The sequence below is a fragment of the Phytohabitans maris genome (assembly GCF_031085175.1).
In the GTDB taxonomy this organism is placed as follows: Bacteria; Actinomycetota; Actinomycetes; order Mycobacteriales; family Micromonosporaceae; genus Phytohabitans; species Phytohabitans maris.
Genome location: NZ_JAVHUY010000009.1, coordinates 57452 through 254709, shown reverse-complemented (window position 1 = coordinate 254709; position 197258 = coordinate 57452). Strand labels below are relative to the sequence as shown.

The 197258-nt window shown below is 72.2% G+C and carries 167 protein-coding genes, 3 pseudogenes and 1 riboswitch (1 of these 171 cut by a window edge); of the genes and pseudogenes, 94 read left to right on the top strand and 76 right to left on the bottom strand.

Going from position 1 to position 197258, the window contains the following annotated elements; genetic code table 11:
• Both RB614_RS12310 and RB614_RS12305 read right to left on the bottom strand, forming a co-directional pair.
• Positions 1-1641: helix-turn-helix domain-containing protein (locus tag RB614_RS12310; RefSeq protein WP_308712579.1), on the bottom strand; the 1641-nt coding region annotated here is incomplete at its 3' end.
• A gap of 285 nt (positions 1642-1926) precedes the next feature.
• Entirely contained in the window at positions 1927-2067 is a 141-nt protein-coding gene (locus tag RB614_RS12305; protein WP_308712578.1) for a hypothetical protein, read from the bottom strand.
• A gap of 44 nt (positions 2068-2111) precedes the next feature.
• On the opposite strand from RB614_RS12305, the gene RB614_RS12300 reads away from it, so the two are divergent.
• Positions 2112-2954, top strand: a complete 843-nt coding sequence (locus tag RB614_RS12300; protein ID WP_308712577.1) for an alpha/beta fold hydrolase — start codon at positions 2112-2114, stop codon at positions 2952-2954.
• A gap of 82 nt (positions 2955-3036) precedes the next feature.
• Here the strand turns inward: RB614_RS12300 and RB614_RS12295 are convergent, their stop codons facing one another.
• The 3 genes from RB614_RS12295 to RB614_RS12285 are packed head-to-tail and all read right to left on the bottom strand — an operon-like array spanning position 3037 to position 6948.
• Positions 3037-4497 carry a serine/threonine-protein kinase gene (locus tag RB614_RS12295; RefSeq protein ID WP_308712576.1) on the bottom strand — a complete coding sequence of 487 codons (1461 nt, stop codon included), beginning with the start codon at positions 4495-4497 and terminating at the stop codon, positions 3037-3039.
• A gap of 21 nt (positions 4498-4518) precedes the next feature.
• Positions 4519-5508 carry a phosphotransferase family protein gene (locus RB614_RS12290; protein ID WP_308712575.1) on the bottom strand — a complete coding sequence of 330 codons (990 nt, stop codon included), beginning with the start codon at positions 5506-5508 and terminating at the stop codon, positions 4519-4521.
• Positions 5509-6948: a GH1 family beta-glucosidase gene (locus RB614_RS12285; RefSeq protein ID WP_308712574.1), complete on the bottom strand. Its 1440-nt coding sequence runs from the start codon at positions 6946-6948 to the stop codon at positions 5509-5511.
• 1172 nt (positions 6949-8120) lie between these two features.
• Here RB614_RS12285 and RB614_RS12280 point away from each other — a divergent pair.
• Positions 8121-11018: a glycoside hydrolase family 48 protein gene (locus tag RB614_RS12280; protein ID WP_308712572.1), complete on the top strand. Its 2898-nt coding sequence runs from the start codon at positions 8121-8123 to the stop codon at positions 11016-11018.
• A 286-nt stretch (positions 11019-11304) separates the two neighbouring features.
• On the opposite strand, the gene RB614_RS12275 is transcribed toward RB614_RS12280, so the two are convergent.
• Complete coding sequence (locus RB614_RS12275) at positions 11305-11940, bottom strand: hypothetical protein (RefSeq protein WP_308712571.1); 636 nt, start codon at positions 11938-11940, stop codon at positions 11305-11307.
• Positions 11941-12265: 325 nt separating this feature from the next.
• Between RB614_RS12275 and RB614_RS12270 the strand changes: the two genes are divergently transcribed.
• Positions 12266-13354: an acyltransferase family protein gene (locus RB614_RS12270; protein ID WP_308712570.1), complete on the top strand. Its 1089-nt coding sequence runs from the start codon at positions 12266-12268 to the stop codon at positions 13352-13354.
• Between the two features lie 46 nt (positions 13355-13400).
• Here RB614_RS12270 and RB614_RS12265 read toward each other — a convergent pair whose 3' ends face one another.
• Both RB614_RS12265 and RB614_RS12260 read right to left on the bottom strand, forming a co-directional pair.
• Positions 13401-14315 carry an LLM class flavin-dependent oxidoreductase gene (locus tag RB614_RS12265; protein ID WP_308712569.1) on the bottom strand — a complete coding sequence of 305 codons (915 nt, stop codon included), beginning with the start codon at positions 14313-14315 and terminating at the stop codon, positions 13401-13403.
• Entirely contained in the window at positions 14303-14761 is a 459-nt protein-coding gene (locus RB614_RS12260) for a pyridoxamine 5'-phosphate oxidase family protein (RefSeq protein ID WP_308712568.1), read from the bottom strand. The genes RB614_RS12265 and RB614_RS12260 overlap by 13 nt, the downstream gene beginning before the upstream one ends.
• A 63-nt stretch (positions 14762-14824) precedes the next feature.
• Here RB614_RS12260 and RB614_RS12255 point away from each other — a divergent pair, with 63 nt between their 5' ends.
• Both RB614_RS12255 and RB614_RS12250 read left to right on the top strand, forming a co-directional pair.
• Complete coding sequence (locus tag RB614_RS12255) at positions 14825-15361, top strand: hypothetical protein (protein WP_308712567.1); 537 nt, start codon at positions 14825-14827, stop codon at positions 15359-15361.
• Between the two features lie 245 nt (positions 15362-15606).
• On the top strand, positions 15607-16134 hold the full coding sequence (locus RB614_RS12250; RefSeq protein ID WP_308712566.1) for an NUDIX domain-containing protein: 528 nt from the start codon (positions 15607-15609) through the stop codon (positions 16132-16134).
• A 128-nt stretch (positions 16135-16262) separates the two neighbouring features.
• Here the strand turns inward: RB614_RS12250 and RB614_RS12245 are convergent, their stop codons facing one another.
• The 9 genes and pseudogenes from RB614_RS12245 to RB614_RS12205 form a co-directional block, all read right to left on the bottom strand.
• Positions 16263-16556: a YiaA/YiaB family inner membrane protein gene (locus tag RB614_RS12245; RefSeq protein WP_308712565.1), complete on the bottom strand. Its 294-nt coding sequence runs from the start codon at positions 16554-16556 to the stop codon at positions 16263-16265.
• 75 nt (positions 16557-16631) lie between these two features.
• A complete protein-coding gene (locus RB614_RS12240) occupies positions 16632-17276 on the bottom strand; it encodes a TMEM175 family protein (RefSeq protein WP_308712564.1) in 645 nt (214 codons plus the stop codon).
• A 530-nt stretch (positions 17277-17806) separates the two neighbouring features.
• The gene (locus RB614_RS12235) at positions 17807-18472 is read right to left on the bottom strand and encodes a DUF3159 domain-containing protein (protein WP_308712563.1); all 666 of its coding nucleotides are present in this window, start codon (positions 18470-18472) and stop codon (positions 17807-17809) included.
• A 132-nt stretch (positions 18473-18604) separates the two neighbouring features.
• A pseudogene (locus tag RB614_RS12230) lies at positions 18605-20942 on the bottom strand (transglutaminase TgpA family protein); the annotation flags it as partial.
• Entirely contained in the window at positions 20918-22048 is a 1131-nt protein-coding gene (locus RB614_RS12225; RefSeq protein WP_308712562.1) for a DUF58 domain-containing protein, read from the bottom strand. The gene RB614_RS12225 and the pseudogene RB614_RS12230, both read right to left, overlap by 25 nt.
• 12 nt (positions 22049-22060) lie before the next feature.
• Positions 22061-23188 carry an AAA family ATPase gene (locus RB614_RS12220; protein ID WP_428982981.1) on the bottom strand — a complete coding sequence of 376 codons (1128 nt, stop codon included), beginning with the start codon at positions 23186-23188 and terminating at the stop codon, positions 22061-22063.
• The gene (locus RB614_RS12215) at positions 23188-25767 is read right to left on the bottom strand and encodes a fibronectin type III domain-containing protein (RefSeq protein WP_308712561.1); all 2580 of its coding nucleotides are present in this window, start codon (positions 25765-25767) and stop codon (positions 23188-23190) included. Before RB614_RS12215 ends, RB614_RS12220 begins: the two co-directional genes overlap by 1 nt.
• A gap of 264 nt (positions 25768-26031) precedes the next feature.
• Entirely contained in the window at positions 26032-27129 is a 1098-nt protein-coding gene (locus RB614_RS12210; protein ID WP_308712560.1) for a fibronectin type III domain-containing protein, read from the bottom strand.
• A gap of 176 nt (positions 27130-27305) precedes the next feature.
• Positions 27306-27788 carry a hypothetical protein gene (locus RB614_RS12205; protein WP_308712559.1) on the bottom strand — a complete coding sequence of 161 codons (483 nt, stop codon included), beginning with the start codon at positions 27786-27788 and terminating at the stop codon, positions 27306-27308.
• A gap of 73 nt (positions 27789-27861) precedes the next feature.
• On the opposite strand from RB614_RS12205, the gene RB614_RS12200 reads away from it, so the two are divergent.
• The 3 genes from RB614_RS12200 to RB614_RS12190 all read left to right on the top strand — a co-directional run bounded on the left by RB614_RS12200 (position 27862) and on the right by RB614_RS12190 (position 29875).
• Positions 27862-28062 (top strand): hypothetical protein, encoded by a 201-nt coding sequence (locus tag RB614_RS12200; RefSeq protein WP_308712558.1) that lies wholly within the window; start codon positions 27862-27864, stop codon positions 28060-28062.
• A 342-nt stretch (positions 28063-28404) separates the two neighbouring features.
• Positions 28405-28713, top strand: a complete 309-nt coding sequence (locus RB614_RS12195) for a LuxR C-terminal-related transcriptional regulator (protein ID WP_308712557.1) — start codon at positions 28405-28407, stop codon at positions 28711-28713.
• 220 nt (positions 28714-28933) lie between these two features.
• Complete coding sequence (locus RB614_RS12190; protein ID WP_308712556.1) at positions 28934-29875, top strand: phosphotransferase enzyme family protein; 942 nt, start codon at positions 28934-28936, stop codon at positions 29873-29875.
• Between the two features lie 885 nt (positions 29876-30760).
• On the opposite strand, the gene RB614_RS12185 is transcribed toward RB614_RS12190, so the two are convergent.
• The gene (locus RB614_RS12185) at positions 30761-31186 is read right to left on the bottom strand and encodes a hypothetical protein (RefSeq protein WP_308712555.1); all 426 of its coding nucleotides are present in this window, start codon (positions 31184-31186) and stop codon (positions 30761-30763) included.
• 100 nt (positions 31187-31286) lie between these two features.
• On the bottom strand, positions 31287-31481 hold the full coding sequence (locus tag RB614_RS12180) for a hypothetical protein (protein ID WP_308712554.1): 195 nt from the start codon (positions 31479-31481) through the stop codon (positions 31287-31289).
• A gap of 207 nt (positions 31482-31688) precedes the next feature.
• On the opposite strand from RB614_RS12180, the gene RB614_RS12175 reads away from it, so the two are divergent.
• From RB614_RS12175 to RB614_RS12160, 4 genes are all read left to right on the top strand, one after another.
• Positions 31689-34676 (top strand): hypothetical protein, encoded by a 2988-nt coding sequence (locus RB614_RS12175; protein WP_308712553.1) that lies wholly within the window; start codon positions 31689-31691, stop codon positions 34674-34676.
• Positions 34677-34795: 119 nt separating this feature from the next.
• Positions 34796-34966, top strand: a riboswitch (cobalamin riboswitch).
• Positions 34967-34989: 23 nt separating this feature from the next.
• A complete protein-coding gene (locus tag RB614_RS12170; protein WP_308712552.1) occupies positions 34990-37287 on the top strand; it encodes an ABC transporter substrate-binding protein in 2298 nt (765 codons plus the stop codon).
• Complete coding sequence (locus RB614_RS12165; RefSeq protein WP_308712551.1) at positions 37284-38105, top strand: ABC transporter permease; 822 nt, start codon at positions 37284-37286, stop codon at positions 38103-38105. Before RB614_RS12170 ends, RB614_RS12165 begins: the two co-directional genes overlap by 4 nt.
• Positions 38102-39703: an ABC transporter ATP-binding protein gene (locus RB614_RS12160; RefSeq protein ID WP_308712550.1), complete on the top strand. Its 1602-nt coding sequence runs from the start codon at positions 38102-38104 to the stop codon at positions 39701-39703. The genes RB614_RS12165 and RB614_RS12160 overlap by 4 nt, the downstream gene beginning before the upstream one ends.
• A gap of 94 nt (positions 39704-39797) precedes the next feature.
• On the opposite strand, the gene RB614_RS12155 is transcribed toward RB614_RS12160, so the two are convergent.
• The gene (locus RB614_RS12155; RefSeq protein ID WP_308712549.1) at positions 39798-40790 is read right to left on the bottom strand and encodes a glycoside hydrolase family protein; all 993 of its coding nucleotides are present in this window, start codon (positions 40788-40790) and stop codon (positions 39798-39800) included.
• A 255-nt stretch (positions 40791-41045) separates the two neighbouring features.
• Between RB614_RS12155 and RB614_RS12150 the strand changes: the two genes are divergently transcribed.
• Genes RB614_RS12150 through RB614_RS12130 form a run of 5 tightly spaced genes read left to right on the top strand, consistent with a single transcriptional unit; the run spans position 41046 to position 46822 of the window.
• The gene (locus tag RB614_RS12150; protein WP_308712548.1) at positions 41046-42107 is read left to right on the top strand and encodes a LacI family DNA-binding transcriptional regulator; all 1062 of its coding nucleotides are present in this window, start codon (positions 41046-41048) and stop codon (positions 42105-42107) included.
• Between the two features lie 26 nt (positions 42108-42133).
• Positions 42134-43732 (top strand): FAD-dependent oxidoreductase, encoded by a 1599-nt coding sequence (locus tag RB614_RS12145; protein ID WP_308712547.1) that lies wholly within the window; start codon positions 42134-42136, stop codon positions 43730-43732.
• Positions 43733-43743: 11 nt separating this feature from the next.
• Entirely contained in the window at positions 43744-45036 is a 1293-nt protein-coding gene (locus RB614_RS12140) for an ABC transporter substrate-binding protein (protein ID WP_308712546.1), read from the top strand.
• On the top strand, positions 45037-45990 hold the full coding sequence (locus tag RB614_RS12135) for a carbohydrate ABC transporter permease (protein WP_308712545.1): 954 nt from the start codon (positions 45037-45039) through the stop codon (positions 45988-45990). It begins immediately after the preceding gene.
• Positions 45980-46822, top strand: coding sequence for a carbohydrate ABC transporter permease (locus tag RB614_RS12130; RefSeq protein WP_308712544.1), 843 nt, complete (start codon positions 45980-45982; stop codon positions 46820-46822). Before RB614_RS12135 ends, RB614_RS12130 begins: the two co-directional genes overlap by 11 nt.
• Before the next feature lie 39 nt (positions 46823-46861).
• Here RB614_RS12130 and hcaB read toward each other — a convergent pair whose 3' ends face one another.
• From hcaB to RB614_RS12110, 4 genes are read right to left on the bottom strand one after another with little or no spacing between them, the layout of a single operon-like run.
• On the bottom strand, positions 46862-47650 hold the full coding sequence (hcaB, locus tag RB614_RS12125; protein WP_308712543.1) for a 3-(cis-5,6-dihydroxycyclohexa-1,3-dien-1-yl)propanoate dehydrogenase: 789 nt from the start codon (positions 47648-47650) through the stop codon (positions 46862-46864).
• A 16-nt stretch (positions 47651-47666) separates the two neighbouring features.
• Complete coding sequence (locus tag RB614_RS12120; protein ID WP_308712542.1) at positions 47667-48533, bottom strand: alpha/beta fold hydrolase; 867 nt, start codon at positions 48531-48533, stop codon at positions 47667-47669.
• Between the two features lie 35 nt (positions 48534-48568).
• Entirely contained in the window at positions 48569-48895 is a 327-nt protein-coding gene (locus RB614_RS12115) for a bifunctional 3-phenylpropionate/cinnamic acid dioxygenase ferredoxin subunit (RefSeq protein ID WP_308712541.1), read from the bottom strand.
• 17 nt (positions 48896-48912) lie between these two features.
• Entirely contained in the window at positions 48913-50130 is a 1218-nt protein-coding gene (locus RB614_RS12110; RefSeq protein WP_308712540.1) for an NAD(P)/FAD-dependent oxidoreductase, read from the bottom strand.
• Positions 50131-50252: 122 nt separating this feature from the next.
• On the opposite strand from RB614_RS12110, the gene RB614_RS12105 reads away from it, so the two are divergent.
• From RB614_RS12105 to RB614_RS12065, 9 genes are all read left to right on the top strand, one after another.
• Positions 50253-51038 (top strand): IclR family transcriptional regulator, encoded by a 786-nt coding sequence (locus tag RB614_RS12105; RefSeq protein WP_308712539.1) that lies wholly within the window; start codon positions 50253-50255, stop codon positions 51036-51038.
• Positions 51039-51150: 112 nt separating this feature from the next.
• A complete protein-coding gene (locus RB614_RS12100; RefSeq protein ID WP_308712538.1) occupies positions 51151-52038 on the top strand; it encodes a VOC family protein in 888 nt (295 codons plus the stop codon).
• Between the two features lie 29 nt (positions 52039-52067).
• On the top strand, positions 52068-53432 hold the full coding sequence (locus tag RB614_RS12095; protein WP_308712537.1) for an aromatic ring-hydroxylating oxygenase subunit alpha: 1365 nt from the start codon (positions 52068-52070) through the stop codon (positions 53430-53432).
• 13 nt (positions 53433-53445) lie between these two features.
• Positions 53446-53994, top strand: a complete 549-nt coding sequence (locus RB614_RS12090) for an aromatic-ring-hydroxylating dioxygenase subunit beta (protein WP_308712536.1) — start codon at positions 53446-53448, stop codon at positions 53992-53994.
• A gap of 84 nt (positions 53995-54078) precedes the next feature.
• A complete protein-coding gene (locus RB614_RS12085) occupies positions 54079-55002 on the top strand; it encodes an alpha/beta fold hydrolase (protein WP_308712535.1) in 924 nt (307 codons plus the stop codon).
• The gene (locus RB614_RS12080) at positions 54999-56780 is read left to right on the top strand and encodes a flavin-containing monooxygenase (protein ID WP_308712534.1); all 1782 of its coding nucleotides are present in this window, start codon (positions 54999-55001) and stop codon (positions 56778-56780) included. The genes RB614_RS12085 and RB614_RS12080 overlap by 4 nt, the downstream gene beginning before the upstream one ends.
• On the top strand, positions 56773-57918 hold the full coding sequence (locus RB614_RS12075; RefSeq protein WP_308712533.1) for a CaiB/BaiF CoA transferase family protein: 1146 nt from the start codon (positions 56773-56775) through the stop codon (positions 57916-57918). Before RB614_RS12080 ends, RB614_RS12075 begins: the two co-directional genes overlap by 8 nt.
• 32 nt (positions 57919-57950) lie before the next feature.
• Positions 57951-58715: a 3-oxoacyl-ACP reductase FabG gene (gene fabG / locus RB614_RS12070; protein WP_308712532.1), complete on the top strand. Its 765-nt coding sequence runs from the start codon at positions 57951-57953 to the stop codon at positions 58713-58715.
• Positions 58712-59479 (top strand): crotonase/enoyl-CoA hydratase family protein, encoded by a 768-nt coding sequence (locus tag RB614_RS12065; protein WP_308712531.1) that lies wholly within the window; start codon positions 58712-58714, stop codon positions 59477-59479. The genes fabG and RB614_RS12065 overlap by 4 nt, the downstream gene beginning before the upstream one ends.
• 698 nt (positions 59480-60177) lie before the next feature.
• Here RB614_RS12065 and RB614_RS12060 read toward each other — a convergent pair.
• Genes RB614_RS12060 through RB614_RS12030 form a run of 7 tightly spaced genes read right to left on the bottom strand, consistent with a single transcriptional unit; the run spans position 60178 to position 67238 of the window.
• Positions 60178-61104, bottom strand: coding sequence for an NAD(P)/FAD-dependent oxidoreductase (locus RB614_RS12060; protein WP_308712530.1), 927 nt, complete (start codon positions 61102-61104; stop codon positions 60178-60180).
• The gene (locus tag RB614_RS12055) at positions 61101-61688 is read right to left on the bottom strand and encodes a UGSC family (seleno)protein (RefSeq protein ID WP_308712529.1); all 588 of its coding nucleotides are present in this window, start codon (positions 61686-61688) and stop codon (positions 61101-61103) included. The genes RB614_RS12060 and RB614_RS12055 overlap by 4 nt, the downstream gene beginning before the upstream one ends.
• Before the next feature lie 27 nt (positions 61689-61715).
• A complete protein-coding gene (locus tag RB614_RS12050; RefSeq protein ID WP_308712528.1) occupies positions 61716-62792 on the bottom strand; it encodes a hypothetical protein in 1077 nt (358 codons plus the stop codon).
• Positions 62793-63710, bottom strand: a complete 918-nt coding sequence (locus RB614_RS12045; RefSeq protein ID WP_308712527.1) for an SDR family NAD(P)-dependent oxidoreductase — start codon at positions 63708-63710, stop codon at positions 62793-62795.
• Complete coding sequence (locus RB614_RS12040; RefSeq protein ID WP_308712526.1) at positions 63707-65005, bottom strand: hypothetical protein; 1299 nt, start codon at positions 65003-65005, stop codon at positions 63707-63709. The genes RB614_RS12045 and RB614_RS12040 overlap by 4 nt, the downstream gene beginning before the upstream one ends.
• Positions 65002-66411, bottom strand: coding sequence for an aldehyde dehydrogenase family protein (locus tag RB614_RS12035; protein ID WP_308712525.1), 1410 nt, complete (start codon positions 66409-66411; stop codon positions 65002-65004). Before RB614_RS12035 ends, RB614_RS12040 begins: the two co-directional genes overlap by 4 nt.
• A gap of 5 nt (positions 66412-66416) precedes the next feature.
• A complete protein-coding gene (locus RB614_RS12030; protein WP_308712524.1) occupies positions 66417-67238 on the bottom strand; it encodes a beta-keto acid cleavage family enzyme in 822 nt (273 codons plus the stop codon).
• 146 nt (positions 67239-67384) lie between these two features.
• On the opposite strand from RB614_RS12030, the gene RB614_RS12025 reads away from it, so the two are divergent.
• The 3 genes from RB614_RS12025 to RB614_RS12015 all read left to right on the top strand — a co-directional run bounded on the left by RB614_RS12025 (position 67385) and on the right by RB614_RS12015 (position 72577).
• Positions 67385-69049 (top strand): hydantoinase B/oxoprolinase family protein, encoded by a 1665-nt coding sequence (locus RB614_RS12025; protein ID WP_308712523.1) that lies wholly within the window; start codon positions 67385-67387, stop codon positions 69047-69049.
• A gap of 2 nt (positions 69050-69051) precedes the next feature.
• On the top strand, positions 69052-71085 hold the full coding sequence (locus tag RB614_RS12020; protein WP_308712522.1) for a hydantoinase/oxoprolinase family protein: 2034 nt from the start codon (positions 69052-69054) through the stop codon (positions 71083-71085).
• 187 nt (positions 71086-71272) lie between these two features.
• Entirely contained in the window at positions 71273-72577 is a 1305-nt protein-coding gene (locus RB614_RS12015; RefSeq protein WP_308712521.1) for an aspartate aminotransferase family protein, read from the top strand.
• Positions 72578-73298: 721 nt separating this feature from the next.
• Here RB614_RS12015 and RB614_RS12010 read toward each other — a convergent pair.
• The 4 genes from RB614_RS12010 to RB614_RS11995 form a co-directional block, all read right to left on the bottom strand.
• Positions 73299-74513, bottom strand: coding sequence for an amidohydrolase family protein (locus RB614_RS12010; RefSeq protein ID WP_308712520.1), 1215 nt, complete (start codon positions 74511-74513; stop codon positions 73299-73301).
• 101 nt (positions 74514-74614) lie between these two features.
• The gene (locus RB614_RS12005) at positions 74615-75751 is read right to left on the bottom strand and encodes a thiolase family protein (protein WP_308712519.1); all 1137 of its coding nucleotides are present in this window, start codon (positions 75749-75751) and stop codon (positions 74615-74617) included.
• A complete protein-coding gene (locus RB614_RS12000; protein ID WP_308712518.1) occupies positions 75748-76158 on the bottom strand; it encodes a Zn-ribbon domain-containing OB-fold protein in 411 nt (136 codons plus the stop codon). The genes RB614_RS12005 and RB614_RS12000 overlap by 4 nt, the downstream gene beginning before the upstream one ends.
• Before the next feature lie 8 nt (positions 76159-76166).
• Positions 76167-76835, bottom strand: a complete 669-nt coding sequence (locus RB614_RS11995) for a GntR family transcriptional regulator (RefSeq protein WP_308712517.1) — start codon at positions 76833-76835, stop codon at positions 76167-76169.
• 120 nt (positions 76836-76955) lie between these two features.
• Between RB614_RS11995 and RB614_RS11990 the strand changes: the two genes are divergently transcribed.
• A complete protein-coding gene (locus tag RB614_RS11990) occupies positions 76956-79583 on the top strand; it encodes a CaiB/BaiF CoA transferase family protein (RefSeq protein WP_308712516.1) in 2628 nt (875 codons plus the stop codon).
• Between the two features lie 26 nt (positions 79584-79609).
• Here the strand turns inward: RB614_RS11990 and RB614_RS11985 are convergent, their stop codons facing one another.
• Both RB614_RS11985 and RB614_RS11980 read right to left on the bottom strand, forming a co-directional pair.
• Positions 79610-80458, bottom strand: coding sequence for an SMP-30/gluconolactonase/LRE family protein (locus RB614_RS11985; RefSeq protein WP_308712515.1), 849 nt, complete (start codon positions 80456-80458; stop codon positions 79610-79612).
• Positions 80455-81369, bottom strand: coding sequence for a TIGR03619 family F420-dependent LLM class oxidoreductase (locus RB614_RS11980; RefSeq protein ID WP_308712514.1), 915 nt, complete (start codon positions 81367-81369; stop codon positions 80455-80457). The genes RB614_RS11985 and RB614_RS11980 overlap by 4 nt, the downstream gene beginning before the upstream one ends.
• A gap of 176 nt (positions 81370-81545) precedes the next feature.
• On the opposite strand from RB614_RS11980, the gene RB614_RS11975 reads away from it, so the two are divergent.
• The 3 genes from RB614_RS11975 to RB614_RS11965 are packed head-to-tail and all read left to right on the top strand — an operon-like array spanning position 81546 to position 84360.
• Complete coding sequence (locus RB614_RS11975) at positions 81546-82739, top strand: LLM class flavin-dependent oxidoreductase (RefSeq protein WP_308712513.1); 1194 nt, start codon at positions 81546-81548, stop codon at positions 82737-82739.
• A 30-nt stretch (positions 82740-82769) separates the two neighbouring features.
• A complete protein-coding gene (locus RB614_RS11970) occupies positions 82770-83687 on the top strand; it encodes an SDR family NAD(P)-dependent oxidoreductase (RefSeq protein ID WP_308712512.1) in 918 nt (305 codons plus the stop codon).
• 16 nt (positions 83688-83703) lie between these two features.
• Positions 83704-84360 (top strand): SDR family oxidoreductase, encoded by a 657-nt coding sequence (locus RB614_RS11965; protein WP_308712511.1) that lies wholly within the window; start codon positions 83704-83706, stop codon positions 84358-84360.
• Positions 84361-84387: 27 nt separating this feature from the next.
• Here the strand turns inward: RB614_RS11965 and RB614_RS11960 are convergent, their stop codons facing one another.
• From RB614_RS11960 to RB614_RS11950, 3 genes are all read right to left on the bottom strand, one after another.
• Entirely contained in the window at positions 84388-85431 is a 1044-nt protein-coding gene (locus RB614_RS11960) for an alpha/beta hydrolase (RefSeq protein ID WP_308712510.1), read from the bottom strand.
• 63 nt (positions 85432-85494) lie between these two features.
• The gene (locus RB614_RS11955) at positions 85495-86121 is read right to left on the bottom strand and encodes a nitroreductase family protein (RefSeq protein WP_308712509.1); all 627 of its coding nucleotides are present in this window, start codon (positions 86119-86121) and stop codon (positions 85495-85497) included.
• Positions 86118-86927, bottom strand: a complete 810-nt coding sequence (locus RB614_RS11950) for a hypothetical protein (protein ID WP_308712508.1) — start codon at positions 86925-86927, stop codon at positions 86118-86120. The genes RB614_RS11955 and RB614_RS11950 overlap by 4 nt, the downstream gene beginning before the upstream one ends.
• A 132-nt stretch (positions 86928-87059) precedes the next feature.
• Here RB614_RS11950 and RB614_RS11945 point away from each other — a divergent pair, with 132 nt between their 5' ends.
• From RB614_RS11945 to RB614_RS11920, 6 genes are all read left to right on the top strand, one after another.
• Positions 87060-88316 carry an ABC transporter substrate-binding protein gene (locus RB614_RS11945; RefSeq protein WP_308712507.1) on the top strand — a complete coding sequence of 419 codons (1257 nt, stop codon included), beginning with the start codon at positions 87060-87062 and terminating at the stop codon, positions 88314-88316.
• Between the two features lie 40 nt (positions 88317-88356).
• A complete protein-coding gene (locus RB614_RS11940) occupies positions 88357-91176 on the top strand; it encodes a branched-chain amino acid ABC transporter permease/ATP-binding protein (protein WP_308712506.1) in 2820 nt (939 codons plus the stop codon).
• Entirely contained in the window at positions 91173-91913 is a 741-nt protein-coding gene (locus RB614_RS11935; protein ID WP_308712505.1) for an ABC transporter ATP-binding protein, read from the top strand. The genes RB614_RS11940 and RB614_RS11935 overlap by 4 nt, the downstream gene beginning before the upstream one ends.
• An 11-nt stretch (positions 91914-91924) precedes the next feature.
• Complete coding sequence (locus RB614_RS11930) at positions 91925-92458, top strand: flavin reductase family protein (RefSeq protein ID WP_308712504.1); 534 nt, start codon at positions 91925-91927, stop codon at positions 92456-92458.
• An 83-nt stretch (positions 92459-92541) separates the two neighbouring features.
• The gene (locus RB614_RS11925; RefSeq protein WP_308712503.1) at positions 92542-94296 is read left to right on the top strand and encodes a class I adenylate-forming enzyme family protein; all 1755 of its coding nucleotides are present in this window, start codon (positions 92542-92544) and stop codon (positions 94294-94296) included.
• Positions 94293-95216, top strand: coding sequence for an enoyl-CoA hydratase-related protein (locus RB614_RS11920; protein ID WP_308712502.1), 924 nt, complete (start codon positions 94293-94295; stop codon positions 95214-95216). The genes RB614_RS11925 and RB614_RS11920 overlap by 4 nt, the downstream gene beginning before the upstream one ends.
• Positions 95217-95223: 7 nt before the next feature.
• Here the strand turns inward: RB614_RS11920 and RB614_RS11915 are convergent, their stop codons facing one another.
• Complete coding sequence (locus RB614_RS11915; RefSeq protein WP_308712501.1) at positions 95224-95913, bottom strand: GntR family transcriptional regulator; 690 nt, start codon at positions 95911-95913, stop codon at positions 95224-95226.
• Between the two features lie 99 nt (positions 95914-96012).
• Positions 96013-98343 carry an ATP-binding protein gene (locus tag RB614_RS11910; RefSeq protein ID WP_308712500.1) on the bottom strand — a complete coding sequence of 777 codons (2331 nt, stop codon included), beginning with the start codon at positions 98341-98343 and terminating at the stop codon, positions 96013-96015.
• Between the two features lie 297 nt (positions 98344-98640).
• Here RB614_RS11910 and RB614_RS11905 point away from each other — a divergent pair, with 297 nt between their 5' ends.
• The gene (locus tag RB614_RS11905) at positions 98641-99069 is read left to right on the top strand and encodes an SGNH/GDSL hydrolase family protein (RefSeq protein ID WP_308712499.1); all 429 of its coding nucleotides are present in this window, start codon (positions 98641-98643) and stop codon (positions 99067-99069) included.
• 11 nt (positions 99070-99080) lie between these two features.
• Here RB614_RS11905 and RB614_RS11900 read toward each other — a convergent pair whose 3' ends face one another.
• Genes RB614_RS11900 through RB614_RS11885 form a run of 4 tightly spaced genes read right to left on the bottom strand, consistent with a single transcriptional unit; the run spans position 99081 to position 103151 of the window.
• Complete coding sequence (locus tag RB614_RS11900) at positions 99081-100190, bottom strand: acyl-CoA dehydrogenase family protein (protein ID WP_308712498.1); 1110 nt, start codon at positions 100188-100190, stop codon at positions 99081-99083.
• A gap of 22 nt (positions 100191-100212) precedes the next feature.
• Positions 100213-101391 carry an acyl-CoA dehydrogenase family protein gene (locus RB614_RS11895; RefSeq protein WP_308712497.1) on the bottom strand — a complete coding sequence of 393 codons (1179 nt, stop codon included), beginning with the start codon at positions 101389-101391 and terminating at the stop codon, positions 100213-100215.
• Positions 101361-102323 (bottom strand): NmrA family NAD(P)-binding protein, encoded by a 963-nt coding sequence (locus RB614_RS11890; RefSeq protein ID WP_308712496.1) that lies wholly within the window; start codon positions 102321-102323, stop codon positions 101361-101363. The genes RB614_RS11895 and RB614_RS11890 overlap by 31 nt, the downstream gene beginning before the upstream one ends.
• Positions 102324-102350: 27 nt before the next feature.
• Entirely contained in the window at positions 102351-103151 is an 801-nt protein-coding gene (locus RB614_RS11885) for an SDR family NAD(P)-dependent oxidoreductase (RefSeq protein WP_308712495.1), read from the bottom strand.
• Positions 103152-103255: 104 nt separating this feature from the next.
• On the opposite strand from RB614_RS11885, the gene RB614_RS11880 reads away from it, so the two are divergent.
• The 7 genes from RB614_RS11880 (at position 103256) to RB614_RS11850 (ending at position 112284) form a co-directional block, all read left to right on the top strand.
• Positions 103256-104425: an acyl-CoA dehydrogenase family protein gene (locus tag RB614_RS11880; RefSeq protein WP_308712494.1), complete on the top strand. Its 1170-nt coding sequence runs from the start codon at positions 103256-103258 to the stop codon at positions 104423-104425.
• A 2-nt stretch (positions 104426-104427) separates the two neighbouring features.
• Complete coding sequence (locus RB614_RS11875) at positions 104428-105480, top strand: phosphotransferase family protein (protein WP_308712493.1); 1053 nt, start codon at positions 104428-104430, stop codon at positions 105478-105480.
• Positions 105480-106241: an SDR family NAD(P)-dependent oxidoreductase gene (locus tag RB614_RS11870; RefSeq protein ID WP_308712492.1), complete on the top strand. Its 762-nt coding sequence runs from the start codon at positions 105480-105482 to the stop codon at positions 106239-106241. Before RB614_RS11875 ends, RB614_RS11870 begins: the two co-directional genes overlap by 1 nt.
• A 62-nt stretch (positions 106242-106303) precedes the next feature.
• On the top strand, positions 106304-108229 hold the full coding sequence (locus tag RB614_RS11865; protein WP_308712581.1) for an MFS transporter: 1926 nt from the start codon (positions 106304-106306) through the stop codon (positions 108227-108229).
• Positions 108230-108468: 239 nt separating this feature from the next.
• Entirely contained in the window at positions 108469-109521 is a 1053-nt protein-coding gene (locus tag RB614_RS11860) for an ABC transporter substrate-binding protein (protein WP_308712491.1), read from the top strand.
• Between the two features lie 12 nt (positions 109522-109533).
• Positions 109534-111195: an ABC transporter permease gene (locus RB614_RS11855; protein ID WP_308712490.1), complete on the top strand. Its 1662-nt coding sequence runs from the start codon at positions 109534-109536 to the stop codon at positions 111193-111195.
• 3 nt (positions 111196-111198) lie between these two features.
• Complete coding sequence (locus RB614_RS11850; RefSeq protein WP_308712489.1) at positions 111199-112284, top strand: ABC transporter ATP-binding protein; 1086 nt, start codon at positions 111199-111201, stop codon at positions 112282-112284.
• 19 nt (positions 112285-112303) lie between these two features.
• On the opposite strand, the gene RB614_RS11845 is transcribed toward RB614_RS11850, so the two are convergent.
• From RB614_RS11845 to RB614_RS11835, 3 genes are read right to left on the bottom strand one after another with little or no spacing between them, the layout of a single operon-like run.
• Positions 112304-113590 (bottom strand): VWA domain-containing protein, encoded by a 1287-nt coding sequence (locus RB614_RS11845; RefSeq protein ID WP_308712488.1) that lies wholly within the window; start codon positions 113588-113590, stop codon positions 112304-112306.
• A gap of 14 nt (positions 113591-113604) precedes the next feature.
• Positions 113605-115749, bottom strand: coding sequence for a serine/threonine-protein kinase (locus tag RB614_RS11840; protein WP_308712487.1), 2145 nt, complete (start codon positions 115747-115749; stop codon positions 113605-113607).
• Positions 115746-117269, bottom strand: a complete 1524-nt coding sequence (locus RB614_RS11835) for a hypothetical protein (protein ID WP_308712486.1) — start codon at positions 117267-117269, stop codon at positions 115746-115748. The genes RB614_RS11840 and RB614_RS11835 overlap by 4 nt, the downstream gene beginning before the upstream one ends.
• 238 nt (positions 117270-117507) lie before the next feature.
• On the opposite strand from RB614_RS11835, the gene RB614_RS11830 reads away from it, so the two are divergent.
• The gene (locus RB614_RS11830; protein WP_308712485.1) at positions 117508-117720 is read left to right on the top strand and encodes a hypothetical protein; all 213 of its coding nucleotides are present in this window, start codon (positions 117508-117510) and stop codon (positions 117718-117720) included.
• Here the strand turns inward: RB614_RS11830 and RB614_RS11825 are convergent.
• From RB614_RS11825 to RB614_RS11815, 3 genes are read right to left on the bottom strand one after another with little or no spacing between them, the layout of a single operon-like run.
• Positions 117689-118315 (bottom strand): DUF1775 domain-containing protein, encoded by a 627-nt coding sequence (locus tag RB614_RS11825; RefSeq protein WP_308712484.1) that lies wholly within the window; start codon positions 118313-118315, stop codon positions 117689-117691. The genes RB614_RS11830 and RB614_RS11825 overlap by 32 nt on opposite strands.
• Positions 118312-120018 carry a copper resistance CopC/CopD family protein gene (locus tag RB614_RS11820; protein ID WP_308712483.1) on the bottom strand — a complete coding sequence of 569 codons (1707 nt, stop codon included), beginning with the start codon at positions 120016-120018 and terminating at the stop codon, positions 118312-118314. The genes RB614_RS11825 and RB614_RS11820 overlap by 4 nt, the downstream gene beginning before the upstream one ends.
• The gene (locus RB614_RS11815; protein WP_308712482.1) at positions 120018-120761 is read right to left on the bottom strand and encodes a YcnI family copper-binding membrane protein; all 744 of its coding nucleotides are present in this window, start codon (positions 120759-120761) and stop codon (positions 120018-120020) included. Before RB614_RS11815 ends, RB614_RS11820 begins: the two co-directional genes overlap by 1 nt.
• Positions 120762-120966: 205 nt before the next feature.
• On the opposite strand from RB614_RS11815, the gene RB614_RS11810 reads away from it, so the two are divergent.
• The 3 genes from RB614_RS11810 to RB614_RS11800 all read left to right on the top strand — a co-directional run bounded on the left by RB614_RS11810 (position 120967) and on the right by RB614_RS11800 (position 123486).
• Positions 120967-121218, top strand: a complete 252-nt coding sequence (locus RB614_RS11810) for a DJ-1/PfpI family protein (RefSeq protein WP_308712481.1) — start codon at positions 120967-120969, stop codon at positions 121216-121218.
• A gap of 562 nt (positions 121219-121780) precedes the next feature.
• The gene (locus RB614_RS11805; protein WP_308712480.1) at positions 121781-123001 is read left to right on the top strand and encodes a serine hydrolase domain-containing protein; all 1221 of its coding nucleotides are present in this window, start codon (positions 121781-121783) and stop codon (positions 122999-123001) included.
• Between the two features lie 257 nt (positions 123002-123258).
• A complete protein-coding gene (locus tag RB614_RS11800; RefSeq protein WP_308712479.1) occupies positions 123259-123486 on the top strand; it encodes a hypothetical protein in 228 nt (75 codons plus the stop codon).
• Between the two features lie 66 nt (positions 123487-123552).
• Here RB614_RS11800 and RB614_RS11795 read toward each other — a convergent pair whose 3' ends face one another.
• A complete protein-coding gene (locus tag RB614_RS11795) occupies positions 123553-124434 on the bottom strand; it encodes a LysR family transcriptional regulator (protein WP_308712478.1) in 882 nt (293 codons plus the stop codon).
• A gap of 84 nt (positions 124435-124518) precedes the next feature.
• Here RB614_RS11795 and gabT point away from each other — a divergent pair, with 84 nt between their 5' ends.
• From gabT to speB, 10 genes are all read left to right on the top strand, one after another.
• Positions 124519-125841, top strand: coding sequence for a 4-aminobutyrate--2-oxoglutarate transaminase (gene gabT / locus RB614_RS11790; protein WP_308712477.1), 1323 nt, complete (start codon positions 124519-124521; stop codon positions 125839-125841).
• A 125-nt stretch (positions 125842-125966) separates the two neighbouring features.
• Positions 125967-126578: a helix-turn-helix domain-containing protein gene (locus tag RB614_RS11785; protein ID WP_308712476.1), complete on the top strand. Its 612-nt coding sequence runs from the start codon at positions 125967-125969 to the stop codon at positions 126576-126578.
• Positions 126575-127621, top strand: coding sequence for an LLM class flavin-dependent oxidoreductase (locus RB614_RS11780; protein ID WP_308712475.1), 1047 nt, complete (start codon positions 126575-126577; stop codon positions 127619-127621). The genes RB614_RS11785 and RB614_RS11780 overlap by 4 nt, the downstream gene beginning before the upstream one ends.
• On the top strand, positions 127611-129035 hold the full coding sequence (gene argH, locus RB614_RS11775; protein ID WP_308712474.1) for an argininosuccinate lyase: 1425 nt from the start codon (positions 127611-127613) through the stop codon (positions 129033-129035). The genes RB614_RS11780 and argH overlap by 11 nt, the downstream gene beginning before the upstream one ends.
• Positions 129032-129880 (top strand): polysaccharide deacetylase family protein, encoded by an 849-nt coding sequence (locus tag RB614_RS11770; RefSeq protein WP_308712473.1) that lies wholly within the window; start codon positions 129032-129034, stop codon positions 129878-129880. The genes argH and RB614_RS11770 overlap by 4 nt, the downstream gene beginning before the upstream one ends.
• Positions 129877-130827 (top strand): polysaccharide deacetylase family protein, encoded by a 951-nt coding sequence (locus RB614_RS11765; protein WP_308712472.1) that lies wholly within the window; start codon positions 129877-129879, stop codon positions 130825-130827. Before RB614_RS11770 ends, RB614_RS11765 begins: the two co-directional genes overlap by 4 nt.
• Entirely contained in the window at positions 130824-131738 is a 915-nt protein-coding gene (locus RB614_RS11760) for an ABC transporter substrate-binding protein (RefSeq protein WP_308712471.1), read from the top strand. The genes RB614_RS11765 and RB614_RS11760 overlap by 4 nt, the downstream gene beginning before the upstream one ends.
• Before the next feature lie 3 nt (positions 131739-131741).
• Positions 131742-132611, top strand: coding sequence for an amino acid ABC transporter permease (locus tag RB614_RS11755; RefSeq protein ID WP_308712470.1), 870 nt, complete (start codon positions 131742-131744; stop codon positions 132609-132611).
• Entirely contained in the window at positions 132608-133375 is a 768-nt protein-coding gene (locus RB614_RS11750) for an amino acid ABC transporter ATP-binding protein (protein ID WP_308712469.1), read from the top strand. Before RB614_RS11755 ends, RB614_RS11750 begins: the two co-directional genes overlap by 4 nt.
• Positions 133376-133410: 35 nt before the next feature.
• Positions 133411-134400, top strand: coding sequence for an agmatinase (gene speB / locus RB614_RS11745; RefSeq protein WP_308712468.1), 990 nt, complete (start codon positions 133411-133413; stop codon positions 134398-134400).
• A 35-nt stretch (positions 134401-134435) separates the two neighbouring features.
• Here speB and RB614_RS11740 read toward each other — a convergent pair whose 3' ends face one another.
• Positions 134436-135248 carry an SAM-dependent methyltransferase gene (locus RB614_RS11740; RefSeq protein WP_308712467.1) on the bottom strand — a complete coding sequence of 271 codons (813 nt, stop codon included), beginning with the start codon at positions 135246-135248 and terminating at the stop codon, positions 134436-134438.
• A 145-nt stretch (positions 135249-135393) separates the two neighbouring features.
• Positions 135394-136674, bottom strand: coding sequence for a helix-turn-helix domain-containing protein (locus RB614_RS11735; protein WP_308712466.1), 1281 nt, complete (start codon positions 136672-136674; stop codon positions 135394-135396).
• Positions 136675-136837: 163 nt separating this feature from the next.
• Between RB614_RS11735 and RB614_RS11730 the strand changes: the two genes are divergently transcribed.
• The 11 genes from RB614_RS11730 to RB614_RS11680 all read left to right on the top strand — a co-directional run bounded on the left by RB614_RS11730 (position 136838) and on the right by RB614_RS11680 (position 146376).
• Positions 136838-137590 carry a sulfotransferase-like domain-containing protein gene (locus tag RB614_RS11730; RefSeq protein WP_308712465.1) on the top strand — a complete coding sequence of 251 codons (753 nt, stop codon included), beginning with the start codon at positions 136838-136840 and terminating at the stop codon, positions 137588-137590.
• Between the two features lie 73 nt (positions 137591-137663).
• The gene (locus tag RB614_RS11725) at positions 137664-138236 is read left to right on the top strand and encodes a hypothetical protein (protein WP_308712464.1); all 573 of its coding nucleotides are present in this window, start codon (positions 137664-137666) and stop codon (positions 138234-138236) included.
• Positions 138233-139240 (top strand): BtrH N-terminal domain-containing protein, encoded by a 1008-nt coding sequence (locus RB614_RS11720; RefSeq protein ID WP_308712463.1) that lies wholly within the window; start codon positions 138233-138235, stop codon positions 139238-139240. The genes RB614_RS11725 and RB614_RS11720 overlap by 4 nt, the downstream gene beginning before the upstream one ends.
• Entirely contained in the window at positions 139237-140580 is a 1344-nt protein-coding gene (locus tag RB614_RS11715; protein ID WP_308712462.1) for a DegT/DnrJ/EryC1/StrS family aminotransferase, read from the top strand. Before RB614_RS11720 ends, RB614_RS11715 begins: the two co-directional genes overlap by 4 nt.
• Positions 140577-141446, top strand: a complete 870-nt coding sequence (locus RB614_RS11710; RefSeq protein WP_308712461.1) for a transketolase — start codon at positions 140577-140579, stop codon at positions 141444-141446. The genes RB614_RS11715 and RB614_RS11710 overlap by 4 nt, the downstream gene beginning before the upstream one ends.
• Entirely contained in the window at positions 141443-142420 is a 978-nt protein-coding gene (locus RB614_RS11705; protein WP_308712460.1) for a transketolase family protein, read from the top strand. The genes RB614_RS11710 and RB614_RS11705 overlap by 4 nt, the downstream gene beginning before the upstream one ends.
• Positions 142421-142464: 44 nt before the next feature.
• Positions 142465-142632: a lysine biosynthesis protein LysW gene (locus tag RB614_RS11700; protein WP_203855675.1), complete on the top strand. Its 168-nt coding sequence runs from the start codon at positions 142465-142467 to the stop codon at positions 142630-142632.
• Positions 142629-143492 carry a RimK family alpha-L-glutamate ligase gene (locus RB614_RS11695; protein ID WP_308712459.1) on the top strand — a complete coding sequence of 288 codons (864 nt, stop codon included), beginning with the start codon at positions 142629-142631 and terminating at the stop codon, positions 143490-143492. Before RB614_RS11700 ends, RB614_RS11695 begins: the two co-directional genes overlap by 4 nt.
• Positions 143489-144517, top strand: coding sequence for an N-acetyl-gamma-glutamyl-phosphate reductase (argC, locus tag RB614_RS11690; RefSeq protein ID WP_308712458.1), 1029 nt, complete (start codon positions 143489-143491; stop codon positions 144515-144517). The genes RB614_RS11695 and argC overlap by 4 nt, the downstream gene beginning before the upstream one ends.
• A gap of 9 nt (positions 144518-144526) precedes the next feature.
• Positions 144527-145336, top strand: coding sequence for a [LysW]-aminoadipate kinase (locus tag RB614_RS11685; protein WP_308712457.1), 810 nt, complete (start codon positions 144527-144529; stop codon positions 145334-145336).
• A complete protein-coding gene (locus RB614_RS11680; RefSeq protein WP_308712456.1) occupies positions 145333-146376 on the top strand; it encodes a M20/M25/M40 family metallo-hydrolase in 1044 nt (347 codons plus the stop codon). Before RB614_RS11685 ends, RB614_RS11680 begins: the two co-directional genes overlap by 4 nt.
• A 57-nt stretch (positions 146377-146433) precedes the next feature.
• Here RB614_RS11680 and RB614_RS11675 read toward each other — a convergent pair whose 3' ends face one another.
• Positions 146434-148398: a non-ribosomal peptide synthetase gene (locus tag RB614_RS11675; protein ID WP_308712455.1), complete on the bottom strand. Its 1965-nt coding sequence runs from the start codon at positions 148396-148398 to the stop codon at positions 146434-146436.
• Between the two features lie 87 nt (positions 148399-148485).
• On the opposite strand from RB614_RS11675, the gene RB614_RS11670 reads away from it, so the two are divergent.
• The 8 genes from RB614_RS11670 to RB614_RS11635 are packed head-to-tail and all read left to right on the top strand — an operon-like array spanning position 148486 to position 158827.
• Positions 148486-149613, top strand: a complete 1128-nt coding sequence (locus RB614_RS11670; protein WP_308712454.1) for an acyl-CoA dehydrogenase family protein — start codon at positions 148486-148488, stop codon at positions 149611-149613.
• Complete coding sequence (locus RB614_RS11665) at positions 149610-150473, top strand: acyl-CoA dehydrogenase family protein (protein ID WP_308712453.1); 864 nt, start codon at positions 149610-149612, stop codon at positions 150471-150473. The genes RB614_RS11670 and RB614_RS11665 overlap by 4 nt, the downstream gene beginning before the upstream one ends.
• A complete protein-coding gene (locus tag RB614_RS11660) occupies positions 150470-151240 on the top strand; it encodes a thioesterase II family protein (protein WP_308712452.1) in 771 nt (256 codons plus the stop codon). The genes RB614_RS11665 and RB614_RS11660 overlap by 4 nt, the downstream gene beginning before the upstream one ends.
• A 9-nt stretch (positions 151241-151249) precedes the next feature.
• Positions 151250-152524 carry a DegT/DnrJ/EryC1/StrS family aminotransferase gene (locus RB614_RS11655; protein WP_308712451.1) on the top strand — a complete coding sequence of 425 codons (1275 nt, stop codon included), beginning with the start codon at positions 151250-151252 and terminating at the stop codon, positions 152522-152524.
• Positions 152521-153549 (top strand): ATP-binding protein, encoded by a 1029-nt coding sequence (locus RB614_RS11650; protein WP_308712450.1) that lies wholly within the window; start codon positions 152521-152523, stop codon positions 153547-153549. Before RB614_RS11655 ends, RB614_RS11650 begins: the two co-directional genes overlap by 4 nt.
• 23 nt (positions 153550-153572) lie before the next feature.
• Positions 153573-154883, top strand: coding sequence for an MFS transporter (locus RB614_RS11645; RefSeq protein ID WP_308712449.1), 1311 nt, complete (start codon positions 153573-153575; stop codon positions 154881-154883).
• The gene (locus RB614_RS11640; RefSeq protein ID WP_308712448.1) at positions 154880-155518 is read left to right on the top strand and encodes a class I SAM-dependent methyltransferase; all 639 of its coding nucleotides are present in this window, start codon (positions 154880-154882) and stop codon (positions 155516-155518) included. Before RB614_RS11645 ends, RB614_RS11640 begins: the two co-directional genes overlap by 4 nt.
• A 12-nt stretch (positions 155519-155530) precedes the next feature.
• Positions 155531-158827, top strand: a complete 3297-nt coding sequence (locus tag RB614_RS11635) for a condensation domain-containing protein (protein WP_308712447.1) — start codon at positions 155531-155533, stop codon at positions 158825-158827.
• A gap of 55 nt (positions 158828-158882) precedes the next feature.
• Here RB614_RS11635 and RB614_RS11630 read toward each other — a convergent pair whose 3' ends face one another.
• The 5 genes from RB614_RS11630 to RB614_RS11610 are packed head-to-tail and all read right to left on the bottom strand — an operon-like array spanning position 158883 to position 165522.
• Complete coding sequence (locus RB614_RS11630; RefSeq protein WP_308712446.1) at positions 158883-159911, bottom strand: hypothetical protein; 1029 nt, start codon at positions 159909-159911, stop codon at positions 158883-158885.
• A 4-nt stretch (positions 159912-159915) separates the two neighbouring features.
• Complete coding sequence (locus RB614_RS11625) at positions 159916-161748, bottom strand: non-ribosomal peptide synthetase (RefSeq protein WP_308712445.1); 1833 nt, start codon at positions 161746-161748, stop codon at positions 159916-159918.
• On the bottom strand, positions 161745-162503 hold the full coding sequence (locus RB614_RS11620; RefSeq protein ID WP_308712444.1) for a thioesterase II family protein: 759 nt from the start codon (positions 162501-162503) through the stop codon (positions 161745-161747). Before RB614_RS11620 ends, RB614_RS11625 begins: the two co-directional genes overlap by 4 nt.
• Entirely contained in the window at positions 162500-163753 is a 1254-nt protein-coding gene (locus RB614_RS11615) for a cytochrome P450 (RefSeq protein ID WP_308712443.1), read from the bottom strand. The genes RB614_RS11620 and RB614_RS11615 overlap by 4 nt, the downstream gene beginning before the upstream one ends.
• A complete protein-coding gene (locus RB614_RS11610; protein WP_308712442.1) occupies positions 163750-165522 on the bottom strand; it encodes an amino acid adenylation domain-containing protein in 1773 nt (590 codons plus the stop codon). Before RB614_RS11610 ends, RB614_RS11615 begins: the two co-directional genes overlap by 4 nt.
• Positions 165523-165658: 136 nt before the next feature.
• Here RB614_RS11610 and RB614_RS11605 point away from each other — a divergent pair, with 136 nt between their 5' ends.
• From RB614_RS11605 to RB614_RS11575, 7 genes are read left to right on the top strand one after another with little or no spacing between them, the layout of a single operon-like run.
• Positions 165659-165874, top strand: a complete 216-nt coding sequence (locus RB614_RS11605) for an MbtH family protein (protein WP_308712441.1) — start codon at positions 165659-165661, stop codon at positions 165872-165874.
• Positions 165871-167028, top strand: a complete 1158-nt coding sequence (locus RB614_RS11600) for a winged helix DNA-binding domain-containing protein (protein ID WP_308712440.1) — start codon at positions 165871-165873, stop codon at positions 167026-167028. The genes RB614_RS11605 and RB614_RS11600 overlap by 4 nt, the downstream gene beginning before the upstream one ends.
• A 23-nt stretch (positions 167029-167051) precedes the next feature.
• Positions 167052-170240 (top strand): amino acid adenylation domain-containing protein, encoded by a 3189-nt coding sequence (locus RB614_RS11595; protein ID WP_308712439.1) that lies wholly within the window; start codon positions 167052-167054, stop codon positions 170238-170240.
• Complete coding sequence (locus tag RB614_RS11590) at positions 170237-174187, top strand: non-ribosomal peptide synthetase (RefSeq protein WP_308712438.1); 3951 nt, start codon at positions 170237-170239, stop codon at positions 174185-174187. Before RB614_RS11595 ends, RB614_RS11590 begins: the two co-directional genes overlap by 4 nt.
• On the top strand, positions 174188-174910 hold the full coding sequence (locus RB614_RS11585) for an HAD family hydrolase (protein ID WP_308712437.1): 723 nt from the start codon (positions 174188-174190) through the stop codon (positions 174908-174910).
• Positions 174907-175764, top strand: a complete 858-nt coding sequence (gene pyrF / locus RB614_RS11580; RefSeq protein ID WP_308712436.1) for an orotidine-5'-phosphate decarboxylase — start codon at positions 174907-174909, stop codon at positions 175762-175764. Before RB614_RS11585 ends, pyrF begins: the two co-directional genes overlap by 4 nt.
• The gene (locus RB614_RS11575) at positions 175761-176513 is read left to right on the top strand and encodes an endonuclease III domain-containing protein (protein ID WP_308712435.1); all 753 of its coding nucleotides are present in this window, start codon (positions 175761-175763) and stop codon (positions 176511-176513) included. The genes pyrF and RB614_RS11575 overlap by 4 nt, the downstream gene beginning before the upstream one ends.
• 47 nt (positions 176514-176560) lie before the next feature.
• Here the strand turns inward: RB614_RS11575 and RB614_RS44290 are convergent.
• The 4 genes and pseudogenes from RB614_RS44290 to RB614_RS11560 all read right to left on the bottom strand — a co-directional run.
• Positions 176561-177640: pseudogene (locus tag RB614_RS44290) on the bottom strand (aminotransferase-like domain-containing protein); the annotation flags it as partial.
• A 273-nt stretch (positions 177641-177913) separates the two neighbouring features.
• A pseudogene (locus tag RB614_RS44285) lies at positions 177914-178933 on the bottom strand (alpha-hydroxy acid oxidase); the annotation flags it as partial.
• A 1-nt stretch (position 178934) separates the two neighbouring features.
• Positions 178935-179972: a 4-hydroxyphenylpyruvate dioxygenase gene (gene hppD / locus RB614_RS11565; protein WP_308712433.1), complete on the bottom strand. Its 1038-nt coding sequence runs from the start codon at positions 179970-179972 to the stop codon at positions 178935-178937.
• Positions 179969-181252 (bottom strand): helix-turn-helix domain-containing protein, encoded by a 1284-nt coding sequence (locus tag RB614_RS11560; protein ID WP_308712432.1) that lies wholly within the window; start codon positions 181250-181252, stop codon positions 179969-179971. The genes hppD and RB614_RS11560 overlap by 4 nt, the downstream gene beginning before the upstream one ends.
• Before the next feature lie 379 nt (positions 181253-181631).
• Here RB614_RS11560 and RB614_RS11555 point away from each other — a divergent pair, with 379 nt between their 5' ends.
• A complete protein-coding gene (locus RB614_RS11555; RefSeq protein ID WP_308712431.1) occupies positions 181632-181853 on the top strand; it encodes a hypothetical protein in 222 nt (73 codons plus the stop codon).
• A 417-nt stretch (positions 181854-182270) separates the two neighbouring features.
• Here the strand turns inward: RB614_RS11555 and RB614_RS11550 are convergent, their stop codons facing one another.
• The 8 genes from RB614_RS11550 to RB614_RS11515 all read right to left on the bottom strand — a co-directional run bounded on the left by RB614_RS11550 (position 182271) and on the right by RB614_RS11515 (position 189170).
• Positions 182271-183272, bottom strand: coding sequence for a CU044_5270 family protein (locus tag RB614_RS11550; protein WP_308712430.1), 1002 nt, complete (start codon positions 183270-183272; stop codon positions 182271-182273).
• Positions 183269-183847 (bottom strand): RNA polymerase sigma factor, encoded by a 579-nt coding sequence (locus tag RB614_RS11545; protein ID WP_308712580.1) that lies wholly within the window; start codon positions 183845-183847, stop codon positions 183269-183271. Before RB614_RS11545 ends, RB614_RS11550 begins: the two co-directional genes overlap by 4 nt.
• Before the next feature lie 155 nt (positions 183848-184002).
• Complete coding sequence (locus tag RB614_RS11540) at positions 184003-184965, bottom strand: hypothetical protein (RefSeq protein ID WP_308712429.1); 963 nt, start codon at positions 184963-184965, stop codon at positions 184003-184005.
• 4 nt (positions 184966-184969) lie between these two features.
• Positions 184970-185155 carry a hypothetical protein gene (locus RB614_RS11535; RefSeq protein WP_308712428.1) on the bottom strand — a complete coding sequence of 62 codons (186 nt, stop codon included), beginning with the start codon at positions 185153-185155 and terminating at the stop codon, positions 184970-184972.
• Positions 185156-185582: 427 nt separating this feature from the next.
• Positions 185583-185915, bottom strand: a complete 333-nt coding sequence (locus RB614_RS11530; protein WP_308712427.1) for a YnfA family protein — start codon at positions 185913-185915, stop codon at positions 185583-185585.
• Positions 185916-186025: 110 nt separating this feature from the next.
• Entirely contained in the window at positions 186026-186553 is a 528-nt protein-coding gene (locus RB614_RS11525; protein ID WP_308712426.1) for a prealbumin-like fold domain-containing protein, read from the bottom strand.
• Between the two features lie 211 nt (positions 186554-186764).
• A complete protein-coding gene (locus RB614_RS11520) occupies positions 186765-188039 on the bottom strand; it encodes a hypothetical protein (protein WP_308712425.1) in 1275 nt (424 codons plus the stop codon).
• A gap of 198 nt (positions 188040-188237) precedes the next feature.
• Positions 188238-189170, bottom strand: coding sequence for an AraC family transcriptional regulator (locus RB614_RS11515; protein WP_308712424.1), 933 nt, complete (start codon positions 189168-189170; stop codon positions 188238-188240).
• A gap of 81 nt (positions 189171-189251) precedes the next feature.
• Between RB614_RS11515 and RB614_RS11510 the strand changes: the two genes are divergently transcribed.
• On the top strand, positions 189252-190088 hold the full coding sequence (locus RB614_RS11510) for an NAD(P)H-binding protein (protein WP_308712423.1): 837 nt from the start codon (positions 189252-189254) through the stop codon (positions 190086-190088).
• A 556-nt stretch (positions 190089-190644) separates the two neighbouring features.
• On the opposite strand, the gene RB614_RS11505 is transcribed toward RB614_RS11510, so the two are convergent.
• Positions 190645-191343, bottom strand: coding sequence for an alpha/beta fold hydrolase (locus RB614_RS11505; protein ID WP_308712422.1), 699 nt, complete (start codon positions 191341-191343; stop codon positions 190645-190647).
• Positions 191344-191462: 119 nt separating this feature from the next.
• On the opposite strand from RB614_RS11505, the gene RB614_RS11500 reads away from it, so the two are divergent.
• On the top strand, positions 191463-191822 hold the full coding sequence (locus tag RB614_RS11500; protein ID WP_308712421.1) for a winged helix-turn-helix transcriptional regulator: 360 nt from the start codon (positions 191463-191465) through the stop codon (positions 191820-191822).
• A 52-nt stretch (positions 191823-191874) separates the two neighbouring features.
• On the opposite strand, the gene RB614_RS11495 is transcribed toward RB614_RS11500, so the two are convergent.
• Positions 191875-192681 (bottom strand): SAM-dependent methyltransferase, encoded by an 807-nt coding sequence (locus tag RB614_RS11495; RefSeq protein ID WP_308712420.1) that lies wholly within the window; start codon positions 192679-192681, stop codon positions 191875-191877.
• A gap of 271 nt (positions 192682-192952) precedes the next feature.
• Between RB614_RS11495 and RB614_RS11490 the strand changes: the two genes are divergently transcribed.
• Genes RB614_RS11490 through RB614_RS11480 form a run of 3 tightly spaced genes read left to right on the top strand, consistent with a single transcriptional unit; the run spans position 192953 to position 195631 of the window.
• A complete protein-coding gene (locus RB614_RS11490) occupies positions 192953-194368 on the top strand; it encodes an MFS transporter (RefSeq protein ID WP_308712419.1) in 1416 nt (471 codons plus the stop codon).
• A complete protein-coding gene (locus tag RB614_RS11485) occupies positions 194365-194769 on the top strand; it encodes a PPOX class F420-dependent oxidoreductase (RefSeq protein ID WP_308712418.1) in 405 nt (134 codons plus the stop codon). Before RB614_RS11490 ends, RB614_RS11485 begins: the two co-directional genes overlap by 4 nt.
• Positions 194762-195631: an LLM class flavin-dependent oxidoreductase gene (locus tag RB614_RS11480; protein ID WP_308712417.1), complete on the top strand. Its 870-nt coding sequence runs from the start codon at positions 194762-194764 to the stop codon at positions 195629-195631. The genes RB614_RS11485 and RB614_RS11480 overlap by 8 nt, the downstream gene beginning before the upstream one ends.
• Positions 195632-195764: 133 nt before the next feature.
• Here the strand turns inward: RB614_RS11480 and RB614_RS11475 are convergent, their stop codons facing one another.
• Positions 195765-196208, bottom strand: a complete 444-nt coding sequence (locus tag RB614_RS11475) for a MarR family winged helix-turn-helix transcriptional regulator (protein ID WP_308712416.1) — start codon at positions 196206-196208, stop codon at positions 195765-195767.
• Positions 196209-196448: 240 nt separating this feature from the next.
• Here RB614_RS11475 and RB614_RS11470 point away from each other — a divergent pair, with 240 nt between their 5' ends.
• Positions 196449-197258, top strand: partial view of a 3-hydroxyacyl-CoA dehydrogenase NAD-binding domain-containing protein gene (locus RB614_RS11470; RefSeq protein ID WP_308712415.1) — the 5' portion only. It continues 123 nt past the right edge of the window; 810 of the gene's 933 nt are visible here — the first part of the coding sequence; the start codon lies at positions 196449-196451; the stop codon falls past the right edge of the window.

Below are 197258 nucleotides of genomic sequence, written 5' to 3'. Positions count from 1 at the left end.
GCGGGTGATGTAGTCCTCGACGTGCTGGTCGATGGTGGCTAGGGCGTGGCGGAGGGTGGGTGGGGCTTGAGGCTGGTCGGCGGCGGTGAGTGGTCGTAGGAGTCGGTTGTGGAGTTTGGTGTAGAAGATCGCTAGGCGTTGCCCGTCGGGGGTCAGGGTGTAGGTGTGGGTGTGTTCGATCCGGTGGATTAGGCCGTTGGCGCGTAGCCGGCGCAGGTCGTAGGTCATCTGGCTGGTGCTGTAGCTGGTGCCGAGCAGCCGGGCGGTCAAGGCGCGAAGGCTGTTGTTGGTGATGCCGGTGACGGCGAACAGGTTCAGGCATAGGGCGCCGGTCAGGGCCATGACCCGAGGGTCGCCGAAGCGAAGCGCTGGGGCCCTCCTGCCGTCCTCGGTGAGGGTGGGCTGGGCGACCCGCTCGATGGCTGGGCTCGCCAGGACACAGCCCTGACCGACCCGGATAGTGTCCAACAGTCGGCGGTTGACGTCACGGGCCTTGACGACGAGTTCGTCGAGGTGTTCCAGGCGGCGCAGCACGCGCAGGTCGTAGGTGTCGTTGATGACGGTTTCGATACGCAGCGCGCGGCGGTCTTTGAGGTAGTACTTGATCCGCGAGTGGCGGTAGAAGGCATTGACGACGACGCCGTCGTTGTCCCGGTCGATCGCGGTGCGGAACACGCCGTGGGTGGTGGAGCGGACCTGCCGGTTGAAGATGATCTCCATGTTGTCGGGGCGGCCGATGTCCAGGTTGTCCGCGGCGAGGGCTTCGAAGAAGGCCCGAGCGTGGTGGGGTGCGCTGAACACGATGGTCTTGGCGACCTCGACCTGGCGCATGGAGATGTCCCACCAGTAGCCGGCCTGCCGGTCGGTGCCGGTGAACGGCAACGGCAGCCGGGCCCACCAGCGTTCGGCGAACACCGTAATGGTGCCGGGGCCGAGCCGGTCACAGATGTCCTGCAGCGCGGCGGGCTCGTCACAGGAGGCGAACCCGTTGGACAGTTCGGTGAAGCCGACACCCGCTGCGGTGGCTTGGCGTTTGGCCCACTCGTGCCCGTTGATCCAAATCTTGCCCGGGTAGGGAAAGTAGGCGCAGATCTTGATGAACGCCGGGCCGACCTGCTCGTCCCATAGGTAGAAGTAGTAGCAGGTGACCCGGCGTTCGACCCGTTGGTAGGAGAACCACACCGCGCCGGTCCCGGTTTCGGACTTGGTGCCGGTGAAGACTCGTTGGTATTCCTGCGCGACGCCGATCGCGGCGACCTGAGACCGGCCGGTGGCGGCGGCCTTGCGGATCAGCGGCATCATCTGATCGATCTTGCGTTCCGGCCACGGGCTGTCGGCCAGCACACCCGGTCTGCTGTTGTCCTTCTTCCCAGCAAAGCTGATGACCGGGATGTCGTTGGCCCGCGCGAACGACATCACGGCCCGGCGGAACGTCTGTCCCCGGCGTTCCAGCAACGCCGGTGATGGCACCGGCTTGCCCTCATGCTGGGTCAGGAAGCTGACCACCTGGCCGCCCACCATCAGGTTCGGCACGGACAAGGTGAGATAGACCCGGTCCAGGCAGTCGATCTCCAGCAGCTTGCGCCCGTCGAGTACGTCGTTGACCGTCACCGCGTTCGTTCTGGACACACGCGCTGCCATGACCGTGCACCTCCCGCAACCACATCCGTGGATGCGAGGATGCGACCACCGCGAGCGGCCCCACCAGGCCAATCACCCGTCTGGGCGGTCCGAGGCGAAGCCTCCCTCGTGCGGTGGCCACCAACGTTCACCAGGTGACCGGCGGCCTTCGACCGCTGGTCACCCGGCGCCGGCGAAGCCGGCAAAGGGTGGTGGCCACCGCACTAGGTCGCGCTGCCGGCCGGAGCCGCTGGCGTGCCGCGTTCGGTGGGTGAGATCCGGCGCCGCCCGCCAGCAGGAGAGGGCTCAGCCGGTGGCCAGCGGGAGCAGGCCACCGAGCAGGGTGAGGGCGGAGAGCGCAGCGAGGGCCGCACAGCGCGCCAGGATGAGCGCCAGCCGGCCCGCTCCACCGGACGGCCGCCCGGTCAGCGATTTGACCACGTTCATTCGGGTACTCCCGGTAGTCGTACTTCCCGCATGGAGACGGACTGATGATCTACCGATCCGAGGCCGGTGCGGCCGAGGTGGAGAAGCGCTACCGGGAGCTGCTGAGCGGTTGGCCCGTTCCGAACGAGCGGCTGACGCTCTCCACCTGCGAGGGGGAGACCTTCGTCGTGGTCAGCGGGCCGCCCGACGCCCCGCCGGTCGTGGCCCTCCAGGGCTTCGGCGCCAACGCGGCGATGTGGCTGCACCAGATCGAGCGGCTCGCCGAGTCCCTACGGGTGTACGCCGTGGACGTGATCGGCGAGCCCGGCCTGAGCGCCCAGACGCGGCCCTCGCTTGCCACGGACGCGTACACCCGGTGGCTGGACGACGTGCTCGACGGGCTCGGGCTCGACGAGACCGCGATGCTCGCCGTGTCGCTCGGCGCCTGGATGGCGCTGGACTACGCGCTGCGTCACCCCGAGCGGGTGACCAGGCTGGCGCTCCTGACGCCCAGCGGGATCGGGCCGCGCAAGCTTTCGATGCTGCGTGCCCTGTTCAGGCTGCGGCCGTTCGGGGACAAGGGACTGCGGCAGACCGTCCGGTACGCGCTCGGGCCCGGCGCCCAGGACATCGCGGAGGACAAGGTCGGCTCGTTCGCGCTGCTCATCGCGAAGCACTTCCGGCCCCGGACCGAGCGGGTCCCGACCTTCTCCGACGACTCCCTGCGCAAGATCGACATCCCGGTGCTGGCGATGGTCGGCGGGAAGGACGCCCTGCTCGACTCCTACGAGATCCAGCGCCGGCTCAACAAGGTCATGCCGCACGCGACCGTCCACATGCTACCGACCTCGGGTCACCTGCTGCCCGACCCGACGCAGACCCTGCTCCCCTTCCTACGCGCCAGCTGAGAGACGCCAGCCCGCCCGGTGATCGAAGCTCCCTTCATGCCGCTAGAACGACGTGAAGGGAGCTTCGATCACGAAGAAGGCGCTAGCTGTTGCGCAGCAACGGGTCCAGCGCGAGCGTCAGGTCGAAGCGGGCCTCCTGCGCCACCGAGCCCTCGTTGAAGTCGTTGATCTGCTCCAGCAGGTCGGCCGCCGCGTCGCGCAGGTCGTCGGGGTCGCCGCCTTCCAGGCTCTGCCGCAGGTCGTCGACGCCGTCGCGCAGGTCGTCAGCGGCGTCGTCGTCGATGCGGCCGTCGGCGATCGCGCGTTCCAGTGTCTGGTCGACCTGCGCGACCAGGTCGGCGGGGGAGGGGGTGGGCGGCGCGGTGGTGCGGGGCGGCGCGGTGCGGGCCGGGCCGGCGCCGGGCGCTCCACCCGCGGCGCCGCCGTTGTCGCTCGGCGCGAACGAGGCGAGCGCGGCCGCGGTCAGCCCGCCGGCCAGCAGCAGGCCCGTCATGATCATGAGGGTGGGGCGCAGGCCCCGGCGCTGCCGCTCGACCCGGGCACCGGGCGCGCTCCGCGGCGCCGGCGGGAGCGGCCGCCCCACCGCCGTGCGCGGCCCGACCGGCGCCGGCGTCGGCGCGGCCGAGGCGACCCCGCGGGCGTAGCGGGGACCGGGCCGGCGGGCGTCGCCCGAGCGGGCGCCGAGGCGGCGGGCATCGCCCGTGCGGCCGTCGGCCGGGGGTACGGCCGCGTCGAGCGCGTCGGCCACCTCCTGGGCGCTCGGGCGGCGGTCCGGGTCGTGGGAGAGGCAGGCCAGCACCAGCGCGGCCACCCCGGAGGGCAGGCCGGGCACCGAGGGCGGGGCCACCACAGGTGAACGCCGGTGCGCCTCCTCCGCCTCGTCCCAGGTCGCCACCGGCAGCGGCGGCCGGCCGGTGAGCGCCTCGTAGAGCAGCGCGCCCAGCGCGTACACGTCGGCGGCCGGGTCGGGCGGGCCGGCGTCGAGCCGCTCCGGAGCCGCGTACGCCGGGGTGCCGACCAGCCAGCCACCGTCGCCCTCGGGGCGGGAGCCGGCGAACGCGGCGATGCCGAAGTCGAGCACCTTGGCGCCGGTGGGGGTGAGCATCACGTTGCCGGGCTTGACGTCGCGGTGCACCACGCCCATCCGGTGCGCGGCGGCCAGGCCGTCGGCCACCTGCGCGGCGGTGCGGACCGCCTCGGGCCAGGGGAGCGGTCCGGCGGTCAGCCGGTCGGCGAGGTTGCGGCCGTCGAGGAGCTCCATCACGAGGTACGGCACCACCGTGCCGTCGCCAAGCCGTTGCTCTCCGTAGTCGTAAACCTGGGTGACGTGCGGGTGGGTCAGCTTGGCCGTCGCCCTGGCCTCGCGCCAGGTCGCGGCGAACAGGTCGGGCTCGTCGTCGAGGGTGGCGGTCAGTGCCTTGACCGCGACCGGGCGGTCGAGCACCTGGTCAACGGCGAGCCAGACCTCGGACATCCCGCCGACGCCGATCTGTTCGACGATGGCGTACCGGTCGTGCAGGAGCAGCCCCGGGGCGAACGTCATGGCGACCAGTGTGGTCGATCCTCAGAGCAACGCCAACTGTGCGTCGATACGTTCCGCTAGCCAGGACTCGAACTTCACCCGGTCCTCGTCGTACCAGCCGCGGGTGGCGCCCTCGATCGCCATGATCACGTAGAGGTATGTCGTGTAGAGGTTTAACCGGCGCGAAACGCTCTCGGTCAGCTCGATGCCGGCCAGCAGCTCCGGCTCCGGCTCGCGAAACAGCGTCAGCGAGACGAGCTCGGCGATCGGGTCGCCGTAGAAGGCGCGCTCGCCGTCGATGAACCCGGTGATCCGCCAGCCGTCCGGGCTCTGCGGGCCGCGCTCGACGAAGACGTTGCCGTCCCACAGGTCGAAGTGGACCAACGCCGGCCGGGTCACCTCGTCCAGGCAGGACGCGTGCCGCCGCATCAGCGCGGCGATCCGCTCGGGCGGGGCCGGCAGCGGCTTGGCGGCGGATAGGCGCTCGGCGTCGGCCATCAGGTCGTCGACCATCGCGCCGAACGCACCCCGCCAGCTCGACTGCCAGCTGCGGCTGCCGCGCAGCGGGTACCCGTACCCGCTGCCGGTGATCGTGTGGAGGCGGGCGGTGAGCCCGGCGACCTGGCCGCGCAGCGCGGCGATCTCGGCCGGGGGCAGGCTGTCCACAAGGGAGCGCAGGTCGGTGCCGGGCACCAGGCTGAAAAAGGCGAAGTCGGTGCCGAGCAGGTCGCGCTCGAAGCCGGCGTACACGACCTCGGGCACCGGGACGCCCACGGCGGCCGCCCGCCGGTAGAAGTCGACCTCGGTGCGCATCAGGTCGACCTCGTGGGTGAGCAGCTCGAGGTGGGGTGGTGGGGCCACCTTGAGCACGAGCTCGCGGCCGTCGTCGAGGGTGACCGCGTACGCCGCGTTGTAGGTGCCGCCGGCCAGCTCGCGCCACCCGGCCACGCTGGCGGACGGGCCGAAGGCGGATGACACCAGGCGGGCCAGCTCGGCTTCGCTGACCCGCCTCTTGGTGACGCTGTCGCGCATTCAGACAGTGTTGTCGGCGATGACCCGCTTGTACCAGTGGGCGCTGCGCTTGAGGACGCGCCGCTGGGTGGCGTAGTCGACGTAGACCAGGCCCCACCGCTCGTCGTAGCCCTGGTCCCACTCGAAGTTGTCCAAAAGGGACCAGACGTGGTAGCTCTCCAGCGGCACCCCGTCGGCGATCGCGCGATGCGCCGCGGCGAAGTGGTCGCGCAGGAAGGCGACCCGCTGCACGTCGTCGATGTCGTCCTCGGGGCCGAGCACGTCCGGGCAGGGCAGGCCGTTTTCGGTGACGGTGAGCGGCAGCGGGCCGTAGTCGCGGGTGACCCGGGTCAGGATGTCGTACATGCCGTCGGGGTAGATCTGCTGCCAGAACGCCTCGGACGTGGCGTGCCGCTGCTCGGTGCCGCCGTCGCCGGTGACGTAGTAGGGCGTGTAGTACTGCACGGCGAGCAGGTCGACCGGCGTGGAGATGATGGCCAGGTCGCCGTCCCGGATCGAACGGGCCAGCGGGCTGTCCGGCCCCTGGTCGGCCAGCAGGTCCTCGGGGTACTGGCCGCGCAGCGCGGAGTCGAGGTAGAGCCGGTTCTCGTACGCGTCGTAGAGGCGGGTGGCGGCGGCCGAGGCGGCGGAGTCGTCGGCGGGGTAGCAGGGGTGCAGGTTGAACGCCGGGCCGATCCGCGAGGGGCTGCCGGAGGCGCGCAGCGCCTGCACCGCCAGGCCGTGGCCGAGCTGGAGGTGGTGGGCGACCTGGTACGCCAGCGGCTCGTCCTGCTTGCCGGGCGCGTGGTGGCCGGTGATGTACCCGTTCTGCACGACGGTCTTGGGCTCGTTGATGGTCAGCCACACCGGCACGACGTCGCCGAGGGCGGCGTACACGTGCTCGGCGTACTCGGCGAAGCGGTACGCGGTGTCGCGCGACTCCCAGCCGCCCCGGTCCTGCAGCGCCTGCGGCGTGTCCCAGTGGTAGAGCGTGGCCATCGGCTCGATGCCCCGCTCCAGCAGCCCGGCGACCACGCGGCGGTAGAAGTCGAGGCCGCGCTGGTTGGGTGCGCCGGTGCCGTCGGCCTGCACCCGGGACCAGGAGATGGAGAACCGGTACGAGCGCAGCCCCAGTCCCTTCATCAGGTCGAGGTCCTCGGGGTACCGGTGGTAGTGGTCGACCGCGACGTCGCCGGTGTCGCCGTTCTTGGTGCGACCCGGCGTGTGGCTGAACGTGTCCCACACCGACTCACCGCGGCCGTCGTCCTTGGCCGCCCCTTCGATCTGGTACGCCGACGTCGCGGCCCCCCACCCGAAGCCGTCCGGGAACGCCAGACCGAGCGGGGCGTCGACCGCTGGGTCCCGGGACAGATCGTCGGGCTCGGCCCCGCGGAGCAGGGCCGATCTGGCCGAGTCTGCGGTCGGGGTGGCGCCAGCGGTGGTCCTGGTCGGTACGGACATGTTCGGGTCTCCTCGGTGGTGGCCCATCCCCCGTGGTCTGGGAGCGCTCCCAAGGCTAACCCGGATCGTGGCGGATGGAAATGGGGTGATCGGGTGGTGATGTGGCCGAAGGCTCGTCCACATCACCCGGCCGGAGTCGTCCCGCCCGCTCAGGTCCGGGTGGGCCGCCCCGACCAGGTCCGTAGGCACGGACCGTCGTCAGATGAGTCGCGACGCGTGACGGCCTCCCGCTGGCGAGTCGGTGCCGAGCGTGTCGGGCGGAGGCGGGCAGAGGGGTTGAGCACGGCGGGTCGGCTGAGCCGGTCCGCGCTGACCGGCCGTGAGGTCGGCGCGACGGCGATCGGAGGGTTGCGCGACGGCGGTGCGGTGGGATCCGTTGGGTCCGATGCCGCCTACTTAACCGGTCAACCGGTTGGGGCTCGCGCCTGTCCCGATGACCGATTACCCCATTAGGTGGTGGGGTTTATCTTCAATCAGAGTGGGGTGTGGGGACGGGGAGGGCAACCCCCGTCCCCACCATCAGTTACACACGCGCGAGAGGATCTTCCCTCCTCGTCGCGCATGTCGCGCGGGAGCCGGGCCACGCGAGTGGCTCTGGTTCCACCTCCTCTCGACCGGGGGGTGAGACGCTGGCGGCGGAGTCCGGGCTGGCCCGCCGCCAGCTCTGCGGCTGAGCGGTGTGGGTTCCGCTGATGGCGCTAGCGGTGTCCCTTGTAGTGTTGTCCCCCGCTACTTGCATCGACATCAATGGAAGCGCTCCCATCGACGTTGGTTGGACTGTAGTACCCGTTACGGCTTTGTGAAAGACCCAAAACAAGATCGAAACCTCCAGCGAATGCCGGTGAAACCCCGCGGTGCCGCTAGATCGGCAGGTCAGGGCCCGTTTGGCCACACTGGAGCGAAACCAAAAACGCTCCTACTTGCTGCGGGAGCGCTCCCATGCAAGACTGTCGAAACATCGCGTGAGGGAGCCAACACCGCGCGACCACGGGCCGCCGAGGGCATCCGAGTCAGGAACCGGCGCCTGGTTTGTTAACGGATCACCCCCGGTCCGGGACGGGATGCCCCACGTCACCACAGGCGCCTTCCGCCCTGCGCGCCCGCTCTCACACGATCGCGTAGAAGGTGCCGGCCGAGCCCACTCGGCCAGGTCCGCGAGGAGACACTCCACGATGAAGCTCACCGCAAGAAAACGCCGATTGGCGATGATCGCCACCGGCGCACTGGTCGCGGGAGGGATGGTTGGCGTGCCCGTCGGCATGGCCTACGCCGCGACCGCCTGCGACGTGACCTACACGACCAACGACTGGAACACCGGGTTCACCGCCAGCGTCACGATCCACAACCTCGGTGACCCACTGACCAGCTGGAACCTCGGGTTCACCTTCCCCGGCAACCAGCGCGTCACGCAGGGCTGGTCGGCGAACTGGACCCAGTCCGGCGCCAACGTCACCGCCACCAACATGCCGTGGAACGGCAACCTGGCCACCGGCGCCTCGCTCTCGATCGGCTTCAACGGCTCGTACTCGGGCACCAACGCCAAGCCGACCGCGTTCACGATCAACGGGACCGCCTGCAACGGCGCCTCCTCCAACCAGGCGCCCACCGTCTCGCTCACCAGCCCGGCCGCCGGCGCCTCGTTCGCCGCGCCGGCCAACGTCACGGTGAGCGCCAACGCCAGCGACGCCGACGGCTCGATCAGCAAGGTCGAGTTCTACCGCAACGGCCTGCTGGTCAACGAGGACACCACCGCGCCGTACAGCTACGCGATGACCGGCCTGCCCGCCGGCTCGTACACGGTGCAGGCCAGGGCGTACGACAACGGCACGCCGGCGCTGACCGCCACCGCCGAGCGGGCCTTCACGGTCACCGGCACCGGCCAGGCCAGCATCGTCACCCCGGCCACGCTCAACGTCGCCGAGGGCAGCAGCTCGCAGCTGAACGTGAAGCTGAGCGCGGCGCCCACCGGCAGCGTGCCGGTCACCCTGAGCAAGACCGGTGACGCGGACGTGACGCTCGGGGCCACCAGCGTGACGCTGAACTCGACGAACTGGAGCACCGGCGTCAACGTCGCGGTCAACGCGGCACAGGACGCGGACGCCAACAACGACACGGCCACGGTCACCGCGAGCGCCACCAACTACACCGCGGCGCAGACCGCGGTCACGGTGACCGACGACGAGAACACCACCGACCCCGGCCGGTACGGCGAGGAGTTCCTCGAGCTCTACAACAAGATCAAGGCTCCGGCCAACGGGTACTTCAGCCCCGAGGGCGTCCCCTACCACTCGGTGGAGACGCTCCTGGTCGAGGCGCCCGACCACGGTCACGAGACCACGTCCGAGGCGTTCAGCTACTGGCTGTTCCTCGAGGCGATGTACGGGCGCACCACCGGCAACTGGACGGCGTTCAACAACGCGTGGCAGGTGATGGAGCGGTACATCATCCCCAGCAACACGCAGGGCAACTACAACGCCAACGACCCGGCCGACTACGCGCCCGAGGCCGACCTGCCCAGCCAGTACCCGGGTACCGGCGGCAAGCTGGACTCCTCGGTGCCGGTGGGCCAGGACCCGCTGTACAACGAGCTGACCCAGACCTACGGCAGCAACCGGGTGTACGGCATGCACTGGCTGATCGACGTCGACAACACGTACGGCTACGGCAGCTGCGGCGACGGCACCACCAAGCCCGCGTACATCAACACCTACCAGCGGGGCCCGCAGGAGTCGGTGTGGGAGACCGTGCCGCACCCGTCCTGCGAGACGTTCAACTTCGGTGGCCCCAACGGCTACCTGCCGCTGTTCATCGGCGACTCCACCTACGCCCGGCAGTGGCGGTACACCAACGCCCCTGACGCCGACGCGCGCGCCGTCCAGGCCGCGTACTGGGCCCAGAAGTGGGCCGGCGAGCAGGGCAACGCCTCGGCCGTCTCGTCGACCGTCGCCAAGGCCGCGCAGATGGGTGACTACCTGCGCTACGCGATGTACGACAAGTACTTCAAGAACCCGGGCTGCGCCTCGACGAGCTGCACCCCCGGCACCGGCAAGAGCAGCTCGGCGTACCTGCTCTCCTGGTACTACGCCTGGGGCGGCCCGCAGGGCAGCAGCGACTGGGCGTGGCGGATCGGCTCCAGCCACAACCACGGCGGCTACCAGAACCCGTTCGCGGCCTGGGCACTGTCCACTGTGAACGGTCTGATCCCGCGGTCGGCCACCGCGCAGCAGGACTGGGCGACCAGCCTCACCCGGCAGATCGACTTCTACACCTGGCTGCAGTCGGCCGAGGGTGCGATCGCCGGCGGCGCGACCAACAGCTGGGGCGGCAACTACAGCGCCCGCCCGTCGAACCTGCCGACGTTCTACGGCATGACGTACGACTGGCAGCCCGTCTACCACGACCCGCCGTCCAACCAGTGGTTCGGCTTCCAGGCGTGGAGCATGGAGCGGGTCGCCGAGTACTACCACGAGACCGGCAACGCCCGTGCCAAGGCGCTGCTGGACAAGTGGGTCGACTGGGCGCTGGCCAACACGACGGTCAACGGCACCACGTACCAGGTCCCGTCCACCCTGCAGTGGACCGGCCAGCCCGGTGGCAACTGGAGCAGCGGCACCACCTCGGTCAACAACAGCAACCTGCACGTGACCGTCGTGGACCACACCACGGACGTCGGCGTGACCGGCGCGTACGCCCGCACGCTGACGTACTACGCCGCCAAGTCCGGTGACACCCAGGCCGCGACCACCGCGAAGGCGCTGCTCGACGCCGTCCTGAACCACAAGGACGACAAGGGCGTGTCGGTGCCGGAGACCCGGGCGGACTACAACCGGTTCGACGACCCGGTCTACGTCCCGTCGGGCTTCACCGGCACCATGCCCAACGGTGACCCGATCAACTCCAACAGCACCTTCCTGAGCATCCGGTCCTTCTACGAGGACGACCCGGACTTCCCGAAGGTGGAGGCCTACCTCAACGGTGGCCAGGCACCGACGTTCAACTACCACCGCTTCTGGGCGCAGGTGGACGTCGCGATGGCACTGCACGACTACGACCGGCTGATCGGGGACTGACCCGAGCAGCAGCGACCCGGGTAGGGGTCCTCTCCTTCCCCCTACCCGGGTCCCGCAAGCGGCCCGATCCCCACAATCGGGCCGGAAAGACGGCCTGAATCCCCCACGGTCAGGCCAGCGGGCGGCCTGATGCCCCCGGTCCGCCCACCCCGGGGGGGGCCGGCCGGAGTGCCCCACGCCGCGGGCCGGCCCGGCCCACCACCCCCACACACCGACTCCCGGGCGGGTGGCACAGGATGCCACTCGCCCGGCTCCATGCCGGCGGTCGGGTGGTCGCCGCTCGCGGCTACCGGCGGTAGCAGTGCCAGGAGAAGGCGTCGTTACGGTTGGAGAACTGCGCGAACGCCACGCTCCCGTACCGGCCGCGGCAGGCGCCGTGCATGTCGATGAGCTGCCGGCCACGCCGCTCCCAGCGGCACTCCCAGTTGTCTTCCGCCTGGCCGGTGCCGTTGCGCAGCTGCGCTTCCGCGTCCCGTTCGTGCGTGCGCGCGCAGTAGTCCCGCAGCATCTGCCACAGCCCCATCGGGCCGCCCTCCGGGCCCAGCGCGACCGGCGCCCTGGGCGGCGCCGCGGCCGGCGCCGTCGTGCGCGGGGGAGCGGGCGCGGTCGTGCGGACCGCCGGCGGCCGCGTCGTGCCAGCCCTGGCCGGCGTGCGGGAGGGGGCGGCCGGCGCGGTGGGCGCGGCACTGGTCGGTGGTCCAGCCGATCCCTCTGGTACGGCAGCCGGGGCGCTGCCGGCCTGCGGCGCGACCTTGGCCGGGGCGGCGAGCGGGTCACCGGAGTTCCAGCTCATGCCCGACCCGGTGACGAACGGCACAGAGCACACCAGCACCAGCGCGCCCAGGCCGACCGCGGCCAGCAGCCAGCCGTACTCCCGGCCCAGCCGCCGCACCACGGCGGAGGGCGCGGTCTCGTCCGACACGGTGACCGGCCCTCCCGTCCGCCGCCGAAGAATGCCTGTTGGGGGTTCTTTCGGCTGGTCACTCTAGCTACTCCAGCCACCTCGCGGGATGCCCGACAGGTCAGGTCACGATCCGTTTGTCGGCCAACCGACACTGAGCGGTGACTCAACAAAGCCGGCCCCCCACGAACGCCGGAAGCGGGGTAACCTAGGGACTGGAGAGGCCGCTTCCCCCGTGGCGGCCTCTCCTTTTGTCTTCCGCGCGCCCTCTCGTCCGCGGCGCGCCATCTGTCTGCGGCGCCCGCACCGGGCCGCCGTGCCGGGCGGGGAGCTAGAGTCGGGCGTTGTGTCCCGACTGCCCTCGCTGACCGGTCTGCGCTTCGCGGCCGCGTTCGGGGTCTTCGGTCTGCATGCGTACTCGTTCGTCACCCTTACCGACCCCGTCGCCCGGCGCGGCGCGCAGCTGCTGTTCGACGCCGGCGACCTGGGCGTCTCGTTCTTCTTCGTGCTGTCCGGCTTCGTGCTGACCTGGTCCGCCCGCCCGGACCGCGGCCCGCTGCGCTTCTGGCAGGGGCGGGTGGCCCGCATCTACCCGGCGTACCTTGTCGCGCTCGCGCTCGCCGTCGTCTCGCTGTACGTCACCGACCGCGTCCCGCCGATCTTCTGGGAGCCGCTGGGCGCCGGCGCGGTGCTGCTGCACGGCTGGTACACGCAGGACTTCGTCTACCTCGGCATCAACCCGGTGGGCTGGTCGCTGTCCTGCGAGATGTTCTTCTACCTCTGCTTCCCGCTGCTGCACGCCCTGCTGCGCCGCTGGAGACCCGTAGCCCTGTACCCGAGCGCCCTGGTCCTGATCGCGCTGACCTGGTCGATGCCGTGGATCGCCGAGGTCGCGGTGGTGCCGGAGCACGAGCGCTGGTTCGTGTACGTCTTCCCGGTGACCCGGATGACCGAGTTCACCCTCGGCATCGTGCTGGCCAGGCTGGTCCTGCTCGACGCCTGGCGCGGCCCCGGCCTGCGCGCGGCGACGGCGATCTTCGTGGCCAACTACCTGGCCGTGGGCTGGCTGCCGGCGGTGACCCGGGACACCGCGGCCGTCGTCGTCGGCACCGCCCTGCTCATCCCGGCGGCCGCGCTGGCCGACCTGCGCGGCGACCGCTCGCCCTGGCGCCACCCGGTCGTGGTCCACCTGGGCGAGGTCTCGTACGCGTTCTTCCTGGTCCACCTGACGGTCATCGTGACCGCGGCCGAGCTCCTGGACCTGCGTGGACCGTGGGCGCTGTGGCCCGCGCTGGGCATCGCGGCGGCGCTGCTGCTGGTCTCCTACGCGCTGGCGTACGCCCTGCACCGGTGGGTCGAGGCCCCCGGGATGCGCCTGCTCAACCGCCGCGTACCCTGGCCCACCCGCCGCTTGCCCGTCTCGCCGCCCCTGTGATCGAAGCTCCCTTCACGTCGTTCTAGCGACTTGAGGGGAGCTTTGATCACAGACCGTGGGGAGAGCGGGTGAGGGCGGGGAGCACGCTCGCGGCGACGTCGTCGAGCACGGCCTCGTCGCCGGCGTACCAGCTCTCCGCGCGCGGCCAGTGTGACAGCACGTCCGTGAAGCCGCACTCGGCGGCCCGCCCCACCGCCTCGGCGTAGTAGGCGGCGCTGGAGAGCGAGTAGACCGGCGCCGCGTCCAGCGAGACGTAGCGGTCCACAGTAGACGGATCGCGCCCCGTGGCGGCGAGGATGTCGGCGAAGCGGGCGGCGGACTCGCGGGCCGCGCGCCACCACGCGTCCAGCGAGTCCATCCGGCCGACCGTGGTGACCCAGCCGGCGCCGTACCGGGCGGCCAGCCGCATCGACCGCGGGCCGAGGCCGGCCACCACGAGCGGTACCCGCGGGGTTTGCAGCGAGCCGGGCGTCCCGCGGGCGTCGACCGCGGTGTAGTAGCGGCCGTGGTAGGTGACGCGTTCATCGCGCAGCAGCGGGTCGAGGATCGCCAGGAACTCGGTGAACCGGTCCACCCGCGCCCGCGGCGGCAGCGGCTCGCCGCCCAGCACGGTGTTGTCGAAGCCGGCCACGCCGCCCGCGCCCACGCCCAGCGTCAGGCGCCCGCCGGAGACGTCGTCCAGCGCGGTCACCTCGCGGGCGAAGTGCACCGGGTGCCGGAAGTTGGGCGAGGCCACCATCGTGCCGAGCCGGACCCGCGAGGTCACGCCGGCCGCGGCGGCCAGGGTGGGGACGGCGTCGAACCAGGGACCGTCGACCAGGTCGCGCCAGCCGAGGTGGTCGTACGTCCAGGCGTGCGCGAAGCCGTACTCCTCGGCGCGCCGCCACCGCCCGGCGGCGGCCGACCACCGCTGGTCGGGAAGGATCACGATGCCGGCGCGCACGGGCGTCAGACCAGCCACCGGCCGTCCCGCATGATCTCGCGGCCGGCCAGTTCGTTCTCCTCACGCCAGGCACGCACGCGCCGGGGTGTGACCAGGAAGTAACCGTACGGCGGCTTGCTCTCGCGGGCGTCCCAGTGCTGGCGCGCGAACGCCTCGGCGAGGTCGGCGGGCACCTCCTCGCGGGTGTAGGCGGTCACCGTGCCCTCGACGAGCACCAGGTCGCGGGTCTGGCCGAGGGCGAGGTGGGCGACGCCGGAGGCGCGGAGGTTGCGGCCGGTGACGCTCCTTTCCGGTGTGGCGAGCAGCAGGCCGCCGCCGATCCAGATGAACGAGAGCGGCAGCAGGTAAGGCGCGCCGTTCGGGCTGGCGGTGGAGACCCAGACGTCGAGGTCGTTCTCCAGGCGGGTCAGGGTGTCGCGCTTGCGGTCGGCCCCGCTGCGCGGGGGCGCTACCTCGATGGTCATGGTCCACACTCTGCTACCTCGACCCAGGTTCAGCGCAAGCTACCCGCGGATTAGCCTGGTTCGATGCGGGGACGGCGGCTGGGGCTGGCGCTGGGCGCACTGCTGCTGCTCGCCACCGGCGGCGCGGTGCTGGTGCCGCTGCTCCGCGCCGCGACCTCCGGCGAGCCGGCCGTGTCGAGCACCGCGCAGCTGATGGCGTGCGCGCAGGCGCCCGGCGACGGCTACTGCGAGCGGCTCGCCGGCGACCGTGCGGCGCGCGGCCCGCTCTCCAGCATCGACCGGGACACCGGGGAGAGGTACGTCGAGCGGATCCGTGAGGCGTTCGAGGCGCACCTCGGCGCCGTGTGCCGCGCCGAGTTCGACGCCTGCCAGTTCGCCGAGCCGCCGACGGTCGAGTCCCTGCGCGCGGCCCTGGTGGCGGCGGGCCTCCCCGGGCCGGTGGTGCGACCCGTCCGTTACACCGACCCGGCGCCGCTGGGCGCGACCATCTACGCGGTCCGGGCCGGCGCCGGATGTGCCGTCGGCTGGGTCGAGGGCGGCGCCGGTCGGGCGCCGCAGGTGGTCGGCCGCCACCGCGACGGCCGCTGCCTGCCCGCGTAGCGCGCTGAGGTACGACTGACGGTCCGGCACTGGCCGGTCTGGGTCGAAGGAGCAGGGCGAGATCCGCCGCTGGCTGCGGGAAACCTGGTGTCCGCCAGCGCGCCGCTCGCGCGGCGGGTCACCGACGCCACCCTGCTGGCCGGGCTGAGACGCTGGGCCGGGCTGCGCGACCGCCTCCCGTGACCACCGGCCCGGCGCGGAGGCTTCGAGACGATCCAAGACCCGGCGAGCTTAGGATCGGGGTCGTGGCCGACGAGGCGCCGCTTTCCGCGGACGAGATCCTGGACGTGGTCGACGAGCACGACGTGGTGGTCGGGCAGGCGCCGCGCCGCGAGGTGTACGCGAACCGGCTGCGCCACCGGGCCGCGTTCGTGCTGGCCCGCGACCCGGACGGGCGGATCTTCGTGCACCGCCGTACGGCTCGCAAGCTCGTCTTCCCCTCGCTGTACGACATGTTCGTCGGTGGGGTCCTCGGCGCCGGCGAGACGTACGACGCGGCCGCCCGGCGCGAGGCGGCCGAGGAACTCGGCGTCGACGGGCCGCTGGCGCCGGTCCCGCTGTTTCGCTTCCTGTACGAGACACCGGCGCACACCTGGTGGTCGGCCGTCTACGAGGTGCGGGTCGACGGGCCGGTGCGGCCGCAGCCGGAGGAGGTCGACTGGTACGCGTTCCTCGCCGAGGACGAGCTGCACCGGCGCCTGGACGAATGGGAGTGGGTCCCGGACGGCTTCGAGGCATATCGCCGGCTGCGCGAGCTGCGCCGCCCGGCCTGATCCGCGGCTCGACTCCACCCCGGACGTAAGTCACTAGTCACAGTGCGGTGGCCACCAACGTTCACCGGGTGACCGCCGGCCTTCGGCCGGTCACCCGGCGCCGGCGAAGCCGGCAAAGGGTGGTGGCCCTAGGCGGCCGGGTGGACCTTGAACGGGTCGTGCTCGGCGAGCAGCTTGTCCAGGCGGGCCTGGTCGACCCGGCTCACCACCTCGGCGCTCTCCTGTTGGTCGCGGATGCACTTGGCCAGCGTGAACGAGGACGTGACCACGTACAGCAGCGCCAGCGCGAGGAAGGCGCGGATCCAGACACCGACGGGCAGGTACACGATCGCGGCGCAGGCCGCGAAGAGCGAGACGGCGAACGACAGCATCGCCTGTACGAAGAACGCGGTGGTGTTCTTGCGCGAAACCGGAGCGGTCATGCCACCGATCCTCGCGATGCGCGGCCGCCGGTCGTTGAGCACTCGTACTCATCCGGGCCGAGCACCGGCACTCGACTACCGCCGCCGGCGACGTCTCACCCTCGCCAGCTTACCCGCTATGGGCAGCCAGTAGTACGGGATGAAGGCGGCGATCACCGCCACGCCGAGCGGGGGATAGCCGGCGCCGAGCAGGGTGCCGGTGGCGATCCAGGCCAGCGCGAGCTGGAAGCGGCGGGCGATGGCGGTCACCCCGGCCGGGTCGAGGGTGTCGGTGAGCAGGCGGCGGCGGTGGCGGGCGTGCCACCAGATGAGGTTGAAGAGGATGGCCGCCAGCTCGAACGCGATGCCGTGCAGGACGACGGCCGCCCGCTCGCCGTGCCCGTCGCGGAAGGCCTCGGCCAGCACCGACGCCGCGAACGGCAGGAACGCGACGTCCATCAGCAGCACGGTGTTCAGCAGCAGCACGACCCGGTCGGCGCTGCGGATGTGGTCGAACATGACGTGGTGGTTGGCCCAGATCTGCCCGATCAGCATGAAGGTCACCGCGTAGGCCAGGTAGGACGGCCAGAGCGCGGCGAGGCCGTGCCACAGGTGCCGGGTGTCGTCGGGCGGCCGGATCTCCAGCACCAGCAGGGTGACGGCGATGGCGATGACGGCGTCGCTGAACGACACCAACCGGGCCGGATCGCGCTCCGTGCCGTACGGCATCGAGCCTGTCATCGCCCCAGCCTCAGACACCGGCCGGCGACCCGACGGACGTTTCGGGCAGCGGTCGCCGCACGCATCCGAGCCGGGCGCGGCCTTGGCCCGATGCCGTCCCGGATCGTCCGGAACGCGCCTGCCGGAGGCGACAGCGGGGTGACCGCGACCAGACGCGGAGGATGAGGCCAACAAATGAGCAACGGTCCGGACCCAATGCCACTCACGCTAGTTCGATCAAGGCCGTGAGCCACGCTCAGGAGCGCCAGGCCGTCGACGGGCCCGGGTGGGCCGGGCCGCGCGGGCGGCGGTCGAGATCGTGGTACGCAGGTGCCCTCGGGTGGGTGGATCCGTACCACGATCTGCTGGGCCGGGTCCCCTGAGCTCGGGGTCGAGGTCCCGTCCGCCCCTTGATCGGCGTCGGGCGTGGGCTGGGTCGCGCGGATCGTGGTACTCCGCTGTGATCTTGATCAAAATCAGGGTGAGTGGCATTGGGCCCGAACCACGACGGACGTCGCGGTAGCTCGAATGTGTCTCTTGAATTTGATCTTTCAGTGGGCCTCGGTCGATGCCGGCGCCGGAGCGGCCGGGCCGGTGGTGACCGGGTGGCGCAGGCCGGGGTGCTCGGCGGGCAGGGAGCGGCGGATCACCCACCAGCTGACCGCGAGGCAGGCGGCGACCAGCGGCCAGGTCAGCGCGGCCCGGGCCACGCCCAGCGCGGCCACCTGGTCGGCGGCGTAGAGCGGGAGGAAGACGGCCAGGCGGATCGCGTATTGCAGGACCCAGATCCAGCTCGCCCGGCCGTAGGCGCGCAGCAGGTCCGGGTCGCGCCGCCACCGGGTGCGCTGGCGCAGAACCGCGCCGACGATCACGCCGAGCAGGGGCCAGCGCAGGACGATGCTGACCGCCCAGACGAGCGCGCTCGCCGCGTTCGAGACGAGCTGGAGCAGGAAGAAGTCGGCGGCGCGGCCGGTGCGGACGGCGATCAGCGCGGCCAGGCAGACGGCCAGCAACCCGACGAGGGCGGCGCCGGGCCGGGCACCGCGGGACAGCCGCCACCCGGCGACGGCGGCGCCGGCCACGAGCGCGGCGACCACACCGCCCCAGAGCGACTGGCCGGCGGCGAGCCAGCCGGCGACGAACGCGAGCGGCGGCACCGTCGCGTCCAGCGCGCCGCGCCGCCCTCCCAGCAGGTCGGCGAGCGACTCGTCCCTCACGTTAGGAAAGGCTAACTTAGCGAGATCTCTACGTCACGCACGAGGCCCGTGCTTCGCCGCGCCGCCGCGCCACCGTGCCGGGTCCGCGTGAGCGGCGGGCTGGCGGGGCGGCGGCACGGCGGCACGGGCGGCGGCACGGGCGGCGGCACGGCGGCGATCAGCGGCGCTTGTGCCAGCGCAGCGGGCCGGGGTGCAGCGACCAGAGCAGCCGGCGCCACCAGGAGCGGCGCGAGCGCAGGTCCGTCGCGTACGCCACCGCCTGCGTGCCGGCCCGCCGCGCCTGGTCCTCGTCCGTGGCGAACGGCGCGAACGTCGCCCGGTTGACCAGCTCGGCCAGCTCCCCGATCGGCGGTGCCGCCTGCCGCAGCCCGCCGGCACGCCGCCCCTCGGCCGCCACGTGCGCGTGCGCCGCGACCTCGGTGGCGTCCAGGTGCGAGCCGGCGGGGCGGCCGGCGAGCCGCAGCGCGTCGCTGACCTCCAGCCACGCGCCGGCCACCCGCTGGGCCGGCGGCCCCTGCTCCAACCGCCGGCGGCGCAGCCCGCGCCGCAGGGTCAGGAGCACCGCGGCGGTGCCGCCGATCAGCAGTACCAGCAGCGTGCTCAGCCCGCCGGCCACGATCGCGGCGGTCGGGTCGCCGCCGGTGTCGCCCGGCGCGGCGACCGGCTCGGCCGAGGCGCTGGCGGCGGCGGTCGCGGTGGGTGCCTCGGTGGGCGGCTCGCTCGGCGGCTCGGTGGGTGGCTTGAAGTCTTCCTCGACCGGCCGCGGCTCGGTGTCCGGCTTGGGCATCGGGTCGAACGCCACCCAGCCCAGCCCCTCGAAGAGCACCTCCGGCCAGGCCAGCGCATCGGCGCCGCGTACCGGGCCGCTGCCGGTCGCGGACTGGAAGCCGACCACCACCCGGGTCGGCAGGCCCATCAGCCGGCCCAGCAGCGCGTACGCGGCGGCGAACTGCTCGGAGGTGCCCTCCTGCCCTCCGCCGCCGCGCGGTCCGAAGAGGAAGAAGCCCAGGTTGGGGTAGGCGTGGCCGCTCGGCGCGTCGGCGACCACCCGGTAGTGCGTGGCCAGGAACTCCTCGATCGCCACCGCCCGCTGGTACGGCGCGCCGTTTTCGTCGGCGAGCTGGTCGGCCAGCCGCTCGATCTGCTCCGGTACCCCGTCGCCGATCCGCAGCACCCGGGCCACCGCCGGGCCGGAGGGTACGTCGGCGGCGGAGAGCAGGCCCAGGTCGGGCTGCTCGCGGGCGGAGGTGACCGAGTACCGCAGGTCGGGGTGGAGGCCCTCGGGGCGGATGAGCGTGCCGCTGCCCGGGTCGTACGCGACGCGGGCCCCGTCGATCGCGGTCGGGGTGGCCACGGTGGGCAGCAGCCGCCCGGTCAGGTCGGCGATCGTGACCCGCTGCCGCACGGTGTCCACAGTGGAGTCCGGGGCGACGGCGGGAGAGGGGAGCACCCGGCCGGCCGTGCGGTACGTGCCACCGACCCGCCAGGTGATCCCGTCGTAGTCGCTGAGCACCGCCAGCCGCAGCCGCACCGGCCCGCCCGGCTCCGCGGCGACGTCGAGCAGGTGCTGGTCGGGGTTGAGCGCCCAGCCGGAGATGCGGATCAGCGGGTTTTCGTCGAGGCTGTCGACCTGCGGCGGCTGCACGTACTTGCGCGGGTCGACCGGCCGCGTGCCCACCTGCCCGGCGACGAACGGGCCGACCACCGCCGCCAGCGCCACGATCGCGGCCAGCCCCGCGGCGGCGCCGGCGGCCACCCGTACCCGCATGGCGGCCCGGACCGGCGCGGCCAGGTCGCCCGACCCGGACGGTGCCGGGCGGCCGGTCACGGCCAGCCCGGCCGCGGCCGCCGCCGCGAACGCCAGCGTGGGCAGCACGGCGGCCTCGGCGTTGGGGCCCACGACGTAGAGGGCGCCGGCGTAGAGGCCGGCCGGCGGCAGGTAGCCGAGCAGCACGCGGCCGGCGCGCACCGCGACCTCGGTGGCGGCGAGCCCGGCCAGCCAGGCGCCGACCACCGGTACCAGCACGGTGTCGGGCGTGGGCTCGACCGGGATCATGGCGGTGAGCAGGCGGGGGATGCCGTTGCGGGCGGCGTCGGAGAGGAGCTCGGCCAGGCCGCCGGGCAGCTCGGCACGCTGGGCGGCCAGCCGCAGCGCGACCACCGTGTAGATGGCCATCGCGATCACCGACACCGGCGCCACCAGCCACGACGGCAGCCGGCGGGCCGCGGCGCCCACCCCGACCGAGCCGATCGCCGCGCCGGCGACCAGCTGGGGCAGCAGCGGGCCGGCGTAGATCCGCGCCAGCGCCGCGCCGCTCAACCCGATCAAAATCATGAGCACCACGGGTACGGGTGCCGCCCGCAGGATCCTCGTGGACGGCCGTCTGATGCTCCCGGCCGCGGCCGGCTCTTTCGCTGAGCCCGATGGCTCGTTCGCAAGCTCGCTCACAAGCGCTCGACGCCCTCCCACTCGGCGGCGAACTCGGGGCCGTCCTTGGCGTCCAGCATCACCATGCCGTCGACGGCGGCCGGGGTCGGTCCGTCCGAGCCGAACATGCCGACCACGACCGCCGGGTACGTGCCGCGCAGCGCGCCGACCAGCCCCAGGTCGGCGGTGCCGCCGGGGCCGGTGAGGAAGACCAGCGTGTCGCCGAGGCGCTGCTGGCGCAGCCGGACGGTGGCGGCGTGCAGGTCGCCGTCGCGGTGCAGGTGTGCTTCGGCGAGCCGGTCGAGGAAGTTGGCCGTGCCGCCGCCCCCGGAGACCAGCTGCAGGGTGACCGGCACGTCCTCGCGTACGGCGGCGGCCACCACCGAGGCGGCCGCCTCACACGCTGACTCGAAGGTCTCCTCGACGCTCTCGCGCGGGTGGGCCGTCACGCGGTCGTCGAGCAGTACGACGATCTGGGGCAGCGAGGTGTCGAGGTCTTCGCGGACCATCAGCTCGCCGACCTTGGCGCTGGTGCGCCAGTGGACGCGGCGCAGCTCGTCGCCGACCACGTACTCGCGGAGCGAGTCGAACGTGATCGTGCCGTGCGGCACCCGGTCGATGCGGCCGTCGAGGCTGCGGGCGACGCCGGCCGGTACCGCGCTGAGGTGGTGGATGCGCGGGTGCACCCACACGGTGGTGGTGTCGCCGTGCGCGCGGGCCAGCGAGACCAGCCCGAGCGCGTCGCGGCGGGTGACCCGCAGTGGGCCGACCGGGATCACGCCCCGGCGGTGGGTGGGGACCGGGTAGCTGACCGTGGTGTCGTGGCCGGGGCGCAGGCGCAGCAGCGGTACCGGCACCGGCTTGGCGCCGCACCGGTCTTCGGCGATCAGGCTGGCCGAGGCGAGGCGACCGGTGTTGCGGACGGTGAGCGTCATCGTCGCCGGATCGCCGCGGGCGACCCGGTCCGGGTCGGCGACCCGCTGGACGGACAGCCCGGGTCGCCACGCCGCGTGGGCGAGGGCGCAGCCGGCCGCGATCGCCGCTGCGCTGCCCAGCAGCGTGAGCTCGGGGTAGCCGAACCAGAAGCCGGTGGCCAGCAGCACGACCGCGCTGGCCAGCAGGCCGGTGCCGCGAGGGGTGAGCCGCATCGGTCCGGTGTCCTAGCCCTGGTGGCGCGGCGCCGGAGTTCCGTACTGTCCGGGCGGCGCGGCGCTCGCCTGGTAGGCGGTGCCGTTCTGGTGCGGCGCGCCGTTTTGGTGGGCCGTGGCCTGGTGCGTGGCCTGCTGGCCGTTGGGCAGCGGGACGGGCACCTGCTCGATCGCGTCGTTGAGCACGTCGGCGGCGGTGACCCCGCGCAGCTGGGCGTCGGAGGTGAGCAGCACGCGGTGCGCGAAGACCGGCTCCAGCAGCGTCTTCATGTCTTCGGGCAGCACGAATCCGCGCCCCTCGATCAGCGCGTACGCGCAGGCCGCCCGGGTCAGCGCGATCACGCCGCGTGGGCTCACGCCGACCCGCACCTGCGGGTGGTTGCGGGTGGCGGCGGCGAGCCGCACCGCGTACGCGTACAGCGGGTCGGCGATGTGGACCCGCTGCGCCATGGCGATCATCTGGCCGATCGTGTTGGTGTCGGCGATCGCTTCCAGGGCCTCCGGTGAGCGCATCGTCGCGCCGCGCAGCACCTCGATCTCGACCGCCTCGCTGGGGTAGCCGACCGAGAGCTTGACCAGGAACCGGTCGAGCTGCGCCTCGGGCAGCCGGTAGGTGCCGTCCATCTCGACCGGGTTTTGCGTGGCGACCACCAGGAACGGCCGGGGCACCGGGTGCCGTACCCCGTCGACCGTGACGGTGCGCTCCTCCATGACCTCCAGCAGCGCGGACTGGGTCTTGGGGGAGGCCCGGTTGATCTCGTCGGCGATCACCACGTTGGCGAAGACCGGGCCGGGGTGGAACTCGAAGCCCCGGGTGGCCTGGTTGAAGATCGTCACACCGGACACGTCGGCGGGCAGCAGGTCGGGCGTGAACTGGATGCGCCGCCACTGCCCATGGATCGTGGCCGCCATCGCCCGGGCCAGGGTGGTCTTGCCGACCCCGGGGACGTCTTCGAGCAGCACGTGCCCCTGGGCGAACAGCGCGGTCAGCGCCAGCCGCACCACCTGCGGCTTGCCGAGCACGACCGCGCCGATGTTGTCGGCCAGCCGCGCGGCCAGGTGCGCGAAGCCCTGCACGTGCTGCGGGGCGAGCCCCTCGGGAGGGCTCGCGGCCTGGGTGTGGTTGACGGTCGCGGTCATCAGCACGCCGGCAGCGGATCGGTGTTGGTGCTGGTGCCCTTACCGTCGAGGTTCAACCAGGCGTAGGGGATGTAATTCTTGCCCCCCTTGAAGTCCACCTGGATCCAGATCGACGTCGTCTTGTCGTTGTTGTAGACGTACGAGGTGATGTTTTGACCGCTCTTGTGGCAGAACGCCTTGAGCTTCGTGCCGTTTGGCGCGGTGCCCACACTGGTGCCGTTTTGGCTGGTGCCGGTGTAGATGTTGATCCCGGTATTGCAGTAGGTGCGCTGGTCGCCGGAGCTGCCGTTGATGCAGGTCACGGTGCCGAGCACGTCACCGGTCGTGCGGCTGCCGGTGCCCTTGTCGTTGCCGGCCGCGTTGGTGGCGGTGAACGTGAAGGTGTATGCCGTGCTCGGCTGGAGGCCGGAGACCGTGGTGCTGCCGTTGCAGTTGGCGGTGGCGGTCTTGCCACCCACGGCCAGGCTGCAGGTGGTGGTGCCACCGCCATCCTGGACGGTGGCGTTGACCGTCACCGCCGTCTGGCTTGCCGAGCTGCCGGTGATCGTGACCGCTGGCTTCTTCACCGTGCGGGCGGTGTCGGTGGCCTCCTTGCCCTCGCCGGCCTCGTTGACCGCGCGGACCTTGACGGTGACGTTTTCCGCCTCGCCGAACCCGCCGACCTCGGTGGTCGTGCCGGTGACCTCGCTGCGGTCGCCGTTGGCCTCCACCACGTAACCGGTGATCGGGCGCCCGTTGTCGGCCGGCGCGGCCCAGCGGACGCGGATGGTGCCGGCCTTGGTGGCCACCGTGGTCGCCTCGACCGTGGGCGGCGCCTCGGGCGTGGTGAACGGCACCACGCTGTTGCTGACCGGGGACGCCTTCGACGCGCCGCCGCGCTCGTTGACCGAGACGACCTGGAACGCGTACTGGCTGCCGTACTCCAGCTCGCCGGCCGGCACGACGAGCTCGGTCTTGGTCGACTCGCCGGCCGGTGCGGCGGCGCCCGCCGCGACGGCGGTCACCGTGTACTTGCGGATGTCCAGCCCCTGCCCGTTGGCGGCCGGCCACTTCACCACGACCGTGCCGTCCGGCTTGGCCTCGGCGGTCACGCTCGCCGGCGGATCGGGCACCTCGGAGGTGGGTACGACCGGGTTGCTCTGCTTTTTGGGGCCGGCGCCCTTGGCGTTGACCGCGTGCACCGCGAACCGGTACTCCTGACCGTTGACCAGGCCGGTGATCCGCACCGAACGCTGGTCGGCGCCCACCTCGACGGTCTTGCCGTCGCCCTCCACCACGTACTTGGTGATGTCGGCGCCGTTGGGGTTGGCCGCGCGCCAGCCGACCGTCACCTCGGTGTTGCCGCCGGTCGCGGTCACCGAGCGGGGCGCTCCGGGCTTGCCCACCGGCGGATCCTTCTTCACCGGCGGCGGGGGAGGCGGCGGCGGGTCGCCACCGAGCACGTCGTTGGCGTACTTGTCGACGGTGCGCACCTGGTGCTTGTCGTCGACCACGGTCGCGTTTTGCGAGTTGGGCGCGTTGATGAACAGGTAGTTTTCCCGGACCTCCAGCTCCAGCGGCCCGTTCGCGTCCTTGACCTCGATCTTGTCGACCAGCTTGCCGCTGGCGTCGAACACGTACACCGTGCCGGTCGAGGCGTCCGCGGCGTAGAACCGCCCGGCCCAGGCCACCGCCGGCTCCAGCTTGGCGCCCTCGCCGGGCACCGCGAAGTCTTGCACCTTGTCGGGGTCGACCACCCACACGTGGCGGGCGTCGGGCACGGTCACCGGCACCCGCGGACCGTTGGTGCGCGGCGGCAGCGAGCCCAGCCCGTCCATGGTCAGCGGGGTGGCCTGCTTGTCCTCGCCCTTGACCGTGGTCAGCGTCTTGGTGGTGCGGTTGAGCACCGCGACGCCCTGGTCCAATGTGGAGATCGTCAGGTCGTGGCTGGGGTCGGCGACGTCCACAGTGCGCACGATCGCCGGGCTCTGGCCGCTGCCGCCGGCGCCGCCGGACGCGGCCGGCGCGTCGGGCAGCGGAGCCGCGGTCACCGCCGACACCGTGCCCTCGCTGGGCACCGCAACCCACAGGCTGCCCGTGCCGTCGAACGCGCCGCCGGTGATGCCCGGCGGGTAGTGCACCGCCTCGCCGACCGGCACCAGCGAACGCGGATCCAACTGGCGCACCACGCCCTGCACCGCGTCGACCACGAACGCCTTGTCGTCCTGCAACGCCACGCTCACACCGACCCCGGCGACCGTCTTGGTGGTCGCGGTGATCTGCAGCGTGGCCAGGTCGAGGGAGCTGACCTGGCCGGTGTTGAGGTCGCGCAGGATCAGGAACCGGTCGGTCTGCGACACCTGCATGCTGTGCCCCTGGCCGCGCGGGATCTGCAGCCGCGTGTCGACCCGCCCGGTCACGCCGTTGACCCGGGCCATCTCGCTGCGTAGCGAACTCCACAGCCAGGAGCTGGCGTCGTAGCTGGCCACCGCGTTGTCGGCCGCGCCCAGGCCCAGGATCGTCAGGCCCATCGCGGCCACCAGACCCAGCACCGTGGCGATGGTGACGATGCCGCCGCGTTTGAGTTTCCTGCTCCGCACCGGGCTCGCGCCCGTGACCTCCGCTGTGCCGTTGCCTGTGGTGACCACAGTCGGCCGCCCTCCCCACCCCGTGAACGCGGGCCGGCGTCCTCCCGCGCTGCTCGTCGTATGCGTTCCTCCCCAAATGCCGCGGACCATCATAGGGCGTGCGTTGGGTAGGCGGGTACCCGCTGTGGACAGGCGCCGCCAAGCCTGTGGATAACCCCGCTGCGCAGCGTATCGGCGCAGGTCGCTTCAGTTGCGGTCGATCTTGACGACTGTGGATTAACTCGGAGTCGGGGTGTTACGCTCCGTACACACCTGGCCCGAGGTCGCGTACTCGTCGGTGCTGTAGACCGCGAGGACCGTGAAACAGTAGCCCAACCGCGGGTTCAAGCCGTTGATGGTCGCGCTGGTCTCACCCGGACTGATGGTCGCCATCGCCTTGTGCTGCCGCCCCGACTGCGCACCCGCCACGATGAACGGCACCGTCCCGTCCGTCGGGTCCTTCCAGGTCACCGTGATCGCGGTGCCGTCCACCCGCACCTTCAGCTCGGTCGGCGGTTCACCGGCCAGCCGCGGCCCCTGCGTCGGCGCCGGCGGCGGCGTGTCACCGCCCCCACCGGTGAACACCACCTGGATCGCCACGAACCCCGCGGCCAGGACGGCGGCGGCCGCCGCGATCATCGCGGCCACCGTCGCGCCGCGCACTTTCCGTGGGCGGCTCACGTGGTACGTCGGTTCGGAGTCCCCGCCGTACGCCGGTGGTGGGTTGTGGACAGGCGGCGGCGCTGGCGCGTACACCTGTGCCGGTTGTGGGGGTGGCATGCTCGCCGGTGGTGGCATGCTCGCCGGGGGCGGAGTGCCCGGTAGCGCGAACGCCGCCGACGACGGAAACTGCATCGGCGGCGGTGCCGGCGGCTCCTCCGACGGGATGGTCAGCTCGGCCGAGGGCGGGGCGTCGCCCAGATACTCCCGGGCCGCCCGCACCGTCCAGTGGTCGTCGCCGAACACCGCCGGCCCCAGCGTCGCCACCCGCCCGAACGCCCGCCGCGCCTCGTGCCGGTTGCCCAGCTCCTCGGCCACCCCACCCAGGTCGAACGAGATCGACAGCATCAGCGGATGCCCGTCGCCGAGGTGCAGCTGACCCGCCGCGTACGCCTCCTCCAGCACCCGCCGCGCGGCCATCGGGTCGCCCGCCTCCCGGTGCAGGCCGGCCAGCACCTGCCCGGTCGCGATCACATCCGGGTTGTCCTCACCGAGAGCGACCTTGGCGCCCTCCAGAGTCTGGTCGAGCATCACCCGGGCACCGGCGAGGTCACCGGCGTCACGCAGCGCACGGGCGTTCTGCTGCGCGGTAGCGAGCGGAGACGGCTGGGACACGCCCGCCATGCTGCCCGTAGGGCGGTGCGTCGCGCCACCCGGGTCCCAGTCACACCCGGCCGCCGCAGTCATCCGGGAACATGATCAAGCTCTCATCGGCCCACCCCGGCGGCCACCTCACCGACGAGGGCCCGCTCGCACAGCCGGCGGCTGGATATTGGTGTCGATGAAGGCGGTCATCGCTGGTTGAGGCGGGCCGCCCGGGCGCGACGGGTCTGGTCGCGGATCTCCTGCCAGTCGCCGTCGCGTTGGTCCTCTGACACCGGCACGGAGCCGGCCAGTTCGAGCAGGTCCGGGGTGCGAGCGAGCACCGCATGGCTGCCTTCGACCCGGAAGACGACCCGGTCACCTTCATGCAGCCGATGACGGACGAGTAGTTCACCGAGGTACGCACCAATGCTCATGATCATGCTGCGGCGGTAGTCGGCGGGAGGACGATTGGCCAGGAAGGCGTCGCAGACATCGTCCAGCCGTGACGCTTCCGTCGATTCCCAGCCGAACGGCTCACCCTCCTCAGCCGCTCCTGCTCGAAAAGCCTCAGCCAGGCCGAGCATGGTTTCCGCGGTCTCGGCGTCCGTGGGGTCGGCGTGCTTTCGGAATCGGTCCAAGTCAGAGACCTCGCCGTTCACGACGCAGTCTTCCCGCAACATCATCGGCATGACCGGATCTTGGGCTGCCGATCGGGGTGGGTGGCGGCCCCACGGCACGACGATGGCGTGTCACACTCGGCGGATGCCGATCGTTGTCACGTTGCGCAACCTGGGGGCTGCGACCATCGTGATCGGCCTTCTCATCACGCTGTTCACGCTCGCCAGCGCGGGTTCCGACCGTCCGTTCATCCTCGGCGGGCTGATCGTTCTCATCGGGATCGGCCTGCGGATCGAGGCCGCATTGCTGGCCCGTGCCACACAGCCGGTCGAAACCGACGGCTGAGCAGACGTCGCTCGGGCCCTCTGGCCCGCACCGCGGACGTGTCGCGCTCGTGGCGAGCGGAGCCCACGGTGATCTCGGCGGATCCGTCAGCGTCCGCGGCCGGCAGGGCGGTCCTCGTCGATCGGGAGGAGTTCGAACACCGGGTGGCGGTCGGCCTTAGCCACAAAGGCTTCGACCGGAGCGTCCTTGTCCGCCCTGAAGCGCCATCGTTAGCACCTCCATCGATCTGGCGTTCATCGATCGGGCTTTGGCTCGCGAACCCATCCAGCCTGTTTCGCGCGTGCTGGCAGGTCAAGGCGCACGGTCTCGTTCGGGTCGGTGAGGTGGGCACGCAGTAGCCCGGTGGTTGAGCGCCACGAAGACCTCGCGCAGGAGGACCGCGACGTTGTCCGGCCGGCGGTGGTCGGCGTGCGCCTTGACATGGAGGTGCTGCGCCAGATCGGAACCGGTGCCTCCAACGCCGAGATCGCCGAGATCGCCGAGATCGCCGAGTCTCTCGTCATCACCGAGGCCACCGTCAAGTCCCACCTCAACCGGGCCATGGCGAAGCCGCACCTGGCCAGCCGCGCCCAGGCGGTCGTGCTCGCCTACGAGACCGGACCGGTCGTCCCGAACACCCACGCGCCCGGCGCGGCGCCCCGCAGGCCCTGACGGCGATGCGCCTATTGCCGGAGCCGGTTCCGTCCGGCGGCGGCGGCCGTCATCCTGGTCAGCGCGATCCAGTTGCTGCCTGCCCGCCAGCGGCCGCCTTGACATGCACCGATGCCATCGAACCCGGGCTCTGCCTGGCGGGCTGCCTGGGCCGCGCATAGGCTCGCTCGATATGCGCGTGACCCACTCGCTGCTCCACGCCGACGACCTCGCCCAGCTGGTGGAGCGGGAGTACGCCGTCGCCGCGCCGGTCAAGGTGGGCCTGCTCAACCGCGGCTTCAACGACACGTACCTCGTCACCGACGTCGAGGGCGTTCGCCGCGTGCTGCGGGTCTACAACCGCGACAAATACTGGATCCGTTCGGAATCCGATTTCCGCTTCGAGCTCGACCTGCTCGATCACCTGGCGGCGGCCGGGCTGGGTGTCATCCGCCCATACCAGCGGACCGTCGGCGACCGGCTCGGCCGGCTGACGGCGCCCGAGGGCGAACGCTGCTTCGCCCTGTTCACCCACGCGCCCGGCATGCCCTCGTACGAGGGCGCGCTGACCGCCGAGCAATGGCGCGTGTTCGGCTCCGGCATCGCCCGGATGCACCTGGAGATGGACGCCTTCCAAACCAGCCACGACCGCTACCACCTCGACGAACGCATCCTTGTCGAACGGCCGCTGGCCAGCCTGGCACCCTACGCCGGCTCGGGCCCGGCAGCGGCGGACCTTGCCGAACTCGGCAAGCTCGGCAAGCGACTGACCGACGAGTTTCATCGACTTCGAGCGATCGGCGGCGCGTACGGAATCATCCATGCTGACCTGCACCGGGGCAACACCAACGTCGGCGACGACGGGCGGTTCGTCACGTTCGACTTCGATCACTGCGGGTTCGGGTTACGCGCGTACGACCTGGTCACCTTCTACCGTGGGCCCGACTCGCCGGACGAGGATCGCGAACGCTGGGCAGCGGTCCTTTCCGGCTACCAGCAGGTCCGTCCGCTGAGCCTGGCCGAGGTGGATGGCTTCCCGGCACTGGCGGCCTGCCGGGCGACGTGGGACGTCGGCGACTGGCTGGGCGCCGCCGGCCGCACCGGCGACGCCTGGGTGACCGATGCGTTGATCGCCAGGCTGTTGGCGGACGTTCGCAAAACGATGGCTACAGAGCTTTCGTAGTCGGCGGTGTGGTGCGTCTCGGCGCTTCTTCAGACACGATTTGCCCCGGTCCGCGCCAGCTGCGGACCGCATGCTCCCGCGGGCAACGCGGAGGCCGGCGGCGAGCTGGCGCTCGCCGAAATCCCCGGCCTCCGCTGCCGGCTCCGCGACCCAAGCCCAGCCTGGGGGCGTGTAGTTGCGGTCACCGCCTGCGGTGGGGTGCAGGGGAAGCTGTGCGGTCGCACGCACAGACGGGGCAGCTCGAGAGCTTCCCGCACACGCACATCCGCCCCCCCCGGCGGCCGCGCGGTGGTGAGGTGTCGTGGACGCACGGACCCCTTTGGACGGCCGCGGCTCCCCGCCGGGGCCAGGGTGAGACCGCGAACCGCGCAGGGTGAGGCCGCGGGAGCAACGGTCCGGCCCCGATGCCGCTGAGCGCGATTTGATCATGATGGAAGGCTGCTCTGGGCTACCAATGGGAGCACGGAAGATCCGTGCCCGTCCGAGGACGCGGCCGTTCTCGGGGTGGTCTTGGAGAACGCGCCTTGACTAAGTGGGTGGCGTTGGGCCAGGCCGCGCTCGCGAAACACAGGTTCGTGGTCCGGCGGCCTCACCCTCCACGCTTGGCATATATCTGTCCCGCAGACGCCGCCCTGCTCTCGATGGTTGTGAATCTAGAACGTTTAGGGCTGATATAGAGCCCTAAACGTTCTAGATCGGCTTCGGATCCGCTTCCGCCCGTGGCAAATGGAGCGGTGACCGCGACCAGGCGCGCAGGGGTGCGGGAGCGGCGGCGCGGTCCCGATGCCACTCACCGATCTTGGTCAAGATCGCGCGACCGACCGGGACGGTCCCATGATCGGCACTCCAAGATCAGCCCGAGGCGCAGAGTCCAGCAGACACCGCTCAAACAGCGGACCGTCCCAGCAGATCGTGGTACGAATCCGCCCGCCCGAGGGCACCTGCGTACCACCGTGAGTGGCATTGGGTCCGGACCATGACGTCGCGGTAGCCGGGCTTGGCGTGAAGGGCGACGGCGCCGGTGGTCGGGAGGGCCGCGGTGCCGACGGTGAAGGTCCAGAACCAGGCGCCGGCGAGGATTTCGGGCTGGCCGTAGCCGCCGCGGGCGTCGACCAGGACCCACAGCATGAAGCCGATCATTACCGCGAGGGCCGCCCACGGCTGCACACCGATCGTCACATCGTAGTTCGTGGGTAGCAGAAACACCGCTACCAGCGGGGCGAACAGCCACGCCAGCGGCCGTCGGGTGCCGGAGGCCCGCCGCGGAATCAGCGGCACGGTCAACAGCAACGTCGCTTCGCGGATCGCCAAATCCAGGACGAGGTCGACCGGTGGGTAGTGGACCTCGCCGGTTATCCGGTTCCGGCCAGCCGCGGCGAGGGACTTGACGAGCAGCGAGGTGGCCAGGGCACTAAACGTGGCGAGCAGGCCCAGCAGGTATCCGCCCGACGCCCGCGGCGGTCACTGCCACGGCGGTGACGATCGTCCCCAGTGGATAGAGCAGCCCGGGCGGGTACTCCACACCGCGATCGGCGACCAGCCGGGGCACGACCCGACCGGTCTCGGCCAGGCTGGTGCCTGCGGTGTAGGCCAGCAACAGCAGCACGGCTAGCCGTAGCAGCGCCGCCGCCTCGCGGTGGTCGGGCGCCCGAGCCGCCCGAGCCTGTTGCCTTGATCATAGATTAGGCTAACCTAACTTCCGGGTGCCTATGATCCGGTACCGGCGATGGCCGACGGCCGGTTCCGGAACGCGGTCGCGGTCGAGCCATGCGGCCCTCCACCAGCCGATCCATCACGACGAGCGGACTTGACTGTGCGTCTACGACCTCTTCCCGCCCGGGTGGCCCTCGGGCTCGCGACGGTGAGCGCGTTGCTCACCGCGGCCGCCTCCTCACCAGCCCACGTCCGGACCGAGGCGACCGATCTGGCGGCCGCGTCCGGGCCGGCGGGCATCCCCTCCGCCGGCCTCGCCGCCGAGTCCGACACCGGGTACACCCAGCAACCCCAACCGCAGACGGTGGCCGACGGCGGGGCGGTGACCTTCACCGCCGAGTTTCCCGGCGCCCGCATCTACACCTGGTACCGCACCGACGCCCGGGGCAGTGTCCCGCTGCCGGGCGGCAACGCGGCGACCTACACCTTCACCGCCACCTACGCCGACAACGGTGCGACCTACTCGGTCAGGGTCTTCGACGCCGACTTCGTCCAGCGCCGCTCCGACGAGGCGCGGCTCACCGTGACCCCGGTCGCGGTGACGGTGACCGAGCCGCCGCACGACACGTCGGTGCAGGCGTACCAGAGCGCGCGGTTCACGGTCACCGCCGGCGGGACCGGCCCCTTCTCGTACCAGTGGCAGCGCCGGGACGCCGAGCACCCGACCTGGTCGGACGTCGCCGGCGCCACCGGGGCCGACCACGCCTTCAAGACCCGCCCCGGCGACGACGGCGCGCAGTTCCGGGTCGTCGTCGGCAACGACCACGGTCCGTCCGCCGCCTCGTCTGCCGCCACGCTCCGCGTGATCACGGGCGGGGGCAGCCTCGACCCGGTCGCCCACGCGAGCCTCGAGTGGGGCGTCAACAACATCTACCAGGGCGGCAACCCGGCCAACACGGGCTGCAACTTCTTCTCCGCGGGGACCCAGGAGCAGTTCCAGGCCGAGCAGGGCAACGTCCGCATCGTCCACCGCGCGCCGGACGGCACCGCACTGGGCATCTCGGACGCCACCAAGTGCATCCCGAGCAGCGGCTCGCAGCTCAACCAGCGGGCGCTGTTTACCAACGGCACCGGAACGGCCAACCCCGTGACCGGCGAAGCGACGATCCACTGGGACGGTGCCTTCACCGCGAACGCCTACTCCGGCCTGGTCACCTGGTACCTGAAGGACCCGACTCTGACGATCGCGGAGGACGGCACCGGCACCCTCACCGCGATCGCCGGCGGCATGGGTGCGAGCCGCGACGACCCGGACGAGCGGGAGGAGGTACCGGCGCGCCAGGTCACCGTGGCAACCTTCGAGCAGGTGCGGCTGGACACCACGGTCGAGCCCGGCGGCGGTGCGCAGATCTCCCCGAACTTCTCCGGCGTGGACTACTTCCCGCTCGTCGACGGGGTGCGGTCGACCACGTCGGCGATCCCGGATGCGGTCAAGCGGGCACAGCCGGACTGGGGCTCGTGGCCGGAGTCCTTTGTGGACTTCCAGTACGAGACGGAGCTCTCCAGCTACTGGCACAGCAGCGGTCTCTCCGCCGACCCCGACAAGCCGCCGTTCGACCTGACCGTCCGGTTCGACTCCGCGCCGGACGTACGTGACGTCCCGGTCATCCTGGCCAACCCGTCGACCACGGCCGCCGCTCCCTACGTCGAAGGCCGCGACCTCACCGTGACCGCCGACGTCGACGGTGACGCGGACCTGCGGTGGCAGCGCGCGGCCGCGCCGAACGGCCCGTGGTCCGCCATCGACGGCGCGACCGGCGAAGCGCTGACGATCCCGGCCATCGACTCCTCCTGGAACAACACGTACGTGCGCATCGTGGCGTCCAACGAGGACGGTGAGGCGATCTCCACGGCACTGCGCCTCACGACCGCGCCGTACGCCCCGCCGACCTTCTCCCAGCCGCCGCGCGACCTGGCCGCCATCGAGGGCAGCCGGGCCGTCGTCAGGTTCCAGGCCACCGGCAACCCGGCCATCGACCCCGACAAGATCGTCCTGGAACGCACCACCGACGGCGGCACCACGTGGCGGCCCTGGGCCGGAGCCGAGTACTCCCAGCCCTACCAGGGCAGCACGGAGTACCTCGTCACGATCCCCTCGATCCCGCTCGCCGCCAACGGAGCCACCGTGCGGGTCGTCGCGGCCAACGTCGAGGGCGCCCGGTCGGCGTCCGATCCGTTCACCTTCCGGGTCTTCCCGGCCACCGGCCGGCCGCAGCTGGTGGTCCTGCCGCAGGCCCCGTTGGATCCGGACGCGGAAACCTGGCTCACCATCCTCGGAGCCGGTTTCCCCGTACCGGACTGGGCAAGCCCGACGCTCACCTACTCGCTGGACGTCGGACTCTTCGATGCCCAGGTGTGGCAGCCCGGCCGGCAGGGCAGCCGCAACTGGATAGCGACGTCGCTGGACAGCAGCGGTGGACAGCTTTACCACGACTCGATGCGGGCGAGCGGCGGCGCGTTCACCATCCGCCTCCGGGTGACGGCCGGTGCCCTCACCCGCGGACACACCTACGGCATCGGGGCATTCCTGCGGCTCACCGACATCACGACCTGGCAGGACACATTCGACAACCGTTCACTCGACGCCTGGACGCCGCTGACGCTGGTATCGGTGCCTACGGGCGGCGAGCAGACGATCACGGCGACGGTGCCGGAACAGCCGGGCGAGTTCAGCTGGACGATCGATGCCACCGATCGGACGGTCACCATGACCGACGCGGTGAACAACGGCTCGTACCTGCGGTCAACCGGTGACCTGAAGCCGATCACGGTGACCGACACCCGCGCCGGCGCACCGGGCTGGTCCATCTCCGGCCAGGCCAGCGACTTCACCGGTGGCCTTTCCGGCAAGTACCTCGGCTGGACCCCGTCGGTGCTCGCCGCCGGCGCCGGCGCTCAACCCGGAGCTGCCGTCCCGCCGGGTATCGACACCGGCGACGGCCTGACCACCTCCGCCACCCTCGGCTTCGCCGGCGCCGGCCACGCCAAGGGCAGTGCGACCCTGGGTGCCGCGCTCGACCTGCGCCTGCCGGTCACCACCACGCCCGGCACGTACACCCTCACGCTCACCGTCACCGCACTCGGCTGAGGCCATCGCGTGTGGCTGGCCGCCCTGTGACACGGCCAGCCACACGCCTCCACCGCGGTCGAGGCGCCCGGCCTCGTACGTGACAATCGTTACGTGGGCATAGGTCAGGCCGCCCTTGATCTGTTAGGGTCAGCGCCGCGACGAGTGAGGGAAGCCGGTGTGAGTCCGGCACGGTCCTCGCCACTGTGACCGGGGAGCAAACCCCATCCGCCACTGGGCTGAAGAGCCTGGGAAGGCGGGGTGAGCTTTGATCCGGGAGTCAGGAGACCTCGCGTCGCGGTCGTCACGATGACTCCACGAAGGATGGATCTCGATGCCCGCTCTGCCCTCGCCTGCCCAGATGCCCGAGGTCGCTCGAAGGAGCCTGCTCAGGGGCGCATTCGCCGGAGCCGTGCTGCTCGGCGCGCCGGCCTTGGTCGGCTGCCGGTCGGATGCCCCTGCCGGCGCCGGTAGCCTGTCACCGCGTCGCGGTGGCAACCTGCGGGTGGTCGTCTCGGGCGCCTCGACCACCGACGACGTGCTCGATCCGCACCTTGCGGGTTCGTGGGGCGGCGGCGCGGTGGCGAAGAACATCTTCGACAAGCTGGTCGCCCACGACAACGACCTGGTCCCGCGCCCCCGGTTGGCGGAGAAGCTGGAGCCAAACGCCGACGGTACGGTGTGGACGGTCCGGCTGCGCCGGGGCGTCACCTGGCACGACGGCAAGCCGCTGACCGCCGCTGACGTGCTGTGGAGCGTGCGGCGCATCCTGGATCCGGCCAACAAGCTGCCTGCCGCCGCCGACCTGGCGATGGTGGATGCGGCGGCGTCGCGGGTGGTGGACGACCACACGGTCGAGCTGCGCACGACCCAGCCGATGGCGGACCTGGGCGGGCTGCTGGCCGGCTGGTACGTCTATGTCGTGCAGGACGGTACGAACAGGTTCGACCGGGAGCATCCGCCGGTCGGCACCGGACCGTTCCGGTTCGACGGCTGGGCGCCGGGTGAGCGGACGAAGCTGGTCCGCAACGACCGGTACTGGGAGGCCGGAAAGCCCTATGTGGACAGTGTGGAGATCATCCTGGCGGCCGAAGCGGACGCGCGGCTCAACGTCCTGCTGTCCGGGCAGGCCGACATCGTGCACGAGATGTCGTACGTGCAGGCCAAGGCCGAGCAAGGCAACCGGTCCCTGACGATCCACGCCTCCGCGGTGGGCACCTTCCACTCGTTCAACATGTTCGTCGACCGGGAACCGTTCACCGACCCGCGGGTGCGCGAGGCGTTGAAGCTGGCCGTCGATCGGGAGGCGATCGTCGAGTCGGTCTTCTTCGGCTACGGCGAGGTCGGCAACGACCTGTACGGCAAGGGCGCGCCGAACTACGCGGACGCGATCCCGCAACGGGTCTACGACCCGGACCGTGCCCGTGCCCTGCTGCGCGAGGCGGGCAAGGAGAACCTCCGCCTGACCCTGCACACCGCTGACGTCACGCCCGGCTACGTGCAGGCGGCGCTGCTCTTCGCCGAGCACGCCAAGCGGGCCGGCATCACCATCGAGGTGTCCAAGTCCGCGGCCGACTCGTACTGGACCGACGTGTACCTCAAGCGGCCCTTTACCCAGACCAGTTGGGGCAGCTACGCGCTGGAGTGGTTCTACGGGCAGGCGCTGGTCTCCGGCGCGGCGAGCAACGAGACCGGGTGGCGGCGCCCGGCCTGGGATCAGAGGTTCGCGCTGGCGATGCGGGTGCTGCCCGGCGACGCGGCGGACGTGATCCTGGCCAAGGGGGCCGGTGCCGGCACCGCGACGCCGGCCCAGAAGGCGGCGCTCCGGGCCGAGCTGGGCCTCGACCGGCCCGCCGTCGAGCAGTACCTGGACTGGATGGCCGGGGTGCTGCGTGGCGACCTGGGCCGGTCGTCGTTCTCCGGCCGGCCGGTCACGGAGATTGTCGCCGCCCGGCTGCCCAACACTCTCGTCCTGGCCGCCGTGGCCACCGCCGTGCTCGTTCCGGTGGCGGTCGGATTCGGCGCGTGGGCCGGTGCCCGCGCGGGACGTACCCGGGATCGGGTCGTGACCACCGTCGCGGTCACCGTCGGGTCGCTGCCGGAGTTCGTCACCGCCACCCTGCTGATCGCGGCGTTCGCGTTCGCGGTACCGGTGCTGCCGGCGGTTTCGATGGTGGCGCCCGGCGCGCACCCACTGTCCACACCGGAGATACTCGTACTTCCTGTCGTCACGCTGGTCGCGGTGATGGCACCGCAGTCGATCCGGATGGTACGGGCGCAGATGTCCGAGGTGATGGCCACGGAGTACGTGCGGATGGCCCGCCTGCACGGCATACCGGAACGGCGGATCGTCACCCGCCACGCGCTGCGTAACGCCCTCGCCCCGGCGATGCCGCTCCTGGCCGGCAGCGTCACCTGGCTCGTCGGCGGCATCGTGGTCGTGGAGACCGTGTTCAACTACCCGGGGATCTCCCAGGATCTGGTCCGCGCCATCGGCCAGCGGGACCTGCCGTACGTGCAGTCGGTGACACTGCTGTTCGCCGCCGTCACGGTCGCCGGCTACCTGCTGGCCGATCTCGCGGTCGTCGCGCTGGTGCCGAAGCTGCGCACGGCCGGCGGGCGCCGCTCATGACGCGCGGTCGGCGGCGGTGGGCCGGCCGGGCCGCCGGTGCCGTCGCGGCGCTACTGGTGGTCGTCGCGGTGGCCGGCCCGTGGCTGGCGCCGCACGACCCGACCGACGTCGTCGGCCTGCCCTTCGCCCCGCCGGGCGCCGGTCAGCCGCTCGGCACCGACTACCTCGGCGCCGACGTGGCCAGCCGGCTGCTACACGGCGGGCGTACCGTCGTCGTGCTCGCCCTCGCCGCCGGCGCACTGGCCTACCTGGTCGGCGGCGGGCTCGGCCTCGCGGCCGGGCTCTTCGGCCGCGCCGATACCGTCCTCATGCGCCCGGTCGACGTCCTGATCGCCGTCCCACCGTTCCTGGTCCTCGCGGTGCTCGCCGCCGGCACCGGCCGCGGCGCGGCAGTCGTCGTGCTGGCCGCCGCCCTGGCCAACGTGCCCGGCATCGCCAGGGTGGTCCGCGCGGCCACGCTCGAGGTCGGTGTGCGCGGCTACGTCGAGGTGGCCCTCGCCCGCGGCGAGACCTGGATCCGCGTCGCCGGCCGGGACGTGCTACCCAACATCGCCGCACTCGTGCTCACCGACGTCGGGTCACGGATCAGCGCCATGGTCGCCATGGTCGCCGGCGCCAACTTCCTCGGGCTCGGCCTGCAACCGCCGACGGCCGACTGGGCGCTCATGGTGGCCGAAAACCGCGCCGGTCTGGCTCTGCAACCCTGGGCCGTGCTGGCACCCGCACTGGCGATCGCCGTCCTGACCATCACCGTCAACCTCGGCGGTGACGAACTCGCCGCCCGCCTGCGCCGCGCCACCACGACGGTCGCGGCATGACCGGCCCCACACCCGAGGCGGTGGACCGGCCCGCGGTCGAGGTACGCGGGCTGCGCGTGGTGGCCGGCGCCGGCCGGCCGATCGTCGACGACGTGTCGTTCACCGTCCACCCAGGACACTTCCTCGCCGTCATCGGCGAATCCGGCTCCGGCAAGACCACCACCGCGCTGGCCCTGCTCGGCTTCGCCAACCCGGGCACCGCCATCACCGGTGGTGCGGTACGCATCGCCGGCGAGCCGATGCTGGGCCGCGCCGAGCCGCAGATCCGCCGGCTGCGCGCCCAGCTGGTCAGCTACGTCCCGCAGGACCCGGCGCAGGCACTCAACCCCGCCCGGCGCGTCGGCACACAGCTCACCGAAATCCTCCGCGCCCACGGCCGGGCGGCCAGCGCCGACAAGGCGGTCAGCCGCGCGCTGGAACACGCCCGGCTACCCGGCGACCGCGCATTCCTGCGCCGCTTTCCACACCAGCTCTCCGGCGGGCAGCGCCAACGCGTCGTCATCGCCCAGGCCCTGGTGCTCGACCCGGCCGTGGTCGTCCTCGACGAGCCCACCACCGGCCTGGACACGGCCACCCAGCACGAGTTCCTCGCCCACCTCGACCGGCTGCGGGCCGAGACCGGCGCCGCGATGGTCTACGTCACCCACGACATCGCCGCCGTCGCGCCGCTCGCCGACCGGATCGCGGTCCTGCACGCCGGCCGCCTCGTCGAGCACGGCCCCACCGGCACCGTCCTGGCCCGGCCCGCCACGGCTCAGGCCCGCGACCTGATCGCGGCCGTACCCAATCCGCGCCGGCGGGCCCGCGTCGGCGCTCCCGCCCCGGCCGGCGCTCTGCTGCGGGTCCGCGGCCTGACCGCCACCCACCGCGGCGCCGGGCGGCGCGTGGTCGCCGCCTCGGCCGTGGACATCGACCTACCCGCCGGCGCCTGCCTGGCACTGGTCGGCGAGTCCGGCTCTGGCAAGACCACCATCGGGCGCTGCGTCGCGGGGCTGCACCGGCCCGACGCCGGCACCATCGTCCTCGACGGCGAGTCGCTCGCCCGGACCGCCCGCGGGCGAAGCCAGGACCAGTGCCGGGCCATCCAGATCGTCTTCCAGTCCGCCAGCGAGTCGCTCAACCCTCGCCGCACGGTCGGCGCCGAGCTCACCCGGGTGCTGCGCCACTTCGACACGGCCGGCCCGGGCGGCGTCCGGGGCAGGATCGGCGAGCTACTCGGCAGCGTCCGGTTGCCGCCAGCCGTAGCCGGCCGCTACCCCGGCCAGCTGTCCGGCGGAGAGAAGCAACGCGCCGCCATCGCCCGCGCCCTCGCCGCCAACCCCCAGGTCCTGGTCTGCGACGAGATAACCTCCGCGCTCGACGTCTCCGTCCAGGCGACGATCCTCGACCTACTCACCGAACTGCGCCGCCGGCTCGACCTGACACTGCTGTTCATCACCCACGACCTCGGCGTGGTGGCAACCATCGCCGACCGCGTCGCGCTGCTGCACCACGGCCGGATCGAGGCGTCCGGCCCCACCAACCAGATCCTGCACGACGACCCGCATCCCCTGGCCCGCCGCCTGCTCGCCGCGGCACCCAGCCTCCACCGCGGCTGAGCCCACGCCGACGACCCGTCGCTGCGCTGGATCCCGCGGGTCACGGTGCCGTTGAAGACTCGCAGTGTGCGCCGATGACGCGCTGTACGGCTCGTCACGTGGCGCGGGCTACGCAGATGCGGGCGTCGAGCCGCGGGCCGGCCTCGTAGAGCATGTATTGCACGCCGCCGTCGGTGCCGAACGCGGGTGAGGCGGTGCGGCCGTTGTCGGAGGCGATGGGGCGGTGGAAGACGCCGAGGTGGACCTCGCGGTCGAAGTTGGTGCCTATCTCGGTCAGGTACATGTTGCCGGTGTTGCCGTGGTACGCGAGGTACGCGGTGCCGTTGCGCTTGAGCAGGTGGGCGGCGGAGATGTCGGTGCAGCCGTCTGGTGTGGGGGAGACGAGCGGCGTGGGGGAGAACTGCCAGCCGCTCCAGCCGTTCGGTGACCAGCCCCAGAAGATCTTGCGGGTGCCCGGGCCGATGGTGTGTACGGTCATGAAGACCATCACGTAGCGGTTGGCCTTGCCGGCGACGGAGTGTTCGAAGACCCGGGCGTACGAGGTCTCGGTGGTGTTGGGCACCAGGCGGGTGGAGAGGATCGGGGTCTCGTCGGTGAAGTGGACTCCGTCGGTCGACCTGGCCACCCGGGTCGTGTAGTTCTCGCCGTGGAAGTAGAGGTAGAACTGGCGGGTCGGGGCGTCCCAGACCACGTGCGGCGAGGCGACGTGGCTGACCGTGACGCCGCCGGGCAGGTTGCGGTCGACGATGGGGTTGCCGGCGTACTCGGTGTACGGGCCTTCGAGGCGGTCGGCGTAGGCGAGGCAGATGCCGCCGGGCGCGTCGTGCGGGCCGTAGTAGAGGTAGTAGCGGCCGAGACGGTTGCTGATCTTGTCGTAGACGCCGCGGACGCACGGGAAGATGAACTCACCGGTCGGGTTGTAGCGCAGCGGGCCGGCGAAGGCGTCGCGCACGTACCGGTAGGTGGGGAAGCCGGCGGGTCCGGCGAGTGCGGGGGTGGCGGCGCTCAGGCCGGCGGCGCTGCCGCCGGCGACCGCGGCGGCGCCGCGCAGTAGGGTGCGGCGGCTGATCTCAGGGGTACGGGCCATGGCGGTCCTCCGGTAACCCTCGGTGATCCGGCATCCGGACATGGACGCCTCTCGTTGGTCGAGAAGTCAAGCCCCGGCGGTACGGCATGTCAATACGCTAATACGAATTATCAAGGGCGCCTGGCAAGGAAGTTTCCCGGCCGAAGGTCTTGACGCGGCGGTGGCGCCCATGCCTACAGTTCACGGCGACGAAACATAATGCGTATTAGCAGAAACCGGCAGGCACACAACGTGACCGAATCGCGTAGCAGGCGCGTGACCCAGCAGGACATCGCGCGGATGACCGGCGTGAGCCAGGCGACGGTGTCGCTGGTGCTCAACGGCCGCGCCGACAGCGACGTCCGGATCGCGCCCGAGACGCGGGACCGCGTGCTGGAGGCCATCCGCAGCACTGGCTACGTCGCCGACCCGATCGCCCGCCGCCTGGCCGCCCGCCGCAACCGCATCCTCGGCGTGTTCACGTACGAGCCGGTGTTCCCGGCCGGCACCGGCGACTTCTTCCATCCGTTCCTGGTCGGCATCGAGGAGGGCGCCGAGTCGCTCGGCTGCGACCTGCTGCTTTTCACCAGCGCCTCGGTCGTCGACGGCCGGCGCCGGATCTTCCACGAGGACAACCGGCTGCGGCTGGCCGACGGCTGCGTGCTGCTCGGCCGCTCGCTCGACCGGGATGACCTGGCCCGGCTGGTCGCCGAGGAGCAGCCGTTCGTCTCGGTCGGCCGCCGCGACGACGCCGGCGGCCCGGTGCCCTACGTCGGCGCCGACTACCCGGTGGCAACCGTCGCGATCGTCGAGCGCGCCGTCGCGGTCGGGCACCGCACCCTGGCGTACGTGGGGCAGGGCGACCACCCGGTCGGTCCGGCGCCGCAGACCGGGCTGGACGGGCAGGACCGGCCGGCCGCGCCGGAGTCGCACGCCGACCGCGAGCGCGGTTTCCGGGCCGCCGTCGCCGCGGTCGGGGCCACCGGCATCCGCGAGCCGGTCGAGGACCGCTCCCCGGCCGACCTGCTCGACTCGCTGCTCGCCCGTGGCGTGACGGTCGCGTTCATGGAGGAGTACGCGGACGGTTCCGCCATCGCCTCGGTCGCCCGGGAGCGCGGCCTGGACATCCCCCGTGATCTGTCCATTGTGGCCCTCGGCGACCCGACCAGGCCCGCACCATCCGATGTGGACTTCACGATGTTTCGCATCCCCCGGCGCCAGATGGGTTGGCAGGCGGTCGAGGTGCTCACGCGGCTGATCGAGGGCACACCCGGGCCCACGCAGATCCTTCTCGACTGCGAGCAGGTCGAGGGCACGACCCTGGCACCACCGCGATGAAGGCGTTCCGACGGAAAGGGCACGTGTTGTCAGATCTGACTTGCGACCTGCTGGTCGTCGGCGGGGGACTCGGTGGCGTCGCTGCCGCTCTGGGCGCGCTGCGCGCCGGGCGGCGGGTCGTGCTCACCGAGGAGTACGACTGGCTCGGCGGCCAGCTCACCAGCCAGGCGGTGCCGCCCGACGAGCACAGCTGGGTCGAGCAGTTCGGCGTGACCGCCTCCTACCGGGCGCTGCGCGACGGGATCCGCGAGCACTACCGCCGCTTCTACCCGCTGACCGATCGGGCCCGCGCCGACCGCCACCTCAACCCGGGCGCCGGCTACGTGAGCCGCCTGTGCCACGAGCCGCGGGTCGCGGTCGCGGTGATCGAGAGCATGCTCGCGCCGTACCGGGGAAGTGGCCGTCTGGTGGTCCTGCAGCCGGCCCACCCGGTGTCGGCCGATGTGGACGGTGACCGGGTGACCGCGGTGACCGTGGCGTACGAGGGCCGCGAGGTGACGGTCACCGCACCGTACATTGTGGACGCGACTGAGACCGGCGAGCTGCTGCCGCTGACCGGCACCGAGTACGTGACCGGATTCGAGTCGCGGGCGGAGACCGGCGAGCCGAGCGCCCCCGACGAGGCGCAGCCGGCCAACATGCAGGCGTTCTCGGTCTGCTTCGCGGTCGACCACGTCGACGGCGACCACACGATAGACAAGCCCGAGCGGTACGACTTCTGGCGGGCATACCAGCCGCCGTTCTGGGGCGACCGGCTGCTGTCGTTCCGCGCCCCGCACCCGCGCACGCTCGAGCTGAGCGAGCGGTCGTTCACCCCCAACCCGGACGACGACCCGGGACTCGTCGTCGCTGACCAGCGGCGCGACCCGGGTGACGGCAACCTGTGGACGTTCCGGCGGATCGCCGCCCGGCGCAACTTCCGGGACGGCTTCTACGACAGCGACATCTGCCTGGTCAACTGGCCGCAGATCGACTACTTGGAGGGGCCGGTCGTCGACGTACCCGACCCGGCGGCCGCTATCGCCGCGGCCCGCGAGCTGTCCCGCTCGATGCTCTACTGGCTGCAGACCGAGGCGCCCCGCCCGGACGGCGGCACCGGCTTTCCCGGCCTGCGGCTGCGCGGCGACGTGACCGGCAGCCCGGACGGTCTCGCCCAGGCACCGTACATCCGCGAGTCCCGCCGCATCCGCGCCCGGTACACGGTCGTCGAGCAGGAGCTGTCGCTGGCCGTTCCCGGGGACAAGGGTGCGGTGTCCTATCCGGACAGTGTGGGCGTCGGCATGTACCGCATCGACCTGCACCCGTCGACCGGCGGCGACAACTACATCGACGTCGCCTCGTGCCCGTTCGAGATCCCGTTGGGTGCCCTGCTTCCGCGGCGGGTCACCAACCTGATCGCGGGCGGGAAGAACATCGGCACCACCCACATCACCAACGGTTCCTATCGACTGCACCCCGTCGAGTGGAACGCCGGCGAGGTCGCCGGCGTGCTCGCCGACTTCTGCCTGGCCCGCCGGACCACTCCGGCCGCCGTGCACGATACCCCCGGCCTGTTGGCCGACTTCCAGAACCGCCTCACCGCCGAGGGCGTCGAGCTGCGCTGGCCCGACGTCTCGGGCTACTGAGAGGGATCCTCATGAGAGCACGGACAACGCGAGCACGGACAACGGTCGCGGTCGCGGTGGCGGCGCTGCTCGGCCTTACCGCCTGCGGCTCCGGCGAGGGCGGCGGGGCCGACGACGGCCCGATCACACTGCGGATGACCACCTGGTCGGCAAACGAGGCGCACGTCAAGCTCTTCAACGAGATCGCCGACGAATACAAGAAGACACACCCGAACGTCACCGCGATCACCTTCGACGCCATCCCGTTCGAGAGCTACACGACCACGCTCACCACGCAGATCGCCGGCGGCAACCCGCCCGATCTGGCCTGGGTCCTGGAAAACGCGGCACCCGACTTCGTCTCCTCCGGCGCCCTGCTGCCGCTCGACGACACGCTCAAGGGCACCGACGGGTACGGCTTCGACGAGCTCGCCCCGGCCGCCACGAAGCTCTGGCAGGCCGACGGCAAGCTGTACGGCTACCCCTTCTCCACCTCGCCCTTCGGCATCTTCGTCAACACCGACCTGGTCAAGGTTGTCGGCCAGAAGACGCCCGCCGAGCTCATCGCCGCGAACGAATGGACCTGGGAGAACGCGACGAAGCTGGCCGCCGCGATCAACGCGAAGACCGGCAAGGCGGGCTTGGTGGTACGCGACTTCGACTACAAGGGCTGGGACAACCTGTCCACGGTATGGACCGGCTGGGGAGCCGAGGCGTGGAGCGCCGACGGGAAGACCTGTGGCTTCGACAAACCGGAGATGGTCGAGGCGATGACGTTCCTGCACAAGGCGACGTTCACCGACAAGGCGTTTCCCGGCCCGGGTACGACCGCCGACTTCTTCGCCGGCGAGGCGGGCATGACGATCACCCAGATCTCCCGAGCCTCGCTGCTCAAGGACGGCGCGTTCGGCTGGGACCTGGTGACGCTGCCGACCGGCCCCAAGGGCAGGTACGCGGTGATCGGCCAGGGCGGGCTGGGCGTGCTCAAGAAGGGCAGGAACGCCGAGGCGGCCGCCGACTTCCTCTCCTTCTTCACCAACCCCGCCAACTCGGCGAAGCTCGCGCAGTTCTTCCCGCCGCCGCGTACGTCGCTGCTCACGACGGAGACGCTCGCCAAGACCAACCCGCTGCTCAAGCCGGAGCAGCTGGAGGCGGTCGTGATCGACGGGATCTCCAGCGGCGTCGTCAAGCCCAGCCACACCGGCCAGGCGGAGCTGTCGCAGGCGGTCCGCTCGGCGCTCGATCCACTGTGGAAGCCGGGCGCGGACGTGCCGGCGGTGCTCGGCGGCGTGTGCACCGCGATCGACCCGCTGCTGGCCAAGTAGATGCCACTGCTGACCGACGACCGCAAGGCGGGCCGGACCTCGCACCGGCCCGCCCTCGACGGCGGGCGCCGCTGGTGGACCACCCGCCGCCGCGACCACCTGGCCGGCTACCTGTTCATCGCGCCGCAGCTCGTCGGCAGCGTGCTCTTCGTACTGATCCCGCTCGGCCTGGTGGTCTGGTACTCCCTGCACGAGTGGAACGTGCTCGCCGACACGTTCGACTTCGTCGGCGCCGGCAACTACCGTGCCATGGCCGAGGACCCCAACCTGCCCGGCGTGCTGCGGGCGTCCGCGCTCTTCTCGATCGGTCTTGTCGCGCTCAACCTGAGCCTGGCACTCTTCCTCGCGGTGCTGCTCAACCAGCGGCTGCGTGGCACCGCGTTCTTCCGGGTCATGTTCTTCTCGCCGGTCGTCGTGTCGCTGGTCGCCTGGACCATCGTCTGGGGCTTCCTGTTGCAGGACAACGGCGGCATCAACGGCCTGCTGGACACGATCGGCGTCGACGGCCCCAACTGGCTGCGCGGTGACCTCACCGCGATGCTCTCGGTGATCGTCGTGCAGGTCGTCAAGAACGTCGGCCTCAACATGGTGCTCTTCCTCGCCGCGCTGCAGGGCGTGCCGGGCGAGCTCTACGAGGCGGCCCGGGTCGAAGGGGCTGGCCGGTGGACCCAGTTCCGCCGGATCACGGTACCCCTGATCAGCCCGACGATCCTGCTCACCTCGATCATCACAGTGGTCGGCTCACTACAGGTCTTCGCCCAGATCGCCGTGCTCACCCAGGGCGGCCCCGGCTCCTCCACCACCGTGCTCGTCTACTACCTCTACCAGCAGGCGTTCCAGTTCCACCACTTCGGCTACGGCGCCACCATCTCCGTGCTGTTGTTCCTCATCGTCCTGGCGCTGACCGTCGTGCAGTGGCAGATGCGCAAGAGGTGGGTCTTCCATGAGCAGTAAGCTCTCGCCGCGCGCCAAGGTGCTCCTCTACGGCACCCTTTGCGTACTGGCGATCCCGTTCGTCTTCCCCACCTGGTGGATGGTCACCTCATCGGTCAAGCCGGTGTCGGAGGTGTTCGCGTTCCCGCCTTCACCGATCCCCACGTCGGTGAGCTTCGACGGGTACCGGGACGCGTTCACGACCCAGCCGTTCGCCCGGCAGTACCTCAACTCGGCGTACATCGCCCTGGTCGTCACGTTCGGCACCCTCGCGGTGTCGTCGATGGCCGGGTACGCCTTCGCCCGCATCCGCTTCCGCGGACAGAACCTCCTCTTCCTCGTGGTGCTGCTCGGCCTGCTCATCCCGAGCGAGGTGACGATCGTGCCGCTCTTTCGCATGTTCAACGCGCTCGGGCTCGTCGACACCCACTGGCCGCTGATCCTGGTGCCGATCCTCGGCGCGCCGAGCGTGCTGGCCACCTTCATCATGCGGCAGTTCTTCATCGCGCTACCGGTCGAGCTGGAGGAGGCGGCGCGGCTGGACGGGCTGGGCCGCTTCGCGACCTTCTGGCGCATCGGGCTGCCCCTGTCCCGGCCGGCCCTGGGCGCGGTCTCCATCTTCACCTTCCTGCACAGCTGGAACCTCTACCTGGAACCGATCGTCTTCCTCTCCACCCCGGAGAAGTTCACCCTGCCCCAGGCCCTGACCCAGTTCGTCGACGCGTACGGCGGTCCGATGTGGAACGTCCAGCTCTCGGCCGCCTCCCTGACCGCGATCCCGGTGCTGATCGTCTTCGTCATCGCCCAACGCCAGTTCATCGAGGGCCTGGCACACACCGGCCTGAAGGGCTGAGATCGGCCGCACCGGCGGGCTCGTCTGGCAGCCCCTCTGTCATCGAGCGCGGTGCGGCGTACCCGCCGCGCTGATGTCGAAGACGGTGCCGGTGACGGTGAGGGCGTCGTGGCTCGAAGCCAGCAGCGCGTAGGTACCGGCGTAGTCCGCTGGCTCGATCGCGCGTTCGAGGGCGGAGTGCTTCTCCAGGTACTCCTGGATCGGGATGTCTTTGATCTGACGCCGGTCGAGGCCCAGCGACTTCGGTCCGGTCAGGTTGGTGGCCATCGCTCCGGGAGCCACTGCGTTCACCCGAACCTCGGGGGCCAACTCGTAGGCCAGCTGCCGCACGAGGCCGAGTCCGGCGTGCTTCGTCGCCGTGTAAAGGACGCCACCGCCCCGCGGGTAGAAGGACGCGTTGGAGAGCGTGAGGATGATCGCGCCGCGCGACCTCTTGAGCGCCGCCGCTGCCGCCCTCGCGCCGAGCAGGTAGCCGAGCACGTTCACGGCGAACAGGTCACGGAATCCCGCTTCGAGCTCGCCCGGCGAGAGATCCACCAGGTTGCGGCTGAAGTCCCACATGCCGACGTTGCCGATGAGTACGTCGAGGCGCCCGAACGTCTCCACGGCAGCAGCGACGGCCCGCTCGTTGTCCGCGTAGGAGGTGACGTCGCCGGTCACCGTGACGAGCTCCTTGCTTCCGATCGACTCCAGCGAGGCGACCTTGTCGGCGTCCCGTTCGAGGACCGCGAGCCGCGCGCCCTCGTCGAGGAAGCGGTCCACGATGGCCCGCCCGACACCGGAGCCGCCGCCGGTGACGAGTACGACCCGGTCCTCAAGTCCGCGCACGTCAGGCTCTCCTCGGTCAGTGGTTGGTGACGAACTCGGCCACGAGCCGGTTGAACTCCGCGGCGTGTTCGAGCTGCGCCCAGTGGCCGCACCGGTTCAGCAGGACCATCCGCGAGTCCTGGATCATCGACATCGCGCGGAGGCTGAGCTCCCAGTGGACGGTCCGGTCATCGCGACCGTGGATGACGAGCGCCGGCACGCTGGAGGTCGAGAGCGCACCCGCCGCGGACATGAAGGCTTCCTGACCAAGGCCGACCTTGGCGCGGTCGAGCCAGTCGCCGAGGTGCTCGGGGTGCGCCAGCGCCGCCCGGGACCGTTGGTCGGCGAGGTCGTCGGTGGCGAAGGCGGGGTCGAAGCACATCACCTGGACCAGCCTCTTGAAGTTCGCCGGCGACGGGTCATGGTAGGTCTCGACGAGGACCTTGAACCCTTCGCTCATCCCGGCCGGCGAGAGCACGTTCACGCCCCACACCCCGGATCCCATCGTGATCAGGTGGGACACCCGTTCCGGCCACCTCGCGGTCATGATGATGCCGATCCCGCCGCCCATGGAGTTGCCCACGACGGCCGCCCGCTCGATGCCGAGCGCGTCCATCAACTGCTTGACCGCTTCGCCCTGGTCGAAACCGGACGCCACGCTCTGCCGGCTCGACTCACCCCAGCCCGGCATCGTCACCGCGACGACCCGGAACCGTCGCGACAGCGGCTCGATGTTCGGTGCGAAGTTCGACCAGCCCGTGGCACCGGGGCCGGTGCCGTGGATCAGCAGGACCGGGTGACCCTCGCCGGCCTCGTTGATCTGAATCTCGTAGTCCGGAGTGTGAACGATCCGGTGCGTGCTGTCGTAGGTCAGGGCTGGTGTCGAGTCGGTCTGGGTCGTCACGGCGGGCGGACTCCTCGTCGGTCGGGTTGTCGGGTTCAGTCGGGGAGGTCGACGAAGACGTCGTCGCCTTCGACCTTGACGGCGTAGGTGGCGACCGGGCAGGTGGCCGGAAGGCTGAGCACCTCTCCGGTCTTGATGCAGAACTTGGCGAAGTGCCACGCGCACTCGACCACGTCCCCGTCCACGTACCCGTCGGCCAGCGACGACTCGTCGTGAGTGCAGGTGTCGTCGATCGCGAAGTACTCGCCGTCGACGTTGAAGAGGGCGATCGGGTGCTCCCGGTCGAGCTGAAAGCCCTCGCCCTTTTCGATGTCGGACGTGCCGCACGCCTTTGTCCAGGTCACGTGGTCCTCACACTCCATGGGTCGGATCGCGGGCGTCAGCCGCGCGTCATGGTCTTGATCAGGGCCCTGAGCTCGATGCCGCCGTCGGCGAGAGCGTCGCGATGCGCTCCCACGGGGAGCTGGACGAGCCGGCGCGCCGCCCCGACATCGCGAGGGCGGTCGAGGCCGCACACCGCGACGACGACTTCGTCGCGGAGCCAGAAACCCAGGTAGGACTTCGATGTCGAGTCTGGTCGCATGACGAGTTCGTCGGTCGTGCGCGGGCGCCCGAACATCTGGAACGTGAGTCCGAACTGGTCGGACCAGACGTACGGCGTCTCGGTGAACGCTGTCGGATGCCCCGCCATGGTCGCGCCGACCGCGGTGCCGTGCTTCAAAGCGACGTCCCAGTGCTCGATCCGGCCCGGCCCCGCGACGAGTTGGGGATGCGGCTGGCTCGCGACGTCGCCGGCGGCGTACACCCATGACACGTCGGTGCGTCCGTAGGCGTCGACGGCGATGCCCTGGCCGTCGGTCCGTACGCCGATCGCGCGGGCAAGCTCGGTGCGGGGCTCGACACCGACACCGACGACGACCGTTGCCGCCGGGATCCGCGTGCCGTCGTCGAGCACGACCTCCTCGACGGCGCCCACCCCTTCGAACCGTTCCACCGTCCGCCCCAGAACGAACCGCACTCCGCGGTCCTGGTGGAGCTCCAGCGCCCGCAGACCGATGCGCTCGTCGAGGTTTTGCAGCGGCCGGGCGCCGACCTCGACCACGGTGACGTCGAGCCCGCGCTCGCGGGCCAGTGCCGCGATCTCCAGCCCGATGAAGCCCGCTCCGACGACGACCAGCGGACCGCCGGCGGAGAGGCGGTCAGCCAGCAGGGCGGCATCCGACGCGTCCCGCAGCACGAGGACGTGGGAGAGGCTGGAGCCCGGGACGGTCAGCCGCCGCGCGGCGACCCCGGTGCTCAGCAGGAGGGCGTCGACCCTCAGGGAGTCGCTGGCATCGAGGTGGAGGGTGCGGGAGACCGGATCGACGCCGTGTACCTCGATGCCGAGCCGCAGCTCGATGTCGAGCTCCGCGAACCGGCCGGGAGGAGCGATCGGGCGGAGTGTGCGGTCCGCCAGCTTGGAGAGCGGGGGGCGCTCGTACGGCGGATGAGGGTCCCGGTCGATGACCGTGATCCGTCCGTCGTAGCCGTGCGAGCGCATCGCGATCGCGGCTGAGACGCCCGCGGCGCTGGCTCCCACGATGGCGCTGTGCTGCATCCCGTTCCTCGCTTCGAGAAAGTTGCGATCGACATCCTGGCGTCTGATATACCATATCTCACGTCCCTAATGTTCCCAAGAGTGGAACGGTGCGGGGACGGCAGTGGGGAGAGGAGGGTCTGGTGGATCTCCAGCGGGCCAAGAACGAAGGGGTCGGCAGCAGTCACGACACATCGGCAGGCAAGGCGCTGGCCCTCCTGGACGCGCTGGGCGGCCCTCGCGCCGTCATGGGCGTCTCCGAGCTCGCTCAGGTCGTCAGCCTTCCCAAGTCGACCGCGCACCGCCTCCTGACGGTTCTCATCGACAGCGGTTACGTACGGCGGGCGGGCGACAAGTACGCGCTGTCGACCCGGGCGTTCGAGCTGGGAAACCAGGTCGCGGTCGCGCGTGCGAACGGCTTACGGGACCGGGCGATGCCGGTGCTGAGCGAGCTCTACGCGCAGACCCGCGAGGCGGTCCATCTCGCCGTGCCCGCCGGATCGAGCGTGTTGTACGTCGAGAAGCTGTTCGGACCGGAGTCGGTTCGGATCAACACCGCGGTGGGCATGCGCCGGCCACAGCACGCGACGGCGCTCGGGAAGTCGATGCTCGCGTTCTCCCAGCCGCGAACCGGCGGCTCCATGCAGGCCCGCTACTACCGGTTCACCGCGTTTACGATCGCCACCCCCGACCTGCTGGGGCGGGCGCTCGACCGGGTCCGCGAAGAGGGGTTCGCCACCGACTTCGAGGAGACGTTCCTCGGGGTCTCGTGCATCGCGGTGCCGGTCCTCGACCGGCGGACCCACAAGCCGGTGGCCGCGCTGTCACTGTCGGCCGCGGCCGTCGGCCGCTCCGTGCTGCGCTACAAGGGCGTGATGCTCAAGGCGGCCGAGCAGCTCTCCGGCCACGTCAGCACGTTGGTCGCCTGATGCGTGCCGCGCGCCTGTTCGACCAGACGGAACGGCTTCGTTGTCGGGCGCGCCCACCCCTCGCACGATCGGTGGACCAGCTCGACGTGAACCAGAGGGGACGGGTCAACGCATGACGAGAGTCGAAGCACTCGGCTACCTGGGACTCCGGGTGAAGAGCCTCGAAGACTGGGAGGTCTTCGCGACCGAGATCCTGGGCATGACCGCCTCTCGCCAGGAAATCGACGGCGAGGACGCCCTGGTCCTGCGTATGGACGAGCGCGCTCATCGCCTCACGTTGCGGGTCGGCGACGACGAGCTCGACTACGTCGGCTGGCAGGTCTCCGGGCCTGACGCCCTGGACGAGGTGGCGGCCGCACTCGACGGGGCCGGCGTTCCCTACAAGGACGATGCGGGGCTCGCCGAGCGCCGTGGCGTACGCCGGCTGCTCCGCTGCACCGATCCTGCCGGGTACGCGCTGGAGTTCCACTACGGCGCGACGATGATGCGGGAGCCGTTCGTCTCGCCCACGGGTGCGCGGTTCGTCACCACCGCTCCCGATGGCGCGGACACGGGACTGGGGCACGTCGTCGTGGTCTGCGACAACGCCGAGGAGACGACCGAGTTCTACCGGCGGGTCCTCGGCTTCAAGGTGAGCGACCACATCGTCCCGGTCCCGGGGCTGCTCCTCACCTTCCTGCACACCAACCCGCGGCATCACTCGCTCGCCGTGGCTCCGGTCTACGGGGACGGGTCGGCGGGGATCAACCACTTCATGGTGGAGGTCGACGACCTCGACGTCGTCGGCCGCGCCCTGGACAAGGTGCACCAGCGCGAGATCCGGCAACTGGCCACGCTGGGGCGCCACACGAACGACAAGATGCTGTCCTTCTACGTGGAGTCCCCGTCCGGCTTCGGGGTCGAGTACGGCACCGACGGGCTGCTCATCGATGACGATACCTGGTCGGTCGTGACCTACGACGCCTCGGCGTACTGGGGCCACGTCTTCGATCGTGCGTGACCTTCCTCAGCAACGAGGGGAGAACTGACATGACCACCGCGGCGCCCGGAACCACCGCCTACCTCGAGTCGCTCGTCAACGTGGCGACCGGGGAGCTGGACCGCCGGATCTTCAGCGACGAGGAGATCTTCGAGCTGGAGATGAAGCACATCTTCGGGCGGGCCTGGCTCTTTCTGTGCCACGAGACGCAGATCCCGAAGAAGGGCGACTTCTTCGAGGCGCCCATGGGCAAGGACAACGTGCTCGTGGTCCGCCAGCGCGACGGCGGCATCAAGGCTCTGCTCAACACCTGCACACACCGCGGCAACGCGGTCTGCCGGGCCGAGGAGGGCAACGTCAGGAACTTCATGTGCACTTACCACGGCTGGACGTTCGGCCTGGACGGCGAACTCGTCGGCGTACCCGGGATGTCGGACTTCTACCACGACGACCTGGACAAGACGAAGCATCCCTTGCGCAAGGTGGCCCAGCTCGACAACTACAAGGGGTTCATCTTCGCGACCATGGACCCGCAGGCCCCGCCGCTGCTGGAGTTCCTCGGGCGCACGGGCCGGATCGGCATCGACCTGCTGGCCGAGCGGGGTGACATCGAGGCCCGTCCGGGCGTCCAGAAGTTCACGCTCAACTGCAACTGGAAGTTCGCCGTGGACAACGCCTTCGACTACTACCACCCGCAGATCACCCACATCTCCGCGCAGGCCGTCGGGATGATCCCCAGTGCCGACGCGACCGACACCGGAGGCGCCAAGACCGACGAGGGCAAGAGCCTCGGCGTGCAGCGGCTCCCCACCGACCTGGACACCCTGGTCGCGCTCGGAGAGTACGGACACGCGATCTCCGGCCCGAGCCTCGACTCGATACTGAAAACCCTCCCGACCGAGATGCACGAGCTCGTGACCTGGCGTCAGAACCCCGGTCCGCTCGCGTTCCTCGGCCCGGTCGGGTCACGGTTCGCCGGCCACCCGCACCTCTTCCCGACCGCCTGGTTCACGATGGACTCGCAGATCAGCCTTCGGGTCCCGCGCAGCGCGGGCGTCACCGAGGTGTGGTGGTTCAGCTTCCGGGACCGCAACGAGTCGCCCGAGGAGCAGAGGGCCCAGCTCGGTCGCCAGATCCACTCGTTCGGCCCGGCGGGCTTCCTGGAGCAGGAGGACGGCGAGAACTGGTCGCAGAGCACGATGCAGACCCGCGGCGGCGCCAGCCGGGACATCCCGCAGCTCCTCAAGATGGGGCTCGGCCGCGGCAAGATCATCCACGAGGACGGTGTCGCCCGCATCGAGGCGCCCGTCAACGAGTACGCGCAGCTGTGGACCTACCTGTCCTGGCTCGAGTGGGTCAAGGGCACCGGCTGGGACGAGCTGCGTTCCTCCACCACGCCCGGCGACCACATCTGAGGACTGACGAGCCATGGAAACCATGCGCCTGGAGACGGCGATCGCGCCGGAGAAGATCGCGGCGATGTACCTGCAGTACGAGGTCGAGCGGTTCTACACCCACGAGGCCGCCCTGCTGGACCACCTGAGATTCGAGGAGTGGGTCGACCTGTTCACCGACGACACGGCGTACTTCATGCCGATCCGTCGGACCGTTCCGCGCCGCAACCTCTCCCGGGAGTTCACGCGGCCCGGCGAGATGGCGTTCTTCGACGACGACAAGGCGACGCTCGTCGGCCGGGTGCAGAAGCTGGGGACCGGGACCGCCTGGGCAGAGGACCCGCCGTCCCGGACCCGCCACCTCGTGACGAATGTCCGCATCGTCGAGGACTCGGGCACCGAGCTGACCGTCGAGACCTGCTTCCACCTCTACCGGACCCGGCTGAAGTCGGAGATCGACGAGTGGATCGGACGTCGCGAGGACGTACTTCGCCGTACCGAGGAAGGGTTTCGGATCGCCCGGCGCCACATCTACCTCGACCAGACCATCCTGCTGTCGCAGAACCTCAGCAACTTCTTCTGACCGACCCGAACGAGTGACAGACCCGAACGAGCGCGCCAGCCGCCGGCCGGCACTCTCCGGCGGCCGCGAAGACGAGGAGGCCCGGTGGGATCGACCCGCCACGACCTGCGAGCGGAGGTCACGCGGTCGGTCACCGCGAACGGGATCAGCCTGTGCTGCGCCACGTACGGCGACCCGGCGGACCCGCCGCTCCTCATGATCATGGGCATCGGCACCCAGCTGGACGGCTGGGACGTGAGCTTCCGCGACGACCTGGTCGACTCGGGCTTCTTCGTGATCCGCTTCGACAACCGCGACGTCGGGCTGTCCCAGCGTCTCGAAGGAGTCCCTGACCTCACCGCGATCCGAGACGGCGACCTCCGCACCCTGCCCTACACCCTCGACGACATGGCGGCCGACAGCGTCGGACTTCTCGACGCGCTGGGCATCGATCGCGCCCACATCCTCGGCGCGTCGATGGGAGGCATGGTCGCGCAGCTCGTGGCGATCCACTGGCCGGAGCGGATGCTCTCCCTCTGCTCGATCATGTCGAGCACCGGCGACCCGTCGGTCGGCCAGGCGGACCCGGCCATCATGGAGCTGATGCGCCGACCCGCTCCCGCCACGCGTGCGGGAGTCGTCGAGGCGGCTGTGGAACGCTCGCGCGCGCTGGCCGGGAGCGGCTTCCCGTTCGACGAGGAGGCGGCGCGGACCCGTGCGGCCGCGGCCTACGACCGCGCACACGACCCGGCCGGCCGGCTCCGGCAGCAGGCGGCCGCCATCGCCTCGGCGGACCGGACGCCCGCGCTCCGCGGCCTGCGCGTGCCGACCGTCGCCGTCCACGGGAGCGACGACCGCCTGGTCGACGTCAGTGGTGGCCAGGCGACCGCGGACGCCGTACCGGGCGCCTGGCTCGAAGTCGTCGACGGCATGGGCCACGGGATCGTGCCCGAGGCCTGGCCCCAGATCATCGCAGCGGTCCGTCGCAACGCGGCCCGGGCGACAGCCCTCCCAGGAGACGTCAGGTGACAGTGCAGGCAGACAAGCGGGCACTCGGGTTCCACCCCGACGCGCTGCGCGAGAAGTACCGGATCGAGCGGGACAAGCGGCTGCGCGCGGACGGCTCGCGCCAGTACCAGGCCCTCGAAGGCGAGCTCGCGCACTTCATCGACGACCCGTACACGCCGAGGATCGAGCGCCAGCCGGTCGCCGACCACGTCGACGTCGTGGTCGTCGGCGGGGGGTTCGGCGGGCTTCTCCTCGGCGCGCGCCTGCGCGACCTGGGCTACGACGACATCCGGCTCGTCGAGCAGGGCGGTGACTTCGGCGGCACGTGGTACTGGAACCGCTACCCGGGCGCCGCGTGCGACACCGAGGCCTACATCTACCTCCCGCTGCTGGAGGAGACGGGCTACATGCCCAGCGAGAAGTACGTGAAGGCACCCGAGATCCTCGAACACTGCCGGCGGATCGCCCGGCACTACCGCCTCTACGACGGCGCGCTGCTCCAGACCCGGGTCTCGGGTGTCACGTGGCGCGAGGAGACCGGACTCTGGACGGTCGAGACCGACCGCGGCGATGTGTTCACCGCCCGCTACGTCTGCATGACGGCCGGCGCGATGCAGAAGCCGAAGCTGCCGGGCGTGCCCGGCATCGAGTCCTACCGCGGCCACACGTTCCACACGACCCGCTGGGACTACGGCTACACCGGAGGCGACAGCAACGGTCGGCTCGACGGGCTCGCGGACAAGAGCGTCGCGATCGTGGGGACCGGGGCGACCGCCGTCCAGGCGGTACCCCACCTGGGCGCCAGCGCCGGACACCTGTACGTCGTCCAGCGCACGCCGTCGGCGGTCAACGCGCGCGACAACCGGCCGACCGACCCGGCGTGGTTCGCCTCGCTCCGGCACGGATGGCAGCGCGAGCGGATGGACAACTTCTCGACGTTCGTGGCCGGCGGCGACGCGGAGACCGACCTGGTCAACGACGGCTGGACCGCCATCTACCGGCTCCGGACGCTGAGCGGCGGTGTGCTCGACGAGCTCGACGACTTCGCCAAGATGGAGGAGATCCGCGCTCGGGTGGTCGACATCGTGCGCGACCCGGCCACGGCCGAGGGGTTGAAGCCGTGGTACCGGGCCCTCTGCAAGCGGCCGTGCTTCAACGACGAGTACCTGGAGACCTTCAACCGGCCGAACGTCACCCTGCTCGACACCGACGGCCGGGGGATCGAGCGGGTCACCCCGACCGGGATCGTGGTCAACGGCACCGAGTACGACGTCGACTGCCTCGTTTTCGCCAGCGGCTTTCAGGTAGGGGCGCCGTTCGCGAGCAGGCTCGGCTACGACGTGGTCGGCCGGGGCGGTCGCAAGCTGAGCGAGAAGTTCTCCACCGGGATCTCGACGCTCTACGGGATGCAGACCAGCGGCTTCCCGAACTTCTTCATCGTCGCGCTCAACCAGGTGGGCGTCAGCTCGAACTTCGCCCACGTGCTCGACGTCCAGAGCCGGCACGTCAGCCAGGTCATCCACGAGGTCGACCGGCGGGGTGCCCGCGCGGTCGACGTGGTGGTGGCGGACGAGGAGGCCTGGGTCCAGACCGTCTTCGAGTCCTCGCGCGCCAACCTCGAGTTCCTCGAGTCGTGCACCCCGGGCTACTACAACAACGAAGGACAGCCCAACGCGACCATCTCGCGGCGCAACGGGGCGTACGGGCCCGGGATCGTCGCCTTCGACCACCTCATCAGCGCCTGGCGGGCCGAAGGCTCGTGGCAGGGGCTGACCTTCGAGCCGACCGGGAATGGCTGACGTGTCGGGCGACGGGCCGCTGTCGGGGCTCGTCGTCGCGGACTTCTCCCGCATCGTCGCCGGCCCCTACTGCACCATGCTGCTCGGCGACCTCGGCGCCGACGTGATCAAGGTCGAGAGCCCGGCGGGCGACGACACGAGAACGTTCGTGCCGCCGGTGCGGGACGGCGAGTCGACCTACTACCTGGCCGTGAACCGCAACAAGCGGTCGATCGCGCTCGACCTCGCCGACGAGAGCGACCTCGCGGTGGCGCGCACGCTCGCCCGCCGGGCAGACGTCTTCGTCCACAACTTCAGGCCCGGGAGCATGGAGCGGTACGGCCTCGGGTACGACGACGTCGCCTCGGCCAACCCGGGCGTCGTCTACTGCGCCATCAGTGGTTTCGGGACTCACGCGGGCGCCGCGATGCCCGGCTACGACCTGCTCATCCAGGCGGCCTCGGGGATGATGGCGATGACCGGCGAGGCTGACGGACCCCCGCTGCGGGCCGGTATCTCCGCCATCGACGTGATGACCGGTCTGCACTCGGCCGTCGCGGTGCTCGCCGCGTTGAACCACCGTGGCCGGACCGGCCGCGGGCAGCTCATCGAGATCGACCTGCTGTCGAGCGCGCTCTCCTCGATGATCAACCAGTCCTCGGCCTACGTCGCCGGCGGCGTCGTCCCCCAGCGCATGGGGAACGAGCACCCCAGCCTGTTCCCGTACGGCCCGCTGCCGACAGCCGATCGGGAGCTCATCGTGGTGGCGGGCAACGACCGCCAGTTCCGGATCCTCTGCGACGTACTCGGACGGCGCGACCTCGCGGCCGACCCGCGGTTCGCCACGGTGGGGCTGCGCAACCACCACCGCGACGAGCTGCGCCCGGAGCTTGCGGCCGCGCTGGCCAGCCGGGGCGCCGACGAGTGGGCCGAGCTGCTCACCCGTGCCGGGCTCCCGTGCGGGCCGATCAACGACGTGCGTGGCGGGGTGGAGCTGGCGACTCGGCTCGGCCTCGAACCCGTCGTGGACGTCGAGGGCGTGCCGATGGTGCGGAACCCGGCGGTCTACTCCCTGACGCCGCCGCGGTACCGCCACCGCCCGCCCGCGCTGGACAACGCCGGCGACGTCGTGCGGGCGTGGCTCGCGCGGACCACGTAGGGGTCACCTCAGTCGAGAAAGGACGGTCCACTGTGTTCGGTCAAGGCAGGAGCCCGGTCGCGATCGTGACCGGAGGTGCCCGGGGGATCGGCCGCGGGGTAGCGAACCGGCTGGCGGCCGATGGCTGCGCCGTCGCCGTCCTCGACCTCTCCGCGGAGGCGTGCGCCACCACCGTCGAGGAGATCGAGGCCGCCGGTGGCAGGGCGCTCGCCGTCGGCGCGGACGTCTCGGTGGAGGATGACGTCGCGGCGGCGGTCGATCGCGTGGTCGCGGAGCTCGGAGAGCCGACGGTGCTGGTCAACAACGCCGGAATCGTCCGCGACAACCTGCTGTTCAAGCTCCAGCCCGACGAGTGGGACGCCGTCATCGACGTACATCTGCGCGGCGCCTACCTGATGTCGAGGGCGGCGCAGAAGTACATGGTCGGAGCCCGGTGGGGACGGATCGTAAACCTCTCCAGCACGTCCGCACTCGGCAAGAAGGGGCAGGCCAACTACGCCGCGGCGAAGTCCGGGCTCCAGGGGTTCACCAAGACGCTGGCGATGGAGCTCGGCAAGTTCGGCGTCACGGCCAATGTCGTGGCCCCCGGGTTCATCGTCACCGAGATGACCAGGGAAACCGCGGTCCGGATCGGGATGCCGTACGACGAGTACACCGTCATGCGCGCCGCGGAGATCCCCGTCGGTCGGGTGGGCCAGCCGGCGGACATCGCCGCGGCGGTGTCGTTCTTCGTCAGCGAGGAAGCCTCGTTCGTCTCGGGTCAGGTGCTCTACGTCGCCGGTGGGCCAAAGGCATGACGGTCCCCACGGTCGTGCTTGAGGCCCGGGACGGCGTCCTGGTCATCTCGATCGACCGTCCCGAGGTGCTCAACGCCATCGACCAGCCCACCGCCGAGCTGCTCGCGCATGCTTTCACCCGGCTGGACGAGGATGACCGCGCGCGCGTCGGGGTCCTGCACGGCGGGGCGAAGGCGTTTTCGACCGGCGCCGACCTCCGCGCCGTGGCGGCCGGTCAGTCGCCCGTGGTGCCGGGGCGGGGCTTCGGCGGCCTCACCGAGAGACCGCCGCGCAAGCCGCTGGTTGCGGCGATAGAAGGCTACGCCCTCGGCGGCGGTCTTGAGATGGCCCTCGCGTGCGACCTCATCGTGGCCTCACGAACCACACAGCTCGGGCTGCCCGAGGTCACGCGGGGCCTTATCGCCTCCGCCGGAGGGCTCCTGCGCCTGCCCACCCGGCTCCCGCACTCCGTAGCGATGCGGATGGCGCTGACGGGCGAGCGGCTGACGGGCGAGCAGGCGTTCGACCTTCACCTGGTCAGCGAGCTGGTCGAGCCCGGACGGGCGCAGGAGGCCGCGGTGGCCCTGGCCGCGCGGATCGCGGAGAACGCACCGCTGTCCGTCCAGGCGAGCAAACGCCTGGTCAACGCGGCGGTCGACGGGGCGACCGACGAGCTGCTCCGGCTCCAGGCGGAACTCCAGGCGCGACTGCTCGTTTCCTGGGACGTCGCGGAGGGGATCGCGGCGTTCAAGGAGAAACGGCCTCCCCGATGGGAGGGGCGCTGACCGCGCCGCACCAGAGATCTTCCGGGATCAGGGTGGGCGTCGGGCCGCCGTGTCTTTAAAAGATCAAGACCAGGAACGTTTGGGCTACCGCTCTGTCCGTCGTGGTCCGGACCGTCGCTCCCGCGGCCTCACCCTCCGCGGCGGTCAAGCTCACCCCTTGAAGAGCCGGTCACGGCCTCTGGCCGCGACCTTAGAGAGCTTCCGGAGTCGGGTTTATGCCCATCGCTGGCTCGCGCTGCGCTGCGGGTGCATGGTCGCGGTTGTCGGTTAGTGATCGTGGTACGGAACTGCCCTTGCAGGGGCAGCCCTGTACCACGATCTGCTGGCTTATGGCCTTGGTTGTCGTCGATCAAGGGATCGGTGCGGTCTGGTCATGGTTTCTGCGGCGGGTTGTCGGGTGGCGCGTCGCTACACGAGGTCCCTGATCGCACCAGCAGGGCGTCTGGAAGAGGACAAAGGGTCGCGTGCGGCACACCCCGACCTGGGCCGGCGTAGCCGGGCCGGCGTCGGGGGTTATGGGGTGAGCTTGCCCGAACGCGCAGGGTGAGGCCGCGGGAGCGACGGTCGGGACCACGACGGACGTCGCGGTAGCTCGCATCTTCGGGTCTTGGCTCTTGGATCTGTTTCGGCCGGGAAACGGCGAGCCCGTGCGGCCGTCCACTGCGGACGGACGCGCAAACCCCGATCCCGAAAGGTCTCTAGCTCCTGACGAGGCGTCGTGCCGACCCCGCGGCGGCAGCACCGTCCCCGGCGGCGGCGACCGCGTAGCCGGCGAAGTCGGACCTGAGCTCACGCACCGCGAGCAGCCCGTCGACGGAGGTCCGCATGCCGACGTCGACCCGCACGGAGCCATCCGGGTCGAGATCCACCAGGCCCCGCAGCAGCGACGACCTCGGCTCCATGCCGGCGTTGACGAAGAGTCCCGCGACGTCGAGATCGGTGACCCCGCCGGAATCGAGGTCGCGGACCCGCACCGCACCCAGCACCCCGTCGGACTCCGTCAGCGCCTCCACCTCCGCATGGGACAGCACGCGGATCCGGTCGCTCCCGTCGATGGCTGACCTGGTCGCATCGGAGAGGTCGGGCTGCCCATGGCGAGTGATCAAGGTGACCGTCGAGGCGTAGCGGGCGACGACCAGCGACTCACGACCGGCGAACTCGTGGTCTCCCCGCACAGCGACGGGCTTCTCCTTGAAGAGCGGGCCGTCGCAGGTGCCGCAGTAGGAGACGCCGCGACCCTCCAGGTCACGTTCACCGGGCAGGCCCAGACGCCGGCGGCCGGCCCCCATCGCCGCGACGACTGTGCGAGACCGGATCTCTGTCGCAAGGCCGCGAACGACGAATCCGGTGCCCTCCTTGGCGATCTCGGTGACGTCGTCGAACACGAACTCGGCGCCGGCCTCCAGCGCCTGCGCCTCGACCCGGCTGGCCAGCTCGCTGCCGGAGATCGGATCGGCGATCCCGGGGAACCGCACGACCTCCTCGAGGTTGATCAGTTCGCCACCCATCACGATCTCGGTCACCACGGCGGTGCGCAGGCCGAAGCCCGCGGCGAACAGGCCGGTGGACAGGGCGGCGAGCCCACCGCCGACGACAGCGACGTCGTACTCGTCGGGGTCGCTCATCCGGCCACCTCGCCGATCCCGGCCACGAACTCCTCGCGGCGTGCTGCCGCCCGGAGTGCGTCGATGCCCAGGATGGTCAGTACCTGCGGCAGCGCCTCCTGGGCGCGCTCCTCGATCTCGTGCTGCTCAAGACTCGACACCGGGTGCGCGACGCGGGCGAAGGCGTAGCCCGGCAGGCCCCGGCGCGCGGCCATGGCGGACGCCGAGGCGAGGAACGGCTCCGTGCAGATCGCCGCGGCCGGCACGCCGCGCGCCTCGAAGTCTGTGGCGACGTGCATCGTCGTCGCCGAGCAGGATCCGCAGTCACCGAGCCCGGTGAGGACGGCGTCACAGCGGTCGACCAGGTCAGCCAGCTGAGCCGCGGACGGGAGCATCACTCCCTCGGTCACGACCGGGCCGACGAACTCGACCCCCGGCAGCTCGGATTCCAAAAGCGCCGCGACGGCCGTCAGGAGCTCCGGCGCGTTCCGCTTGGTGTTCGCGAGGAGGCCGACCACCAGCCTCTCGGTGCGCGTCGGCCGTGCCGCCGTCCGCACCTCCGCGACCGCATCGTCCGGGACGGGAACCAACGCCTCGATCGCCATCGCGACCTCCTTGTTCTCGGTATGTGCTCAGGGCATCCGGACCGGCGCGAGGATGAACTCGCCCGGCGGCGTGGCGTAGCACCAGCTGGTGATCACCGAGGAGATGCCGGCGTTGCGGCCCCCGGCCACGATCAACGCGATGTCGCCCGGGTCCCGTGCCCCGTAGCGGTAGGTGATGCCACCCTCGGTCCTGTCCCGCACCGGGTCGGGCCGGAACTTGAGCTCGGCCCTGGCCAGGTCCGCGACCGGTCGTCGGAAGTTCTCGTAGAGGAACCGCTTGGCCTCCTGCTTCGACCATCCGTGCTTGGAGCCGACGATGTCGGCGTGCTCCGGCCCCATCACCACGACCACCGGGCCACCGGGGACCATGGCGCCGAGCCGGGAGAGGGTGTCCGCGATCGTGTGCAGGATGCCCTCGGCGCTGGCGCCGGTGCGGTTTTCGATCGGCTCGGGGCCCCGCCCGCTCATCACCATCACGGTGCTGTCGTCCGCGCTGAAGCCGTGCTCGACGTGCAGCGGCTCCCAGGGCGACTGCTCCTCGTTCTCCGCGAGGCAGAAGCCGAGCTTGCCCGGGTGGCCCTGGGTCGCCTGGTCCAGGGTGTCCGGGCGGAAACCGAGGACGTTGCGCAGGACCAACCGGAGAGCCCGCCCGATCGCCACATTCGCGTGGGCGGCCGGGCCATAGAGGTTGGTCCCGCTGTTCATGCCGAGCGCGTGACGCACCGGTCCGTTCACGACGGTGAGCTGCGCCCCGCCGCCCGTGCTCGCGTTGGACATGTAGAAGAAGGTCCGGTCTCCCGCACCCCACCGTGGGTCGGCCCAGCCCTGGATCGCGGCCACCACGACGGGGAACTGCTCCGCGGCACAGCCGGCCAGGACGGCGTTGACCGCGGCCAGCCGGACGGTGACGTCACGTCGGTTCTCCTCGACGCTGAGCAGGACCTCGTCCGGCTCCCGGCCCGCCGCGGCGAGGCAGGCGTTGACCCGCTCGGCCGTCGGCACCGTGACCGGCAGCCCGTCGGTCCAGCCGCGCCGGGCGAACTCGTCGGCCAGTGCGGACTCGGACTCGCCGGTCACCGTCGCGGCCGTCACAGGGATGCGCACTCAGACCGCCATCCCGCCGCCCATGTCGACCATGGCGCCGTTCATCGCGCTGGCGGCGTCACTGGCGAGGAACGCGACCATGTTCGCCACCTCCTCGGGCAGCTCGTAGCGCTGGATGGCGGTCCGCCCGCGCGGGTAGAGCGTCTCGGGACGGTCCTCGGTCAGTGGCCGCCCCGGGCCCCACATCGAGCCGGCGTTGACGCCGAGGACCTGGATCCCCCGCGGGCCGAGCTCCTTGCCGAGGAACCGGGTGAACTGCCCGAGCCCGGCCTTCAGGGCGCCGTACACGGTCAGCCAGGGCATCGCGGAACTCCCGGCCTCGGAGCCGATGTTGATGATCCGCCCCTGCCCCTGGGGCAGCATGTAGTCGAGCACCGCGCGCGTGCAGTACATCGGTCCGGTCAGCGTGCCGCGGACGGAACGGTCGATCTCCTCGCGCCCGAAGTCGACGAAGTCGCCGACGACGACGTCGGCCGCGTTGTTGACCAGGATGTCGATGCCGCCCAGCGCCGCCGCGGCCTCGGCCATGACGGTCTGGACGCCGTCCCAGTCCATGACGTCGCCGTGGATCGGGACGACCTTCGTTCCCCACTTCTCGGCCGCGGCGGCGGCGACGCCGGCCGCGTCCGGCGCGGACGGGTGCCGCGAGAAGCCGCGCTCACGTACCTGCTCCGCGCTCAGGTCGACGACCGCGACGTCCGCGCCCAGTCCGGCCAGCCTGTTTACGCAGGCCTGCCCGAGGTTGATCCCGGCCCCACCGGTGACGACCGCGCGCCGGCCCCGCAGGTCCAACAGGTCGGTGACCCGCTTCCCGATGCTGTCGAGCGGGATCCGCGTCTCGTCCCACCACACCGTCTGCGACCCGTGACCCGCGTCGATGTGGTCCTGGAGTACCCGCTGCATGAAGTGCGTGGTCATCGGCGTTCCTCGATCGTCGCTGGGATGGTGGTGGTGATGGCCCGCCCGCGGACGAGGGGCCGAAACATCGAGTAGGGAATCGGGTGTTGGTTGGCGCCGAGCTCCGGTGCTCCCCGCCAGCGGTACAGGCACAGGCAGCGGACAGGGGTGGGTGTGGTCATCACGAAGCCGACCGCCTCGAAGAAGCGGGACGTCCGCACCAGGTCCGGCAGGGCCACGTTCATCGCCAGGAGCTCGATCGGCGTGGCGCCGCACTCGTCGTCGGCGAGCTCGGCACGGGCGTCGATCGAGCTGATGGGCCCGGGAAAGCGGGCATGCCACGCGTTGAACCAGCCGACGTAGGGCACGTCGGGGCAGGCGGCCGGTTCGACGGCCGCGAAGGAGAAGCGCTGGGACTGGCTCGAGAGCCGCACCCCGAGCAGACGCGCCTGCTCCTGCCACGGGATGCGCGGATCGACGACCAGGGGTACGGCGAACCGGCCGGCGTAGGTGGAAGGCTGCCGCGGGATCCGGGGGAGCCCGGCGAGGTAGTCGGCAGGGCTGGTGCCGAGGCGGGCCGGGTACCCGGCGCGGACGTAGGCGCCGGTGGTCCGGGTCCACAGGTCGTCCCAGAGGGACTCCAGCGGTGGGGTCGCGGACCGCGTGCGGACCCCGAGCATCCGGCCGCTGTCGCTGGGAGCGAGGTCGTAGGCGACCAGCAGCGAGCCCGGGGTGGGCGGCTCGTCCTCGCGGCCCTCTTCCGGCTGGTCACCGTCGAACCGTGCCGCGATGGTGCGGCCGTCGTACGACGTGGCCAGCCGCGACCAGCTGCGGCGGTCGTCGAGGTGGTGGCCGGTCAGCAGGTGCTGGTCCTGGCTGGCCACGATGTACTGGTCGAGGGTGAGCATGGTGCGCCCGGCGGCCGCCACGGTCGCCAGGGTGGCCGGCTCGTCGAGGTCGGGCCAGGGCGCGTCGCGAGCCGTCTCGTAGTCGAACCACCCCCAGATGTCCGCCGTGTTGACGAAGCCGTTCGCCGGCGACTCGGCGTAGGAGTCCATCTCCGGGAAGACGGTCCGGAACCGGTCCCTCGTGAGGTGCGAGCTGAGCTCGTGGGGCAGGAAGCCGACGGCCCGGCCCGCGCGCCGCAGCTCGACCAGGCGCGCGTCGTCGTACGGGCACGGCGAGACGGTGATCGAGACGTCCAACCGGCGACCGCGCTCGGCCCAGATGGCGCGGTGCAGTCGGGTCTGCTGGTCGGCCGAGAGCGGCTCGCCGGCGACGGCACGTACCGCCGGCGCGGCCGTTGGTGCGATCACGCGCGGCTCCGGTGCAGCACCTTCACCTCGGTGAAGGAGTGCAGGCCCCAGTGCCCGTTCTCCACGCCGATGCCGCTCCACTTCGCGCCGCCGAAGGGTTGGTCGGGGCGGAGTGCGAGGTGGGTGTTGACCCACGCCGTGCCGCAGTCCAGCTCGTCGGCCACGGCCGCGGCGCGGTCGGCGTCGGTGCCCCACACCGAGCCCGAGAGCCCGAAATGGGTGTCGTTGGCCCGCTCCACGACCTCGTCGACCGATCGGTAGGAGAGGACCGGGAGCACCGGCCCGAACTGCTCCTCGTCGACGACGGCCATCCCGTCCGAGACCCCTCGAAGGATCGTCGGCCGGTAGAAGAAGCCGGGGCCGTCGACGAGGTCGCCACCGACGACGGCCTGCCCCCCGCGCCTCACCGCGTCGTCGACCAGTCCGGCCACGCGATCGAGCTGGGGTTTGTTGTTGAGGGGGCCGAGCTGGCTGCGCGGATCGGTTCCGGCGCCGACCCGCACCGAGCGGGCGACGGCGGCGAGCGCCTCGACGACCTCGTCGTACCGGCGCTCGGGGGCGTAGACCCGCTTGACCGCCGAGCAGACCTGTCCGTTGTTGCGGAAGGCCGACCAGAAGAGCCGTTCGGCGACCGCTTCGACGTCGATGTCGTCGAGCAGGATCGCCGGGTCGTTGCCGCCGAGCTCCAACGTGATGCGCTTGAGGTCCGGGGCCGCCGCGGCGGCGACGTGCTTGCCGGTGGCCACCGAGCCGGTGAAGGAGATCTTGCGCGGGACGGGGTGCCCGGTCATGAGCGCACCGAGCGGGTCGGAGCCGCTGATCACGTTCAGGACGCCGGCCGGCAGTACCTCGGCCAGGATCCGGCCGAGCAGGAGGGTCGCGAGCGGTGTGTAGGGCGAGGGCTTGAGCACCATCGTGTTGCCGGCGCGCAGCGCGGGGGCGATCTTCCAGGCGGCGAGGCTCAGCGGGTAGTTCCACGGGGTGATCGCGGCCACGACGCCGAGGGGGCGGCGCTCGACGCGGATGTGGACCTTGTCGTCGTCCTGGAGGATCTCCCGGTCGACATCGAGCCCGGCGAAGTGCCGGAGCCACAGCGCTACCGAACGGACCTCCATCCGGGCATCGGCGAGTGGCTTCCCCTGCTCGTGGGTGAGCACGGGGGCGATCGTGTCGGTGGCGGCCAGGACCGCGTCGGCACTCGCGAGCAGCAGCTTGCGCCTGGCGGCCTCGTCCTGCTTCCAGCTCCGGTAGGCGTCGCGGGCTGACCGCATCGCCTCGTCCAGCTGGGCCTCCGTGCACTCGGGTGCCGTGGCGAAGGGTGCCCCGGTGGCCGGGTCGACCACCTCGAACGACGCTGTCGTCGCGACGGCGTTGCCGCCGATGGTCATCGAGACCTGGTCGGTCATCGCGGTCACCCTTCCCGGTGGGGGAGCTGGAGCTGGCGACGGGCGCCGTGGACGTCGGCGACGGCGAGGTCGAGGTCGCGCGCCAGGGCAGCCGCGCGCGCGACCAGAGGTGCGCTGCCCGGTGCCAGCTCCCCCTTGCGGAGGTAGAGCGTGTCCTCCAGCCCGGCCCGGCAGTTTCCACCGAGTGCCAGGCCGATCGCCGTCAGCTCCAGGTTGGCCCGGCCGACGGCGATGACCTGCCAGGCCGCGCCCGCCGGGAGCCGGCGCACCATGGTCATGAGGTTTTCGGCGGTCGCCGCCATGCCGCCGCGGACGCCGAGGACGATGCTGAACTGGAGCGGCTCGGCCAGCAGCCCTTCGTCCCGGAGCCGCAGGCACGCGTCGAGGTGACCGGTGTCGTAGATCTCGAGCTCCGGCTTGACCCCGAGCTCCCGCATCCGGGCGGCGAGGCGGCGGACGCCGGCGGGCGGGTTGCGAAACTCGCCCTCGCCGAAGCTCATGCTGCACGGGTTCAACGTCGCCATCTCCGGGCGCAGCTCGACGAGCCGCTCGCGCTCCTCGAACGGCACGGTCAGGCCGACGCCGGTCGACAGCTGCACCAGGATGGGGCAGCGCTCCCGGATGAGCTCGACGGTGCGGGCCGCGATGTCGAGGTCCGCGGTCGGCCGGTCGTCGCGGTCGCGCAGGTGCAGGTGGGCCACCGAGGCCCCACCTGCGTACGCCTCCGCGACCTGGTCGGCGATCTCGTCGGGCTGCGTGGGCAGCATTGGGTTGTCCTGCTTCGTCGCGATGGGTCCCGTGGGAGCCACGGTGATGATCACGCTCACGTTCGCCTCCTGATGAATCGGGAAGCCGGCAGATGGCTCGCAAGGACGTACGGTATATGGAGTATGGTATCTCATCAACGGTGCTCCCGCCTTACGGCTTCAAGCGGTCCGCAAGACGTCCGGGAGCAGGAAGAGAGCAGGCACCCGTGGTCGATCCCGTGACCGTCTCGGTCATCACGCACCGGTTCGAGGCGATCGTGCAGGAGATGGGCGAGGCGATGCTGCGCACCGCCTACTCGCAGATCCTCAACTCGAGCAGGGACTTCTCTACGGCGATCACTGACCGCGAGGCCGGGCTGGTGGCGCAGGCCGAGCACGTGCCGATCCACGTCGGCTCGATGCCGTGGGCGGTCCGCGCCATCACGGACTTCTTCGGCGACTCGATCAGGGCCGGGGACGTGTACCTGCTCAACGATCCCTACCACGGTGGCAACCATCTGCCCGACCTCACGACGTTCGTGCCGGTCTTCTTCGAAGACGAGCTCCGCTTCTGGTCGATCAACCGGTCGCACCAGAGCGACATCGGCGGCTCGACGCACGGCGCGTACAACCCGAGCGCGACCGAAATCTGGCAGGAGGGGCTGCGGATCACCCCGCTCAAGCTGTACGACGCGGGCACCGTCCGCGAGGACGTGATGCGGATGATCGCGACCAACGTGCGGCACGCCGACGACTTCCTGGGCGACCTCCGGGCGATGATCGGGTCGTCCTGGGTCGGGGAAAGACGGATCGTCCAACTGCTGGAGGAGTACGGCGCCGACACGGTCGCCCAGTCGGTCGACGCCATCCTGGACAGTGCCGAGCGCCAGACCCGGGCCTGCATCTCCACCTGGACCGACGGGGTCTATTTCGGCGAGGCCGTGCTGGACGATGACGGCCACGGAGCCGAGGACGTCTACATCCGGGCCACGGTCACGGTGTCGGGCGACTCGCTCCACGTCGACCTGAGCGACTCCCACCCTCAGGTCACCGGCTTCGTCAACTCGTCCTACCCGAACATGATGTCCGCGGTCTACATGGCCCTGTCCTTCCTCATCGAGCCGCGGACCCCGAAGAACTCGGGGACGTTCCGGCCGCTCACGGTGACCGCCAAGGAGGGCACGGTGGTGTGGGCACGCGCCCCGGGGCCGGTCACGCTGGCCACGAACCACTGTGCCCAGGAGATCGCCGAGTCCGTGATCAAGGCCCTGGTGGGTGCCTGTCCCGATCGGGTGATCGCCGGCTGGGGTCGGCGGTTCCGGATCGCCATCAAAGGTGTCGACCCGCGGACCGGCCGCCAGTTCATCTGGCACCTCTTCCACGCGCGGCCGGGGGGCGGGGCCTCCCCGGCCGGAGACGGGTGGGAGACGGCAGGCGAGGGCCAGGCGATGGGCTCCTCCAAGTTCGGCTCGGTCGAGGTGGCAGAGGTCCGGTTCCCGCTCTTCTTCGAGCACCACGAGTTCCGGCCCGACTCGTTCGGCGACGGGCAGTTCCGTGGAGGTGCCGGCTCGGTGCTCCGGCTCCGGATGGAGACCGAGCAGACGGCGGTGGCCAACACGGCGGGCGACGGCGTCAGGCACCCGTCGTTCGGGACGTGTGGCGGACGCGACGGTGTCCCGCACCGGTACCGACTCCTGGCGGGGGAGGACGTGCGGGAGCTCCGGACCAAGGAGGTCGACATCGAGGTCCCACCTCACTCGGTGTTCCTCGTCGAGTCCGCGGGCGGCGGTGGCTACGGGCCGCCGGCCGCGCGCTCTCCCGATGCCCGGCGGCGGGACGTCGAGAACGGCTTCGTCTCGGCCGACGACACTCTCCTCACGACGGGAGCCTGAGCGTGTACCGGATTGGCATCGACATCGGCGGCACCTTCACCGACCTGGCCGCGGTCGACGGCGACGGCCGGGTGGTCATCGCAAAGTCCTCCTCCACCCCGCGGGACCCTTCGGACGGGCTACTCGAAGGGCTGACCAAGCTCGCCGCCGCGCTTGGCACCACGCGTGACCAGATGCTGGGTGCGACCGAGCGGATCGTGCACGGCACCACGGTGGCCACCAACGCGCTGTTGGAGGGCAAGGGCGCGAAGGTCGCACTGCTCACGACCGAGGGCCACCGGGACGTGATCGAGATGCGCGAGGGGATGAAGGAGGACCGGTACAACGTGCGGATGGCGCCGCCCCTGCCGCTGGTGCCGCGGGCGCGACGCTTCGGGGTCCGGGAGCGGATGCGGGCGGACGGTACGGCGGCGATCCCCCTCGCGGCGCAGTCGCTCGCGGCCGCGGTCGAGGCGGCCGCCGCATCGGGAGCCGAGGCCATCGCGGTCTGCTACCTCCACTCCTACCGCAACCCCGAGCACGAGCAGGTGACCGCCGTGGCGCTGGCGGACCGGCTTCCCGACACGTACGTGTCGCTGTCGAGCGAGGTCTTGCCGCAGATCAAGGAGTACGAGCGGGTCTGGACGACGGTCGTCAACGCGTACGTCGGCCCGGTGCTCGCGGACTACCTGTCCCGGCTCAGCGGCCGCCTCGCCGACGCGGGCTACGCCGGCGAGGTGATGATCATGCACTCGCACGGCGGCGTGGCCACGATCCCGGAGTCGAGCCGGCTCGCCGCGGGGGCCGTCCTCTCCGGGCCCGCCGGCGGCATCGCGGCCGCGAAACAGGCCGCCAAGCTCGTCGGCACCGGCGATCTGATCACCTTCGACATGGGTGGCACCAGCACCGACATCGCGTTGCTGCAGGACGGTGAGGCGCCATTGACCGCCGAGAAGCAGGTCGGCATCGCCAAGGTCTCGCTGCCCACCCTCGACATCCACACGCTCGGCGCGGGTGGCGGTTCGATCGCCCGGGTCGACAGCGGCATCCTCCACGTGGGACCGGAGAGTGCGGGAGCGGTACCCGGCCCGGCGTGCTACGGGCGAGGTGGCACGGAGGCCACGGTCACCGACGCGAACGTGGTCCTCGGGTTGCTCGACCCGGCCGGCTTCGCCGGTGGCGATCTGCCCCTCGACGCCGCCGCCGCGGAAACGGCGGTCGCAGCCGTGGGCGAGGTCCTGGGGGTCTCGACGGTCGAGGCCGCCGCGGGTATCTCCAAGGTCGTCAACACCACGATGGCCGAGGGGATCCGGATCGTGTCCGTGCGTCGAGGCGTCGACCCGCGCGGCTTCACGCTGGTCGCCTTCGGCGGTGCGGCAGGCGTCCACGTCACCGAGGTGGCCCGGCTTCTGGACATCAAGCGGGTGGTCGTGCCCAACGTCGCGTCCGTCCTGTCCGCCTGGGGGATGCTGGCCACAGACCTGCGCTACGAGATGGTGCGCTCCCACATCGGGGACGCCGCGTCGACGTCGGCCGAGGGGATGCGGCGGCTGCTGCTCGACATGGAGCGCGAGGGCCGGGCCCGGCTCGACGGGTTCGACGGGCGGATCGAGGTCCGGCGCGCGCTCGATATGCGGTACGGCGAGCAGATCTACGAGATCACCGTGCCCATCACCGACGTGGACGTCGACGCGAGCGACTTCGTCGACGAGGTCGTCGCGAGGTTCCACAAGCGACACCAGGAGCTCTACGCGTACAGCGCGCCCGGGCAGGAGGTGGTCATCGTGAACGCGCGGACGACCACCGTCGGCAAGCTGCCGGAGCTGCGCGCCGAGCCGCTGCCGACGGGCCGTGGCCACAGCCCGGGTGCCGGTATGCGTCAGGTCTATCTGGATGGCTGGATCGACGTTCCCGTGTACCGCATGGAGACCGTGGCGCGGGGGGATCGGGTCACGGGTCCCGCCCTCTTCGAGTCGACCACCACCACGGTCCTGCTTCGCACCGGCGACTCCGCGGTCGTCAACGAGCACGGATGGCTCGACATCCGGCTGGCCTAGGGCCTGCATCAAATTCCTTGCCGGGCTGCGCCGGGCCCAGACGCCGCCATGCGGCGCCGGGCGTAAGGCCACATACAACACCGGTATGCGACCTTGCGCCCGCCACCACCTGACGCCGCCTGGACTCCGGCTCGCACCGACAAACTCTTTGATACAGGCCCTAGACCGTCGATCTTAGGAGAAGCGCATGACCACCACCGACGTCGAGGCGGAGCTGCGCGAGCTGCTGGCCCTGGCCGAACGGCGGTACGTCGCGGGCAATCCCCGCAGTGAGCGTCGGTTCAGGGAAGCGGGCGCCGTGTTGCCGGGGGGCAACACGCGGACCTCGCTCTACTACGCGCCGTTCCCGGTCACGTTCGTGGCGGGGGAGGGGCAGTTCCTCACCGACCTCGACGGGCACCGTTACGTCGACCTGCTCGGTGAGTACTCTGCCGGCCTCTACGGCCACTCCGACCCCAGGGTCCTGGCGGCCGTGCGCCGGGTCCTCGACGAAGGGCTGTCCTACGGCGGCCCCAACAACTACGAGGTGGAGCTGGCCCGAACCATCACGGAGCGGTTCTCCTCCGTCGAGCTGCTGCGGTTCACGAACTCGGGAACCGAGGCGAACCTCTTCGCGATCGGGACCGCCCGCGCGGTGACCGGTCGGAGCAAGGTGTTGGTCTTCGAGAGCGGTTACCACGGAGGCGTGCTGAGCTTCCGCGGCGAGGCCCCCCTCAACGCTCCGTACCCGTACCTCGTCTGCGACTACAACGACGTGCCCGGGACGCTGGCCGCGATCCAGCGGCACCGTGACGACCTGGCCGCGGTGATCCTCGAGCCGATGCTCGGCGGCGGCGGCGCGGTGCCCGCGACCGCCGAGTTCGTCCGCACGATCCGTGAGGCGACGGCTCGACACGGCGTCGTGCTCATCGTCGACGAGGTGATGACGTCGAGGCTGGCGCCGGGTGGACTTCAGGAACGGTTGGGCGTCGTGCCCGACCTGACGACGTTCGGAAAGTATCTGGGCGCGGGGTTCAGCTTCGGCGCGTTCGGTGGCGATCGGCGGCTGATGGAGCGGTTCGACCCGAGTGTCCCCGGCAGCCTGTCGCACCCCGGGACGTTCAACAACAACACGGTCACGATGGCGGCCGGCCTGGTGGGACTCCGCGAGGTCTTCACGCCCGAGGCGGTCGGTGAGCTGAACGCGCGGGGTGACCGACTCCGGGACCGGCTGAACGCCCTCTTCGCCGAGTTCGGCGTGGCTGTCCAGGCGACCGGTGTCGGCTCCATCCTGGGGCTGCACTTCCAGCGCTCCCCGATAGTCAGCGGTCGCGACATCGACCCGGCGCCCGACAAGCGCGCCCTGCTGCACATAGAGCTCATGCTGCGCGGCTTCTACATCGCCCGTCGGGGCTACCTGGCACTCCCCCTGCCGGTGACCGACGCCGACCTGGCCTCGTTCGTGGACGCCGTGGGGGACGTCGTCGCCACCCACCGGCGCGTGCTCCGCTAGACCTTCGGGGTCGAGGTGCCCGTGCGGCGGCCCCAGATCCCAGGTAGGTAAAGAGAATTCCGAGCTACCGCGATGCCCGTTGTGGTCCAGGCCGTCGCTCCCGCGGCCTCACCCTCCGTCGCTGGTCACGGTCACCCCTTCCGGGCGCCCGGGCGCCCTGTGCCGTGCGGCGGCGTGGCGGTCTTGCGGGGGCGGCGGGCGTAGCGGGGCTGTCGAGCTGCCCCGTCTGTGCGTCCGGCTTCGTGTGACGCCGGCGACCGCGGCGCAGCGCAAGGACGCAACGACTCGCCGCGAAAGCGCGCCGCGAAGCGCGCCGAGGGGCGGCGGCGCGCAGCGCCGAAAGATGCGCCGAAGGCGCACAGACCCGCCGCCCGTGCCATTCCGTGTGCCGTCGACCCGCACCCCAGGTAGACCAGCGCCCGGGGCGCCACCCCACACGCACCGCAAACCATCACGACCAACGCTGGCGCCCCGGGGCGCTGGTCCGCTCAACTCCCTCGGGTCGACGGCACACAGATGGCACCCCCTTCCCGGAGCCGGAGCGCCCCCGCCGGAGGCAAAGCGGGGTAACCGCAACCAACAGCGGACGGGTGGGGCCGCGGGAGCAACGGCCTGGACCACGACGGACAGAGATGGTAGCCCGAAATCGCGTCCTCCGCAGTGAATCCGCGGAAGGCCGGGAGCCCTCTCCCCGACCCCGAAAGGCGGCCCGGTGTCGCGGTCAGGCGGGCTGGCGGTCCAGGTCGAGCTGGAACAGCTGGATCGCGTTGCCGCGGACGATCTTGTACGTTGTCTCGGCGTCGATTCCGGCGAACTGCTCGGCGAGGTGTTCGAGGGTGTGCGGGTAGGGGCCGTCGGCGTGCGGGAAGTCGACCTCGAACATCAGGTTGTCGACGCCGATGTGGGGAGCCTGCTCGATGGCGTGCCGGTCGGCGAAGATGCAGCCGTACATGTTGCGCCGGACGTAGGTCGAGGGCAGCTCCTGCATCTTGACCTCGCCGTGCCCCCAGGTGTGGTGGGTGTAGGCGTGGTCCATCCGCTCCATCGCGTAGGGGAGCCAACCGGCTTGACCCTCCGAGTAGGCGAGCTTGAGGGCCGGGAAGCGGTCGAGCACGCCGGAGAAGATGAAGTCCGCCATCGAGGCGTAGGAGTTGGAGAACTGGAGCGTCGTGGTGATGACGTCGGGTGCGTCCGGCGGCATCGGCATCATCTTCGACGACGAGCCGATGTGCATGCAGATGACCGTGCCGGTCTCCTCGCACGCCGCGAAGAACGGATCCCAGTTGCCGTGGTGGATCGACGGGAAGCCGAGGTGACCGACGATCTCGCTGAATGTGACGGCGCGGACGCCACGCGCCGCGTTGCGGCGTACCTCGGCCGCGGCGAGCGCGGGGTCCCACAGGGGCACGACGGGGAGCGGGATGAGGCGGCCGCCCGAGTTGCCGCACCACTCCTCGACGATGAAGTTGTTGTATGCCTCGACGCACGCGAGCCCGAAGTCCCGGTCCTTGCTGGTCTGCTCGCTCAGTGCCTGACCGCAGAATCGAGGAAAGGTCGGGAAGGCGAGCGAGGCCTCGACGTGCTGGGAGGTCATCACGTCGAGCCTGGCTTGGGGGTCGTAGCACGCGGGGTGCATCTGGTCGTACGTCGCCGGCTCGTTGCCACGCATGTCGGCAGTGGTCTCGACGCCGTCGAGGATGAGGATGGGCCGCCGGAGCACGTACGCGGAGTCGCCGAACAGCCAGACGTCTCCGGGGTCCCCGTCCGGATCCTCGACCAAGCCGTTGAACAGCTTCGACTCCTTGCTGATCAGCCGCCGCTCCACCCGGGGCGCCCGGTCCTGGTACTTCGCCGGCAGCCACCTCTCGAACAGCGTGGGGGGCTCGATGATGTGGTCGTCGACGCTGATGATCATCGGCAGGTCGGTGGTGGTCATCCCCAGGTCTCTCCCTTTCCTCGGCTCGCTTTCCGCGATGATATCTCAGATATCATGTCTCGGCGAGGATGTCTCGGTGGGAGCATCTCAGTGGGAGCGTCTCAGCGAGAGTCCTGCCGCCCGAGAAGCACGACGTCGCCGAGTGCGGCCACGAGGGCGACCCGCGGGTCCGGCAGCTGGTTGGCCGCGGACGAGCCGCGCAGCTGGCGCACCGCCTGGACGACCCGCTGGATCCGCTGGGACTCCCCGGTGTGCGAGTGCGACATCGTGCCGCCGTCCGTCACCACCGGATAGCGCCCGGTGACCTCGATGGCGCCGCCGGCGACGAAGTCGGGTCCTTCGCCGACACCGCAGTAACGGAACGCCTCGAAGTACCTGATGATCTCCCAGCTGAAGTTGTCGTAGAGCTCGAAGACGTCGACGTCCTCGCGAGCGATCCCGGCGCGTGCGAAGGCGCGGTCGGCCGCGTCCCTGCCCAGCATCCCGACCCGTTCGTAGGTCGGCGGGTGCGTGTAGCTCGGCCCCCAGCTCTCGGAGCCGCCGCCGAGCACGGCGACGGCGACCCCCGGGAGGTCCCGCGCCCGCTCCGCCGTGGTGAGGACGAGGGCGCTGCCTCCTTCCGCGGTCGTGGCGCAGTCGAGCAGGTGATAGGGGTCCGCGACCATGCGCGAGGCCAGGATGTCCTCCGCCGAGAACGGGCCGCGCCCGTAGTAGACGGCCTCCGGGTTGCGCGCGCCGTTGTTCCGGATCACCGCCGCGACGTGAGCGACCTTCGCCGGGTCGACCGAGAACCTGTGCATGTACTCCTTCGCCGACAGGGCGAACTCGGCGGGAGTCATCAGGCCCCAGCACTCGATGAACTCGTTCGAGGGGCGGGTCCAGGGCGCCGTGCTCGCGGCGTCCTGGTGGATCCCCGCCTCGCCGGCGGCGAGCACGACGACGTCGGTGACGCCGGCCTCGATCGCGGTGGCCGCCTCGAGGACCGACGCGGCGCCCGGCATGGCCCGACCGGCCCAGAAGTAGGGGATGCCCATCGCGTAGCCGAACTTGCGCGAGCCGTTCTGATAGTCCAGTCCCGGCAGGACGTTGACGCCGGTGACGTCTGCGACATCGAGGCCGGCGTCGCCCAACGCACCCCGGATCGCGGCCGAGGTCACGGTGTCGGACGTCTCCCCGTCCAGCCTCCGAGCCTGACGCGTGTTGAACGCGCCCACGATGACGGCCTGCCGGGATCTCACGGGCGTAGCCCGGTCGCGGGTGCGAGCTCGAAGAACGGCAGGGCGATCTCCTCGGACTCCCGATGGAACCGGACCTGGACCGCGGCCCCGATCAGGTCCGCGTCCGGCTCGGCGCCGACGATGTTCGTAAACATCTCGTACCCCTCCTCCAGCTGGACGACCGCCACGACGTACGGCGGGTCGAAGGCCGGGGTCGGCGGCCGCCAGACCACGGTGTAGGTGACGACGTGCCCCCGACCGGAGGACTCGACCCACTCGTAGTCGGTGTCCAGGCAGTGCGGGCAGAAGACGCTGGGGATGAAGAAGCAGCGCGCACAGCTCGAACAGCGCTGCACGAGAAGTCTCCCGTCGAGGCAGCCGTCCCAGAACGGGCGCGACAGGGCGGTGGGCCGCGGCAGGGGGCGCATGGCGGGGCTCAACGCGCGGGTACCGCGGCGCCGGGCTTCGCCATCGCGTCGAGCAACTGGTCCATGATGCGGAGCGCGTGGCTCGCGAGGAGGGCGCTCGCGGCGGCGGAGTCGCGGGCACGCAGCGCGTCGGCGATCTCGACGTGTTCGAGCGCGTCCGGGACGAAGTCGCGGACCAGGCTGACGTCACGCTGACGCAGCGCCACCGTCAGGACGAAGGCGTCCTCGATCGCCGAGCGCATGAACTCGTTTCCCGAGGCGTCCGCGACCGCCACGTGAAACTGTTGGTCGGTCTGCCTGAAGTCGGCCGGAGCGCCGTCCCGTGCGCAGCGCAGGGACTCCGAAGCCCAGCGTGTGATGGCGTCGAGCTGCTCGCCCGTGGCGTGGCGGGCCGCATAGGTCGCGGCGCCCGACTCCAGAACCGCGCGGTACTCGAACGCGTGCCGCACCGACCGGGCCGAGGGCAGTGTCACGCGGAGTCCCCGCGACGTCGGCTCGACGAGTCCGATCCGGCGCATCCGCAGCAGGGCTTCGCGGACCGGCGTCTTGCTCACGGTCAGCTCCCTGGCGAGCGTGGTCTCGCTGACCGAGCTGCCCGGTGGCAGCGATGCGTCGACGATCCGGTCGCGGATCGCCGCGAACACGAGGTCGGTGAGGCTGTCCGGCCTCTCGATCATGCGGGGACCGCCCTTTCGCCTCGCTCGCGTGTGCCGGGTCGGCCCGAGCGTGAGATGTAACGCGCCGGTATGGCGACGTGTGCTGTATGGCATATGGTATCTCAAAGCGAGGAGGCTGTCATGAGCGACGCACCGCACGAGGGGATCACCCGGCCCGGCGACCCGGCGGACCACTTCGCGTTCCTGGGCCGGCTGCGGGTGCTCGAAGTCGGCGACGAGCTGGGTGAGTACTGCGGGAAGGTGCTGGCCGGCCTCGGCGCGGACGTGGTGCGGGTCGAGCCGCCGGGCGGAGCGGAGACCCGGACGTACGGCCCGTTCCTCGACGACGAGCCGCACCCCGACCGGAGCCTGTACTTCTGGCACCACAACCTGGGCAAGCGCTCGATCGTCCTCGACCTGGACTCGGGAAGCGACCAGGAGCGGTTCCGCCGCCTGGCCGCACAGGCCGACGTGATCCTGGACAGCCGGCCGCGGGACTACCTCCTCGACCGCGGTCTCGGGTACGGCGTCCTGCGCGCGGCCCAGCCCGGCCTGATCCACGCGAGGATCTCGCCGTTCGGCGACATCGGTCCGTGGCGCGACTACGCCGGCAGCGACCTGGTCCACCTCGCCCTGGGCGGGGTGATGATGAACTGCGGATACGACCCGGACCCGATTGGCGGGTACGACACCCCGCCCATCGCGCCCCAGATGTGGCAGGCGTACTACATCGCCGGCGAGATGGCGGCGATGTCGATCCTGGCCGCCCTGACCTACCGGCTCCACACGGGACGGGGGCAGGCGCTCTCGACGAGCGTGCACCAGGCCGTCAGCCAGAACACCGAGACCGACCTGCCGGACTGGATCTACCTCAAGCAGGTGCACCGCCGCGTCACGTGCCGGCACTCGACCACATCCGCGCGCAGTCCGTCGATCGCGCTGACCAAGGACGGTCGCTACGTCCTGCCGTACCGGACCTACGTCCGCTCTCAGGGCGACGAGTGGGACGCCACCGTCGAGCTCCTCCGCAAGTACGGCTTCGCGGCCAACCTGGGCGATCCCAAGTACGCCACGGACTACCGGAACAGCGACGAGGCGCGGGACCGCCTGGCGCACCAGGTCAACCTCCTCGTCGGACAGACCCTGTTCGAGCGCGACGTCTGGCGTGACGCGCAGGCACTCAACCTCCCCTGGACGCCGGTGCGGCGCCCCGAGGAGAACGCCACGGACGAGCACTGGTTGCGGCGGGGTGCGTTCTTCGACGTCGAGCACCCCGAGCTCGACCGCACGTTCCTCTACACGGGTGGGAAGTGGGTCACGGAGGAGTTCGAGTGGCCGCGGGGGCCACGCCCGCCGCTGGTGGGTGAGCACACCGACGAGGTCGAGGCGGAGTGGAGCCGCGGCCGGCCGGAGCGGCGGCCGGCGTACACGTCGCCCCGGAACGAAGCGACCGTCGTCAGCCCGCACGGCAAGCCGTTCGCGCTGTCCGGCGTGCGAGTCGTCGACATGAGCTGGATGCTGGCGAGCGCGGGGGCGGGTCGGTTCTTCGCCGCGATGGGTGCCGACGTGGTGAAGGTCGAGCACATCAGCCGACCGGACCGCATGCGGTTCAGTCCGCTCGGCGCCTGCCCGCCCGGAGGCCGCGCCGAGCGGGACGCCGCGGTCGAAGCGCTCCCCACGCCCAGCTACACCGGGGATGACGGCAGCCCGAACCGCAGCGGCTCCTTCATGGAGATCAACTCTGGCAAGCGGTCGCTCTCGCTCAACCTGAAGCATCCCGCGTCGCGCAGGATCCTCGAAGACCTGATCCGGGATGCCGACATGGTCGTGGAGGGCTTCTCGCCCGGCACCATGACCCGGATGGGACTCGGCTACGACCGGCTCCGCGAGCTCAACCCCCGCATCATCTACGTGCAACAGAGCGGCCTGGGCGAACGGGGGAGCTACGGCCAGGTGCGCACGTTCGGTCCGAGCGCCCAGGCGATATCGGGGATGAGCGACATGTCGGGGCTCCCGGCGCCGTTTCCGCCGGCCGGGATCGGCTACTCCTACCTGGACTGGTTCGGGGCCTACAACATGGCGACGGCGATGCTCGCCGCGCTCTACCGTCGAGACGTCACGGGGCTGGGCTGCCACATCGACGCCTCCCAGGGGGAGACGGGTCTCTACCTCACCGGGACCGCGATCCTGGACAAGACCGCCAACGGCCGGGACTGGGCTCGCTACGGCAACGGTTCGCCGTACAAGCGGGCCGCTCCGCACGGGGCGTACCCCACGCGGGGCGACGACCGGTGGCTCGCGCTGGCGGCGTTCACCGATGCCGACTGGTACGGCGTGACCGACGTGCTCGGCATCGAGGAGCTGCGTGACGACCACCGGTTCGCAAGTCTGGCGGACCGGATCAAGCACGCCGGCGCACTCGACCGGCTCGTGGCCGAGGCGACCCGATCCCGGGACGGCTTCGCGCTCATGCACCAGCTGCAGGCGCGCGGAGTGCCCGCCGGCGTGTGCCAGACCGCGCAGGACCGCTACGAGTCGGACCCGCAGCTGGAGGCACTCGGCTGGCTGGTCGAGCTAGAGCAGAGCGAGCTGGGCCGCTGGCCGGTCAAGGAGCATCCGACCTGGTTCTCCGAGACGCCCACCTACATCGGCGGCCGGTACGACCGGTCCGGGCCGAGCTACGGCGAGGACACCGACCGGGTGCTGGCGGAGCTCGCCGGGCTCGACGCCGGACGGATCGCCGAGCTCCGCGCCGACGGAGCGCTCTGACCGACCCTGATCCCTGGCCGCCTTCCTCAGGGGGCGAGGCGGACTGTCTCGATCACCGAGGTGCAGGTCCGGGCGGCGATGGCTTCGGCTCCGCCCAGGCAGCTGAGGACGAAGAGGGTCCGACCGTCGTGGCCGCCGACAGCGCAGGCCAGGGGCATCCGGCCGGTGAAGTCCACGACGTCGGCGACGGCGCCGCCCTCGATGACCCGCCGGCAGTCGGACGTCCACGGCGACGCGCACCAGATCCCACCGGCCGGGTCGGCGGCGATCCCGTCGGCGCTGCCCGGGGCGAGGTCGGCCCACGGTCGGCGGGCGGAGAGCGAGCCGTCCGGACCCCGGTCGTACGCCGTCAGCCGTTGGGCCGGGAACTCGGCGACGACATATGTGTTTCCCCCGTCGAGGAGGGCCGGCCCGTTCGGGGCGTCGAGCCGCTCGGCGACGACCCTGGCGCTGCCGTCCGGCTCGACCAGGATCACGACGCCGTCCGCGTCGACGGGTCGCGGCTCAGCATTCGAGTGGGTACCCATCGACCCCACGTAGGCGCGCCCCCGGTCGTCGACGACCATGTCGTTGAGTCCGCCCACGGCCAGTTGGGACAGATCGGCGTGCACGACGACCTTCCCCGTGGTCTCCAGGCGCAGGAGGGTCGGTTCGTTGAGGTTGGCGATCAGCAGCCGGCCGTCGGGCAGGAAGCCGAGGCCGCTAGGGCGTTCACCGTGGGTGAGCTCGACGACCACCTCCGCCCGGCCCGACTCGTCGACGGTCATCACCCGGTCGGCGAAGATGTCGGAGAACCAGAGTCGATCGTCTCGCCATCGCGGACTCTCGGCGAACCTCAGGCCGTCGAGCAGCGGCCGAGGGAGCCCCGGGCTCACAGCCCCGCCATGGCGGCCACCGCGTCGAGCGCGTGCAGGGTCTGGTCAGGGGTCGGCGGCGGGGCCGACAGGGTCGCCACTCCGACCGCGGCCCAGTCCTCCAGCGGGATGCGGGTGCCCGGGTGGTTGTAGAGCAGGACCATCAGCCGTTCGACGCCGGCCGCGGCGTACGCCTCACGGATCTCCTCACTGGGGTCGCGCACGCCGACCGTGATGGACACCTCGCCGGGGTCCCGTCCGATCCGGGCGCACTCGGCGTCGAGAGCGGCCCGGAACCCGGCTACCTGTGCCGGTGTCACACCGGTGGCGAGCCACCCGTCGGCCCACGCCGCGATCCGGCTCGCGGCCACCGGCGTGGGTTGCGCCCCGACGATCACCGGGGGATGCGGGCGTTGCAGGGGCCGTGGGTCGCAGACCATCTCCGGAAACGAGACGAGGTCCCCGTCGTACGCCGCGGACTCGTTGGCCCACAGCCCTTTCATCGCCGCGACCGCCTGGATGGTGTAAGCCCAGGGCTTGGCGGCCGCCGGGTTGTGGAGCTCGGTGACCTCGCGGAGCCACCCGGTGCCGAGGCCGAACAGGAAGCGGCCCGCGCTGAACGCGTCCAGGGTCGAGACGGCCTTGGCGAGCGTGAGCGGCGGGTGCTCCGGCACCAGGCAGACCCCGGTGGCCACCCGAAGCCGGCTGGTGACGGCGGCCATCATGCTGAGGACGACGAACGGATCGGCCATCTGGTGGTAGACGTCCGGGATCTCACCCCCGGTCATGGGGAACGGGATGCCGGGATGCTTGGGCACGACGGTGTGCTCCGGAGCCCAGTACGACTCGAACCCCCGGGCTTCGAGTTCCCGCGCCAGCGTGACGGCGTCGATCGTGCGGGTCGTGACAGCGAGCTGCGCGCCGATCTTCATCCGCATGACTCTCCGGCGCGAAGCTTCTGGCCGACCAGCCTGCCGTTTCGCAGAGCAGAACACCCGACCGCGTTCCGACATGTTCAGCGAGCCGGAACGAAGTCGTGGAGCCGCGTCCCGGCTGGTGCTTGACTCCGCGGAACAGGGGCCCTCTTGACGATGCTGGAGGAGAGACCGTGAAGGTCGGAGTTCACTTCAACTTTCAGAACTACCACGACTGGGGCCGCTTCCTCGCGAAGGCGCCCGGCCCGCCAAAGGTCACCGACCAGCAGATCTACGACGAGGAGATCGCGCTGGCCGAGCTCGTCGAGCCGCTGGGCTTCGACTCGTACTGGGCGATCGACCACCACTTCACGCCGTACGTCATGACCGGCGGGGCGCTGCAGCACCTGACCTTCATGGCCGGCCGGACCAGCAACATCGACTTCGGCACGATGATCGTGGTGCTTCCCTGGTACGACCCGCTGGTGGTCGCGGACCAGATCAGCGCGCTCGACAACCTGCTGCAGGGTCGCCAGCTCACGCTGGGCATGGGTCGGGGTGCCGCGATCCGGGAGTTCGACGCGTTCCGCGTGCCCATGGGTGAGGCGCGCAGTCGGTTCAACGAGACCCTGGAGATCCTCCGCAAGGCGATGTCCCAGGAGTGGTTCTCGCACCAGGGCGAGCACTTCACGATCCCCGAGACCACGATCCGCCCCTCGTACCGCAACCCGCAGCGGCTCATGGACCGGATGCGGATCGCCTGGACCAGCCCCGAGACGCTGCCCATCGCCGCCAGCGCCGGGCTGGGGATGCTGATGACGAACCAGAAGAGCTGGGACGACTACTCGGCGGACGTCGCGGCGTTCAACAGCATCCGGGCGGGCAACGGACTCGAGCCGACCCAGCCCACCGTCGTGGTGCGGATGACCTGCGCCGAGACGGAGGAGGAAGCCTGGGCGGCGATGAAGGTGCACTCCCTCGAGGCGGGCGAGAGCAGCAAGCTCCACTACCAGTTCGACGACCCGGAGCGGTTTCGCAACACCAAGGGGTACGAGCAGTACGCCAAGCTCGGCAACGCGATCACCGACCAGGAGACGCTGGTGGAGAAGAGCGCCCGGCCGCAGGCGTGGGGCACCCCGGACCAGGTCTTCGAGAAGCTCAAGGAGATCCAGAGCAAGACCAGCGCGGAGGAGTTCGTTCTCAACGTGCGGTTCGGGGCCATGCCGATCGAACAGGCCGAGCGGTCCCTCCGGCTCTTCGCCAAGGAGGTGCTCCCGCGGCTGCACGAGCTGGAGGCGCCCTTGGCCGACGAGATGCGCGGTGCGGCCGACGGCGCCGGCCACGTGGCCTTCGGAACCGCCGAGGAGCCGACCCGCCTGGGCCTGTAGCCCGGCCTCCGGGGAAAGGTGGACGAGATCATGGGCAGCGACTACTTCAAGACGCTCTACTCCCGCGCCGTCGAGTCCGGTGACAGCCTCGATGTCCTGTGGGACGAGCAACGGATGCCGTTCGACTCGATCGAGAAGCGGCTGACGGACCTGCTCGACCTGCGCGGCCGGAAGGTGGTCATCACCGGCGGTGGGGGCGCGGGGCTCGGCCAGGCCTGTGCCAACCGGTTCGCCGGTCTCGGCGCCGATGTCGCCCTGGTCGACATCAAGGTCGAGTCCACCGATGCCACCGGCAGCATGCCGCGGTACGCCGGGCCGGACCCGCACGGGGTAGCCGCCCGCGTAGCCGAGAAGTGGGGAACCCGGGCCTTCGGCGTCCACGGCGACGCGACGGACTGGGAAGACATCCAACGGTGGATGGCGGAATGCCACGACCTGCTCGGCGGGATCGACGTGCTGGTGAACAGCGCTGTCGACGTCGCCGTGGTCGACTTCGGCACGGCCACCAGAGAGGACCTGGACAGGTCACTGCGGGGGACCATGGCCGGGCCGATGTACGCGAGCAGGGCCGCGCTGGACTACATGATCCCGCAGGGTCGCGGCCACATCGTCAACGTCGGCAGCGCCTCCGCGAACATGCCGAGTGCGCCGAGGAACCTTCTCTACGGTACGGGCAAGAGTTGGCTCGCGTCGTTCACCCGGTTTCTCGCCGCCGAGGTGATCCACCACGGCATCCGCGTGGCCGGGGTGAACCCGGCGTCCATGGTGCGCACGAAGGAGAAGATCCCGGCGTTCAACGACATGTGGTTCTACTCCCTGATCCGCAACCAGTTGGGCCGCTACCTCCTCCACGAGGAGACGGCCAACGTCGTCGCGTTCCTCGCCTCGGACGCGGCGAGCGCGATCGTCGGCGAGGTCATCGACACCGACGGGGGCGCATCGCTCTAGTGGAGGGTGGCGCCAGATGAGCAGGCCGGTCCTGCTGGTCGTCGGAGCTGGTCCCGGTGTGAGCGGATCGGTCGCCCGGCGGTTCGCGCGAGATGGTTACGACATCGAACTGCTCGGTATCGACCACGACGCGCTTCACGCCCTGACCGCCGATGTCGAGCGAACGGGGGCCGTCGCCGGTTACGCACATGTCGACATCACCGACGCCGGCGCGACCGCGGCATCGATCCAGCTCGCGGGCGAACGCCGTCGCCGGATCGATGTCGTGCATTTCAACCCGAGCGCGTTTCGGGAGAAGGACCCGCTGGAGCTGAGCGTTCCCGAACTCCTCGAAGACCTGGCGCTCGGTGTCGGCGGCCTGCTCACCGCCATCCAGGCGGCCCGGCCGTTCATGTCCGCCGGTGGGCGGGTGACCGCCACCGGCAGCATGGCGGCGGATCAGCCGTGGCACCGCGCCGCGTCGCTCGGTGTCCAGAAGGCCGGCCTGCGCAACCTGGTTCGCAGCCTGGACACGACCCTCGCGCCCGACGGTATCCGCGCCGTGTCGGTGACGGTCTGCGGGAGGCTCAGCCAGGACGGGAGGTTTACGCCCGATCGGGTGGCCGATGCGATCTGGGACGCCGCGGGTCAGGACGTGGACACCTGGCTCAGCGAGGTCGAATACGGCGGCTGACGGCGGCCCGCCCGAAAGCCGGTGGCGCTACGGGCGCCGCAGATTGGCGCGGAGGAACGCGTCGGTGAGGCGCTCGGTCTCCGGACCGTTCTCGGGCAGGGCCGCACCGTGGCATTGGGGCAGGCGGCGCATCGTCACGGTGACCCCGTCGTCGACGAGGCGACGGGCGTACGCGCTGCCTTCGTCGCGCAGGACGTCGTAGTCACCGAGGATGACCAGAGCGGGAGGCAGGCCGCGGAGGCTGGACGCGTGCATGGGGGAGGCGTACGGCTCGTACGCGTCGGCCGGTGACGCGAGGTACATCTCCCACATCTCCAGGGCGTTCTGGCGGGTCATGACATAGCCCACGGCGAACAGGCGCATCGAGGCGGTGTTGCAGCCGCTGCCGGTGACCGGGATGTTGAGCACTTGCGCGCAGAGCGCCGGCCCACCTCGGTCGCGGCTCATCAGCGCGACCGCCGCGGCCAGGCTGCCGCCGGCGCTGCCGCCGCCGACCGCGAGCCTGGTCGCGTCGACACCGAGCCGCTCGGCGTTGCCCGCGACCCAGGTCAGTGCCGTGTAGCAGTCCTCGACCGGGAGTGGGAACTTGTGGTCGGGGGCCATGCGGTAGTCGACGTCGATGACGACGGCGCCGAGTTCGCGGGCTCGCGTACCGTGCACCGCGGCACTGCCGCGCAACACGTCGAGCCCGCCGCCGACCCAGAAGCCGCCGCCGTGGAAGTGCAGGTAGGCCGGCGCGTCGCTGACGCCGGCGGGCCGGTACACGATCGCGTTGATCGAACCGGCCGCGCACTCGGCGCAGCCGGACCAGCCGCAGGTCCCGGCCACCGGGATGCGGACCTCGGTGACGTCGACTCCCTCGACGGTCGGCCGGGTGCTCCCGCTCCCGCCGCCCATCTGCGCCATCCGTGCTTGCTGCTTCGCGCGGTCCGCCGTGACCTCGGCAAACCACGCGTCCCGCGCGACCGGGTCGGCTGGCGGCTGCCGGACCGCGGGCGCCCGGCTGCTGTCCAGGTAGGGCGTGATCTGCTCGATGATCTCGCGAAGTCGCGGTTCCGTCACCAACTCCATGAACGGCAACAGTATGTCGTGTGTCAGATCTTGTCTATCAGATCTCGTATGGCAGCTGGGCCTTTAGGTCCAAGCCGTGCCGAAGCGCCCCCGAAACATCGTGGAGACGACGGGATTGCGGGTCAGCGGGCCGTAGCGGCCGATCGGGTAGCCCAGCGGGATGGTCGCGCCGATCTCGAACGCCGGCGGGATGCCGAAGTGCTCGCGGACCGCGGGTTCGTTCTCCAGGTGGTTCGTGGTCATCGCCGCTCCGATGCCGAGGCCGCGGGCCGCGAGGAGCAGGTTCTGCGTCGCGGCGTACACCGAGGACCAGGCGTACCGGACGTCCGGGTTCTCCCTGCTGGGGAACGCGTTCTCGATGAGTGGCAGGACGAGCACGGGGATCTGGTCGAAGTCGAAGATGAACCGCCGGTACCGCCGTTGCGCGTGTGCGGTGGGTGAGGTGTCCGCCACGGCCGGCTCCGGGTAGCGATCGCCGACGGCCTCGACCAGCATGTCCCGAAACCACCGCCGGTCCTCGGGCGCCGTGACCACGAGGAACCTCCAGAGCTGTCGGTTTCCCGCGCTGGGGGCGCGGGTCGCGAAGTGGACAAGTCGCTCGATGAGCTCGTCGGGTAGCGGGTCGGGCCGGAGCCGGCGGATGGCCCGGCAGGTCTCCAGCGCCTCGAAGAGATCGAACTCGGCGGTCACGCCTCAACTCCCGCGCGCCGGCTCCACCGGTGGTCCCGGGGGAGGGCCAGGACCGCGAAGCGCGTCTCGCCGTCCGACGAGCTCTTGTGCCCCTGGCCCGCGAAGTCCTCGACGAGGCAGACGTCGCCCGCCCTCAGGGTCCGCCGGCCGCCGTCCCCGCCGACCTCGACCTCGAACCCGCCGGCGAGCACGACGAGCAGGCTCGTTCCGGTCTCGGTGTGCCAGTCGGAGCGCATGGACGGTGAAAGGCACACAAAGCTCAGGGCGGTGGCCTCCTGTCCCTGCTCGGACGGCATCGAGAAGAGGTCGTCGAAAGGCACCAGGTGGGCGACCTCGCCGGCGGAGAACATCCGGAGCAGGCGGGGCGGGGTGTGTGCCGTCCGCCGGCCTTCGTCCAGGGACGGAGGCACGGTGCCGATGGGCAGCCAGGCCGGCCCGACCTCGACCTCAAGGTATGAGCAGGCGGTCGCCGCCCGGATCCGCACGGGCGCTTTGAGCGGAACGGGGACGTCGAGGAACAACACGTCGCCGGCGCCGAGCCTGGCCCGCATGTCGGGGACGATCACCTGGAGCGTTCCCGAGACCACGAGGAACAGTCGACGCGTACTGCGGCCGGTGACCACCTCGATCGGCCCGGCGGGAGTGGTGACCGCGCGCACCTGCCGCACCCCGGACATGCTGCTCGGCTCGGGAGCCAGTTCCCGGTCCAGAGCCGTGGCTGTCGGCCCGGGCGCGAGAAACGGCAGGGGCAGCGACTCGAGCCGAGGGGCTCCCACGCCGTCACGAGCGACACGCAGTGTCTTCACTGTTCCTCCACTCAAGTCTGTTGCGACGTACGATATCTCATGTACCATACGGTGCCCAACGGAACTGTGACGTGGACCGCACGCACAGCTGGGACAGGCGGCATGTCCGTCTGCTAACCGAAAGGTGACACAGTGAGGACATCCAAGATCGCGGCGGGAATCGCTTTCGCCGCCCTGCTCGCTGTGAGTTCCGCTTGTGGAAGCGACGACTCCGACGACAGCTCGGCCGCGCCGTCCGGGAGGGCGGCGCTGCCGTCCGGCACCGCGGCGGACGGCTCGATGAACCCGGTCACGGTCGGCTTCCACAATCTCGAGGGCGGCTCCATCTCACTCGCCGACGTCCGGCTCGGCTTCGAGGCCGGCGTGAAGTACGTCAACGAGCACCTGGGCGGTGTCAACGGCCACCCGCTGAAGGCGATCGCCTGCAAGACCGATGGCACACCCGAGGCGTCGGTGAACTGTGCCAACCAGTTCGTCGAGCAGAAGGCCGTGCTCGCCGTCCAGGGTGCCGACTTCGGCGCCGACGCCATGCTCCCCGTACTGAAGTCCGCCGGACTCGCCGAACTCGGCAGCTTCCCGCTGACCCCGGGCATGGACACCGCGGTGGGGGACGCCTACTTCATGCAGGGGTCGGCCGAGGAGGGCTACGCGGCCAACCTGGTCCAACTGAAGAAGCTCAGTGCCTCGAAGGTCGCCGTCGTCATGGTGGACAACCCGACGAGCCACGAAACCTACGACAAGGTCATCTCACCCGCCGCGGTCAAGCTGGGCCTCGAAACCAAGGTGTTCTACGTCCCCGCCCAGTCCGACTGGACGGTCCAGTCGGCGACGGTACTCGCCTGGGGGCCGGACGCCATCAGCACCTACGTCGCCGCCGACGCGCTGGCCGCGGTGCCGGCGTTCCGGTCCGCGGGCTTCAGCGGCCACATCACGGCCGGGTCGAACACGGAGATCATCCCGCAGCTCGACCCGAGCGTGCTCGACAAGGTCCTGTTCAGCGCCCCGTACTACCTCCCCGAGTTCGCCGACATCCCGGCCGAGGTGCGGGGTGACATCGACGCCTTCGCCGAGTACACCTCGGGCCTGCCGAAGGACGGCAGCGTGACCCAGCGCCAGACCGGCTTCTACACCGCGCTCATGGCCGCCCAGCTGCTCCGCGACGTCGGTACCAAGACCGACCCGCTGACGGCCGAGGTGGTCCACGCCGGGGTGAAGACGTGGAAGGGCGACCGGCAGCCCTTCCGCACGAACGGATGGGACTGCTCGAAGCCCTCCTGGCCCGGCACGACCGCGTGTGGAACGGGGAACGTCTACGCCACCCCGGGCGCGGACCGAACCCTTGCGCCGCTGCCCGACCAGCCGGTCGACATCTCCGCGGTCCTGCCGTAGCCGGACCGGTCACTTCGAGCGAGAAGCTGAGAGTCGCGTCGTGAGTGAGATCCTCCTCTTCCTCGTGCTCGGCCTGGGGGTCGGGGCGGTGTACGCCGCCCTGACCCTCGGGGTCGTTCTGACCTACCAGGGCACCGGGATGATCAACTTTGCCGCGGCGGCGATGGCCGCGGTGCCCATGTACGTCTACGAGGAGCTGCGACACGGCAGACTGACGCTGCCGGTGCCATGGCTTCCTTCCTTCGACGTCGGCGAAACGCCCACCTGGTCGGCCGTCGCGATCGCGGTGGCGGTTGCGGGGCTGCTCGGTGCCCTGACCGAACTGGCGGTCTCGAGGCCCCTGCGCAAAGCGCCACCCCTGGCGAAGGTGGTCGCCGCCGTCGGGATTCTGCTCACCCTCCAGGCCGTCGTGGGGCTCAAGTACGGCACCGTACCGCTGCTCCGGTCGGTGACTCTCCCGCAGGGCGTGGTGGAGCTGTCCGGTGTCAACGTCGCGAAGGACCGGCTCTGGCTGGTCGGCATCACCCTCGTGCTCTCGGTCGCCCTCGCGGTCTGGTTCAAGAGGTCCCGGATGGGACTGGCCATCCAGGCCTCCGCGGAGAACGAACGAGCGGCCGGGTTCGCCCGGCTGTCACCAAACGTGACCGGCCTCGTCACCTGGACGGTCTCGTCCATGTTCACCGCCCTGATCCTGGTGCTGGCCGGGCCGGCCACCGGCACCCTGTCGCCTTCGACCATGCCGCTCCTGGTGGTCCCCGCTCTGGCCGGCGCGCTCGTCGCTCGGCTGAGTTCGCTCACCGTCTCCTTGGCCGGCGCACTGACGCTCGGCGTGGTCCAGTCCGAGCTCCAGTACCTCTCCCAGACGAAGGACTGGTGGCCGGACTGGGCCAAGCAGGGGCTCACCAACGTGGTGCCGTTCGTCGTGATCGTCGTGGCGCTCTTCGTCCTGGGACGCGCGATCCCCACCCGCGGTGACGACGTACGGTCGTCGCTCCCGGCCGTGCTGATCCCGCGGAACCGTCCACGCACGGTGGCTCTCTGGTCGGCCGTCGGGCTCGCCGGCCTCGCCCTGACCTCCGGCACGTACCGGTTCGGTGTCATCACCAGCCTGGCCGTGTCGCTGATCGCGCTCTCCTTGGTGTTGCTGACCGGAATGCTCGGTCAGATCTCCTTGGCGCAGGCGGCGTTCGCGGGAGTCGCCGGCATCGTCCTCTCCAAGCTCGGTGACTCGGTGCCGTTCCCCTTGTCACTGTTCATCGCGGCGACGCTGGCGGCCGTAGCGGGAGTCTTCGTCGGCATCCCCGCGCTGCGCATCCGCGGTGCTCAGCTCGCCGTGGTGACGCTGGCGGCCGCACTCACGCTCCAGGACTTCGTCATCGCCAACCCCAAGCTCGTCTCGGCCACGGCGAACCTCATTCCCGACCCCGAGATCTTCGGATGGGATCTGTCGGTGCGCGGCGGTCAGAGCATCGCGCGGCTGCCCTTCGGCGTCCTGGTCCTCGTCATCGTGGTGGTGGCCTTCGTCTGCGTGGGGAACCTGATGCGCGCCGGCACCGGCCGGACAATGCTGGCGATCCGATCGAACGAGCGAGCCGCCGCGGCCATCGGGATCAACGTTCCCCGGGTCAAGCTCGCGGCATTCGCGGCGTCCTCCTTCCTGGCCGGTCTCGGCGGCGGGCTCATCGGCTACAGCCGTGGCCAACTGTCCGCGGAGTCCTTCGGGGTGTTCATCGGTCTGTCCTTCCTCGCGGTCGCCTACCTGCAAGGAATCACCAGCGTCAGCGGCGCGCTCCTCGCCGGCATCTCCGCGAGTCTCGGCGTCGTCTACGTGTTCATGGACCGCAACCTCCACCTCGGCAGCTACTACATGCTCATCACCGGCGTCTCGCTCATCCTCACGGTCCTCTTCAACCCGATCGGGATCGCGGGCAAGACCCGGTCGGACTACGAAAAGGCACGTGCCCGTTTCGCGCCTCGCAGGTCCCCGGCAAAGCCCGCGGTCCGGGCCGTCGAGTCCGGCAGCGGCCCGGCTCCCGTGACGACCCGCCGGCAGATCGGAGACGTGACGCTGTCGACCCGCGGCATCACCGTCAGGTACGGCGGCGTCGAAGCCGTGTCGAACATCGACATCGAGGTGCGCGCCGGCGAGATCGTCGGCCTCATCGGTCCGAACGGCGCCGGCAAGACGAGCTTCGTGGACGCCCTCACCGGGTTCGCACGCAGCTCCGGGCAGGTGGAGCTGGCAGGCGACCGGCTCGACCGCCGGCCGGCGCATGACCGAGCCAGACGTGGCCTGGTCCGGACCTGGCAGGCCGGTGAGCTCTTCGACGACCTCACGGTCGCCGACAACGTGCGGGTCGCCAACGAGACGGGCAACGAGGCGCTCGGCATGCTCCGGGACATCGTGCGACCCAGTACCCCACCGGCTGCCGCGGTCGAGCGGGCGCTGGCGCTCATGTCCCTGACCGACGTCGAGGAGCGCAAGCCCTCCGAGCTGCCGCTCGGGAGGCAGAAGGCGGTCGGCATGGCCCGAGCGCTGGCCATCGAGCCGCGGGTGCTGTTGCTGGACGAGCCGGCGGCCGGGCTGGACAGCGCCGAGAGTCTCGCCTTCGGCGACCAGTTGCGCCGGATCGCGGGCACCGGGGTCGGCTGCCTGCTCATCGACCACGACATGCACCTGGTGATGAGCGTCTGCGACCGCGTCTACGTCATCGAGTTCGGCAAGCAGATCGCCGCGGGGACCCCAGCGGCGGTGCGGAACGATCCGCGCGTCCTGGAGTCCTACCTGGGCAGCCAGTCGTTCGAGACCGCGGGCGTGGCAGCCGACGCGCGCGCCGGGAGGGAGGAGGTGGGATCGTGACCGTGCTCGTCGAAACCCAGGGCCTCACGTGTGGCTACGGGAGGCTTCCCGTGGTTCGTGACCTCGACCTGACCGTCTGCGCCGGTGAGGTCGTGTGCCTCCTGGGAGCCAACGGTGCCGGCAAGACGACAAGCCTGCTGACGATCGCCGGTGCCCTCCCGCGGTTGGGTGGCTCGGTCCGTGTCGGCGGCAAGCCGGCACCCGCGGCCGCGCACATCGTGGCGCGCCGCGGGCTCGCCCTCGTACCGGAGGGGCGCGGGCTCTTCTACCGGCTCACGGTGGCGGAGAATCTCCGCTTGCGCCGGCACCGCCGGTCGAGGGTCTCCATCGACGACGTTCTCGGCCACTTCCCGGTGCTCGCGGATCTGATGGGAAGGCGCGCTGGACTGCTCTCCGGTGGTGAGCAGCAGATGCTGGCGCTCGCCGGCGCGCTGGTCGCGGATCCGCAAGTGATCCTTCTCGACGAGATGAGCCTGGGCCTGGCCCCGATCGTCGTCGAACGGCTCCTCCCGATCGTCCGCGGCATCGCCGACGAGCGTGGGATGGGCGTGCTCCTCGTCGAGCAGCACATCCTTGCCGCCCTGACGGTCGCCGACCGCGGGTACGTGATGGCCCACGGCTCTGTGGTCGCCTCGGGCACCGCGACCGATCTGCGGCGCGACGCGGAACTGCTGGAGGCGAGCTATCTGGGCGACAAGGCCAGCATCGACTCGGCCGTTGCCGAGGGCCTGGTGTGAGGAGTTGAGACATGACCCGGGATACGCCGTACATCAACGACACCGATCCGACGGCCGAGGTTCTTCGTCGGGTGTTCGGCACCTTTCCAAGCGGCGTCGTGGCGCTGTGCGGCACGACGCCGGAGGGCGAGACGGTCGGGATGGCCATCAGTGCCTTCATCCCGGTCTCGCTCGACCCGCCACTGATCGGCGTCGCGATCCAGAACAGCTCGCGCACGTGGGCGGTACTCCGTGAGCTCCCCTCGCTGGGGGTCAGTGTGCTCGCCTCCGACCAGCAGATCGAGGCTCGGCAACTGGCGGCACGGGAGGGGAACCGGTTCACCGGCATCGATCTCGGCAACCTCACCGACGGCGGCGCCGTCTTCCTCGCCAACTCGGTGTCGAGGTTCGACTGCGTCCCCGAGAGCGAGACGCCGGCCGGAGACCACACCATGGTCCTGCTCCGGATCCGTGCGCTCAGCCTGTCGTACGACGTCCCGCCGCTGGTGTTCCACGAGAGCGCCTTCGTGACGCTCAGCCCGCTCGGTGAGGCCGACATCACCTGAATGTGCGGTCGTTCAGCCCCCCGGAACCGAAGTGTGGCCCGATCGAGACGTCCGCGGAAGTCTGAGCGGCGACCCGACCACGAGTGAGGAGCACGCTTATTTCCGAGAGCATCGCCATCGGCACCGGCGAGGAGCTGTCGCGCACCGCGATCGAGGCCGCGTTGGTGGCGACCGGTGCCGACTTCGAGACCTCGGTGGTGCAGGTGCGTGGCGAGCCGGTGACGGTCTACCGGAACGCGCCCTCGACGCTGGCGGAGGTGTTCGGACGAGCCGCGTCCTGGGGCGACACCCCGGCTCTCTCCTACGAGGGCCGCACGGTCACGTGGTCGCAGTACGCCGACGTGGTGGGTCGGGTCGCCGGGAGTCTGGTCGGCGACCTCGGGGTCCGCCCGGGCGACCGGGTCGCCGTCGCCATGCGCAACTACCCGGAGTGGGCCCTTGCCTTCGCGGCCGCGACCAGCGTCGGGGCCGTCGCCGTGCCGCTCAACTCCTGGTGGAACGGCGAGGAGCTCGCCTACGTGCTGGCGGACTGCGGCGCCACCGTGCTGTTCGCCGACGGGGAGCGCGCGCGGCTCGTCGGCGCACAGCGCTCCGGTCTGCCGGTGCTCCGCACGGTGGTCGAAGTCGAATCGGAGGCGCGCTCGGGTGACCTGGCTTGGCACGAGGTCGCGGCCGGGCCCCGCGCAGACGCCGGCGCACCCGCCGCCGCGATCGCCCCTGACGACGATGCCACGATCATGTACACCTCCGGCACGACCGGCCAGCCCAAGGGTGTCGTGGCCACGCATCGAGCGCACACCACCGCACTGATGAACATCCTCTACCAGGGTGCCCTCCACGCGGCCGTGAACCGGGCCCGCTCGGAGCCGGTCCGACCGGTGCGCAGCCCGTCGCAGGCCCTCGTCGGCGGCCCGCTGTTTCACATCTCCAACCTCCCAAAGCTCTATGTCGCCGCTTCGCGCGGACACCACCTGGTGTTCATGCGCAGGTGGGACGCCCGCAAGGCGGTCGCCCTCATCGACACGCTCGGCCTCGACGGCTTCGCGGGCGTCCCGACGATGGTGCGGCAGCTGCTCGACGAGGCCGAGGCGGCGGGCACGACGCTGCCCACCCTTCGCCAGATCGGAACCGGCGGCGCACCCACTCCCGGCAACCAGATCCAGCGGATCGGGCAGCAGTTCGCGCGAGGCGTCCTGGCCAGCACCGGATACGGACTCACCGAGACCACCGGTGCCATGGTGGGCATCGCGTCGTCCGACTTCTTCGAACGGCCGGACGCCGCCGGGCGGCCCTTCCCCGTCTGCCAGGTGCGTGTGGTCGCCGCCGACGGGTCCGACGCCGGTCCGGGCGAGGTCGGTGAGGCGTGGCTGCGGGGCGCCACCCTGGCGAAGGGCTACTGGAATCGGCCGAGCGACCCCTTCCACAACGCCCAGGGCTGGTTTGCGACCGGCGACCTGGTGACCGTCGACGACGAAGGGTTTCTTCGGATCGTCGACCGGATCAAGGACGTTGTCCTGCGCGGCGGCGAGAACGTCTACTGCGCGGAGGTGGAAGGGCTTCTCGCGACCCACCCGGACGTGGTCGACGTCGCGGTCTTCGGCATCCCACACGACATCCTCGGCGAAGAGGTGGCCGCGGCGGTACACGTGCGCCTCGGGTCGGCGGTCACCTCGGCAGACCTCCAGCGCCAGGTGGCGCAGCGGGCGGCGGCCTACAAGGTGCCGTCCGCGGTGGTCATCCTGACCGGCCCCCTTCCGCGCAACCCGACCGGAAAGGTGCTCAAGTCCGAACTCCGGGCCCGGCTTCAAGCAGACCCAGCACTTGAGGAGCAGCTATGACGACAGCGTCCGAGGCCGGCGAACTCCCAGCGGAGTACCAGGAGATCCGCTACTCCGTCGAAAACCGGATCGCCACGGTGACCTTGAACCAGCCGGCGCGACGGAACGCGCTGACCTTCCGGATGCGCCGCGAGATCATCGACGCGCTGCGGACCGCCGAAAGCGACGACGACGTCACCGTCATCCTCATCCGGGCCAACGGACCGTCGTTCTCCGGCGGCTACGCCCTGTCGGCTGCCCCGCGACCCGAAGCGGCGGGCGGCACGCCGGCGGCGAAGTCCTATTGGGACGACGGAACCCGTCCGGAACGGTGGATCGACGCCGAGGAGTTCGACGGCTGGACCGACCAGTGGGCCCGCAGCTGCCTGCGGGACTGGATGAACGTGTGGGAGCTACTGAAGCCCGTGGTGGCCATGGTGCACGGCCACTGCCTGGCCGGCGGGACCGAGCTGATGTCGCTGTGCGACATCGCCTTCGTCGCCGACGACGCCCAGATCGGCTACCCACCCATGCGCGGTATGACCTCGCCCGACATCCCGTACTTCCCCTGGAAGATGACCATGGCCCAGGCCAAGTACCTCCAGCTCACCGGCAACAGCGTGACCGGCGCCGAAGCGGCCGCCATGGGGTGGGTCGCGAAGTCGTTCCCGCCCGGCGAGCTGGAGGAGCGGACGATGCGCGAGCTGCGAGCGATGAGCCACATCGCGCCGTCACTGCTCGCCGCCAACAAGGAGTCCGTGAACCAGGCGTACGAGATCATGGGGATGCGGACGCACTTCAACCAGGCGTGGGCCATGCACTCGCTGAGCGGAGCGCTGCGGCCCGGTGCTCGGGACTTCTCGCAGCGGCTCCGCGAGGGCGGGCTGAAGGCCGCGCTGGAGTGGCGTGACGGTCCGGCGCGCGCGGAAGGGTTTCGCTGAGCGGCGCTCAGACCAGAGAGCGCAGTCCTGAGGGGCGGAGCTCGGCCGCACCCTCCGCCTCCTGCGCGAAGGCCTGCAGCAGCTGCTCCATGATCCGCAGGATGTGACCGGAGAGCCGGTCCGCGGCCGTGGCCCCGTCGCCGGACTTGAGGGCCCGCGCGATGCTGGCGTGCTCCTTTCCGTCCGGACCGAAGTCACGCACGAGGTGGACGTCTCGCTGGCGCAGGACCTGGGTGAGCACCACCGCATCCCCCACCGCCTTGTGCAGCATCGCGTTGTCGGCGGCGGCCGCGATCGCCAGGTGAAACGTGGTGTCCGCTTCGCGGAAGGCCTCGAAGTCGTCCGCCACCTCGACGGAGGCCTGCGCGAGCCGCACGAGCTCGGCCTTCTGCTCGCGGGTGGCGCGAGCGGCGGCGTACCGCGCCGCGGCAGCCTCCAGGCCCGCCCGCATCTCGAACGCATCACGGATGATCCGGGCGGTCGGAACGACGACGCGAAGGCCACGTCCGGTCGACTCGACCAGGCCGATGTGGCGCAGCTGCAGCAGAGCCTCGCGGACCGGGGTCTTGCTGACCTGCAGGTCCTTGGAGAGCATCGCCTCGCTGACCGAGCTGCCCGGCGGCAGGCTCGCCTCGACGAGTCGCCGTCGGATCGCCGCGAAGACGAGGTCGGTCAGGTTGTCCGGCCGCTCGATCATCGAACGCCTACCTCCAGATTCCACGTGTCATGCGCTATACAGCGTATGTCACAAGCGCGGGCGAGTCTGACCTCGGGTCAGCACCGGTCGCGTCGACCGTCAGGCTCGTGCCCCGCGGAGGCGTTCGATCACCCAGGCGGCCACCTGGGTGCGGCTGCCGAAGGCGAGCTTTTCGAGGATGTGGGCCACGTGGGCGTCGACCGTGCGCGGTGAGATCGCGAGCCGGCCCGCGATCTGCCGGTTGCCCAGACCCTCGGCGACCCGCTGGGCGACCTGCCACTCGCGCTTGGTCAGCGGCAGGAACATCTCTGCCTGGTCCTTCTGCCCGTCGCCACCGTCCTGGACGCGCATGGCGTAGTCGCGGGCCTGCGTCGGCGACAGCTCGGCACCGGCCGCCATGAGGGAGGCGAGCACGGGTCCGGGGAGCCGGGCCCGCAGCTGTTCGAGCGAGGCGTCGCGAAACTTGCGCAGCGCGCCCACGCTCTCGATGGAGGACCCGCTGCGCCGCCACGCCGCCTCGGCACACCCGGCCAGGGTCGCCCCGCGGCGCGGGTCGTCGGCGACGCTGAACCAGGCAAGCGCGTCCAGGCACATGGCCTGACCGAGCTCTTCCTCGTCGTTCACCTTGAGCCGGAGGGCTTCGAGCACCATGGCCTCGGCTGCCGCCGCCTCACCCGCATCCCAGATGACCATGCCCAGGTTCATGAGTGCGCTCGAGTGCAGCGTGCTCTCGACGTGCTGGCCGGTGAGGAACAGGCACTCCAGGAGCAGATCCTGCGCCGAGGCGAGATCCCCGCACAGCCACCGCGTGACGCCGTAGCCGAGGAGGACGTGCGCTCTTCCGACGACCTCGTCGCACAACGCGAACAGGCGGAGCGCTTCGTCGAGCGGAGCCTGTGCCCCATGTGGGTCGCTGTCGGTGAGCGCGGCCATCCCCTCGACGAAGTACAGGTACGCGAGGTCCGCGGGGCTCGGCGTGGGTCCGAGCTCGGCCCGAGCATCGGCGAGCAGCCGAGGTACGACGCCCACGTCGCCCAGGTAGAAGGAGAAGTACGCGAGCCAGCGCTGCGCCGTGGCGCGCCCCGGAGTCCCCGGCTCGGACTCCTCGACGCCGCGCCTGAGCCAGTGCCTGCCCTCCGACATCAGGCCAGCCGTCACCCAGTACAGGTTGAGGTCGGACGCGATGCTCATGGCCTGCGCCGGCTCCCGGCCGTCGAGCGCGAAGCGCAGTGCGGACGCGACGGTCTGGTGCTCGGTGCGCAGGCGGTCCGACCACTCACGCTGACCGGGACCGAACCAGCCCTCGCGGTACCCGGTCGCAAGCCTCGAGCACCACTCGACGAGGCGCTCCCGGACGGCGTGGAGGTCGCCGGACTCGACGAGCCGATCGTGCCCGAACTCGCGGATGGCCCCGAGCATCCGATATCTCGCCTCGGGGCCGGCGTCGTCCTCCCGGACGAGGATCGACTTCTCGACCAGATCGGTCAGTAGGTCGACGACGTCGTCGGCGGCCAGACCACTGCCGGCGCAGACCGACTCGACCGTGGAGACGACGAAGCTGCTCGGGAACACCGACAGGCGCGCCCACAGGAGCTGCTCGGGCTTGGCGCACAGGTCGTAGCTCCACGCGATCGACGCGAGCAGGGTCTGGTGACGTGCCGACGCGCTCCGGTCACCGGTGGTCAGGAGCCGGAGCCTGGAGCTGAGCCGGGCGTTGATCTGCTCGACCGGAAGGGCGCGCACCCGGTCGGCGGCCAGCTCGATCGCCAGCGGGATCCCGTCGAGACGTTGGCAGATCTGGGCCACGTGCGGTGCGTTCGTCTCGGTCATGACGAAGCCCGGCAGTCGGGCGCGGGCCCGGTCGAGAAACAGCTGGACTCCGTCGTACCGCACCAGGTCAGCCGCCCGGGAGCCGACCTCCCAGGTCGGGACCGGGAGCGGCGGGACCGCGTAGGTGTGCTCGCCGCCGATCTTCATCGCCTCGCGACTCGTGGTCAGGACGTGGACCTCGGGATCGTGCGCGAGGATCCGCCGGACCAGCAGGGCGCACGGCACGATGAGGTGCTCGCAGTTGTCCAGGACCAGCAGGAGGTGCCGCTGCGCGAGCCGCTCGGCCAGGGTCTCGGCGGTCCAGCCGGAGGGCTCGTCGCGGAAGCCGAGAGCGAGGGCGACGGCGTGCGGCACGAGCTCCGCGCTCCGCACCTCGGCCAGCTCGACCAGCACGACGCCGTCCGGGAACGCGCGCCGGGCTTGGGCGGCGATGCGCAACGCGAGGCGGGTCTTGCCGACGCCACCGGGCCCGGTGAGGGTCACCAGCCGTGAGGACGAGAGCAGCTTTCTCGCCTCGCCCAACTCATGCCTGCGGCCCACGAAGGTCGTCACCTCTGCGGGCAACACACCACCGTCGGAGCGGTGGGTGGACTGACCCATCGCCCGGATTGTAGCCGGAAAACCTAGGTAGGCATGTAGGTAGAACCGCGCATGGCAGGGGGGTCCGGACCGGTGAGGCTGACGACGACCGGGTGTGACGCCCGCCACGACGTCAGGGAGTTGGTGGACATGACTGAGATGGACTCTCGGCCGACTGGCACCACGATCGGGGCTGCCCGGCGGAGGCTGCCGACCGGCGCCGAACGGTGCTATGTCCGGTTCGCCGTCATCGGGGACCGGACGGGCCGACGACTGCTCGCGCCGAGGTCTGGCGGCTGGCCACAGGTGCTGGGGGGCGTGATGGCGGCGGTCCACGACGTCTCCTGGTGCGACGCGTCGACCGCTGGCGCCACGGCGTACGACGTCCGGCGGGTGCAGCTTCGGGTGGCGGTCGCCCACCGGCCGCACGTGGTGGCGATGGACGCGGTGCTCGGCGACCTGGGGCGGCGAGACTGGGACCTGTCCGAGATCCGTTCCCACCTGACCCACTGCGCGTGGGTGCTCACCCGGCGCGGTGCCGTTCTGCTGACGACCAGCGTCGGCCGCCGTGCGCGGTGGCACCGATCCCGGGCCGAGCAGCTCGACGCCGTGTACGAGGAACTGGCCCAGCGATTCGGCACCATCCACCTCGACCACGCGTCGAGCGCGGCCGGGTTGGCAGACCAGTTCGCGGCGGCGCTGACCGGCCGAGGCCTTGAGCTTCCGCGCGCCCCGTTCCCGCGGTAGCGGCGATCCACTCACAGGCCGAGCGCGGCGGCCAGGCGCTCCGTGTGGTGCGCCGGCGAGCCGAGCAGGATCCGGTCAGCCGTCGCGCGCTTGAAATACAGGTGAGCACCGTGCTCCCAGGTGAAGCCGAGCCCTCCGTGCAGTTGTATGGCGGCTGCCGCGACGTCGTAGTAGGTCTCGGAACACACGACCTTGGCGGCGCTCACCGCGGTGGCCAGGTCCGGTGCACCCTCGTCGACCGCACGGACGGCGTCGTCGAGCGCCGCGCGGGCGAGTTCGGTGCCGATCAGCATGTCGGCGAGCGCGTGCTTCACCGCCTGGAAGGAGCCGATAGGGCGGCCGAACTGGTAGCGGGTCAGCGCGTACTCCGTCGTGACTTCGAGCATCCGTCGCGCGCCGCCCACCTGATCGGCAGCCAGCCCGACGGCGGCGATCGTCGTGGCCTCGGCGACCAGCTCGTGCGCCGCCCCGGGCCGGCCAACCAGCGTGGCAGGGGCCGAGGCCAGGCCGACCCGGGCGAACCGTCTGGTCTGGTCCATCGCGAGCACCGGCTCCACCGAGGTGGACCGTGCGTCTGGAGTGACCGTGAAGACCGAGACGAGATCGTCATGGCGGGCCGGTACCAGGAGGAGGTCCGCGGCCAGGCCGTCGAGGACGTGGGGGATCGTCCCGGTCAACCGCCACGCTTCGCCGTCCGGCGCCGCGGTCACGGTCGTCTCCGCGGCGTCCCACCCGGACCCGTGCCCTGGTAGGGCGACGGTGCACACCAGCGTCCCGTCGGCGATCCCCGGTAGGACGGCCCTCATGGCGATCCTGTCCTCGGACCTCGCCACGAGGGTGGCGCTCAGCAGGACGGTCGACAGGAACGGCCCCGGGCAGAGCGTGCGGCCGAACTCCTCACCCACGACCACCAGCTCGCGCAGCCCGCAGCCGGCCCCGCCGTACTCCTCGGCGATGGCCAGCCCGTGGACCCCGATCTCGGTGGCCAGCCGCTGCCAGGTCGCACGGTCGAAGCCGTCCGCGGACTCCAGGTGCTGGCGCACGACCGACTCGGGTGCACTCTTCGCCAGCATCCGCCGCAAGGTCGAGCGGAGGTCGCGGAGCTCCGCTGGCTCGTCCACGGTCGGCGCCGTCGTAGCCGGACTAGCCACGCCGGAGCGAGGAGTAGGGAAGGTCCTTGTCGACCCTCGGCTCGGCGGGCAGGCCGAGCACGCGCTCGGCGAGAATGTTGCGCATGATCTCTGTCGTCCCACCTTCGATGGAGTTGGCCCGGGAGCGCAGGAAGAGGCGACGTGGGTCCCGGGACGCGCCCCCGCTGGGCTCGTAGGTGTCGTAGAGCAGCGCTTCGTCGCCGAGCAGGTCGAGGCAGAGCTCGTAGCCGGCCTTGTTCAGCTCGGCGAACCCGACCTTGCTCACCGAGCTTTCCGGACCGGGCGCCCCGCCCGCCCGCCTGGCAGCGCGCGCGGCGTACAGGCGGAGCACGTGGCCGCGCAGCCACAACCGCGCCATCCGCGACCGGAGAGCCGGATCGTCGCCAGCTCTCTCGCGGTACAGGGCGAGCGCGAGCTCGACAGGGCCGCTCTCAGTCGCCTTCGTGCCGAACATGTCGCGCTCGTTCATGAGCGTCGACATCGCGACCTTCCAGCCCGCGTCGACCGGACCGAGCCGGTCGGCATCGGGGATCCAGACGTCGGTCAGGTACACCTCGCTGAACTCCGCTTCGCCGGTGATCTGGCGCAGGGGCCGGATCTCGACACCAGGGGCCGTCAGGTCGAGCACGAAGTAGGTGAGTCCGCGGTGCTTGGGCTGGGCCGGGTCGGTCCGCGCGAGCAACATGCCCCGCTGGGAGGAGGTGGCCATGGATGTCCAGACCTTCTGCCCGGTCACCCGCCAGCCGCCGTTCTCGCGCACCGCGCGGGTGTCGATGGCGGCGAGGTCGGAGCCCGCCCCGGGCTCGGAGAACAGCTGACACCAGCGTTCCCCGGTCGCGATGGCCCGCAGATAGCGTTCCCGCTGCTCGGCCGTACCCCACGCGACCACGCTGGGCGCGCCCATCGAGTACGCCAGCCTGCTCTCGACCTGGAGGTTCGGCGCACCGGCGGAGGTGAGCAGTTCGAACACTCTTCGCTGGAGGTCACGCTCGACGCCGATCCCACCGTGGCCGACGGGGTGGTGTACCCAGGTGAGCCCCGCGTCGTACTGGGCGGCGAGGAAGCGCGCGCGGTCGGTGGCCGCCGGGGGGTGGTCTGCCAGGAGGCGGTGGGTCAGGGCCTCGACCCGCTCCTCGGGGCTCATCGGCCCGGGGAGCAGGCCCGCGCCCACGCCTCGAGACTCAGCGGCTCGACCCCGAAGGACCTGAGCTGCTCCGGGGTGGCGGGCTGGCCCACGTCGCGGTTCCACTCGCTCGCCTGCACGATCGGCGCGACCATTCCCTTGGCCAGCGCCTCCCGCGCCGTCATCGGAAGCTCGGGCGGGAGGATCCGCTCGCCCCAGGCGCGCGACAGCACCTCGGCGATCTGGTCGAAGGTGAGGACGTCACCCGCCAGCTGGAGCTCGACGCCGTCGAACCGGTCGGGGTCCATGATGGCGGCGGCGGCCGCGCGGCCGATGTCCTCGACCGTCACGAGGGCGTAGGTCGTCTCGGGGTCGACAGCCGCCAACAGGCGATTGCCCGTCCGCCCCTCGAAGTACACCGACGGGCGGCGGAACATCTCCATGAACGTGGAAGGGTAGAGGATGGTCCAGGCCGCGAAGCCCGCCTTCCGGACCAGGTCGTTGACCTCTTCCTTGCTGGCCCAGTACTCACTGATCGGCGGCACCTGATCGCTGTACGAGCGGTGCCAGCGACCCTCGTCCCATCCGGGCGCCGCCAGGTGGTGGCCGGCGCCTGACACCGACGTCTGGACGAAGTGGGGCACCCCTGCCGCCGCGGCCACCGGGACGAGGTTGCGCGCGTGGGTCCGCTCGGCATCGGCCCCGGGGTTCGCCATGTCCGGGCTGAGCACCGAGAAGACCGCCCGCACCCCGGTGCACGGCCGCACGAGTGACTCCGCGTCGTAGAGGTCGCCCACCGCCAGGCTCGCCCCGAGCTCAACGAGCGCCTTCGCGCGCTCGGAGTCAGCGTCGCGCACCAGGGCACGGACCGGGACCCCGGCGGCCAGGAGTGCCCGTGCGGTGGCTCCGCCCTGCTTCCCGGTCGCCCCGACCACGAGAACCGGGCCGCCGGCCGCGGGGTCGGTTCGTTCCTCGTTCATCTGCTCCTCCATGGTTGGCGTCCCTCCTCAGGACGTCGTGTAACCGCCGTCGACGACCAAGGTGTCGCCGGTGTGGTACGCCGATGCGTCGGACGCGAGGTAGACGGCGACGCCGGCGAAGTCCTCGCTCGTGCCCCAGCGCCGGATCGGCACGCGCTTGAGGATCGCCTCCCGCACTTCCGGCCGCTCGAAGCTGCCCTCGGTCATCTCGGTGCGGATCCAGCCGGGGATGATCGTGTTCGCCCGGATGCCGTGCCGCCCGAACTCGGCCGCGAGCCCCTTCGTGACCGAGACGAGCGCGCCCTTCGCGGCGGCGTACGACTGGAGCGTGGGCGCACCGCGGACGGCGGAGACGCTCGACGTGGTCACGAGCGAGCCGCCTGGATCGCCGGCCTCGGCACGCGCGACCATGTGCCGCGCCGCCTCGCGCAGTGTCCACAGAGCGCCATCGAGGTCGATCGCCAGCACCCGGTGCAGCTCGGCGGCGTCGAGATCCAGGAACCTGGTGCGACCACCCACGCCCGCGTTCGCGAAGACCGAGTCGATCCGGCCGAGGGATCGGACCGTGGCGTCGACGGCGGACGCCACGGCGCCGGCGTCGCTCACGTCGACCACGGCGGCGTGCACCTCGGCGCCGTACTGGGACAGCCGTCCCGCGGCTTTGTCGAGCTTCGTGGCGTCCCGCCCCCAGATGGCGACCGCGGCGCCCGCACGAGCGAGCCCCTCGGCCATGCCGAGGCCGATGCCGCCGTTGCCTCCGGTGATCAGCGCGACCTTGCCGGTCAGATCGAACGGCGCGTACGTCGCCCCGCCACCGTTCACAGTCATGGTGGCGAGACTCGCTGGTTCCAGCGGTCCGGTCGAGCGACTTGTTCAGCGGAGCGGACCGAGGACCGTACGAGCCACCGTCCGGCGTGGCTACCATTCCGCCCGTGTCCGAGCGAGATTTGGTCACCGAGGTCGTGGAGTTCATCGCCGAGCACGTCCTCCCCGTTGACGACGAGCACGACGGCGACGTCGAAGCAGCCGGCGGGGAGTCGCTGCGCGTCCGGCTACAGGCCCGTGCGCGTGAACGCGGACTGCTGTCCCCGCACGGCCCCCGAGACCTCGGCGGCCTCGGCCTGGGCATGGTCGACCGCGCGCCCGTTTTCGAGGCCGCGGGCCGCTCACTGTTCGGCGCGATGGCGTTGAACGTCAACGCGCCGGACGAAGGCAACGTCCATCTCCTCGACCGCGTGGCGACGCCGGGGCAGCGCGAGCGGTTCCTCCGCCCGCTCGTGCGAGGCGACCTGCGAAGCGCCTTCGCGATGACCGAGCCGGCGCCGGGCGCGGGCTCGGATCCCTCGCTGCTCGCCACGACCGCCACGCGAGTCTCCGGGGGGTGGTTGGTCAACGGACGCAAGTGGTTCATCACGGGCGCGGACGGGGCGGGGTTCTACATCATCATGGCTCGGACCAGCGGTGAGCTGGGTGACCCAGGCGGGGCCACGATGCTGCTCGCGCCGGCGGATCGCGCTGGAATCGAGGTGAACCGGCACATCGGGACCATCGACCGCGCAATGCTCGGCGGTCACTGCGAGGTCACGTTCACCGACGTCATGGTCCCGGACGACGACGTTCTGGGCGAGGTCGACGAGGGGTTCCGCTACGCGCAGGTGCGGCTCGGACCCGCGCGGATGACCCACGTGATGCGGTGGACCGGTGCCGCGCGGCGAGCCCACGAGATCGCGATCCAGCACGTCGCGGGAAGGCGGGCGTTCGATGGGCGACTCGCGGACCTCGGGATGGTCCAGCAGTTGATCGCCGACAGCGAGATCGACCTGGCCGCCACCCGCGCCCTGCTCTTCGAGGCCTGCCGGGAGCTGGACGGGGGCGGCCGTGCGGCCAGGAGCACCTCGATCGCGAAGACCTTTGCCGCCGAGGCCTTGAACCGGGTGGTCGACCGTGCCATGCAGCTCTGCGGCGGCTTGGGTGTCTCGAGCGAGCTGCCGGTCGCCAAGGTCGCCCGCGAGCTCCGGCCCTTCCGCATCTACGACGGTCCGTCCGAGGTGCACCGCTGGGCGATCGCGCGGCGGGCGATCCAGCGGGTCGGGGGCTTGTGACCGTGGACGCCGCGGCAGCCCTCTCCGCCCGCGAGCTTGCCGGTGTGGCGGCGGCGCTCACTCTGGCCGGCCACCAGCCGGTCGGTCAGCTCGACGCGGCGCTCATCTCCGGTGGCCGGTCCAACCTGACGTACCGGATCACCGACGGCGTGCGCCGCTGGGTGCTGCGGACGCCACCGAGAGCGGGCCGAACACCCTCGGCACACGACGTCGCGCGGGAGCACCGGGTGACGGCGGCGCTCCGGGGTTCTGACGTCCCGGTGGCCGAGGCCGTTCTGCTCCACGTCGACGAGGAGCTCCTGGGTGGCCCCTTCGCGGTGAGCGCGTTCGTCGAGGGCCGCGCGCTGCGGACCCGGGACGAGCTGGCCGAGCTTGGTGATCCGGAGGTCGGTCGGGTCGTGGCCAGCATGCTCGGTTCGCTGGTTGCGCTCCACCGGGTCGACCATCGCGCTGTCGGACTGGCGAGTTTCGGGCGTCCCGACGGGTACGCGGCCCGCCAGCTGCGGCGCTGGACCGGACAGTGGACCCTCACCGGGAGCGCCGAGCACCTGCCCCTCGCCGAAGAGGTCATTCGCGGCCTGGGCCGCCGGGTGCCGGAGCAGTTGGTCAGCACGGTCGTGCACGGCGACTACCGCATCGACAACACGCTGGTCCGCGATACCGATGTGGCGGCCGTGGTCGACTGGGAGCTTTCGACGATCGGGGACCCGGTTTCCGACGTCGCCATGATGTGTGCGTACCGGGACCCGGCGTTCGACCTCATCACCGGCGGCCCGAGCGCGTGGACCAGCGACCGGCTGCCCGCCCCGGACCGCCTGGCCGAGATGTACGCCGGAGCCGGAGGTCGTGAGCTCGCGCACTGGGACTTCCATCTGGCCCTCGCCAACTTCAAGATCGCGGCTATCGCGGCAGGCATCGACCACCGGAGGCGGTCCGGCGTCGGCAGCGGCCCCGGTTTCGACACGGCCGGTGAAGCCGTGCCTCGCTTCCTCGAACTCGCCCGCGACGCCCTGCCGCGAGCCGTCCGCAGACCGCCGCCACGGAAGAGGCCCTGATGCCTGTCCCGGAACTGTTCCGTCTCGACGGGAAGGTCGCCGTCGTCACCGGCGCCTCCAGCGGCCTCGGGGTCGCGTTCGCCCAGGGTCTCGCGGAGGCCGGAGCCGACGTCGTCCTCGGTGCCCGGCGCGTCGACCGGCTGGCCGAGACGGCCGCGCTCGTCGAGGCGACCGGACGGCGGGCCCGCTGTGCCGAGACCGACGTCGCCGACCCCGACGCCTGCCGCAAGCTGGTCGCGCTCGCGATGGAGGAGTTCGGTCACGTCGACGTCCTCGTGAACAACGCCGGTGTCGGCACCGCCGTGCCCGCGACGCGCGAGACGCCGGACCAGTTCCGGCAGGTGATCGACGTCAACCTCAACGGCTGCTACTGGATGGCGCAGGCCTGCGGCCGCGTGATGCGGGCGGGGTCGAGCATCATCAACATCGCCTCGGTCCTCGGCCTCACGACGGCCGGGCTGCCCCAGGCGGCGTACACCTCCTCGAAGGCGGGCCTGATCGGGATGACCCGCGACCTGGCCCAGCAGTGGACCGGGCGCAAGGGCATCCGGGTCAACGCGATCGCGCCGGGGTTCTTCGCCTCGGAGATGACCGACCAGTACCCGCCCGGCTACCTGGAGTCGCAGCAGGCGCGGATCCCCGCCGGCCGCATGGGCGACCCGGCCGAGCTGGCTGCCACGGTCGTCTTCCTGGCCTCCGCGGCGGCGGGCTACATCACCGGCCAGACGCTGCCAGTTGACGGGGGCATGACGATCGCGTGAGCCTGCGTCGGGCGGACCCACCGGCCGCGGGAAGCCGCCACAGGCTGGCGTTCCTGGGCCTGATGCTCGCGCTCTTCGTTTCGATGCTGCCGAGCACCATCGTGATGAACGCTCTCCCGAGGATCGTCGCCGACCTGGACGGCACCCAGACCGGCTACACCTGGGTCGTCGTGGGGACGCTCCTGGCGATGACCGTGGCCACGCCGGTCTGGGGGAAGCTGAGCGACCTGTTCGACAAGCGTGGTCTGCTCCAGACGGCGATCGCCATCTACTGTGCCGGCGCGGTCGTCGGCACTCTGGCGCCGAACATGCAAGTGCTGCTGACCGCCCGCGTCATCCAGGGCCTTGGTGCCGGGGGGATAGTCGCGCTCACCCAGGTCGCGGTCGCTTGGATCGCACCGCCCTCCCAGCGCGGGCGTTACGCCGGCTACTTCGGTGCCGTCTACGCGATCGCGACGGCCTCGGGTCCGTTCATCGGCGGTCTTGTCGTGGACTCGCCGGTGGGGTGGCGAGGCTGCTTCGTCATCAGCCTGCCCATCGCCGCCGCGGCGGTAGCGCTGCTCCACACCAGTCTGCGACTGCCGACGGTGCGGCGCCCGGTCCACTTGGACCTGGTCGGTTCCACGCTCGTCGTGGTGAGCGCGTCGCTCCTGCTCATCTGGCTGAGCCTGGCCGGTCACGAGTTCGCCTGGTTTTCCTTGGTGAGCGCCCTGATCCTGGTCGCGGGCGGGCTCAGCGGTGGCGCGGCCATCGTGTTCGAGCTCCGGCGCGCCGTCGACCCGGTCTTGCCCTTGCGGTTGTTCCGCGACCGCACAGTGCTTCTTGCCACGAGCGGCGCGGCCTTCATGGGCACCGCGATGTTCGCCTCGTCGCTCTATCCAACGCAGTACTTCCAGCTCGCTCGCGGGATGAGTGCGACGGCTTCCGGGTTGATGACCGTCTTCGCGGTAGGGGCGCTCGGCGTGGCGAGCGTGGCGTCCGGGCGCGCGATCGGCGTGACCGGTCGCTGGAAGTCGTGGCTCGTGGGCGGGGCAGTCCTTGTACTGGCGGGCCTACTCCTCCTCGGGACCGTCCGCGCATCCACGCCGCTCGGCCTGGTGGCGGCGTACCTGTTCGTACTGGGACTCGGCCTCGGGGTCACCGCCCAGAACCTCATCGTCGCCGTGCAGAACAACGTCGAACTGCCGCAGGTCGGAGCGGCCAGTGGCCTGGTCAGCTTCTTCCGCTCGATGGGCGGTGCGGTCGGGGTGTGCGTCATGGGCGCGGTCCTGGCCGAGCGGACCAGCGCCCATCTCACCGACGCGCTCGCCGACGTCGACCCGAGCGAGGTGACCGGTCCGGTGCCCGTCAAGGGGGCGATCCCGGAGCTCGCCGAGCTTCACGAGACCGTGCGGAGGGCGTACGGCGACGCCTTCGGTGCGGCGTTCGGAGAGACGTTTCTGGTGGTCGCACCGCTCGCCCTCGCGGCTGTCGTCTGCATCGCGAGGATCCGGGCGAAGAAGGATCAGCTGCCTCCCGAAACAGGAGTCGTTTTGAGAATCTTCCGGGACTTCGGTGAGCTCGAGAGCGCTCGGGGTGAATACCTGGGCGTCTCCAGCTGGCTGACGATCGATCAGGAGCGCGTGAATCGGTTCGCCGACGTAACCGGCGATCGTCAATGGATCCATGTCGACCTGGCGAGGGCGTCGACGTCTCCACTGGGTGGGACGATCGCCCATGGCTACCTCACCCTGTCGTTGATCCCCGCACTCAGCGCCGAGGTCGTTCGGTTCGAGATACCTGGGGCTCGGCTCAACTACGGGACGGAGCGGGTCCGATTTCCGAGTCCGGTCAGGACCGGGCAGCGGATTCGCGCGCACGTCACGATGCAGAGCATCGAGACGGTGCCAGCTGGACGACGCGTCGGGCTGCGGTACACCGTCGAGGTCGAAGGGGAGCCGAAGCCGGCCTGCGTGGCCGAGACACTCACGATGCTCGTGGCCGCCTGAGCCGGCGCGCGCCGCCCGGCCCGATCCCCGGTCGGGTCCGCCTCCGCAGGCCCAGGCCGCCGCCATCCGGCACCGGGCTCGGTAACGAACGCCCCCAGGAAGATGAACCTTGCGCATCGTCCCGGCGACTCTCTAAGGTCAGAATCTGATATCTCATACATGGCACGTCGGGCGAGCTAAGGGGCAACAGCGTGATCCTCAAGCGGGCAACCCTCCTTCTGGCGCCGGCGCTCTGTGCCGTGGCGCTTCTCACCGCCGGGTGCGGCTCGGAGTCCGACGGTGCCGGACCGACGAGCGGCGTCGACCCGAACCTCGGTGGCGGGACCGAGTGGCAGCAGATCGTCGACGCGGCGAACGCCGAGGGCAAGGTGGTGCTGTACACCGCCAGCGACGGTGCGACGACGACGCTGCCGCCGGCCTTCGCGAAGGACTACCCCGACATCGAGCTGGTCGTCGTCCACTATGCGTCCGGCCAACTGACCGCGAAGCTGGACGCCGAGAAGGGGACGACCTCGACCGGCGCCGACGTCGCGATGGCGTCGTCCAAGGGCTGGTGGGACAGCAACGTCGATCGGCTGCCCGAGATCACGGGCCCGGCGCTCGCGAGGTACTGGTCGGAGAAGCCGTCGTACGTGCTCGGCGGCGACAAGTACGTGATGTCGGGCGCCACGCCGCTGGGCGCCGCCGTCAACACCGACCGCCTCAAGGAGCTGAAGGCGGATCCCATCACCGGGTACAAGGACCTGCTGCAGCCCGCGCTGGGCCGGAACATCGGCATCGTCCCGGGGGAGGGCTCGCCGGCCGCCGAGCAGTGGTGGTACTACGCGACCCAGGAGATGGGTGGCGCCGACGCCCTCAAGCAGTTGGCGTCGCTGCGGCCGCGCGCCTACGAGAACGGGACTACGCCGCTGGCGACCGATGTCGGATCGGGCGAGATCGCCGTCGGCTTCTACGCGACGCAGTCCTCGACCCAGGCGCTGGCCGAGCAGGGCGCGCCGATCGAGTTCGTACCCCTGGAGCCGGCGATCGCCATCGGCGGCTACACCGGGATCGTGGGCACCGCCCGCCCGAACGCCGCCCAGGTGCTCGCCAACTGGCTGCTGTCGCCGGCGGGTCAGGTCGCGCTCTTCGGCGAGGGCAACGCGTGGACGCCCCTCCAGAAGGCCGAGCTCGGCGAGGTGCCCTCGACCATGACCTCGATCCCCGAGGACAGCCACCTGACCGACGGCGTACTGACCCCCGAGCAGTCCGCCTTCTACGACGGCCAGTTCCTGCCGAGCCTGGGTCGCTGAGGTCCCGTCCTCATGGCGTCCCGCAAGAACCGGCGAGGCATCGCCTGGTGGGCCCTGGTGCTGCTGATGGCCGTGCTGATCCTGTGGCCGCTGGTCAACCTCGAAGCGAAGATGGCGACCGACACCGGCGCCTTCCGGCGGGCCCTGGACTACCCCGGCCTCGGCAGCGCGCTGGTCAACACGCTGGTGCTCGCGGTCGGCACGGTGGTCGTCGCGGTCCCGAGCGGGACTGCGCTCGCCTGGGTCGCGCAGCGGACGCCGCCGCGGATGCGCGGGGTCGTGGCCTTCCTGCCGATGGTGCCGCTGATGCTGCCCCCGGTGGCCAAGGTGGCCGGCTGGACCTACCTGCTCTCGCCGCGGACCGGCGTGATCAACCGGCTGCTGCGTGAGACGGGCCTCTTCTCCGCCGACACGGGCCCGATCGACATCTACAGCATGACCTGGATGATCGCGATCTCCGGGATCACCCTGACCTCGTTCGTCTACCTGTTCGTCAGCGCGAGCCTCCGCCAGCGAGGCGTCGAGCTGGAGCTGGCGGCGTCGGCTTTCGGGGCGAACGGGTGGCAGACCTTCAGGAGGGTGACGCTCCCGCTGCTCAGGCCGGCGCTGACCTACTCGACCGGCATCGTGTTTCTGCTCGCGCTCGGTCAGTTCACCACGCCGCTGCTCCTGGGCGGGCCGCGCAACATCGAGGTGATCAGCACGGTGATGTACCGCGTGGCCAGCGCGCCGCCGGTCGACTACGCGATGGGGGCCGTTCTCGCCGTCCCGCTGCTGCTCTTCGGTGTCCTCGTGGTCGCCGGCCAGCGGTGGGCGATCGGCGACGAGCGCCGGTTCGTCGCCATGTCGGGTCCTGGGGGACGGGTCGGCACCCGAAGCTCGTGGTGGGCGCTCATCCCGGTGGCGCTCTACCTCGGCGTCGCGGTGGTGCTGCCGCTCGCCGCGCTGATCGTGGTGTCGCTCGTGCCCTACTGGTCCGGTCGAATCGACGTCGCGTCGTTCACCTTCGCCAACTGGGACCGCGCGCTGTCGAACCCGACGACCCAGGAGGCGATCGCCACGACGGGCTGGGCGGTCCTGTTCACCGTGGTCATCGTAGTACCGGTGGGCTATCTGTGCGCGCTCGCGCTGGTCGGTCGCTCCGGTGCGCCCCGACTGGCGCGGCGCGGCGTCGACCTGCTCAGCAGCGTCAGCCTGAGCATGCCGGCGGTGCTGCTCGGGTTCGCCTTCCTGCTCACCTACACCGAGCCTCCCTTCCGGCTGTACGGGACGACCGCCATGGTCGTGGTCGCCTATGTCAGCCTGATGGTGCCGCACGCCATCAGGCCGCAGCTGAGCGCGATGATGACTGTCGGGCCGGAGTACGCCGAAGCGGCCCGGGTCGGTGGGGCCGGCCCGCTGGCCACCGCCTGGCGGGTGGGCCTGCCGTTGACCCGCACCGGGATCGGCGTGGCCGCCTCCCTCGTCGTGATCATGGTGGTCCACGAGTTCGCCGTCTCGCTCATGGTCACCTCGCCTGGGCGCCGGGTGATGGGAGCGCTGCTCTACGACGCGACGAACTTCGGCACCGCTCCCCAGATCGCCGTCGTAGCCCTGCTCATGGTGGTCGTGAGCTCCATCGGAATCGTCGCGGCGGTGCTGATCGGCGGCACCAGGTCGCTGGAAAGGACCTAGGAGATGAGCGGAGTCGAGATCGCCCGACTGTGCAAGACCTTCGGCGGCGACGTGCCCGCGATCGACGAGCTCAGCCTCGCGATCGAGCCAGGTGAGATGCTGGTGCTCCTCGGCCCGAGCGGGTGCGGGAAGACGACGTTGCTCCGCTGCCTGTCGGGCTTGGAGCGTCCCGACAGCGGCGAGATATCGATCGCGGATCAGCGGGTCTTCGGCGACCGGGTCGAAGTTCCGACGCACCGCCGCGATCTCGGGATGGTCTTCCAGAACTATGCGCTCTGGCCACACATGTCGGTGGTGGAGAACGTCGAGTTTCCCCTGCGCTACCGCGGCCGCCTGCCCCGCGAGGAGCGGCGACGTCGCGCCCACGAGGCGCTGAGCCTCGTCGAATGTGAGCACCTCGGTGACCGGCTGCCCTCACAGATCAGCGGGGGCCAGCAGCAGCGCGTCGCCCTCGCGAGGGCGCTCGTGGGCGAGCCGAGCCTCATCCTCTTCGACGAGCCCTTGTCGAACCTGGACTACCGCCTGCGGGTCCAGCTGCGCCAGCAGATCCGTGAGCTGCATCGGAGTCTCGGGTTCACCGGTGTCTACGTGACACATGACCAGACCGAGGCAATGCAGCTCGGTAGCCGAGTCGTCGTACTCGAACGCGGGAGGGTGGCGCAGGTCGGGACACCGGAGCAGCTCTTCCGATCGCCGAAGTCGCCCTATGTCGCGGACTTCCTGGGCATCGACAACCGCGTCGCCCTCGAGAGGAAGCGGGAGGGATGGTTGGCCAACGGACTGCCCGCGCAGGTCGCCGACGGGCACGGGCTGCCCGAGGGCAGGTACGACCTCTTCCTGCGGGCGAGTGACATCAGCATCGGCACTCCAGCGGCGATGGCCGGGTACGGCGTGACCTTGGCGGCGACCCTCCACGACAAGGTCTTCGCCGGCGAGGTGACGGAGTGGATCCTGCAACTGGGCGATACACGGATCCGCGCGGTCAGCGGCCACCACGACGTCGCCGCCTTGGTGGGCGAGCGGGTGGTCGTGGGGTTCGAGCTGAAGTCCGCGGTCGTTTTCCGGTCGGAGGCATCAACGCCGTATTAGGTCGAGGCCGGATGACCCGTCAGCCGTGTCCGATTCGGACGGTCCTGACGGAGCGCACGTTGGCCAGCTCGGCGTCGACGCCGGTGGCGTCGTCGCGGAGTCGCACGGTCCCGTGGCGTGGGTCGATCACGTCGACGAGGCGGCTGAGCAGTTCGACGGTTTCGTGGTGGCCGGTCAGGTGCGCCAGGTGTACGGCGCGGCCGAGCTTGGCCGTCGCGGTGGCGGCGTCGCCGGCGGCGCGGGCGGCGAGCCCGTCCTGGATGGCGGTGGCGAGCTCGGCCTGGCCGGTGTAGTGCGCGACCCGTGGGTTGATCCTCGTGTACAGCGTCTGGTCGGCGGTCCAGGTCGCGGTGACCCGCGACTCGACGAGCACCTGGTCGTGGTCGACGAGGCTGACCCGGGCGGCCAGCCGTTCCTCGCCGGTCGCGCCGGCCGGTAGGTCGACGGAGATGTGGTAGTCGCGGCTTTCGGTGCCCCAGGCGCCGGTGGGATAGTCGCCGATCCGTGGGCTGACCGGGCTCCGGCGGCCGGTCAGGTCGTCCACGTGGGGGAAGACCTGCTTGACGAAGCGGATGGTGGAGCCGGCCGGTGTCCACAGCCGCAGGGTCACCTCGCCCAGGGCTTTGCCCATCGCGGTCTCGGTCATCAGCCGGAAGTCGGCGACGAGTTCCTCGGGGTGGGCCAGGCCGTCGGCGGTGCCGAGCAGGGCGGAGGCGACCAGGCGTAGCTCGGTGCCGCTCCAGTCGCTGCCGACGCCGCGGGTGTCGCAGACGAAGTGGCGTTCGCAGCCGCGCAGCGCGGTGGCCAGTTCCCGGGGGGTCTCGTGCTCGTTGCGGCCGTCGGTGAGCATGATGGCGTGCTTGACCTCGGCCGGGTGGCCGGTGAAGAGGTTGTTGGTCAGCCGCAGCCAGCTGCCCACGGCCGTCCCGCCGCCGGCGCCGAGTCGGGAGACCGCGTGCTGGGCCTCGACGCGCGACTGCCGGCTGGCCGGCACCAGCGGCGGCGCCGGCGGGTACACCAGCTCGGCGTAGTCCCGGCCGGCCACGACGGCGAACGCGACACCGTCGCGCAGGCTCTCGATGGCGGCGATGGTCGCCTTCTTCGCCTCGGCCATCTTGCTGGGTGGGTCGTCCATCGAGCCGGAGCAGTCGACCATGATGACCTGGGCCGCGTCCGGCGGTCCGGCGGCGGCGTGGCGGGCCACCGCGGACGCGGCCACCGACACGACGGCGTCGACCACGGTGCCGGCGGCCGGCAGGTACGGGTTCTGGTGCACCTCGGCCTGGAAGCCGGGCTGACTGGTCACTGGGCTCTCCTGGTTCAGACGATCGTCCATGGGCGTACGTCGTTGGCCTGGTCGACCATGGCGCAGCGCAGCCGCTGGTCCTCCTCCAGGCTGGCCAGGACCCGGTAGTTGCGCTCCAGCCCGAAGCGCAGCTCCCGCTCGGTGAGCCCGTGGCCGAGCATCGCCCCGGGCGGGGCGACCGCCGCGTTGCCAGGACCGGTACGGCCGAGCCATCGCAAGGCGGTCTGAAACATCTCCACCGCGAGGGTGGCCTGCCGCCGGGTGTCCAGGCGCAGCCGCTCCAGGCGGCTGGAGGCCTCGATGAGGTCCACGTCGGTCAGCGTTCCGGGCCGGTGGTCGAGGCGGCCGCGGACGGCGGCGATCTGCGCCGGCACCTGCTGGCTGGAGGTTTCCGGCACCTCGTCCAGTACCGCGACGGCGCCGGCCCGGTCTCCGGCGGACAGCCGCATCCGGGAGAAGCCGAACGCGGCGCTGACGTAGGCGTGGTCGACCCGCCAGACCCGCTCGTACCGGCGGGTGGCGCCGGCGGCGTCGCCGACGAGCTCGCACGCGGCGGCGAGCGCGAGCTGGGCGGCCGGCTCGCCGGGGAGCGTGTCGTACACGGCGTCGAACTGGGCCCGGGCCTGGTCGGGCCGGCCGCCGGCGAGGGCGATCAGGCCGGCGTACCAGTTGAGTCGCCAGTCAGTGCCGTCGTCCGGCAGGCTCCACAGCTCGGCCCCGGCCGCCTCGGGGTCGCCGGCGTCGACGAGGGCGCGGACGATCTGCAGCCGCACCTCGAGGCTCTGTACGGGCGCGGACCGCAGCGCGTCGATCCCGCTGGCGCTCAGCGCGGCGAGGAACCCGGCGGCGGGGTCGGCCGGATCGACGAGCGGCACGGGCAGCGCCGCCGCCACCCGCGGCCCGAGCAGCTCGCTGTCGACGTTGCCGAAGACCGTCCGCTCCGGCGTGAACCGGGTCGAGCCGCTGGCCCGCGGCTTTCCGTCGGCGGCGGCGAGCACTTCGCGGAGCACGCCGAGGAGCTGGTCGGCCATCTCGCCGGCGGACTGGAACCGCTGGCGGACGTCGGGGTGGGTGGCCCGGCGCAGGAACCGGTGGTAGGACTCCTCACGGGCGAACAGCTCCACGTCCTCGCGGTCCGGCAGCCGGCCGGCGTACCGGGTGGCGAACCCGGGGAAGTCGATGCTGAGCCTGGCGAGCGTGCGCCCGACCGTGTAGAGGTCGGAGGCCACCGAGGGCCCGGCGGCGCGGATCTCCGGCGCCTCGTAGCCGGGCGTGCCGTAGAGCACCGAGTCGTTGTCGCCGACGCGTCGCACCGCGCCGAGGTCGATGAGCTTGAGCTGTTCTTCGGCCTGGATCACGTTGTCCGGTTTGAAGTCGCAGAACAGCAGCCCGCGCGCGTGCAGGTAGCCGAGGGCCGGTAGCACTTCCAGCCCGTAGGCGAGGACCTGCGGCAGCGGCAGCGGGATCCGCCCGCCGTCCGGTCCGCTGCTGGCCACGGCGAGTTCGCGCAGCGACCGGCCGCCGACGTACTCCATCACGATGTAGCCGACCGGCTGGCCGGTCTTGGGGTCGGGGTGCTGCACGAAGTCGTGGATCTTGACGATGTTGGGGTGGTCGACCTCGACCAGGAACCGCCGCTCGGTGATCGCCGACGCCAGCGCGCCGCGGTCGCCGGTGTCGATCAGTCCTTTGAGGACCACCCAGCGCTCGGCGGCGGAGTCGCTGACGTTGCGGTCGCGGGCGAGGTACACCCAGCCGACGCCGCCGTGGGCGAGCGCGCCGAGGATCTCGTACCGGGCGTCGACGACCTCGCCCGGGCTCAGCCGGGGCACGAAGGAGAACGGCGTGCCGTCCTTCGCGCAGAACCCCTCGGTGCGGCCGGGGCGCCCGTCGTGGCCGCGTCCCACGGGCTCACCGCAGTGCCCGCAGAACCTGTCGTGTTCGGGCACTCTCGGGTCGGCCATGACCGCGGTGAGCGGGTCGCGCAGCGGCACCGGCGGCACCACGACGAGGTTCGCGCCGAGCCCGCCCCGCGCGGCGACGCGGGTGTGGCTGGCCGGGGCGGCGGCGCCGTCCAAGCCGGCCTTGTGGCCGCACTCGTCGCAGTAGCCGTCGGCCGCGTAGGCGCCGGTGCAGCCGCTCTGCCGGCAGGCGATCATCCGATGCTCCTGTGGTACTCGGCGAGTCGGCGGCGCAGGCCCAGTGCGAGCAGCCCGAGCACGAGCACGGCGGCGACGGCCGGGATGACCGTCCACCCGGCCAGCTGGCGCTCGCCATCGCGGATGCTGCGCTCGAACCAGCCCTCGTTCATGTCGATCCAGGCCGACAGCGCCTTGTCGTACTCGCTGAAGTGGTAGTTGGAGTCGCCTGGGTTGTAGCTGGTGCAGAACGCGATGGCCGAGCGCAGTCGCCCGCCGCTGGCGAGCTGCCGGATCTGCCGGTCGTCGACCTGGTAGACCTGGTACGTCTCAAGCGTCTTCTCCGCGAGCTCCCGCTCCCCGACGAAGGTGATGTTGCGGAAGCCCTTGCCGTAGAAGCCCTGCCACTCGATGGCGGTGCGGTCCGCCCGGTACGCGCGCTGTGCCGCGCTCAGCCGTTCGTCGAATGTGGACAGCGTGGCGCCGTCGAGGGCGACGAGCTGGAGGGTCTTGTCCAGGAACGCCTTCTCGTACTGTCCGGCCCGCTGCGGGTCGAGCAGGTAACGGCTCTCGTCCGCGTTGGCGTCGTAGCTGACCGCCCGGGCCCGGTTGAGCGCCAGCACCGAGTCGAACGAGTCCTTCTTGGCCACTCGCAGGTACTCGGCGCCGTTGGTGGTCAACGTGTGGCCGGAGAGCACGAGTACGGCAGCGATCAGGGTGGCGAGCGCGAGCGCCGGGTTGAGCCAGCGGTGGAACCGGCGGGACACGTACACCTGCAGCAGGAACAGGGCCGCCAGCAACAGGATCCCGACGGCCATGAGCCAGGTGCGGACGGTCAGCGCCAGGCCCCGCTGCCGCTGGTACGTCTCCTCCAGGATCTGCGAGTTGCGGTCGATGAGCCCTTGCGCGGCCGGGAGCAGCACGGCCTTGAGCAGGTCGGTGGCCTCCCGGTATTTGGCCAGCGTCGACGCCGTGGGTCGCCCCGCGGGGTGGCTCTCCTGCTCGTCCAGCAGGACCATCTGCGCCGCGAGCGTCTCGTAGCGGCCCAGTCCGTCGAGGATGTCGCGGACCGCCCGCGCCGCCTCCGGATCGGCGTCCGCCGTTTCCGAGGCCCGCTGCAGCGCCTGGCTGACCTGCCCGCGCCGCTCCTGGTAGATCTTCAGCGCGTCGCCGCGGGTGAAGCCGAGCCCGGTGTCGTTGCCGACCAGCAGGATGTTGGCCAGCTGGGCGTCCATGTCACCGAGGGCGAAGTAGAGGTCGCTGCTGGCCATCACCACCGGCGCCGTCTGGCGGCCGATCACCTCCAGGCCGCCCCGCTCGCGGCGTACCTCGAAGGTCAGCAGGGCCGCCAGCGCGACGGCGAGCGCGGCCGCGACGAGTGCCATCACCCGGATCCGCGCCGGCGTCGTAGCCGGCTCGCGACGCTCCCGGGCCGCGGCCTGCAGCCGCGTCCCGCCTTCTCGCGGCGCGGGCGGGAGGCCCGCGCTACGGCGGTGTCGCGGCGCCGGCGGCGGCTTGACGGCCGGGGTGAGCAGATCCATGCTTCCCTTCCGGGTACGCGCGAAGGGTGCGGACCTCATCCACATGGCCTGCCCCCGACAGACGAATGTGGGTCACCGCGCACACGGCTGGCGCGCACCCGGGACACCGGAGGCAGCTTGGCAAACCGACGACGCGGATGTCGTGTCTCTTGACGGAAAAACTACGCACTCCTGCCGGTAACCTTAGGGGTTCCTTTCGGCATTGACCATGCGTGTCCGGGCGGTGACTCGGGCGTTCGTGCGGGAATTGACGGGCGCGGTCGTCGCGCACCTGGCCTCGCCGCAGGCGAACGTCGTCAACGGCGCTTACTACGACGGCTTCACGCCGGCGGAGCCGGCGATGCTCGTCGACAACCGGGGTGCGGTGCGGCGGCTGTGGAAGCTGAGCCCCCGCCTCACCGGCCTGGACGCCACGCCGGCTACTCGCGCACGGGGTTGGCCCGGCGGGTGACGACCGCGGCGGCGGAGCCCGCGGCGAGGACGAGGACGGCGAGTGCCGCGGCCGCCTGTGGCAGGCTGGCGCCGCCGGTGTCCGTGGGCGGGGCGGGTGTTCGGGGTGCGGCGGCGGGTTGCGGGGCGAGGATCGCGCCGGTGGCGATGAGGCTGGGTGCGGGGTGTTCGTCGCCAGGTTGGGGGTCGGTCCATTCGTATGCTTGGCCGTTGGGGCAGCGTTGCACGGTGGGGAAGCGCAGTGGTTGGCCGATGGTGCCGGTGAGCCGGGTGACGAGGGAGAAGGCGGCTTCGGCGCCGGCGTTGAGGCCGGGTCCGGTCCAGGTGACCCGACTGGGTGTGATGGTGGCATTCCAGCCGGTGGGTTGTTCGGTGCGGGTGGGTGGGGTCGCGCCGGCGGGGAGGGAGACGATCAGTTCGGTGGTGGGCGAGTCACCGCAGCCGTGGTCGAAGGTGAAGGTGAGTGTGGTGCTGCCGTCGCCGTTGGGTTGTGCCTTGGCGAGCAGCACGTGCGCGGCGGCGGGCGAGCCGGTGAGCAGCAGGGCCGCCGTGGTAGCGGTGATCGCGGCGATCACTCGCCCGGTGCGCCGGGTCATGGGATCTCCACGGGGATCTGGGCGATCGGGTTCTCGTACTTGGATGTGCGCACGCTGACCTCGATGATCCATCGGCCGGGCAGCGGGAACTCGGCGACCGCCTCGTACCGGCCGGGGGCGGTGCGGGAGACCGGGCGTTCGAGCGGGCCGACGTCCTGTGCGGGCAGGCTGAAGCTGAGTTCCGGTGCGGCGATCGGCTCGACCGGTCGTTTGCCGGCGTCGAGGATGTTGAGCTGCAAGGCGTTGACGCCGGTGGTGCCGGGGGTGAGCACGACGACCGCGCTGTGGCTGCCGAGCCTGGCGGTGAGCTCCACCGACGCCGGGTGGTCCGGGGGTGCGGACGGGGTGGTGCTTTCCCGAACGGGGCTCTGGGTGACCAGGACGCCGGTGGTGGCCAGGACGGCGGCGAGCAGTCCGGCCTCGGCCCGTACGGTGCGGCGCAGCACCGGCCAGGCCGGGCCGGCGCTCTGCTGCGGGGTGATGCGGGGGACCAGGCGGTAGCGGTTCCACGCGGCGATGGCGATGATGACCGCGACGAGGCCGACCTTCACCAGCAGGGCAGCACCGTAGGCGGTGCCGAACAGCGCCGACCAGGAGCGGATGATCCGCCAGCCCAGTAGCACGCCGGTCAGGGCGAGGCCGGCGACCAGCCACGCGGCGATCCGGGAGAACCCCGCGACGACCGCCGCGGCCGCGCTGGCGCTCGCCTGGGACGAGGGGAGCAGCAGCACGGTCAGGCCGATCAGCCCGCCGAACCAGAGGGCGGCGTTGGTGACGTGGAGCAGGTCGGCGCAGAGGACGAGTGCGGCCGGGCCGAAGGTGCGGGTGTGCCCGGCGAGAGCCAGCGATCCGACGGCCAGCGCGGCGGCGGCCGCGCCCGCGACCGGCGCGTACCACGGATGGGTCGGCGATCGGGTGGCGCGGACGGCGAGGAACGTCACGGCCAGGCCCACCGCGGCCAGCAGCGCGGTCAGCGTGGTGTCGCCGGTCAGCGCCGTGCGCCACGTCTCCGGCTCGGCGAGCGCGTCCAGGCCTTTGCCGTCCTGCCAGGCGACCACCACCGGCAGCGCGACGACGAGGACGGCCAGGGTGACCGGGACCGACCAGCGCAGGACGGCGTAGATCCGGCGGCGCACCACCAGGGTGCCGGAGCCACCCGCCCGGGGCAGCAGCAGGAGCGCGAAGGCGGCCAGGCCGGCGCTGGCGAGCACGCCGGCGTAGCCGAGCGCCTCGGTGACCTGGCGGGTGAGGCGGACGCCGCGGCTGGGCTCGGGGACCGCGGCGGCGCCGGCCTGGACGCCGGTCGGGGTGGGGGCGCCGATGGCGAACGTGAGCCCGCCGGCCACCGGGTGGCTGTCGGCGGAGATGACCCGCCAGGTGACCACGTAGCTGCCGTCACCCAGGCCAGGCGGCACGGAGATGACGACCCGGGTGTCCACCGTGCGGACCTGCGCCGGCTGCTCGCTGCCGGCGGCGTCCAGCAGCCGCACGGCACCGCCGCGGACCTGGACCGGTTCGTTGAAGGTCAGCGTGACCTCGGCCGGCGGGCCCGGCAGCACGGCACCGTCGGCCGGGTCGGTGCCGAGCAGCGCGGCGTGCGCTCGGGCCGGGGCTGCCGGCCCGAGCGCTATCAGGAGCCCGCAGAGCACGGCGCCGGCCAGGCCCGCCAGCCGGGTCGGCGGGCGTCGGGCAGCGACCGGCATCAGGCCGTGGTGTCGCGGGACTTGGTGAGATTCGGGCGCAGGACCGCGAACCCGCCCAGCAGCAGACCGAGGATGCCGGCCGCCAGGGCGATCCAGCTCACCGCGCTGGTACCACCGCTGTCGCTGTCGCCGGCGTCGCTCTGTGCACCGGTCAGCGCCGTGTTGGCATTGGCGGCGGGCGCCTCGTCGCCTTCCTTGGCGGCCTCGGTGACCTTGAAGCCGGGGGCGGGGTGTTCCAGGTCGTCGGCGTTCTGGCCGTCGGCGGGCACCTGCACCCAGGCGGTCTCGCCCTTCTCACAGGTCTGCACGGACGGGAAGACCAGCGTCTTGCCGGGCGTGTCCGGCAGTTTCAGGGACAGCTCGAACGTGTCGCGCATGTCGTCGGGCAGTGGCGCCCTGGCGGTGTAGACGACTTCGTTGACCCGCTGGGTGACCTCGTTGCCGTGGCTGTCCTTGACCGGCGGGTTGAGGTCGGCCATCACCTTCTGCACGGTCCAGTTGGTGTTGACCGTCGGCGTCACGGCGATGATGTCCTCGGGGATCTTGATGGCCACTTTGGTCGTGCCGGCCCCGTCGCAGCCGTGCGGTACCGAGACGGTCAGCACCGTGTACGAGCCGGCCGAGGTCTCCGTCGGGGTGACGGTGACGTGGGCGGCGGCCGGCGCGGCCGCCAGGAGCACGACACCGCCGACGAAAAGGCCGGCCGTACCGGCCTGCACGGTACGCCGCAACGCGGTCTTCATGGCATTGAATCCTTCCGCCGGAAGATGGGTTCCACCCGAACCGGGCGACCCGGCTCTGCTAGTAGTCGGCGCGGAGCCCGGAAAGGTTCCAACCGCGTTCCAACACGCCGGAAAAGTTAGAGAAGTCGATGGGTCGCGGGAACCGGACCGGTGTCGCCACCGACTGTTTCCCTGTCGTGTCGTACCGGCTGGGGATGGGGCCGGTGTGGCCGTGCCGGCGGTGGCGCGGGCCGCGTGCACCACGCACAACGGCGCCAAGGCCGAGCTGACCGCCCGGGGCGGCCTGGTCAAGAACGCCCGGGTGGTCGATGACGGCGACCTGGTCACCGCCGCTGGCATCACCTCCGGGCTGGAACTCGCCCTGCACCTGGTTCGCCGCGAGGTCAGCGCGGACGTGGCCACCCGGGCCGAGGGCGTCCTGGAGTACGAGGCTCGCCGCACGGTCTGGACACCCTGACCTCTCCGCAGGCACCGCGTCCGCACGTGTGAGGCCGGCTTGCGCACCACAGCGGGTCTTACCCCGGCCCCTGCGGGGGAGCCGGTGGCCGTCCGAGGGATGACACTTCACCATCGCGCCGCCGGCCGGGGCGGATGTGTGTGTGCGGGAGGCTCTGGAGCTGCCCCGTCTGTGCGTGCGACCGCACAGCTTCCCCGCACCCGCCGTGGGCGGTCAGCGCGGACCTCGTCCCCGGTCGGGCTTGGGTCGCGGAGCCGGCAGCGGAGGCCGGGGATCTCGGCGAGCGCCAGCTCGCCGCCGGCCTCCGCGGTGCCCGCGGGAAAGCACCCCACGAAACGCTCCGCTGCGCTCCACGTTCCCCGGGGACCCCGCGCATCCGGCCCACAGCTGCGACGGACCGGGGCAAATCCCGCTCTGGCCTGCCGGTGGAGTGCGTTCCGACCTGCGTCGTTGCGGCGCGCGGCTGGGGCCGGCGAGGTTACCGCCCGGCCTGATAACGCTGGGGTAACGGCCGTCCGGATTTGATCGCGTCAAAGCCCACGACGGACCACGGGAGAGGTACATGACTGCGTTTTCGCGTCGGACCGCGCTCGGCGCGCTCGGCACCGTTCCGCTTGCGGCGAGCGGTGTCCTCGCCACGGCAGGAGCCGCGATGGCTGGTGGGTCGACGGACGGCGTGATCCCGGCGGCCATCCGCTACGGCGGCCCTTACGACCGGTACCTGGCGCACCTGGCCAGTCAGGACCGGTTCTCCGGCACCGTGCTGGTGGCCCGCCGCGGGCGTACGGTGCTGGCCCGCTCGTACGGGATGGCCGACAAGCAGCGCGCGATCCCGAACCGGATCGACACCATCTTCAACCTGGCTTCGGCCGCCAAGCCGTTCACCGGCCTGGCTGTCGTCCAGCTCGCCGAGCGGGGCAAGCTGAGGTTCTACGACAAGATCGGCACCCACCTGAGCGGCTTTCCCGCCGAGGTCGCAAGCAAGGTTACGATCCACCACCTGCTGACCCACACCGGTGGGCTGACCAGCTATATGGGCACCGACGTGGAGCGGGTCTATCACAGCGTCGAGGAGTGGACCGAGACGATCCAGCGACGCACCCGCGAGCTGACGCTGCGATTCACGCCCGGCACCGACAAGGCGTACAGCAGCGAGGGGTACGAGATCCTCGGCGAGATCGTCGCGACCGTGTCCGGGCGCCCCTTCCAGCAGTACGTGCGGGAGCAGATCTTCGCGCCGGCTGGCATGACCGATTCGGCCTACTACACCCGGCCGCGGTGGTTGACCGACCCGCGCATCGCCCACCCGTACATCTATCAGCAGGACGGTTCGCGGGTGGACGGCGTGCGAAACCTGTCGGCCGGGGCGACGATCAACGGCGGGTTCGGCAGCAACGCGGCGCGGGGCTACGTCGGGTCGGGTGGGGGCGGCGGCTTCTCGACCGGGCCTGACCTGGTGCGCTTCGCGTTGGCGTTGCAGGGCGACACGCTGCTCAAGCGGCCGTACCGGGAGCTGTACCTGGGCGGCAAGGTCAGCAGCCCGCCGTTGGCCGGCGGCGCGCCGGCCGACCCGCGGCGCGGCGAATCGTTCCAGGCGTACGGGCCGATCGCCGGGTCCTTCGACGACCAGCGGATCGCCAGCCACGGCGGCGGTATCGCCGGCGGCAACACCAACTGGTCGATCTATCTGGACACCGAGTGGGTCGGGGTCGTCCTCGCGAACTACGACCTCGTCGACTTCCCGGCGATCATCGACCAGGAACGCGAGGCGGTCGCCGGCTGACGGGGCGCCCAACGCAACCTCGTCCCGCAGCCTCGGCGATCGCCAAGACCGGCGCGGCCCCCGAGCCGATCTCGCGACATCCCAGCGAGAGGTCCGGCCGGTCCCGATCCCCCCGCGCGGCCCCAAGACGGGTATCAAGTTCACCGTCAACCGGGTCGTCTGCGTCGACGAGACGGGCACCGGGATGGGCGAGTGGGGCTCCGACGAGATCGCTGGAGCGCATCCGCGAGGAGACGCGCGACGTCTACGAACCGGAGGTGAAGAACGACATCATCGCGCAGATCCTTGGCTCGCTCAGCGGCTGGTACGCGAACGAGCTGATCACCTTCATCGTCAACTCGTTCGGGGACGACGTATTCCTCGTGTCGGCGCACCTGCCGTACACGCTGAACAGCCTCGACGAGAGCGCGCGGTCCGGCGTGCACCGTTTCGAGGGTCACAACGGCGTCTACGAGCTGCACTACTCCTGGACCTGGCGCTACTAGCCAGCGCGCCCCGGGCTCCCTTCCCGGTGGGGGTGCGGCGTTCCGGACGCTCCGGGCCGGTGCGGCTCACGCCTGGGCGAAGTGGGACGCGCAGAACTCGGTGAGCCGCTCGGCGGTGCCGGCGAGCTGCCGGGCGGCGACATGCCGCGGGTGCCAGGCGGCGTACACGGGCATGGTGAGGATGCCGCCGCCGGTGTCGATGCGGACGCCGCGCAGGCCGAACCGGCTTTCGTCGGAGACCACGGCGTGCCCGCCGCCGGCGGCGGCCAGTGCCTGCGCGATCTCGGGCGAGGTGACCTCGCGGACCGCGTCCAGGGCGAGGCCGGCGCGGGCGGCGGCCCGCTCCAGCAGCTGCCGCTGGGCGAAGTGCCGGGGCAGCACGAGGAGGCGGGCCGGGTCGAGGGCGGCGATCTCGACCACGTCGCCGGGGATCTCCGGCTCCGGCGGGCGTACGTAGAGCCAGATCGGGAAGTCCGCGATGCGCCGGCTGTCGAGGTGCGGCGGCGGCGCGGTGGGGGAGAGGACGAGGTCGGCCGCCCGGCGGTCGAGCAGGTGGTGGAGCTCCGGCGGGGACGCGGCGGCGACCGAGGGCATCGGGTCGTCGGGCCGGGACTCGGCGATGAACGGCGCGACGACGTCGGTGATCGTGGTCGGCGGGGCCGCGATCCGCAGGTGCCGCAGGCGGCCGCTGGCCAGCCCGTGTGCCTCGGCGCGCAGGCCCTCCGCCCGGTACAGCAGGTCTCTGGCCAGCGGGAGCAGCGCCGCGCCGGCGGCGGTAAGGGTGAGCCGGCCGCGGCCGCGCTCGAAGAGGGCGGTGCCGAGCTCGCGTTCGAGCCCGCGGAGCTGGCGGGAGAGCGCCGGCTGGGCGACCCGGACCGCCGCCGAGGCGGGCGTGACACCGCCGTGGTCGGCGATGGCGACGAAATAGCGCAGTGTGCGGAGTTCCATGCCACCCCTCCATACCGCTCAGGCATGGAAACGATAGTGATCGGGACTTGGACAGTATGGCGCGGGCGTTCTGATCATGGCCAGATGGAGCAAGCACGCATTCTGAAGACCGCGATTCCGGGTCCGCGCTCGATCCGGCTGCACGCCCGCGAGCGGGCCGCGGTGGCCGGCGGCATCGGCGTCACCCTGCCCGTGTACGTGGAGCGGGCCGCCGGCGGCATCGTCCTGGACGTCGATGGAAACCAACTGATCGACTTCGGCTCCGGCATCGGGGTGACCGGGGTGGGCAACGCCGCCCCGCGCGTGGTTGACGCGGTCCGCGAGCAGGTCGGCGCGTTCACCCACACGTGTTTCATGGTGACGCCGTACGAGGGGTATGTGGCGGTCTGCGAGCGCCTCAACGAGGTGGTGCCCGGCGATCACGAGAAGCGGTCGGCGCTGTTCAACTCCGGCGCCGAGGCGGTGGAGAACGCGATCAAGATCGCCCGGTATCACACCGGGAGGAGCGCGGTGGTCGCCTTCGACCACGCCTTCCATGGTCGTACCAACCTCACGATGGCGTTGACGGCGAAGAACATGCCGTACAAGCATCGGTTCGGGCCGTTCGCCGGCGAGGTCTACCGGGCGCCGATGGCCTATCCGTACCGGTGGCCGACCGGGCCGCAGCGGTGTGCCGAGGAGGCGTTCGCCGCCTTCACCGCGCAGGTGCACGCACAGGTGGGGGAGGAGAACACCGCCGCGGTGATCGTCGAGCCGATCCAGGGTGAGGGCGGCTTCGTGGTACCGGCGCCGGGGTTTCTCGCCCAGGTCGCCCAGTGGTGCCGCGAGCACGGGATCGTCCTGGTCGCGGACGAGGTGCAGACCGGGTTCTGCCGGACCGGGGACTGGTTCGCCTGCGTGCACGAGGCGGTGGTGCCGGACCTGGTCGTGACCGCGAAGGGGATCGCCGGTGGGCTGCCGTTGGCCGCTGTCACCGGGCGGGCGGAGGTGATGGACGCGGTGCACCCGGGTGGGTTGGGTGGCACGTACGGTGGCAACCCGGTCGCTTGCGCGGCGGCGCTGGCCGCGATCGAGACGATGCGGGCCGAGGACCTGTGCGGCGCGGCCCGCCGTATCGAGGCGGTGATGAAGCCGCGACTGGCCGCGCTGGCGCGGCGGTTCCCGGCGGTCGGTGACGTACGCGGCCGCGGCGCGATGCTCGCGGTGGAGCTGGTCGAGCCGGACACCAAGACCCCCGCGCCGGGCCTGGCCGCCGCGGTCTCGGCCGCCTGCCACCGCCAGGGGCTGATCACGCTCACCGCCGGCACGTACGGCAACGTGCTGCGCTTCCTGCCTCCGCTGGTCATCGGCGAGGATCTGCTCCGCGAAGGGCTCGACATCCTCGACAGCGCCTTCGCCGCCGCCTGACCCGTCCGCCGGGAAGTTTTACCAGCCCGACCCACCTCGACACTTCCACGAAACACTGTGTCGTGCTATGAAACTCTTGTGTCCTAGTGCAGGTCACGGAGGTAGACGGCCGCTGTGAGGGAAGAGTGTCGATCAAACGTTCACCGGATGAGGCAGACGGCGTCCCGGACGCCGCGGTCGCCGCGTTGGGTGCCCGGCTGCGGGCCGTGCGGCTGCGCCGCCGCGAGACGCTGGAGTCGCTGGCGGGGCGGAGCGGGCTGACCAAGAGCTTCCTGTCCAAGCTGGAGCGGGGCCGGGCCTCGGTGTCGGTGAGCGCACTGCTGCGGATCTGCTCGGCGCTCGACGTTCAGCTCGCCGAGATCATGAACGGGCCGGAGGGGCGGCTGGTGCGGGCCGGCGGGCTGACGCGGGTCGCGCTCGGCGGCGAAGGGCTCACCGAGTACCAGCTCACGCCGGGCGACGAGCACCGGATCCAGGTGCTGCTCAGCGAGATCGAGCCCGGCGGCGGGTCCGGCGCGGAGTACTACACCTTCCCGGTCGAGGTCGAGTTCGTCCACGTCATCAAGGGCCGGCTCACCGTCTCGCTGGAGGGCGAGGTGCACGAGCTCGCCCAGGGCGACGCGCTCACCTTCGTCAGCGTGCCGCACGCCTTTCACAACCCGGGTCCGGAGCCCGCCACCGTGCTGTGGGTGATGACCCCGGCCCTGCCCCGCGACGAACGGAGCGTTTCCCGATGACCACCACCTCCCGGCCGCGGCTCGGCTTCGCGGTCGGCTACGACCCGTCCGCCTCGGTGGGCGACATGGCGGCGCTGATGGCGCGGGCCGAGGCGCGCGGCTTCGACACCGGGTTCTTCTCGGAGACGTTCTACACCAACCGCGACTCGGTCTCCGCGGTCGCCGCGTTCGCGACCGCGACCAGCCGGATCGCGCTCGGCACGACGCAGGTGGTGCGGCTGCGCAGCCCGCTGGTGATGGCGCAGACCGCGGCGAGCCTCGACGAGCTCTCCGGCGGGCGGTTCGTGCTCGTCGTCGGCGCCTGCACCGACAAGCACGCCGCCCGCAACGGCCTGCCGCCGCAGGCGCCCGGAGTGGTGCTACGGGAGTACGTGGAGTGCGTCCGGCGGCTGCTCACCGGCGCGCAGGTCACGTTCCGCGGCCGGTACGTCAGCCTGGACGGGGTCGGTCTCAACTGGACACCCGCCCGCGCCGACATCCCGATCTGGATCGCCGCGGCCAGCCCGCTCGGCCTGCGGATCGCCGGCGAGATCGCCGACGGCGTCCTGCTCGACGCCGGCACCTCCCCCGAGTACAGCGCGAACGCGCTCGCCATCGCCCGGCAGGCGCGGCGGGCCGCCGGCCTCGACTGGGCGGGCTTCACCGTGGCCCAGCTCGTCAACACCTCGATCGAGGAGACCAAGGCCGCCGCGCTGGAGGCGGTGCGCTGGGAGGTGGCGTCCAAGTTCAAGTACCCGTCCACGGCCCGCGGCAAGGTGCTCGTCGGCGAGCCCAACATCAGCCCGGACGCCCCGGCCGAGCTCTCCTCGATCTACGCAGAGAAGGGGCTCGACGCGCTCCTCGCCGCCATCCCCGACGGGTACGTGGAGGCGCTCACCGCCGCCGGACCGGTGCCCGAGGTGCGCCGCCGGCTGGAGAGGTACCGCGCGGCCGGCGTCGACCTGCCACTGGTGCGCGCCGCCACGGCCAGGCAGGTCGACCGGCTGCTGGGCGCGGTGGAGGAGCTGACCGGGCCGGCCGGGGAGGCGCGCGATGTCCGCTGACGGGCGCCTCTGGGGCGGGCGCTTCGCCGTCCCGCCGGCGCCGGAGATGGCGGCCCTGTCCCGCTCCGAGCCGGCCTACTTCGACCTGCTCCCGTACGACGTGGCCGGCTCCCGGGCGCACGTCGCCGGCCTGAGCCGGGTCGGCGTGGTCACCGCCGAGGAGGCCGCGCGGGTCGACGCCGCGCTGGCCGCGATCGCCGGCGAGTACCGCGCCGGAGCGCTCACCCCCGCCCCGGGCGACGAAGACGTCCACGGTTTCGTCGAGCGGGTGCTCGCCGAGCGGCTCGGTCCGCTGGCCGGCAAGATCCGGGCCGGCCGGTCCCGCAACGACCAGGCCGCCAACAACCTCCGGCTGTACCTGCGCGACCGGGCCCGTACCGTCCACAGTGGCCTGCTCGACGTGGTCGACGCCTTGCTGGAGCAGGCGCGCCGGCACGCGCGCACGCTGGCGCCAGGCTTCACCCACCTGCAGCCGGCCCAGCCGGTCGCGTTCGGGCACCTGCTGCTGGCGCACGCCCAGCGGGCCTGGCGCGACGCCGACCGCATCCGCGACTGGGACGCGCGCACCGCGCGTTCGCCGCTCGGGGCCGCCGCGCTGGCCGGTTCGCCGATCGTGCCGCACCCGGAGGAGGCGGCGCGCCGGCTCGGCTACGACGGCGTCTGCGCCAACTCCGTCGACGCCGTCTCCGCCCGCGACCACGTGGCCGAGTTCCTCTTCGCCGCCTCGATGGCCGGCCTGCACCTGTCCGGGCTGGCCGAGGAGGTCTGCCTCTGGGTCTCCGACCAGTTCCGGTGGGCGCGGCTGCACGACGCGTACGCGACCGGCAGCTCGATCATGCCGCAGAAGAAGAACCCGGACATCGCGGAGCTGACCCGTGGCAAGGCCGGCCGCCTGCTCGGCAACCTGACCGGGCTGCTCGGCGTGCTCAAGGGGCTGCCGCTGGCGTACAACCGGGACCTGGCCGAAGACAAGCGGGCCGCGATGGACAGCGTGGAGACGTTGCTGCTGACCCTGCCCGCGATGGCCGGCATGATCCGCACCCTGGAGTTCGACGCCGAGCGGATGCGCCGCGACGCGGCCGCCCGGTTCGCCCTCGCCACCGAGGTGGCCGACTGGCTGGCGCTGCGCGGCGTCCCGTTCAGCGAGGCCCACGAGATCACCGGCCGGCTCGTGCGGCTCTGCGAGGAACGCGGCTGCGACCTGCCCGACCTCGACGCCGCGGCGTTGCGGAGCGTCGACGCCCGCCTCGGCGCGCAGGTGCGCGACGTACTGAGCATCGAGGCGGCGGTGAGCCGGCGTACGGCCGCCGGGGCCACCGCACCGGAGCGCGTCGCCGAGCAGCTCGACGCGCTCGCCGCCGACGTCGCCGCCGCTCGTGACTGGGCCACGGGATACCCGGGACCGCGCGCATGACCGCCGCGATCTGGCCGGAGGGCGCCACCTCCTGCGTCGCCCTCGCGTTCGACCTCGACGGCCCGACCGGCGCCGCGATGCTGGACGGCAGCATCTGGCGCTCACCCCGGCACTTCGCGCTCGGCGGGTACGACGCGTACCGGGCGCTGCCGCGCGTGCTGGATCTGCTCGACCGGTTCTCGGTACCGGCCACGTTCTTCGTGCCGGCGCGGGTGGTCGAGATGTGGCCGGACGCCTGCCGGCGCATCGTCGACCGCGGCCACGAGGCGGCGCACCACGGCGACCAGCACGAGTGCTACTGGGACCTGACGCCGGACCGGCAGCGGGAGGTGCTCACCCGCTCGCAGGAGGTGTTTCGCCGGCAGCTCGGCGCACCGGCCGTCGGCTTCCGCACGCCCTCCGGCGACTGGCACCCGGGTACGCCGCGACTGCTCCTCGAACACGGCATCGGCTACTCCAGCTCGATGCGGGACGACGACCGGCCGTACCGGCACGTCCTCGACGGTACGGTGACCGACCTGGTGGAGATCCCCGCCCGGGTCGACCTGGACGACTACGCCTACTTCGCCTACCACCGCGACCCGGACTTCCCGCGCGGCCAGGACCGCATCGCCAGCTATCGCTCCACATTGGACAACTGGCGGCGCGAGTTCGACGGGCACCACCGCGCCGGGTCCTGCCTCACCACGATCTGGCATCCGAAGGTCTCCGCCACGCCCGGCCGGGTCATCGTGCTGGAACGGCTCCTGGAGCACATGACCGCCGCCGATGGCGTCTGGTTCGCCCGACTCAGGGACGTCGCCGCGTGGTGGCGGTCCCGTCCTTCACCGGGAGGCCCGTCGTGACCGGCGAAGCCGTGCGGCACGAGGACGGGACGCCGCGCTGGCCGGACGGGTACGGCTGCGCCGCGCTGGTGACGGTCAACTTCGACGCCGAGGCGCTGCTGCTCGCCGAGCCGGGGATGGCCGGCCGGCAGAAGACGCTCTCCGTGCTCCGCTACGGCGCGACCCGGGGCGCCGGGCGGCTGCTGGACGCCCTCGCGGCCGCGGGCGTGCCGAGCACCTGGTTCACGCCGGCCGTGACCGCCGAGGAGCACCCCGGCGTGGTGCGGGACGCCGTCCGCTCCGGGCACGCGGTCGGCCTGCGCGGGTACGCGTACGAGCCGCTGGACCGGATGCCGGCGGCGGAACGGACCGAGCGCCTCGCCCGCGCCGCCGAACTGCTCCAGGCCGTCACGGGCGAGCCGGCGCGCGGCTTCCGCCTGCCGGTCGGGGAGTGGCCGCCGTCGCTCGCCGCCGAGCTGGCGCGGCTCGGGGTCGCCTGGTCGTCGAGCTGGTACGGCGACGACACGCCGTTCACGCTCGAAGCCGGCGCCGGACGGTCCATCGTGGAGTTTCCGGTGCACCACGCGCTGGACGACCGCATCGCCTTTTACTGGAACGTCAACCCGCCCATCCCGGCCGGCCAGTCCAGGATCTCCCCGTACGGCGAGGTGCTGGAGAACTGGCTGCTGGAGTTGGAGGGCTGCCGGCGCGAGGGTCTGCTCTTCGTCCTTCAGCTGCACCCGGAGATCTGCGGCACGCCGGGGCGGATCGGGCTGGTCGAGGAGCTGCTCGCCACGCTCGCCGCTGACCCGTCGGTGTGGCGCCCGACCGGCGACGAGCTGGCCCGCTGGTGGGCGGCCGCGCATCCGGCCAACCCGCCCGGGCACCCGGCCGACGTCTTCTTCGACACCTCTGACCCCGGCGCGCTCGGGCGCGCCGGCATCCGAGAAAGTGAGACAACACGATGACCGTATCCTTTTCGACGCGCCGGTCCGGGCTGTTCGCCCGTGCCGTCGCGGTCGCCGCCGCCCTGCTGACCGTGGCCGCCTGCGGTGACGGCGGATCCGGCGGCGACAGCGCGGCGGAGCCGACCAGCTCGGCGATCCAGCCGATCCAGGTCACCCTGCCGGAGAAGATCAAGTCCGCCGGGGTACTCCGCGTCGGCACGAGCTTCAACTTCCCGCCGCTCAACTTCAAGAACGACAAGAACGAGTACGACGGCATCGAGCCGGCCCTGATGGACGCGCTTGGCCAGAAGCTCGGCCTGCGGATCGAACGGGTGGAGACCAACTTCGCCGGGCTGCTTCCCGGCCTGCAGGCGGACCGGTTCGACATCGTCGCCTCCGGCATGAACGACACCACCGAGCGGCAGGCCGAGGTGGACTTCGTCGACTACCTGGAAAGCGGGACGTCGGTGCTGGTGAAGAAGGACAACCCCAAGGGGATCGACGGGCCGGACGACCTCTGCGGCGCCGTCCTCGGCGAAACCGTCGGCACCGTATACATCGGACAGTTGGAGAAGCTCTCCGCCGACTGTACGGCCGCGGGCAAGCCCGCCATCGACATCCAGACGCTCCCCTCCGGTTCCGAGGTGGCGCAGGCGATCGTCACCGGACGGGTCGACGCCACGTTCGCCAACCACGTGGCCAACCTCTACTTCGCCGACCAGACCGGCGGGCAGCTGGCGGTCGTCGGTGACCGGGTCAGTGCCGTGCCGCTCGGCATCGCCCTGCCCAAGGGCGACAAGGTGCTCGCCGACGCCATCCGAGCCGGGCTCACCTCGATGATCGAAGACGGCAGCTACGGCCGGATCCTCGACGAGTGGGGGATCACCGACGCCGCCCTGACGACCATCACCGTCAACGGGAAGGCAGCCTGAGCGGTGACGCTGAAGATCCTCCCGTCCCGGCGTACCGGAACGGTTGGGCTGGACGAGGTGGTCGTGCCCCGCCGCCATCCGTGGCGGTGGCTGCTGGCCGGGCTCCTGCTGCTCCTCGTCGTGATGATCGTCGAGGGACTGGCGACCAACCCGGCCATGCGCTGGGACGTCGTCGGCGACTACCTCTTCGCCGAGCCGGTGCTCGAGGGACTCCTCATGACGCTGCGGATCACCGTGCTCGCCATGCTGATCGGCATCGTGCTCGGCGGGATTCTCGCGGTCATGCGGCTGTCCGGCAACCCGGTGCTGCTCGCGGTGAGCCTCGGCTACTCGGCGCTCTTCCGCAGCATCCCGGTCCTCGTCCAGCTGCTGTTCTGGTTCTTCCTGTCGGCCGTCCTGCCGAAGATCGGCCTCGGCGTACCCTTCGGCCCGGTCTTCGTGGAGGCCGAGACCAACTCGCTGATCAGCCGCTTCGGCGCCGCCCTGCTCGGCCTCGGCCTGGCCGAAGCCGCGTACATGGCGGAGATCATCCGGGCCGGCCTGCTGAGCGTCCCACGTGGACAGTCGGAGGCCGCCGCCGCGCTCGGCATGCCGCCCGGCAAGGCGCTGCGCAGGATCGTCCTGCCGCAGGCGATGCGCTTCATCGTCCCGCCCACCGGCAACCAGGCGATCTCCATGCTGAAGATGACGTCGCTGGTGATCGCGATCTCCCTGCCCGACCTGCTGACCTCGGTACAGACCATCTACGCCCGGAACTTCCTGCAGATCCCGCTGCTCACCGTCGCCTGCTTCTGGTACCTGGTGATGACCGGTGTGCTCAGCGTCGGGCAGTACTTCCTGGAGCGGCGCTTCGGCAAGGGGGCCTCCACATGACCGAACCAGTCGTCCGCGCCGAGGCGGTGACCAAGAGCTTCGGCCACGTACGGGCGCTGCGCGGCGTCGACCTGGACGTGTTCCCCGGTGAGGTGGTCTGCCTCATCGGTCCGTCCGGATCCGGCAAGAGCACGTTCCTGCGCTGCGTCAACCACCTCGAGAAGGTCGACTCTGGACGGTTGACAGTGGACGGGGAGCTGGTCGGCTACCGCCGTGCGCGGGGAAAGCTGTACGAGCTGCGGGAGAGCGAGATCTGCCGGCGCCGCGCCGACATCGGCATGGTCTTCCAGAACTTCAACCTCTTCCCGCACCTCACCGTCCTGCAAAACCTCATCGAGGCGCCGATCCAGGTGCGGCGCGAGCCGAAAGCCGAGGCGGTCGAACGGGCCCGGTCGCTGCTCGAGCGGGTCGGCCTGTCGGACAAGGAACGTAGCCATCCGGCACAGCTGTCCGGCGGTCAACAGCAGCGGGTCGCCATCGCGCGGGCACTCGCCATGCGCCCCGCGCTGATGCTCTTCGACGAGCCGACCTCGGCGCTCGACCCGGAACTGGTCGGCGAGGTACTGGAGGTGATGCGCGGCCTCGCCGCGGACGGCATGACGATGATCGTCGTGACCCACGAGATGGGCTTCGCCCGCGAGTCGGCCGACCGCGTCGTGTTCATGGCGGACGGCGTGGTGGTGGAGTCCGGCCCGCCGGACGAGCTGCTGCGCGCGCCGAAGCACGAACGCACCCGCGCGTTCCTCTCCAAGGTGCTGGCCTGAGCCGGCACCCGAATGCCCCACGGAAGGTAGATCCTGTGCCCCACACCTCGCCCGCCGGCGCCGGACCCGTCGGCCCGGTGGACGCCCGTACCGTGCCCCGGTTCGCCGGGCCCGCCACCTTCGCCCGGCTGCCCCGGCTCGACCAGGTCAGCGCGTTCGACGTCGCCGTCGTCGGCGTGCCCTTCGACACCGGTGTCTCGTACCGCCCAGGGGCCCGGTTCGGCCCGGGGCACGTGCGCGAGAGCTCACGGCTGCTGCGCCCGTACAACCCGGCGGTGGACGTCCAGCCGTTCGCGGCCATGCAGGTGGTCGACGCCGGCGACATCTCGTGCAGCCCGTTCGGCATCGAGGAGGCCATCGCGTCGATCGAACGCGGCGCCGACGAACTGCTCGCCACCGGGGCCCGGCTGCTGACCATCGGCGGCGACCACACCATCGCCCTGCCGCTGTTGCGCGCCGTGGCCCGCCGGCACGGCCCGGTGGCGGTGGTGCACTTCGACGCCCACCTGGACACGTGGGACTCCTACTTCGGCGCCGACTACACGCACGGCACCCCGTTTCGGCGCGCGGCCGAGGAAGGGCTCATCGACCGCGAGGCGAGCGTGCACGCGGGCATCCGGGGCCCGCTGTACGGCCCCGCCGACCTCGCCGACGACCGCCGCATCGGCTTCACGACCGTGACCTGCCCGGACATCGAGGCGGACGGGCTGGCCGGCGCGATCGACCGGATCCGGGCACGGGTCGGCGACCGGCCGGTGTACGTCTCCGTGGACATCGACGTCCTCGACCCGGCACACGCGCCCGGCACCGGCACGCCCGAGCCGGGTGGCCTGACCAGCCGGGAGCTGCTGGCCATGCTCCGCTCGTTCCGCGACGCCAACCTCGTCTCCGCGGACGTCGTCGAGGTGGCGCCGCCGTACGACCACGCCCAGATCACCGGCTTCGCCGGCGCCCATGTCGCGTACGAACTACTCTCCGCGATGGCCCTCGGGGCGGCTGGGGACTCCAGCGATCCGGCTGGTTGAGCCGCTTCAGGACGTCGCGGTGTCGCGTTTCGCTGTCAGGGCTTGCGTGCCACGGCGCCGTATCCGTCTACCGGCGCCACGGTGCCGGCGTCGGGGTCGGGGCGCCAGTGGGAGACCGGGACCAGGCCCGGCTCCAGTATTTCCAGGCCCTCGAAGCAGCGGGCGATCTGCTCCGGGCTTCGCCCGATGTACGGGACGGCGCCGGTGTCTTTGTAGTCTTCGAGTGCTCTGACCTGGTCGTCACTGGTGCTGGTGCCGTCCCACATCACGAGGTAGCTGCCGGAGGGGACGGCGGCCATCACGCGGGCCACGATGGAGCGCATCTCGTCGTCGTCGGCGACGTGGCCGAGGACTCCCATGAACATGACCGCGACCGGCTGGGTGAGGTTCAGGATGTTTCGGGCGTCGGCGACGACCTGCTCCGGGTGGTGCAGGTCGGCGTTGACGTAGGCGGTGACGCCGTCGTCGGTGGTGTTGGTGAGCAGTGCGCGGGCGTGTGTCAGCACCAGCGGGTCGTTGTCGACGTAGACGATGCGGGCGTCCGACGCGGCGCGCTGGGCGACCTCGTGGGTGTTTTCCAGGGTCGGCAGTCCGGTGCCGATGTCGAGGAACTGGCGGATGCCCGCGTCGGTGGCCAGGTAGGTGACGGCCCGGATGAGGAACTGCCGGGCCTGCTTGGCGAGGTCGAACACCCCTGGGAAGGTCGCGGCGAAGGCGTCCCCGGCCTCGCGGTCGACGGCGTAGTTGTCCTTACCACCGGACCAGTAGTTCCAGATCCGCGCCGAGTGCGGCACGGAGGTATCGATCTTGGTGTAAGGCTCGCCGTCGGTGGACGACCTGTCGCTCATGGTGTTGTCCCTCCCGGAGAGATAGCTCAACCCGCCACGCGAAGCCTAGCGGTCGCCCGCATTGTCGAGAATGGACGGTGGCCGCTTTGTTACGACCGCTGGCGCGTGCCCTGCCAGCAGGGTGCCGGCCGCGCAGCGGCCCGGTTCAGCCCCGGGCGGCGGCCTGCTGGCGCAGGGCGTCGATCTTGCGCCAGGACTCGGCAGCCCGGCGGTAGTTGCCGTCCGCCTCGTAGCGCTCCGCCGCCTTGCGCTGCCACTCGATGGCTTCGTCGATGCGGCCGACCCGCTGCAGCGCGTCGCTCAGCCCGGCGAGCGCGATCACCGTCTCGCTGCTGTTGACCTGCTGGGGCCGGTCGAGCAGCTCGGTGTAGAGCCTGGCCGCCTCGGCCGGGTTGCCGGCGGTGAGCTCGTAGTGCGCGCGCTCGCGCTGCGCCGCCAGCCGGTCCGGCTCGAGCCCGGCCAGGCGCGCGTTCAGCTCGGCCGAGTCGATCCAGTCGCGGGCCTTTTCGACGTCGTGCCCGCCCTCCAGCAGGACCGACGCGGTGAACCGGGAGAACCGGAGCCAGTCGTGCAGGGTCATGGTGCCGAAGACCAGGGTCTGGTGTGCGGCCAGCAGGTGCTCGTACGCCGGGGCCGGGCGGCCCATGCGGGAGTAGGCCATGCTGGCGATCCAGTGCGTCCGGCCGAGGACGCCGGCGTACCCGCCGTCGTTCGCAAGCCGGATCATCTCCTCGATCGTGCGCTCGGCGGCGTCGAAGGCGTTGGTCTCGACCTCGATCGAGGCGAGGATGCCGAGCAGCTGGACGTGCTCGCTGCTGCCGCTCAGCTCACCCTCGCTGACCAGCTCCACCGCCTCCTGGGCGGCCTTGTGCGCGCTGGCGAGCCGGCCCATCTCGCGCAGGATCGACGCGTTGTGCGCGGCCAGCACGACCTGGATGGCGGGGGAGCGGTCCACACTGGGGAACCGCCGCAGCTCGTCGACCAGGGCGAGCCGCTTCTCCTGGTCGCCCTGGTCGGTCAGGACCTTGAGCAGCTCGATGCCGTACGCCAGGCCCGCCTCGTCGTTGCCGGTGCGGCGCGCGCCGGCGAGCTTTTCCTCGATCAGCTTGCGGGCCCCGGCGAGGTCGCCCATCTCGGAGAGACGGCGCATCTCGACCTGGGCGACGAGCTCGGAAGGCTCCCTGCCGCGGCCGCCGCCGAGGCCCTCCACCTCATGGCCGAGCAACTCCTGAGGGGTGACGTCGAGCAGGCGGGCCAGCCGGATCACGACCTCGAGGCTGGGCACCCGGCTGCCGTTCTCCAGCAGCGAGATGTAGCTGGGCGTCATGTTGTCGCCGGCCAGGGCCTTCTGCGACAGACCCAGCTCGATGCGGCGGCTGCGCAGACGGTTACCAAACTCCGGTTGACCCATCACGAGGTCTTTCATGGGTGCTGTCGACTCCAGTCACTAAGCCCAATGTTTACCACTGTATCGCCACGCCGCTCCCTGGATGGTACTCGAATCGCCTGTCCTCGACGAAATCTCGGTGTTGACGACATTAGATTACTACAGTCATCATAGCCTTACTGGAGTTGAGGAGGTGGCAGGGATGTCCGGGAGCGTCGGGAGTCGTCCATCCGTGGTGGCGCTGTGGAGCGCCCCGCGGTCACGATCGACCGCCTTCCTGCGCATGATCACCGAGCGTGGCGATCACGTGGTGTTGCACGAGCCGTTCTCGCAGCTCACCGACTTCGGGGAGTACGCCGTGGCCGGGCACACCGTGCGCAGCGAGGCCGAGCTGGTCGCGCGGATCGAACGGCTGGCGGCGGACCGACCCGTCTTCTTCAAGGACACCACCGACTTCCGCTACCCGGGTCTGCTGGCCGACCGCGGTTTCCTGCGCCGGGTCAGCCACGTCTTCCTCATCCGTGACCCGGCGGCCGCCATCGCCTCGCACTTCGCCCTCAACCCGCGGCTGACCAGCCCGGAGGTCGGGTTCGAGCGACTTGCCGAGATCCACGACGCGGTCACGGCCGCGGGCGGCGCGGCCGTGGTGGTCGACTCCGACGACCTCGTCACCGATCCGCCGGCCACCGTGGCGGCGGTCTGCGCCGCCGTCGGCTGGGACTTCCGGCCGGACGCGCTGTCCTGGTCACCGGGTCTGCTGCCGCAGTGGCAGCGCACCCGCCGGTGGCACGTGCGCACCGGCGCCACCGACGGCTTCCGCCCCGTAGCCGCCGAGTATCCGGACACCGTGGCCAACCATCCCGTGCTCGCCGCCTTCGACGCCCATCACCGGCCGTTCTACCAGCGGCTGCGGGACCGGCGGATCGCCGTCGGGAGGAGCGGCGGTGTCCGTTGAGACCGAAGCAACCCTCACCGGCCCTGGTCGCCTGACCGGCGCGGACGCCACGTCCTGGAAAGGAGCACCTCCGATGCGGGAGCAGGTCCCGATCGAGCTGGCGGCACACCTCAACAACGCCGGCATCACCCAGGCCGGCGACACCGGCGGCGGCCGGTTCAACGTCTGGCGCAACTCGCTGCCCGGCGAGGAGCTGCCCTTGGGCCGCCCGGTCGATATCGGCGGCGTCCGCTTCGCTTTCCCCGCCGCCGGACCCGGCCGGCCCGACAACGTGCGCTGCGAGGGGCAGCTCGTGACGGTCCCGCCCGGCCGGTACGACTGGTGCTGCCTGCTCGCCGCGGGGGAGCGGCGGGTCGAGGACGAGGTGGCCCTGCACTTCGCCGACGGCAGCGTGGACTTCGAGACGGTGCGCGTCTCCGACTTCTGGGCCGCCTCGGCGGTGTTCGGTGAGGACGAGGCCGTCGCCACGTCGGCCATGCACTACCCGCGGCACGTCCAGCCCGGGGTCACCGCGCACATCTGGTACCAGCGCGTGCCGGTGACCCGCCGGGCCGAGCTGCGCCGGTTGCGCCTGCCGCACAACGTCGCGCTGCACGTCTTCGCGGCCACCTTGTGCCCGTCCCGGGACGAGGTGAACGCGGCATGACCTGCGTTCGGGGCGTAGCCCAGTGGTACCGCGACCCGGTCAGCTGCCTGCAGTCCACGCTGGCCACCCTGCTGCTGGAGGCGGGCCACGACCCGGTCGAGGTGCTCGGGCTGAGCTGGGAGTTCCGGTATCACCCCGGCGACGTGCGGCCGGAGGAGTACTACTGGCCCTGCCGCCGCCCCGGCGACCTGGCCGGGAGCCTGCTGCCGCTGCACGAGGTCACCTCGCGCTGGCGGGCGATCGACCCGGCCGACCCGCTCGGTGAGTGGCGCGACGCGCTCGCCGCGGGGCGGCTACCGGTGGTCGCGGTCGACAACTACCACCTGCCGTTCCGGCCCGCGTACCGCGACGTGCACGCCGCCCATCTCCTGGTGGTGTACGACGTGGACGGGACGGCCGGCACCGTGGCGGTGTCCGACGCCATGCCCCCGAGCTTCGCCGGCCCGCTACCCGCCGAGGTGCTGCTGCGCAGCTGCGGCGCCGCCGGGGTGGACGACGAGCAGGACGTCTTCTTCAGCGGCCCGGTCACGAGCGGCGGCCGCTGGCTCGACGTCCGCCTGCCGGCCGCGATCCCGGCCCTCGACCCGGGTCGCCTGGGACTCGCCCTGGACGTCAACGCCGCCGGGTTCGCCGCGCTCTCCGGCGACGTCTGGACCGGCGCCGAGGGGCTCCGCCGGTACTGCGCGCGGATGGGCACGGCGGCCACCCCGGAGCTGCTCGCCGAGGCGTACACGTTCGGCTGGGGCATGCAGGCCCAGGCGGCCTTGCACGGCGAGCTGCTGCGCACGCTCGGCGCCCGCTGGGACCGGCCCGCCCTGGCCGAGGCCGGTCGCCGGGTCGAGCAGGTGGCGCACCGCTGGACCGCGGTCCGGGTGACGGCCGCGCACGGCCGCGCCGACCCGGCCGCCTGCGCCGGCCCGCTGCGGGACCACCTCGGCAGCCTGCGGCGGGCGTACCAGGAGGCGCACGCCGCCCTCGGCCGTGCCGCCGCCGACCTCCGATGACCACGACCGCGAAGGAGCTCACCGTGACCGCCCCGTCCGTTCCGGTCCGCCGGCGTGCCGCGGAGGTGCTCGCCGCCTTCGGCGGCGCCCCGGCCGTGCCCCGGGCGCTGCGCAACCTGCCCTGGCCGGTGATCACCGACGCCGACCGGGCCGCCGTCACCGCCGTGCTGGACGACCATCTGGTCTCCAACGCGGACGGCGAGACCGCGGTCAGCCGGCTGGAGAACCGCTGGGCCGAGCTCTGCGGCACGCCCGCCTGTGTCGCCGTGTCGAACGGCACGACCGCCCTGTCCCTCGCCCTGGCCGCGCTCGGCATCGGGCCGGGCGACGAGGTGGTGGTGCCGGCGCTCAGCTTCGTCGCGTCCGCCCTCGCGCCGCTGCACCAGCTCGCGGTGCCGGTCTTCGCCGACATCGACCCGGTCAGCTTCACGCTGGACCCGGACTCCGTCGCGGCGGCGATCACCCCGCGGACCGCCGCGATCCTTCCGGTTCACCTGCACGGCCAGCCGGCCGACATGGACCGGCTGGGCGCGCTGGCCGCCCGGCACGGCCTCGCCGTGGTGGAGGACGCCGCGCAGGCCCACGCCGCCACCTGGCGTGGCCGGCCGGTCGGGCAGCTGGGCGACGCCGGCTCGTTCAGCCTGCAGGTGACGAAGAACCTGCCCACCTGCGGAGAGGGTGGCCTGGTCACCTTCACCGACGCCGCGGTGGGCGCGCGGGCCCGCACGGTCCGGCAGTTCGGCGAGGTGATCGAGCCCGGCCGCGACCGCGACTACCTGTCCCACCGGCTCGGCTGGAACCACAAGATGAGCTCCGTCCAGGCCGCGTTCACGCTGTCCCAGCTCGACCGGTTCCCGGCGTACGAGGCGGCCCGGCAACGCCACGTGGCCGCCTTCCTCGACCGGTTGCGGTCGCTGCCAGGGCTGATCCCGCCGGGTGTCGTGCCCGGCAGCACCCACGCCTGGCACATCCTGCGGTTCCGGCTCGACCCGGCGGCCGCCGGCCTGCCCGGCGTCACCCCCGGTGCCCTGCGCCGGGCCGTACACCGCCTGCTGCAGGCCGAAGGAGTGCCCATGTCGCGATACCAGATCCGGCCGCTCCCCGAGCAGCCCGTCTTCACCGACCGCGTCGGCTTCGGCGGTGGCGTGCCCTGGTCGTACGCCGCGCCGGCGCCCACCCCGCCGACCCCGGTCACCAGCGCGGTGATCGACGACTCGCTGACCCTGCAGAAGCGGCACCTGCACCCGGACGCCGGACCGGCGCTGGAGCGGTACGCGGACGCGTTCGAGAAGGTCTGGGCGAACCTGCCGACCGTGGCGAGCATGGCGAGGGCACGATGACCGTCCTCGCCGTACCAGCCGCCGGCCGCACCACCGCGACCGAGGTCGAGGCGGCCGCCGCCCGGATCCGGCACCACGTCGTTGACATGTGCGCCGGCGCCGAGGGCGGCCATCTCGGCGGCTCGCTGTCCTGTGTGGACATCCTGAGCGTGCTGTACTTCGACGTCCTGCGGGTCGACCCGGAGCGGCCGCACGACCCCGGGCGCGACATCTTCCTGCTGAGCAAGGGGCACGCGGCCATCGCCCTGTACGCCACCCTGGCCGAGCGCGGTTTCCTGGACCCCGCGGAGCTGGCCGGGTACGGCCGGCGGGGCAGCCGGCTGCTCGGCCATCCGACCCGGGCGGTCCCCGGTGTGGAGCTGCCGACCGGATCCCTGGGCCACGGGCTCGCCCTCGGCCTGGGCCTGGCCCTGTCCGCGCGGATGCGCGAGGCGGGCCGGTTCGGGCCGCGGCGGCGCACCTACGTCCTGCTCGGCGACGGCGAACTGCAGGAGGGCTCGTGCTGGGAGTCGGTGATGGCGGCTGCCTCGACCCGGGCGGACCACCTGGTCGCCGTGGTCGACCGCAACGGCCTGCAGCTGGGGTCGCCGACCGAGCGGGTCTGCCCGATGGAGCCGCTGGGCGAGCGCTTCCGCGGCTTCGGCTGGGACGTCCGGGAGGTGGACGGGCACGACCACGGCGAGCTGCGCGCGGCTCTGGGCACCGCCCCGTGGACCGCGGGCCGGCCCGGCGTCGTGATCGCCCGGACGGTGAAGGGCAACGGCGTACCGGCCGCGGAGAACCGGATCGACGCTCACTACACCACCCTGCCGGCCCGGGTCGCCGCCCGCGCCCATCGGGACCTCAGCCTCCGGAAGGCGTCGTGACCGCCCCGGTCGCGGCGCCGGTCGCCACCCGGCACGCGTACCGCGACTGGCTGATCGCCCGGATGCGGGACGACCCCCGGGTGATCTGCCTGGACTCCGACACCGGCCTGTTCACCGGCGCCGACTTCGGCCCGGCCGCGGACCGCTACCTGGACCTGGGCATCGCCGAGCAGAACCTGTTCGGGGTGGCGGCCGGACTGGCCCACGACGGGTGGCTGCCGTACGTGAACACGATGGCCGCGTTCGCCGCGTGCCGCGCCGCCGAGACGGTGAAGATCGACATCGCGTACAACCGGCTCCCGGTCCGGATCGCGGCGACCCACGGCGGCCTGGCCGCCGGTCATCTCGGGCCGACCCACCACGCGCTGGAGGATCTGGCGGTCATGCGCGCGATGCCGGCGATGACGGTTCTGGTCCCCGGCGACGCGGCCGACACCGTGGCCCTGCTCGACCAGGCGCACGATCGCGACGGTCCGGTCTATCTGCGGCTCGGCCGCAAGCCGACTCCGGACCTGCCGCCGGCGCCACCACCCCGGATCGGCGTGCCGCGGGTGCGGCGTGACGGGACCGAGGTCTGCCTGCTGGCCTGCGGCCCGCTGCCGACGCTGCGGGCGCTGGCCGCGGCCGAGGTGCTGGCCGCGGCCGACGGCGTGAGCGCGCGCGTGGTCCAGGTGCACACGCTGAAACCGCTGGACGGCGCGGCGATCGCGGGCGCCGTCCGGGGCTGCGCGGCGGTCGTGACCGTCGAGGAGCACTGGCGCGAGGGCGGCCTCGGCTCGGCGGTGGCCGCGCTCCTGGCCTCCCGGCCGGGCCCGCGGCTGGTCCGGATGGGCGTCGGCGACATGTACGTCTCGGCGGTCGGCAGCCAGGAGGAGCTGCTCGACGCGGTCGGGATCACGGCGGCCGGGATCGCCCGCGCCGCCCGCTCGGCGCTGCGGCCCGGGCTCGACTCGCCCCTGTTCGCGACGTTCTGACGTTCTGACAGTTTCGCGCGTACCGACAATCGAGGAGGACCGAAGTGACGACCACCTGCCCCGAATGCTTCGAGACCGTGACCGCGCCGGCCGAACCGGTGCTGCACGAAATCCTGGAGTGCGCCGAGTGCCGCGGCGAACTCGAGGTGGTCAGCACCGCGCCGCTGCTGGTGGCCCTCGCACCCGAGGTCGCCGAGGACTGGGGAGAGTGAACGCCCGCGGTGGTCGCGATCCGGTGCTGGTGCTGGCCTCCCGGGTCGGTCCGGACGAGAAGGGCCTGCTGACCGCCCTGCGGCGGGGCGGGCACGCGGCGGAGGTGCTGGACACCAACGCGCTGCGCCGCGCGGCGTCCGGCCCGGCCGGCCCGGGTGGGCTCGTGCTCAACCGGGAGATCGGCCAGGTCCGGGCCCGCTACGCGGCCACCATGCTGGAGGCGGCCGGGATGACCGTGGTCAACTCGGCCGCCGCCGTGCAGACCTGCGGCGACAAGTGGCTGACCAGCCTGGCGCTGGCCCGGGCGGGTCTGCCGGCGCCGCGCACCGTCCTGGCCGCCTCGCCGGCCGCGGCCGAAGAGGCGGCCGCGGAGGTGGGCTTCCCGGTGGTCCTCAAGCCGCTGGTCGGGTCCTGGGGACGGCTCGTCACCCGGGTCCGTGACGCCGAGGAGGCGGCCACCGTGCTGGAGCACGTCGGGGCCCAGCCATCGCCGCAGGCCCAGGTCGTCTATCTGCAGGAGTACGTGGACAAGCCCGGTTACGACCTGCGCGCGCTGGTGGTCCGGGGCGAGCTGGTCGCGGCGATGCGCCGGTACGCCGACGACTGGCGTACCAACGTCTCCCGCGGCGGTCGCGCCGAGCCGTGCGTGCTCGACCCGGACACCGAAAAGCTGGCCGTCCGGGCCGCCGAGGCCACCGGCGCCGACATCGCCGGGGTCGACCTGGTCGAGGACCGGGCCGGCGCGGTGCTGGTGCTCGAGGTCAACCACCGGGTCGAGTTCGCCGGGCTGCAAGCGGCGCACGGCGGGCTCGACATCGCCGCGTCCATCGTGGACCGGATCGTCGGAGGTGCGTCGTGACCACGACCGCGGCGGTGGTCGGCGGCTCCGGGTACATCGGCGGCGAACTGGTCCGGCTGCTGCTCGGCCACCCGGAGATCGAGCTCACCACGGTGACCTCGGCGCGGCTGGCCGGGCGGCCGGTCGACACGGCCCACCCCAACCTGCGCGGCCGTACCCGGCTGGCGTTCACCGATCCGGCGGCGCTGAGCGGCGCGGACGTGCTCTTCGTGGCCGCACCGCACACCGAGACGATGGCCCTGGTGCCCCGCCTGCTGGACCGGGGCAAGGTGCTGCTCGACCTCTCCGGCGACTTCCGGCTGCGCGACCCGCTGGTGTACCGCGAGCACTACGGCGTCGAGCACACCGCGCCGGAGCTGCTGGAGTCGTTCACGCCCGGGATCCCCGAGCTGTACCGCGACCGGCTGACCGGCGCCGACCGGATCAGCGTGCCCGGCTGCATGGCCACCGCGGCGATCCTCGCCGTGCATCCGCTGGCCGTCGACGGGCTGATCGACGGCGAGGTCGCGGTGGACGCCCGGACCGGTTCCAGCGGGTCCGGTGCCGGCGGCGGGCCGGGCGACGCGCACGCCGAGCGCAGTGGCGCGATGCGCGTGTTCGCGCCGCTGCGGCACCGGCACCAGGCCGAGATCGCGCAAGCCACCGGGCATCCCTGCCGGATGAGCGCGACCGGCGTCGAGGCGGTGCGCGGGGTCCAGGTGCTGTGCCGGGCCCGGCTGCGCGACGGTGCCGGGCCGCGGGAGGTGCGTGAGGCGTACCGGCGGGCGTACGCGGCCGAGCCGTTCGTCCGGATCGTGGCGCAGCGCCGCGGCGCGTTCCGGCTGCCCGACCCGAAGATCCTGGCCGGCTCGAACTTCTGCGACGTCGGCCCGGCGGTGGACCGCGGCGACGGGCGGGTCACCGCCGTCGGTGCCCTGGACAACCTGGTCAAGGGCGGCGCCGGCAATGCCGTGCAGTGCCTGAACATCCGGATGGGCTGGCCGGAGGAGTCCGGCCTCGGCTTCACCGGACTGCACCCGATCTAGGAGGCCGGTATGGACGTCGTGGTGGTCAAGTGCGGCGGCAACGCCGCGGTGGACGCGGCCGCGGTGTGCGCCGACATCGCCGCCCTGCACGCCGCGGGCGTCCCGGTGGTGCTCGTCCACGGCGGGTCGGCCGACATCGACCGGCTCGCCGGCCGGCTGGGCGTGCCGCGCCGGGAACTGGTCTCGCCGGACGGCGTGACCACCCGCTACACCGACGCGGCGACGCTGGAGGTCGTCCACCTGGCCCTGGCCGGAATGGTGAAGCCGCGGCTGGTCGCCGGCCTGGCCCGGCACGGGGTGCCGGCGGCCGGGCTGACCGGCCTGGACGCCGGTCTGCTGCGGGCCCGGCGCAAGCGCGCGGTCCGGGCGGTGTCCGGCGGTCGCCGGGTGGTGGTCCACGACCAGCACGCCGGTCGCCTCGACCGCGCCGATCCGGCCGTCCTGCTCGCGATGCTGGGCGCCGGCGTGGTGCCGGTGGTGTCCCCGCCGGCCGCGGACGAGGACGGCGCACCGGTCAACGTGGACGCCGACCGTGCCGCGGCGGCGATCGCGGCGACACTCGGGGCCCGCGCGCTGGTGCTGCTCACCGGCGCCCCGGGCGTGCAGACCGACCCGGACGACCCGGGCTCGGTGCTGCCCGCGGTGACCGTCGCAGACACCCTGCCGGCGTACGCGGCCGGAGGCATGGCCCTGAAGCTGGTCGCCGCGCGCGAGGCGCTGGCCGGCGGAGTGCCGCGGGTGGTGGTCGCCGCCGGGTCCGGTCCCGAGCCGGTACGCGCGGCGCTGGCCGGCGGCGGCACACTGGTCGGTGCCGGATGACCTCGCCCGTCGACCTGCTGACCGACCTGGTCGCGATCGCCTCGCCGTCGTACGCGGAGCACGAGGTCGCCGCCTGCCTGGCCGGCCACATGCGCCGGCTGGGGTTCGCCGCGCACCTGGACGCGGCCGGCAACGCGGTCGGCGTCCTGGACCGCGGTCCCGGGCCGTCCGTGCTGCTGCTCGGGCACATCGACACGGTGCCCGGCGGGCCGCCCCTGCGGGTCACCGCCGACGCGGTGCACGGCCGGGGCGCGGTGGACGCCAAGGGGCCGATGGCCGCGCTCACCTGCGGGGCGGCGCGGGCCACCGGCTTCCGGGGGCGGCTGACCGTGGTCGGTGCGGTGGAGGAGGAAACGCCGGGATCCCGCGGCGCGATGGCGGTCCGGGACACCCTGCCCCGCCCGGACGCCGTGATCGTCGGGGAGCCGAGCGGCTGGTCCGACGTGGTGCTGGGGTACAAGGGCAAGCTCGACCTGCGGGTCAGCGCCGACTGCCCGGGAGCGCACCCGAGCGCCCCGTACCCGCGGGCGGTGGAGCTGGCCGTCCGGGCCTGGGCGGTGTTGCTGGACGAGATCGGCGCCGACCCGGCCGACCCGGCGTCGGCGCACCGGAGCTTCGCCGACCCGGCAGCGACGCTGACCCTGCTGCGCGGCGACCCGGAGCACGCCGAGGCCGAGATGAGCGTCCGGACCCCGCCGGGATTCGACGTGGACGCCTGCGTGGCCGCCGTGCGCACCCGGGTCCCGGCGGCCACCGTGACGGTGCGGGGCGCGGTGCCGGCCTGCCGGGTGCGGCGCGCAGACCCGGTGGTGCGCGCGCTCAGCGGTGCGATCCGGGCCGAGGGCGGGGAGCCGGGCGCCAAGGTGAAGACCGCCACCTCGGACATGAACACGCTGAGCGAGGTCTGGTCGGTGCCGATGGCCACGTACGGCCCGGGGGACAGCCGGCTCGACCACACCGACGACGAGCACATCCGCATCGACGACTTCCTGCGCGGCGTCGCCGTCGTCGAGCGCGCCCTCACCTCGCTCGCGCTCTGAGACGTTCCGGCACGACGGGGCGGCGGATCCCGATCCGGGACCCGCCGCCGTCCGGGCTCACTCGGCGAGCATCGCCTCGACCTCGTCGTCGGACAGGTCCGCCAGGCCGGCGAGGATGGCATCCAGGCCGCTGCCCGCCCCGGCCGGCGCGGCCGTTTCGACCGCGCCCGCGAGCCAGGCCAGTGTCGGCGCGCGGAGGAAGTCGCCCAGCGCGATCTCGGCGCCGAACTCCTCGCGTACCCGGGACAGCAGCCGGATCGCCTGGATGCTGTCCCCGCCCAGCTCGAAGAAGTCGTCGTCCGGGCCGGCGGCGACCGTCCCGAGCACCGGCGACAGGCACGTCTCGCGCAACCGCCGCTGGGTCGGGGTCAGCTCGGCCACGCCGGCGTCGCCGCCGGCCGGCCGGATCCGGCGCAGCGCGGCCAGGTCGGTCTTGCCGTTCACCGTCAGCGGGATCGCGTCCACCTCGACGAGCCGGGACGGGACCATGTGCCGGGGGACCAGCTCGGCCGTCCGGGCGCGGATCGCGGCCAGGTCGGCCGGCGCGGCGACCGGTACGACGTAGGCGACCAGCTGACCGCTGTCCTCGGTGGTGGCCACGGCCTGCCGTACCCCGTCGGTGCGGACCAGGGCCGACTCGACGTCGCCCAGCTCCACCCGGTGCCCGTGGACCTGCACCTGCCGGTCGTTGCGGCCGAGGAAGACCAGGTCGCCGTCGGCGGTCCAGCGGCACAGGTCACCGGTGCGGTACAGCCGGTCGCCCGGGTGGCGGGCCCAGGGGTCCGGGACGAACCGGTCGGCGGTCAGGCCGGGCCGGCCGGCGTACCCGCGGGCCAGGCCGGGACCGCCGACGCAGAGCTCACCCGGCTCACCCACCGGCACCGGGCGCAGCCGTTCGTCCAGGGCGTACGCGACGTGGTTGTCCATCGCCCGACCGATCGGCGGCGAGGTGGTCCACTCACCGGTGCACTCCTTGGCCACCACGGTCACCGTGCACTCGGTCGGGCCGTACCCGTTGAGGAACCGGCAGTGCCGCGCCCACCGGGTCGTCAGCTCGCCGGTGAACGCCTCGCCGCCGACGAAGGCCACCCGCAGGTCCGGAAAGCCGGCCGGGTCGAGCAGGTCCAGGATGGCCGGTGGCAGGTCCACGACGGTGATCCGCTCCCGGCGCAGCGCGGCCGACAGGGCGGTCACCGACAGCCGCTCGTCGTCGCCGGGCAGGTACAGCGAGGCGCCGGTCAGCAGGGCGGCGAAGATCTCGAACACCGACACGTCGAAGCCCAGCGACGCGTACTGGATGAGCCGGTCCTCGGGCGTGAGCTCGAACATCCGCTGGACGGTCTCGACGAAGTGCACCGCGCCGGCGTGCTCGAGCTGCACCGCCTTGGGCACGCCGGTGCTGCCCGAGGTGTAGATGGCGTACGCCAGCCGGTGCGGGTGCCCGGGCGAGGCGGCGAGCGGGGGCGCGGCGGGCCACGGCCGGTCCAGGCGAAACACGGGCGGACCGTCCGGCGGCAGCGCCGGCTCGGTGCCGGCGTCGGCCAGGACCAGGACCGGATCGGCGTCGCGCAGCACGGCGGCGATGCGCTCGGCCGGATTGCCCGGGTCGATCGGCACCCAGTACCCGCCGGCCCGCAGCACCGCCAGGATCCCGATGACCGCCCGTGCGTCGCCGCGTCCGGTGAGGATCGCGACCGGGCGCTCCGCGTCCACGCCACGGGCGTGCAGGGCGGCGGCCAACCGCTCGACCTCGGCGGCCAGGTCGGCGTACGTCCGGCGGCCGGAGCCGTCGACGACCGCCACCCGGCCGGGATGCCGGGCGGCCGTTTCGGCGAACACCTCGGTGACGGTGCGGGGCGTGCGCGGGGTCTCGCCGGGCGCCCACTCGCGCATCAGGGTCTCGATGTCGTCCGGTAGCGGCGCGGGCGGGGCGATGGCCGCCCGCAATCCGGTGAGGAAGCTCGTCCGCCGGTCGGCCGGGATGCGGCTGAGCCGGCGCATCAGCTCGCTGTCAACAGTCACCGCTCCTCCTCAGGAAATTGGGTTTACGGGAGTGACAGGGCGAACTTTACTGGAGTAATCTTCGATGCACTAGAGAAAGGAGGGGTCGTGGACTTCGGATTCGACTCGCACCAGAGCCGGCTGCGTGCCCGGGTTCGCGCCGTGCTGGCGACGCCTGGCGTCCGCCGCGCCATCGACGACCTGGCGGCCGGCGCCGGCGAACCCGACGAACGCCCGCTCTACCGGGCGATCGGCGCCGCAGGCGTCCTCGCCCCCGACTGGCCGGCCGAGTTCGGCGGCCTCGACGGCGGGCCGATGAGCGTCGCCGTGGTCGCCGAGGAGCTGTCCCGCGCCGGTGTCCCGGACACCCTGCACATCAACACCGTCCAGATCGTCGGGTCGGTGCTGCGCGCCATCGGCACGGCGGACCAGCAACGACGCTGGCTGCCCCGGTTCGCGGGCGGGGAGCGGTTCGCCTGCGTGCTCTACACCGAGCCGGAGGCCGGGTCCGACCTGGCCGCGCTGACCACCCGGGCCGAGCCCGTGCCGGGCGGTTACCGGGTGAGCGGTACGAAGATCTACAGCCTCAAGGCCGCCCTCTGCGACGTGGCGCTCGCCGCGGTGCGCACCGGCGACCCCGCGTCCCGCTACGACGGCATCACCCTCGTGCTGATCGACCTGCACGCGCCCGGCGTCCGCGCGACGCGGATACCCAGTCTCGCCGACGAGCATTTCCACCGGGTCGACCTGGACGCCGTGTTCGTCCCGGAGTCCGATGTGCTCGGTGCGCCCGGCGCCGGCTGGGCCGCGCTCACCACGGCGCTGGCCATGGAACGCACCGGGCTCGACTACGCGCTCAAGGCGGCCCGCTGGTACGACACCGCCCGCGGCGGGCTGACCCCCGGTGACGCCGCCGACAGCCTGGCCGACCTGGGCCGCCACGGCGCCAGCGCCGACGCCGCCCGGCTGCTCGCCTGGGCCGCGCTGGCCCGGCTGGAGGAGGACCGCTTCGACCCGGTGTTCGCGGCGATGGCCAAGCTGCACACCAGCGAGTCGGCCGCCGCGGTGGCCGAGTGGGGTGCCGCCCTGCGCGGCGCGGCCACCGCCCCGACCACCGGCCCCGCCCGCTGCCTCGAGTCGGCCTGGCGGGAGGCGCCCGGCCTGACCATCTCGGCCGGCGTCTCCGAGGTGATGCTCGAGCTGATCGCCGGCTCGCTGTCCGGGAGCGCGCGATGAGGCCGCTGCCCGACGCCCTGCAGGACGAGCTGCGCGCGGCGCTGCGCCAGGCGCTGCGCGGCGTACCGCCCCGCGGCGACGTGCACGACCTGCTCGGCCGGCTGGGTCTGCACGGCCTGGAGATCGCGCCGGCCGCCGGCGGGCTCGGGCTCGGGCTGAGCTACGGCGTCGTGGTGGCCGAGGAGCTCGGACGGGTCGCGGCGTGCGACACGTACCGGTCCGGGTGCCTGGCCGCGGAGACCGGCCCGGCCGCCGCGGCCGGGGTCGCGGCGGGCGCTCGCCCACCGGCCACGGCGCCGCCCCCGGCCGGTGGCGCGCTGGTCCGCGCGCGGATCCGGCAGGCCGCCTACCTCGTCGGTCTCGCGGCCGGCGCGCACGACCTGGCGGTCCGGCGCAGCGGCGAGCGACACCAGTTCGGCCGACCGATCGCCGCCTTCCAGGCCACCGGCTTCGCCCTCGCCGCCGACCTGGTCCGGATCGAGGAGGTCCGGCTGCTCACCGCGTACGCCGCCTGGCTGGCCGACCGGGACGCCGCCGGCAGCCCGGACTCGGCGGCTGCGCAGCCGCGCGCCTGGCCGCCGGCCGACGGCGAGCCGGACCTGGCCGCGATCCAGGCCCTCGCCGCCGCCGCCGAGGCGGCCACCGGCGTCACCCGGCGCGCGCTGCACCTGCACGGCACCTACGGACTCACCGGCGACGCCGCGATCCAGCACTACTACCGCCTGGCCGGGACCGAGGCGACCAGATGGGGCCAGCCGGCCGCGCTGTGGCGGGCCGCCGGACACCGGCGCCTGGCGTCCGCCCCCGACACCGAACACACGACCGCGGTCCTTGCCGCCGCGGGGAAGGGCGAGCGATGAACCCTTGGTTCCGGATCCACGAGCGAGACCCCGAGGCGCCGATGCGGCTGTACTGCCTGCCGTACGCCGGTGGCAGCGCCTCCCTCTACCGCGGCTGGGGCGCCGGCCTGACCGGTGTCGCCGAGGTCGTCGCGGTGCAGCTACCCGGACGGGAGAACCGGATCGGCGAACCCCCGGTGGCCGCCATGTCCATCCTGGTCGATCGGCTCACCCGCGCGATGCTGGCCGAGCCGGCCCGGCCGTACGCGCTGTTCGGCTACAGCATGGGCGCGCGGGTGGCCCACCACGCCGCGCACGTCCTCGCCGCGGCGGGGCGGCCGCCGCAACGGCTGTTCGTGGCCGCCTCGCCCGGCCCGGCCGCGCCGCCCGGTCCGGCCGCGCACCACCTGAGCGAACCCGATCTGGTCGCCCACCTGCGCCGGCTCGGCGGCACCCCGGACGAGGTGCTGGACAGCGCCGAACTGCGCCGGCTGGTGCTGCCCGCGGTCCGTGCCGACCTGGCCGCGGTGGAAACCGCGCCCCGCCCGCCCGGCCCGCCGCTGTCCTGCCCGGTGCACGCCTTCGCCGGGCGCACCGACCCGGAGGCGTCACCGGACCGGATGGCCGCCTGGGGCGTGGAGACGCGCGGCGACTTCATCCTCGACACCTTCGACGCCGGTCATTTCTTCGTCCACGCCGACCCGGCCGGGCTGCTCGCGCGGGTCCGGAGCGGGCTCATCCCGGCCCCGGCGCACCCGGCGGCCGCGCCTGCGGCCGTCGCCGCCTAGGAGGCCGACATGGGTACCGACGATCCCGTCGTCATCCCGCACCCGCCGCGCTGGCCGGTCTACGACCGCGCGGCGGCCGACCGGGCCGCCGAGCTGATCCGGCGCGGCCGCTCCTTCGACTACGACCACGGGCCGGAGATCGCCGGCCTGGAGGCGGCGTTCTCCCGGCGGCACGACGGGCGGCACGCGCTCACCCTGAACTCCGGGACCAGTGCCCTGCTGGCGGCGTACTTCGCGCTCGGGCTCGGCCCCGGCGACGAGGTGATCGTGCCGACGTTCACCTTCCTCGCCACCGCCTCTCCGCTGTTCCTGCTCGGCGCCGTCCCGGTGCTCGCGGACAGCGACGGCCCGGACGGCACGGTGAGCGCGGCGAGCATCGAGCGGGCGGTGACGCCGCGGACCCGGGCGGTGGCGGTGACCCACCTGTTCGGGCACCCGGCGCCGATGGACGAGATCACCGCCCTGTGCCGGCGGCGCGGGCTCGCCCTCGTCGAGGACTGCTCGCACGCGCACGGGTCCACGTACCGGGGCCGGCCGGTCGGCACCTTCGGCGACCTCGCCGTCTTCAGCATCGGCGGGCTCAAGCTCGTCTCCGGCGGGATGGGTGGGGTGCTGCTCGCCCGCGACTCCCGCCACTACGACCTGGCCTGCCTGCTGACCGCCTTCAAACAGCGCAGCGAGCGCACCGTACGCGATCCGCGGCTGCGCCGGCTGGCCGACGTCGGGCTCGGCGGCAACCTGCGGATCAGCCCGCCCGCGGCGGTGCTGGCGCAGAGCCACCTGGACCGGATCGTGGAGCTGGTGGCCGCGAAACGCGCCAATGTGCACCGGCTGCTGGAGCCGCTGGTCGCCCGGCCCGGGCTGACCGGTCCGGTGATCGCCCCGCACGTGACCATGGGCGGCTGGTACGACGTCGTCGTCACGGTCGACCCCGAGCGGGCCGGGTTCAGCCGGGACGACCTCGTGGCCGCGCTGCGCCGGCAGGGTGTCAAGGCCGACGTGCCGGCCACCCGGCCGCTGCACCTGAGCAGCGTCTTCACCGGCGCCGAGCCGGGGCACCGGCACCCGTACCCGCCGGACGTGCTGGCCCGGCGTTTCCGGCACCGTCGCGGCGACCTACCGGCCGCCGAGGCGCTGCACGACAGCTGGGTCAGCCTTCCCGGGCCGTATTTCAACGACACCGCCGGAGCGCTGGTCGAGCCGTACCGGGCCGCGTTCCACGCTGCCCTCGACCGGCTGGGCGCGGCCGGCCCGCCGGTCCCGGCCGCGGGAGGAGCCCGATGACCCCCACCACCGAACCCGCCGCGCACCTGGTCATGCCGGAGAGCGTCGGCGTCTGGTTCCCGCACTTCCTCGGCCCCGGCGGAGCGGACCGCACCGTGGTGCTCGGCGAGGCGCCCGCCGTCGACGTCGGCGTGGTCCGCGACGCCCTGTCCCGGATCGGCTCGCGCCGGGTGGTGCTGCACTCCGGGCACGACACGCTCGGCCGGGACCGGACCCTGGCGCGGGCACTCGCCGGATCCGGGTTCCAGCCGACCGCGCAATCCGCTCGGGCCACCCGGATCGGGCTGGACAAGCGGCTGATGAAGGAGTTCTTCGACGCCTGCGGCTGCCCGGGCCTGCCCTGGACGACCGGCGACCGGCTGCCCGGGGTCGCCGGCGACCCGCTCGTCGTCATCAAGGCCCGGCACGGCACGCAGAGCCGCGGGACCGTGCTGACCCGGCTGAGCGACCGCGCTCCGGCCCCCGGCGAGATCGCCGAGCTGTACGCCGACGGCGTCGAGTACTCGATGGTCGTCTTCCGGGACGGCGAGCGGGTGGTGACCCTGCCGCCGATCTGGAAGGGGCCGACCTCGACCGCGCTGGTGCCGCCCTGGCGCCGGCTGCGGCTGTGCCCGTACGAGCCGACCGACCCGGCCCTGGAGCGCCGGCTGCGCGACGATTCGCGGGCGCTCGCCGTGTCCGCCGGGGCGGTCGGCCTGATCGAGATCGAGTACCTGGTCACCGCCGACGGCGCGGCCCGGGTCCTGGAGATCAACCCGCGCATCTCCGGCACCATGCGGCTGGCCGCGATGGCCACCGGGCTGCCGATCTTCGCGCTGTACGACGACCACACGGTCAGCGGTGACGTCGCCGCCACCGGCCATGCCGCCGAGGTTCCGTACCGGGGCGACCCGGTCTGCGACCCGGCCGGCGGCGTCTTCGCCACCTCACGGCTCACCGTCGTCGCCGACGACCCCAGCCGTGCCCTCGACAAGTTGCGCCGGTGCGCCGGCGCCCGTGCCATTCCCACCGCGGCAGCGGCCTGACCAGTTCGCCAGGAGGTTCACCGATGACCACCGCACTCGCACCCGTGACCACCCCGCCCCCCGAGCCGGCTCCGCCGCGCGACCACTCCCGGCGTGACTTCCGGCTGCTCTGGTTCGGGCAGGGCGTGTCCACGATCGGCAGCCAGATCACCGAGATCGCGCTGCCGTTCACCGCCCTGGTCTTCCTGGGGGCGTCGGCCACCGAGATCGGCATCCTCAGCGGCCTGAAGGACCTGGCGGGGCTGGTGCTGACGCTGTTCGCCGGCGTCCTGGTCGACCGGATGCGCCGCCGCCGCCTGATGATCGCGGCCGACCTGGGCCGCTTCCTCGCGCTCGGCATCATCCCGCTGCTGGCGCTCGGCGACATCCTCTCGATGCCGATGCTCTACGTCGCCGCCTTCGTGGTCGGCTGCCTGACCGTCGTGTTCAACCTGGCGTACCCGGCGTTCGTGGGGTCCCTGCTGGACAACGACCGGCTGATCAACGCGAACAGCAAGCTGGAGGGGACCGAGCAGATCTCCGGCATCGTCGGCCCCGGTCTCGGCGGCGTCCTGGTGCAGGTGCTGCGCGCCCCGTTCGCGATCGCCGTGGACGCGCTCAGCTTCCTGGTGTCCGCGCTGAGCCTCAGCGCGATGCGGCACCGCGAGTCCGAGGACGACCTGATCCGCGGCGGCACCGGCGGGGTCCGCGGCGTCTTCCGGGACATCAAGGAGGGCCTGGTCGCCACGTTCGGGAACGCGCACCTGCGCGCCCTGGCCGCCGAGGCCGCGACGTTCAACCTGTTCTCCCAGATCGTCATGGTGCTGTTCCTGGTGTACGCCAACCGCGAGGTCGGTCTCAGCGCCGGTGTCATCGGTGTCGTCTTCGCCGTCGGCAGCGTCGGCGGCACCCTCGGCGCGCTGGTCACCGGCAAGCTGGTGGACCGGATCGGGGTCGGCCCGGCGCTGGTCGGGTCGACCGCGCTGACCGTCGCCCCGATCGTGGCCCTGCCGTTCGTCGGCGGGCCGAAACCGGTGCAGGCCGTGCTGTTCGGCGCGGTCTACCTGGTCGTCGGGCTCGGCATCGTGATCTCCGCGATCACCAGCATCACGATGCGCCAGACCATCACGCCGAGCCGGATGCGCGGCCGGGTCAACGCCAGCTTCCGGTTCGTCACCATCGGCGTCATCCCGATCGGCGCGGTCGGTGCCGGCCTGCTCGGCGACTGGATCGGCCTGCACAACGCCCTGTACGTCAGCGCCATCGGCACGCCGCTGGCGCTGCTGTGGCTGATCTTCTCGCCCGTGCCCAAGGTCCGCACCCTGGACGAGATCACCCCCGAGGAGAACCGATGACCACCGCGATCAGCGACCCGGCCGCCAACGCCGGGGGCTGCGACCACGGGTACGCCCTGACCCCGTGCCTGTGGGGCGTCGAGCCGGAGCCGTACGTGGCGGGGCTCGAGCGGCACGTCACGCTGGACGGCGCCCGGGCACTCGACGCCGGCTGCGGCGAGGGCCGCAACACGGTCTTCCTGGCCCGTGCCGGCGCGACCGTGGACGCGGTCGACATCTCCGAACTGGCCCTGGAGCACGCCCGCCGGCTCTGGCCGGACGAGCCGCGGATCACCTGGGGAACGGCGGACGTCTCGCGGGCCGTCCCGGGCGGCGGGTACGACGTCGTGGTCTGCGACAGCGTGCTGCACTGGAACTCCAGCCTGGACCAGGCCCGGCGGACCGTCCGGAACCTCCAGGCGGCGACCCGGCCGGGCGGGGTGCACGTGCTCTGCTCGTTCAACGACCGCGCGCAGCAGCTGGATCGGCACCTCAATCCGCCCCGGCTGCTGCCCGCGCACGACGAGTACCTGCGCATGTACACCGGCTGGGAGCTGCTGCGGGTCGAAGACGTCACGATCGTCTCGTCGCACGCGGACGTGCCGGAGCCGCACACGCATTCGGTCACCAAGATCCTGGCCGCCCGGCCCCGGTGACGAGGAGGCGTCATGCTCGACTTCCCGACGGTCGCCGCCGGGCCGGTGCCCCTCTCGTACGCCCAGGAGCAGCTCTGGTTCATCGAACACCTCTCCCCGGCGGCGCGGCTGTACAACGAGCTGTGGCAGCTGCGGCTGGACGGCGACCTCGACGTCGGCCTGCTCGACCGGGCGCTGGACGCGGTGGCGCAGCGGCACGAGTCGCTGCGTGCCACGTTCCCGACCGAGAACGGCGCGCCGGTGTGCCGGTACCGGGAGTCCCTGTCGCTGGCCACCGGCCCGGCGCACGACCTGGGTCACCTGCCGGCGGGCGAGCGCCGCCCGGCGGCCGAGCGGATCGCCCGCGAGTTCGCCGACCGCCCGTACGACCTGGCCGGCGGGCCGCTGACCCGCAGCATGCTGCTGCGCCTCGGCCCCCGCGAGCACCTGCTCCTCATCGGCTGCCACCACCTGGTCGCCGACGGGCAGTCGCTGGCGCTCATCCGCGCCGACCTGGACGAGCTGATGACGGCCGAGCTGACCGGCCGGCCGCCCGTGCTGCCGCCGCCGGCCGCCCGGTTCGCCGACCACGTGACGCGGCAGCGGGCGGCGCTGGCCGGCGGGGAGCTGAGCGAGGGACAGGCGTACTGGCGGGATCGGCTGGCCGGCGCCCCCGCGCTGCTCGACCTCCACAAGGGACGGCTGCGCCCGGCGGTGAAGTCCGAGCGCGGCGCGCGTGAGCGGTTCGACCTGGACCCGGCGTCCGCCCGCGGGCTGCTCGACTTCGCGATGCGGGAGAGCAGCACCCCGGCCTGCGTGCTGATCACGGCGTTCGCGGCGGTGGCGCACCGGCACACCGGGGACGACGACCTGGTCATCGGCACCGCCGGCGCGGGAAGGAGCCCGGGCGGCTTCGACGACGTGGTCGGGTTCTTCGCCAACACGCTGCCACTGCGGCTGCGTCCGCACCCGGCCCTGTCGTTTCGCGGCCTGCTCGCCGAGACCACGGACGCGGTGCTGGACGCGCTGGAGTTCGAGGAGGTGCCGTTCACCAGCATGGTGGAGGGCCTGCCCGGCCGCGACCCGAGCATCCCGCCGCTGGTGCAGGTGATGGTCACCCAGTCGCCGAAGGTGGCCGACGGCGTGCCGTTCGGCCCGGTCCGGGCCACCGAGGAGCAGATTCCGCGCGGCCGCGCCCGCTTCGACCTGCTGATCGAGGCCGAGGTCGGCGCGAGCGGCGTGACCCTGTGGGTGGAGTACGACGACGCGCTGTTCGAGGCGGAGTACGTGCGCTGCCTGATCCGGCACCTGGAAGCGGTGCTGCGGGCCGGGTGCGCGGATCCGGAGCTCGAGCTGGGTCGGCTGCCGATGCTGGGTGCGGGGGAGCGGTCCGGCTCGGAACGGGAGGTGCTGATCGGCGACTGCGTGGCCCCCGACTTCGCGCTGGGCCGGCTGCACAGCGCCGGACCGGGCGGGCGCATCGACGACGTGCTCGTGCCGCCCGGCCCGGACACCGGCCGGGTCGGGTACCGGCGGCCGGGTGGCGTCGTGGTCGACCTGGGCCCGGCGGACCGGTTTCCGGTCATCGGCGGCATCACCGTGCCGCTGGACGAGGTGGCCGCGCTGCCGCCCGCCGCCGTCCCGCGGTACGCCTCCGCCGGGCGGCCCGGTGGCGAGCCGGACGCCGGCGACCCGCCCGGCCTCGACACGGTCCGGCCGGCGCTGCTCGCACTGTGGCGCCGGGAGCTCGGCGACCCCGGGTACGGCCCGCACGACGACGTGTTCGAGCATGGCGGCCACTCGATGATGGTGGCCCGGCTGGCCCTGCTGGCCCGTGACGAGCTGGCCGTCGAGGTGCCGATCCGGGCGATCTTCGAACACCCCACTGTGGACGGTCTGGCCCGGGTGATCTGCCGGGAGCAGCCGGAGGCCGTACAGACCCTGCGACTGCTGGCCGGGCTCAGCGCCGACGAGCTGGACGCCCTGCTGCCGGCCGCCGCCGAACCGGCCGCCGCCGATCCCGGCCCGGCCCCGCTGACCGGGGCGCAGCGGCAGATCTGGGTGATGGAGCAGCTCGCCCCCGGCGGGCCGACGTACAACGTCCCGCTGGAGTTCGACCTGACCGGCACGCTCGATCCGCAAGCGCTCGCGGCGGCGTTCGCCGCGGTGACCGCCCGGCACGACGCGCTGCGGTGCCGGTACGAGTGGACCGCGGATGGCCCCGTGCAGCAGGTCGTGCCCGGCGCCGGGCCGGAGCTGGAGGTGCACGACCTCACCGGCCTCGGCGAGCAGCGGGCCCTGGCGGCCGCCGACCGGATGGCCCGCGAGCAGGCGGTGTCCGGGTTCGACCTGCGCACCGAGCCCCCGGTCCGGGCCCAGCTGGTGGTGGCCGGGCCGGCCCGGGCCCGGCTGCTGGTGGTGTTTCACCACATCGGCGTGGACGAGGTCGGCCTGTCCGCGTTCCGGCGGGATCTGGTGGCCGCGTACCGGGCGGCCCGGGACGGCCGGCCGGCGGCGCTGCCGGCGCCCGCGCTGACCTGGACCGAGTACGCCCGGTGGGAGCGCGACTGGCTGGCCGGCCCGGCCGGGGACCGCCAGCGCGACTACTGGGCCGCTGCGCTGCGCGGCGTGCCGGAGCTGCGGCTGCGCACCGACCTGGTGGCGCCGGAGGGCCTGAGCTTCGCCGGTGGCCACTACGACCGGGTGCCGTCGGCGCCGCTGATGAGCGCGGTCGGGACGCTCGGCACGGAGCTGTCGGCCACGCCGTTCGTGGTGTTCGCCGCGGCGTGCGCGGTGCTGCTGTCGCGCCTGTCCGGGCAGGAGGAGTTCGTGGTCGGGGCGCCGGCCGAGAACCGGCAGCGCGCCGACGCGCGCGAGCTCGTCGGGTGCTCGGTCAACGTGCTGGCGCTGCGGGTCCGGGTGCCGTGCGGGGCCACGTTCGCGGAGGTCGTCGCCGGCGTCCGGGAGGTGACCATCGACGCGTACGACAACCAGGGCCTGCCGCTGCCGGACGTGGCCCGGCTGATCGGCGCGCGGCGGGCGGCGAACCGGCTGCCGCTGGTCCAGGTCACCGTGGCCTGGCAGGACGGCGACGACGTCAACCTGGCCCTGCCGGACTGCGTGTCGACCTGGCGGTACGTCTCCAGTGGTGCGTCCCGCTACGACATCTCGTACACCGCGATGCGGCGCGGGGACGAGCTGGAGCTTGGCGTCGAGTACAACACCGCGCTCTGGCACGCCGAGTCGATCGATGCCCAGCTCGCCACGCTGGAACGGATCCTCGTCGGCGCGGCCGCCGCCCCGGCCACCGCGGTGTCCGAGCTCGGCTGACCGGGTACGGGACGGGCGGGCATCCACAGTGGATGCCCGCCCCGTCTTGCGTGCCTCAGACGTCGACCCGGTCGAAGACCGCCCGCACCTGGCGGCACGCCTCCAGCAGCTCGGCCACCCGACCCGGCGGGTACATCTGGTCGCCGTCGCCCGGCCGGTAGAGCCGTTCCGGGCGCAGGAACGACTCCAGCAGGATGCCGTCGGCGCCGAACGCGGCGGCGGCCAGCGCGGCCGGCGCGATCGCGTGCCGGCGTCCGGTGCTGTGGCTCGGGTCGAAGACGACCGGCAGGTCGCACCGCTGCCGGACGGCCAGGATGGCGCCGAAGTCGGGCTGGAAGGCCAGCGAGTCGTCGAACGTCGCCACCCCGCGGGCGCACAGCACGACGGCCCGGTTGCCGCGGCTGAACACGAACTCGGCGGCGCGCAGCCAGTCCGACACCGACGAGCGCAGCCCGCGCATGAGCAGCACCGGCCGGTCGATCGTGCCCAGCTCGGCCAGCAGCGCCCGGTTGGACATGTTGCGCGTGTCCACCTGCAGGCAGTCGGCGACCTCGGCGACGACCTGCACGTCCCGCGGGTCCAGCACCTCGGTCACCACCGGCAGGCCCACCTCGGCCCGGATCGCCGCCAGGTCGGCCAGCCCGCCGCGCCCCTTGCCCTGGAAGTGGTACGGGCTCGAGCGCGGTTTGAACAGTCCCATCCGCAGCGCCCGGGCGCCCTGGGCGCGCAGCACGCGCGCCGTCTCCAGGGTGTCCGGCACCGACTCCAGGGCGCACGGCCCGGCCGCGCACCACACGCCGCCGTCGCCGACCGCGGCGCGGCCGATCCGGACCTGGTCGGGCGCCACCCGGCTCTCCCGGCCGACGAGCCAGTACCCGCGGTCGGCGGTGCTGTGCTCGGCGAGCACCACCTCGGCGGTGGCCGCGTCGAGCGCGGGCACCCGCGACTCGTCGCCGCTGACCACGACGAACCTGCGACCGGCCAGGTCGACGGGCCAGGCGGCGACGTCCGGGCAGGCCCGGAGCCGGCCGACCAGCCGGTCGATCACGGCGCCCGGCGTTCCGGGCATCATCTCGTACAGCACGACGTCAGGCGCGCAGGCGCCCGGCCAGGGCGGCCGGGGTGGGGTTCTGGAAGATCACGCGCAGCGGCACCCGCCTGCCCAGCAGCGCCCGCAGGCGCTGGGCCAGCCGCGCTCCGGCCAGTGAGTCCCCGCCGAGATGGAAGAAGTTGTCTTCGGCGCCTACGCCGGTGTGGCCGAGCACCTCGCCGAAGGCGTCCGCGATCCCGGCCTCGAGCTCGTCCCGCGGTTTCCGGTGCTCCCCGCAGCGGGCCATCGACACCCAGTCGGGCGAGGGCAGGGCGGCGCGGTCCACCTTGCCGTTCGGGGTCAGCGGCATCCGGTCCAGGAAGGTCACGACCGCCGGGACCAGGTAGGCGGGGAGCCGCTCGGCGAGGTACGCGAGGATCCGGGCCGCGTCCGGGCGGGGGTCCGCGACGACGTACGCGACGAGCCGCCGGTCGGCGCCCTCGGTATCGCCCTCGACCGCGACGACCGCGGCGTCCCGGATCCCGGGCAGCTTCAGCAGCTCGGCCTCGATCTCGGCCGGCGACACCCGAAACCCGCGGATCTTGATGTCCCGGTCGGTGCGGCCGTGGTGCTCCAGATGCCCGTCCGGGCGCATCCGGCCGAGGTCGCCGGTGCGGTACAGCCGGGTGCCGGGCCGCCCGTACGGGTTGGGCACGAACCGGTCCGCGGTCAGGCCGGCCGCGCCGAGGTAGCCGCGGGCCAGCTCCGGGCTGCCGACGCAGATCTCGCCGATCGCTCCGGCCGGGACGGCGCGCAGCGCGGCGTCCAGCAGGTGCAGGCGTACGTCTGGCCAGGGCCGCCCGACCGGGGGCAGCCCGGCCCGGTCGGCGGCGGTGGCGGTGCGGTTGGTGAGCCGGCCCTCCCACGGGAGCAGGCTGCTGGTGACCCCGTTCGCCTCGGCCGAGCCGCACGAGACGGCCACCTCGAACGGCAGCGCGGCGGACGCCCAGCGGCGCACGGTGTCACTGCCGATGGTGACCAGCCGCAGGTCGGTGTCGGCCGGCCAGTCAAGGTTGACCATCAGCTCGGCCAGCGGCATCGGCAGGAACGCCTTGGTGATGGCGTACCGCAGCAGCCAGTCGCGCAGGTCATCGACGTCGGCGACGATGCCGGCGGGTGCGGCGTGCACGCTGGCGCCGGCCGCCAGGTACGGCCAGATCTCGCCGACCGCCGCCGACGAGCCGGGCGGGGAGATCCACGCGGCCCGGTCGTCGGCGGTGATCCGGTGCCCGGCCTGGTGGGTGGCGATGCTGTGGGCGACCGAGCGGTGCGGCACGCCGACCCGCTTGGGCTCGCCGGTCGACCCCGAGGTGTGCACCAGGTACGCGAGGTTGTCCAGGTGCACCGGCACGTTGAGGTCGTCGGGCGCCTGCCGGTCGATCTCCGGCCAGTCGGTGTCGAGCAGCACGGCGGGCAGCTCGGGCAGCCGGCGGCGCAGGTACTCCAGGGTGAGCACCAGCCGCGGCCGGGTCGCCGCGGCCACGGTGCGCAGCCGCTGGTCGGGATGCCCGGGGTCGAGCAGGACCGCGGCGCCGCCGGACTTCAGCACGGCCAGGAAGCCGACCAGCATCTCCAGCGAGCGCTCCATCAGCAGGGCGACCGGCTCCTCAGTGCGCAGACCGGCGGCGCGCAGGGTGCGGGCCAGCCGGTTGGCCCGGGCGTTGAGGTCGCGGTAGGTCAGCCGTTCGCGGCCGGCGGTGGCGGCCAGCGCGTGCGGGGTGCGCTTGGCCCGCGCCTCGACGAGGCGGTGCGCCAGGGTGGTGCCGTCGGCGTGCGGCTCGGCCGGTCCCGGGACGGCGAGGGCGGGCCGGGGGAGTTGAGTGGTGGTCATCCGACGTTCTCCATCTCTGAGCCGGTGACGAGGCCGGTGACGAGGCCGGTGGCGAACAGGTCGAGCAGCGGCGCCGGGGCGTCGAGGAAGCTGTGGTGGCCGCCGTCGAGCAGGGCCCGGTGGGTCGGGGTGCCGTAGCGCTCCCAGCCCTCCGTGCGCCACGGCTCGACCTCGGCGTCGTCGGTCCAGGCGATCGCGGTCAGCGCCGTGTCGAGCACGGTCCGGGTCTCCGGCCGGTAGCGCCGGTTCACCGCCACGTCGGTGGTGAGCACGTCCAGGCAGAGCTCGACCAGGTCGGGCACCGGCGGGTTACCGGTACGCCGCATCAGCTCGGCGACCTCGGTCCGCAGCGCTTCCCGGTCCATGCGCAGGAACCGGCCGTACGGGCCCTCGTCGGGCGCGACCTGGGATGACACGAAGACGTGGGCGGGGCGCGGGGCGCCGGTGCGCTGCAGTTCCACCGCGGTCTGGTACGCGAGCAGCGCCGACCCGCAATGCCCGAAGAGCCCGTACGGGCGGTCCAGCTCCGGCCGCAGCGCGGCGGCCACCGCCTCGGCGATCTCCTCGTACGTGTCCGGAACCGGCTCCCGCATCCGGTTCTCCCGGCCGGGCAGCTGCACCGGGCACAGCTCGATCCCGCCGGCGAAGCGAGGCCAGGACCGGTACATGCTCGCGCCGCACCCGCTGTAGGGGAGGCAGAACAGCAGTGCCGCGGACTCGGGCAGGGGCGCGCGGGTGAGCCACTTGCCCGTCACGACGCCACGTCCCGCAGCCGGGCGGTGATGGTGAGGTGCTTGTACCCGGCGATGAAGTTGGACACCAGCCGCCGCGGCTCGCCCACCACCTCGTACGACTCGATCCGGTCGAACAGCTCGGCGAACAGCGCCCGCAGGGTGGCCCGGGCGACGGTGTGCCCGATGCAGTAGTGCGGGCCGGCGCCGAAGGCGATGTGCCGGTTGGGTTTGCGGCGTACGTCGAACCGGTGCGGCCGGTCGAAGACGCGCTCGTCCCGGTTGGCCGATCCGAGCCAGGCCACCACCGGGTCGCCGGCCCGGATCCGCACCCCGGCGATCTCGGTGTCCCGCGTGGCGTGCCGCATGAAGTGGTTGGCCGGGGACACCCAACGCAGCGCCTCCTCGATGCCGGACGCGAGCAGCTCCGGGCGGCGGGCCCAGTCCCGATAGCCGCCGCTGCGGTCGAGCTCGGCGAGCGCGCCGACCGGGACGTGCGGGGTGGTGGTGTTGGCGCCGAGGATCAGGCTGTAGCAGTTGGACACGATCTCGCTCGAACCGAGCGGCCGGTCGTCCACCTCGGTGGCGATGAGCCGGCTGATCAGGTCCTCGCCCGGGGCCCGGCGGCGGTCGTCCAGCAGGTCCTGGAAGTACGCGAACAGCTCCCGGTGCGCCTCGCGCAGCGTCGCGCCGGGGCCGCCGGGCAGCGCGTACTCCGGATCGTCCGGCGCGATGGCCATCGTGGTGAGCCGGGTCAGCCGCGGCCAGTCCGCGCGCGGCACACCCATCAGCGTGCCGGTCACGGCCATCGGCAGGTCGGTGAGCAAGGCGGCCACGTCGACCGGGACGCCGTCGGTGACCGCGCCGAGCAGCTGCCGGATCTCCGCCCGGATCATGCCGTCGTGGGTGTCCAGCGACCGCTTGGTCATGGCGCGTTGCAGCCGGTCGCGCATCTGCGTGTGCCGGGGCGGGTCGGTGACCGCGATCTGGCGGCCGCCGGCCGGATCGCCGCGTCCGAGCAGGGTCAGCAGCGACCCCTCCTCGGAGGTGAACAGGTCGTGCCGGCGCAGCACGTGGTCGACGTCGGCGTACCGGGTCACCGACCAGAAGCCGAGATCCGGGCCGACCTGCTGCCAGTGGACCGGGTCGTGCTCGCGCAGGCCCTGCCAGATCGGGTGCGGGTCCCGGTGCGCGTACAGGCCGGGGTCGATCAGGTCGAGGCTCGCGGCGGCGCCGAAGCCGAACGGGCAGCGGGGTACGGCCGGCGCGGTCATGCCGCCACGCCCAGGGTGTCCCGGAGCTCGTCGACGACCGCCGCGAGCCGGCGGATGGTCGCGTCGCGGTAGAGCGTGCGGGCCGGGACCCGGACCGCGAACCGGCGGTGCAGCTCGCCGACCAGTTCGGCGGCGAGCAGCGAGTGCCCGCCGAGCTCGAAGAAGTCGTCGTCCACGCCGATCGGCTCGACCCGCAGGGCGCGGCCCCACACGTCGGCGAGCTCGGCCTCGGTGCCCGTGGACGGCGGGTGGTAGTCACCCTCCACGGTGCGGGGCGCGCGGTCGGCGGCGGGCAGCCGGGAGCGGTCCACCTTGCCGTTGGCGGTGAGCGGCATCCGGTCCAGCGGCAGCACGGCGGCCGGGATCATGTACTCGGGCAGCTCGGCGCGGAGGTCGCGGCGGACAGTGGCGGCGGTCTGCGGTCCGGCGGTGCCGGCCAGCACGACGTATCCGACCAGCCGGGTCCCGGTCACCGGGTCGGTCTGCGCGACCACGGCCGCGTCGACCACCTCGGGGTGGCGGCGCAGGGTCTGCTCGATCTCGCCCGGCTCGACCCGGAAGCCGCGGATCTTGACCTGCTGGTCGGCCCGGCCGAGGTACTCGATCGCGCCGTCGGCACCGACGCGGACCCGGTCGCCGGTGTCGTACATCCGGTCGCCGGGAGCGCCCCACGGGTCGGGCCGGAACTTCTCCGCGGTGAGGCCGGGGCGGCCCAGGTACCCGCGGGCCAGGCCGCGGCCGGCGGCCCACAGCCGCCCTTCGGTGCCCGGCCGCACCGGGCGTAGCTCGTCGTCCAGGACCCGTACCGCGGTTCCGTCGATCGGGCGCCCGATCGGGGTGGTCCCGGCGGTCGGGGCGGTCCTGGTGGTCCAGCAGGTGGTGAAGGTGGTGTTCTCGGTCGGGCCGTACCCGTTGGTGAAGGTGAGCCCGGCCACCGCGTCCAGGACCTGGGCGATCTGCCGCGGCGCGACCACGTCGCCGCCGGCCAGCAGGTGCCGGACGCCGCGCAGGGCGCCGGGGGAGGTGCGGGCGAGCTGGTGGAAGATCCCGGCGGTGAGCCACAGGACGGTGACCCCCTCGGCCGCGACCGTCGCGGCGATGCTCGCCGCGGTGACCGGGCCGGGCGGGTGCACGGCGAGCCGCCCGCCGGTCGTCAGCGGCGCCCAGATCTCCAGGGTGGACGCGTCGAACGCGACGGGGGACGCCTGCAGAAACACGTCGTCCGGTCCGAAGCTCGCCCAGCGGGTGTCGTGCACCAGCCGGACGACCGCGTCGTGCGGCACGGCGACACCCTTGGGGCGGCCGGTCGATCCGGAGGTGTAGCTGACGTACGCCAGCGTGCCGGGCGCGACCGGCACCGGGGCGGCGGGACCGGCGGCGGGGCCGGTCAGGGGCAGCACCGGCACCGCCGGGTCGCCGGGCGGCGCGTGCCCGGGTCCGGTCAGGATCGCGGCCGGCGCGGCGTCGCCGAGGATCCAGGCCAGCCGCTCGGCGGGCGCGGACGGGTCGGCCACGAGATATCCCGCGCCGGCCTTGAGGATGCCGAGCAGCGCGGCGATCAGGTCGGGGGAGCGGTCGGCGAGCACCGCGACGACGTCGTCGGCACGGGTGCCGGCCGCGGTCAGCCGGGACGCGACGGCATCGGACGCCCGGTCGAGGTCGCGGTAGGTGAGCGAGTGGTCGCCGGCGCTGACCGCGGTGGCGTCCGGCTGGGCCTGAACCTGGCGGACGACGAGATCCACTATGCGCGGCGGAAAAGAGTGGGTCACGGCTCTTCCTCCGGGGTGCGGGCCACGCGAGACGGCGGCCGTCTAGTGTGTTGACTCTAGTTATGCTTACTGGGGTTGACAATGGAGCGGCAAGAAATAACTCTAGTTAACAGCAGGACCGAGGGAAGGAGACGACATGACGGCCCCGGAGAACGACGAGCAGTTCACCGTCGTCCGCAACGAGGAGGAGCAGTACTCCGTCTGGTGGAGCGACCGGACGCTGCCGGCGGGATGGTTCGACGCCGGCTTCACCGGCACCCGCCAGGAATGCCTGGACCACATCGATCGGGTCTGGATCGACATGCGGCCGGCCAGCCTGCGCCGGTTCATGACCGCGAACCGGGCGGCATGACCGGGGCCGGACCCGCTGTCCCGGTCACCTGGGAGCAGGTGCTCGCCTTCCGCCTCGGGCGGCACCTGCTCGCCGGGGAGCCCGGCGACGCGGGACACACCGTCACCGGCGTCGCGTCCCGGCTCTGCGGCCTGCACGCGCAGGTCGCCTCCTGCGCGGAACTCGCGGTCACCGTCCGGTCGGACAAGCTCGTACCGGGTGACGTGGCCGCCGCGGTGACCGACCGCGCGCTGGTCAAGACCTGGGCCATGCGCGGCACGCTGCACCTGCTGCCGGCCGCGGAGCTGCCACTGTGGACGGCGGCCGGCCGGATGCGGCGCGCGCACCTGACCCCGTCCTGGCTGCGCTACCAGGGCATCACCCGGGACGAGCTGGACGCGATCCAGGCGGCGATCCCGGCGGCGCTGTCCGGCGCCGAGCTGACCCGCGAGGAACTGGCCGCCGCGGTGGCCGACCGGATCGGCCGGCCCGAGATGGCCGAGCGGCTGCGCTCCGGATGGGGCGACCTGTTCAAGCCCTCCGCGTACCGCGGCGACCTGTGCTTCGGCGGTGGACGCGGGCGCAACGTCACCTTCGTCAACCCGCGGGACTGGGTGGACGCCGAGTGGGACTCGATCGCCCCGGACAGGGCTCTGGCGGAGGTGGTCCGCCGGTTCGTGGCCGCGTACGGGCCGGTGGCCCGGGAGGACTTCGCCCGCTGGTGGGGCTGCCAGCCGGCCGAGGCCGGGCGGGCGATGGCCGGGCTCGGCGACGAGCTCACCCCGGTCGACGTGGCGGGGCATCGCGGCTTCGTCCGGGCCGCCGATCTGGAGGAGCTGACGACCGCCGCGCTGCCCCGCGGACCGCACGCCCGGCTGCTGCCCGGCTTCGACCCGTACGTGGTGGCCGCCTGCCCCCGGTACCACGAGGCGCTCCTGCCGCCGGAGCGCAAGGAGGAGATCTACCGGCCGCAGGGCTGGATCTCCGCGGTGCTGCTCGACCGCGGGCGCATCTGCGGGGTCTGGAAGTACGAGCAGGGCCGTGCCGGGGTGAGCCTGTCGCTGCGGGGCTTCGGCACCGTCGCGGCCCGCACCCGCAAAGCCTTCGGCGACCGCGCCGAGTCCCTCGCCCGTGCCCTCGGCGGCACCGCCCACACCGTCTGGGCCGAGGCCTGACCCACCGACCGCAGGGAGACGCCATGTCCGCACCGACGCTGAGCAACGACCGGCGCCGGCTCCTCGCCGAACGCCTGCTCTCCCGGCAGACCCGCCCGGTACCGCGCCGCGACCCGGCGGCCGTGGCGCCGTTGTCCTTCGCGCAACAGCGTCTCTGGCTGGCCGATCGGATGGCCGCCCGGCCGGAGCAGTTCTGCGTCCCGTTGGCCCTGCGGCTGAGCGGCCCGGTCGACGCGGACCGGCTCCGGGCCGCCTTCCAGTCCGTCGTCGACCGGCACGAGGTGCTGCGGACGCGGTACCGGCCGGGCGCCGGCGGGCCCGTGCAGATCGTCGCGGCCAGGGCCACCGTGGACTTCGCGGTGGACCCGGACCTGGACCCGGCATCGGCCGCCGAGTACCGCTACGACCTGGAGACCGACCTGCCCCTGCGGGTGCGCCTCATCCCACGCGGCCCGCACGAGGCCGTGCTGGTGCTCACCATCCACCACATCGCCTCCGACTCGTGGTCCGTCGGTCTGCTCTTCGACGAGGTCCGCGAGGCGTACGCGGCCGGGCTGGAGAACCGCCCGGCCGACCTGCCCGACCTGCCGGTCCAGTACGCCGACTACGCCCTGTGGCAGCATGCCCAGGCGCGCGGCGACCGCCTGGCGGCGCGGGTCGAGACGGCCCGGCAGGCGCTGGAGGGTGCCCCGGAGAGCCTGGAAATGCCGCACGACCGCCCCCGCCCGGCCACCCGCACCGGTCTGGGCGCCTTCCACCGCACGGCACTGCCGCCCGACCTGGCCGCGCGGGTGCACGCCGCCGCCCGCGCCGCGAAGGTCACCCCGTTCACCCTCCTGCTCGCCCTGTACCGGGTGCTGCTCGGCCGGCACGCCGGGACCGGCGACGTGGTGATCGGCATCCCGGCCGCCGGGCGCGGCCGGCCCGAGATCGACCGGCTGATCGGGTGCTTCCTCAACATGCTGGTGGTGCGCGGCGACATCGGCGCCGCCGGGACCGTGTCCGACCTGATCGCCGCCGAGCACCGCCGGGTGCTCGCCGCCATCGAGGCCGAGGTGCCGTTCGAGCGCCTCGTCGAAGCGGTCGCACCGGCCCGCGGTACCGGCGTGACGCCGCTGTTCCAGACCACCTTCTCGTACCGGCCCGCCGAGCCCGCCCTGGGCTCGCTGGGCCCGGCCGCCGTCACCCCGTACGACCTGCCCGGCGGCGTGGCGCAGTACGACCTCGCCCTCGACCTGACCGGTACGGCCGACGGAGGGATCGCCGCGGTGTGGGCCTACGACGACGAGCTCTTCGACGCCGCCACGGTGGCCGCGCTGGCCGGGCGCTTCGCCGGCCTGGTCGCCGCCGCGGTGGCCGCTCCCGCCGGCCCGGTCGCCGACCTGCCCGTGCTGACCCCGGCCGAGCACGACGACCTGCTGCGCCGCGGCCGGGCCGGCGTGCGCGACGAGGACACCGGCACCGATTTGTGTACGGCGGTGTGGTCGGCCGGACCCGGCCCGGCGGTGTCCGATGCGGACGGTGAGCGCGACTACGCGTGGCTGACCGGGTACGCCGACCGCCTCGCCGCCCACCTGCAGAGCCTCGGCGTGCGGTCCGGCGACCGGGTCGGCGTGCTGGTCGGCCGGCGGGCCGAGCTGCCCGCGGTGCTGCTCGCCGTGGCCCGCGCCGGCGGCACGTGGGTGCCGCTCGACCCCGCCCATCCGGCCGACCGGCTGCGCTACGTGCTGGCCGACTGCGGTGCCCGGGCGCTGGTCACCGACGGGGCGCCGGCCGGGCTGGCGGACGGGATCCCGGTGGTCGAGGTGGACGCGGAACGCCCGGACGCCGTCCCGAGTCCGGTGCCGCTCCCTCCCGAGCGCCCCGCGTACCTGATCTACACGTCCGGGTCGACCGGTCGGCCCAAGGGCGTCGCGGTCCCGCACGCCGCCCTGTCCCGGGTGTTCCGCGCGCTCCGCGCGCAGCTGCGGTTCGGGCGGCACACGCGGTTCGTGGCGGTCAGCACCGTCGCGTTCGACGTCGCCCAGCTCGAACTGCTGCTGCCGCTCACCGCGGGCGGTCACGTCTACGTCGCCGACGCCGTGCGGGCGACCGAGCCCGGCGCGCTGGCCGCCCTGGTCGACGCGTGGCGCCCCACCACCGTGCACGCCACGCCGTCGCTGTGGCGCCTGCTGGCGCAGCTCGACTGGCGGCCCGACCCGGGCATCCAGGTGCTGTGCGGCGGCGAGGCGATGCCGGCCACCGTCGCGGCCTGGCTGAGCGAGCACGTCGCCGAGGCGTACAACTCGTACGGCCCGACCGAGGCGACCATCTTCGCGTCGTTGCACCGGCTCGGCGGGGACGCCGCGAACACCCCGATCGGCTGGCCGCTGACCAGCCACACCATGTACGTGCTGGACGCCCGGCTGCGGCCGGTGCCGCCCGGCGCGCCGGGCGAGCTGGTGATCGGCGGCCCCGCGCTCGCGCACGGCTATCCGCGGCTGCCGGCCCGGACCGCGGCCCAGTTCGTGCCCGACCCGTACGGCCCGGCGGGCAGCCGGATGTACCGCACCGGCGACGTCGTACGGGTCGGACCGGACGGGCACCTGCGCTTCCTCGGCCGCGACGACCACCAGATCAAGGTCCGCGGCTTTCGGATCGAGGCCGCGGAGGTGGAGGCGGCCCTGACCGCGTGCCCGGGCGTCACCGGTGCGGTGGTCACCGCGGGCCGGGACGCCAGCGGCGACGCCCGCCTGGTCGGCCACCTGACCGGCGACGTGCCCGCCCCCGCCGCGCTCCGCGCGATGCTGCGCGAACGGCTGCCCGACTACATGGTCCCGTCGCTGTTCGTGACGCTCGGCGCCTTCCCGCTCACCCCGACCGGCAAGGTCGACCGGGCCGCCCTGCCCGAACCCGGCCCGGTGACCGGCGACCCGGCGGACCGGCCGCAAGGCCCCTCCGAGGAGGTCGTCGCCCGGATCTGGGGCGAACTGCTCGGCCTGGATACGGTGCCGGCCACGGCGAACTTCTTCGACCTGGGCGGCCACTCGCTGACCCTGGCCCGGCTCGCGTTCGCGCTGGGGGCCGAGTTCGGCGTCGAGGTGGCCTTCAACGGCCTGTTCGAGCGGCAGACCGTCACCGAGCAGGCCGCCCTGGTCCAGGAGCTGCTGGTGGCCCAGATCCTGGCGCTCGGCGACGACGAGGCAGGCGAGCAGCTGCGGAGGCTGTCATGACGGTCGCCGGCGGCCCAGCCCGGCTCACGCCGGCACAGCAGGCGTTGCTCGCCCGACGGCTGCGGGGCGGCGGTTCCCCCGCCGCCGCCCCGCGCCCCGATCCGGACGCACCCACCCCGGCGCGGGCCCCGCTGTCGTTCGCCCAGGAACGCCTGTGGGTGCACGACCGGCTTTATCCCGAGTCGGTCCTGTACGCCACCGGGATCGCGCTCCGGGTCGAGGCGCCGCTCGACCCCGAGCTCGTGGCCGAGGCGATGCGCCGGCTGCGCGCCCGGCACGAGGTGCTGCGCACCCGCTTCGTCGAGCGCGACGGAACCGTCTGGCAGATCGTCACCGACGAGGACCCGCCGCTGCGCGTGGACGACCTGCGCGGCGTCCCGGAGGCCGAGGCCGAGGCGCGCGTCCGGGAAGTGCTGCGCGACGACCACAGCCGCGGGTACGACCTCCGCACCGGCCCGATGACCCGGGGCCGGCTGATCCGGCTGCCTGGCGACCGTACCGTGCTCTCCTTCGCCACCCACCACATCGCCGCGGACGCCTGGTCGTTCGAGATCGCCCGGACCGAGCTCGGCGACTGCTACGCCGCGCTCGCGGCCGGACGTCCCTACGACCCGCCGCCGCCCGCCCGGCAGTACCGCGACATCGCCGTGGCCGAGCGCCGGGCGTGGCCGCCGGAGCGGCTGCGCGCCGTGGCCGGCGACCGGGCCGACGCGCTGCGCGACGCCCCCGCCCGCCTGGACCTGCCCACCGGGCGGCCACGCGAGAACGGTCGCGGCTCGGGCGACGTCCTCGTCGACGGCCCCCTGCCCGCCGCGCTGGTCGAGCCCGCCCGGGCGCTCGCCGCCGCGACCCGCAGCACCCTGCTCGCCCCACTGCTCGCCGCGTACACCCTGGTCCTGCACCGGTTCAGCGGCGGCGACGACCTGCTGGTCGGGATGCCGACGGCGGGCCGCACCGACCCCGCCGCGGCCGGGCTGATCGGGTTCTTCAGCAACAACGTGATCGTCCGGCTCCGCGTCGACCCCGGCGCCACCCTGCGCGACCTGGTGCTCGCCGCCCGGCGCGAGTCGTTGACCGCGCTCGGCCACCAGGAGCTCCCGTTCGACCGCCTGACCGACGCGCTGCGCGACGGGCGTCCGGCCGGCCGGCTGCCGTTCCACGCCTCGTTCAGCACGTTTCGCACCGAGCCGGCCCGGGAGACGTTCGCCGGCCATCCCGCGTCCACTGTGGACGTCGATGTCGCGCACGAGCCGTTCGATCTGGCCCTCAACGTCGTCGACGAGGGCGGCACCTGCACCGCGATCTGGAGCTGGGACGGCACCCGGTTCGGGCGGGACGCGGTGGCCCGGTTCGCGGCGGCGTACCGGCGTGCCCTCGCCGCCCTGGCCGACCCGGACCGTCCGGTGGCGGACGCCGACCTGCTCGACCCGGCCGAGCGCGAGCGGGTCCTGTACGCCTGGAACGACACGGCGGCCGGCCACGAGCCGGAGTTCCGGGCGCACGCCCTGGTCGAGGCGCGGGCCGCCGCCGACCCGGACGGGGTCGCCGTGCGCTGGACCGGCGGCGCCCTGACCTACGGCGATCTGGACCGCCGGGCCAACCGCCTGGCCCGCGCGCTCGCTTCCCGCGGCGCCGGACCGGGCACCTGTGTCGGGGTCGCCCTGCCTCGCGGGCCGGAACGCATCGTGGCCCTGCTGGCCGTGCTCAAGTCCGGCGCCGCGGTGCTCGTCCTCGACCCGAACGCTCCGGCGCAGCGCCGGGCCGGGCAGATCGCCGACGCTGGTGCCGTGCTCACGCTCGCCACGGCCGCGGACACCGAGACCGGCCCGGACGTCCCGGACACCCCACTGGAGGTGGCGCTGCACCCGCGGTCGGCGGCGTACCTCGTCTCGACCTCCGGCTCGACCGGCGTCCCCAAGGCCGTCGTCAACACCCACGCCGGCCTCAGCAACGTGCTCCGCACCGCGGCTGGCCTGATCCGGTTGGGTCCCGGCGACCGGGTCCTGCACCAGGCGGCCGGCGGGTTCGACATCGCGCTGGAGGAGGTCTTCCTCGCGCTGACCAGCGGCGCCACCGTCGTCCCGGCCCTGGACGGCGCCGATCCGGGCGGGCTCCTGGACACCATCGCCACGCACCGGGTGACCGTGGTGGACGTCGTGCCGTCGATGCTGCGCGCACTGCTCGACCAGCCTGACCTCAGCGGCTGCGCGGCGGTGCGGACCGTGGTGGTCGGTGCCGAGGCGCTGCCGCGGGAACTCGTGCGGCGCTGCCACAGCCGGCTCGGCGTGCCGCTGCTCAACTCGTACGGGCCGTCCGAGGCGGCGATCGCGGTGACGTACCACCCGATCCCGGCGGACGCCACGACCGTCCACATCGGACGGCCGATCGCCAACACGACCATGTACGTGCTGGACGCCCGGATGCGCCCGGTCCCGCCCGGCGCGGTGGCCGAGCTGTACCTCGGCGGCGTGCAGTTGGCCCGCGGCTACCACGGCCGGCCCGGCCTGACCGCGGACCGGTTCGTCCCGGACCCGTACGGTCCGGCCGGCGCACGGCTGTACCGCACCGGCGACCTCGGCCGGCAGCACGACGACGGCGCGGTGGAGTTCGTCGGCCGCGCCGACGACCAGATCAAGATCCGCGGGTACCGGGTCGAGCCGGGCGAGGTCGAGGCGGTCCTGGCCGGCTGCCCCGGCGTGACCGGTGCGGCGGTCGTCGCCGTTCCGCGCGGCGGCACCCACCAGCTGGCCGGCTTCCTGCTCGGCGACGCCGACCCGGACGACGTGCGCGCGCACTGCCGCGGCCGCCTGCCCGCGCCGATGGTCCCGGACCGGCTGATCCCGGTGCCGGCGTTCCCGATCACCCCGAACGGCAAGGTCGACCGGGCCGCCCTGCGCCGCCGGGCCGCCGCCGCGCCCGAACCACCGGTCGGGGCGGGCCGGCCGCCGCGCGACGCCGTCGAGGAGACGCTGGCCCGGATCTGGGCGGCCGCGCTCGGCCGGGAGACCGTGGGCGTGCACGACGACTTCTTCGACCTCGGCGGCAACTCGCTGCTGGCGATCCGGGTGGCCACCGGGGCCCGCGAGATCGGCTACGACCTGCCGCCCGCCACGCTGTTCGAGACCCCCACCGTCGCCGCGCTGGCCGCCCGGCTCCGGTCCACTTCGGACCGCTCCACGAGCCGCACCAGCCTGGTGACGCTGCGGCGGGAGGGCCTGGGCGCGCCGATCGTGCTGGTGCACCCGGTCGGCGGATCGGTCTTCGGCTACCGCGAACTCGCCGCGCGCCTCACCGGGCATCCGGTGCACGCCCTGGCCAGCGCGCCTGGCCCGGTGCCGGACGTCGGCGCGATGGCCGACCGGTACCTCGCCGAGCTGATCGCCTTCGGCCCGGACGCGCCGGGCGTGCTCGCCGGCTGGTCGATGGGGGGCGTGGTGGCGCTGGAGCTGGCCCGCCGGATGCGCGAGCGCACCGGGACCACCCTGCCGGTGGTCGCGATCGACTCCGGCCTGCCGGACGAGCTGGTCGCACTCGACGGCCCGTACTCGACCCTGCAGTCCTTCGTGTACGACCTCGCCCGCCTGCTCGGCGCCGAACCGCCGGTCCTGCCCCCGGACGCGGGCGCGCGGCCGGTCGACGAGGCGCTGGCCGAGGTGCTGCGCCACCTGCCGGACACCGGGCTGACCGCGGACGTGCTCGCCGAGCGGTGGGCTACCTTCGCCGGCAACGACCGCGCCCTGCGCGCCTTCCGGCCGCGTCCCCACCCCGGTCCCGTGCACCTGGTCGTGGCCGGCGACCACCGGCCCGACCTGGACCGGTGGCGCGCGCTGTCCGGATCCCTGCACGTGTCCCGCGCCGGCACCGACCACTACGACGTCGTGTCCGGCCCGGGTGCCGAGCTCACCGCCCGGCTGATCCGGGCCGTGGCGGCGGGCCGGGAGCCGTAGATGCGCGCGGTCCTGTTCGACGTGGACGACACGCTCCTGGACTTCCGCGGCGCGGACGCGGAGGGCTTCGGCCGCCATCTCGCCGACCTGCGGCCCGGTCTCGGCCCGGCGGAGACCGCGGCGGCGCGGGAACGGTGGCGGTTCTGGGGCGCGCACTTCTTCGCCCGGTTCACCGGCGGTGACCTGACGTTCCCGGAGCAGCGCCGGCGCCGTGCCCGCGCGGTCTGCGCCGACCTCGGTCTGCCGCTCGCCGCCGGGCCGGACGCGGCCGACGCCTGGTTCGCCGGGTACCTGCGCCACTGCGAGCGGGCGTTGCGCGCGTTCCCGGATGCCGGACCGGCGCTCGACGCCTTGCGCGCCGGCGGTATCCGGGTCGGCGCGGTCAGCAACAGCGGCCACGCCAACCAGGACCGCCGGCTGCGCCTCGTCGGCCTGCGCGGCCGGCTCCAGGCGATGGTGTGCGTGGACGACGCGGGCGGCGTCGGCAAGCCCGATCCGGGCATCTTCCGGGCCGGCTGCGCGGCGCTGGGCGTAGCGCCCGCCGAGGCCGCGTACGTCGGCGACCACCTCGACCACGACGCCCGCGCGGCCACCGCCGCCGGGTTGACCGGCTACTGGCTGGACCGCGCGGCCACCGGCGCCGAACCGGGCCCGCCGGTGGTGACCGGCCTGGCCGAACTGGTCCCGCTGTTCGTACCCGCTACGGAAGGATCCCGCCCGTGACAACGCCGTTCGCCCATCGCTGGGCCCGCCTCGCCGCCGACCGCGGCCCCCTCTGCCTCGGTGTGGCCCCGTCGCAGAAGTGGCTGCTGGCCTGGGCGCTGTCCCCGGACCTGACCGGCGCCCGCGCCTACTGCCGGATCGTGCTCGACGCGGCGGGCGACCGGATCGGCGCCGTGAAGGTGCAGACCCCGTTCTTCGAGCGGCTCGGCCCCGCCGGTCTGGAGCTGCTGCGCGAGTTCGCCGACGCCGCCCACGACCGCGGCATGCTCGTCCTGGCCGACGCCAAGCGCGGTGACGCCGACGACACCATGGCGGACCTGGCCGCGACCTTTCTGGGCCCGGACAGCGTGCTGCGGGCGGACGCGATGAGCGCTGCCGCGTTCATGGGGTTCGGCACGCTGGCGCCGCTGCTGAGCCACGCGCACCGCACCGGCACGGCGGTGTTCGTCCTGGTCCGGACCTCCAACCACGGCGCGACCGAGGCGCAGACCGCGGTGCTGCCGGACGGGCGGACCGTCGCCCAGCAACTGGCCGACGCGGTGGCCGCGGCCAACGACGGCTACGGCGACGCCGGCCCGGCCGCGGCGGTGGTCGGCGCCCGCGCCCCCGAGTCCGCCGACCTGCTGGGACGGCTGCGCGACGCGGTGGCCGAGGTGCCCGGGCTCGGGCGGGCCGGCCGCGATCCGGACGAGGTCGTCGGGGCATGCGGGTCGCTCGGGCCGGGACGGGCCATGCTGACGGTCACCACCGGCGTGCTGCGGCACGGCCCGGATCCGGCCGCGCTGCGCCGTTCCCTGTCGGCCTGGCAGGCCGAGACAGCCGCCCGGCTGAGTGCGGCGAAGGTGCCGGCATGAGCAGCGCCGTCCTGGTCCGGCCGAAACGTGAGGGCGGGCCGTCGAAGCACTTCACCGCCCGGCCGCGGGAGACCCGCCTGGGGCTGGTCCGGCGGGCCCGGCAGATCCACCGGATCCTCGCCGAGCGGCACGCCGACGCCCGCCTGCGGCTGCGCTGGAACGACCCGTTCCAGCTGCTGGTGGCCGGGGTGCTGGCCGCGCAGACCACCGACGAACGGGTCAACTCGGTGACACCGGAACTGTTCGCGGCGTACCCGGACGCGGCCGCGCTGGCCGAAGCCGACCCGGCCGTCCTGGAGGAGATGCTGCGTCCGGTCGGCTACTACCGGCTCAAGACCGAGGCGGTCCAGAAGGTCGCCCGGCGGCTGGCGTCCGCGCACCGGGGCCGGGTGCCCCGGACCGTGGACGCCTTGGTGGCCATCCCGTGGGTCGGCCGCAAGACGGCGAACATGGTGCTGGCCAACGCGTACGGGCGGCCAGCGTTCACAGTGGACACCCACGTGGGCCGGCTCTGCGCGCGTTGGGGATGGACCGACGCCTGGGATCCGGTCGACGTGGAGGCGGAGGTCGCCCCGCTGTTCCCGCGCCGGGACTGGGCACCGCTGGCCGACCGGGCGACCGCGCACGGCCGGCGGATCTGCCACTCCCGCAAGCCTGCCTGCGGCGCCTGCCCGCTCGCCGCGCTGTGCCCGTCGTACGGCGTCGGCGAGACCGACCCGGAGCGCGCGGCGGGTCTGGTCAAGTCCTGACGCCGTGGCCTGCCGCCGTTCCGTGAACCGGGGCGGCGGCGGACGCGTCAGCTCTGGTGCTGGTCCCGGATCATCCGGGCGAGCCGCTGGATCCCGTCGCGGGCCCGGGCCGGGTCCAGCGCGGAGCACGACAGGCGGATCTCGTCGCGGCCGCCGCCGTCCAGGGCGAAGAACGCCATCGGGGTCCAGATCACCCCGTACTCCGTGGCGCTGCGCCGCAGGGCCGCCTCGTCCGCCCGGAACGGCACCCGCAGCCGCAGGAAGAAGCCGCCGGCGGGGACGTTCCAGGCGACGCCGAGCCGCTCGCGCTCGCCGGCCGGGAAGCACTCGTCCAGTGTCCGGAGCACCTCGTCCAGCGTCCGCCGGTAGTGCGCGGCGGCGGTCGCGGTCGCCTTGTCGAGGCGGAAGTCGTGCCTCAGCAGGAACCCGCCGAGCGCCGCCTGGGTCAGGCCGGGGGCGTTGCAGGTGACCATGCCGCGGACCTTGGCGATCTCGCCGGCGAGCGTCGTGCGGCGCCCGTCCGGGTGGCGCACGGTCTGGTCGGCGACCAGATAACCGACCCGCAGCCCGGGATAGGCGGTCTTGGCGAACGAGCCGATCTGCACCACGCGCCGGCCGGTGTCCAGCGACTTCAGCGACGGCATCGGGTCCGCCCCGGCGAACACCCGGTACGGGCTGTCTTCGAGGATCAGGAAGTCGTGCCGCCGGGCCGCGGACAGCAGGGCGACCCGGTCCGCCCGGCTCAGCGTGGCGCCCGACGGGTTGGCCGCGTCCGGAACGACGTAGCAGGCCCGCACCCGGCGTCCGGCCACCCGCTCGGCGTGGACCACGCGGTCGAGCTCGCCGAGGTCGATCCCGTCCGCGGTCTCGCGAACCGGCCGGACGGTCAGGTCGAGCAGCCGCGCCGCCCCGCAGACGCCGACGTAGCAGGAACCCGGCACCACCAGCACGTCGTCCCGCGAGGCACACAGCGTCCGCAGCGCGAGCAGCAGCGCCTCCTGCGCGCCGACGGTGACCACGATGGACTCGGGCGGCACGTGGACGTCCTCGGACGACGCCAGCAGCCGGGCGATCAGGTCGCCGACGAGGCCGGCGGTCGGGCCGTACTGCAGCAGGCTCCGCTCCGCCGCGGCCGGGTCGCCGCCGGCGGCCCGGTGGTCGACGTACGCGCGGACGTCGGCCAGCACGTCGTCCAGGGAGAACTCGGCGTCGTACGGCCGCCCGGGCGCGAACGAGACCGCGTCCGGAAACCGTTCGGTCACCTCGTTGAGGAAGGTCATCGTGTCGAGCAGCGGGTCGGTGACGCTGCCGTGCAGGAGGCCGGCGTCCAGGTCGCCCGGGCCGCCGCGGTGGCGGGCGGCGCCGGAACCGTCGGCGAGCAGGGACTCGTCGACATCGTCGCTGTGCCGGCACCCCGCGAGCAGCAGGGCGTCGGCGTACTCCGCGGTGAGCCCGGCCAGTGCCTGCTCCACCCCGGACGCGCCGCCCACGGCGAGTGCGTGCAGGACCGGCCGGCCGACGAAGGTCGCGGTCGCGCCCCGGGCCAGCGCGGCCAGGACGTCGGCGCCGCCGCGGACGCCGCCGTCGACGAAGACGGGTACGTCCACCGCCGCCGCGACCTCGGCGACGGCGTCCACCGCCGCGACCGCCCCGTCCAGTTGCCGCCCGCCGTGGTTGGACACCAGGACACCGGCCGCGCCGGACTCCACCGCCCGGGTCGCGTCGTCGCCGCGCAGCACGCCCTTCACCACGACCGGTAGCCGGGTGCGCGACGCCAGCCAGGCCACGTACTCCGGGCCGATCGCCGGCTCGAAGGCCGCCGCGGTGTGCGCCGCCGGGCCGGACGGGTCGGCCATCGCCCGGTACGGCGCCAGGTTGGCCGGGGCCAGGCCGGGTGGCAGCCGGAAGCCAGACCGCTTGTCCCGGCGGCGGTCGCCCAGCCGCGGCGCGTCCACGGTGAGCACGATCGCCTCGACGCCGGCCGTTTCCGCGCGCGCCAGCAGGTCGGCGGTGACCGCCCGGTCCCGCAACGGATAGAGCTGGAGCCACAGTGGACTCAGGGCCGCGGCGGCCAGGTCCTCGAGCGGGTGACCGGAGAGCATCGCGGCGATCACCGGCAGCCCGGCCGCCCCGGCCCCGGCCACCGTCGCCGGCTCCGCGCCCGGATGGGCCAGGCCGTGGTACGCCATCGGCGCGACCCCCACCGGCGCGGACCAGCGCCGGCCGAACACCTGGACCGCGGGATCGGCGGCGGCGATCCCGCGCAGCATCCGGGGGCGCAGCCGGATCGCCTCGAACGCCGTCCGGTTCGCCGCCAGGGTGCGCTCGTCACCCGATCCGCCGGCGACGAAGTCCCAGGCCGACGGCGCGAACAGCGGCCGTGCCCGGGCGGCCAGGTCGGCCAGTCCCAGGTACGCCATGTCAGGCCCGGCCCGATCCGGTGAGCGACTCGGCGCGCAGCCGCTCGACCGCCTCGTACAGCGCCCGGATGTTGTTCGAGCCGAAGCCGCGTGCCTCGTGCCGCTGGATCAGCTCGTAGAACAGCGTCGGCCGCGAGTGCGGCGGGCGGGTGAAGATCTGCAGCAGGTACCCCCACTCGTCGCGGTCGGCCAGCACGCTGGTCTCGCGCAGGTCGCCGAGCTGCTCGTCGAGGTGCCCGACGCGGGCCCGCAGGGTGTCGTAGTAGGAACCCGGCGTCCGCGCGAAGCCCACCCCGCGGGACGACAGCTCGCGCACCGCCGCCACGATGTCCGACACCGTGAAGGCGAGGTGCTGCACACCCGGGCCGTTGTTGCCGCGCAGGAAGTCGTCGATCTGGCCGGGCTCGTGGGTGGCGTCAGGTTCGATCATGGTGAACGTCGCGCCGTCGCCGGTACGGACCACGATCGAGTCCATCGCCTGCTCGCCGACCTCGATGTACTCGGCGGAGAACCACTCGAACCCGAACGCGCGCTCGTAGTGCTCGACGGTGTCGCGCAGGGTGCCGGCGGCCAGGCACACCGCGGCGTGGTCCAGGCCCAGGTCGGCGCCGACCGGCGGGACCGGGCCGAGCGGATGCCATCCGCGCCCCGGCAGCCAGCCGGGATCGGTGGCGAAGGTGGGCAGCAGGGTGTGGCGGACCGCGCCGAAGCCCTCGGCCGCCGGCGCGCCCAGCGTCCCGGCCGGGAAGGCCCGCGCTCCGGCGGTGACCGCGCGCCGCATCGTGCCGGCGGGGTCGTCACAGGTGAACGCGACGTCGGCGATGCCGTCACCGTGCCCGTCCAGGTAGTCGCGCACCGGACCGGCGCCGCGCGGCGTCGTGACCACGATGTTCACCCCGCCGCGCAGCAGGGTCGAGGTCCGGTCCGGCCACTCGGCCCGGGCGACCGGGGTAAACCCGAAGGCCGTGACGAAGTAGCCGAGCGCGGCGTCCGCGTCCTCGGTCATCAGCTCCACGTGGCTGATCGTGCGTACGGTCATCGGGGTTCTCCCTCCGGTCGGCGGGCCGGCTCGTCCGGCGCGCGTAACTGGTCGATGTCCCGCCAGATCTGCACCGCCATCCGGTAGGAGTGCAGGTCCTCGGCGATGAGCGCGAGTTCGCGCAGGTCCCGGACGGCCTCGGCGCGCTGTCCGGCCAGGGCGAGCGCCCGGGCCCGGGTGACGCGCGTGCGCACCGTGTCCAGATGCGCCAGTCCGCCGGGGTCGCTCAGGATGAGGTCGGTGGTGCGCAGGCAGCGCGCGCTGAGCCCGGCCGCCAGTTCGTACCGGGCCCGCAGCAGGAGCACCCGGCGCCACTCCACCGGCAGACCGAGTAAGCGTGCGGCGGTCTCGGCGTTCTGCAGCCAGTTGCCGACGTCGGCGAGATCCCCACCGGTGTCGAGCAGGACCGAGGTGGAGGTCCGGCACAGCCGTATCCACTCGCGCAGGGGGAGTGTGGGCGGCACCGGCGTGTGGTGGACGCGGTCCAGGTGGTCGCGGGCCTGCTCCGGGAAACCCATCCGGGCCAGCGCCAGCGCGGCGGCCTCGTGGGCCCGGCCGAGCACCGCGGAGCGGCCGGTGGACCGGGCGACGCGCAGCGACGTGTCGATCGCGGTTCGCGCCGGTTCGGTCTCCAGCTGTTCGACGAGGATGGCGATGAGGACGGCGAGCACCTCGACATGAGTGGCGGTGCGCGCCAGCACCGTGTCGCCGACCCGCTCCGCGGCGGCGGTGGCCAGCTCGCGCGCGCGGCCGAGATCGCCGCGGGCGAGCAGCTCGGCCGCCCGGTCCGCCTCGACCATGGTGTACAGCCACGGATGCCGGCCGATCTGCGGCAAGGCGGCCAGCTCGTCCAGCAGCTCGATCCGGGCCGCTCCCTCGTCCAGCGCGGCGAGGACGCGCTGCCGGCGCATCCCGGTCGCCGCGGCGAGGTGGAAGTCGCCGGCGGCCCGGGCCGCTCGCCAGGTGACCGCGAGGGCCGCCGAGGCGGCCGCGTAGTCCTCGGCGTCCTCCGGGTGCGGGCTCAGCACCTCTTCGAGAAGGGAGGTGTCCGGGTACGCGGCGCCGGCGTCGGTCGGCGGTTCGCCGAGCAGGTCACTCACGTTCACGTCGAGGGCGGCGGCCAGGTTGCGGAGCACGTCCGGGGTGGGCTGGCGCCGTCCCGCCTCGAGCCGTGAGACGTAGCTCGGCGTGACGAAGTCGCCGGCCAGCTCGCGCTGCGTGAGACCCTTCGACTCCCGCAGCGTCCGCAGCCGCCGCCCGAGCTCGGCTCGCCGATCCACGCTGGCCCTCACCTCATCAACTTGAGTCAAGTTACTACTGTAACGTTCTCTCGACTTCAGTCAACTACCTGGCGGGGAGCGATATGAGTCGGCCGACCAGCGCCTCGGTGCCGGGAAAAGTTCGTGACAAGGTCTTGCCTCGACGTGACGGTCTCGCATACCGTAGTCATCACGAGGTTAACTGAAGTCAAGTCCAGTCACGTCGGGGTCCGGCTGCCGCATGGGTGCCCCGGGCTGACGCGACATGGTGGCCGGTGAATGCCCGGTCGATGACGTCTCGATCCCTACGAACGCCGAGCCGGCTGGCAGCCCTGGAAATGGGCGCCAGCACGGCAACCTTCGACGCCCGCGAATCGCCCCTTCAAGAGAGGATCACCTCATGCGAGCCAGGCTCCGACTGCTCCTCCCGGTACTTGTGACCGGCGTGCTCCTGTCGCTTACCGTCGGCACCTCCGCGCAGGCCGCGGGACATGGCGAGGCATCCGATTCCCGCCTCGCCGCCGCCGTGATCGTCGTGCAGGCCCCCGAGGACCCCGACGACCCGGGAGACGACTGGCCGTGGGACTGCGCCAGCTGTGACGCCGCCGCACCGGTTAGCTGACCGCTCGGCGGGCACAGCTCGCCCCGCTATCCCCGGACGCGATCGAGTGCCGCGGCCGGTCGACTCGGTCGCCCTGCGAATTTGAGGGAGTTGGTCGGCCGGCTGCGGCATCCAGCCTTGCCCCGTCCTGGTGATGACGCCCCTCTGATCCACTGTGGACATCCGGGGGTGGATTCACATCGTCGCGCGGACGTCGGGGACGGTGCCGTCCTCAGGCCAGGCTGGGGCATCAGGTGTCAGTTGGCCAGTTGCGGAGGTAGGTGTTGGCGAAGGCTACGAGGGCGTCCTTGCCCGCGCGGCCGGCCAAGGCGGCGAGCCTGACGCGTAGGTCCTGTGCGTTCTTGATGTGGGCGTACAGGCTGGCGTCCTTGACGCCGAAGCGGCGGGCGTGACTCGCGACGCTCCCATCGGCCTCCGTTACCTGGTGTCGCCCACCTTGTCGACGATGATCGACGCGGTGTAGACGGCTTGGCGGAACAGGTCGCCCTTGCGGATGTGCGAGGTGCCGTCGAGGGCTACTTTGGTGTGGTCGGCGATGGCGACGGAGCGCTCGCCGATCAGCGCGTACGTCTGCTTGTCGAACAGCAGTTCCTGGCTGCGGTACCCGTCGACGGTGACGCCGAGCCCGACCGCGGGCCGGCCGTCGATGTTTACGGCGTCGGGGTTGAGCCGGACGCCCTCTTGGCGTGCGATGGCGCGGAAGACGGCCGCCTCGACCGCTGGCGGTAGCACGTATCGGCTCAGCAGGGCGTCTAGCTCGACGCCGTACGGCTTGGGTGCCCGCTGCCAGGCGAGCACCGCCTCCGGTGTGGTGAGCCGGGCCAGGTCGTCGTACGGGATCTCGCCCCAGACCATGCCCCGCTCCTGGTGTCGGACGACGAGCTTGCCTTCGTCCATGTTCGCCCACACGCGCGCGTCGATCCGGGTCCATTCCTGCGTGCGGACGACGCTGGTCCGGCCTGGGACGAGCGGACCGTTCGGCGCCTGCTCCGTCAGCGCCTTGTCGTTGACCAGGACCCTGGCCTCCTTGTACATGAACTGGTCCGGTCGGGGTGCCACCCACGGCTTGCGGCTCACCGTCCAGGCCGCGTTCTCCAGCACCTCGGCGGCGCTGGCCGGGCGCGCGAACGGCAGCGCGCCGCCCGCGTGACGCTGGTCCAGCACGTTGCCGTCCCGTGCGACCGGCGTGCCCAGGTTCTCCACCGCGACCATGCCGACCACGCCGACCGCGGCGGCCGCGGCGATCAGGCCCGCCAACACCGGCCAGCGGCGCGTACGCCGGTGGCCGCGCGGCGCCGCCGGCGCCTCGGCCGCGCGGATCCGGTCCAGCAGGGCGGTCCGCGACCGCTCCCAGGCGGCGGGCGGCGCCGCCTCGTCCGGTCCGAACACCTCACGCAGCATGCGCAACTCGTCCATCATTCGTCCACCTCCGAGTCCATCCCCAACGCCCGCCGCATCTCCCGCCGCCCCCGGTGCAACCGGGACCGCGCGGTACCCGCCGGGATGTCCAGCGCCTCCGCGGCCTCCTGCGGGCTCAGCCCAGCCCAGCCGACCAGCAGCAACACGTCGCGCACTGGGCGGGGAAGGCCGGAAAGCGCCCGGGCCAGTGCGCCCCGGACCGCGGATGCGTCGACTCGTCCGGCGACGAGGTCGTCGTGGGCGGCGACCGGTCCGTTCTCCGCGGCTCGGGCGAGCGCCTTGTACCGGCGGGACTCGGCCCGGCCGTGCCGCGCGATCAGGTTCGACGCGATGCCGTACAGCCACGGCCGGGCGTCCGCGTGCGCCGGGTCGTAGCCGGCCCGCCGGTCGAACGCGATCAGGAACGTCTCGGACGCCAGGTCCTCCGCGAGGTCCGGCCCGAGCCGGCGTGCCGCGTACACGTAGATGTGCTGGTAATGCCGGTCGAAGACGGCGGCGAAGCATTCCGGCGAGTTGGCCGCCCGTCCGATCAGCTCGGCATCCGTCTCCGTGCCCCGCGCCTCGAAGCGCGCCATCACAACCAAGTCCGCCTCCCTCGCCGTCCGGACTACCAACCCTTATTCGCCGGTACGGCGAAAAGTGTTCGCGACGGTCGATGGGAGGCGGACGGCGGGACGTAGCCGACCACCGGCCACTGCCGGTGCCAGGAACCGCGCGGCGGTGCCGGACGTCAGGCGTTCCTCAGGATGAGGTTGCTGTAGCGGCCGCCCTCGACGCGGCCACCGTGGCGGGTGTGCCCCGGCTGCGGCCACGGCCGGTACTGGACCTTCACCTTCACGTCGAACGCTCGGGTGCAGCCAGTCGCTGTGGATATCGTTGCCCTGGTGGTGAGTTGCACCTTGTAGTGATGGGTGACGATCTCCCCGGGGTCGACGGTGGCCGTCGCGGTGCCGCAGCCGTCGCCGCCGAGTTGTTGCGCGGTCAGTGTCAGCAGCGGCGCGAACGGGCGGTCGCCGCCGGTCGACACCGCGGTTACCTCGACGTCGGCGCGGACGTCCAGCCGGCGCGCGCCGGGGTCCGCCGTCCAAGTGCTGTCGTCGAAGACGTACGCGACCGGGTTGGCGACTTCGACCGGGGGCAGGTAGCTGTCCGGATCCCGCCATTCCAGCGCGCCCGCCTTCACGTCGTCGTGCATGCCGAACAGCGTGTTGGCCCCGGGCACGACCACCAGCTTCGCGTCCGGTGGTACCTCGGTGTCGTCGGTCTTGGCGTATCCGATCAACCGGCAGTTGTAGTCGCCGGTCACCGGCGGCACGAACAGCCACCGCACGCTGATCACCCGCGCGAACGGGTCGAGCTCCGCCCCGCGATGGTTCATCGTGGAGGTCACCGAGGTGTAGCCGCGGCCGTTCACAGTGCACACCAGCTGCGCGGCCATCATCAGCCCGTACCGGCTCGTGGCCGCGTACCGGCCGTAGAAGAACCGCGGCTGGCCGGCCGTCAGCCGCGTCACCGGCAGCCGGACGATCACCTTGGCCTGCTCCTCCCGCGGGATCTCGGCGGTGACGACCTGTCTGGACTCGGCCGCCGCGGCCGGCGTCGCACCCGCCACGACCACGGCGCAGAAACCCGCGACGGCGAACGCCAGCGTCGACGCGGACGCGAGCACGCGACGGGACAGCCATCGTGGCAAGGTGCTACCACCGTTCCCGGTTCTGCAGCGGCGCGACCTTCCCGCACTTCTCCGGCGGGCAGTCCTGCGCGACCACGACGCCCGAGTTGAACTCCCCGGCCGCCGGCATGACCACCCCCGTGGCCGCGACCAGAGTCGCGCCCACCGCCGCCACAACGCTCGACACCACGACACCACGACGTACTCGCATCCGTCCACCTCCAGGTCCACGGCCGGCGGGTCCGGCCATCGCAGGAGAGCGTGGCCGGCCGGGCTGGCGAAAACCTGGATGGAACCTGGACAGTCAGCCCTTGGTGGAGCCGGCGAGCAGGCCGCGGGTGAAAGCGCGCTGCAAGGGCGAGGAACACGGCGAGCGGGATGGCAAGTGAGATGAACGCCGCCGGGGCGATGATGTCGATGTTCGCGCCGTACTGCCGGAGCTGGGCGAAGATGGCGACGGTCAGGGGTTGGGTGGCGCGGCCGAGGGTGAGCGCGACGATCAGGTCGTTCCAGGTGAACAGCAGCAGCGCAGTCCTTGGTAGGCCGCGCCGAGCCAGTGCAGCGTGCGCGCCTGGCCGGCCGGGTCGCCGGCGGTGCGGCGCGCCGACAGCGCCCGCCGGTGGCGGTGCCGGGCGCCTTCAGCCGCGCGGGGCGTACATGATGACCGCGACACCGACCAGGCAGATCGCCGCGCCGGCAACGTCGTACCGGTCGGGTCGGAACTTGTCCACCACGATGCCCCAGGCCAGGGAGCCGGCCACGAAGATGCCGCCGTAGGCGGCCAGAATCCGGCCGAAATGCGCGTCCGGCTGCAACGTGGCCGCGAAGCCGTAGAGGCCCAGAGCGGCGACGCCCGCGCCGATCCACAGCAGCCCCCGGTGCTCCCGGACGCCTTGCCAGACCAGCCAGGCACCGCCGATCTCCGCGAGCGCGGCGAGCACGAACAAGCCGATGGACCGGATGGTCGTCATGGCTGTATGCCACCACATCCGCGCCCGGCCACGTCGGCGGACCCGGCCGGGCGGGTAGGGCTGCTGGACGCCGTCGCGGTCGGGTCCGGCACGGACCCGATGACCAGGCCCTAGGACTGTCCGGGTAGCCGCCACACGAGCCGGGCGCGGCCGTTCACGGCGAAGCGGACTGCTAGGCCAGCGATCACCAGGAGGGCGCCGAGGCCGGCCAGCCATGGCAGCCACCAGTGGGACGGCCCTGTCACGGGCAGACCTTGGCGCCTGTTGGTGAGGGTGCAGGTGACTTTCGCGCCGATCGTGACGGTGTTGTCCTGCGATACCGCAACAGGGTTGCCGTCGGCGTCGGTGCAGGTCCAGCCCTGGCCGTCGTAGCCTGGTGGGCCGTTGGTCTCGGACAGGGTGTAGGTGCCGGCGGTGACCAGCACGTTCGTCACCGGGTTGGATCCACTCGTCCCGGACAGTGGGGTCGGGCCGCCGGCGTGCAGCGTCCACGCCGTCGCGGGCGCGAGCGGGGCGTCGCCGGTGACGTTCTTGAGAGGGTGAGCCGCGGGCTGGCGACGTCGACGTTGGCGAACGTGCACACGATGCCGCGGGCCCCGCCGTTGCTCGCGGCGCCCGGACCGGGCGTCACGCTCCATTGCCCCGGTCCTTGTCGGACGACGGTGAGCGGCTGCGGCGGGTCGAAGAGTTGATCGAGGCAGGAGAACGTCGCCTGGTAGTCGGCCAGGTCGGCGCCGGCGCCGGTCTCGGTGATGACGTAGGTCTGCGCCGCGCCGCCGACCTGGGTCCAGGCTGTGCAGGTTGTAGATGAACGGGCTGGACTCCGCGCAACTGGTCGGCTGGTCGATCTCAACCTGCGCCAGCGCGGGCGTCGGCCGAACGAGCACAATGGACAACCCCGCCACCGGGATTGGTGTCTTCGCACGACCAGGAGGTGGTGTAGGCGTCGATGCTGGTGGTGGTCCCCTGCGCGAGCGACTCGCTGATGGTGTACTCGGTCGAGGGGATCCCCGGCAGGGGGCCCACCCTTTCGTCCTGGATTCCGGCCGCAGTGCCGGTGGTGGTGTTGCTGTTGCCTTCGGTGATACCGCCCCCGGTGATCGTAATCGTGAACTGGTCGTCGGCGCCCGCGCGGCCGGCGGGGAGATCCTTTTGCACGGTCAGGGTGCCGGGAAGGCTGCATCCGGCGAGGTCCGTGAGAATGATGCCGCTCGCGACCCCGCCCTGGGCGGTCGTCGTGGTGACGGCGCCGGTGTTGGGGTTGATGTCGACCAGGGTGGCGGTGCCGGTGGTCGCGTACTGCGCGAAGAGTGTTCCGTCGGCCGCGAACGCGATTCCGTTGTAGAACCCCGATCCCACGGGCGCGGTGTTCGTCGCGAGCGTCGTCGGGGGGAGTGTCACCGCCGGACCCGAGGTCGGTAGCGGCCCGTCGACGCGCCGGATCTGTGACGTGTTGGTGCCGACGGTGTTGTATGTGCCGGCGACGACGAAGAGGTTGCCGCTACCGTCGAAGGCTATGTCTCCCGTGGAGAACCCGGTGCCCGCCATGGAGACGTTCGCCAACCGGCCCAGCGGGGTGTTGGTGGCGGGGTCGTACCCGAAGATCGCGAGTGTCAGACCCGCGCCGGATCCCGTGTATCCCGCGTAGTAGTAGATGCCGGTGACCGGGTCGACCGCGCCCATGACCATGGTCATGCCCGTGGACGGGGCGGAGACGGAGCTGTTGACGCCGGCCTGCGTGTGGGTCCAGATCGTGGTGCCGTTGGTCTGGGTCACGGCGTAGGCGGCGCTCAGGTCGTCCGTCACGGCGAGGCCGTTGAGGGCGGTGCTGTTTCCACTGCCGAATCTGCCGATCATCGTGTTTTGACCGGTGTTGACGTCGAGCGCGTAGATGTTGCCGGCGTTGCCGGACGAGCCTCCTGCGGGGAGGCCGGCGAGGTTGAAGATGGTCGTGGGGCTGCACTCCTGCGGGAGCGCGGCCTCGACTTCGGTAGGGGTGGCGATCAAGCCCGCGAATACGACCGGCAGGAGGATGCCTAAGGCACCCCCAATCCTGCCCAGCAGCCGCGTGGCAGCCCGGCGTCGCGCACGGCTGTGACCAACACCGTCGCGGAGCGGTGCCATCCCCCGTGCCCGCATTGCGCCCCCGCCCGATCGGATTTGCGCTTCATGTTCCGTGAATTGGCGCTTCTGTGCGGTTGCGTACTTTATTGGGCAACGGTGAAGCTCAGTCCATGCGATCCTGCTTTCACCTGAATGGGCGACCCAGGCCCTACAGTTGGCGCACAACTGGACAGATTGCACAGCTCGCAGGCGTGTTGTTCAGCGTCCTGATCGCAGGGCCGGTCGGCGGTGGTCGCTGGGCCGCGAGCCGCGTACCCGTTTGAACGCCACGCTCAACGCGAATGCCCCGGAGTAGCCGACCCGCCGGGCGATCGCGTCGACGGTCAGGTCGGTGTCGCGCAGCAGCTCAACGGCGAGGGCGATCCGCCAGCCCGTCAGGTAGGTCATCGGCGGCTTGCCGACCAGCGCCGTGAAGCGGCGGGCGAACGCCGCCCGCGACACCCCGGTCTTCGCGGCGAGCTCGGCCACCGTCCACGGGTGCGCCGGACTGTCGTGCATCAGCCGCAGGGCGCTGCCCGCCCACGGGTCGTCCAAGGCGCGGCTCCAGCCCGGGGCGCCGTCGAACCACCCACGTAGCGCCGACACCAGGATCAGGTCCAGCAACCGTTCCAGCACCAGCAGCTGCCCCGGCCGGTTGCGGGTCACCTCCTCGACCATCGCTTGCGTCGACGGGACCGCGCTGCCCGCGGCGGGGACGACCAGCAGGGAGGGCAGGGCGTGCCGCAAGTGGCCGCTGAGCCCACCCCGGCGTGCGAACGCCCCGCTGAGCAGCACGGGGCCGTCGTCGGGGCCGTCGTCGTCGCGCCTGCCGCAGGAACGCGTGGGCCCGGTGCCGCCGGGGCAGTAGTCGGCCGCCGTGACCGTCCACATCGGACCCGACGGCAGCGCCGACGATGGGGCGTCGGCCACGGCATACGACACGTCGCCGCGCACGACGGCGATGTCGCCCTCGGCGATGCGCACCGGATCCCGCCCGTCGGCGACCACCCAGGCGTGGCCGCGCAGCATCATGGCCAGCATCAGCGGGGCACCGGTGGACATCCGCAACGCCCAGGGCGGTCGCAGGACCGCCGGCCGGAACACCGCACCGCGAGCCCACACGCCCGCCAGCAGCTCGGAGACGGCATCCACCGTGCCGAGTGTAGACGCCGTGACATCGGTCAGATCGTCCAGAGCATGGATCCTCGCGTCCCATCCCGGTTGGCTCAGGTCATGAACGCACAACCGATCCTCGTCACCGGCGCCACCGGGAAGTCCGGTCGCCGCGTCGTCGCCCGTCTGCGCGCCCGCGGGATACCGGTGCGCGCGGCGTCCCGCACCGGCGAGCACCCGTTCAACTGGACCGATCCCGGCACCTGGGACGCCGCGCTCGACGGCGTGCGCGCGCTCTACCTGGTGCAGCTCAACGGCAGCCGGCTCGTCCGCCCGTTCGTCGACAGCGCGGTGCGCCACGGAGTACGGCGCATCGTCCTGGCCTCGGGCCGCGGCCTCGACGATCCCGACTACATCCAGGGCAGCGCGGGCATCCGACACGCGGCGCTCGACAGCGAAGCCGCCGTACGCGACAGCGGGCTGGAGTGGACGATCAGCCGCCCCGGCTGGTTCGCGCAGACCTTCACCGAAGGCATCTACGCCGAGGCCGTCAACGCCGGTGAGCTGCGCCTGCCCGCCGGCGACGGCGCCGCCAGCTTCCTCGACGCCGACGACGTCGCCGCGGTGGTGGTCACCGCCCTCACCGAGGATGGCCACACCGGCCAGACCTACGAGCTGTCCGGCCCAAACGCTGTGACACTCACCGAAGTGGCCGCCACCCTCTCCGAGGCCACCGGCCGCACCATCCGTTACGTGCCGCTGTCGAGGCGGGAGTACGTCGCCGAGCTCGTGACGCAGGGCGTGCCGGCCACGGACGCCGAAGCGTTCGCCAACGTGGCCGAGTCGCTGCGCCTGGGCAAGGACGCACACGTGTCCGACGGCGTGCAGCGCGCCCTCGGCCGCCCACCCCGGACCTTCGCCGAGGCGATTCAAGGCGTGCAGCCCTCCACGCCCTGACGACGGCGGCGGCGGCACCGACGCCGTCGCGACGCACTGGTCGCGTAGGCCGATTTGGGCTACCGCGATGTCCGTTGTGGACCGGACCGTTGCGCGGGGTCCCCGGGGAAACGTGGAGCGCAGCGGAGCGTTTTCTTGGGGTGCTTTCCCGCGGCCTCACCCTGCGCGGTCGGCGGTCTCACCCCGGCCCCCTGCGGGGAGCCGTGGCGGTTGTGTGTCCATGACACTTCACCACGGCGCCGCCGGCCGGGGCGGATGTGTGTGTGCGGGAAGCTCTGGAGCTGCCCCGTCTGTGCGTGCGGCCCGCGCAGCTTCCCCGTGGGCGGTGACCGCGACTTCAGCGCGGACCTCGCCCCAGGGTTGGGCTTGGGTCGCGGAGCCGGCAGCGGAGGCCGGGGATTTCGGCGAGCGCCAGCTCGCCGCCGGCCTCCGCGGTGCCCGCGGGAGCATGCGGTCCGCAGCTGGCGCGGGCCGGGGCAAATCGTGTCTGAAGAAACGCCGGGACGCGCCGCACCCCGCCCTCCGCAGAGCCCATCACCCAGACTCCGAAAGGTTTCTAGACCGCCTCGAGCAGCAGCCGGACGAGTTCGGCAGGCATGGTGATCATGCAGTCGTGGCCGGTCGGTAGCTCCCGTACCCGGTCGCCTGCTGGGACGGGACGCCGGGTGATGCCCGCCGGCCGACCTCTGACGCAGTGGATGTGCGTGCGTGGGATCGCGCGCGCGGCCGGGTTGTCCAGCCGGACCGGCTCTTGGAGGCACCGCACCGGGTGGTCCGACAGCATCGAGCGCAACCAGGCGACGTCGTCGGGATCGGTGACCCCGAACAAGCCGATCGGCGGCGGCTGCTCCGGCATCGGCGGAACCCGCCAGCCGTCCACGGCGACGTCGATGAGCTGCTTGGTGATCGGAAGGACGTCGACCGCGGTCTCGCCGTCTTCGGGGACCATCGCGTCGAGGAAGACCAGGTGCGCGATCCGCTCCGGGGCCCGGTCGGCAACTCCCGATATGACCATCCCGGCGTAGCTGTGCCCGACGAGCACGACGTCGTCGAGACGCTCATCTTCGATCAGGCCGGCGACGTCGTCGACGTGGGTGCCGAGCCCGACCTCGGGGCCCAGCAGGTGTGCCTTGTCGCCGTAGCCGGTCAGCGACGGCGCGAGCACCCGGTGCCCGGCCGACTCCAGGAGCGGGACCGTCCGGTCCCAGCTCCGGCCGCTGTGCCAGGCGCCGTGTACCAGCAGAAATGTGGCCATGGCCGTACGGTTCCTCCTCGTGCCTCGGTACCGTTGGGTAACCGGGAACATCGTGATCCCCGCGACTCGGCCCCGGCAATACGGCACTTTTCGGTGCCCCGGTTCTCAGGAGGTAACCAGTGCAGGACCCGTGCCAGGCCCGCGAAGTCCTCGGGATCGTCGGGGACAAGTGGGCGCTGCTGATCGTGCGCATGCTCAAGGACGGGCCGCGGCGCTTCACCGAGCTCAAGCGGGCCATCGACGGCATCAGCCAGCGCATGCTGACCGTGACGCTGCGCGACCTGGAGCGCGACGGGATCCTGACGCGCACGGTCCGCGAGGTCATGCCGCCGCACGTCAGCTACGAGCTGACCCCGATGGGCCGGACCCTGCGCGAGGCCACCGCGCCGCTGCTCGAGTGGAGCATCACGCACCTGCCCCACATCGACGCCGCCCGTGCGGCGTACGACAACCGGATCCTGGCGCCCAGCTCGCGGTGACCCTCGCCCACGCCGGTGGGTTGCCCTCGTGGCTGGCGTGGAGAGGCTCGGCTCAGCCGATGCGGCCGACGCCGCCGAACAGGTAGACCTCCGGCTCGTCGGAGTCCGGGTCGGGGCGCCAGCGCGAGCACGTGACGACACCGGGCTCCAGCAGATCCAACCCGTCGAAGAACCGTTCGAGCTCCATCTTGGTCCGGGCGCGGATTGGCGTGCCGCCGCGCTCGGTGGTTTCCCGCATCACGCGCAGCATCGGCTCGCCGTGGATCTCCGCGGTGGAGTGGGTGAGCACCAGGTAGCTACCGGTGGGCATCGCCCGCACCAGCTGCGCGACGGCGCCGTACGCCTGCTCGTCGTCCATGAGGTGGTTGACGACGCCGAGGAGCATGAGCCCGATCGGCTGGGAGAAGTCGAGCGTGCGCCGCGCGGACGCGAGGATCGCCTCCGGCTGGCGCAGATCGGCTTCGACGTAGTCGCAGCTGCCTTCCGGGGCGCTGGTCAGCAGCGCACGCGCATGCGCCATGACGAGCGGGTCGTTGTCGATGTAGACCACCCGGCAGCGCGGGTCGAGAGACTGCGCGACCTCGTGGGTGTTGTCCGCCGAGGGGAGCCCGGTGCCGACGTCGAGGAACTGACCGATGCCGGCGTCCTGGACGAGAAACCTGACCACGCGCTTGAGGAACGCGCGCTCGGACTTGGCCCCGACCGGGATGTCCGGGATGTGTGCGATCACCTCGTCGCCGGCGGCCCGGTCGACCGCGAAGTTGTCCTTGCCGCCGAGCCAGTAGTTCCAGATCCGCGCCGAGTGCGGCACCGTGGTGTCCAGTTTGGAGTCTGAAGGGAACTCCCGGTCCTCGGCCATGACGGCATTCTTGCGCACCGAGGGGGCGGTGACGCAAGAGGGGCGGTGGTCCCGACGGCACGGCGGGCTCCAATGTGGGTGCCCACCTACGGCCACCTGGACCATGTGCCACGAGTACCCGCCGCGACAGCTGCGCGGAGCCCCTTGCGGGCCGGGCTGGCAGATGTCGGTGCGTGGGAGTGGCCACGACGCTCCGGTTGACGGTTATTCGTAGTGCGAACTAAAGTGCTTCGTGTTACGAATACTTCGTATAACGAACTAGGAGCCGATCGTGGGTACGGCGGAAGGACGGGGCGCGACCAGGACCCTGGTAGCGCTGGTGGTGGCGGTCTTCGGGTACGCGTTGATGCAGACGGTGGTGGTCCCGGCGTTGAAGTTGCTGGAGGTCCGGCTGCACGCGACCCCTACCACGGCGGCGTGGATCTTGACCGCGTTCCTGCTGTCCAGCGCCGTGCTGACCCCGCTGCTGGGACGGCTCGGCGACCTGTTCGGACGGCGCCGGGTCACGCTGGCGGTGCTCGCCGTGTACGCCGTCGGGATGGCCGGCGCCGCAGCCGCGCAGAACATCGGTCAGCTCATCGCGGCGCGGGCCGTGCAGGGTGCGGCGCTGGCGCTGGTTCCGCTGTCGATGGCGATCCTCCGCGAGGCCCTGCCGGCCAACCGGCTGCCGTTCGCGATGGGTCTGGTCTCGGGCGCGGTCGGCGCCGGCGGCGGTGCCGGCCTGGTCGTCGGCGGCCTGCTGGCCGACCACCTCTCCTGGCGGTACCTGTTCATCCTCGGCACGGTGATCGCCCTGGTCAGCCTGCTGCTGGCGGCGCTGTGGGTGCCCGTCGGCGGGTACGTGGCGGCGGGCCGGGCGGACTATCCGGGCGCCGTGCTGCTCGGTGGCGGCCTGGTCGCTTTGCTGCTGGCCCTGGCCAAAGGGCCGTCGTGGGGCTGGTCGTCGCCGCGGGTGCTCGGCCTCTTCGCGCTCGGCGCCGTGCTGTTCGCCGTCCTGGCCGGGGTGGAGCGGGCCAGGAACGATGCCCTGCTCGACGTCGGTGAGCTGAGCGACCGGCCGATGGCGATGACGCACGCAGCCGCGTTCCTCTTCGGCGCCGGATCGTACTTCTTCTACCTTGCCCTGCCGCTCTATGCCCAGCTGCCCGCGGTGGGCGGCGTCGGGTTCGGCTCCACCATCACGGTGGCCGGCCTGCTGATGCTGCCGGGCATGCTGGCTGTCGTGCCGGCGAGCATGGCGGTCGGCCGGATCGCCCGGGTGCTGGGACCACGCTGGCCGCTGACCGGCGGCTGGGCGCTGTTCGGCGTCGGGTCGGTGCTGTTCGTCCTCGCCCACGACCAGATGTGGCAGCACGCGGTCTTCTATACGATCGTGGGTGCCGGCACCGGCCTGGTCATCGGCTCGCTGCCCAAGCTGATCGCCGACATCGTGCCGCTGGCCCGGACCGGGACGGCAAACGGCATCAACAACATCGCCCGCACGGTGGGCAGCGCGGTCGGCACCGCGCTCGCCGCCGCGGTCATCGCCTCCGCCGGTACGGGGCGGCTGCCGGACTCCACGTTCACCACGCTGTTCTGGCTGGCGGCGGCGACCGCGGCGCTCGGCATCGCCATCGGGTTCTTCGCCACCCGTCGCGACGCGCCCGCCGCCACGCCCACCCGAGAGGAGCTGGTGACCTCCCGATGAGATCCTTCAGCGACGCCGAGCTCGCGTACCTGCGGGAGGACCGGCTCCGGCTCGGGCGGCTGGCGACGGTGGGGCCGGACGGCATGCCGCACGTGGCCCCGCTGGGCTGGTCGCTCGACCCCGGCGGGGCGTACGTCGAGATCGGCGGCCGCAACCTCGGCCGGTCCAAGAAGTTTCGGGACGTGGCCAGGTCGGGGCGGGCCGCGCTGGTCATCGACGACGTGCTGCCGCCCTGGCGACCGCGGGGCATCGAGATCCGCGGCCGGGCCGAGGCGATCCCCGGCCCGCCGGCGCTGATCCGCCTGATCCCGACGCGGGTGGTCAGCTGGGGGCTGCACGAGGGCCGGACCGTCGAGGAGACGTACCGGGCCCGCGACGTCGAGGACGTCGTCGATGGCTGACTACGGACACCCGCTGCGGTTCGCCGCCAACGTCGTCCCGTCGGCCCAGGACGCGTCGCGGATCGTGGCCCTCGCCCGGGTCGCCGAGCGCGCCGGCCTGGACCTGGTCACCTTCCAGGACCACCCGTACCAGCCGGCGTTTCTGGACACCTGGACACTGCTGAGCTACGTCGCCGCCAGAACCGACACGATCCACCTCGCCGGCAACGTGCACCCCGTACCGCTGCGCCCACCGGCCGTCCTCGCCCAGGCCGCGGCGAGCCTCGACCTCCTCAGCGGCGGCCGGCTGGAGCTCGCGCTCGGCGCCGGCGGGTTCATGGACGCCGTCGCGAGCATGGGCGGGCCGCGCCGCTCGCCCGGCGCGGCGGTCGAGGCGCTGGACGAGGCGGTCCAGATCATCCGCGCGTGCTGGGACACCGGGACCCGGGGCGCCATCCGGATCGCGGGACGCCACTATCGGGTCGACGGCCTACGGCGCGGACCCGCTCCCGCCCACGACATCGCGATCTGGGTCGGCGCGTACCGCCCGCGCATGCTCCGACTGGTAGGACGCGCCGCGGACGGCTGGCTTCCGTCCCTGCCGCGCCTCGCGGATGCCGGCCAGCTCGCCGAGGGCAACGCCATCATCGACGAGGCCGCCACGGCGGCGGGACGCTCGCCACGGGACATCGTCCGACTGCTCAACCTCGGCAGACCGGCACCCGCCGAGCAGCTCGCCGAACTCGCGCTCGGACACGGCACCAGCGTCTTCACCGTGATGGCCAACAGCCCGTACGACGTCGAACGGTTCGCGGCCGAGACCGCCCCCGCCGTGCGCGAGCTGGTCGGGGCCAGCCGGCCCGCGGAACGCCTGCGCGGCTGAACCGGTGACCCGCTAGGCCCTGTTTCAAAGAATTGTCGAGGCGAGCCGAGGTCCAGGCGGCGATGCGCCCGGCGCCGCCGGTCGTCGTCTGGACCCGGCGCAGCCCGGCAAGGATTTTCGAAACAGGGCCTAGCTAACGCGGTGCGGCCCACGAGGGGTCGTACGCGGCGAGGACGCGCGTGGTCATGGCGACCAGCTGTCCCCGTTCGCCGGGGTCGAGGACCTCCGTCATCGACTCCAGCCGCGTGGTCACCTCGTCGTGCGCCGCGACGGCCAGCCGGGAGCCCTCGTCGCTCAACCTGACCACGCAGGCCCGCCGGTCGGTGGGGTCGGAGACCCGGGTGACCAGGCGGCGCTTTTCGACCCGGTCGACCAGCCCGGTCATGGTGGAACGCTCCAGGTGCATCAGCCGGCCCAGCTCGGTCATCCCGACCGGGCCCCTGACCAGCACGCAGAGCAGCTGAAGCTGCTGCGGCGGCAGACCGTGCGCCCGCGCGACCTCGCCGAACACCCGCTGCACCAGGTGCGACGTGCGCACCAGGGCGGCGGCGACCCCAAGCCCCATCGTCGTGGCCATCGAGAAAGCCTAGCAGTAATTCGTACTACGAACTAGTGTCAGCGGAACTCACGCGGCCAGCACCCGGGATGACCGGCTCGCGACTTCGTCCGGCAGGCCCTGGGGCGCGTTGACGCTGCTGCCGGCCGCCCTACTGCCGCGCGGCCCCGCCTCGTCCCCGACTTGAGCGGCGTCCGAGCCGCGGTCTCCACGCTGCCCGTACGAGCCTCGTCGACATCCAGAGAAAGGCGGTCGGAGGGCATGCCCGACGCGACACAGCGCACCGCGACGATCATCGGCGCGGGCACCATCGGACTCGGCTGGACCACGCTCTTCCTCGCCCACGGGCTGCGGGTGCGGGTCAACAGCCGCCGTGCCGACGCCGAGCGGATCGTCCGGGACGGCCTGGCCCTGTTCGCGCCCACGCTGCCTGGCGGCGCGGCCGATCCGGCGGAGCTCGCCACGCGGCTGGAGGTCCAACCGGACCTCAAGCGGGCGGTCGACGGCGCGGACGTGGTGCAGGAGAACGCCCCGGAGGACCTGGACCTGAAGCGGCAGATCTTCGCCCAGGTGGTCGAGGCCGCGCCGGAGCACACGCTCCTGCTCAGCTCCACGTCGTCGCTGCTACCGGACGACCTCGGCGCGGACCTGCGGGATCCGGCCCGGGTGGTGGTCGGCCACCCGTTCAACCCGCCGCACGTCATCCCGCTCGTGGAGGTCGTCGCCAGCGAGCGGGCCGACGCGGCACTGGTGCGGCGTGCGGAGGACTTCTACCGGGCGGTGGGCAAGGCGCCGATCGTACTGGCCCGATCGGTACCCGGGTTCGTCGCCAACCGGCTGCAGTCGGCGTTGCTGCGCGAGAGCATCCACCTGGTGCGCTCGGGCGTGGTGACCGTGGCCCAGCTCGACGCGGTGGTCGTCAACTCGATCGGGCTGCGGTGGGCAACCGTCGGTCCCTTCCAGGCGTTCCACCTCGGCGGCGGACCGGGAGGGCTGCGGCACTGGCTGGCGCACCTCGGCGTCGGCCTGGAGGCGGGCTGGCGTGGGCTGGGGGAGCCGCCGATGGACGAG

Coding starts and splice junctions, on each gene's coding strand:
- RB614_RS11575 (WP_308712435.1), top strand. CDS start 175,761: ATGAGCAGCGCCGTCCTGGTCCGGCCGAAACGTGAGGGCGGGCCGTCG.
- RB614_RS11980 (WP_308712514.1), bottom strand. CDS start 81,369: ATGAAGATCGGCGCGCAGCTCGCTGTCACGACCCGCACGATCGACGCC.
- RB614_RS12155 (WP_308712549.1), bottom strand. CDS start 40,790: ATGGCCCGTACCCCTGAGATCAGCCGCCGCACCCTACTGCGCGGCGCC.
- RB614_RS11970 (WP_308712512.1), top strand. CDS start 82,770: ATGGGCAGCGACTACTTCAAGACGCTCTACTCCCGCGCCGTCGAGTCC.
- RB614_RS12055 (WP_308712529.1), bottom strand. CDS start 61,688: ATGGCGATCGAGGCGTTGGTTCCCGTCCCGGACGATGCGGTCGCGGAG.
- RB614_RS12245 (WP_308712565.1), bottom strand. CDS start 16,556: ATGACCGCTCCGGTTTCGCGCAAGAACACCACCGCGTTCTTCGTACAG.
- RB614_RS11665 (WP_308712453.1), top strand. CDS start 149,610: ATGAGGCCGCTGCCCGACGCCCTGCAGGACGAGCTGCGCGCGGCGCTG.
- RB614_RS11550 (WP_308712430.1), bottom strand. CDS start 183,272: ATGATGGACGAGTTGCGCATGCTGCGTGAGGTGTTCGGACCGGACGAG.
- RB614_RS12035 (WP_308712525.1), bottom strand. CDS start 66,411: ATGACCGACCAGGTCTCGATGACCATCGGCGGCAACGCCGTCGCGACG.
- RB614_RS12305 (WP_308712578.1), bottom strand. CDS start 2,067: ATGAACGTGGTCAAATCGCTGACCGGGCGGCCGTCCGGTGGAGCGGGC.
- gabT (WP_308712477.1), top strand. CDS start 124,519: ATGGAGCAAGCACGCATTCTGAAGACCGCGATTCCGGGTCCGCGCTCG.
- RB614_RS12090 (WP_308712536.1), top strand. CDS start 53,446: ATGGAAACCATGCGCCTGGAGACGGCGATCGCGCCGGAGAAGATCGCG.
- RB614_RS11850 (WP_308712489.1), top strand. CDS start 111,199: ATGAGCGGAGTCGAGATCGCCCGACTGTGCAAGACCTTCGGCGGCGAC.
- RB614_RS11730 (WP_308712465.1), top strand. CDS start 136,838: ATGTCCGGGAGCGTCGGGAGTCGTCCATCCGTGGTGGCGCTGTGGAGC.
- hppD (WP_308712433.1), bottom strand. CDS start 179,972: ATGACCGTACGCACGATCAGCCACGTGGAGCTGATGACCGAGGACGCG.
- RB614_RS12255 (WP_308712567.1), top strand. CDS start 14,825: ATGCGGGGACGGCGGCTGGGGCTGGCGCTGGGCGCACTGCTGCTGCTC.
- RB614_RS11770 (WP_308712473.1), top strand. CDS start 129,032: ATGACCGCCGCGATCTGGCCGGAGGGCGCCACCTCCTGCGTCGCCCTC.
- RB614_RS12240 (WP_308712564.1), bottom strand. CDS start 17,276: ATGACAGGCTCGATGCCGTACGGCACGGAGCGCGATCCGGCCCGGTTG.
- RB614_RS11865 (WP_308712581.1), top strand. CDS start 106,304: ATGCTCGCGCTCTTCGTTTCGATGCTGCCGAGCACCATCGTGATGAAC.
- RB614_RS11910 (WP_308712500.1), bottom strand. CDS start 98,343: ATGGGTCAGTCCACCCACCGCTCCGACGGTGGTGTGTTGCCCGCAGAG.
- RB614_RS12300 (WP_308712577.1), top strand. CDS start 2,112: ATGATCTACCGATCCGAGGCCGGTGCGGCCGAGGTGGAGAAGCGCTAC.
- RB614_RS11525 (WP_308712426.1), bottom strand. CDS start 186,553: ATGGAGCGTGACGCCCGGTCCGGGCGCCGCGAGCAACGGCGGGGCCCG.
- RB614_RS12000 (WP_308712518.1), bottom strand. CDS start 76,158: ATGCGCCCCCTGCCGCGGCCCACCGCCCTGTCGCGCCCGTTCTGGGAC.
- RB614_RS12015 (WP_308712521.1), top strand. CDS start 71,273: ATGACCACCACCGACGTCGAGGCGGAGCTGCGCGAGCTGCTGGCCCTG.
- RB614_RS11660 (WP_308712452.1), top strand. CDS start 150,470: ATGAACCCTTGGTTCCGGATCCACGAGCGAGACCCCGAGGCGCCGATG.
- RB614_RS11825 (WP_308712484.1), bottom strand. CDS start 118,315: ATGACCCGGCGCACCGGGCGAGTGATCGCCGCGATCACCGCTACCACG.
- RB614_RS12045 (WP_308712527.1), bottom strand. CDS start 63,710: ATGACCACGCACTTCATGCAGCGGGTACTCCAGGACCACATCGACGCG.
- RB614_RS11780 (WP_308712475.1), top strand. CDS start 126,575: ATGACCACCACCTCCCGGCCGCGGCTCGGCTTCGCGGTCGGCTACGAC.
- RB614_RS12100 (WP_308712538.1), top strand. CDS start 51,151: ATGACGAGAGTCGAAGCACTCGGCTACCTGGGACTCCGGGTGAAGAGC.
- RB614_RS11590 (WP_308712438.1), top strand. CDS start 170,237: ATGACGGTCGCCGGCGGCCCAGCCCGGCTCACGCCGGCACAGCAGGCG.
- RB614_RS11510 (WP_308712423.1), top strand. CDS start 189,252: ATGAACGCACAACCGATCCTCGTCACCGGCGCCACCGGGAAGTCCGGT.
- RB614_RS11815 (WP_308712482.1), bottom strand. CDS start 120,761: ATGAAGACCGCGTTGCGGCGTACCGTGCAGGCCGGTACGGCCGGCCTT.
- RB614_RS11725 (WP_308712464.1), top strand. CDS start 137,664: ATGCGGGAGCAGGTCCCGATCGAGCTGGCGGCACACCTCAACAACGCC.
- RB614_RS11820 (WP_308712483.1), bottom strand. CDS start 120,018: ATGCCGGTCGCTGCCCGACGCCCGCCGACCCGGCTGGCGGGCCTGGCC.
- RB614_RS11930 (WP_308712504.1), top strand. CDS start 91,925: ATGACCCGGGATACGCCGTACATCAACGACACCGATCCGACGGCCGAG.
- RB614_RS11475 (WP_308712416.1), bottom strand. CDS start 196,208: ATGGCCACGACGATGGGGCTTGGGGTCGCCGCCGCCCTGGTGCGCACG.
- RB614_RS12135 (WP_308712545.1), top strand. CDS start 45,037: ATGCCACTGCTGACCGACGACCGCAAGGCGGGCCGGACCTCGCACCGG.
- RB614_RS12065 (WP_308712531.1), top strand. CDS start 58,712: ATGACGGTCCCCACGGTCGTGCTTGAGGCCCGGGACGGCGTCCTGGTC.
- RB614_RS11795 (WP_308712478.1), bottom strand. CDS start 124,434: ATGGAACTCCGCACACTGCGCTATTTCGTCGCCATCGCCGACCACGGC.
- RB614_RS11760 (WP_308712471.1), top strand. CDS start 130,824: ATGACCGTATCCTTTTCGACGCGCCGGTCCGGGCTGTTCGCCCGTGCC.
- RB614_RS11625 (WP_308712445.1), bottom strand. CDS start 161,748: ATGACCACCACTCAACTCCCCCGGCCCGCCCTCGCCGTCCCGGGACCG.
- RB614_RS11555 (WP_308712431.1), top strand. CDS start 181,632: ATGCGAGCCAGGCTCCGACTGCTCCTCCCGGTACTTGTGACCGGCGTG.
- RB614_RS11600 (WP_308712440.1), top strand. CDS start 165,871: ATGACCGGGGCCGGACCCGCTGTCCCGGTCACCTGGGAGCAGGTGCTC.
- RB614_RS11990 (WP_308712516.1), top strand. CDS start 76,956: ATGAGCGACGCACCGCACGAGGGGATCACCCGGCCCGGCGACCCGGCG.
- RB614_RS11890 (WP_308712496.1), bottom strand. CDS start 102,323: ATGAACGAGGAACGAACCGACCCCGCGGCCGGCGGCCCGGTTCTCGTG.
- RB614_RS11585 (WP_308712437.1), top strand. CDS start 174,188: ATGCGCGCGGTCCTGTTCGACGTGGACGACACGCTCCTGGACTTCCGC.
- RB614_RS11920 (WP_308712502.1), top strand. CDS start 94,293: ATGACGACAGCGTCCGAGGCCGGCGAACTCCCAGCGGAGTACCAGGAG.
- RB614_RS12280 (WP_308712572.1), top strand. CDS start 8,121: ATGAAGCTCACCGCAAGAAAACGCCGATTGGCGATGATCGCCACCGGC.
- RB614_RS12220 (WP_428982981.1), bottom strand. CDS start 23,188: ATGACCGCGACCGTCAACCACACCCAGGCCGCGAGCCCTCCCGAGGGG.
- RB614_RS11485 (WP_308712418.1), top strand. CDS start 194,365: ATGAGATCCTTCAGCGACGCCGAGCTCGCGTACCTGCGGGAGGACCGG.
- RB614_RS11495 (WP_308712420.1), bottom strand. CDS start 192,681: ATGGCCGAGGACCGGGAGTTCCCTTCAGACTCCAAACTGGACACCACG.
- RB614_RS12160 (WP_308712550.1), top strand. CDS start 38,102: ATGACCGGCCCCACACCCGAGGCGGTGGACCGGCCCGCGGTCGAGGTA.
- RB614_RS11645 (WP_308712449.1), top strand. CDS start 153,573: ATGACCACCGCACTCGCACCCGTGACCACCCCGCCCCCCGAGCCGGCT.
- RB614_RS12205 (WP_308712559.1), bottom strand. CDS start 27,788: ATGCCGATGATGTTGCGGGAAGACTGCGTCGTGAACGGCGAGGTCTCT.
- RB614_RS11915 (WP_308712501.1), bottom strand. CDS start 95,913: ATGATCGAGCGGCCGGACAACCTGACCGACCTCGTCTTCGCGGCGATC.
- RB614_RS11640 (WP_308712448.1), top strand. CDS start 154,880: ATGACCACCGCGATCAGCGACCCGGCCGCCAACGCCGGGGGCTGCGAC.
- RB614_RS11965 (WP_308712511.1), top strand. CDS start 83,704: ATGAGCAGGCCGGTCCTGCTGGTCGTCGGAGCTGGTCCCGGTGTGAGC.
- RB614_RS12115 (WP_308712541.1), bottom strand. CDS start 48,895: ATGGAGTGTGAGGACCACGTGACCTGGACAAAGGCGTGCGGCACGTCC.
- RB614_RS11835 (WP_308712486.1), bottom strand. CDS start 117,269: ATGGATCTGCTCACCCCGGCCGTCAAGCCGCCGCCGGCGCCGCGACAC.
- RB614_RS12170 (WP_308712552.1), top strand. CDS start 34,990: ATGCCCGCTCTGCCCTCGCCTGCCCAGATGCCCGAGGTCGCTCGAAGG.
- RB614_RS12225 (WP_308712562.1), bottom strand. CDS start 22,048: ATGCGGCTCACCCCTCGCGGCACCGGCCTGCTGGCCAGCGCGGTCGTG.
- RB614_RS11885 (WP_308712495.1), bottom strand. CDS start 103,151: ATGACTGTGAACGGTGGCGGGGCGACGTACGCGCCGTTCGATCTGACC.
- RB614_RS12285 (WP_308712574.1), bottom strand. CDS start 6,948: ATGTCCGTACCGACCAGGACCACCGCTGGCGCCACCCCGACCGCAGAC.
- RB614_RS11535 (WP_308712428.1), bottom strand. CDS start 185,155: ATGCGAGTACGTCGTGGTGTCGTGGTGTCGAGCGTTGTGGCGGCGGTG.
- RB614_RS11740 (WP_308712467.1), bottom strand. CDS start 135,248: ATGAGCGACAGGTCGTCCACCGACGGCGAGCCTTACACCAAGATCGAT.
- RB614_RS12260 (WP_308712568.1), bottom strand. CDS start 14,761: ATGACCATCGAGGTAGCGCCCCCGCGCAGCGGGGCCGACCGCAAGCGC.
- RB614_RS12060 (WP_308712530.1), bottom strand. CDS start 61,104: ATGAGCGACCCCGACGAGTACGACGTCGCTGTCGTCGGCGGTGGGCTC.
- RB614_RS12165 (WP_308712551.1), top strand. CDS start 37,284: ATGACGCGCGGTCGGCGGCGGTGGGCCGGCCGGGCCGCCGGTGCCGTC.
- RB614_RS11870 (WP_308712492.1), top strand. CDS start 105,480: ATGCCTGTCCCGGAACTGTTCCGTCTCGACGGGAAGGTCGCCGTCGTC.
- RB614_RS12290 (WP_308712575.1), bottom strand. CDS start 5,508: ATGCGCGACAGCGTCACCAAGAGGCGGGTCAGCGAAGCCGAGCTGGCC.
- RB614_RS12010 (WP_308712520.1), bottom strand. CDS start 74,513: ATGACCACCACCGACCTGCCGATGATCATCAGCGTCGACGACCACATC.
- RB614_RS11720 (WP_308712463.1), top strand. CDS start 138,233: ATGACCTGCGTTCGGGGCGTAGCCCAGTGGTACCGCGACCCGGTCAGC.
- RB614_RS11530 (WP_308712427.1), bottom strand. CDS start 185,915: ATGACGACCATCCGGTCCATCGGCTTGTTCGTGCTCGCCGCGCTCGCG.
- RB614_RS11840 (WP_308712487.1), bottom strand. CDS start 115,749: ATGATCGCCTGCCGGCAGAGCGGCTGCACCGGCGCCTACGCGGCCGAC.
- RB614_RS12075 (WP_308712533.1), top strand. CDS start 56,773: ATGGCTGACGTGTCGGGCGACGGGCCGCTGTCGGGGCTCGTCGTCGCG.
- RB614_RS11995 (WP_308712517.1), bottom strand. CDS start 76,835: ATGATCGAGAGGCCGGACAGCCTCACCGACCTCGTGTTCGCGGCGATC.
- RB614_RS12130 (WP_308712544.1), top strand. CDS start 45,980: ATGAGCAGTAAGCTCTCGCCGCGCGCCAAGGTGCTCCTCTACGGCACC.
- RB614_RS12200 (WP_308712558.1), top strand. CDS start 27,862: ATGCCGATCGTTGTCACGTTGCGCAACCTGGGGGCTGCGACCATCGTG.
- RB614_RS11680 (WP_308712456.1), top strand. CDS start 145,333: ATGACCTCGCCCGTCGACCTGCTGACCGACCTGGTCGCGATCGCCTCG.
- RB614_RS11520 (WP_308712425.1), bottom strand. CDS start 188,039: ATGGCACCGCTCCGCGACGGTGTTGGTCACAGCCGTGCGCGACGCCGG.
- RB614_RS11605 (WP_308712441.1), top strand. CDS start 165,659: ATGACGGCCCCGGAGAACGACGAGCAGTTCACCGTCGTCCGCAACGAG.
- RB614_RS11750 (WP_308712469.1), top strand. CDS start 132,608: ATGACCGAACCAGTCGTCCGCGCCGAGGCGGTGACCAAGAGCTTCGGC.
- RB614_RS11685 (WP_308712457.1), top strand. CDS start 144,527: ATGGACGTCGTGGTGGTCAAGTGCGGCGGCAACGCCGCGGTGGACGCG.
- RB614_RS11545 (WP_308712580.1), bottom strand. CDS start 183,847: ATGGCGCGCTTCGAGGCGCGGGGCACGGAGACGGATGCCGAGCTGATC.
- RB614_RS11805 (WP_308712480.1), top strand. CDS start 121,781: ATGACTGCGTTTTCGCGTCGGACCGCGCTCGGCGCGCTCGGCACCGTT.
- RB614_RS11715 (WP_308712462.1), top strand. CDS start 139,237: ATGACCACGACCGCGAAGGAGCTCACCGTGACCGCCCCGTCCGTTCCG.
- RB614_RS12110 (WP_308712540.1), bottom strand. CDS start 50,130: ATGCAGCACAGCGCCATCGTGGGAGCCAGCGCCGCGGGCGTCTCAGCC.
- RB614_RS11595 (WP_308712439.1), top strand. CDS start 167,052: ATGTCCGCACCGACGCTGAGCAACGACCGGCGCCGGCTCCTCGCCGAA.
- RB614_RS12295 (WP_308712576.1), bottom strand. CDS start 4,497: ATGACGTTCGCCCCGGGGCTGCTCCTGCACGACCGGTACGCCATCGTC.
- RB614_RS11480 (WP_308712417.1), top strand. CDS start 194,762: ATGGCTGACTACGGACACCCGCTGCGGTTCGCCGCCAACGTCGTCCCG.
- RB614_RS11855 (WP_308712490.1), top strand. CDS start 109,534: ATGGCGTCCCGCAAGAACCGGCGAGGCATCGCCTGGTGGGCCCTGGTG.
- RB614_RS11650 (WP_308712450.1), top strand. CDS start 152,521: ATGACCCCCACCACCGAACCCGCCGCGCACCTGGTCATGCCGGAGAGC.
- RB614_RS11635 (WP_308712447.1), top strand. CDS start 155,531: ATGCTCGACTTCCCGACGGTCGCCGCCGGGCCGGTGCCCCTCTCGTAC.
- RB614_RS12140 (WP_308712546.1), top strand. CDS start 43,744: ATGAGAGCACGGACAACGCGAGCACGGACAACGGTCGCGGTCGCGGTG.
- RB614_RS11735 (WP_308712466.1), bottom strand. CDS start 136,674: ATGAAAGACCTCGTGATGGGTCAACCGGAGTTTGGTAACCGTCTGCGC.
- RB614_RS11505 (WP_308712422.1), bottom strand. CDS start 191,343: ATGGCCACATTTCTGCTGGTACACGGCGCCTGGCACAGCGGCCGGAGC.
- argH (WP_308712474.1), top strand. CDS start 127,611: ATGTCCGCTGACGGGCGCCTCTGGGGCGGGCGCTTCGCCGTCCCGCCG.
- RB614_RS11655 (WP_308712451.1), top strand. CDS start 151,250: ATGGGTACCGACGATCCCGTCGTCATCCCGCACCCGCCGCGCTGGCCG.
- RB614_RS11710 (WP_308712461.1), top strand. CDS start 140,577: ATGACCGTCCTCGCCGTACCAGCCGCCGGCCGCACCACCGCGACCGAG.
- RB614_RS11960 (WP_308712510.1), bottom strand. CDS start 85,431: ATGGAGTTGGTGACGGAACCGCGACTTCGCGAGATCATCGAGCAGATC.
- RB614_RS12095 (WP_308712537.1), top strand. CDS start 52,068: ATGACCACCGCGGCGCCCGGAACCACCGCCTACCTCGAGTCGCTCGTC.
- RB614_RS11615 (WP_308712443.1), bottom strand. CDS start 163,753: ATGACCGCGCCGGCCGTACCCCGCTGCCCGTTCGGCTTCGGCGCCGCC.